173 protein-coding genes are annotated in these 182169 nt (G+C 66.2%); 97 read left to right on the forward strand and 76 right to left on the reverse strand.

The features are described 5' to 3' along the window. The first annotated feature begins 455 nt into the window (after positions 1–455). Positions 456–755 (forward strand): YkvA family protein, encoded by a 300-nt coding sequence (locus VEA80_RS12845; protein WP_325061147.1) that lies wholly within the window; start codon positions 456–458, stop codon positions 753–755. A gap of 197 nt (positions 756–952) precedes the next feature. On the opposite strand, the gene VEA80_RS12850 is transcribed toward VEA80_RS12845, so the two are convergent. From VEA80_RS12850 to purM, 4 genes are all read right to left on the reverse strand, one after another. Continuing rightward, positions 953–1588, reverse strand: coding sequence for a Crp/Fnr family transcriptional regulator (locus VEA80_RS12850; RefSeq protein ID WP_325061148.1), 636 nt, complete (start codon positions 1586–1588; stop codon positions 953–955). A 210-nt stretch (positions 1589–1798) separates the two neighbouring features. Further along, positions 1799–2500 carry a Crp/Fnr family transcriptional regulator gene (locus VEA80_RS12855; RefSeq protein ID WP_325061149.1) on the reverse strand — a complete coding sequence of 234 codons (702 nt, stop codon included), beginning with the start codon at positions 2498–2500 and terminating at the stop codon, positions 1799–1801. Positions 2501–2620: 120 nt separating this feature from the next. Further along, positions 2621–3190, reverse strand: a complete 570-nt coding sequence (gene purN / locus VEA80_RS12860) for a phosphoribosylglycinamide formyltransferase (protein WP_325061150.1) — start codon at positions 3188–3190, stop codon at positions 2621–2623. A gap of 139 nt (positions 3191–3329) precedes the next feature. Beyond that, on the reverse strand, positions 3330–4373 hold the full coding sequence (gene purM, locus VEA80_RS12865; protein ID WP_325061151.1) for a phosphoribosylformylglycinamidine cyclo-ligase: 1044 nt from the start codon (positions 4371–4373) through the stop codon (positions 3330–3332). Positions 4374–4460: 87 nt separating this feature from the next. On the opposite strand from purM, the gene VEA80_RS12870 reads away from it, so the two are divergent. From VEA80_RS12870 to VEA80_RS12900, 7 genes are all read left to right on the forward strand, one after another. Next, the gene (locus VEA80_RS12870; RefSeq protein ID WP_325061152.1) at positions 4461–5531 is read left to right on the forward strand and encodes a hypothetical protein; all 1071 of its coding nucleotides are present in this window, start codon (positions 4461–4463) and stop codon (positions 5529–5531) included. A 127-nt stretch (positions 5532–5658) separates the two neighbouring features. Next, positions 5659–6348 (forward strand): chromosomal replication initiator DnaA, encoded by a 690-nt coding sequence (locus VEA80_RS12875; protein WP_325061153.1) that lies wholly within the window; start codon positions 5659–5661, stop codon positions 6346–6348. 3 nt (positions 6349–6351) lie between these two features. Then, entirely contained in the window at positions 6352–8559 is a 2208-nt protein-coding gene (locus VEA80_RS12880) for an RNA degradosome polyphosphate kinase (protein ID WP_325061154.1), read from the forward strand. A gap of 15 nt (positions 8560–8574) precedes the next feature. Further along, a complete protein-coding gene (locus tag VEA80_RS12885) occupies positions 8575–10071 on the forward strand; it encodes a Ppx/GppA family phosphatase (RefSeq protein ID WP_325061155.1) in 1497 nt (498 codons plus the stop codon). After that, the gene (locus tag VEA80_RS12890; RefSeq protein WP_325061156.1) at positions 10068–10322 is read left to right on the forward strand and encodes a DUF3297 family protein; all 255 of its coding nucleotides are present in this window, start codon (positions 10068–10070) and stop codon (positions 10320–10322) included. Before VEA80_RS12885 ends, VEA80_RS12890 begins: the two co-directional genes overlap by 4 nt. A gap of 47 nt (positions 10323–10369) precedes the next feature. Beyond that, positions 10370–12406 carry an adenylate/guanylate cyclase domain-containing protein gene (locus VEA80_RS12895; RefSeq protein ID WP_325061157.1) on the forward strand — a complete coding sequence of 679 codons (2037 nt, stop codon included), beginning with the start codon at positions 10370–10372 and terminating at the stop codon, positions 12404–12406. A gap of 75 nt (positions 12407–12481) precedes the next feature. Then, on the forward strand, positions 12482–12649 hold the full coding sequence (locus VEA80_RS12900) for a hypothetical protein (protein ID WP_325061158.1): 168 nt from the start codon (positions 12482–12484) through the stop codon (positions 12647–12649). Here VEA80_RS12900 and rnd read toward each other — a convergent pair. The 3 genes from rnd to VEA80_RS12915 form a co-directional block, all read right to left on the reverse strand. Continuing rightward, positions 12646–13794, reverse strand: coding sequence for a ribonuclease D (gene rnd, locus VEA80_RS12905; RefSeq protein ID WP_325061159.1), 1149 nt, complete (start codon positions 13792–13794; stop codon positions 12646–12648). The two genes, VEA80_RS12900 and rnd, sit on opposite strands and share 4 nt — an antisense overlap. 81 nt (positions 13795–13875) lie before the next feature. Continuing rightward, entirely contained in the window at positions 13876–14808 is a 933-nt protein-coding gene (locus VEA80_RS12910; protein ID WP_325061160.1) for a hypothetical protein, read from the reverse strand. Next, complete coding sequence (locus tag VEA80_RS12915) at positions 14805–15443, reverse strand: SOS response-associated peptidase (RefSeq protein ID WP_325061161.1); 639 nt, start codon at positions 15441–15443, stop codon at positions 14805–14807. The genes VEA80_RS12910 and VEA80_RS12915 overlap by 4 nt, the downstream gene beginning before the upstream one ends. Before the next feature lie 104 nt (positions 15444–15547). Between VEA80_RS12915 and aspS the strand changes: the two genes are divergently transcribed. Beyond that, on the forward strand, positions 15548–17350 hold the full coding sequence (gene aspS / locus VEA80_RS12920) for an aspartate--tRNA ligase (RefSeq protein WP_325061162.1): 1803 nt from the start codon (positions 15548–15550) through the stop codon (positions 17348–17350). A 76-nt stretch (positions 17351–17426) separates the two neighbouring features. Here the strand turns inward: aspS and VEA80_RS12925 are convergent, their stop codons facing one another. The 3 genes from VEA80_RS12925 to VEA80_RS12935 form a co-directional block, all read right to left on the reverse strand. Beyond that, entirely contained in the window at positions 17427–17978 is a 552-nt protein-coding gene (locus tag VEA80_RS12925) for a pentapeptide repeat-containing protein (RefSeq protein WP_325061163.1), read from the reverse strand. A gap of 73 nt (positions 17979–18051) precedes the next feature. Beyond that, complete coding sequence (locus VEA80_RS12930; RefSeq protein ID WP_325061164.1) at positions 18052–18576, reverse strand: pentapeptide repeat-containing protein; 525 nt, start codon at positions 18574–18576, stop codon at positions 18052–18054. A 59-nt stretch (positions 18577–18635) separates the two neighbouring features. Next, entirely contained in the window at positions 18636–21125 is a 2490-nt protein-coding gene (locus VEA80_RS12935; RefSeq protein ID WP_325061165.1) for an AAA family ATPase, read from the reverse strand. Between the two features lie 194 nt (positions 21126–21319). On the opposite strand from VEA80_RS12935, the gene VEA80_RS12940 reads away from it, so the two are divergent. Continuing rightward, the gene (locus VEA80_RS12940) at positions 21320–22363 is read left to right on the forward strand and encodes a hypothetical protein (protein WP_325061166.1); all 1044 of its coding nucleotides are present in this window, start codon (positions 21320–21322) and stop codon (positions 22361–22363) included. Here the strand turns inward: VEA80_RS12940 and VEA80_RS12945 are convergent. Then, a complete protein-coding gene (locus tag VEA80_RS12945; RefSeq protein WP_325061167.1) occupies positions 22360–25170 on the reverse strand; it encodes a hypothetical protein in 2811 nt (936 codons plus the stop codon). The genes VEA80_RS12940 and VEA80_RS12945 overlap by 4 nt on opposite strands. A gap of 204 nt (positions 25171–25374) precedes the next feature. Here VEA80_RS12945 and VEA80_RS12950 point away from each other — a divergent pair, with 204 nt between their 5' ends. The 12 genes from VEA80_RS12950 to VEA80_RS13005 all read left to right on the forward strand — a co-directional run bounded on the left by VEA80_RS12950 (position 25375) and on the right by VEA80_RS13005 (position 34348). After that, positions 25375–25779, forward strand: coding sequence for an NADH:ubiquinone oxidoreductase subunit NDUFA12 (locus VEA80_RS12950; RefSeq protein ID WP_325061168.1), 405 nt, complete (start codon positions 25375–25377; stop codon positions 25777–25779). Continuing rightward, a complete protein-coding gene (locus VEA80_RS12955) occupies positions 25776–26255 on the forward strand; it encodes an outer membrane lipid asymmetry maintenance protein MlaD (protein ID WP_325061169.1) in 480 nt (159 codons plus the stop codon). Before VEA80_RS12950 ends, VEA80_RS12955 begins: the two co-directional genes overlap by 4 nt. Continuing rightward, a complete protein-coding gene (locus VEA80_RS12960) occupies positions 26252–26617 on the forward strand; it encodes a DUF2155 domain-containing protein (RefSeq protein ID WP_325061170.1) in 366 nt (121 codons plus the stop codon). The genes VEA80_RS12955 and VEA80_RS12960 overlap by 4 nt, the downstream gene beginning before the upstream one ends. 85 nt (positions 26618–26702) lie before the next feature. Continuing rightward, positions 26703–27107, forward strand: a complete 405-nt coding sequence (locus VEA80_RS12965) for a hypothetical protein (RefSeq protein WP_325061171.1) — start codon at positions 26703–26705, stop codon at positions 27105–27107. Positions 27108–27148: 41 nt separating this feature from the next. Further along, positions 27149–27940 carry a 5'/3'-nucleotidase SurE gene (surE, locus tag VEA80_RS12970; RefSeq protein ID WP_325061172.1) on the forward strand — a complete coding sequence of 264 codons (792 nt, stop codon included), beginning with the start codon at positions 27149–27151 and terminating at the stop codon, positions 27938–27940. Next, complete coding sequence (locus VEA80_RS12975; RefSeq protein WP_325061173.1) at positions 27937–28575, forward strand: protein-L-isoaspartate(D-aspartate) O-methyltransferase; 639 nt, start codon at positions 27937–27939, stop codon at positions 28573–28575. Before surE ends, VEA80_RS12975 begins: the two co-directional genes overlap by 4 nt. Positions 28576–28612: 37 nt before the next feature. After that, positions 28613–29686: a peptidoglycan DD-metalloendopeptidase family protein gene (locus VEA80_RS12980; protein ID WP_325061174.1), complete on the forward strand. Its 1074-nt coding sequence runs from the start codon at positions 28613–28615 to the stop codon at positions 29684–29686. Positions 29687–29838: 152 nt separating this feature from the next. After that, a complete protein-coding gene (yajC, locus tag VEA80_RS12985; protein ID WP_325061175.1) occupies positions 29839–30189 on the forward strand; it encodes a preprotein translocase subunit YajC in 351 nt (116 codons plus the stop codon). 12 nt (positions 30190–30201) lie between these two features. Further along, a complete protein-coding gene (secD, locus tag VEA80_RS12990) occupies positions 30202–31791 on the forward strand; it encodes a protein translocase subunit SecD (protein ID WP_325061176.1) in 1590 nt (529 codons plus the stop codon). Between the two features lie 15 nt (positions 31792–31806). Further along, positions 31807–32844 carry a protein translocase subunit SecF gene (secF, locus tag VEA80_RS12995; RefSeq protein WP_325061177.1) on the forward strand — a complete coding sequence of 346 codons (1038 nt, stop codon included), beginning with the start codon at positions 31807–31809 and terminating at the stop codon, positions 32842–32844. Positions 32845–32892: 48 nt separating this feature from the next. Beyond that, positions 32893–33528, forward strand: coding sequence for a urate hydroxylase PuuD (locus VEA80_RS13000; protein WP_325061178.1), 636 nt, complete (start codon positions 32893–32895; stop codon positions 33526–33528). Between the two features lie 70 nt (positions 33529–33598). After that, complete coding sequence (locus tag VEA80_RS13005; protein WP_325061179.1) at positions 33599–34348, forward strand: phytoene/squalene synthase family protein; 750 nt, start codon at positions 33599–33601, stop codon at positions 34346–34348. On the opposite strand, the gene VEA80_RS13010 is transcribed toward VEA80_RS13005, so the two are convergent. The 4 genes from VEA80_RS13010 to VEA80_RS13025 form a co-directional block, all read right to left on the reverse strand. Next, on the reverse strand, positions 34345–35070 hold the full coding sequence (locus tag VEA80_RS13010; RefSeq protein WP_325061180.1) for a DsbA family protein: 726 nt from the start codon (positions 35068–35070) through the stop codon (positions 34345–34347). The two genes, VEA80_RS13005 and VEA80_RS13010, sit on opposite strands and share 4 nt — an antisense overlap. A gap of 58 nt (positions 35071–35128) precedes the next feature. Next, a complete protein-coding gene (locus VEA80_RS13015; RefSeq protein WP_325061181.1) occupies positions 35129–36517 on the reverse strand; it encodes a M48 family metalloprotease in 1389 nt (462 codons plus the stop codon). Positions 36518–36615: 98 nt separating this feature from the next. Further along, positions 36616–38901 carry a ribonuclease E/G gene (locus VEA80_RS13020; protein ID WP_325061182.1) on the reverse strand — a complete coding sequence of 762 codons (2286 nt, stop codon included), beginning with the start codon at positions 38899–38901 and terminating at the stop codon, positions 36616–36618. Between the two features lie 384 nt (positions 38902–39285). Next, positions 39286–40572 (reverse strand): hypothetical protein, encoded by a 1287-nt coding sequence (locus VEA80_RS13025; RefSeq protein WP_325061183.1) that lies wholly within the window; start codon positions 40570–40572, stop codon positions 39286–39288. 208 nt (positions 40573–40780) lie between these two features. Between VEA80_RS13025 and VEA80_RS13030 the strand changes: the two genes are divergently transcribed. The 7 genes from VEA80_RS13030 to VEA80_RS13060 all read left to right on the forward strand — a co-directional run bounded on the left by VEA80_RS13030 (position 40781) and on the right by VEA80_RS13060 (position 49050). Next, entirely contained in the window at positions 40781–41860 is a 1080-nt protein-coding gene (locus VEA80_RS13030) for an N-acetylmuramoyl-L-alanine amidase (RefSeq protein ID WP_325061184.1), read from the forward strand. 114 nt (positions 41861–41974) lie between these two features. Continuing rightward, a complete protein-coding gene (locus VEA80_RS13035; RefSeq protein ID WP_325061185.1) occupies positions 41975–44617 on the forward strand; it encodes a PBP1A family penicillin-binding protein in 2643 nt (880 codons plus the stop codon). A gap of 91 nt (positions 44618–44708) precedes the next feature. Further along, positions 44709–46007, forward strand: a complete 1299-nt coding sequence (locus tag VEA80_RS13040; RefSeq protein WP_325061186.1) for an APC family permease — start codon at positions 44709–44711, stop codon at positions 46005–46007. 35 nt (positions 46008–46042) lie between these two features. Further along, positions 46043–47174, forward strand: a protein-coding gene (gene prfB / locus VEA80_RS13045; protein WP_325061187.1) for a peptide chain release factor 2 whose coding sequence is annotated in 2 segments (ribosomal slippage) — positions 46043–46111 and positions 46113–47174 — 1131 coding nt in all. Because the reading frame shifts where the segments join, the coding sequence is not laid out codon by codon here. Between the two features lie 271 nt (positions 47175–47445). Then, entirely contained in the window at positions 47446–48036 is a 591-nt protein-coding gene (locus VEA80_RS13050) for an SRPBCC domain-containing protein (RefSeq protein WP_325061188.1), read from the forward strand. Further along, positions 48033–48635: a TetR/AcrR family transcriptional regulator gene (locus VEA80_RS13055; protein WP_325061189.1), complete on the forward strand. Its 603-nt coding sequence runs from the start codon at positions 48033–48035 to the stop codon at positions 48633–48635. The genes VEA80_RS13050 and VEA80_RS13055 overlap by 4 nt, the downstream gene beginning before the upstream one ends. 22 nt (positions 48636–48657) lie before the next feature. Beyond that, a complete protein-coding gene (locus tag VEA80_RS13060; RefSeq protein WP_325061190.1) occupies positions 48658–49050 on the forward strand; it encodes a DUF1761 domain-containing protein in 393 nt (130 codons plus the stop codon). Between the two features lie 65 nt (positions 49051–49115). Here the strand turns inward: VEA80_RS13060 and VEA80_RS13065 are convergent, their stop codons facing one another. From VEA80_RS13065 to bcp, 3 genes are all read right to left on the reverse strand, one after another. Then, the gene (locus VEA80_RS13065; protein ID WP_325061191.1) at positions 49116–49646 is read right to left on the reverse strand and encodes a polymer-forming cytoskeletal protein; all 531 of its coding nucleotides are present in this window, start codon (positions 49644–49646) and stop codon (positions 49116–49118) included. 16 nt (positions 49647–49662) lie between these two features. Further along, the gene (locus VEA80_RS13070) at positions 49663–50892 is read right to left on the reverse strand and encodes a peptidoglycan DD-metalloendopeptidase family protein (RefSeq protein ID WP_325061192.1); all 1230 of its coding nucleotides are present in this window, start codon (positions 50890–50892) and stop codon (positions 49663–49665) included. Positions 50893–51080: 188 nt separating this feature from the next. Next, positions 51081–51551, reverse strand: coding sequence for a thioredoxin-dependent thiol peroxidase (bcp, locus tag VEA80_RS13075; RefSeq protein WP_325061193.1), 471 nt, complete (start codon positions 51549–51551; stop codon positions 51081–51083). 120 nt (positions 51552–51671) lie between these two features. On the opposite strand from bcp, the gene VEA80_RS13080 reads away from it, so the two are divergent. Then, positions 51672–55160, forward strand: coding sequence for a DUF3971 domain-containing protein (locus VEA80_RS13080; RefSeq protein WP_325061194.1), 3489 nt, complete (start codon positions 51672–51674; stop codon positions 55158–55160). A 9-nt stretch (positions 55161–55169) separates the two neighbouring features. Here the strand turns inward: VEA80_RS13080 and tyrS are convergent, their stop codons facing one another. Continuing rightward, on the reverse strand, positions 55170–56417 hold the full coding sequence (gene tyrS, locus VEA80_RS13085; RefSeq protein WP_325061195.1) for a tyrosine--tRNA ligase: 1248 nt from the start codon (positions 56415–56417) through the stop codon (positions 55170–55172). Between the two features lie 84 nt (positions 56418–56501). On the opposite strand from tyrS, the gene VEA80_RS13090 reads away from it, so the two are divergent. The 4 genes from VEA80_RS13090 to VEA80_RS13105 are packed head-to-tail and all read left to right on the forward strand — an operon-like array spanning position 56502 to position 58970. Continuing rightward, a complete protein-coding gene (locus VEA80_RS13090; protein ID WP_325061196.1) occupies positions 56502–57026 on the forward strand; it encodes a DOMON-like domain-containing protein in 525 nt (174 codons plus the stop codon). A gap of 55 nt (positions 57027–57081) precedes the next feature. Beyond that, positions 57082–57321 (forward strand): ribbon-helix-helix domain-containing protein, encoded by a 240-nt coding sequence (locus tag VEA80_RS13095; protein ID WP_325061197.1) that lies wholly within the window; start codon positions 57082–57084, stop codon positions 57319–57321. Continuing rightward, complete coding sequence (locus VEA80_RS13100; RefSeq protein ID WP_325061198.1) at positions 57318–57740, forward strand: type II toxin-antitoxin system VapC family toxin; 423 nt, start codon at positions 57318–57320, stop codon at positions 57738–57740. The genes VEA80_RS13095 and VEA80_RS13100 overlap by 4 nt, the downstream gene beginning before the upstream one ends. A gap of 24 nt (positions 57741–57764) precedes the next feature. Further along, a complete protein-coding gene (locus VEA80_RS13105; RefSeq protein WP_325061199.1) occupies positions 57765–58970 on the forward strand; it encodes a DUF1343 domain-containing protein in 1206 nt (401 codons plus the stop codon). Positions 58971–59070: 100 nt separating this feature from the next. Here VEA80_RS13105 and VEA80_RS13110 read toward each other — a convergent pair whose 3' ends face one another. The 3 genes from VEA80_RS13110 to VEA80_RS13120 all read right to left on the reverse strand — a co-directional run bounded on the left by VEA80_RS13110 (position 59071) and on the right by VEA80_RS13120 (position 60935). Next, positions 59071–59568 carry a hypothetical protein gene (locus tag VEA80_RS13110; RefSeq protein WP_325061200.1) on the reverse strand — a complete coding sequence of 166 codons (498 nt, stop codon included), beginning with the start codon at positions 59566–59568 and terminating at the stop codon, positions 59071–59073. 120 nt (positions 59569–59688) lie between these two features. Continuing rightward, positions 59689–60057 carry a hypothetical protein gene (locus tag VEA80_RS13115; RefSeq protein WP_325061201.1) on the reverse strand — a complete coding sequence of 123 codons (369 nt, stop codon included), beginning with the start codon at positions 60055–60057 and terminating at the stop codon, positions 59689–59691. A 284-nt stretch (positions 60058–60341) separates the two neighbouring features. Beyond that, positions 60342–60935 (reverse strand): hypothetical protein, encoded by a 594-nt coding sequence (locus tag VEA80_RS13120; RefSeq protein WP_325061202.1) that lies wholly within the window; start codon positions 60933–60935, stop codon positions 60342–60344. Here VEA80_RS13120 and VEA80_RS13125 point away from each other — a divergent pair. Further along, entirely contained in the window at positions 60934–61110 is a 177-nt protein-coding gene (locus tag VEA80_RS13125) for a hypothetical protein (protein WP_325061203.1), read from the forward strand. The genes VEA80_RS13120 and VEA80_RS13125 overlap by 2 nt on opposite strands. On the opposite strand, the gene VEA80_RS13130 is transcribed toward VEA80_RS13125, so the two are convergent. After that, entirely contained in the window at positions 61080–61262 is a 183-nt protein-coding gene (locus tag VEA80_RS13130; RefSeq protein WP_325061204.1) for a hypothetical protein, read from the reverse strand. The genes VEA80_RS13125 and VEA80_RS13130 overlap by 31 nt on opposite strands. 340 nt (positions 61263–61602) lie before the next feature. On the opposite strand from VEA80_RS13130, the gene VEA80_RS13135 reads away from it, so the two are divergent. After that, a complete protein-coding gene (locus VEA80_RS13135) occupies positions 61603–62580 on the forward strand; it encodes an IS1595 family transposase (protein WP_325061205.1) in 978 nt (325 codons plus the stop codon). A gap of 44 nt (positions 62581–62624) precedes the next feature. Beyond that, the gene (locus tag VEA80_RS13140) at positions 62625–62807 is read left to right on the forward strand and encodes a hypothetical protein (RefSeq protein WP_325061206.1); all 183 of its coding nucleotides are present in this window, start codon (positions 62625–62627) and stop codon (positions 62805–62807) included. On the opposite strand, the gene VEA80_RS13145 is transcribed toward VEA80_RS13140, so the two are convergent. Continuing rightward, positions 62787–63278, reverse strand: a complete 492-nt coding sequence (locus VEA80_RS13145; RefSeq protein ID WP_325061207.1) for a hypothetical protein — start codon at positions 63276–63278, stop codon at positions 62787–62789. The genes VEA80_RS13140 and VEA80_RS13145 overlap by 21 nt on opposite strands. Positions 63279–63479: 201 nt before the next feature. Between VEA80_RS13145 and VEA80_RS13150 the strand changes: the two genes are divergently transcribed. Together VEA80_RS13150 and VEA80_RS13155 are read left to right on the forward strand one after the other, a co-directional pair. Next, complete coding sequence (locus VEA80_RS13150) at positions 63480–66176, forward strand: M10 family metallopeptidase C-terminal domain-containing protein (protein WP_325061208.1); 2697 nt, start codon at positions 63480–63482, stop codon at positions 66174–66176. A 170-nt stretch (positions 66177–66346) separates the two neighbouring features. Further along, positions 66347–67657: a hypothetical protein gene (locus tag VEA80_RS13155; RefSeq protein ID WP_325061209.1), complete on the forward strand. Its 1311-nt coding sequence runs from the start codon at positions 66347–66349 to the stop codon at positions 67655–67657. Here VEA80_RS13155 and VEA80_RS13160 read toward each other — a convergent pair. From VEA80_RS13160 to VEA80_RS13180, 5 genes are all read right to left on the reverse strand, one after another. Continuing rightward, positions 67654–68193, reverse strand: a complete 540-nt coding sequence (locus VEA80_RS13160) for a hypothetical protein (RefSeq protein WP_325061210.1) — start codon at positions 68191–68193, stop codon at positions 67654–67656. The two genes, VEA80_RS13155 and VEA80_RS13160, sit on opposite strands and share 4 nt — an antisense overlap. Beyond that, positions 68190–68891, reverse strand: coding sequence for a C39 family peptidase (locus VEA80_RS13165; RefSeq protein ID WP_325061211.1), 702 nt, complete (start codon positions 68889–68891; stop codon positions 68190–68192). Before VEA80_RS13165 ends, VEA80_RS13160 begins: the two co-directional genes overlap by 4 nt. Beyond that, the gene (locus tag VEA80_RS13170; protein WP_325061212.1) at positions 68888–69274 is read right to left on the reverse strand and encodes a hypothetical protein; all 387 of its coding nucleotides are present in this window, start codon (positions 69272–69274) and stop codon (positions 68888–68890) included. Before VEA80_RS13170 ends, VEA80_RS13165 begins: the two co-directional genes overlap by 4 nt. An 80-nt stretch (positions 69275–69354) precedes the next feature. Continuing rightward, on the reverse strand, positions 69355–70200 hold the full coding sequence (locus VEA80_RS13175; protein ID WP_325061213.1) for a hypothetical protein: 846 nt from the start codon (positions 70198–70200) through the stop codon (positions 69355–69357). 150 nt (positions 70201–70350) lie between these two features. Then, a complete protein-coding gene (locus tag VEA80_RS13180; protein WP_325061214.1) occupies positions 70351–71271 on the reverse strand; it encodes an endonuclease/exonuclease/phosphatase family protein in 921 nt (306 codons plus the stop codon). Positions 71272–71465: 194 nt separating this feature from the next. Between VEA80_RS13180 and VEA80_RS13185 the strand changes: the two genes are divergently transcribed. Both VEA80_RS13185 and VEA80_RS13190 read left to right on the forward strand, forming a co-directional pair. Further along, entirely contained in the window at positions 71466–72548 is a 1083-nt protein-coding gene (locus tag VEA80_RS13185) for a hypothetical protein (RefSeq protein WP_325061215.1), read from the forward strand. A 1221-nt stretch (positions 72549–73769) separates the two neighbouring features. Then, the gene (locus VEA80_RS13190; protein ID WP_325061216.1) at positions 73770–75089 is read left to right on the forward strand and encodes a TROVE domain-containing protein; all 1320 of its coding nucleotides are present in this window, start codon (positions 73770–73772) and stop codon (positions 75087–75089) included. A gap of 229 nt (positions 75090–75318) precedes the next feature. Here VEA80_RS13190 and VEA80_RS13195 read toward each other — a convergent pair whose 3' ends face one another. From VEA80_RS13195 to VEA80_RS13205, 3 genes are read right to left on the reverse strand one after another with little or no spacing between them, the layout of a single operon-like run. Further along, a complete protein-coding gene (locus VEA80_RS13195; RefSeq protein WP_325061217.1) occupies positions 75319–76530 on the reverse strand; it encodes an amidohydrolase family protein in 1212 nt (403 codons plus the stop codon). 19 nt (positions 76531–76549) lie between these two features. Further along, positions 76550–77098 (reverse strand): ActR/PrrA/RegA family redox response regulator transcription factor, encoded by a 549-nt coding sequence (locus tag VEA80_RS13200; protein WP_325061218.1) that lies wholly within the window; start codon positions 77096–77098, stop codon positions 76550–76552. Positions 77099–77144: 46 nt separating this feature from the next. After that, positions 77145–78458: an ActS/PrrB/RegB family redox-sensitive histidine kinase gene (locus VEA80_RS13205; RefSeq protein ID WP_325061219.1), complete on the reverse strand. Its 1314-nt coding sequence runs from the start codon at positions 78456–78458 to the stop codon at positions 77145–77147. 121 nt (positions 78459–78579) lie between these two features. Between VEA80_RS13205 and VEA80_RS13210 the strand changes: the two genes are divergently transcribed. Genes VEA80_RS13210 through VEA80_RS13225 form a run of 4 tightly spaced genes read left to right on the forward strand, consistent with a single transcriptional unit; the run spans position 78580 to position 83941 of the window. Continuing rightward, a complete protein-coding gene (locus VEA80_RS13210; protein WP_325061220.1) occupies positions 78580–80820 on the forward strand; it encodes a TonB-dependent hemoglobin/transferrin/lactoferrin family receptor in 2241 nt (746 codons plus the stop codon). Positions 80821–80831: 11 nt separating this feature from the next. Further along, entirely contained in the window at positions 80832–81776 is a 945-nt protein-coding gene (locus VEA80_RS13215; protein WP_325061221.1) for a hypothetical protein, read from the forward strand. Beyond that, complete coding sequence (locus VEA80_RS13220) at positions 81776–82741, forward strand: DUF6607 family protein (protein ID WP_325061222.1); 966 nt, start codon at positions 81776–81778, stop codon at positions 82739–82741. Before VEA80_RS13215 ends, VEA80_RS13220 begins: the two co-directional genes overlap by 1 nt. Before the next feature lie 60 nt (positions 82742–82801). After that, entirely contained in the window at positions 82802–83941 is a 1140-nt protein-coding gene (locus VEA80_RS13225; RefSeq protein ID WP_325061223.1) for an L-lactate dehydrogenase, read from the forward strand. 6 nt (positions 83942–83947) lie between these two features. Here the strand turns inward: VEA80_RS13225 and VEA80_RS13230 are convergent, their stop codons facing one another. Beyond that, the gene (locus tag VEA80_RS13230) at positions 83948–84724 is read right to left on the reverse strand and encodes a phosphodiester glycosidase family protein (protein ID WP_325061224.1); all 777 of its coding nucleotides are present in this window, start codon (positions 84722–84724) and stop codon (positions 83948–83950) included. A gap of 117 nt (positions 84725–84841) precedes the next feature. Here VEA80_RS13230 and VEA80_RS13235 point away from each other — a divergent pair, with 117 nt between their 5' ends. Then, positions 84842–85552, forward strand: coding sequence for an SCO family protein (locus VEA80_RS13235; protein WP_325061225.1), 711 nt, complete (start codon positions 84842–84844; stop codon positions 85550–85552). A 238-nt stretch (positions 85553–85790) separates the two neighbouring features. Then, the gene (locus VEA80_RS13240; RefSeq protein WP_325061226.1) at positions 85791–87089 is read left to right on the forward strand and encodes a polyhydroxyalkanoate depolymerase; all 1299 of its coding nucleotides are present in this window, start codon (positions 85791–85793) and stop codon (positions 87087–87089) included. On the opposite strand, the gene VEA80_RS13245 is transcribed toward VEA80_RS13240, so the two are convergent. Then, positions 87086–87490, reverse strand: a complete 405-nt coding sequence (locus tag VEA80_RS13245; RefSeq protein ID WP_325061227.1) for a GFA family protein — start codon at positions 87488–87490, stop codon at positions 87086–87088. The genes VEA80_RS13240 and VEA80_RS13245 overlap by 4 nt on opposite strands. A gap of 60 nt (positions 87491–87550) precedes the next feature. Here VEA80_RS13245 and VEA80_RS13250 point away from each other — a divergent pair, with 60 nt between their 5' ends. Then, a complete protein-coding gene (locus VEA80_RS13250) occupies positions 87551–88294 on the forward strand; it encodes a SprT family zinc-dependent metalloprotease (protein ID WP_325061228.1) in 744 nt (247 codons plus the stop codon). Here VEA80_RS13250 and VEA80_RS13255 read toward each other — a convergent pair. The 4 genes from VEA80_RS13255 to VEA80_RS13270 all read right to left on the reverse strand — a co-directional run bounded on the left by VEA80_RS13255 (position 88291) and on the right by VEA80_RS13270 (position 96450). Further along, a complete protein-coding gene (locus VEA80_RS13255; RefSeq protein WP_325061229.1) occupies positions 88291–89718 on the reverse strand; it encodes an amidohydrolase family protein in 1428 nt (475 codons plus the stop codon). The genes VEA80_RS13250 and VEA80_RS13255 overlap by 4 nt on opposite strands. Positions 89719–89859: 141 nt before the next feature. After that, positions 89860–91929 carry an alpha/beta hydrolase family protein gene (locus VEA80_RS13260; protein WP_325061230.1) on the reverse strand — a complete coding sequence of 690 codons (2070 nt, stop codon included), beginning with the start codon at positions 91927–91929 and terminating at the stop codon, positions 89860–89862. 92 nt (positions 91930–92021) lie between these two features. After that, complete coding sequence (locus tag VEA80_RS13265) at positions 92022–94010, reverse strand: alpha/beta hydrolase family protein (RefSeq protein ID WP_325061231.1); 1989 nt, start codon at positions 94008–94010, stop codon at positions 92022–92024. A 73-nt stretch (positions 94011–94083) separates the two neighbouring features. Next, a complete protein-coding gene (locus VEA80_RS13270) occupies positions 94084–96450 on the reverse strand; it encodes a PBP1A family penicillin-binding protein (RefSeq protein WP_325061232.1) in 2367 nt (788 codons plus the stop codon). A gap of 253 nt (positions 96451–96703) precedes the next feature. Here VEA80_RS13270 and VEA80_RS13275 point away from each other — a divergent pair, with 253 nt between their 5' ends. Then, complete coding sequence (locus VEA80_RS13275) at positions 96704–97471, forward strand: Bax inhibitor-1/YccA family protein (protein ID WP_325061233.1); 768 nt, start codon at positions 96704–96706, stop codon at positions 97469–97471. 76 nt (positions 97472–97547) lie between these two features. Here VEA80_RS13275 and VEA80_RS13280 read toward each other — a convergent pair whose 3' ends face one another. Next, a complete protein-coding gene (locus tag VEA80_RS13280) occupies positions 97548–97859 on the reverse strand; it encodes a DUF2794 domain-containing protein (protein WP_325061234.1) in 312 nt (103 codons plus the stop codon). A gap of 481 nt (positions 97860–98340) precedes the next feature. Here VEA80_RS13280 and VEA80_RS13285 point away from each other — a divergent pair, with 481 nt between their 5' ends. From VEA80_RS13285 to VEA80_RS13300, 4 genes are read left to right on the forward strand one after another with little or no spacing between them, the layout of a single operon-like run. Then, a complete protein-coding gene (locus VEA80_RS13285) occupies positions 98341–99102 on the forward strand; it encodes an ABC transporter ATP-binding protein (RefSeq protein ID WP_325061235.1) in 762 nt (253 codons plus the stop codon). Next, positions 99099–99851 carry an ABC transporter permease subunit gene (locus VEA80_RS13290; protein ID WP_325061236.1) on the forward strand — a complete coding sequence of 251 codons (753 nt, stop codon included), beginning with the start codon at positions 99099–99101 and terminating at the stop codon, positions 99849–99851. Before VEA80_RS13285 ends, VEA80_RS13290 begins: the two co-directional genes overlap by 4 nt. Before the next feature lie 3 nt (positions 99852–99854). Further along, positions 99855–101813: a GldG family protein gene (locus tag VEA80_RS13295; protein ID WP_325061237.1), complete on the forward strand. Its 1959-nt coding sequence runs from the start codon at positions 99855–99857 to the stop codon at positions 101811–101813. Next, entirely contained in the window at positions 101810–102850 is a 1041-nt protein-coding gene (locus tag VEA80_RS13300; RefSeq protein ID WP_325061238.1) for a DUF4340 domain-containing protein, read from the forward strand. The genes VEA80_RS13295 and VEA80_RS13300 overlap by 4 nt, the downstream gene beginning before the upstream one ends. Here VEA80_RS13300 and VEA80_RS13305 read toward each other — a convergent pair. The 3 genes from VEA80_RS13305 to VEA80_RS13315 all read right to left on the reverse strand — a co-directional run bounded on the left by VEA80_RS13305 (position 102844) and on the right by VEA80_RS13315 (position 107526). Next, on the reverse strand, positions 102844–103575 hold the full coding sequence (locus tag VEA80_RS13305; protein ID WP_325061239.1) for a DUF1223 domain-containing protein: 732 nt from the start codon (positions 103573–103575) through the stop codon (positions 102844–102846). The two genes, VEA80_RS13300 and VEA80_RS13305, sit on opposite strands and share 7 nt — an antisense overlap. A 60-nt stretch (positions 103576–103635) precedes the next feature. Then, complete coding sequence (gene acnA / locus VEA80_RS13310) at positions 103636–106332, reverse strand: aconitate hydratase AcnA (RefSeq protein ID WP_325061240.1); 2697 nt, start codon at positions 106330–106332, stop codon at positions 103636–103638. A 213-nt stretch (positions 106333–106545) separates the two neighbouring features. Continuing rightward, a complete protein-coding gene (locus VEA80_RS13315; protein WP_325061241.1) occupies positions 106546–107526 on the reverse strand; it encodes a DUF4349 domain-containing protein in 981 nt (326 codons plus the stop codon). 76 nt (positions 107527–107602) lie between these two features. Between VEA80_RS13315 and ccmA the strand changes: the two genes are divergently transcribed. From ccmA to VEA80_RS13340, 5 genes are read left to right on the forward strand one after another with little or no spacing between them, the layout of a single operon-like run. Further along, positions 107603–108220, forward strand: coding sequence for a heme ABC exporter ATP-binding protein CcmA (ccmA, locus tag VEA80_RS13320; RefSeq protein WP_325061242.1), 618 nt, complete (start codon positions 107603–107605; stop codon positions 108218–108220). Continuing rightward, the gene (ccmB, locus tag VEA80_RS13325; protein WP_325061243.1) at positions 108217–108867 is read left to right on the forward strand and encodes a heme exporter protein CcmB; all 651 of its coding nucleotides are present in this window, start codon (positions 108217–108219) and stop codon (positions 108865–108867) included. Before ccmA ends, ccmB begins: the two co-directional genes overlap by 4 nt. A gap of 60 nt (positions 108868–108927) precedes the next feature. Further along, entirely contained in the window at positions 108928–109650 is a 723-nt protein-coding gene (locus VEA80_RS13330) for a heme ABC transporter permease (protein WP_325061244.1), read from the forward strand. Further along, positions 109647–109778, forward strand: coding sequence for a hypothetical protein (locus VEA80_RS13335; RefSeq protein WP_325061245.1), 132 nt, complete (start codon positions 109647–109649; stop codon positions 109776–109778). The genes VEA80_RS13330 and VEA80_RS13335 overlap by 4 nt, the downstream gene beginning before the upstream one ends. After that, positions 109778–110302, forward strand: a complete 525-nt coding sequence (locus VEA80_RS13340; protein WP_325061246.1) for a DsbE family thiol:disulfide interchange protein — start codon at positions 109778–109780, stop codon at positions 110300–110302. The genes VEA80_RS13335 and VEA80_RS13340 overlap by 1 nt, the downstream gene beginning before the upstream one ends. Here VEA80_RS13340 and VEA80_RS13345 read toward each other — a convergent pair. Next, the gene (locus tag VEA80_RS13345; RefSeq protein WP_325061247.1) at positions 110299–110865 is read right to left on the reverse strand and encodes a MarR family winged helix-turn-helix transcriptional regulator; all 567 of its coding nucleotides are present in this window, start codon (positions 110863–110865) and stop codon (positions 110299–110301) included. The genes VEA80_RS13340 and VEA80_RS13345 overlap by 4 nt on opposite strands. 121 nt (positions 110866–110986) lie before the next feature. Next, on the reverse strand, positions 110987–111652 hold the full coding sequence (locus VEA80_RS13350; RefSeq protein WP_325061248.1) for an inner membrane-spanning protein YciB: 666 nt from the start codon (positions 111650–111652) through the stop codon (positions 110987–110989). Between the two features lie 95 nt (positions 111653–111747). Between VEA80_RS13350 and VEA80_RS13355 the strand changes: the two genes are divergently transcribed. Beyond that, positions 111748–112644 (forward strand): peptidylprolyl isomerase, encoded by an 897-nt coding sequence (locus VEA80_RS13355; RefSeq protein ID WP_325061249.1) that lies wholly within the window; start codon positions 111748–111750, stop codon positions 112642–112644. A gap of 553 nt (positions 112645–113197) precedes the next feature. On the opposite strand, the gene VEA80_RS13360 is transcribed toward VEA80_RS13355, so the two are convergent. From VEA80_RS13360 to rplS, 4 genes are all read right to left on the reverse strand, one after another. Continuing rightward, positions 113198–113536 carry a zinc ribbon domain-containing protein YjdM gene (locus VEA80_RS13360; RefSeq protein ID WP_325061250.1) on the reverse strand — a complete coding sequence of 113 codons (339 nt, stop codon included), beginning with the start codon at positions 113534–113536 and terminating at the stop codon, positions 113198–113200. A 9-nt stretch (positions 113537–113545) separates the two neighbouring features. Further along, positions 113546–114517, reverse strand: a complete 972-nt coding sequence (gene ftsY / locus VEA80_RS13365) for a signal recognition particle-docking protein FtsY (protein WP_325061251.1) — start codon at positions 114515–114517, stop codon at positions 113546–113548. Continuing rightward, positions 114514–115890 (reverse strand): tRNA (N(6)-L-threonylcarbamoyladenosine(37)-C(2))-methylthiotransferase MtaB, encoded by a 1377-nt coding sequence (gene mtaB / locus VEA80_RS13370; RefSeq protein ID WP_349257257.1) that lies wholly within the window; start codon positions 115888–115890, stop codon positions 114514–114516. The genes ftsY and mtaB overlap by 4 nt, the downstream gene beginning before the upstream one ends. A gap of 113 nt (positions 115891–116003) precedes the next feature. Next, on the reverse strand, positions 116004–116411 hold the full coding sequence (gene rplS / locus VEA80_RS13375; protein ID WP_325061253.1) for a 50S ribosomal protein L19: 408 nt from the start codon (positions 116409–116411) through the stop codon (positions 116004–116006). Positions 116412–116558: 147 nt separating this feature from the next. Here rplS and VEA80_RS13380 point away from each other — a divergent pair, with 147 nt between their 5' ends. After that, positions 116559–117470 (forward strand): polysaccharide deacetylase family protein, encoded by a 912-nt coding sequence (locus VEA80_RS13380; protein ID WP_325061254.1) that lies wholly within the window; start codon positions 116559–116561, stop codon positions 117468–117470. Here VEA80_RS13380 and VEA80_RS13385 read toward each other — a convergent pair. From VEA80_RS13385 to VEA80_RS13420, 8 genes are all read right to left on the reverse strand, one after another. Then, entirely contained in the window at positions 117454–117963 is a 510-nt protein-coding gene (locus VEA80_RS13385; RefSeq protein ID WP_325061255.1) for a hypothetical protein, read from the reverse strand. The genes VEA80_RS13380 and VEA80_RS13385 overlap by 17 nt on opposite strands. 17 nt (positions 117964–117980) lie before the next feature. Continuing rightward, on the reverse strand, positions 117981–118670 hold the full coding sequence (trmD, locus tag VEA80_RS13390) for a tRNA (guanosine(37)-N1)-methyltransferase TrmD (protein WP_325061256.1): 690 nt from the start codon (positions 118668–118670) through the stop codon (positions 117981–117983). 4 nt (positions 118671–118674) lie between these two features. Next, the gene (locus VEA80_RS13395) at positions 118675–118866 is read right to left on the reverse strand and encodes a hypothetical protein (RefSeq protein WP_325061257.1); all 192 of its coding nucleotides are present in this window, start codon (positions 118864–118866) and stop codon (positions 118675–118677) included. Positions 118867–119094: 228 nt separating this feature from the next. Further along, positions 119095–120468, reverse strand: coding sequence for a ribosome maturation factor RimM (gene rimM, locus VEA80_RS20570; protein ID WP_325061258.1), 1374 nt, complete (start codon positions 120466–120468; stop codon positions 119095–119097). 28 nt (positions 120469–120496) lie between these two features. After that, positions 120497–120859 carry a 30S ribosomal protein S16 gene (gene rpsP, locus VEA80_RS20480; RefSeq protein WP_414731512.1) on the reverse strand — a complete coding sequence of 121 codons (363 nt, stop codon included), beginning with the start codon at positions 120857–120859 and terminating at the stop codon, positions 120497–120499. Positions 120860–120883: 24 nt separating this feature from the next. Continuing rightward, positions 120884–122353 (reverse strand): signal recognition particle protein, encoded by a 1470-nt coding sequence (gene ffh, locus VEA80_RS13410; protein WP_325061259.1) that lies wholly within the window; start codon positions 122351–122353, stop codon positions 120884–120886. A 173-nt stretch (positions 122354–122526) separates the two neighbouring features. After that, a complete protein-coding gene (locus tag VEA80_RS13415) occupies positions 122527–123462 on the reverse strand; it encodes a S41 family peptidase (RefSeq protein WP_325061260.1) in 936 nt (311 codons plus the stop codon). Between the two features lie 318 nt (positions 123463–123780). Further along, on the reverse strand, positions 123781–124878 hold the full coding sequence (locus VEA80_RS13420; RefSeq protein WP_325061261.1) for an NAD(P)/FAD-dependent oxidoreductase: 1098 nt from the start codon (positions 124876–124878) through the stop codon (positions 123781–123783). A gap of 159 nt (positions 124879–125037) precedes the next feature. Between VEA80_RS13420 and VEA80_RS13425 the strand changes: the two genes are divergently transcribed. Both VEA80_RS13425 and VEA80_RS13430 read left to right on the forward strand, forming a co-directional pair. After that, the gene (locus VEA80_RS13425; RefSeq protein ID WP_325061262.1) at positions 125038–126387 is read left to right on the forward strand and encodes a HAMP domain-containing sensor histidine kinase; all 1350 of its coding nucleotides are present in this window, start codon (positions 125038–125040) and stop codon (positions 126385–126387) included. Between the two features lie 186 nt (positions 126388–126573). Then, positions 126574–127488: a hydrogen peroxide-inducible genes activator gene (locus VEA80_RS13430; RefSeq protein ID WP_325061263.1), complete on the forward strand. Its 915-nt coding sequence runs from the start codon at positions 126574–126576 to the stop codon at positions 127486–127488. On the opposite strand, the gene VEA80_RS13435 is transcribed toward VEA80_RS13430, so the two are convergent. Further along, complete coding sequence (locus VEA80_RS13435) at positions 127485–127820, reverse strand: DUF1475 family protein (RefSeq protein WP_325061264.1); 336 nt, start codon at positions 127818–127820, stop codon at positions 127485–127487. The genes VEA80_RS13430 and VEA80_RS13435 overlap by 4 nt on opposite strands. Before the next feature lie 751 nt (positions 127821–128571). After that, positions 128572–130590: a prolyl oligopeptidase family serine peptidase gene (locus tag VEA80_RS13440; protein ID WP_325061265.1), complete on the reverse strand. Its 2019-nt coding sequence runs from the start codon at positions 130588–130590 to the stop codon at positions 128572–128574. 219 nt (positions 130591–130809) lie between these two features. Here VEA80_RS13440 and dapF point away from each other — a divergent pair, with 219 nt between their 5' ends. The 8 genes from dapF to VEA80_RS13480 all read left to right on the forward strand — a co-directional run bounded on the left by dapF (position 130810) and on the right by VEA80_RS13480 (position 137860). Continuing rightward, on the forward strand, positions 130810–131625 hold the full coding sequence (gene dapF, locus VEA80_RS13445) for a diaminopimelate epimerase (protein ID WP_325061266.1): 816 nt from the start codon (positions 130810–130812) through the stop codon (positions 131623–131625). Further along, positions 131622–132047 (forward strand): hypothetical protein, encoded by a 426-nt coding sequence (locus VEA80_RS13450; protein WP_325061267.1) that lies wholly within the window; start codon positions 131622–131624, stop codon positions 132045–132047. Before dapF ends, VEA80_RS13450 begins: the two co-directional genes overlap by 4 nt. Further along, positions 132044–132844: a VOC family protein gene (locus tag VEA80_RS13455; protein WP_414731513.1), complete on the forward strand. Its 801-nt coding sequence runs from the start codon at positions 132044–132046 to the stop codon at positions 132842–132844. The genes VEA80_RS13450 and VEA80_RS13455 overlap by 4 nt, the downstream gene beginning before the upstream one ends. 62 nt (positions 132845–132906) lie before the next feature. Continuing rightward, positions 132907–134112: a hypothetical protein gene (locus VEA80_RS13460; protein WP_325061269.1), complete on the forward strand. Its 1206-nt coding sequence runs from the start codon at positions 132907–132909 to the stop codon at positions 134110–134112. Between the two features lie 7 nt (positions 134113–134119). After that, positions 134120–134902 carry a hypothetical protein gene (locus tag VEA80_RS13465; protein ID WP_325061270.1) on the forward strand — a complete coding sequence of 261 codons (783 nt, stop codon included), beginning with the start codon at positions 134120–134122 and terminating at the stop codon, positions 134900–134902. A gap of 46 nt (positions 134903–134948) precedes the next feature. Beyond that, positions 134949–135923, forward strand: a complete 975-nt coding sequence (locus VEA80_RS13470) for a hypothetical protein (RefSeq protein WP_325061271.1) — start codon at positions 134949–134951, stop codon at positions 135921–135923. Between the two features lies 1 nt (position 135924). After that, positions 135925–136887: a hypothetical protein gene (locus VEA80_RS13475; RefSeq protein ID WP_325061272.1), complete on the forward strand. Its 963-nt coding sequence runs from the start codon at positions 135925–135927 to the stop codon at positions 136885–136887. An 88-nt stretch (positions 136888–136975) separates the two neighbouring features. Further along, on the forward strand, positions 136976–137860 hold the full coding sequence (locus VEA80_RS13480) for a hypothetical protein (RefSeq protein WP_325061273.1): 885 nt from the start codon (positions 136976–136978) through the stop codon (positions 137858–137860). 2 nt (positions 137861–137862) lie between these two features. On the opposite strand, the gene uvrA is transcribed toward VEA80_RS13480, so the two are convergent. Both uvrA and ygiD read right to left on the reverse strand, forming a co-directional pair. Next, entirely contained in the window at positions 137863–140841 is a 2979-nt protein-coding gene (gene uvrA, locus VEA80_RS13485; RefSeq protein WP_325061274.1) for an excinuclease ABC subunit UvrA, read from the reverse strand. Then, the gene (gene ygiD, locus VEA80_RS13490) at positions 140838–141614 is read right to left on the reverse strand and encodes a 4,5-DOPA dioxygenase extradiol (protein WP_325061275.1); all 777 of its coding nucleotides are present in this window, start codon (positions 141612–141614) and stop codon (positions 140838–140840) included. The genes uvrA and ygiD overlap by 4 nt, the downstream gene beginning before the upstream one ends. A 292-nt stretch (positions 141615–141906) precedes the next feature. On the opposite strand from ygiD, the gene ssb reads away from it, so the two are divergent. Continuing rightward, on the forward strand, positions 141907–142389 hold the full coding sequence (gene ssb, locus VEA80_RS13495) for a single-stranded DNA-binding protein (RefSeq protein WP_325061276.1): 483 nt from the start codon (positions 141907–141909) through the stop codon (positions 142387–142389). Positions 142390–142445: 56 nt separating this feature from the next. On the opposite strand, the gene VEA80_RS13500 is transcribed toward ssb, so the two are convergent. Beyond that, entirely contained in the window at positions 142446–143330 is an 885-nt protein-coding gene (locus VEA80_RS13500; RefSeq protein WP_325061277.1) for a galactose oxidase, read from the reverse strand. A gap of 189 nt (positions 143331–143519) precedes the next feature. Continuing rightward, the gene (locus VEA80_RS13505; protein ID WP_325061278.1) at positions 143520–144575 is read right to left on the reverse strand and encodes a hypothetical protein; all 1056 of its coding nucleotides are present in this window, start codon (positions 144573–144575) and stop codon (positions 143520–143522) included. 143 nt (positions 144576–144718) lie between these two features. Here VEA80_RS13505 and VEA80_RS13510 point away from each other — a divergent pair, with 143 nt between their 5' ends. After that, positions 144719–145612: a DMT family transporter gene (locus VEA80_RS13510; protein WP_325061279.1), complete on the forward strand. Its 894-nt coding sequence runs from the start codon at positions 144719–144721 to the stop codon at positions 145610–145612. On the opposite strand, the gene VEA80_RS13515 is transcribed toward VEA80_RS13510, so the two are convergent. Next, positions 145596–146180: a superoxide dismutase family protein gene (locus VEA80_RS13515; protein WP_325061280.1), complete on the reverse strand. Its 585-nt coding sequence runs from the start codon at positions 146178–146180 to the stop codon at positions 145596–145598. The genes VEA80_RS13510 and VEA80_RS13515 overlap by 17 nt on opposite strands. A gap of 131 nt (positions 146181–146311) precedes the next feature. On the opposite strand from VEA80_RS13515, the gene gyrA reads away from it, so the two are divergent. Genes gyrA through tgt form a run of 7 tightly spaced genes read left to right on the forward strand, consistent with a single transcriptional unit; the run spans position 146312 to position 153697 of the window. Next, positions 146312–149044, forward strand: coding sequence for a DNA gyrase subunit A (gyrA, locus tag VEA80_RS13520; RefSeq protein WP_325061281.1), 2733 nt, complete (start codon positions 146312–146314; stop codon positions 149042–149044). 28 nt (positions 149045–149072) lie between these two features. Then, positions 149073–149576 carry a pantetheine-phosphate adenylyltransferase gene (gene coaD, locus VEA80_RS13525; RefSeq protein WP_325061282.1) on the forward strand — a complete coding sequence of 168 codons (504 nt, stop codon included), beginning with the start codon at positions 149073–149075 and terminating at the stop codon, positions 149574–149576. A 53-nt stretch (positions 149577–149629) separates the two neighbouring features. Beyond that, positions 149630–150457: a peptidylprolyl isomerase gene (locus VEA80_RS13530; RefSeq protein ID WP_325061318.1), complete on the forward strand. Its 828-nt coding sequence runs from the start codon at positions 149630–149632 to the stop codon at positions 150455–150457. 35 nt (positions 150458–150492) lie between these two features. Then, positions 150493–150891, forward strand: a complete 399-nt coding sequence (locus VEA80_RS13535) for a peptidylprolyl isomerase (protein WP_349257259.1) — start codon at positions 150493–150495, stop codon at positions 150889–150891. Next, entirely contained in the window at positions 150888–151511 is a 624-nt protein-coding gene (locus VEA80_RS13540) for a hypothetical protein (protein WP_325061284.1), read from the forward strand. Before VEA80_RS13535 ends, VEA80_RS13540 begins: the two co-directional genes overlap by 4 nt. Continuing rightward, a complete protein-coding gene (queA, locus tag VEA80_RS13545) occupies positions 151512–152588 on the forward strand; it encodes a tRNA preQ1(34) S-adenosylmethionine ribosyltransferase-isomerase QueA (protein ID WP_325061285.1) in 1077 nt (358 codons plus the stop codon). Next, positions 152585–153697 (forward strand): tRNA guanosine(34) transglycosylase Tgt, encoded by a 1113-nt coding sequence (tgt, locus tag VEA80_RS13550; RefSeq protein ID WP_325061286.1) that lies wholly within the window; start codon positions 152585–152587, stop codon positions 153695–153697. The genes queA and tgt overlap by 4 nt, the downstream gene beginning before the upstream one ends. Here tgt and VEA80_RS13555 read toward each other — a convergent pair. Continuing rightward, complete coding sequence (locus VEA80_RS13555; RefSeq protein ID WP_325061287.1) at positions 153694–154251, reverse strand: hypothetical protein; 558 nt, start codon at positions 154249–154251, stop codon at positions 153694–153696. The two genes, tgt and VEA80_RS13555, sit on opposite strands and share 4 nt — an antisense overlap. A 96-nt stretch (positions 154252–154347) precedes the next feature. Between VEA80_RS13555 and hrpB the strand changes: the two genes are divergently transcribed. Beyond that, positions 154348–156777, forward strand: coding sequence for an ATP-dependent helicase HrpB (gene hrpB, locus VEA80_RS13560; RefSeq protein ID WP_325061288.1), 2430 nt, complete (start codon positions 154348–154350; stop codon positions 156775–156777). Continuing rightward, positions 156774–157721 (forward strand): threonine/serine dehydratase, encoded by a 948-nt coding sequence (locus tag VEA80_RS13565; protein WP_325061289.1) that lies wholly within the window; start codon positions 156774–156776, stop codon positions 157719–157721. Before hrpB ends, VEA80_RS13565 begins: the two co-directional genes overlap by 4 nt. Here VEA80_RS13565 and VEA80_RS13570 read toward each other — a convergent pair. Then, positions 157718–159763, reverse strand: coding sequence for a lytic transglycosylase domain-containing protein (locus VEA80_RS13570; RefSeq protein WP_325061290.1), 2046 nt, complete (start codon positions 159761–159763; stop codon positions 157718–157720). The two genes, VEA80_RS13565 and VEA80_RS13570, sit on opposite strands and share 4 nt — an antisense overlap. 113 nt (positions 159764–159876) lie before the next feature. Between VEA80_RS13570 and dapA the strand changes: the two genes are divergently transcribed. From dapA to VEA80_RS13585, 3 genes are read left to right on the forward strand one after another with little or no spacing between them, the layout of a single operon-like run. Then, the gene (gene dapA, locus VEA80_RS13575) at positions 159877–160776 is read left to right on the forward strand and encodes a 4-hydroxy-tetrahydrodipicolinate synthase (protein WP_325061291.1); all 900 of its coding nucleotides are present in this window, start codon (positions 159877–159879) and stop codon (positions 160774–160776) included. A gap of 3 nt (positions 160777–160779) precedes the next feature. Beyond that, positions 160780–161253, forward strand: a complete 474-nt coding sequence (gene smpB, locus VEA80_RS13580; protein ID WP_325061292.1) for an SsrA-binding protein SmpB — start codon at positions 160780–160782, stop codon at positions 161251–161253. Continuing rightward, positions 161211–162077, forward strand: a complete 867-nt coding sequence (locus VEA80_RS13585) for a tetratricopeptide repeat protein (RefSeq protein WP_325061293.1) — start codon at positions 161211–161213, stop codon at positions 162075–162077. Before smpB ends, VEA80_RS13585 begins: the two co-directional genes overlap by 43 nt. On the opposite strand, the gene VEA80_RS13590 is transcribed toward VEA80_RS13585, so the two are convergent. Next, on the reverse strand, positions 162074–162718 hold the full coding sequence (locus VEA80_RS13590; protein WP_325061294.1) for a uracil-DNA glycosylase: 645 nt from the start codon (positions 162716–162718) through the stop codon (positions 162074–162076). The two genes, VEA80_RS13585 and VEA80_RS13590, sit on opposite strands and share 4 nt — an antisense overlap. Beyond that, complete coding sequence (locus tag VEA80_RS13595; protein ID WP_325061295.1) at positions 162715–163311, reverse strand: NYN domain-containing protein; 597 nt, start codon at positions 163309–163311, stop codon at positions 162715–162717. The genes VEA80_RS13590 and VEA80_RS13595 overlap by 4 nt, the downstream gene beginning before the upstream one ends. 48 nt (positions 163312–163359) lie before the next feature. On the opposite strand from VEA80_RS13595, the gene folK reads away from it, so the two are divergent. The 13 genes from folK to VEA80_RS13660 all read left to right on the forward strand — a co-directional run bounded on the left by folK (position 163360) and on the right by VEA80_RS13660 (position 175704). After that, a complete protein-coding gene (folK, locus tag VEA80_RS13600) occupies positions 163360–163872 on the forward strand; it encodes a 2-amino-4-hydroxy-6-hydroxymethyldihydropteridine diphosphokinase (protein ID WP_325061296.1) in 513 nt (170 codons plus the stop codon). 123 nt (positions 163873–163995) lie between these two features. After that, positions 163996–164346, forward strand: coding sequence for a DNA-directed RNA polymerase subunit omega (rpoZ, locus tag VEA80_RS13605; RefSeq protein ID WP_325061297.1), 351 nt, complete (start codon positions 163996–163998; stop codon positions 164344–164346). A 3-nt stretch (positions 164347–164349) separates the two neighbouring features. After that, positions 164350–166593, forward strand: a complete 2244-nt coding sequence (locus VEA80_RS13610; protein ID WP_325061298.1) for a bifunctional (p)ppGpp synthetase/guanosine-3',5'-bis(diphosphate) 3'-pyrophosphohydrolase — start codon at positions 164350–164352, stop codon at positions 166591–166593. 32 nt (positions 166594–166625) lie between these two features. Beyond that, the gene (gene pyrE, locus VEA80_RS13615) at positions 166626–167210 is read left to right on the forward strand and encodes an orotate phosphoribosyltransferase (protein ID WP_325061299.1); all 585 of its coding nucleotides are present in this window, start codon (positions 166626–166628) and stop codon (positions 167208–167210) included. Beyond that, positions 167207–167965: a pyridoxine 5'-phosphate synthase gene (locus VEA80_RS13620; RefSeq protein ID WP_325061300.1), complete on the forward strand. Its 759-nt coding sequence runs from the start codon at positions 167207–167209 to the stop codon at positions 167963–167965. The genes pyrE and VEA80_RS13620 overlap by 4 nt, the downstream gene beginning before the upstream one ends. Before the next feature lie 10 nt (positions 167966–167975). Next, positions 167976–168401: a holo-ACP synthase gene (gene acpS, locus VEA80_RS13625; protein WP_325061301.1), complete on the forward strand. Its 426-nt coding sequence runs from the start codon at positions 167976–167978 to the stop codon at positions 168399–168401. Between the two features lie 123 nt (positions 168402–168524). Further along, positions 168525–169283, forward strand: coding sequence for a signal peptidase I (gene lepB / locus VEA80_RS13630; RefSeq protein ID WP_414731514.1), 759 nt, complete (start codon positions 168525–168527; stop codon positions 169281–169283). Positions 169284–169293: 10 nt separating this feature from the next. After that, complete coding sequence (gene rnc / locus VEA80_RS13635; protein ID WP_325061303.1) at positions 169294–169995, forward strand: ribonuclease III; 702 nt, start codon at positions 169294–169296, stop codon at positions 169993–169995. Further along, the gene (era, locus tag VEA80_RS13640; RefSeq protein ID WP_325061304.1) at positions 169988–170917 is read left to right on the forward strand and encodes a GTPase Era; all 930 of its coding nucleotides are present in this window, start codon (positions 169988–169990) and stop codon (positions 170915–170917) included. The genes rnc and era overlap by 8 nt, the downstream gene beginning before the upstream one ends. Before the next feature lie 3 nt (positions 170918–170920). After that, positions 170921–171649, forward strand: coding sequence for a DNA repair protein RecO (gene recO, locus VEA80_RS13645; protein WP_325061305.1), 729 nt, complete (start codon positions 170921–170923; stop codon positions 171647–171649). 138 nt (positions 171650–171787) lie between these two features. Then, positions 171788–174025: a DNA topoisomerase IV subunit A gene (parC, locus tag VEA80_RS13650; RefSeq protein ID WP_325061306.1), complete on the forward strand. Its 2238-nt coding sequence runs from the start codon at positions 171788–171790 to the stop codon at positions 174023–174025. A 53-nt stretch (positions 174026–174078) separates the two neighbouring features. Further along, positions 174079–174654 carry a LemA family protein gene (locus VEA80_RS13655; RefSeq protein WP_325061307.1) on the forward strand — a complete coding sequence of 192 codons (576 nt, stop codon included), beginning with the start codon at positions 174079–174081 and terminating at the stop codon, positions 174652–174654. A gap of 12 nt (positions 174655–174666) precedes the next feature. Further along, entirely contained in the window at positions 174667–175704 is a 1038-nt protein-coding gene (locus VEA80_RS13660) for a M48 family metallopeptidase (protein ID WP_325061308.1), read from the forward strand. Between the two features lie 55 nt (positions 175705–175759). Here VEA80_RS13660 and VEA80_RS13665 read toward each other — a convergent pair whose 3' ends face one another. From VEA80_RS13665 to VEA80_RS13705, 9 genes are all read right to left on the reverse strand, one after another. Continuing rightward, on the reverse strand, positions 175760–176875 hold the full coding sequence (locus tag VEA80_RS13665; protein ID WP_325061309.1) for a PspC domain-containing protein: 1116 nt from the start codon (positions 176873–176875) through the stop codon (positions 175760–175762). A gap of 2 nt (positions 176876–176877) precedes the next feature. Continuing rightward, positions 176878–177204: a PadR family transcriptional regulator gene (locus VEA80_RS13670; protein WP_325061310.1), complete on the reverse strand. Its 327-nt coding sequence runs from the start codon at positions 177202–177204 to the stop codon at positions 176878–176880. A 649-nt stretch (positions 177205–177853) separates the two neighbouring features. Next, positions 177854–178309 carry a hypothetical protein gene (locus tag VEA80_RS13675; protein WP_325061311.1) on the reverse strand — a complete coding sequence of 152 codons (456 nt, stop codon included), beginning with the start codon at positions 178307–178309 and terminating at the stop codon, positions 177854–177856. 84 nt (positions 178310–178393) lie between these two features. After that, entirely contained in the window at positions 178394–178858 is a 465-nt protein-coding gene (locus VEA80_RS13680; RefSeq protein ID WP_325061312.1) for a GFA family protein, read from the reverse strand. 6 nt (positions 178859–178864) lie between these two features. Beyond that, positions 178865–179368, reverse strand: a complete 504-nt coding sequence (locus VEA80_RS13685; RefSeq protein WP_325061313.1) for a hypothetical protein — start codon at positions 179366–179368, stop codon at positions 178865–178867. Further along, complete coding sequence (locus VEA80_RS13690) at positions 179361–179927, reverse strand: hypothetical protein (RefSeq protein WP_325061314.1); 567 nt, start codon at positions 179925–179927, stop codon at positions 179361–179363. The genes VEA80_RS13685 and VEA80_RS13690 overlap by 8 nt, the downstream gene beginning before the upstream one ends. Then, entirely contained in the window at positions 179906–180307 is a 402-nt protein-coding gene (locus tag VEA80_RS13695; protein WP_325061315.1) for a VOC family protein, read from the reverse strand. The genes VEA80_RS13690 and VEA80_RS13695 overlap by 22 nt, the downstream gene beginning before the upstream one ends. Position 180308: 1 nt before the next feature. Next, entirely contained in the window at positions 180309–180953 is a 645-nt protein-coding gene (locus tag VEA80_RS13700) for an immunity protein Imm33 domain-containing protein (protein WP_325061316.1), read from the reverse strand. Between the two features lie 11 nt (positions 180954–180964). Beyond that, on the reverse strand, positions 180965–182074 hold the full coding sequence (locus tag VEA80_RS13705; protein WP_325061317.1) for an S-(hydroxymethyl)glutathione dehydrogenase/class III alcohol dehydrogenase: 1110 nt from the start codon (positions 182072–182074) through the stop codon (positions 180965–180967). Between the last annotated feature and the right edge of the window lie 95 nt (positions 182075–182169).

The following is a 182169-nucleotide window of genomic DNA, read 5'->3' on the forward strand; positions in this document are numbered from 1 at the left end:
CAACCCGCCATCGACGGATGGCGTCTCGGGGCTTAGCTCCATTCCCAATTCGCCGGTGCTGTGGGCAGGCGTTCCGTTCACCTGGACCCGACGGTTTCACTCCCCGCCGGCAACTCCCACCGACCGTGTCTCGCACCTCTCAAAGTTTCGGACGTCTTCGAAAGCTCCCGTGTGCGAGACGAGGAGCATTGTACGGCAGGTCAAGCGCGGTCGGACAGAATCGCACAAGGTTTTGTGGGTTGGGACCGCGCGCCTTCAGGCGCGCCATGGCGCTTGTGCTTGATAAACTTGTGCAAAGCGGGCCCGAAGGCGCGCGGTCCAGCTTGGATGGGTTCGTGCGAATTGGGGGATAGACGCTCTTTCTATCCCCGATTCCGTGCGCTGTGAGAGCTGCAGCCGGCGCGTGCGCGCTGGCGGATTCGCACTATTTTAGCGGCGACAGACGGAGCTGGGCGATGACCGATCATTCCCGCGCCTATTCGGAAGGCGCGTTCAAGACGAAACTCGGCGCGATCGCCGGGCTGGAGAGCCTCATTCAGGCGGCCAAGCAGGTGCATGCGCTGTTGCGCGATCCGGCGACGCCGATGTGGATCAAGGGACTCTGCATCGCCGTGCTCGGCTATCTGATCCTGCCGACCGATGCGGTGGCGGATTTCGTCCCGGTGCTCGGCCACGGCGACGATCTAGCCGCACTGACGGCGGCGCTGACGACGATTGCAACTCATTTGCCCAAAAAGAGCAGCGCTGAGGGCTAAATCGTACGCAAGCGGACGCACTCACCGCTCGCCATCTTGGTGTGCCAGAATTAGAAGCTCACCCCGTTTTCGAGCTTCGGGTCGCCGCCCGCCATGGAAAACCGTCCCGCAAATCACGCCGTCCGATGGCTCTGTGTTCTCGTCGTCGGGCGTTGGATCGTCGGCCTTGCGTTCTTGCTGCAGCAGTGCAGCGCCGGCTAGCCGATCAAACGTTTGTACTCCGCTTCCGGCACGCCGTAGATGCCGCCGGCAGCGGCTTCGAGTCCGACGCGGTCAACGATGCGCACGAGGCCGCGGCTCGAGCGGATGAGGCCTTTGCCTTCGAGATCGTTCAGCGCATCGGTGACGCCGGGACGGCGCACGCCAAGCATCAGCGCGATAAACTCGTGCGTCAGCTGCAGCGTGCCTTCATCGAGCCGGTCTTGCGCCATCAGCAGCCAGCGGGCGAGGCGCTCTTCGATCTTGGCGCGGCCATTGGCGAGCGCGGTTTGCGCGATTTGCGTCATGAAGACCTGCACGAACCGCTGTGCGAGCTGACGGAGACGTTCACTCTCGCCGAGTGATACGCGCAGATCGTCGGCGCTCATGCGCAGCGCGCTGCCGGCGACCTGTACGAACGCGTCATTGGGTGAGCGGTGGTTGCTCATGACGACGGCGAGACCGCTCATGCCTTCGCGGCCGACGACGCCAGCTTCGATCTGCTGACCATCAGGTGATTTCGCAACGATGGAGATGATGCCGCGGGTCGGAAAGTACACGTGTTCGATCGGTTTGTGCGCGGCCTCAATGGGCTGGCGATGCTGAAGATCGACCGCGAGCAGGCGCGTAGACATCTTCTGCCAATCCGGGTCCGGCAAGGCAGCAAGCAACAAATTCGCCCATCGTTCTGACACCAGCTCAAGCCCTCGCCGAACGGGAGAGCCCTTACGTCTCTTCAGCCGCCCACTCCCGCGCTCATTACGCCTCGTGAGGGCCTAGCACCTGTTCGCCGGCCATTGTGCTGCTGTACGGAACCGGACTGTCACGCGCCAAACGTGGACAGTTCAACGTTCGCCAAGCAAGCGGCGATATTCGCGTTCGGGGACGCCATAGGCGCCGCCGGCGAGAAGCTCCAAGCCCTCCCGATCGACAATGCGGACGACGCCGCGCGTCGCGCGAATCAGGCCTTTTCCCTCCAGCAGGTGAAGCGCATCGGTGACGCCGGGCCGACGCACGCCGAGCATGATGGCGATGAACTCGTGCGTAAGAGAGGCCTCGTCGCCAGCCACGCGGTCATGCACCATGAGCAGCCAGCGTGCGAGGCGCTCTTCGATCTTGGCGCGCGCATTGGCGAGCGCAGTGTGTGTCACTTGGGTGCTGAAGACATGCGCGAAGCGCAGGAGGACGTTGCTGATCTCTTCGCTCCGGCGCATGGCGATGCGCAGCTGTTCAGCCTCCAGGCGCTGCGCCGCGCCCTCGAGCTGGACGAACGCCTCGTGTGGAGAGCGGTGGTTGGCCATCACGACGGCAATGCCCGTCATGCCCTCGCAACCGATCAGACCGGCTTCAATGCTGTCGTGTTGGCTCGAACGTGCGACGACGGAAACGATGCCGCTGGTGACGAAATAGACATGGCTAATGTCCTCACCCGGACGCTCGATGTGCTGACGGAGAGCCAGCTCGACAGGCGCGAGATGCGGCGCAAGCAGAGCGGAGGCATTGCGCGAGAGCGTGGAAAGAAGTCGATTTGAGGAGGCTGAGGACATGACTCTGGCCGGCAAGGGCAAGAGTGCGCGTCTCTCTCAGCCGCTCACGCCCAAAAAGTCAGCGAGCGATAAGCTCAGCTTACGCCCTCATGGCCGCCGGTAGCAAGTTCGGCTGTTCGCTCAGAGTCGCGCCGCCAGTTCGGCCAGGCAACGCGGATAGAGTTCGTGCTCAAGCGCCAGCACACGGGACGCGAGCGCCTCGGGCGTGTCGCCGGGCAGGATCGGCATGTGCGCCTGGCCGAGGATTTCGCCGGAATCCACTTCTTCGACCACGAGATGGACGGTGCAGCCGTGCTCGCTCTCCCCCGCTTCGAGCGCGCGCGCGTGGGTGTTGACGCCGGGATATTTGGGCAACAGCGAAGGGTGGATGTTGACGAGCCGGCCGCGCCAAGCGTTGACGAAAAAGGGCGTCAGGACGCGCATGAAGCCGGCGAGGGCGACGATCTCGATGTTGCGTTGGACTAAGAGCGCATCGAGATCGCGTTCGAACGCTTCGCGGTTTTTGCCGTACGGCTTGTGATCGAGGGCGATAGCTTCAACGCCGGCGGCGCGGGCGCGGTCGAGGCCGGCGGCGGTGGGGACATTCGAGACGACGAGCGCGATTTCGTAGGCGTTTTGCTCGGCGTCGAGCAGCGCTTGCAGATTGCTGCCGCGGCCGGAGATGAGGACGGCGACGCGTTTTTTGCTCATGGCTGCGGCTCGCCAACTTCGTCATCCTGGGGCGCGCGCAGCGCGAGCCCAGGATCCAGGGGCCACCTGCTCGTCGCTTGCCCCTGGATCCTGGGCTCAATGCTTCGCATTGCCCCAGGATGACGGAATTGGACCGCCGTCATGCCGCTTTCAGCACGCCGATCTTGAAGGCTTGTTCGCCGGCGGCGGTGAGGGCGGCGATGACGCCGTCGGCTGTCGCTGGTTCGACGATCAGGATCATGCCGATGCCGAGATTGAAGGTGCGGCGCATGTCCGCTTCGGGGACGCCGCCGGTAGATTGCAGCCACTCGAACACGGCAGGCCGCGTCCAGGCGTTCCAATCGAACGCCGCTTCGAGATGATCCGGCAGCGCGCGCGGCGTGTTTTCGACCAGACCGCCGCCGGTGATGTGGGCGGCGCCTTTGGCGAGCTTGGCGTCGAAGATGGGCTTTAGCGCCTTGGCGTAGATGCGCGTCGGCGTCAGCAACGCCTCGGCGAGCTGTTTGCCCGGCGCGAACGGCGCGGGCGCATCCCAGCCGAGACCGGCGCGTTCGACCACTTTGCGCACCAGCGAATAGCCGTTCGAGTGCGGGCCGCTGGAGGCGATGCCGACGATGACGTCGCCCGCTTGCATGTCATCGAGGCGCGGCAACAGCGTGCCGCGTTCGGCGGCGCCGATGGCGAAGCCGGCGAGGTCGTAATCGCCTTTTCCGTACATCCCAGGCATTTCCGCGGTCTCGCCGCCGGCGAGCGCGGCGCCCGCTTGGCGGCAGCCCTCGGCGATGCCTTGCACCACGAGTGCGGCCTCATCGGCGTTGAGTTTGCCGGTGGCGTAGTAGTCGAGGAACATCAGCGGCTCGGCGCCCTGGGCGGAGAGATCATTCACGCACATGGCGACGAGATCGATGCCGACGGTGTCGTGGCGGCCGCTTTCGATCGCGATTTTCAATTTGGTGCCGACGCCGTCCGTGGTGGCGAGGAAGATCGGGTCCTTGAAGCCGGCGGCTTTCGGATCGAAGGCGCCGGCGAAGCCGCCGAGCGCGCCGTCGGCGCCGGGGCGAGCTGTGGATTTCGCCGCCGGCTTGATCAGATCGACCAGCCGTTCGCCCTCATCAATGTCGACACCGGCGTCGCGATAGGTCAGGCCGTTCGTTCCGGCGGGGGGTCGGGTTGAGTTGGTCACGCCATGAGTCCAGAAGCCGCCACATTGATAGGCGATTCCGCGCCGGGTAGGGTTTCCCTTCCCCGCAACGCGCAACGAGGTACCGCAATGAAAGCCACGCCGTGGGCTGCCTTCACCGCCCTGTTCCTGGCGGCCTTGTGCGCGTTCGCGCCAGGGGCCGCAAGCGCCCAGGGGCGCGACAATGTCTACGCGGTCAGCGGCGTCTATGTGGACGAAACGGCCGAGAACGCGGCGGCGGCGCAGCAGGCGGGATTCGCGGCGGCTTATCGGATCGGCTTCGACCGGCTGGTGCGCCGGCTCACGGCGCCGGCGGACCTCGCCGCGCGCGGCATGCCCGCGCCGCAGGGGCCGGCGTTCGATCTTCTGGTGCTGAGCGTCGATGTCGAAGAAGAGCGCCGCTCCTCGACGCGTTACATCGGCCGGCTCACGATCCGGTTCAATCCCGAGACGGTGGGCCCGCTGCTGCGCCAGCATGGGCTGACGGTGATCGATACGCGCGGCTCGCCGGTGCTGATTGCGCCAGTCAGCGCTGCAGGCACTGCGGAAGAAACCGCCGCGCTCTGGCGCGAGGTGTGGACGCAAGGCGGCTTCGGCAACGAGCTTGCGCCGCTGCGCATCGCCCCGGCCGAACTGCAGGGCGCGCCGGCCTGGGATGTCGCCGCGCCGTTCGCGCAACAGGCGGCGACCGCGTCGGCGATCTACGCGACGCTGCGCGTGCAGGGCTCGACGGTGAGCGCGCAGCTGGTGGAAGTGGGCGCCAATACGCGGCGCGATCGCGGCGAAGTCAGCGCACGCATCCAAGGCTCGGACGCGGCGGCGCTGCGCGCGGCATTGGCGTCGCTCGCCGAGCAAATCAATGCGCAGCTGCAGAACGAATTCAAAGCCCGCGCCGTCGTCGGCGGCGGCCAGCAGCGCGGCCGCATTTCGGCTTCGGCGCTCTACAGCGATCAGCGCCAGTGGGAGCAGATCAAGGACGCGCTCGAAGCGGCGGCGCAGACGGTGGTTTCCGAGATCCGCATCGAGGCGGTGGGCCGGCAAGGGGCGCTGGTGTCGTTCTCGTTCGTGGGCGACGAGAACCAGCTCGCGGCGGAACTGGCGCGCCGCGGCGTCAGCCTCACAAACACGGCGACAGGGCCGACATTGCGTGTCGCGCGATGACCACTCCTCCCCCGTTTACGGGGGAGGTGGCGAGCGCAGCGAGCCGGAGGGGGAAGCGCCGCGTGCAACACCCCCCTCAGTCTCACGCTTCGCGTGCGACAGCTCCCCCGCAGGCGGGGGAACATGAATGAGCGAGCAGCCGCGCCTGTTCGAGTTCCGCATGGGCGAGCGTTCGCCCGACACGCTGGTGGTTTCCGAAGCCAATCGCGACGCCGCCGGGCTGCTGACGGATTGGCGCAGCTGGCCGGGCGGGGCGCTGGCTTTGGTGGGGCCGCGCGGGGCGGGCAAGACGCATCTGGCGCTGGCCTGGGCGCTCGAAATGGGCGCGCGCCAGCTCGCGGCGACCTTGGGCCCGGACGAAGCGGCGGCTGTCTTTCACGACGCCGGGGGCCGCCTGCTCATCGACGACGCCGACCGCGCGCCGGACGAGGCGATGCTCTGGCGGGTGCTGGACATGGCCCGGAGCCAGGGCGGCGCGGTGCTGCTGACCGGGGCGACAGCGCCGGCCGAGTGGCCGGTGCGCCTGCCCGACCTGCGCTCCCGGCTCGCCGCTCTGCCGGTCGCGCGCCTCAAAGAGCCCGACGAGGCGCTGATGGAGGTGGTTTTACGCCGGATATGTCGCGAACAATTCATTCTCCTGAGCGATGATGCGGCCCAATATCTGGTGCGGCGGCTCCCGAGGACGTTCGCGGCGGCGCAGGCGTGCGCGGCCGCGCTCGACGCGGAGCTGGTGCGCGGGGCGAAGCCGGTTTCCCTGACCAGCGCCAAAAAGGCGCTGGCGCGGATGGAGACGGGCCGGGGTGGTGAGGACGGTTAAGAGATGGCTAAGCCGCGCAAGAAAACGCGCGTTGCGGCGGAGAACACGCCGCTCCTGCAGAGCCCGCAGCGGTTCATCAATCGCGAACTCTCCTGGCTCGCCTTCAACACGCGCGTGCTCGAGGAGGCGGAGAACGCCAATCATCCGCTGCTGGAGCGGCTGCGCTTTCTCTCGATCTCGGCCTCGAACCTCGATGAATTCTACATGGTGCGCGTCGCCGGTCTGCACGAGCAGGTGAAGGCGGGCGCGGCGGTGCTGAGCCTCGACGGCTTGACGCCGGCCGAACAGCTGGTGCGCGTGCATGCGGCGGCGACCAAGCTGATCGAGCGCCAGCAGGAGCGCTGGCGCACGCTGCGCGTCGAGCTGCGCGGCGCGGGCGTTTCGGTGCTCGATCCCGAGGAACTCACCGAAGAAGAGCGCGCGTTCCTGAAGCCGCTCTTCATGGCGGAAGTGTTTCCGCTGCTGACGCCGCTGGCGGTCGATCCGGCCCACCCGTTTCCGTTCATTCCAAACCTGGGCTTCGCGATCGCGCTGAAGCTGAAGCGTAGGGCCGATGGGCGCGCATTGAACGCGCTGATCCCGGTGCCGAACCAGGTCGCGCGCTTCATCGACGTGACGCTGGCGCATCCGCAGACGGAGCTGGAGCCGGGCGAGCGGCCGCAGCGGCGCTTCCTCACGCTCGAGAACACGATCACGCTGTTCCTCGACGAGCTTTTCCCCGGCTATCAGGTGGAGGCGCAAGGCGGCTTCCGCGTCGTGCGCGACAGCGACATCGAAATCCAGGAAGAAGCCGAAGACCTGGTGCGCGAGTTCGAGGCGCGGCTGAAGGAACGTCGCTTGGGCGACATCGTGCGCCTCAAGGTCGAAGCGTCGATGCCGGAAGATTTGCGCGGCTTCATCGTGCGCGAACTCGAAGCCGATCCGCGCGACGTGATCGTCGTCGACGGCCTGATCGGGCTCGCGGCGCTGTCGGCGCTGGTGAGCGAAGAGCGACCAGACCTCAAGTTCAAGCGCTACGAGCCGCGCTTTCCCGAGCGGATCAAGGATTTCGGCGGCGATTGCTTCGCCGCGATCCGCGCCAAGGACATGCTGGTGCACCACCCGTACGAGTCGTTCGACTCGGTGGTGCAGTTCGTGCGGCAAGCGGCGGCCGATCCCGCGGTGGTCGCGATCAAGCAGACGCTCTACCGGACGTCACGGGATTCGCCGATCGTCGCGGCTTTGGTGGCGGCGGCGGAAGCGGGCAAGAACGTCACGGCGCTGATCGAGCTCAAGGCGCGGTTCGACGAAGAATCTAACATCCGGGTGGCGCAGAAGCTGGAGCGCGCGGGCGCGTCGGTCGTGTATGGATTCATCGACTTCAAAACGCACGCGAAGGTGAGCCTGGTGGTGCGCCGTGAGGCCGAGGGCTTGCGCACCTACACCCATTTCGGCACCGGCAATTATCACCCGATCACGGCGCGCATCTATCAGGACTTGTCGCTGTTCACCTGCGATCCCGCGCTCGGGCGCGACGCCAACCGGCTGTTCAATTTCGTCACCGGCTATGCGAAGCCGGCCGAACTCGAGAAAATCGCGATGTCGCCGGTCAATTCGAAAGCGACGCTGCTGCAGCTGATCGAAGACGAGATCGCGCATGTGAAAGCGGGGCGCGAGGGCGCCATCTGGGCGAAACTCAATGCGCTGGTGCATCCCGAGATCATCGATGCGCTTTATCGTGCTTCGAACGCGGGGGTGAAAATCGAACTCGTGGTCCGGGGCATCTGCTGTCTCCGCCCGGGCGTGCCGGGCATGAGCGAGAACATCCGCGTCAAGTCGATTGTCGGGCGCTTCCTGGAGCACTCGCGCATCGTTTGTTTCGGCAATGGCGCGAAATTGCCGAACGCCAGGGCCAAGGTGTTCCTCTCCTCGGCCGATTGGATGCCGCGGAACCTGGAGCGCCGGGTCGAGGTCCTCTGCCCGGTTGAAAATCCCACCGTTCACCAGCAAGTACTCGACCAGATCATGGTCGCGAACCTCAACGACGAGGCGCAATCCTGGTACATGGACCAGGACGGGGTGTTCAAACGGGTCGATGTCTCCAAGCTGCCTGACGAGCCGTTCTCCGCGCACAATTACTTCATGCGCAACCCGAGCCTTTCGGGCCGCGGGCGCGCGCTCAAGGGCGACGCGCCCGCCGCGTTCGATCATATTGGCGCGCGCTACACCTAAAGCGGACGCCGGCCGATGAGCCGCGCGGTGCTCGAGGACGGCGCCGACGCCGCCGTGATCGACGTCGGGTCGAATTCGGTGCGCCTCGTCGTCTATCGCGTCGACGGCCGGGCGCTGACGCCGATTCTCAATGAAAAGGTCATGGCCGGTCTCGGCCGCGACATCGGACACACCGGCGTGCTCTCGGCAAATGGCGCCGAGGCGGCGATGCGAGCGATCAAGCGTTTCGCCACGCTGATCGAGGCGCTGCACATCGAGCAGGTGTTCGCCGTCGGCACCGCCGCCGTGCGCGAAGCGAAGGACGGCCGCGCATTCGCCAAGCGCATCGAGGAGGAAACCGGCGTCAAGCTGCGCATCCTGAGCGGCGAGGACGAAGCGCGGCTCTCCGCCCTCGGCGTCAGCGCCGGCGCGCCCGACGCCAAGGGGCTGGTCGGCGATCTCGGCGGCGCGAGCCTGGAGCTGATCGCGATCAGCCCGAAGGGCGTCGGCCGCGGCGAGACCTTCCCGATCGGTCCGCTCACTTTGATGCGCGGCGACGAGATCGATTATGATCAGATCAACGAACGCGTCGCCGGGGCGCTGAGCGACACGAAATTGCTCGCCAAGCGCGGCGGGGATTTTTATGCGGTGGGCGGCGCTTGGCGCGCGCTGGGCCGGATCGATCTCGCGCTCAGGAACCATCCGCTCGGCGTGTTGCATCACCACGAAATGAGCCGTGCGCAGGTGCTGAAAGTCGCCGAGGTGGTGCGCGGTCAAAGCAAACGCTCGCTCGAGAAGCTGGAGGAAGCGGCCGCCAAGCGCGCCGAGACGCTGCCTTACGCGGCCGTGGTGCTCGCGCACATCATGCAGATGGGCCAGTTCGAACGCGTGATCCTCTCCGCCTTCGGCCTGCGCGAGGGCGTGTTGATCGAGCGCATGAGCGCGCAAGCGCTCGCGACCCATCCGCTGATCGCGGCGGCGGAGGCGCTGGCCGGCCGCTGGTCGCGCAACCGGGCTTTCGGCGCCGCGCTGGAGCAATGGATTGCGCCCATCCTCGAGAAGCAGCCCAACGTCTTCCCGAAAAAGCGCGAAGAGGTGCTGCGCGGCGCGGCGGCGCGGCTCGCCGACGTCGGCGGCCCTCTGCACCCCGATCAGCGCGTCGAAGTGATGTTCGATCTCGTTCTGCGCGCCCCGCTCGCCGCCATCAGCCACGAGGAGCGGGCTTTCCTCGCCGCCGCGATCCACCATCGCTACACCAAGGCGGCGCCGCGTCACGCGGAGGCGTACATGCGCCTCTTGGACGACGAGCGGCAGGCGGCTGCCGCAGCGCTCGGCGCGGCGCTCCGCCTCGGCGCCGATCTCTCGGGCCGGAGCGAGACGTTGCTTGCGTCTTTCGACGCTTCCGCTGTTGACGGCAAGCTGGTGCTTCGGGTCAAGAAGGAGGCAGCCCATTTGGTCACCGAGACCGCGGCGCGCCGGCTCGACGCCGCCGCCCAGGCGCTCGGGCTGACAGCGGAGACGAAGATTGTATGAGTGACACACCGCCTGACCGCCTCTCGGTCGATCCCGATAATCCCCATTACGACGAAGCGGCGCTCGCCCGCGGCGTAGGCGTTCGCTTCAACGGCAACGAGAAGACCAACGTCGAAGAATATTGCGTCAGCGAGGGTTGGGTTCGCCTGGCAGTCGGCAAGACGCTGGACCGCCGCGGCAAGCAGCTGACGATCAAGTACAGCGGCAAGGTCGAGCCGTATTTCCAGGATGTTCCCGCGAAAGAAGGCTGAAGCCGGAGCCGATGGCGTGCTAACCTGCGCCGCTCAGAGGCTGGCGCGTGACGGAAGAATTCGGACCCAGAAAGCTCGCCGCGATCATGTCGATCGACGTCGCCGGCTATTCGGCGATGACCGAGACTGACGAAGCGCATGCGGTTGAGCTCGTCGCGCGGCTGCGCGAGATGCTGCATCAGGTCGCGCAGGCGCGGTCGGGGCGCATTTTCAATACGGCTGGCGACGGCTTCATGCTGGAGTTCGCTTCCGCGGCGGACGCTTTGGCTGCGGCCGAGCACGTGTGCGGCGGCGTCGAGCGCAAGAGCATCCGCGTCGGCGTTCACATTGGCGATGTGCTGATCTCGCAGAACGGTGATCTGCTGGGCCACAGCGTCAATGTGACGGCGCGGCTGCAACAGCTGGCGCAGCCCGGCGATGTCGTCGTCTCCACCGACGTGCGCCGCGCGGTGCGCGGAAAGCTGGCGCAGCGCCTTCATCCGGCAGGCGCCGTGCAGCTCGACAAGATGAGCGAGGCGCTGGAGATATTCACGCTCGAAGCCATCGCCGCGCCGAAGCCGCGCGGCAAGCGGCTCGAGCCGATGCTCGCGGTGCTGCCGTTCGACAATGAGAGCGACGATCCGCAGATGAACTACTTCTCGGAAGGCGTCGCCGACGAGATCATCATGACGCTGCTGCGGCAGTCCAAGATCAAGGTGATCGGCCGCACCTCCGCCTTCCAATTCCGCGGCGAACGCAAGACCGAAGCAGCCCATGCGCTCAAGGCGACGCACGTGCTGGACGGCTCGGTCCGCTGCGCCGGGACGAAGCTGCGGGTCAACGCCCAGCTGATCGAAGCGTCGTCCGGCATGGCGCTATGGAGCGAACGGTTCGACGGCGACCGCGCCGACGCCTTCGCGCTGGAGGACGAGATCGCCCTAAAGGTCGCCGCCTCGTTGCGCCGTTCGTTGGCGCAATCGGAACGCGCGGCGCACCCGATCAATCCCGCCGCCTACGATCTCTATCTCCGCGCCCGCCAGATCTGGCTGATGCTGAGCGATGTGGAGGAGGATCAAGCCGAGGTGCTGCTCGAACGCTGCGTCGCGCTCGCGCCGGATTTTCCTGACGCATGGGCCGCCCTCGCCAGCGTGCGCGCGTTCCTGCTGCCGCGCCACCGCGACATGATCGGCGAACCGCAGCACGACGCGGCGGTCGCCGCCGCGGAGCGCGCGCTCGCACTCGATCCCGATTGCGCGCAGGCGTTCGCGGCGCTGTCGCTGCTGAAGCCGGCGTTCGGCGCGCACGGCGAAAAGCTCCGCCTCGTCGACGAAGCCCTGAAGCGCACGCCGAACGACGCTTCGCTGCATGTCGCACGTTCGGCTTGGCTCTATGGGGTCGGACGCTTGAAGGATGCGGCTGCGGCGCTGGAGACGGCGAGCCGCCTCGATCCGCTCGGGCCGGCGGTCGAAGGTTTGCGCGCCAGCTTGATGTCGGCGCGCGGCGAAGCCGACACGGCGCTCGAAATCATGCAGGCCGCGTGGGCGCGCTGGCCGGATTCACCGTTCATCTGGTACTTGATGTGGAGCACCGATTGCGCCGCCGGCCGCGTCGACGAGGCCGAAGCGCTGGCCGCGCCGGGCGTTGCGCCGAAGCGGGCCGTCACCGAGCGCGACATCAGCGTCCTTCGCAATTACGCAGCCATGTTGCGCCTTGCGCCGGACGAGCGCCGCCACGCGTGCGAACGGGTGCTTGCGCAGGCTGCGCAGGGCGATGGCCCTTTGGCGCTTTCGACCATCCTGTTCGTCGCCGCACACGGCTGCGTGGAGAGTGCGCTCGATGCGCTCGAAGCCGCCATCGACGCCGGCCGCGATCTGCGCCCCGACAATCACGACGGCTTCGGCATGGCGCGGGCGCAATCGCCGCTGCAGTTGTTCGTCAGCAATGGCGGGACGCCGATCTGGAAACACAAGCGCTTCCCCCGCCTCGCGGCGCGGCTCGGCCTTGCGCAATACTGGATCGAAAGCGATCGCTGGCCGGATTGCGCAACGGAAGTGGATTACGACTTCAGAGCCGAGTGCCGCGCCGCAATGGCGCCGCCAGCTTGAAGCGGAACACCGTTTGCTGGAACTGCCGCCGCCGGCCCATTGTTCATGCGCCAGGGGATGCATGAGGAGAGCGTCATGGCTGACAGAGAAGGCGGCGGCGGGAGCGGGTTCACTGGAGTGATAGTCGGGGCGCTGCTTGTCGCCGCGCTCGCGCTTGGCTTCGTCGCCTACAATGGCGGATTTGGCGGCGGCCAAACCGCCGAGATCAACGTCGAGGCGCCGGAGGTCCCGAGCCCAGGCTAAGCTTCCTCGACGAACACTTTGCCGTCCTTCAGTTTGAGCGCGAGCTTGCCGTGCTTCAGCGCGAGCGCGCGTTCGCCGAACACTTTGCGCCGCCAGCCTGAGAGCGCGGGCACGTCGGCGGTATCGCTGGCGGCGATGGCTTCCACTTCGGACGCGGAGGCGATGAGACGCGGCGCGACGCCGTGCGTGTCGGCCTCGTAGCGGAGCAGCACCTTGAGCAGCTCGACGGTCGGGCCAAGGCCGGACGGCAGCGGCGGCGGGCGTTCGTATTTGAACACCGGCCGGTTCGGATCGGTGAACGCCTTGTCGAGCGCCTGCACCAGCTCCTGCGCCGCGCGCGAATTACCGAAGCCACGGGGGACGGCGCGCATGCGGTCGAAGTCTGCGGCGCTCTTCGGCCGATGCTCGGCGATCTCGTAGAGCGCTTCGTCCTTGACGATGCGCCCGCGCGGCACGTCGCGCATCTGCGACTGCCGTTCGCGCCAGGCCGCTGCGACCTGCAGCGCCAACACATAGTCGGCCGTCGTCTTGCGCAGCTTCAGGCGCCGCCACGCATTCTCCGGCGTCGTGTCGTAGATCTCCGGGTCGAGCAGATAGGCGTGCTCTTCGTCGAGCCACGACAGCCGATTGGAATCGGCCAGCTTCTGATGGATGCGCGGATAGAGATCGCGCAGGTGCGTCACGTCCGCCAGCGCGTAGGCGAGCTGCGATTCTGACAGCGGCCGGCGGCTCCAATCGGTGAAGCGCGAGGACTTGTCCAAGCGGCGCTTCAGCACCTGCTGCACCAAGGCGTCGTAGGCGACGGTGTCGCCATAGCCGCAGGCCATCGCCGCAATCTGGCTGTCGAACACCGGATGCGGCAGCTGGCCGCCGAGCTTCAGGAAAATTTCGAGATCCTGCCGAGCCGCGTGAAAGACCTTAAGCACGTTGGAGTCGGCCATCAGCTCAAGGAAGGGCTGAAGGTCGAGGCCCTCGGCCAGCGGGTCGATGACGGCCTCGATGCCCGGCGCCGCCGCCTGGATCAGGCAGAGCTTCGGCCAATAGGTCGTCTCCCGCATGAATTCGGTGTCGACGGCGACGAACGGCTGTGACGCCAGTTCCTGGCGCAGCGTCGCCAGATCGGCCGTTTTGGTGATTACCCGCATAGGGGCGTGGTTGCGGCGCGCCGCGCCTGTGGTCAAGCGCAGACGCTAGTTCCCGCTGCCGATCCGCCCGCTGGTCGCGACTTATTGCGGCCGCGGAGCGGTAAATTCCTCCGCCAGCGCGCCGTTCGCCACTAGGCTGCGCAGGTACGGGTCGTCATGCGCCGGGACGATGACGAGCGCGGGTTCGGCGGCCGCGAGATCGTGCAGAGCGCGCAATTGGCGCAGCACGGCGGGGCGGTCGGGATCGACCATCGGCATGACCCAGCGGATGAAGCGCGGGCGCCCGCGCGCGTGCTCGACGCTGTCCATCACCCAGGCGATGTCGCCGATGAAGAGATACTCGCGCGCCGCGGTGCGCGCGTAGATCAGGATCGTGCCGGGCGAATGGCCGGGCGCCGCCACAGCGACGACGCCGGGCGCGACACGTTGCGGCGTGCGGAAATCCGAAGGCCTCACTTGCGCGATCGGCGGCGGCAGGCGCCCGCCATGGGCGTGTTCGGGCAGGCCTTGCAGCTGCGGCGAGGTCAGCCGCAGATGCGGCGCGATGCGGTCGGGCGAAGGGTGGCGAGCGATCGCCATCACATGGTCGAGATGCTCGTGCGTGATCAGGACGCGCTCGGCGCGCGTCATCGCGCCGAGCACACGGCCGTAAGCGTCTTCGGAGAAGCCGCCTTCGCCCTCGGACATTTGGTTCAGCGTCTCGCGATCCACCGCGCCGTCGATGATGGTGTCGCCGCCCGGCGCGACGATCTGAAACGAGTTGTACGAGAAGGTGCGCTCGCCGCCGAAGGCGCCGGCTTCCGCCGCGAAGCTCGGCGCATTGCTTTCGCCGACGAACTCGATCCGTACCTCGGTCGGCAGGGTTTCCGGCGCATCGTCCGCCACCAGAGCGCGATACGCGGCAAGATCGATGACGCCGTCGGCGCGCGCTGGCGCTGCGCCATCGAGCACGAAGTACCAGAATGCGCCCGCGAGCGCTGCGACAAGGACGCCAAAGCCGATCAGCCACTTCATGTCAGCGTCTCCCCCGGATCTTCCTTCGGCCCTGATAGCACGATCTTCATGCGGTCCGCAGCAAAAGGCCTGGCGAGGGAGAGCGCCTCGTCGGCGGGCGCTTCGAGCCATGTGTCGATCTCTTCGCCTGTGAGCATCACCGGCATCGCCTTGGCGTGGATCGGCGCGACCAGGTCGTTGGCGTCGGTGGTGAGGAAGGCGAACAGAAGGTGCGTGCCTTCCTCTTTGCCGCGGACGCCGCTCCAGGGCCGCCACACGCCGGCGAAGCAGAACAGCGGCCGCTCGTCGCCGAGCGCGAACCAGTGCGCCACCTTGGGCGCGCTGTCGGTGTACTCGCAGAAGCTTGTCGCCGGCACGACGCAGCGGAAGCGCGGCTGCTCCAGCCAGCCGCGCCAGTAGGGGGAGCTATAGTTGCGGATATTGGTCACAGGCCGCTTGCCGCCGCCCGCCGGCGGGAAGCCCCAGCGCATCATCACCACCTCGCGCAGGCCTTCCTTCGAGGTTCCAACCACCGGGGCCATCTGGTCCGGGAAAATGCCCGGCAGGGGCGGCTGGTTGGCGGTCCGATCGCGCATGGCGCGGGTGTAGGCCACCAGCGCCTCGCGCGATTTGGTCATGGAATAGAGGTTGCACATTCAACGGGCTGTTCTGCCGGGGCAGGGCGCGCCTTGACAACCCGGCGGCGCGCGTGCGCCTGTCGCGCGAATTTTGACCCGTTTCCCGACTCGTGGAGCCCCTGATGCACGCTTACCGTTCCCACACCTGCGGCGCGCTTCGCCCGGCCGACGCCGGCAAGGATGTGCGCCTGTCCGGCTGGGTGCACAGAAAGCGCGATCATGGCGGGCTGCTGTTCATCGACCTGCGCGACAATTACGGGCTGACCCAGATCGTCATCGCTCCGTCCTCGCCTGCGTTTGCGGCGGCCGAGAAGGTGCGGGCCGAAAGCGTGATCCAGGTCGACGGCAAGGTGGTCGAGCGCACGGCCGAGACGGTGAACGCGAACCTGCCGACCGGCGGGATTGAAGTTCAGGGCTCGGCGCTTCAAGTGCTTGGCGCGGCCGAGGAGCTGCCGCTGCCGGTGTTCGGCGAGCCGGACTATCCGGAAGACATCCGGCTCAAGTATCGCTTCCTGGATTTGCGGCGTGAGAAGCTGCACCGCTCGATCCTGCTGCGCTCGCAGGTCATTGCGTCACTGCGCCGGCGCATGATCGATCAGGGCTTCACCGAGTTTCAGACACCGATCCTGACGGCGTCGTCGCCGGAAGGCGCGCGCGACTTTTTGGTGCCGTCGCGTTTGCACCCTGGCAAGTTCTACGCGCTGCCGCAGGCGCCGCAGCAGTTCAAGCAGCTGCTGATGGTGGCGGGCTTCGACCGCTACTTCCAGATCGCGCCGTGCTTCCGCGACGAAGACGCGCGCGCCGACCGCTCGCCGGGCGAGTTCTATCAGCTCGACTTCGAGATGAGCTTCGTCACGCAGGAAGACGTGTTCAACGCGATCGAGCCCGTGCTCGCCGGCGTGTTCGAGGAATTCGGCCAAGGCAAGAAGGTCACAAAAGCCGGCGAATTCCCGCGCATTCCGTACGCCGAAGCGATCACCAAATACGGCTCCGATAAGCCGGACCTGCGCAACCCGCTGGTGCTGCAGGACGTGAGCGACCACTTCCGCGGCGGCGGCTTCGGCCTGTTCGCGCGCATCCTCGAAACGCCCGGCCACGCGGTGTGGGCGGTGCCGGCGCCCGGCGGCGGCGCGCGCGCGTTCTGCGACAAGATGAACGCCTGGGCGCAGCACGAAGGCCAGCCTGGGCTCGGCTACATTTTCTGGCGCGAAGGCGAAGAAGGCGGCGCCGGGCCGATCGCCAAGAACATCGGGCCGGAAAAGGCGCAAGCGATCCGCGATCAGCTCGGCCTCAAGGTGGGCGACGCGGCCTTCTTCATCGCCGGCGATGCGAAGGTGTTCTACAAGTTCGCCGGCTCGGCGCGCACGAAGGTGGCGCAGGAGCTCAACCTCATCAGCCAAGACGAGTTCAAGTTCTGCTGGATCGTCGACTTCCCGATGTACGAGTGGAACGAGGACGAGAAACGCATCGACTTCTCGCACAACCCGTTCTCGATGCCGAACTACGATCACGAGGCGTTCCAGAAGCTCGATCCCGCGGACGCGCTCACCATCCTCGGCATCACAGCGTTCCAGTACGACATCGTCTGCAACGGCGTTGAGCTCTCCTCGGGCGCGATCCGCAATCACAAGCCCGAGATCATGATCAAGGCGTTCGAGATCGCGGGCTATGGGCGCGAAGTGGTCGAAGAGAAGTTCGGCGGGATGCTCAACGCATTCCGCTATGGCGCGCCCCCGCACGGCGGCTCGGCCCCGGGCGTCGACCGCATCGTCATGCTGCTCGCCGGCGTCGACAACATCCGCGAAGTGATCGTCTTCCCGTTCAACCAGCAGGCGCAGGATCTGATGATGAACGCGCCGGGCGAAGTCACGCCGAAGCAGCTGAAGGAGCTGCACATTCGGGTGGTGGAGCCGGCGAAGGGGTGAAGCGATTAGGTGAGTAAGGGAGTAGGTGAGTGGCGTGGAGCGCTACCTGCTATCCATCGCCTACTCACCTACTCACCTAATCGCATCGCCGCACCCGCAGGCCTTCCGGCAGCCGTGTGCGGCGGTCGCCGCAGGCGGTGTCGAGCTGGCGTTGGGTGAGGCCGGCGGCGGTGCGGAAATCGGCGCCGGAAATGTCGGCGCCTTCGATGTTCATGCGCGCGACATTGGCTTCGGTGAACACCGCGCGGCGGAAGTCGGCGCCGCGGGCGTCGGCGCTCACCATAGTTGCGCGTTCGAAGCGGGCGCGCGGACATTCCGCGCCGATGAGCTTTGTGCGCCGCAGATCAGCTTCGGTGAAATTTGCGCCGGCGAATTCGGAGCCTGACGCATCGGCGCGCGCCAGCACAGCGTGCGAGAAGTCGCTGCGGTTGAAGACGGAATCGCTCAGCCGCGCGCCGGCGAGGATGCGGCCGGAGAGATCGCAATCTTCGCATGCGCCGCCATAGGCGGGCGCGCGTTCGAGATGCGCGGGATTTGCGCTGAATGGCCAGAACGCAGCCGCCTCGGCGGCCCAGATCGCGGAGACTGCGATGGCCGCACACAAGGCGAAGCGCAATTGTGTCAACACGGCGCCCGGCGTAGGCGCGAGCGAGATTCCACGCTAGTGAACATGCAGTAAGCGAGAATTGTTACTTATTATTTCAGCAGGCGGGGATAGTCATTCCTTGGGGCAACGTGGTCGTTGCATCGCCGCAAGCAGTATTCAGGCGGTCTTGGCTGAGTCCCAGCGCATCGGCGAGTTCAGCGCCCGAGAAGTTGGCGCCTCCGAGCGCCGCGCCGCTCAAACGCGCGCCGCCGAGATAGGCGCCGACGAAGGTCGCGCCTTCAAGATTGGCGTCGGTGAAGTCGGCGCCGGTGAGGCGCGCGCCAAAGAAGTTGGTCAGCGACATGTTGGCGCCGCGGAAGCGGGCGCGGTCTGCGGTCGCGAGCGAAAGATTGGCCTGGCGAATGCGCGCGCCGGAAAAGTCGCGACCGGCGATCGATTGGTAGGCGAGATCGATCTGAAACAGGTCGCAATTCGCGCAGCTCGCGCCATTGCGGACGCGCTCTGCGGTCGCGTCGCGCTCGGCTTGACTGACGATCGGTCCCCCGGTCGCCGAAGGCGCCTGCGCGAACGCAGCCGGCGTTAAGGCAAACAGACAGGCGAACAGCGCGGCGCGTTTCATTGTGGCGCAACTCCAGCGGACATTCCGCCCAAGTCGCACGAGCCATACCGCGATGGCGTTCAGCTCTGGCTGCGCTGCGGTTCGAATGCGGCGGCGCGTGCGCGCGCCTGCTCGAGCGCCATGGGCGTCAGGCGCTCGGCGATCTCAGCGGCGCGCGCACCCGCCGTCTCGTCGCCTTGCTGGGCCGCCAGCGTGAACCAGAACAGCGCCTCGGCGGGATCGGCGGTGACGCCGCGCCCCTGATCGTAGAGGACGCCGAGATTGTATTGGCTGTCGGCGACGCCGCGTTCGGCCGCTTGCCGGAACCAACGGAATGCCGCGACCGGATCGATCGCCACCCCTTCGCCGCGCGCGAAGTAGACGCCGAGATCGTGCATCGCGTGCGGGTTGCCGGCGAGGGCGGCGCGTTCGGTCCAGCGCCGGGCGGCGCTCAAATCGGCCTCCACGCCTTCGCCTGTTTCATAGAGCTTGGCCAGACGGTGCTGCGCTTCGTTCGAACCGGTTTCGGCCAGCGATTGGAGCGCGGCTACGGCTTCGCCGGCGCGACCTTCTTCGAGCATGCGCAGCGCCGCTTCGAACGAGATCGCCGGAGCGGCCGCCGGGGGCGGCTGGACAGGGGCGGTCGCGGCGACCGGCGCCGCCGTCGCGGCCACGAGCTCAACCGCCTGCGCCGAGGGGCGATGGTTCTCGATGAACCAGGCGCTTACGACGAAGAGTGTCGTCAGCGCCGCCGTCGCGCGCAGCGCCGTGCTGGGCCGGCGTGCGCGCTTGACCTTGCCGCTCGCGACCATGCGCGCCTTGTCGATGAAAGCGTCGGACGCTGCCGCCGTCGCCGTCCGCGAGACGCGGAGCCGTTTCAGTGCGCCATGCACCGTCTCGTCGCTCGCCAGCGAGGGCGCCGCAGGCTGCTGCGAGAGTTGCGGCGCCGGCGCGCTCGCGGTTTCGCCGGCAGGGGCTTCGCACGGCTCGCGCCCGGTGATGGCGCTGGCGAGTTGATCCAACGCGACGGCCGCTTTCGCGTGCGGGGCCACGGCGCCGAGGGATTGCCCGGCGATCGCGGCCTGGCCGAACAAGGCTGGCTCGAACGCCAACGCGAGCGCGGGCTCGACTCCCAATGCGCCGGCGAATTCCTTGAGCGCGATCTCGGGACGTTTCGGCACGCCCACCATCGACATCACCACGTGCGGCGACATGCCGGGACGCGCGTCGCGCAACGTTTCGATCATGCTCTTGGCGCTGCTGAGGCTGGCGAGATCGGGGCCGGTGACGAGCACGGTTTCGTCGGCGGCGAGCAGCGCCTCCTTCACCCACGGGCTCCACATGTGCGGCAGGTCGAGCACGATGTAGCCGGCGGTGCGGCGGATTTTCTTGAGCACGGCGTCGAGCGTCTCGCCCGTCGGCCTGAACTCGCGTTCGAGCGTGACGGGGGCGGAGAAGATGCGCAGGCGCGGCGTCTGGCGGATGATGAGCTTGTCGATCAGCTCGTCGTCGGCGCGGTCCGGCGCCGCGAACGCATCGCCCATCGTGTGCGGCGCTGTTTGGTGAAAGTTGAACGCCGCCGTGCCGAAGGCGAAATCGAGGTCGACGATCGCCGTCGCCTGCTGCTGGCGTTCGGCGATCGACCAGGCGATGTTGTGCGCCACCGTCGAGGCGCCGACGCCGCCGCGCGCGCCGATGACGGCGATGACGCGGGCGTTGTCGGTGTTGGCGTAGAGGCGGCAGAGCGAGGCGGCCAGTTCGGCCGCCGTGATCGGCGGCACGATGTATTCGCTGACGCCGCGGGCGGCGAGTTCGCGCAGAAGGCCGATGTCGTTGACCGCGCCCAGCAGGACGATCTTCGCGCCCTGCGCGACGGCCGGCGCAAGCTCGTCGAGCGCCCGCAGCATGTCCGCGCCTTGAAGCGTCGACTCCAGCACGAAGAGGTCGGGCGCCCCGGCTTTTGCGACCCGCGCGGCGGCGCCGTCGATGCCGCCGCGGCCGAAGGCGAATGCGCCGCGCCGCAGCCGCGGGTCGGCGGCGAGTTGGGTGAAAAGCTCGCCTGCGGTCTCGCTGTCGTGGCTGGCATAGATCGAAATCGCTGGGACCGGCTGACTGGCGTCGCCGCCCGCTTGAGCGGGATGGGCCGCCTGTGCGTTCACCGCGGCGCTCGCCGTCAGCAGCAGCTCGCCAGCTTGCGCGGGCGCTTCGATGATACGGCGCTCCTGGAAGATCTCGTCGTCTTCCTCCGGCGCGTCGAACGGCGCGTCCTCTTCGAGATCGTGAGCCGCGGCCAGGGGCGGAGGTCCCTCCGGCTGCTCGGCTTCGCGGGTCAGCTCCAGAACGGTTTCAGGCGGCGGCGTGTCGTTGCCCGCGAAGGTGATGAACACATCGTCGGCGCCGAGGACGAAATCGTCCTCCACGTCGAACTCGGGCGCATCGTCGTGCATGGGCGAAGCGTCGAAGCCGTCCGGCGTGTCGTCGGGCGTCGGCGCCGCGATCGGCTTCGCCGTCCAGCGCGCCGCGTTCCGCCGCGACCGCGACCTGGCTTTCCGCGTTCCAGGGGTAAACATCAGCTTGAGCGACTTGAGCTAGATTGGCCGACCCCAATCTTTCTCAAACATTCATTGCAACGCGATTAGGAAAGAGACCTAACGCGCGTTTACGATGCAGATCACGCATTCGTTGACGCATGTTCAGGCATTCGTGATTGGTGCCGGATTGCCCCGGGGGTGACTTGGTTGTCCACTCGGTGAGGGAGGGCGCCATGATCCTTCGGTGGTTCACAGCCGCGCTAGCGGCGCTGGTGCTTGCAAACAACGCATGGGCGCAAGGCGCCGAGGAGCCCGGGCTGCTGATCGTATACTACACACACTACGATTGCCCGGAGCAGCCTGCCGGAGAGCCCGGGTCGACGCCCGCGTCGGCGATCGATCTCGAGAGTTTCGACGAGGCTTACTACGCAGAGCATCGATCGGAGACGTTCGATGCTGACGCCGAAGAAGCAGGTCCGCCGCCGCCGTCGCGGTTGCACTGCAAATATGTGCGGCTCAGCGGGTTCATGCGCTGGATGGACTACTACCATTATCGGGCGCGCATCTACGCGACTGCGGCCGACGCCTATCTCAGTGACGGTGCAAGCTACATCGTCGAGGACTTCGTAGACCCAACCGCACGTCGCGGGGATTTGATGCAGCGGCCGGTCGTGCTCGTTGGTCGCTTCTATAATCTTTGCGCCGCCGCGAACCGCGCAATGCATGAGGCAGGACAATCTTGGTGGCTCTTCGGCCCATGCCACTACGGCGCAAACACCGGCATGATGCTCGACGACGTCGTCGTTGAGCAGGTGACGCCAGGTCCGCAATATATCCTCGGCGAGGATAATCGCGGCTTCTTCAATTCGCTTATCCGCGTGACCGGCGAGGAGCGCAGCAAACAGATCGGACGAGTACGGGACTGGGCGTCGCTGGTGCAGGCGGAGCCGGCCGCCGCGGCGGAGGATTGGATCGCGCGTCATCCCCAGCTCGACGAAGGATCGCGAACGGAAGCGCGCGCGAGCTTTCTTGATCGCAACAGCTACACCTCGCACCTTTTCAGCCAGGAGCGTATGCGCCGGCTCAATGTCCGCGCCGCGCAGGTGGAGGTGTTCTGGGATGCCGACGACGAGGAGCGCGAAAGCGCTTACGGCTGCATCTGCTTGGTTCGGTCCTGCGCGGATCGGTGGCCGCTTCTCGTCAGCGACGCGAGCGAGTTTCTGGGCGATGCCGCGTGCGTCGAACTAAGACGCGACGACGACTGGCGCTGGAACTAACCCCCGCTCGCTTCGCCTTTCGCGCCGCAGGCGGCGCAGACGCCGGATTGTTCGACGGTGAAATGGCCGCAGGCGGCGCAAGGGTCGTTGCGATAGCCGGTGGCGATCGGCTTTGCGGGCGCAGGCGGCTCGCGCCGGTCGCGGCTCTCGACCACGGCGCGCGGGCGCAGCACGACGAGGTTGTCCGCCGAGGCGCCGCGGGCGAAGCCGCGGGAGATGAGCCGCGCCGCGCTCTCGGCGTCTTGCGCGTTCTTGGAGAGGCCGTCGCCGCGCGCGTCGAACGGATCGACGTGGGCGAGATCGGCGCGGCCGAGATAGCTCACGGCCAGTTCGCGGAAGATGTAGTCGAGGATCGAAGTGGCGTGGCGGATAGTGTCATTGCCGCGCACTTCGCCCGCCGGTTCGAAGCGGGTGAACAGGAAGGCGTCGACATATTCTTCGAGCGGCACGCCATACTGCAGGCCGATCGAGATCGAGATGGCGAAATTGTTCATTAGCGACCGGAAGGCCGCGCCTTCCTTGTGCAGGTCGATGAAGATTTCGCCGAGTTCGCCGTCGTCGTACTCGCCGGTGTGCAGATAAACTTTGTGGCCGCCGACGGTGGACTTCTGGATGTAGCCCTTGCGCCGCTCCGGCAGACGCCGACGCTGCACCGGCGCGGGGGCTTCTTGGACGATGGCGGCAGGCGCGGTCGGCGCGGCGGCGACCGGTGCGCGCGGGGTTTCAACGTCGTCGTCGATCGGCGCGATCGTCAGCGTGATCTGCGGCGCTTCGGCGCGAACGGCGGCGAGGCCGACGTTCGCAGCCTTTGCCGCTTCGAGCAGATCAGCGCGCTTGCTGGCGTTCTCGACCGTCAGCGTGATGTCGAGCGCTGCGCGCGCGTAAGGCGAAACCGCGGCGGCCATGGCGATGCGCGCGTCTGGCGCGATGTCGGCTGCGGCGGCGAAGACGTGCGCGTGTTGGGCCGCAAGCTCCGCGGCGCCGCGGAGATCGCCTGCGCCCATGCAGTAAGCTTCCGCCGCGGCGATGTCGGCTTCGTTGAAGCCGAGCGTCATCAAGAGATCGCCGCGTTTGCCTGCGGCGACGTCGGGCGGCAGCTTGAGCGCCTCTTCGCAAAGCGCCGGGCCGATCACCAGCGGATGGATCGCGGCGCGAAGGTTGAACGCATCGGCGGCCGCTTCTTCGATCGCTTCCAGCGCAGGTTCGGTGAGGCCCTTGGCGGCGAGCGTGTCGAGATTGATCGCCGGCGCGCCTTTCAGCGTGCGGCGGCCTTCGACGTGCGCGGCGAGCGCGGCAATGGCGTCGCCCTCATAGCCGAGCGCCGCCAGTCCCGCGCGCGCGTCGTCGCCGAGCAGCCGGCCGAAGCCGCCGTCTTCGCGTGCGCCGAAGCGGGCGACGCTTTCGCACGGCGCGACGCCGCTGGCGGAAAGGCCGGCGCGGCGCGCGCTCGTGGCGTCGTTGGCGAAGGCGAGCGCGAGCGAGACGCGCAGGCCCGCGCTCTTCGCGCCTGGGAGACTGCGATAGATCGCTTGCGCACGCTCGGCGAGAGAGCCGGTGAGCGCATTGGCGGCGTCGCGCGCGGCTTTCACCGCCGCTTCCTCGCCGCGTCTGGCGCGCGACCATTCGGGATAGGCGGTCTTGGCTTGGGCGAGCGCGGCGCTCTCGGAGATGGCGGCGGCGTGCGCGAGCGCGGAGACGCTCGACGCCAGCGCGCGGCCTTCGTCGCTGTCATAAGCGAGCCCCGCTCGCATCAGCAGCGCGGCCAAGCCTTCGAGACGGATGAGAATGGGCCGGCGCGGCGAGGCGCTGTGGGCGCCATGCGCGCCATCGAGCGCGCGGACGATGAGGCGGATGGCGCCTTCGAACGCGTCGATGTCGAAGCTCTGCGCCTGAAAACGCGGCAGCGCGATGCTGGCGCCGATGACGCTGGCTTCGTGTTCGCCGGCGACGGCGCCGGTGGGATCGATTGCGCCGGCCGCGAACGTCGTCAGCGCATGCGCGCCGATCTCTGGCGCGGCAATGGCGACTCGGCGGCGCGTGGGATCGGCGCCGGCGTCGAGCGATGCGCTGTAGGCGCCGCGGGCGACGGCGCCGGAGAGCGCGGCGACGATGTCGCCGTCCGGCGCGCCGGCGAGACGCGCCGCGGCGGCTTTGCGCCGGACGCCGCCATGATCGAGGTTGAGGCCGTTGCGCACGGCTTCGATCGCGAGGTCTGCCAGCGCCGCATCGAGCGCGCGTGCGCCGGCCGTGAGCGCCGCGCCCGCACGCGCCCGCGCCGCGTCGTCGGCGATGAGTTGCGACGCCTGCTGCGCATCCGGGCGGACAAGAATGGCGACGCCGTTGGCGCCCATCGGATCGGCGATCCGCGCCGCAGCGTCGAGCGCGTCGAGCGCGGGCGCAGACGGGGCTCCGGCGATGCCGAGCTTAGCGCCGGCCGCGAGCAGCGTCTGCGCCCGCGCCAGCGCTGCCATTTCGTCAGCGCGTTCGCGCGGCCAGCGGATCAGCGCGGCGGAGAAGGCGAGTTCGGCGCCGGGCGACAGCGCCGCGCGCATGAGCGGCGGATCGAGCAGGACGCGGCCGGCGGCGAGTTCGCTCAGAAGCGCCGGGGCGAGGGTTTCGTCACCCGCCCAGTCCGCGAGCCGCTTGGCCGCCCGGCTCAGCGCCTCGGCGACGCTGGGCCCGGCAGGAGTGTCGACAGCCAAGCCCGCCTCGAGCGCCGCCTGGATCATGGTTTCGGACCACGCTTCCGGCGCGATCGCCGCTGGGCGGGTCTCGTCGTCGTCATGGTGTGCGAAATCCTGCGCCATTAGCGGTCTCCATGCAGCCGCCCCAGCATGCCCCGCGCCGTACCGCCGATCAATATCTAGTATGGAACGACCTGGGATTATCCCAAGATATTGTTTCGCACCCGCACTGGACGTGAGGCGCCCGCTTCGTCATATTCCGCCCGCCGCTGCTTCGGGCTGCTTCCTCAGCCGCGATCTCGGCGCGCCGGAGACAAAATAAAGCCCATGCTGAAGCGGATTTTCACCTGGTGGAACGGGGCCACCTTGGGGACCCTGTTCGATGTTGGCCGCCGGGGTGCGTTTGTGGGCGAGGACGAGCAAGGCAATCGTTATTACGAAGAGCGCCGGCCGAGCCTCGAGGGCCGCCGGCGCCGCTATGTCATTTACAACGGCTTGGCCGAAGCTTCGCGGGTCTCGCCCGATTGGCACGGCTGGCTGCACCATACGCTCGAACAGCCGCCGACAGTCGCGCCGCTGAGGCGGCAGAAGTGGGAAAAGCCGCACGAGCCGAATCTGACCGGCACAGTGCGCGCGTATCGGCCGAAGGGCTCGCTCGCGCGCGGCGGCGTTAGGCAGGCGTCAACAGCTGATTACGAAGCTTGGTCGCCTGACTCGGGGGACCGGACGTGAGCAATACTTTCGAGCGCTGGGGCGAAACGCTGCTCGGCGCCGCAGTGACCGTGGTGGCCGTGGGCTTTTTCGCCTTCGCCGCGGCGCAAGCGGGGCAGACCGGCAGCGCCGGCGGCTATGATCTCGTGGCGCGCTTTCAGCGTGTCGACGGCGTCGGCGTCGGCTCCGACGTGCGCGTCTCCGGCGTCAAGGTCGGCGTGGTGCGCGCCATCGAGCTCGATCCCGACACCTACATGGCGCGGCTCACCATGACGGTCGATCGCAACGTCCATGTGCTCGATGAATCTACCGCGCGCATCGCGACCGACGGTTTGCTCGGCGGCGCCTATGTCGCGATCGAACCGGCGGGCATGGATGCGCTGCCGCCGGGCGGGGAAATTCCGTACACGCAAGGCGCCGTCGATCTGCTGACGTTGCTTTCAAGTTTTGCGCAGGGGCAGGGGGAAACTGAACCTAGCGAGGCTCAAACGCCATGATCCGAATTATCGCTGTCGCTCTGGCGTTCTTCGCCGCCGCGGCCGCTCCTGCCTACGCCCAGCGCGCGGTGATCCGCGGGCTGGACAAGGTCACCGGCCACGCCAGCGACTACACGCTGACGGTCGGCCGCGCCGCCCGCATCGGTTCGCTCGAAGTGATCGCGCGCTCGTGCCACGAGAGCGCGCCGGAAGAGACGCCGGAAGTGCGCATCTATGTCGAAGTGTTCGACCATCCGCCGGTGCGCGGCGGCGGCGAAGCGGAACGCCGCGAAATCTTCCACGGCTGGCTGTTCGCTTCGAGCCCCGGCCTCAGCGCCGTCGACCACCCGGCCTACGACATCTGGGCCATCGACTGCCGCTAGTAGCGACCGCTTCATTCCGCCTGCGCAGCGCTTGCATGCGCCCGGACTCAGCTAAGGTCCGCTGCGCATAAGCGGGAGGAAGTGGATGCGGTTCATGGGCCATAACGTGCTCGCGATCATTGTCGCGGCGCTTGCGATCTACGCGATCGAGTACGTGATCTTCGCAGAGCTGATCTCCGCGGAGCAGTACATGGCGTTCACCGGCATTACGGCGGAGCAAGTCGAAGGCGGCATGGCGCGCATGCCGTTCGGCATCATTCCGCCCGTGTTCGCGGCGATCGGGCTCTCGCTTGTGATCAAGTGGCGCAACGCGGCGGGATGGATGGCCGGGCTGATGACCGGTCTCATCCTGGCGGTTCTGTTCGCATTCGGAACAAGCCTCTATGGCTATGTGTACGGCCCGCACAGCGAAGCGTACTTGCCAGTCAATCTTGCGCACTTCCTCGTCTGCTGGGGCGCCGCGGGCGCGATCCTTGGCGTGTGGAAATAGGACGGATCGACTTTGCGAAGCGTTCGCGGTAAGCGGACGGCATGCGCATCCTCTGCGTCAATGACGACGGCATCCACGCCACCGGCCTCGCCGTGCTGGAAAAGATCGCGCGCACCTTCAGCGACGACGTTTGGGTGATTGCGCCGGAACAGGAGCATTCGGGCGCCTCGCGCGCGCTGACGCTCACCGCGCCGGTGCGCGTGCGCAAAGCGGGGCCGAAGCGCTACGCCGTACTCGGCACCCCGACCGATTGCGTACTGCTCGGCGTCGAGCATCTGATCGAGGACGGGCCGCCCGATCTCGTGCTCTCCGGCGTCAATCGCGGCCAGAACATCGCCGAGGACGTCACCTTTTCCGGCACCATCGCCGGGGCCATGCAGGGCATGCAACTCGGCATTCCGGCGATTGCGCTCAGCCAAGCGCGCGGCTTCCGCGGCGAGGAAGCGCCAATACCATGGGAGACGGCGGAGACGTACGGTCCCGGAGTTGTCGGCAAGTTGTTGGAGCACGGCTGGCCGAAGGACGTCCTGATGAACGTCAACTTCCCCGATCTTCCGCCGGAGGACGTCAAGGCCGTGGAAGTCACCGCCCAGGGCCAGCGGGACCAGCACATCATCTACGCTGACAAGCGCACCGATCCGCGCGGGGGCACGTATTTCTGGTTCGGCTTCCGCGGCAAGCTTTCCAACCCGCCGGAGGGCACCGATCTTCGCGCGATCTACGAAGGCCGCATCGCGGTGACGCCGCTGCACGTCGATCTCACCCATGCGCCGACCATTGCTTCGCTGAAAGGCGTGCTCGGCGGCGCGCCGCCGAAGGCCAAGGCCGAATGAGCGACGCCGCCCGGCTGATGCGCTTCGTGCTCGAACTGCGCCAGGCCGGCGTCACCGACGCGCGCGCGTTGTCGGCGATGGAGCGCACGCCGCGCACGCATTACGCGCCCGAGCATCTCGATGGGCTTGCCTATGACGACATCAGTTTGCCGCTCGCGCACGGGCAGACGATGACGAAGCCCTCGCTTGTCGGCCGCGTGCTGGCGGCGCTTGCGCCCCAACCCGGCGACGCGGTGCTGGAGATCGGCACCGGCTCCGGCTTCCAGAGCGCCTGCATCGCCAATCTCGCAAACAAGGTCGTGACGCTGGAGCGTTGGCGCGATCTCACTGCCGACGCGCGCGGCAAGTTCGGCACCGCGCGGCTGATGCGGATTTTCGCGCACACGGCGGACGGCTTCGAGGGATGGGGCGATGAAGCCCCCTACGACCGCATCGTCGTCAACGGCGCCTTGGGCGACATTCCGCAAGCTCTGCTCGATCAGCTGAAGCCCGGCGGCGTGCTGCTGGCGCCGATCGGCGACGCTGAGCGGCAACGCTTGATCCGGTATCGCAACGGCGCGCGCGAAGACTTGGGTCCGGTGAAGTTCGCGCCGCTCGAGCGCGGCCTGCCCGAAGAGCCGCCGCTGCCGGCCTGAATTGCGTGCGCGGGCGATTCTCGCGGAAACTGCGCGGATGACGCGGGCGGCGCTGCTCTTTGCACTCCTGACGGCGGCCTGCGCCAGCGCTCAGCCCGCGCCGATTTCCTATGGCGGCGGCGGGGATTCGGCTGCAGGGTCGGAGCGCGCGAGAGAGCCGCTGATTACGCCGAGCGGCAACGGACGCGCTCGGATCGAGTATCGCGGCGCGGTTGTTGAACCGCCTGCGCCGCCGCCTGCCGCTCCAATGGAGACGGCCGAAGCATCCGCCGCGCCGACGCCCCAGGAGGCGCCAGACTGGGCGGAGGGCGAAGGGACGCCATTGTCGGCCTATGCGCTGCAGCCGGGCGAGGTGCAGCCCTTCGACCCGGCGCGCCTTCCGCGCACGCACCGCGTCGGCGAGAACGAGTCGCTCTATGACATCGCCACGCGCTACCAGGTCCCTCTGCGCGCCCTGATCGACGAGAACGGGCTCGAGCCGCCTTATTCGCTCTCAGCTGGACGCGAACTGCGCTTGCCGCCGCCGCGTTTTCACACTGTCGAGCGCAACGAGTCGTTCGAAGATGTCGCCCGGCGCTACAACGTCGATCTGCGCTCGCTCGCGCTATTGAACCGCATGTCGCCGCCGTTCCAGGTGCGGCGCGGCGATCGCATCGCCCTTCCGGCGATGGCGCGGGCGCTGCCGGCGGCGCAATCCGAAACTCCGGCGCCTGCGCCGACGATCGCCTCGAATGCGAGGTTCGCCATGCCGCTGCGCGGCGCCGTCGTCGCTCGCTTCGGCGCGCAGCCGGGCGGAGAGCGCCTCGACGGCGTCGAGATCGCGGGCGAAGAGGGCGACGCCGTGCTCGCCGCCGGCGATGGCGATGTGGTCTATGCCGGCGACGATCTGCCGGCCTACGGCACGCTTGTGCTGATCCGCCACGAGGACAATTACGTCACCGCCTATGGCTTCAACCGCCGCGCGCTCGTGCGTGAAGGGCAACGGGTCCGTACGGGACAACCCATCGCCGAACTGGGTGAACGCGCCGGTGGACGCCCGCGCCTGCTGTTTCAAGTGCGCCAGGGCAGCGCCGCCATTGATCCGGCGCCGTTGCTGGGACTGCAGAACTAAGGCCAGCTGCGGCGAAACGGCGCGCGCGGCGGAGTTCCGCCAATTGAAATGGCGGGGGCTGACGATATAGTCCCGGCCGTCGCCGGACCGGGGTTCGGCTCAAACGTCTCAAGTCGCAACGCGGCGCATGGCGTCGCCCTTCGCGAGGATCAATGTTCATCTCTTCCGCTTACGCGCAAACTGCCGCTCCCGCCGGCGGCGATATGAGTACGGTGCTGATCGGCCTTGCGCCCTACCTGCTCATCTTCGTCGTGTTCTATTTCCTGCTGATCCGGCCGCAGCAGCAGGCGCGCAAGCGGCACATGGAGATGGTCGCCAATCTGAAGAAGGGCGATGTGATCGTCACCACCGGCGGTCTGATCGGTAAGGTCAAATCTGTGGCCGAGGACGAGCTGCGGGTCGAACTGGCGCCAAACGTCGATGTGCGCGTCGTGCGCGGCACCATCGCCGAGGTCCGCTCGAAGACCGAGCCGGCGCCCGCCAACGATTCAAAGCCGTCCTAAGGTCACGCCCTCATGCTTCAAGTCGCCCGCTGGCGCGTGATCCTGGTCACGATCGTGACCGTGCTCGGGATCGCGTTCGCGCTGCCGAATTTCCTGCCCGAGCGCATGCGCGACAGCCTGCCGGGCTTTCTGCCGCGCCAAGCGATCAATCTCGGGCTCGACCTGCAGGGCGGCTCGCAGCTGCTGCTCGAGATCGAGGTGGCGACGCTGCAGCGTCAGCAACTCGACAATATCGCTGACCAGATGGCGTCGGCGCTGCGCGAGGCCGAGATCCGCTACACGGGCCGCGGCGTGGTCGGCGATGCGGCGCGCATCCGTCTGATCGATCCCACACAGATGGAAGCGGCGATGCGGGTGCTGGCGCCGATCGCGCGGTCGCCGACCGGGGGCAACAATATCCTCAACCTCACCGAAGGCGCTGAAGGGTTGGTCGAGGCGCGCATCACCGAAGTGTATTTGCGCGAACTCAGCCGCCAGGCGGCGCAGCAATCGATCGAAGTCATTCGCCGCCGGATCGATCCGACCGGCACGTCCGAAGTCACCATCGTTCGCCAGGGCGTCGACCGCGTGATCGTGCAGGCGCCAGGCGTCACCGATCCGCAGCAGCTGAAGGAGCGCATCGGCCAAACCGCGCTGATGACCTTCCACATGGTGCGCGAGCTCGATCCGGCCGACGCTGCCGCCGGCCGAATTCCGCCGGGCGCGATGTTGGTTCAGCCCTATCCGCAGAGCGACAACCCGCCGGAAGTGGTCGAGCGCCGCGCGCAATTCACCGGTGAGCGGCTGGTCCGCGCCATTGCGTCGACGGATGCGCAGACCGGCGAGTTCGTGCTGAGCTTCCAACTCGACGGCGAGGGCGCGCGCCGATTCTGCCGCATCACCACCGATAATACCGGCGAGCGCTTCGCCATCCTGCTTGACAATCAGGTGCTGACTGCGCCGCGCATCAACGAGCCGATCTGCGGCGGTTCGGGCCAGATCTCCGGCAACTTCACCGCGGAGACCGCCAACAATCTCGCGGTCATGCTGCGCGCCGGCGCGCTGCCGGCGCCGCTCACGGTGATCGACGAGCGCACGGTCGATGCAAGCCTCGGCCGTCAGGCGATCGAGTCGGGCGGCTTGGCCTCCGGCGTCGCCGCTTTGGTCACGTTCGTGTTCATGCTGCTGGCGTATGGCCTTTTCGGCGTGTTCGCCTGCATCGCCTTGATCGTGAACCTAATCCTCATCGTCGCGGCGATGTCGATGATCGGCGCGGCGCTGACCCTCCCCGGCATCGCCGGCCTCATCCTCACAATCGCCATGGCAGTCGACGCCAACGTGCTGATCTACGAGCGCATGCGCGAGGAGGCGGCGACGGGGCGAAGTCCCGCGCTCAGTATCGACGCCGGCTTCAACCGCGCGATGATCACCATCGTCGACGCCAACCTGACGACCATCCTCGCGGCGATGATCCTGTTCCAGTTCGGGGCCGGGCCGGTGCGCGGCTTCGCCTGGACCTTGTCCATCGGCGTCATCACTTCGGTGTTCACCGCGGTGATGGTGACGCAGATTTTGATCGCTTTCTGGTTCCGCGCTGCGCGGCCGAAGCAGATGCCAATCTAGGAACGAGCAAGAACAATGTGGCCTCTGATCCGGCTCCTGCCCAAGAAGACGAATCTCACCTACGTGAAGTTCGCCGGCTTCGCCGCGTTCCTGTCGATCGCGCTCTGCGTCGTCTCGATCGTTTCGATCTTCACCGGCGGACTGCGCGAGAACCCGATCGAGGTCTATCAGCAGGCCGAAGGCAGCCCGCTCGAGCGCATCGGCGCGATCATGGAGCACGGCTTCAATCTCGGCATCGACTTCCGAGGCGGCACCTCGCTGCTGATCGAATCGCCGACGCCGCTCGACCAGGATGCGCTCGGCGCACTCGCCCGCCGCGCCCAGGAGGGCGACATCGAAGTGCAGGGCACCACCTGCCAGCCGCAGAACGCGCCGCCTTATTGCGTCCTTCTCAATTTCGAGACGGCGCCCGATCAAGCCGAGACGGTCGAGGAAATCCGCGCCGGGCTGCCGGGGATCGCCGAGGGCGCCCGCATCGCCAACGTCGATTCCGTCAGCGCCAAGGTGTCCGAGGAGCTGTTCTCGGGCGGCCTCATGGCGCTCGGTCTCGCGATGCTGCTGATGATGGCCTACATCTGGTTCCGCTTCGAATGGCAGTTCGGCGTCGGCGCGATGCTCGGCCTCCTGCACGACGTGATCCTGACGCTGGGCCTCTTCTCGGTCTTCCGCTTCGAGTTCACGCTGACCATCATCGCCGCGCTCCTGACCATTATCGGCTACGGCATCAACGACACCGTCGTCGTGTTCGACCGGCTGCGCGAGAATCTGCGCAAGTACAAGAAAATGCCGTTAGGCGAGCTGGTCGATCTTTCCCTGAACGAAACGCTCTCGCGCACGATCATCACCGGCTGCACCGCCATTTTCGCCCTGATCGGTTTGCTTTTCCTGGGCGGCGAAGCGCTTTCCGGCTTCGCCATCGCCATGCTTTTCGGCATTATCGTCGGCACGTATTCGTCGCTCTACGTCGCGGCGCCGGTGATTCTCCTGTGGGGCGTCAAGCGCGGCGGCGGCAAGGCGGACGAAACGCGGGGAGCGCCGCAGACAGCGGGCTAGGGCGCGGGCGCGAAAACCCTGCTCCCCATCGGGCTGAGGGAGTAGGGCATGGCCTCGTTTCTGAGTAATCTGAAGTATGTCGCGTGGACGGCGCTCGCCGTCGCGGCGCTGTTCTTGATCTATTTCGCCGTCGTGGAGGCGCGCATCCCGTTCGACGACAGCCGCTTCTGGGAGGCGGCGCTGCGATGGGGCCACGTGCTGGTCGGCATCATGTGGATCGGCCACCTCTACTACTTCAACTTCACCCAGATTCCGAACGCGCCGAAGATTCCGGAAGAGCACCGTGGCCCGTCGATCGGCAAGGTGATCGCGCCGGCGGCGCTCTATTGGTTCCGCTGGGGCGCGATGCTGACTTTGATCACCGGCCTGCTGCTGGCTTGGAATCAGAACTATCTGATCGAAGCGCTGAGCCTCGGCGCGCTCGATCAACCGAGCTTCGCCGCGCCGAAGACGATCCTGATCGGCATCGGCATGTGGCTGGCCATCATCATGTGGTTCAATGTCTGGTTCATCATCTGGCCGAACCAGCAGAAGGCGCTGAACATCGCCAACGCGTATCCCGATCTAGACGCCGCCGCAAAAGCGAGCGCGGCCAAGACGGCGATGCTGTTCTCGCGCACGAACACGTTCCTGTCGGCGCCCATGCTGGTGGCGATGACCGGCGCCAGCACGCTGTTCGGCTGAACCCATCAAAAGCTAAAGCTTACCAACGCCCGCGCTTTTCTGGCGCGGGCGTTAGCGTATCTAGGTGGGCATGGACGAGGATCTCGATGCTCTGGTGCGCCGTGTCGACGAAGATCGCTGGCTCGCAAGCCGCTTCGCGCCGGCTGACGCGCGCGGCCGGCTCATTGCGCTCTACGCGCTCAACTTCGAGCTGGCGCATGTCGCCGAGATCGTGAAAGCGCCGGCCGTCGGCGACATCCGGCTGGCCTGGTGGCGAGAGGCGCTCGGCGAAATCCACGCCGGCAAGCGCGCGCGCCTTCACCCTGTGCTGTCCGAATACGCGCTGGCGCACAAGCGCACGCCGTTTCCGCTCGTTTGGCTCGAGGCGCTGCTCGATGCCCGCGGCAAGGACCTGGATCCCGCACCATTCGACACGCTGGACGACCTCGATTCCTATATCGACGGCACGGCGGGGATGCTGATGCGGCTCGCCGCGCATACGTGCGGCGCCGATGCGGAGGCGCTCGACGGCTTCATCGCGCCGGCGGGGCGGGCGTGGGGCTTGTGCGGCCTCATCCGCGCCGAGCCGGTGTGGCGCGCGCGGGGCCGGCGGCTGCTGCCGCGTCAGGGCGGAACGCTCGATGATCTGCGCCGACGCGCGGAGGCCGCCTACCTGGAAGCACGTGCGCAGCCGAAGCCCGCGCCGGCCGCGGCGCCGGCGCTCAATTATGTCACGCTGGTGCCGCTCTATCTCAGCCAGCTTGCGCGCGAGCGGCCGAGCGCGCCGCTGCTGATGCGTCAGATCAAGGTCGTCGCCGCCACAGCGACAGGGCGGCTCTAACGCTGCGCCGAGCGTCGGTCGCGCGCTTCGCGAGTGGCTTCACGCAGGCGTTCTTCAAGCCGCGGCTGATCGAAGCCGGAGATCACTTCGCCGTTGATCATGAAGAGCGGCGTCGCCGGGCTCGCCGTGACGTCGAGCGCGAGGCCGCGATTGTCCTCGAGCAGCGCGATGATCTCGGGGCTCTCCATCGCCCGGCGCATGCGGGCGACGTCGATGCCGACGGAGCGGGCGAGGCGGTCGATCTGCGCCGAGCTGAGCTGCTGGTCGAGCGGAAAGCTCATCAATGCGCGGTGGAATTGCCAGGTTCGGCCCTGTGGCGCAGCGGCGAGCACGGCCCGCGCCGCCTCCATCGATTCCGGGCTCAGGATCGGCAGCTCCTTCAACACCACGCGTACGTCGCGACGGGTGCGGGCGATGTCCGTCACCCATTGCAGCGCCGCGTGGCAGAAGCCGCAGCGATAATCGTAGAATTCGACGATGACGATCGGCGCGTCGGCCGGGCCAATTGAGAAGTCGCGCGGATCGGAGATGGTGCGCCGCCAGCGTTCGGCGGCGGTGCGCTCCTGTAGCGCCTCCAGCGCATCCTGCAGCACGTCCGGATTGCGGATCAGATACTCGCGCACGATGGCTCGGATTTCCGCCTGCTCCTGGGCGTTGAACGATTGCGCTGCCGCACCGGGTGCGAACAAAGTGAACAGCAGAGCGAACAGCACGCGCGCCATCGGGCGGTCTCCAGGCTAGGCGCTGTTGCAATGGCCGCTTTCCGCGCGCGCGGCAAGCTCAGCTGCGCCGCCCGCGTTGCTGGCCTTCCCGGTCGCGCATCTCATTGCCGGCGAACGTGACGATATCGTTGGCGCGCTGATAGGAGGGGGTATTGCGCGGCAGACTGCGGCGCGCCCGCTCGGCGAAGCTCAGCGCCGCGCCGTAATCGCCGAGCGCGAAGTTCTGCTCGGCCGAAGCGAGTTCCGCCAGGCCCTGTTCGCCGCGCAGGTCGCGCGCCGATGCGAGTTCGCGCCATGCGAACGCATTATCGGGCTCGCGCGCGGTCGCCGCTTGCAGCAGTGCGATCGCTTCGTCCGCGCCGGCGCGCCCGTTGGCGGCCGTGAGCGCGCGGGCGAGATTGATCTGCAGCAGCGGCTGGTTCGGCGCGAGCTCCAGCGAGCGGCGATGATAGGGGATCGACTCCGCCGCGCGGCCATTCTCGAACAGGATCTGACCCATCAGCTCCTGGAAGTAGGGATTGCTCGGATCTTCGCGCATCAGCGACTCGAGCTCTGCGCGCGCGCGCGTCAGATCGGAGACGCGGTAATAGGCGACAGCGCGCGCATAGCGGGCCGGCTGCGAAGTGTCGCGCAGCGGATAGCGCGCCAGCGTCTGGCCCTGCGTGTGAATGAAGCCGACCAGCTTCGCCTGCATGAACTGGAAGCGGCGGATGTTTTCGGGCGTGTCCGTCGCGTTGTAGTTCGGCGAGTTCTGCACCCGCTCGCGCAGCGCCTCCACCCGGTCCGACGAGAACGGGTGCGTCATCATCCACGCCGGCGCGCGGCGGGTCATGAACTCGTACGGACGAATCTGCGTGTTGAAGAAGGTGATGAGGCCGCGCCCGGATTGGCCGGTGGCCTCGAGGAATTGCAGACCGGCCTGGTCGGCGGAGGATTCCTGCACCTGCGTGTGGCGGACGATGTCGCCCATCGCGAACGCTTGCGAGCCCGAGATCAGCGCGGCGCCCGCGTCCGGTGCGCCAGCGGCGATCGCGAGTACGCCAAGCCCGATCGACAACAGCATCGGGCCGATCGCGCGCTGCACGTCCTGCGCGCGGCGCGCGCCGTGGCCGCCGGAAATGTGACCGGTCTCGTGCGCCAGCACGCCGATCACTTCGTTCGGCGTGTCGGCCGCGAGAATGAGGCCGGTGTGCACGAAGATGTTCTGACCGCCGGCGACGAAGGCGTTCACCGAGGGATCGCTGACGATGTAGATGTCGACGTCGCGCGGCTCCAGGCCCGCGGCCTGCAACAGCGGATCGGTGTAGACGCGCAGCGTGTTCTCGATCTCCGCGTCGCGGATGAGGCCCTGCGCCGCCGCCTGCGGCGCCGCCATGATCAGCACGCTGAGCGCGATCGTGACGGCTGCCAGCTGGCGGCCCAGGGCTTTGATGAGAGACGCGGCCATCGCCCACTCCTCCGGCGTCGTGACTTCCCGCCCGAACCGGTTGAAACGCCGGTTTGCGGCGGCAACAAGGCCGCCTGCCTTAGCGGATGTTCACTCCGCTACTTCTTCGACCAGCGCGAAAGCCGCGAGAAGAACTTCTCGCGACGCTCCTGATCCGGCTCGTACGCCGAGTTCGGTTGCTCCTCGCGGGGCGCTGCGTCCTCGTCGACGACCTCGACGACTCCCGCCTCGGCGGTTTCGGCGATCGCGGGCGCAACAATCGGCTCCTGCGCGGCCTCGGCGGCCGGGTGCAGGATGATGTCGGCGGTCTCTTCGACGGCGAGTTGTTCGCCGGCGTCTTCGACCTGTTCGGCCTCGATCGCGCGCGTTTCGCGCACGCGCTCGGGGCGCGGCGACAGATGCTTCAGATCGGCGCTGACAAAGTCCAGCCATTCGCCGCCATCGACCTCATAGACGCGACGGCCACGGCCGCGTCCGCGCCGGCGCCGCCGGCCGCCGCGGCCGCGATCGGCGCGCTCTTCCTGCGCCGCGATGCGCGGCGCTTCGGTCTCCGCTTCCTCACGCGCCTCGACTTCAGCGCTTTCGCCTTCGCCTTCGCCGCGACGACGGCGCCCGCCCCGGCGGCCGCGACGGCGCCGTCCGCGCCGCTCGCCTTCGGTTTCGGCGCGCGCGACAGTCTCTTCCGCTTCGGGTTCTTCGTCCTCGACTTCAACGGCGGCTTCGGCGTCTTCGGCTTCGGCCTCCACCTCGACCGCGCGCTTGCCGCGGCGGGCGGGCGTTTCGACCTCTTCTTCGCGCTCATCCTCGAACGTGTCGGCGCCGATATTGATCTCGAAGTCACCGGCCGTCATCTCGCCATCGGCGGTGACCCGCACGCGAACGTTGCGGTTCTCTTCGATCGCCGCCAGCGCTTCGCGCTTCTCGTTGAGCAGATAGAGCGCGACTTCGGTCGCGGTGCGCGCCTCAATTGTGTGGTGCTTTTGCTTGATGCTAGCGTCGTCCAGCGCCCGCAGCAGCGCGAGCGCGGCTGACTCGATCGAACGCACGCGGCCGGTGCCTTGGCAGTGCTCGCAGATATGGCTGGTGCCTTCCAGCACGCCGGTGCGGCGGCGCTGGCGCGACAGTTCGAGCAGGCCGAAGCCGCTGATCTTGCCCATCTGCACGCGGGCGCGATCGAAGCGGAGGTTCTCCTTCATCCGCTTTTCGACCGCGCGGTCGTTCTTCTGTTCCTCCATGTCGATGAAATCGATCACGATGAGGCCGGCGAGGTCCCGCAGACGCATCTGGCGCGCCGCTTCGTCCGCCGCTTCGCAGTTGGTCTTGAACGCGGTTTGCTCGATATTGCGCTCGCGCGTGGCGCGGCCGGAGTTCACGTCGATAGCGACCAGCGCTTCGGTCTGATTGATGACGATGTAGCCGCCGCTCTTCAGCGTGACGACGGGCGAATAAATCGACTCCAGCTGCTTTTCGACGCCGGTCTTGGTGAAGATCGGCGTGGCGTCCTTCCAGAGCTGCACGCGCTTGGCGTGGCTCGGCATCAGCATGCGGACGAAGTCTTTGGCTTCCTTGTAGGCGCTCTCGCCCTCGACGTGAATTTCATCGACGTCTTTGTCGTAAAGATCGCGGATCGCGCGCTTCACCAGCGAGCTTTCCTCGTAGATCAACGCTGGCGCGACGCTCTTCAGCGTATCGTCGCGGATCGTCTCCCAGGCGCGCGAGAGATATTCGTAGTCGCGCTTGATCTCGGTCTTGGTGCGCTTGGCGCCAGCGGTGCGGATGATGAGGCCTTGGCCCTGCGGGACGTCGAGATCCTGCGCGATCTTCTTCAGACGCTTGCGATCCGTCGCTTGCGTGATCTTGCGCGAGATGCCGCCGCCGCGGCCGGTGTTCGGCATCAGCACGCAATAGCGGCCGGCGAGCGATAGGTAGGTCGTGAGCGCCGCGCCTTTGTTGCCGCGCTCTTCTTTCACCACTTGGATCAGCATGATCTGGCGGCGGCGGATGACTTCCTGAATCTTGTAGCGGCGCGTCAGGATGCGGCGGCGGCGCTCGTCGCGCGCCTCTTCATCCTCTTCCTCGCCTTCGCTCTCTTCTTCGGCGGCGGCGAGTTCGGCTTTGATCGCTTCCTGATCCGCGTGCGGGATCGCGTAGTAATCGGGGTGAATTTCCGAGAACGCGAGGAAGCCGTGGCGGTTGCCGCCATACTCGATGAAGGCCGCCTGCAGCGACGGCTCAACGCGCGTCACCTTGGCTAAGTAGATATTGCCTCTGAGTTGTTTTCTGCTGGCTACCTCGAAATCGAAATCTTCAACGCGGTTTCCGTCGAGCACCGCGACCCGGGTCTCTTCCGGGTGGGCGGCGTCGATCAGCATTTTCTTGGCCATCGAACAGGGCTCCGTGCGCGTCGCGCGCTCCCGAGCGTCCGGCAAGCGCCGGGGCGGAAGCGGCAGGGCGACGCAAAGTCTTGAGGGATAATCCTGCGCGATCGCGGGCCGGGGCTTTGAGCCCTGCGGCGCGGAAGTCGATCGCGGTGCGGATCATAAGTTGCTCCAAATTCCGCCGCCCGGACGGACGGCGCTTACGCTCCGGCGGCGGAGGGCCTTCAGCGCCGAGGCGGGCGCAATGAGCGTGCGCGCCGCTGGGGCCTGGTTCGCCGTTCCGCATAGCGGGAGCGCGCCGGGCGCTCTTGGGGAACTCCCCTGGGCGCACACGGCGATGGCGGCACCATGCATGATTTGCTCGGCGAAGGAAAGCGCCGGGAGCGCCCTTCAGCCGGGCGCCGGTTCTGCAGGCGCAGGCGGGGCGGGTTCGACCCGGACCACCCCCCGTGCGTCCGGCGCTGTGATCCGCCATGCCGGGTTGAGCGTCAGCCGCCAACCGGGTCCTGTGATCCCGCCGGCGCGAGGGGCCGCCGCGGTCGCCCGCGTGAACGTCGCATTGATCAGAGCGCCCTCGGCGGCGACCAACTCGCCCCAGCGGTCGCGCAAGGTGATGCGGCCGTAGAAGCTGCCCAGCCCTTCGACGGGCGTCACGGCGTTGGGATCGAAGTCCATCTGCATTTGCATCAGCGGGAGCTCGAGCCGCGGGCCTTCGGCATAGAGACGGCGGAGCTCAGCCGAGCGGCTGCGCGCCGCTTCCGCCCGCACGCGCTCCTGCTGTTCCAGCTGCGCGCCGCCATAGCGCTGGGCGTCGCGTTGAAGTTCGCGCCCGCTCAACGTCCGGGCGCGCACCGCCGCCGCCAGCAAGTCGGCGGGGGCAAAGGCGCCCAGTTCCTGGCGCCAGGCGCGGTTGTACTCATCGAGCAGCAGCCCGTAGGCGGGGCCGGTGGCGTAGGCGTAAGCGCGGGCTAGCGCGTCATGGCCATCGTAGGCGTCCAGCGTGCGCGCGGCGAAGATCATGGGATTTTCCGCGCCGAGACGAACGCCCGTGTACGCCGCGAGCCCTTCGTTGCGGTCGAGCGCCGCTTCTTGCGCAAACGCTTCCGGAAACGCAGCGTACCGCGCCCGCCGAAACGCCAACGCGTCCTCAGCGGCCCGTTCGCGCGCGCTGCCGCTGGAGCGCAGCGCCGCCGCCAGCGCGCGCATCTCCAGTCGCATGAAGTAGCGGCCGCGTTCGCTGGCGAGGTGAGGGTTGTCGGACGACTGCGTCGGCAAGCCGATCTGAGCTTGAGCGCGATGCCAAGCCTCGTGGCCGACCAGCACCCGGCGTTCGGATGCGTCCGCGGGAAGGGGCCCCAGCACCATGATCCAGCGCACGCCGGCCCACTCGACGGAGGTGTTTGCCATGGTCACGCCGGCCGGCAACGTGCCAATCCAGCCGCCGCCGTTGCTAGTCAGGCGGCCTTCGCGGTCTTGATCGCTAGCCCAGACCGCGCGGGTTTGCGGATCGACCACGATCAGCGGCCCGCACAGCGACACGCCCCATAGGCGGCCGCTGTCCTCGCTGCATAGCTGGCGCAGTTCCCCCGCCGCGGCCTGTTCGAGCGCATAATCCTGCGCAGCCGCCGGACTGGCGACGGCGAACGCTGTGGCCAGAATGAAAAGAAGGCCCCGCATCCCGCTAGGTGAACCTTACTTGCTGGAAACCACAAGAGGGCCGCGACAGGCGGCGTGCGTCGAGCCGTCTTCACAACTGTGGTTACCGGCTCATTCACCTTCCTTTTCAACCACGTAGCAAGCCGGCTCGGGTACTTTCCCGATCTTCATGGACCTTACTCGCCGCTCCCTTCTTTGCGCCGGCGCGACCGCCCTGGGCGGCGCGGGGTTGAGCGGCCGCGCCTGGGCCGACGCGCCGTCGGCTGTGCGCGGGGTGCTACTGCAGGCCGATGGTCCGGCGGCGCGGGTGACGATCGCGCTCGATCGGCAGGCACAGGCGCGGACTTTTTTCCTGAGCGACCCGCACCGGTTTGTAATCGATCTTGTCAACACGCGGCTCGCGCTGCCCCAAGGCGCCAGCGGCGAGGGCCCCGGCGCGGGCTTCGTGCGCCGGTTCCGCTACGCCCCGCAGCCGAATGGCGGCGCCCGCCTGGTGCTCGACCTCGAAGCGCCGGCGCGGCTGCTGCGCCAGGACGTCGGCGGCCGCCGTGCGCCGGAACTAACCTTTGACCTTACGCCCACGACGCCGTTCGCCGCCGCGCCAGCAGCGGGGCAGCCGCGCCGCCCCCAGCGCCGCACCATCGTGGTCGACGCGGGGCATGGCGGCCGCGATCCGGGCGCAATCGGCCGCACCGGCGTGCGCGAGAAAGATGTGGTGCTGGACGCCGCGCTGCAGCTCCGCCAAGCGTTGGAAAGCCGCGGAAATTATCGCGTGGCGATGACGCGCGACGCCGATCGCTACATCCCGCTTGAGGAGCGCCTTCATTTCACCCGCGCTCAGAACGCGGACCTCTTCATCTCGATCCACGCGGATTCGAACGCCAACGCCGAGGCGGCGGGCGCGTCCGTCTACACCATCTCAGAGCGCGGCGAGGCGCGCGCCCAGAACATGGCGCAGAACTGGGACATCGACCTCGGCGACGTCCCGCGCGAAGGCGTCGCCCACGACATCCTGCTCAATCTCTATCAGCGCGAGACCACAAATCGCTCCGCCCAGTTCGCGCAGACGGTCATCCCCCGCCTGGGTGAAGTCGCGCCTCTCTTGCGCAATACGCACCGCAATGCCGGTCTCTATGTGCTGCTGGCGCCTGATGTTCCTGCAGTGCTGATCGAGACCGGTTTCTTGAGCAATGTGGCGGACGAGCGGCGCCTTGCCGACCCGCGCGCCCGCCAGGCCATGGCCGAAGCCATGGCGCAGGCGGTGGATAGCTATTTCGCCGCGCCGCAATTGATGGCCGCGCGTGCCTAAAAAGGGCGCGAATCTTTAGCTATCTCCGGCTACCTACTAGAGCCACAGCCTTACTCGCGCCCTATTGGGAGGCGAGGCCGGACCCTGATCACACGCGCGCAGAAGCGGGGCGCAATGCTGCGAAACAATTCCTACAGAGCTGAAGACCGCTGGGATGACGACGACTACGATTATGACGATCGTGGCGCGTATCGCGGCGGCGACGGCGGGGGCTTTCGTTTCTCGCTCGGAGGCGGTCCGTTGTGGCGCAAAATTCTCGTCGGCATAGCCATGCTAGCTGGCGTCGGCGTGCTGCTGGTCGTGGGCTTCATCATCGCCGCGCTGCAGGGCCTGCCGAGCGTTGCTGATCTTCAGGACTATCAGCCGCCCGTGTCGAGCCGTGTGCACGCGGGCGACGGGGCGCTGGTCGCGGAATTCGCCGAAGAGCAGCGCGTGTTCGTGCCGATCGAGCAGATTCCGGATCACGTGCGCAACGCGTTCGTCGCGGTGGAAGACGCACGCTTCTTCGAACACTCGGGCATCGACTATCAGGGCCTGGCGCGCGCCGTGCTGCGCGCTCCGCTCGATGCGATGCAAGGCAGGCGTCTGCAGGGCGCCTCGACCATCACCCAACAGGTCGCCGGCAACATGCTGACCGGCCGCGCCGCCGAATGTTCGGGCGGTCTTGGCGGGGCGGTGTGCGCCGTGTGGACGAAGCTGCGCGAGGGCCTCGTTGCCCAGCGCATCGAGCGCGCCTTCGCCGCACAAGGCGAAGACGGCAAGGAGCGCATCCTCGAGCTCTATTTGAACGAAATTTATCTCGGCAACCGCGCTTACGGCGTGGCCGCGGCGGCGCTCAACTATTTCGACAAGCCGCTTTCAGAACTGACCGTATCGGAAGCCGCCTATCTCGCCATTCTGCCGAAGGGCCCGGCGAATTATCAGCTGCCGCGTCACCGCGAGCGGGCGATCGACCGCCGCAACTACGCCGTCAGCCGGATGCTGGAGCGCGGCTACATCACCGAAGCGCAGGCCGAAGAAGCGCGCGCCGCCGATCTGGTCACGCGCAACCGCCTCTCCGGCGATCAGTTCGTCGCCGCCTCGCATTTCGTCGAGGAGATCCGCCGTCAAGTCGAGGATCAGTACGGCTCCGACGCGTTGTTGCGCGGCGGTCTCTCGATCCGCTCGACGCTCGACACGCGCCTGCAGCTCGCCGCTGCGCGGGCGCTGCGCCAGGGTCTCGAAGAATACGACCGCCGCCACGCTTGGCGCGGGCCGCTCGGCGCCGGAGATCCGGCGGGTGACGTGCAAGCGCAGCTGCGCGAAGCCGATGCGCCGCCGACTCTGTCGAACTGGGTGCGGGCGATGGTCACGCGCCAATCGGGCGGCGTCACCACGCTGACGGACGAGAACGGTCAGACTGGCCGGCTCAATTCCGATGACGCGCAATGGGCCGCGCAAGCGGCGCGCCGCAACCGTGAACTGGGCTTGCGTCGCGGCGCGATCGTCTACGCCGTCCGCGGGTCGAATGGCGGCTATCGCTTGAAGCAAATTCCGGAAATCCAAGGCGCGCTCGTCGCCATGGACCCGCATACCGGCCGGGTGCTGGCGATGGTCGGCGGCTATTCGCTGGAGCAGAGCACCGGCCTAAACCGCGCCACGCAGGCGATGCGCCAGCCGGGCTCTTCGTTCAAGCCGATCGTCTATGCGTCAGCGCTCGATTACGGCCTCACGCCCGCGACCTTGATCGACGACGGCCCGCTTGCGATCGAAGCCGGCGACGGCACCAATTGGTCGCCGGAAAACTACACGCGTGAGTTCTACGGACCGACGACGATGCGCCGCGGTCTCGAACTTTCGCGCAACGCCATGACCGCGCGGATCGCGTACGAAATGGGCGCAGAGCGCGTGCTCGACTACGGCCGCCGCCTTGGCGTCTATGACGAGCGCACCCAGCCGGTGTTCTCGCTCGCGCTCGGCGCCGGCGAAACGACGCTGATGCGGATGACGACGGCTTACGGCATGTTCGTCAACGGCGGCCGCTGGATCCAGCCGATCATGATCGACCGTATTCAGGACCGCACCGGTCGCTCCGTCTTCCGCCGCGACCAGCGCGAGTGTGCGAACTGCACCGCCGAATGGCGCAGCGGCATGCGTCCGCCGACGCTGCCGGACACGCGTCAGCAGGTGATCGATCCGGTCACGGCCTACCAGATCGTGTCGATGGCCGAGGGCGTCGTGCTGCGCGGCACCGCCACCAGCGTCAATGCGCTCGGTTTCCCGCTCGGCGGCAAGACCGGCACCACGAACGACTATAAGGACGCTTGGTTCATCGGCTTCTCGCCTGACCTCGTCGTCGGCGTCTGGGCTGGTTTCGACCAGCCGCGCAACATGGGCGAAGGCGAGACTGGCGGCCGCATTGCCGCGCCGATCTTCCGCGACTTCATGCGCGTCGCGCTCGAAGATCAGCAGCCGACGCCGTTCCGCATTCCCTCGGGCGTGCGTCTGGTGCGGATCGACGCGATGACCGGCGGCCTGCCGACGGCGACCACCACGACGACGTTGCTCGAAGCGTTCCGTCCGGACACGGAGCCGACCGCCGGCGTCTCGTCCTCGCCGTTCATCTTCGGCGGCACCGATCCGATCGACCCGCGCGTCCTCTCCGGCCTCGGCGACGCCTTGCCCTCCGGCGAACAACGGCCGCAGCAGCAACAACAACAGCCGCAGCAGCAGCAACAGCAACAGCAGCAATCTGAAGACTTGGGCGGGCTCTATTAGCGCCTATACCCTGGCGTTATAGGCCCACCAACACAGCGAAGCTTGCACCGATCCTCTCCGCGCGCTCCAATCGCGCGGGGAGGATTTTCTTTTGACGGCAACAGAAGGCGCGCTGAAGCGCGACATCGGCCTTGTCGGCGCAGCCTTCATTGCGCTCAACGGCATCATCGGCGCCGGCATCTTCGCCATGCCGCAGACGCTGGTGGAGGGCGCGGGCGCATTCAGCCCTTATTTCATTCTGCTGATCGGCGTCTTGATGATCGCCGTCGCGGGCGTCATGGGCGAGCTCGCCGGTTATTTCGACAAGGCTGGCGGCGTCACCGTCTACGCCACCGCCGCGTTCGGCTCCTTCGCGGGCTTCCAAGTCGGCTGGCTCTATTATCTCGCGCGCCTCGGCGCGTTTGCGGCCAACACCAACGTGCTGCTGACCTATCTCGCCGCGTATGCGCCGGTCGACGAAGGCGCGCTGCGCGTCGGCGTGATCGCGTTGCTGACGCTCGCGCTCGTCGCCATCAACATCGCCGGCGTGAAGGGCGCGGTGCGGACGCTCAACTTCGTCACGGTGCTGAAGGTCGCGCCCCTGATCATCCTCGCCGGCTGGGGACTCTTCGCGTTCGCCCCGACAATCCCCGCGCCGCAATGGCCGGCGGATGCGTCCGGCCTCGGCGACATCAGTCTCGTGCTGCTCTACGCCTTCGTCGGTTTCGAAATGGCGACTTTGGTGTCGGGCGAAACGCACGACTGCAAGCGCAACATGCCGCGCGCGCTGATCACCACGATCGTGGTGATGGCAGTGTTCTACTTCCTGATCCAGCTTGCGTACGTCGCCGTCATGCAGGGCGCTGCGCCCGAAGGTGCGCCGCTCGCGGCGGCGGCTTCTGTTCTCGCGGGACCGTGGGGCGCTGCCGCCATCACCGTCGCTGCGATCATCTCGATCGGCGGCAATCTGTTCGCCTCCATGATCGCGACGCCGCGGCTGACCTTTGCGATGGCCGAGGCCGGCTCACTGCCGGCTTGGCTGGGTCAGGTCAGCCGGCGCTTCTCGACGCCGGCGAACTCGATCCTGCTGATGGGGGTGATCGGCGGGGCGCTGGCGGTCAGCGGCGCCTTCATATGGCTTGCGGCGATGTCGGCGCTGGCGCGGATGGTGGTCTATCTCACCTGCATTGCGGCGCTGCCGAAACTGCGCGGCGAGGCGCCCAAACAGCAGCGCGGCGCCGCGTCCCACGTCTGGCGGATGGCCGCGCCGCTCGCCGCGGCCGCGCTTTGCCTGTGGGCGGTGGCGCAGGCCGAGCTGGACGCCTGGCAGTTCATCGCCGGCTTCGCCGCTTTTGGGACGCTGCTTTACCTCCTCAGCCGTTGGCGCCCGCGCCAGCCATCGCCTATCTAGTCCCCGACTCATTCTCTTTTTCGGGGACAGGACCCATGCGCGCCGACATCGCCGCTCTCGCTGAACAGATCGAATCCGCCGTCGCCTTGCTGCGGAGGCGTCTTTGACTGGGATCAGGCCCAAGTCCGCTTCGATGAGCTGACCGCGCTCTCTGAGCGCCCGGATTTCTGGAACGACCCGGAGAAGGCGCAGAAGCTCATGCGCGAGCGCAACAAGCTCGAAGCGGGGATGAACAGCATCCTCTCGCTCGAGCGCGATCTGCGCGATTCTCTCGAACTCGCGGAACTCGCCGAAGCGGAAGGCCACGAAGGGCTGGTCAACGAGGCGCACGCCGCGCTTCAGCACGCGCAAGTGCGTGCGGCGCAGGCTGAACTCGAAGCGCTGCTCTCCGGCGAAGCCGATGGCAATGACGCCTATATCGAGTTTAATTCAGGCGCTGGCGGCACCGAGTCCCAGGACTGGACCGAGATGCTGTTGCGCATGTATTCGCGCTGGGCGCAATCGCGCGGCTTCAAGGTCGAGCTGCTGGAAGAGCAGGGCGGCGACACGGCCGGCATCAAGTCGGCGACGGTCCTGGTGCAAGGCGAGAATGCGTATGGCTGGCTGAAGACCGAAGCGGGCGTGCATCGCCTGGTGCGCATCAGCCCCTACGATTCCAACGCGCGCCGCCACACCTCGTTCGCGAGCGTGTGGGTCTACCCGAAGATCGACGAGTCGATCGACATCGAGATTCTCGACAAGGACGTGCGCACAGACACCTACCGCGCCTCCGGCGCCGGCGGCCAGCACATCAACAAGACCGACTCGGCCGTGCGCCTCACGCACATCCCGACCGGCATCGTCGTGGCCTGCCAGGCCGAGCGCTCGCAGCACAAGAACCGCGCCGCCGCCTGGGACATGCTGCGCGCGCGCTTGTACGAAGCCGAACTGCAAAAGCGCGAGGCGGCGGCGCAGCAGCTCGAAGATTCGAAGACCGAGATCGGTTGGGGCCGACAGATCCGTTCCTACGTGCTGCAGCCGTATCAGATGGTCAAAGACCTGCGCACCGGCGTCGAAACGTCGGACACGCAAGGCGTGCTCAACGGCGACCTCGACCAGTTCATGGCCGCCTCGCTGGCGGCGCGCGTGCACGGGGCGGGCGACAAACAGATCGCGGATATCGATTAGGGGTGCGCCGAGCCTGACTTGGCCCGAGACCCGGCGAGCCCGAACTTGTCGAAAACGGAATGAGTCGCTCCGTTGTCGGTGCGTGGCGTCGCGTTTCGGCAAGCTCAGCGTGACCGCAAGGGTGATTGTGCTCACCCCAGCTTGCGCTTGTTGACGGCAAGCGCGTCCGTTGGCGTCAGACTTTGACAGCTCGGATCAAGTTCGGGGCCAGCTACGCCGCCGGGCAGAGTCGCCGCTTGACGTCTGTTGATTGATCGTTCAAACAAGAGGCATGCGACTACTCCGCTCGCTTCTCGTGTTGGCCGCTTGCGTGTTCGCAGCGCCGGCCTTCGCCCAATCGGCCGTGGTCGATTGTTCGCGGGCGGAGACGAGCGGCGAGCGGACTTTGTGCCACGAGGTGGTGGTTCCGGCCTCGGCCGCGGAGTTGTGGCCGCTGTGGACAACGTCGGCCGGCGTGGGCACCTGGCTTGCCCCGGTGGCGGCGGTGGAGGCGCGGCCGGGCGGCGTGTTGGAGACGAGCTACGATCCGGACGGGCGCATCGGCGATCCGGCCAATATCCGTAATCGCATCGTCGCAGTGGCGCCCGAGCGTCTGCTCGTCATCCAAGTCGCGCATGCGCCGCCGAATTTTCCGCATGCGGCCGAAGTCGCGCGGCTCGCGACGCTGATCGAATTCGAGCCCGTGGGCGAAGGCGCGACGCGCGTGCGCGTGTCGATGCTGGGCTATCGCGAGGGCGAGGCGTACGAGGCGCTCTATCACCATTTCGCTTGGGGCAATGCGTGGACGCTGAACAAGCTCGTCGAGCGCGTGACGAGCGGGCCAATCGATTGGCGCGCTGAAGCGAACGCGGCGTCGCGATGAGCGCGCCTTCCCCGCGCCAGAAGATCATTGAGGCGGCGATGGAGCTGTTCTGGCTGAAGGGCTACAATTCCACCTCGATCGCCGATCTGCTGAGCCGGACGCAGCTCAATTCAGGTAGCCTCTATCATGTCTTCCCGTCGAAGCAGGACGTGCTGATCGGCGTGCTGGAGGCGTATCGCGACGGCATCGAGCAGATGCTGCTCGAGCCGGCTTGGGCGCATGTCGACGACCCGATCGAAAAAATCTTCGCGCTGCTCAACGGCTATCGCACCATGATCGTGGAGAGCGATTGCACCTACGGGTGCCCGATCGGGTCGCTGGCGCTCGAGCTTCACGAGCCCGATCCGCAGGTGCGCGAATTGCTGGCGCAGAACTTCGAGAACTGGACCAACGCGATCGGGCGCTGCCTTGCTGCGGCCGGCGATCGTCTGCCGGCGAGCGTCGATAAGCGTGCCCTCGCGCAGTTCGTGCTGACGGCGATGGAAGGAGGCGTGATGCAGGCGCGCACGCACCGCGACGTCGCGTACTTCGATCGAGCGGTGCAGCAGCTCAGAGCGCATTTCGAGCTGTTGAAAGCGGCGGCGATGGCGAAAGCCTGATCGCCGGAGGGGAGGGCGTCACATGGACATCAATTGGCTTGCAGTGATCGCGGCGGCGGCGAGTTCTTTCCTGCTCGGCGGACTTTGGTATTCGGCGCTGTTTTCGAAAGCCTGGGTGAGCGCGGCCGGCTTGAGCGAGGCGCAGATCAAGGGCGGCAACATGGCTTTGATCTTCGGCGGCTCGTTCGTCCTGGCGCTGATCGCATCCGCCTCGTTCGCGGTTTTCCTTGGACCGGAAGTAAACGCGGCGACGGGCGCGCTTTACGGCCTCACGGCGGGGCTGTGCTGGGTCGCGGCCTCGTTTGGCGTCAATTACCTCTTCGAACGCAAGAGCCTCGCGCTCTTTCTGATCAATGGCGGCTATCACTCGCTGCAATTCACATTGATCGGGCTGATCCTCGGCGCCTGGCGCTGAACGGCAAAGAAAAAGGCCCGGCTCTGAGCCGGGCCTTTAGTTTGTATTCCAACCCAAAACCAAAATCAGTTCGAGGCGCCCGTCACGATGACGCCCGACACCATGCGGTCGTCATTGCTCGGCTCGCCGAAAACGGAGCCCTGATTGCCGAACGCCGAAGCCGCCGGCCGCTCCTGCGGCGAGACGATCTGCGGCGTGGCCGGCGCGCCCGGACCGGCTTGCGACAGCGGATCCTGGAGGTAGCGGCACTGGCCTTCGAAAACCGCGCCCATCTCAACAGAAAGAGATTGATGAACGATGTCGCCGAGCACGTGGGCGTTGCGGGCCAGCATGACCTTGCGGGCGCGGACCGAGCCCTCGACGCGGCCATGCACGGTTACGCTTTCGCTAACCACGTCGCCTTTGACCATGCCGGTGTCGCCCACCGTGAGCGATCCGCCGCGGACGTTGCCTTCGATCTCGCCGTCGACCTGCAGTTCGGCGCCATCGGCGTCGATCGTGCCGGTGATCTTCACGCCGTTGGCGATGATCGAAGCAATGCCTGCACGGCCCGGAGCCGGGCGACGGGGCTGAATCGGATCGGGAAGAGCCGGCATCGTCGTATCCGTCGGTCTACCCTTGTTCGTGAACATGCCGTCCTGCCCTCAGAAAATTAACTGGATCGACCGCGCGACCCCGGAACCAGACCTCGTAGTGCAAGTGCGTCGCCGTGCTGCGGCCGGTCGAGCCCATCGAGCCGACCCGTTGGCCGATGGCGACCCGTTCGCCGGTGCGCACTTGGATATCGCGCAAATGCCCGTACCGAGTCTTAAACCCGTGGCCGTGGTCGATCTCGACAGTATTGCCATAGCCGGAGCGAACGCCAGCGAAGACAACAGTGCCAGGTGAGGTGGCCACCACCGGCGCCCGTTCAAAGGCGGCGAGGTCGAGCCCGGCGTGGAAGGCGGGACGGCCCGTGAACGGATCGACGCGGCCGCCATAGCCTGAGGTTTCGCGATAATCGACGGCGACCGGCGGGGCCAGCGGCGTCGAGTTGGCGATATCGCCCAGGCGGCGGGATTCGGTGACGCGCGCGGCGACTTGGGCGACGCGCTCGGCGAAGGCAGGGTTGAGGCCGCTGTCGCGCAGATAGGCGACGAAGTCCTGCGGCACGAGCGGGCCGCCGGTGGCCGCTTCATCGCCGGTCAGCGAGGTCATCGACACGCCGGTCAGGCGCAGCACGCCGCGGACGGTTTCGCTCTGCTCGACGACCTGGTCTTCCAGCTCGGAGAGGGTCTGCTCCTGATCGCGCTCGAGATCCTGCTGGCGCGCCCGGAAGCCAACGGTTTGGACCTGATAGGGCTCGGTGGTGACAGCGCGGGATTGGCGCGGCTCGGCCTCGTCGATCGAGGCGGCCATGATGATGCGGGCGCCGTCGCGCTCGATCGGGCGGGTGGCGGCGAGCTGGACGCCGTTGCCGCCGGCGTATTCCAGCAGCGAGCGCAGCACTTCGTGGCGGCTCTCGAAATCCTGGGTGGCGCGGTCGAACTGGCGGGTGCGCTCTTCCAGCAGGGCTTGGCTGGCGGCGGCTTGGGCGCGGCTCTCGTTCAGCCAGCGGTCGTATTTGGCGCGCTCACGCTCGACTTCGGCGTTGGAGGCGGTGGCCTGGGGGCCTTCGAGCAGGGTGTTCGCCGTGGCGTAGACGCACCACGTCGCTGCGCCGATGGCCGTCAGCGCCAGCAGGGCCTGTTTGCCTGGAGACAGCGACACGTAACGCACGGTGCCGCCGCTGCGGTGATAGATCTGACGCTCTGGAAAGGCGCGATCAAAGAACGCTCGCGCTCGCGATCCGAACTGGCTCATGGTCCGCCACCGCCCACTAACCGAAACAAAAAAATACGCTGGCCCCGCCGAAAGTGATCCAACCTGAAACGCTCTCGAATTGCAACAGGCCGACTGCGCCGTTTACGAGAATTTCAGCTTCTCTCAACGGGTTTGTGCGAAAGTCGCGCCAAACCTACGTTAACCAAGTAAAGCACGAGTCGACCGGTTCAGAGCGATTTAACCGCTTCCAGAACTTCTTCGACGTGACCCGGGACGCGCACCTTCCGCCACACACGGGCGATCTTACCCTTGGGATCGATCAGGAATGTGGCGCGCTCGACGCCCATATAGGTGCGCCCGTAGAGCTTCTTCTCGCCCCAGACGCCGTAGGCCTCGCAGGCTAGGCCATCCTCATCGGCAGCCAATGTCACATTGAGGCCGTGCTTGGCGGCGAATTTCTCGTGCTTGGTTACCGAGTCGCGGGAGACGCCGACCACGGTGGCCTTGGCTGCGGCGAAATCTTTCGCCTTTTCAGTGAAGTTTAGTGCTTCTTGGGTACAACCCGGTGTGTCGTCCTTAGGGTAAAAATAAAGGACGACGCGCTTGCCCTTGAGGCTCGCCAAGCTGACGCGCCCGCCCCCGGCCGTCGGCAGATCGAATGGGGGCGCGGGGTCGCCAGGTTTGAGTTCTTTCGCCATTGCCGGCCTCCGGCTATCCCAAGATTTTACAGCCGCGAAGCCCACGGCGGCTGGGCTGATGCTTTGCCTCAGCCCGATTCCTCGCGCTAGAGATTGCGTTGGGGCGGCGGAGACGTGCGGATGATACGCCGCTCGACGCTCATTGCTGTCGAGATTCTGCTTGGCCTGGTCGCGGCGCTCGCGATCGGGGTTGGCGTGGCGTGGTGGCGGCTCTCCCAGGGACCGATCGAGCTGGGCTTCCTGCGCGAGCAGATGCAGACCGAGCTGAGCGCGGCCCGCGGCGGCCGCCCGGTCGGGCTCGAACGGGTCGAACTGGCCTGGACCCAGCGCGGCGCGCTCGAACTGCGCGCCGTCAACGTCAGCGTCGAGGACGGCCGCGGCGGCGTGCTTTCGCGCGCCGAGGAGGCGCGGATCGAACTTGCGGTGCTGCCGCTCGCGGTCGGGCGCATCCAGTTGGTGCGCGCCGAATTCGTCGGCGGCGAGATGACGTTCACGCGCAAGCTCGACGGCGCGCTGCACATCGCGTTCGGGCCGGAGGGCGCGCCGCCGGACATCATCGTTCCGGCCTCTCCGACGGACGAGACGCTCGAACAGAAAGTCGCGCGCTGGCTCGACGGGATGGAGTCGGCGTTCCGACCGGTCGGTCCGGGCGGCGACTTGCGCGGACTGAGCGTGCGCGGCGCGCGGCTGGCCGTGATCGACGAAGAAGGCGGCGGCCGCTGGACCGCGCAAGGGGCCAATCTCGAATTGTCGCGCGAACGCGATGCGCTCGCGCTCTCCGCCGACGCGCGGCTCGAAGGCGCCGAAGGCTTGGCCCCGGCCAGCCTGCGCATCACCACCGACACCCAATTCCGCAGCGCCGTGATCGAGTTCGGGGCGACCGACGTTCGCCCGCGCGCGCTGTTCTCCGCTGCGGCGCTCGGGCCGTTCGCCGGTCTCGATGCGCCATTCACGGCAACGGTCTCGATCGGCCTCGATCGCGAGACTGGCGTCAACCGCTTTGAGGGAGACGCCGTGCTCGGGCGCGGCACGGCTGACGCCGGCGGGCAGCAATTCAGTTTGGACGGCGGGCGCTTCCATGGGCGCTACGACATCGCGAGCGACGAGCTCATCATCGATCAGCTGCAGTTGGCCGGGGCTACGACGCGGATTGGCGGCGAGATCCGCGTGCGCGACGTATCGTCGATCTTCCGCGCCGAGGCGAACCAAGCGGCGGCGTTCACAGTGGCGCTGCCCTCGCTGACGGTGGACGTGCCGGGCACGCTATCGCAGCCGGCGGCGTTCACCAATGTCGAAATCGTCGGCGCGATCGCTTCGGCGGAGCGGAGCGTGCGCTTTTCGCGCATTCACGCGGAGACCGGCCAGGGCGTGCTCGACGCGAGCGGAAGGCTCTATTGGGCCGAGGCGGGCGCGGATCGGCGGCTGCGGCCCGGCATCGAAGTGAACGGTCAGCTGCAAGGCAGCGTCGATGCGCGCGCCGTGGTCGCGATGTGGCCGATGGGGCTGGGCGAAGGCGCGCGCGACTATCTCGCCCGCTCGCTGACGGGCGGGCGCATCAGCGATGCAAGCGTGCGGATCGACGTGCGTCCCGCCGACATCGCCGCCGGCGTGTTGCGCGACGAGGCGATGGACATTCGCTTCAACGTCGCCGACGCCTCGATGCAGTTCGTCACCACGATGTCGCCTGTGACGAACGCGCGCGGCTCGGCGGTGTTGCGCGGCAACCGGTTCGACATGACCATCCCGGAAGCGCGCTTCCACAACATGATCGTCAGCAACGGCCGGGTGGAGCTGCCGCGGCTCAAGCCGAAAGGCGCGATGGCGACAATCTCGGCGCGGATCGACGGCGACGCGCGCAGCCTGCTCGAAGTGCTGGGTCAGGAGCCGATCGCGCTGGGTGAACGCCTGCCGGTTGCGGCGGCGAGCGCGACTGGGCGCGGCACGGTCAATATCCGCATCCAGCGGCCGATGCTGCGCGAGGCGCCGTTCGAAACCTGGCGCTTCAACCTCGACGGCGCGATCCGCGACTTCGCCGGCGCGATGACGACCCGGCGGATCGCGCTGAGCCACGGCCAGCTGCAGGTGCGCGGCGATCAACGGGCGATCACGGTCAGCGGACCGATCCGCGCCGGAACCTCGGCGATCAACGAGGTGCGCTGGGTCGAACATATCGGCCGGCGCGGGCGGGCCTCGTCGGAGTACCGGATCTCGGGCGATTTCGACGCCGACGATTTGGAGCGGCTCGGCTATCCAGTGGCGCGCTATGCGCAGGGGCGGATCGGCGTCACTATCAGCGGCCAGGGCCGTGGCTTCGATGTCGACAACGCACAGATCGAACTCGACTTGACGCGCGCGGCCGTCGAAGCGCCGCGGCAATTTTGGACAAAGCGCGCGGGGCAAGCGGCGTCGGCGCAGTTCACGGTGGAGCGCCAACGCGACGGCGGGCTCGCGTTCGCGAACATCGACGCCCGCGGCGCCGGGCTCAACACGCAAGGGCGCATGCGCCTCTCGCGCGACAACCGGATCATGGAAGTGGAGCTGACGCGGCTCGCGATCGAGGGCCGCGCCGACGCGCGCATCAACGCGACGCGGGCGCGCGACGGCGGGCTCGACGTCACGGTACGCGGCGCGCTGTTCGACGCGGCCCCGTTCATGGGCGGCGGCGAAGACGCGCCGGGCGAAGCCCGGGCGACGAACGCGGGCGCCGCAGCGCCGTTGCGGGCGAGTGTGATCGTCGACCGGCTGAAGATGCGCGGCGGCGCAACCTTGAGCGATGCGCGGGTCGAGGTGACAACCTCGCGCGGGGCGCTGGCGATGCTGACCGCGGAAGGTCGCGCGCCGAGCGGCCGGGCGTTCTCGCTGGGCCTTGGTCCACGGCCCGGCAATCCGCAGGGACGCATCCGCCTGCGCTCGGACGATGCGGGCTTTGCGGTGGCGGCGCTGACGGGCGCGGAGAACATCGTCGGCGGCACCGCGGCGGCGGACGGCGACTGGCGCACCGGCCCGCCGAGCCAAGCGCGGTTCGATGTGCGTCTGAGGGATTTCCAAGTCGTCCGTCTGCCGGCGATGGCGCGGCTCTTGTCGTCGGCCGGATCGCTGACAGGTCTGGTCGAGACTCTGAACGGCGAAGGCATCAGCTTCACCGCGCTCGACGCCGAGATGGCCTACGCCAACGATCGGCTGACGATCACCGAGGGACGCATGGCCGGCCCGTCGATGGGGCTCACCGGTTCGGGCGCCTACAACATCGCCCGCGACGATCTCGACATCGACGGCGTCGTCGCGCCGTCGCCGCTGCTCAATCTGTCGATGCTGGGCGAAGTGCCGGTGATCGGCGATCTCCTCGTGTCGCGCCGCGGCGAAGGCGTGTTCGGCATGACCTACACGATCAACGGCCCGGCGGGACAGCCGCGCGTCGGCGTCAATCCGGTGTCGGCGCTGACGCCGGGAATTCTGCGGCGGATTTTCGAACCGGTGCGCGAGAACAACGTCCAGTCGCTGCCGCCGCTGGCGCAGGACGACACGCCTGCGCCCGCAGCGCCGCAGCCGGCGGCCGAACCGCTGTCGGCGACGCCGCGGGACACAGCGGCGCTGGCGCCGGCGAACTGAACCGCGCGCCTATCCCACGCGCAGCAGGACGTGTTTCTTCTTGCCGTGCGAAAGCTTGATCGCGCCATCGACGATGTCAGCCTCGCTGAGCGTCGCCGTTTCGTCGGTCACCGGCCGGTCGTTGACGCTGACGGACTTTGCCGCGATCGCGCGTTTTGCTTCGCCGTTCGAGGCCGCCAGCTTGGCCATGGCGAGCGCGTTGGCGACGCGCAGACCCTTCGCGAATTCCTCTTTGCTGACGGCGATGCTCGGCAGGTTTTCGCTGCGCGCGCCTTGTTCGAAGGTGGCGCGCGCGGCTTCCTCGGCTTTGAGCGCTTCGGCGCGGCCGTGCAGCAGTGCTGTGGCTTCGGTGGCGAGCACTTTCTTGGCGTCGTTGATCTCGGCGCCCTGCAGCGCTTCGAGCCGGGCGATCTCGTCGAGCGGCAGATCGGTGAAGATCTTGAGGAAACGGCCGACGTCGGCGTCCTCGGTGTTGCGCCAATACTGCCAGTAATCCCACGGCGAGAGCATGTCGGCGTTGAGCCAGACGGCCCCTTGCGCGGTCTTGCCCATCTTGGCGCCGGAGGCGGTGGTGATGAGCGGCTGGGTGAGGCCGAAGAGTTCGAAGCCTTCCATACGGCGGCCGAGTTCGACGCCGTTGACGATATTGCCCCACTGGTCGGAGCCGCCCATCTGCAGGTCGCAATCGTAGCGGCGCTTCAGTTCGACGAAGTCGTAGGCCTGCAGGATCATGTAGTTGAACTCGATGAAGCTCATCGGCTGCTCGCGCTCGAGCCGAAGCCGCACCGAATCCATCGTCAGCATGCGGTTGACGCTCATGTGGCGCCCGACCGTGCGCAGGAAGTCGAGATAATTGAGGGGCAACAGCCACTCGGAATTGTCGACGAGGATGGCGTCGCTCTTGCCCGCACCGAAGCTCAAGAACTTCTCGAACGTGCCGCGGATCGAGGCTTGGTTCTTGGCGATCTGCTCTTCAGTGAGCAGCTGGCGCATTTCCTCCTTGCCGGACGGATCGCCGACGCGCGTCGTGCCGCCGCCCAGGAGCACGATCGGCTTGCCGCCGGCCTGCTGCAGGCGGCGCAGGTACATGATCTGGGTGAGATTGCCGACATGCAGCGAGGGCGCCGTCATGTCGAAGCCGATATAGCCGGTGACGCCTTGGGCCGCGGCTTTGTCCAGGCCTTCGAGGTCGGTGCACTGGTGGAACTGGCCGCGCGCGACGACGTCGCGGAGGAAGGCGGATTTCAGGTTGGTCATGGCGGGCGGGGCGATAGCATGGCTTTGGGCGCCCTGTCGAAGGTACGGCGCGTTAAGGCTTGGTGGAGATAAGAGGTGAGAGCCATGCGCCGCGTGATCCTGAAGCCCCATCCCGAGACGCCCGCCCGCGCCGTAAGCGCGGTCGAGGCGGAGGTGCACGCGCCGAGCGCCGGGCAGGTGCGGCTGCGGTTCGAGGTGCGCGGAGCGCTGGAGTCGCTGCAGATACCGGCCCCGGCCGATCCGGAGCGGACGGACGAGCTTTGGAAGCACACCTGCTTCGAAGTGTTCGCGCGCGTGGCGGGGGCGGAGGGGTATGACGAGTTCAATTTTTCGCCCTCGACGCAATGGGCGGTCTATCGGTTCGACGGCTATCGCGCCGGGATGATGAAGCCCGAAGTGCTGGCGCCGCGTGTGGAAGGCGGGATCGAGGGCGATGCGTACGTGCTGCACGCGGCGTTCGATCTGCCCGGCATGGGGCCGTGGCGCGTCGGCCTGGCGGCGGTGATGGAAGAGGCGGAGGGCACGAAGTCCTATTGGGCGCTGACGCACCCGCCGGGCAAGCCGGATTTTCATCACGCGGATGCGTTTGTGTTTGAGTTGAGGCCGTAGCCTGAGCCGTTGACGCGCGGCCTCCGTATTACTAGATTGCCTCGTCGGTATTACCATGGTCACGTTAACTGTAAAATTGCCAGAAGCGCTTGCGGCCAAGCTGCAAGCACTGGTGCGCCGGCGTGGTCAGCGGCGCAGTGAAATTGTGCGCGAGGCGATCGAGCGCGCGGTGGAAGACACTCCGAATTCTGAGGGGCCGAGTGTTCACGACCTGCTGGCTGACCTAAAGGGCGTGGTGAAGGGTCCGAAAGACTTATCGACGAACAAGAAATACATGCGCGGTTACGGCGAGTGACGTCCATCACAATCGTGGATGCAGGTCCGTTGCTGGCCTACCTCAACCGGGCCGACGCACATCATGGGTGGGCGTCTGCGCAGTTCAGTCGGCTCAAGTCGCCGTTGGTCACGTGCGATGCGGTCATCAGCGAAGTGTGCTTTTTGCTGGCTTCGAGAGGCGACGATCTGGCGATTGTGCTTGATATGGTGGCGCGCGGCGCGGTGAGGTCCGAGTTTTCGCTGGCGGCCGAGATTGAATCTGTGCGTCGACTGATGCGGCGCTACGCCAACATCGGTCCTTCGCTGGCTGATATCTGCTTGGTTCGGATGTCCGAACTCCACGCGAACAGCAAGGTGTTTACCACTGACAGCGACTTTCTGATCTATCGGCGCGAGGGGCGCCGTGTCATTCCGCTTATCGCCCCGTTCGATGCATGAGGCGGAATCGCCTAGGATGAAGCCATGAAGTTCGGCATTGAGCGGCTGTTGGAAGATGCGTCGCTGCGGGCGCCGCTTCTGGGAAAGCGCGTGGCGTTGGTGGCGCATCCGGCTTCGGTGACGCGCGATCTCACGCATTCGCTCGATGCGCTGATGGCGCTGGGCGATGTTCGCGTGACCGCCGCTTTCGGGCCGCAGCACGGGATGCGGGGCGAGAAGCAGGACAATATGGTGGAGTCGGCGGACTACACCGATCCGCTGCACGGGATTCCGGTGTTCTCGCTCTATGGAGACGTGCGTCGCCCGTCTGGGCAGATGCTGTCGACGTTCGATGTCGTGCTGATCGACCTGCAGGATCTGGGCTGTCGCATCTACACCTTCATCACGACGCTGCTCTACATGCTGGAAGCGGCCGCGGCGCACGGCAAGGAAGTGTGGGTGCTGGATCGGCCCAATCCGGCCGGGCGGCCGATCGAGGGGCTGACGCTGCGAACCGGTTGGGAAAGCTTCGTCGGCGCGGGGCCGATGCCGATGCGGCATGGTTTGACCCTGGGCGAACTGGGCAAGTGGTTCATCGAACGCTTCAAACTCGACGTGCCGTATCGCGTGATCGAGATGGAGGGGTACGATCCAGAGGCCGCGCCGGGTTATGGCTGGCCGATCGGCGCGCGGACTTGGGTGAACCCCTCGCCGAATGCGCCGAATCTTTGGATGGCGCGCGCCTATGCGGGCACGGTGATGCTCGAGGGCGCGACACTCAGCGAAGGACGCGGGACGACGCGGCCGCTGGAGATTTTCGGCGCGCCCGACATCAGCGGGCGCGATGTGATCGCGGAGATGCGGGCGCTGGCGCCGGATTGGCTGAAGGGCTGCGTGCTGCGCGAGTGCTGGTTCGAACCGACGTTTCATAAGCACGTGAAGTCGCTGTGCAGCGGCGTGCAGATCCATGTCGAGGACCCGGCGCACTACGATCACAACGCGTTCAAGCCCTGGCGCGTGCAGGCGCTGGCGTTCAAGGCGATCCGGCGGCTCTATCCGGATTATGCGCTGTGGCGCGATTTTCCGTACGAGTATGCGTTCGGGAAACTGCCGATCGATGTCATCAACGGCTCGCCGTTGCTGCGCGAATGGGTCGACGATGCGAAGGCTGCGCCGGGCGATCTGGACGCGATCACGATGCCCGACGAGCAGAGCTGGGCGGCGGAGCGGACGCGGTTTCTGCTTTATTGATGCGGGGATCGAGGGCCGCGGGCCGTTAAGGCATGCGCCGGCGCCCGCGCGGAGCGGGGCTCGGCGCGGCGATTTTTTTGTGTTCAGCAACGGCGGTTGATCACGAGGTGTCGGCGTAGGCCGGCGCGGCGGCGAGAGCACCGCACAGCGGCGCGGCCGGCATGGGCGCGGGTGCAATCGGGAAAAGTCGCGTGAGGCGGCGCTTCATGCGCGCGCCAAGCAGCGCGGCATAGTGGTCGAGGCGGCGCAGCACGTCGATCAAAGCGGCGATGCGCGCGGGCACGTCCTTGCGCTTGATCATGCGGCGCAGGCGTGAACCCAGCAGCGAGCGGATATAATGGCGGCGCACGGGAGGGCGGCGACGTCGAAAGTTCGGCATGCGCAGCCGTGCGACTTCAACGGCGCGGATGATCAAGAGCTGAATCGTCGTGCGCTCGAGCCCCGCGAGCGACATGCTGCGGCGGCGGCGGAAGAGTTGGCGCGGTGTGACTTTGCGCCCTGCGAACAGCACTGAAGCGATCCACGACAGCATCGCCAGCGCCCAGAGGACGAGCCTCTGGCGCTGGCGGCTGCTGACATGGTGTTTTGGTGTGTTCATGGGCGCTAGTATCGCCCAGAAAAATCGCGGTCGGATTGATTTCTATGCGATTGCTTTGTTTTCAGCGGCTTGGCGCCGGAAGTGCGGGGATAGCAGAGCGTCCTATCCCCGCCTGGCGCGCTACTTCCGGCCGAACAGGCTGCCCAGGAAGCCGCCGGCGTTTTTCGCCGCGCCTTGGCTGGCGGCGGTGAGTGCGGCCATCGCCTCCTGCTTGGCGTTGTCAACGGCGGCGCCGATGGGCGTTTCGTTCATCAGCTTTTCCGTGCCGACTTCGACCAGCTTCTTGGCCATGGCGGCGACGACTTCTTCGTCGAGCCCGGTGTCGGCGGCGACGGCCTTGATCATGTCTTCGCCGCCCATGCCGGCGCGGGCGGCGAGCGCGTGGGCGACGCGCACGGACTGATCCTTGTTGAGGCCGATCGGTTCGCCGCACTTGGCGATCACTTCATCGCCCAGTTCGGCGACGACTTTCGACATATCGAAGCTCATTTTGATCTCCCCTCGCTGATGCGAAGGCCGGCACGCTAGCAGCGGCTCGTGTGAGCAAGTCGTGTCGATGCAGTAAGAAACGCGCGGCAAGTGACGGCGGTCACGATGATGACCTTCGCACCACCAAATCGATCTATAGTGGGCGGGATGACCGACGGACCTGAATCAGCCACGCCTATAGAGGTCACGCCTGCGATGCTCGACGCAGGCTATGAGGAGCTTTGTCAGCACCACCACGCCGAAGACCCGCGCCAGGTCCTGGAGGTGGTCTATCACGCCATGGCTCACATCGCTCGCTTGCGCGCTTCTTCGATCAATTCTGACAGGTAAGCGAGGGCAAGAGCTGCACAGCCAGCCGGCGACGGATCGGCAATGCGCTGCCCCTTGTGCATGGTCGGGGGCGTGTAAACAATGCCACCCCGAGCCGTCACTGGCGAAAGTTTGATGTGCGCTTTCTCGTGACGGACCCCGACCGGAAGCCCGTCAAGGCTGGTTACGCGAAACACACCATCGCCATTGCTTTGAAAGCGTATGGCGCGGCTCAATCCAGGCCCCGCCGCGCCGAGGCCAACCGATTCTGGAACGAATTCGGTCACCGGCTCCAGCCCGTGCTCGTCATCGTCACGCGCTTGAAACAGGTACTGCAGGAGCGGGTCATCGAAGCGCTCGGCTTTCTTTTCCGAAAACCACCACTGACGAGACTTGGCGTTCTCGCGCGAACCCTTTTCCAGGGTCGTGTAGACGTTCTTCGCGGACACGAGAAAAACGTACCAGCGGCGGCCGAATTCTTCGTGATTCTTGCAGCTGGCTAGCGCGTTTGCCGCCTCACGCGCGGTGACTAGACGACTCTCGGCTTTAGTGATTGCTTTGCGGTCCATGACGAAAAAACCTGATGAATACAGCGAAGCCGAAGCCCAGCGCCGCTTCGAGCAAGCGCTAAAGGGCGCGGCGAAGCCGGCGAAGAAGGCGAAGCCGGCGAAGAAGGCGAAGCCGCCCGCGCCGAAGCGCGAGCGGCCCGCCGATCACAAGGGCGGAAAGTCCGGCGGCAAATGATCTGCGACCGGCGCGCCCGGAAAGAGCTTGCCGTTCTTGATCTCTGAAATGCGGCCTTGGTTTTCGCCGAAGTAAGCAGCGATCACGTGCTGCCAATAACCCATGCGAAGCGCGAGCTTCACAACGGGAACGTCGTCATCAGTGATGACCATTCGTAGTGCTCTTTCGTCGCGGAGAGCCTTGCCCGCATGACCCCAAAGCGTGTTAGACTCAGAGTCGGTTGATCCGGTTTGACGTCGGCTCTCGAAGGCACGTCAGACACCTAAGACCAATTCGACGGCGCGCTTTCTTTGGACGGAGGGCGCGCCGTTTTGGTCTTCGGCAAACAGACTAGATTCCTCGATTCGCCCCCGAGGAATAGGGACTTTAACCATTTCTTCGCTGTGAGTTGTTGGCTCAAAAACCGAGTCACGCCAACGTCTTATTAAGATTCGAGTCGATGCTTGACCGTGATGCTTGACCGGTCAAGCAGAGGCTCTTATATTGGAGCCTATGAACTTGCAGCAGCCCCACTTCCACGATGACGACGCGGCCCGCGCGTACTTTGAGAAAGTGCGCTGGCCGGAAGGTCGGGTGTGCCCGCACTGCGGTTCGATCGGTTCGGAGTACGTCACCAAGCGCGCGGGTCGCTATCGCTGCGGCGCGAAGGAATGCCGTAAGGACTTCTCCACAACGACCGGCACAGCGATGGAGTCCAGCAAGATTGGCCTCAGCAAGTGGCTGTGGACGTTTTACATGATGGCATCGTCCAAGAAGGGCATCAGCAGCCTTCAGGTTCACCGCTCGCTTCGCGTCTCGAAGGACGCGGCATGGTTCATGTGTCATCGCGTGCGTGAAGCGATGAAAGCTGGCGGCTTGCAAGCGCCGCTGGACGGTCCGGGCCGCGTCGTAAGCGCGGACGAGACCTACCATGGAAACATTCCTGAAGCGCAGAAGGTCTATTCCAAGCGCCGCGCCGGTTCGACGACGAAGCGCGGGGGTCGCCGTGGCGTTGGCGATAAACGCGCAATCGTCACGCTCGTAGAGCGTGGCGGCCAATCGCGCTCATTCCACGTCGCGACCGCCGACGCGGAGACGGTCGCCAAAATCCTGCGTGAGAATGTAGCGCGCGAAAGCCGCCTGCACACGGACAGCTCTGCGATCTACAAGAAGGTCGGCAAGGAATTTGCCGAGCATGGCGCCGTCGATCACTCGTCTGGCGAATACGTCCGCTATGAGAACGGCGACTTCATTTCGTCAAACGCATGCGAAGCGTATTTCAGTGTGTTCAAGAGAGGCATGCGCGGCGTTTATCAATTGTGCAGCGAGAAGAATTTGCACCGTTATCTGGCTGAGTTCGACTTCCGCCATAACACGCGCGAACGCCTTGGCATCGACGACAAAGAGCGTGCAGACCGCATGCTCGCTGGCGCTGAGGGCAAGCGCTTGACCTATCGGCGGACTAACCGCTCCGAACAACACGCACGCTGATATTCGTGCGTGGAAGCGACTAGGCAAACGCAGGAAGAAGCGCGATGGCGAAGAAGAAGGTTGAGAACCCGAAGGAAAAGAACCCCGCCGCCGTCGCTCTGGGGCGGCTTGGCGGCCTCAAGGGCGGCAAGGCGCGGGCGAAAGCGCTCAGCAAGAAGCGCCGATCTGAGATCGCCAAGAAGGCAGCGGCGAAGCGGTGGGAGAAGTTAGCTAGTAAGCGCGATTAGAGAAGACATTGCGCCGCCAACAAAGCCAAACAGGCTGAGTAGTGCGATCGCTATAGCGATCCGCGTCAGTAGAATTCCGCGCGCGCTTGCAGCAGCTTGCGCTAGGCGGTTGGGCCCGGAGTCCACGACAAGAACTTCGCGGTACACAGCGTTCGCACTCGCCCAGTCAGTTGAGGCGAACTGCTCTTGCGCGAGATAAGCGAGCACTATCGCTAGAATGGCCATCACCAACCCGAAGGCGAAGAGCCCAAACGCCCACCACAGAGCTATACCGCTCGTGATGAAGTCAGGGACGGCGCCCAGAAAGCTCATAAACCCGATCAACGCGCCGCCGTTGATGAGGACGAGGCTTCGTAATCCCTCCTGAGCAAGTCGCACGCAGAACTCGTTACGAGCGCTGGCGGCCTCAAAGTGCTTGGCAACCCAGATCTGGTTAATCTCGTCGAACGGAGGAGGCTTAGGCGGCATCATGAGCCAAGACCCTGCAAAACGGATGCCGCCACTAGCCCTGGAGCCTGTGGTGTCTTCCGGGAGTAGTGACGGCGGTCACGCGGGGAGGTGGCCGGCCGGCAAAGTTAAGAAAAATTCGAAGTCGGCGGAAGAAACCGGCGGGACGGCTCGTTCGGGCTCCAGAGGCGGCGCGTCTCGGCGCCTGCCAGGAGGGTTCCGACCATGAAGCCGCTGAAGTTGCTTGCCTATGAAGGCGCGGCGCTGCCGCGCATGTTGCAGGATCGTTGGGGCGAGGCCTCGGACTGGGGTTTCGCGGCGCGCTGGGCCGAATGGCTGAGCGCGCGCAACGAAATGGAGGTCTCCAGCGCGCCGCTGCTCGAACGCTGCCTGACGCCAAGCACGAAATCCTTCGCCGAAACCGGCGCGTGGTGCGGGACCGCGCCCGGGAAGTTCTACGACGCGATGACGAGCGGGACCGCGCCGGCGGCGACCGCAGCGCCCGCCGTGCTGCTTGTCACCGGCGACGCGCAGCCTGGCGACACGTCGACGACGGCGACGCTCGAGGTGAACGGCGCGCCGGTGGTGGCGACGATCGACACGCTTGGCGATTTCGACTTCTTCCGCGTCGAGCTGACCGAAGGTCAGCATTACGAGATCGGCCAGTATCTGAAGGTCGGCGGTCCGAGCGGCGTGCCGCTGAGCGACGCTTATCTCGAACTCTATGATGCGCAGGGCAATCTGCTCACGGCAGCGGATGGCGGCGGACCGAACACGCCGTCCGGCCTCGATGCGCTGCTGACGTTCCAGGCGAGCTACACGGGGACGTACTACGTCAATGCGCGCGCGTTCGATCAGGACGCGACCAATGGCGCGAACGGCGACGCGGTCGGCGATTACGAGCTGTTCGTGCGCACCGTCGAGCCCGATCCGACGGCATACGTGCCGCGTTATTCCATCGACAGCCCGTTGCATTCGATCGATTGGGGCAGCCAGATCGACCGCACCTCGCGCAATCCGGACGGCGATAACGGCCCGCGCGACAATGGCGCGCCGAACACCGGCGTCGTCTACAACGCAACCTATGGGATAGAGGGCAAGAACGTCGTCACATACTATTTCGCCAAGACCGGCGATGTCTTCATCGACGAAGATCCGGCGACGCTCGGCACCACCAACACGATGGTCGCCGAGGGCTTCCAGCAATGGGAGAAGGATGCGTTCCGCCTCGCGCTCGACCAGTTCGAGCAAGTGGCCGACGTGATCTATCTCGAGGTGCAGGACCGCGCCGACGCCGACCTCAAATTCGTCACTTATGAAGGCACGCCGGGCGCTGGGGCGAGCCTGCTCGGGCGGATGAGTCCGCCGAACGAGGACAATGAAGGCCAGGCCGAGTTCAACGCCGGCGACGCGCGCTGGACGCAGGAAGGGCTGCAGCAGGGCGGCTACTACTTCCCGACCTTGCTGCACGAATTCGCGCACGGCCACGGCATGGCGCACCCACACGATGACGGCGGCGAGTCGAGCATTATGCGCGGCGCCGGCGGCGGCACGGCCGGGATCGGCGGCGCGCTCGGCGACTTCAATCTGAGCCAACAGGTCTTCACCATCATGTCGTACAATGACGGCTGGCAGACCTCGCCTTATGGGCAGACACGCTCGGGCGGACTCACAGGCACGGAAGTCGATCATTATGGCTGGATGGGCACGCTGGCTGCGCTCGATATCGCGGTGATCCAGGACAAGTACGGCGTCAACGAAGAATGGGCGACGGGCGACGACGTCTATACGCTGAAGGACGTCAACGGCGCGGGCACGTTCTATTCGACGATCTGGGACGCCGGCGGCGCTGACGAGATCAAATATGTCGGCGACAAGGACGCGACGATCGATCTGCGTCCGGCGACGCTGCAATATGAAGAGGGCGGCGGCGGGCGGATGTCCTACGCGTACGGCGTCCATGGCGGCTTCACCATCGCCAACGGCGTCACCATCGAAAAGGCGAGCGGCGGCAACGGCGCCGACACGCTGATCGGCAACGCGGCGGCGAACACGCTGAGCGGCGGCGAAGGCGCCGATCAGCTCACCGGCGGCGCCGGGGCGGACGTGCTGAACGGCGGCGCCGGCGCGGACACGGCGCGCTACGACACCTCGAGCGCGGGCGTGAAGGCCAATCTGAACAAGAGCTCCGACAATGAAGGCGACGCCAAGGGCGATTCCTATGTCGGCATCGAGAACCTCGCCGGCTCGGCGTTCGCCGACACGCTGGTGGGCGACGCCAACGCCAACACGTTGTCAGGTCTCGACGGCGGCGATGCGCTGCATGGCGGCGCCGGGCTCGACGCGCTGTCCGGCGGCGCGGGCGACGACCGGCTGACCGGCGGCGAAGGCGCCGATACGATCGACGGCGGCGAAGGTTTCGACACGGCCAGATACGACGACAGCAAATCGGGCGTGACCATCGATCTCTCGTCCCAGCTGGCGAGCGGCGGCGTCGCCAACGGCGATCAGCTGATCAATATCGAGGCGTTGGCCGGTTCGGCGTACAAGGACCTGCTGAGCGGCGATGGCGGCGCCAATCATCTCTTCGGCCTTGCCGGCGCCGACCTGATCAACGGCCGCGAAGGGAACGACGTCATTTATGGCGGCGCCGGCTTCGACGAACTGGTCGGCGGCTTGGGCGCGGACGAGTTCGTGTTCAAGCGCGGCGAGGGCGGGCGCGATTCGATCTACGACTTCGACGGAAGCGCCGGCGACATGCTGGTGTTCTCGGGCTACGGCACGGAGGCGCAGGGCGCGAGTTTCACCCAGATCGACGAAACGCACTGGATGATCAACTCGGCCGATGGGCGCGTGCACGACGTCATCACGCTGACGAACGGCGCGACCATCGACGCGAGCGACTACATCTTCGGACCGTAAGCAGTGGGTTCGGGAAGCGCCGGCTGCCTTCGGCGCTTCCCGTCTCTCCTTGCGCCGAGGGGTAGGCAACCTCCAGCAAAAAAATTCGCGCGGCCGCCGCGTTTGGTATGGCCGCGCACGCATGGCCGGCGTAGGACTAGCGGACGCGAACCTGGGCGCAGGGGGCCGCCGTGCAGAATGCGGGTTTCACTTTCGCGATCAAATACGCCGGATTGAAAGCGTTGTTGGCGTCGACGGCGATTGCCGCCGTGCTGCTGTTCGCGCCCGATGCGAGGGCGCAGGACGCCAGCGAACTCGAACAGCTTCGCGCTGCAATCGCCGCGCAGCAGCAGCAGATCGAGGCGCAGCAGCGGGCGATCGAGGAACAAAGGGTCCTCATTGAGCAATTGATGGCGCGCGAAGCCGAGCGTGCTCACGTGGCCGCCGAAGAGCTCGACGATATCCGTGCGGCGGGACCGAGGCCTTACGCCTACGACCTCATCACGCTCGACGGCGGTGATGCGGACGGCGGACAATCGAGTGACGAGCCAGTGGGCGAGGCGCCGCCGCCGCCGCAGGCGCAGCCCGATCTCGCCGCCTTGCCCGACTTCGCCGGCGTGCTGACGCCGCGCGGGCGTTTCCTACTGGAGCCGTCGCTCGAATACACCAACTCGTCGTCGAACCGGCTGGTGTTCCGCGGCGTGGAGATCGTGACCGGGGTGCAGATCGGCGTCATCGAGGCGAGCGATGTGGATCGCAGCACGGTGGTGGCGACGGCGGCTGGCCGCTACGGGCTGACCGACCGGCTCGAACTCGAATTGCGGGTGCCGTATCTCTATCGCCGTGATCGGGTGACGACGCTGGCCCAGCGCGACGACCAGATCGTGCGCGAGTTCAAGTTGGAAGGCGACGATATCGGCGATATCGAAGCGGCGATCCGCTATCAGCTCAACAATGCGCGCCGCGGCGGGCCTATCTACATCGCCAATCTGCGGGTGAAATCGGACACCGGCACGAGCCCCTACGAGATCGCGCGCGACGAATTTGGCGTGCTGACGGAATTGCCGACGGGCTCCGGATTCTGGGGCGTCGAGCCGGGGCTCACGGTGCTGCTGCCGAGCGATCCGGTCGTGCTGTTCGCGAATGCGAGCTATCTTTATCACATGCCGGAAGACGTCGACCGCACCATCGGCGATGTGTTCGTCGGGCGGGTGGATCCCGGCGACTCGATTGGCGCAAGCGCAGGCTTCGGCTTTGCACTGAACCAGCGTTTCTCCTATTCGCTCGGATACAAGCACAACTACATCTTCCCGACCGAGACCGAACTCGGCGACACGACGCAGGAGTCCGACGAGATCCATGTCGGCTCATTGCTGTTCGGGATGTCGTATCGGCTGAGCGACAGCGCGACGGCGAGCCTCAACTTCGAGTTCGGCGTCACTGAGGATGCGCCGGACGCGCGGATGGTGTTCCGGATGCCGTTCTTGACCGGCGGGCGTTAGAGACCGCCAAAAATCATCGCGGTGCTGAGTTCGTCGCCGAGGCGGAACGCCGTCACCGAGGCGCGGAAATCCTGCTGCGCGAGGGCGAAGTCCGGCAGCGCGAGGGTGACGTCGATCTGCAAGCTCAAGTCGCGGTTCGAAGCTTCGTTGAGGACCACGTTCCGGAGACCGCCGTCGTCGATCTGGTGGGCGATCAGCGTGAGGCCGTCGGCGTCGGAAAGGCTGAAGCCTTGCGGCAGCGCTTCGCCGGCGCTTGCGAGCGCTTCGGCGCGGAAGACCTCCGTGCTGGTGACGCCGTTTTCGGTCCAGCTGACGTGGGTCTCAAGCAGAAGCTGTCCATTCGAGAACGTGCGCGCGACAGCGCCGAGATCGGCCTCGACACCGTTCGGCAGCAAAAAGCCGCCGCGCAGTTCGTCGAGCTCGTCGGCCGCGAGCGGCCGCTCCGCGATCTCGAGCGCCTGCGCCTCGGCGCCGAGGCCGAGCATGCAGAGGAAGGCGAGCGCAGTGAGCGCGGTGGAAGCGAAATGCGCTTTCATGGGACGGACCCTGCGACTGGGGTGATCTGGTAGAGCGGGGGCAGTTCGCGCGTGAGCGGGCCGAGCGCTGCGGGCGCTTCGGCGGCGGCAAACGAGCGCGGGGCCCAAGGACGCCATTCTTCGGCTTGGTTGAAGCGGCCGTCGACGCCCTCGCCGTGAATGACGAACACAACGCCGTTCCACAGCGCTTCGAAGTCGCGGCGCGAATAGACAGTGATGCCGGCGGCGGGATCGCCGACCAGCACCGCTTCGCCGCTGACGCCCTTGATGACAACGAAGTGCCTGTAGCCGTTGGGCGCGATCATGGCGATCGCGGGCGTGTCGAGCTCTTGCAGGCGATCGAGCGAGAACCGGTAGCCGTCGGCTTGAAGGCCGATCCCCTGCAGATAACGCTGCATGTCGAGCAGAGAGAAGCCGCGGCGGCGGATGCTGTCGCGATCGCCAGTCTCGTACATGGCTCTGAAGATCATAGCTTCGTCGGCCTCGCGGCCGTAGTGATAGCGCAGCAGGGTAGCGAGCGCGGCGGAGCCGCAGGAATAATCGTAGCGCTGGCGCACGACCGTGCGGAACGGGATGTCGCGCCAGCTCGTCACGCCCACGGAGAAGCTTCCGCCGTTCGTTTGCAGACGGAAGTTCTCCGCGTGCGCAGAGGCGATGGCCGCGAGCCATGCGGCGGTCAGGAGCGGGAGCAGTTTCATGAGCCCGGCGCCGGCGGCAAGGCGATCACGACGCTGATGCTTCCCTGCAGGTTGTTGTTGTGGCCGGTGTTGAGCACGAAATTGCCGATGCCGTCGAAGCCGGACATCGCGTCCGAGTTGAACACAATGTCGCCAGAGCCGATGGTCTGGCCAGTGACGGTGTTGCCGCTGTTGGTCGCCGTCAATGTCTGGCTCGATGTGGCGGCGACGAACACATCGGTCACGATCGTCTGCGCGTCGAGCGCGGGCGCGCTCAGGGCTTCGACCTCCGCGAGCGGATCGGTCGAGATCGGATCGGCGACAACCGCGTCTTGTGCGAACGCGGCCGCCGGCAGGCTCAGGATGCAGGCCGCCAAGACCGCGGCCTTCAGATCAGTTCGCATGGCGAACCTCCAACGATCACATTGCACACCAGCGTCCCGCGCCCGCGCGGTGCGCGGAGGCGGGACGCGCGCGCTGCGGGTCAGGGCGTGCCGTCCGCGGCGCCGAAATTCACCGAAGCGTTGGCGGCGATCGCGGTGGCGGACTGGTTGACCGAGCCGACGCCTGTGTTGGCGCTCGACGTGCTGATGCCGGCGAAATTGGCGAAGGCGCCGCCGTCATTGGCGATATCGCCGGTGCGGACGTTGCTTTCGCCGCCATCGTCAGTGTTGGCGCTGACAGCGATGCCGGTCACGGTGGCGTCCAGGTCCTGCAGCGAAAGCGCGAGGGACGCTTCGATGCTGGTGTTGCCGGAATCGTTGATGGAATTGTCGGAATTGTCGTTGCCGGAATCGGCGATGTCGACATTGCCGGAATCGTTGGTGGAGTTATCCGAGTTGTCGTTGCCGGAATCGCTGATCGTGGTGTTGCCGGAATCGTTGATCGAGTTGTCGGAATTATCGTTGCCCGAGTCGGCGATATCGACGGAATTGTCTGAATTGTCGGAATTATCCGAGTTATCGGAGTTGTCCGAGTTGTCGTTGAAGGAATCGGCGACGTCGATCGAATTATCCGAATTGTCCGAGTTGTCGGAATTGTCGTTGCCGGAATCGGCGATGTCGACATTGCCGGAATCGTTGGTGGAATTATCGGAGCTGTCATTGCCGGAGTCGGAGACGTCGACATTGCCGGAGTCCGACACGTTGCCGGAATCATTGATGGAATTGTCGGAGTTGTCGTTGCCGGAATCGTTGATGGAATTGTCCGAGTTGTCGTTGAACGAGTCGGTGTTGGTCACCGAGTTGTCGTCCTGAGCGAAAGCCGGCGGCGTGGCGGCCAGCGCCAGCGCGACAGCGGCCAGCGACGCTGCAAAAAGCGTAGTCTTCATTTCGCACCCTCCGTTGGAGAAACGAGCTATCTGTGTTGGGACCCCCCGAACTCGCAGCACGAGTGCGACACGAGCTAGATTGCGGCGACTTTCCGGCAATGGCCTGGGAAGGGTTGTGGTAAAAAAATTTGTGTAGCGATCGCGACGCGTTCAGCCGGCTGCAGGACGATCGATGTCGACCAGGAGCAGCGCGTGGTCGCTGGCGCGGGGGCGGATGGGGCCGACGCCGGCAAGGCGCGGGCCGGCGTGCGCTTCCGCGGCGCGGGATATCCCTTCGCGGCGCACTTCGAGCGCACGACAGCGCGCGGCGAGCGCGGGCGAGGCGAGCATGCGGTCCGGGCGCGCGTAGCTGCTGGAGCCGGCGTTGAAGTAGGTCCACCGGTCCGGCGCGGGCAGCGCCGCGGCCAGATCGTGCGCGAAATCGGCGGTCAGCACGTCGAGCACGTGGCCGCTTGGAACGTCGTTGACGTTGACGTCGCCGAGAATGAGCCAGAACGCGGCGGCCGGATCGGCGAAGCGGCGCTCGATCAGCGTGCGCACGGCGCACGCTTCGCGGCGGACGACGGCGAGGCTCATGGGATCCGCCGGCGCCTTGAAATGGACGACGTAGAGCTGGACGCCGCCGCAGATCGCGGCGAGGCAGTCGCGGCGGAAGACGGGTGCGGAGGCTTCCGCGCCTTCGGGCGGCGTAAGACCGGCGGCGGCGTAGCTCAAGGCAGCGTGGCTTTGGACGCCCTCGAGCGGCAGGCGGCTCATCAAAGCGACGTGACGGCGGCCGTCATTGCCGGGCAGGCAGATGCGATGCGGGTAGCGCGCGCCGAGCGGCGCGAGATGGGCGTCGTGGAAGGCGTCGAGCGTGCGTTGGTCGAACACTTCCTGAAGGGCGAGCACGTCGGCGTTCGCATCGGCGATGAGGCGCGCGGTGAGGGCGCGATCTGCGGCGTCGAGCGCGCGGGCTTCGGCGCTGAGCTTGGAGAGCGGCATGATCTTGTCGCGCGCGCCGTCGAAGTGGGGTGCGCCCGCGTCTTCGCGCAGGCGCAGGTTCTGGACGTTGAATGTGGCGATGCGCATCGGTGCTTTGATAGGCGCGCCGGAGTACGATGGCGATGGGCTCACCGTTTACGACGGATGGCCTTGCAGACTGGGCTCGTTAGGCGAAGCCCACGCAAACCTGTTCGCACTGTTTATGGAAGCCAAGGCAAACCGCCAAATCGATCCGACTTCGCCTAATCTCGGATGGGCCAGCGGCATACTGAGGGGTGGTGATGAGGCTTGGGGTTTGGCTGATTGTGCCCCTGGTGCTTGCGCTACTTGGCGTCGGCGCGTGGCTGCGGCTCCGCGAGGTTCAGGGCACCTATGCGACCTCCGGCCTTGCTGTCGGCATATGTCAGGCCAATGGCGAAATCGCCGAAGAAACGCGGCAGGAGTTGAGTTCGGCCGCTTTGAGCTTTTTAGAGCTGTTTGCGCGTTCGCCGAACGAAGCGCGCGAACTCATGTCCGAGCGAGGCAGAGCGGCGACCGTGGACCGCGCATCACTGGAGGGCGCCCACGCGATTTATCGGTCAATGGAGACAGTGAGTCCGCCAGTCGTGACGGAAACATATCTGGTCCGCTTTCTCGGTGGATCGGAAGGCGGGTCGCGAGTGCCATGCGGCTTCGTCGGTGGGCGGGCCGCGTTCGTCTCTCGCGGCGGGACCCTTTCCAGCGCGGTGGTGCTCGTCGCCGAAGAGTTTGCAGGAGGATCTGGGCGAACCACATCCGTTTGGATCGAGCGCGAGAACGGGGCATGGCGGATTCGCGCCTTGAATTTTGGCATTAGCCGGATCGTGGGGAAGGGCAGTGCTGAGCTTTGGGAAGCTGCTCGAAACCAGCGAGGGCGTGGCAACGACTTCAACGCCGCCATGCTGTACGCCGCAGCGCGCAGCGCACTGCAACGAGGGCCGTTCTATCAGGACCGTTTGATGCAGGATTTCAATGCCGACATCAGCACGTTTCTGGCGCCGGACATCGTTCGCGGCGACGCACCTTTCACTTGGACGTTTGGCGGCGAAACGTTTGAAGTCACTCAGGTCCAGTATGTGGGGTTTGAGAGCGGCGACGTGGCTCTCGTTATCGACCATGCACCGTCGGCATGGACCGAGAACGCGGAAGCGGAGGCGATCAATCGCCGGCTGATCGATAGCTTCTCCGCTGCGTACCCGGAGTGGCGCGAGGTTTTCGACGCGGTCGTTGCACGCGCGGCGAAGCCGAACAGCAATCAACGATGGGGCACCGTGTACCGGCGGTCCGTAGGATATTCCGACACGCCGAATATCGAACGCCAGGGGGACGTACTAGCGTCCCCATGACAGAAAGAGGCGGCGGCGAGGCAATTCGAAAAAACGCGAAAGGTACAAGATTTCTGTTGACGCGTCGGCGCAGCGGGATCATACACCCGCCCCTTCGCGGGCGAATGGTCGCGCGCGAGATCGAGAAAGAGCGATGAAACAGTATTTCGTCCCGGCGCTGAACTCGCACGAGCTATGGGCTCGCGGCGGCGACATGCGCGCGCTTTCTCGCGGAGGCGGAATGGGTTGATCCCGTTCTGAACGTTCGAATTTTCGAACCCCTCCCGAGCCGATGCTCCGGAGGGGTTTTTGTTTCCGGCCTCTCCGAAGCCTTTGTCGTGGAAACATGAAGGAGAGTTTTCAAGATTCCAGGTGGTGAAGGCGCGGAGTTCTTCGTCTCCAAAACCAAGGCCGCGCCGGCCGTTCCCCTGGATACGATTTGTCGGTGGTGAAGAGCGCGGATACTTCGCTCTGGATAAGCTGGTTCGAATCCAGCCGGCGCATGCATCGTACCGTGGAGCTGGCCTCGCGAGGGCTGTCGTGTCGCGGGTTCGGACAGCAATGTCCTGCGGTGGCGTGGCTTGGCCCGTTCTCGACCGTTCCCCGACAAAACAGTCGCCGCACCGGTGGTGAAGAGATCTGATACTTCGTTCGCAACGCGGGTGTCGCGGGTTCGAATCCCGCCAGCCGAAAGGCTGTAGCTCAGTGGTAGAGCGCCGAGCCGCAACGCCGAAAGGCCGCGCGGCGTCTCAGATTTCGCCCGTTCCCCGGTTCGGCTTGCCAGTTTGGCGGTGGTGAAGAGATCGCGTTCTTCGGGACGGCGCGCGGGAGCGATCCCACGCCGGCCTCCGCAAGGAGGGTTCGCGGTTTCGCCTATTCCCCGCCAAAGCCAGCTTGGCGGTGGTGAAGAAGACGAGTGCATCGGTAAGAGCGCCGCGTCGGAAGATGCGGAGGTCGCGCGTTCGAGTCGCGCCAGCCGCAAGGCTGTAGCTCAGTCACCCGCAAGGGTCCTCGTTTTCGCTCGTTCCCCGCCATCCGAGGTCAACCGGTGGTGAAGAGGTCCGTTACTTCGACTGTAAATCGCGTGGTCGCGGGTTCGAATCCCGCCGGGTCCAACACTTGGGGGCCCGTAGCTCAGTGGGTAGAGCACGATACGGTCTCGTCCGTTCCCCGGTTGGCGTTTCGCCGGCGATTGGCGCCGGCGCGCAGTGATGATGGAGTAGGAAGTGTAGGTGATGTGAGATGGCGACGATCAACAAGACCCGAAGCGTGCGCACGCACGAAGGCGCAAAAGCGCGCGCGTTCACGCCGGAGCAGGCGCTCAAGCGGGCGCTGATGAACTGCATGCTCTGGGAAGACCAGTTTTACGAGGACGGCGTCGCCATCGGCGAACGCATCGGCGCGCTCGTGCCGAAGGTCGCCCCGGAGACCGTCGCGGCGATGGCGATCGAGGCGCGCGAAGACATGAAGCTGCGGCATGCGCCGCTTCTGATCGTGCGCGAGATGGCGCGTCACGAGACCCACCGCGGGTTCGTGGCGGACACGCTCGAACGCGTGATCCAGCGGCCGGACGAGTTGACTGAATTCCTCGCCATCTACTGGGCCGACGCGCTGGGGCCGATGCAACAACGCAAGAAGGCTGCGGTCTCGGCGCAAGCCAAGAAGGGCCTGGCGCGGGCGTTCGCGAAGTTCGACGCCTACCAGTTGGCCAAGTACGATCGCGACGGCGCTGTGCGCCTGCGCGACGTGCTGTTCATCACCCACGCCAAGCCGAAGGACGAGGCGCAGGAGAAGGTCTGGAAGCAGCTGGTCGACGGCGCGTTGAGCCCGCCGGACACTTGGGAAGTCGCGCTTTCGGGCGGGGCGGACAAGAAGGCGGCGTTCGAACGGCTGATCGCCGACAAGAAGCTCGGCGCGTTGGCGCTGTTGCGCAACTTGCGCAACATGCAGCTGGCCGGCGTGCCGAAGCAGACGATCGGCAAGGCGTTGGATGAGATGCGCACCGATCGCGTGCTGCCGTACCGTTTCATCGCGGCCGCGCAGCACGCCCCCGATCTCGAGCCCGAACTCGAACATGCAATGTTCCGTTCGATCGAGGGGCACGCGAAGCTGAAGGGCAAGACGCGCCTTTTGGTGGACGTGTCCGGGTCGATGGACTCGATGATCTCGGCGCGCTCGACCATGCGCCGTCTCGACGCGGCGTGCGGCTTGGCCGTGCTGGCGCGCGAGATCGGCGAGGATGTGGAGGTCTTCACGTTTTCGAACCACGTGAAGAAGGTCCCGTCTCGCCGCGGCTTTGCTCTGCGCGATGCGATTGTTCAGTCGCAGCCGCACATGGGCACCGAGCTCGGCAAGGCGATCCGCGAGGTCGACCAGAAGGGCGTGCGTTTGATCGTCTTCACCGACGAACAATCGCACGACCGCGTCGATGCGCCGAAGGGCGTCGGCTACATGGTCAATGTCGCCTCGTACCAACACGGCGTGGGCGAAGGCGACTGGCGTCGTGTCGACGGCTTCTCGGAAAAGATCCTCGACTGGATTATCGCCAGCGAAAGCGCCTGAACGCGGCCCGCATGCTTTGGCGTGCGGGCCGTATCGCGTCAGCAAGCGTCGACAGGCGCGCCGGACTGAACTAAGTCTGGTCGACTAAGTCCATGAAAAAGCCGATCGCCACCATCAATATCCAGCGAAGCTCTCGAAGACCGCCCGCACTCTGATCGACGATCCGGCGTCGGAAGTCTGGTTCAGCGCCCGAGCATTTGGGAGATCGCGATCAAGCGCTTGGCCCACGCTATCGCGAGTCGGGGCGAACGATGTGGCCGTCGTTGACGATGAGACGGATGTCGCGCAGGGCGGCGAGATCGCTGTACGGATCCGAGCGCAAGACGATCATGTCCGCTTCGAGACCGCGGCGAATGGCGCCGGTGCGGTGGTGAATGCCGAGGCAACGCGCTGCGGCGGCGGTGGCGGATCGGATGGCGGCGGCGCGCGAGAGGCCGCTGGCGTGCAGGTCGGCCATCTCGTCGACAATCGTGCGGTTGCTCGGCGGCGCGTAGCGCATGTCGCTGCCGGCCGCGATCATGACGCCGAGCTGCGCCGCCAGCGCGACCGTCGCGCGCGCACGCGGCGCCATGGCCTGGGCGCGGGCGCGCAACTCGGGCCGATCGTATGAGCCGCCGTGATCGTCCATGTCCGACCAGAACGAGAGCGTGGGCGTGAGACACACGCGGCGCGACCGCATCAATCGCAGCGTCGAAGCGCTTGTCAGCGTGCCGTGCTCGATCGTGCGCACGCCCGCCAGCACGGCGGCCCGCGCCGCTTCGTCGGTGTGCGCGTGCGCAGCGGCCGGCAATCCGGTGAGCGAGGCCTCGGCGACCGCCGCGCGCAACGTTTCGTCGTCGAGATCGCGAACGAGGAAGTCCTGCGCTGGATCGCCCGCGCGCTCCGTCGCCATGAGCTTGATCACGTCGACGCGGCGTTGCGCATTGGCGCGCACGAGGCGGCGAACGCCCGCGGCGTCCGTCCGAAGGCCGGCGAGTTCGGGGAAATCGATGGCGACGGCCTCATGCGGGCGGCGGCGAACGTGATAGCCGGCCGCGAGAATTTCAGGGATGTCCCGCGCGCCCGATCGATGCAGCTCGCGCAGCGCAACGTCGCTGAAGCGGGGCGCGCCCATGGAGCGCGCCGTCGTGACGCCCGCTTGAAGCGCCGCGCGCGCGCCGTCGCGATCCGCAAGATGGACATGCGCGTCGATCAGGCCGGGCAGCAGCCATAACCCGGCGAGGTCGATAGTCTCTGCATCCGACGGCGCGCGGAAGCGGCCGCCGGTGTGGACCGCGTCTATGCGTCCGTCGCGGATGACGACCGTCGCGTTGCGGCGGGGCTGGGCGTGCACGCCGTCAAGCAGGGTGGCGTTGGTCAGAACGATGGGATGCGCCGTCGCGAGCGAGCCAAATGCCGCCAAACCGACCAGCGCTGCAGCGAGAAGTCGTGTGCCCCACATCACCCGACTTCCTTCCACTCTAACGCGGCGCGCGTTTCGCCAAAATGCGCTGCAGCGTGCGGCGGTGCATGTTGAGGCGGCGGGCGGTTTCGCTGACGTTGTGGCCGCAGAGCTCGTAGACGCGCTGGATGTGCTCCCAGCGGATGCGGTCGGCGCTCATCGGGTTTTCCGGCGGCTCGGGCCTGTCGTCGGGCGCCGCGAGCAGCGCCTTGACGATGTCTTCGGGATCGGCCGGCTTGGCGAGGTAGTCGATCGCGCCCGCCTTCACGGCGGCGACGGCGGTGGCGATGGCGCCATAGCCAGTCAGCATGACGACGCGCGCGTCCGGGCGGTGCTTGTTGAGGGCTTCCACGACCGAGAGGCCCGAGCCGTCTTCGAGGCGGAGGTCGAGCACGGCGTAGGCGGGCGGGGCCTTGTTGGCGATGTCGCCGGCCTCGGCGACGCTGCCGACGGCGGTGACGTCAAAGCCGCGCGTTTCGAGGGCGCGCGCGAGCCGGGTGCGGAAGGCGGCGTCGTCGTCGAGGATCAACAGCGACTTGTCGCCTTCAGGAGGGGCGGCGGTGGTCATGGGGTGAATGCTCCGATGGCCCGTATGTAATGTATTTCGGCCCGGATCAAAGCGAAGGCGCCTCAATCGATGTGCGTTCCCAGCGGGCTTTAACCATCGCGCCCTGGTTAGGTGGTCTGCGATTTCGCACTTCCAACGTGGCGCCGGTCCGCTCCAGCAGCGTCTTGGAGATGAAGAAGCCGAGACCGAGCCCGCCGGCGGCCCCCTCGCGGTCGCGCTCGGTCAGATAGGGCTCGCCCAGCCGTGAGAGGATGGCGCCGGAGAAGCCGGGGCCGTCGTCGCGGACAGTGATCTCGACCGAGGCGGCGTCCCAGCGCGCTTCGATGTCGACGCGGGCGTTGGCGAAGCCGACGGCGTTTTCGACGAAGCCGCCGAGCGCATGGACGATCTCCGGCATGCGCTTAACCTCGAGCGGCCCTTCGCCGGCGGCGTCGATGTGGATTTCGGGGCCGAGGCCTTCGTGCGGGCCCACCACTTCCTCGAGCAGGACGCGGATCGGCGCGCGCTGCACCATCACGTCGCCGCGGTCGCGCATCGCCGAAAGCTGGCCGAGGATCGCGCGGCAGCGTTCGCTTTGGGTGACGAGGAGGTGGAAGTCTTCCGCGTGGGGATCGTCGGGGCCCGCTTCGCGCGCCATTTCCTTGGCGACGAGATGGATGGTGGCGAGCGGGGTGCCGAGTTCGTGCGCGGCGGCGGCGGCGAGGCCGCCGAGCGCTGAAAGCGTCTGTTCGCGCGCCAAAACCGCTTGCACGGCGGCGAGGGCGATGTTGAGGCGCTCCTCTTCGGCGGCGACGCGCCAAGCGTAGACGCTGGTGAAGCCGAGACCGACAAGCACGGCGGCGGCGATGCCGAGCTGGTAGAGCTGCGGCAGCTCGAACGCAGCGCCTTGCGGCCAAGGCAGCGGGAAGCGCCACACCGAAATCACGCCGACGCAGATGAAGGTGAGCGCTGCGAGCATGGCGGTGACGGTGGGCCTGAGGATGGTGGCGGAGACGGCGACCGGCGCGATGAACAGGAACACGAACGGGTTCTGCAGTCCGCCGCTCAGCGCGAGCAGCACGGCGAGCTGGACGGAATCGTAAGCGAGCAGCGCCGCGGCTTCCCATTCCTTGGCCAGCTCCTGCGAACGGCGCGTGGCGATGAGGCCGAGATTGAGCGCAACCGAAGCGCCGATCGCGGCCAGGGCCCATTCGAACGGGAACTCGACATCGAGCCCGTAGCGCACGAACAGCACGGCCGCGGTCTGGCCGATCACCGCGAGCCAGCGCAGCAGGATGAGCGTGCGCAGCCGCACACGGCTCTGCGCAATCCAGAAGCTTGGTCCGGGGGCGGGCGCGCGGACGTCCTGAGCCGTCGTCATGGCCTCTCATGCGGGCTCGGCCGCGGCGGCTCAAGGGTGCGGCAGAAAACCATACCAACAATGCGATTGATTGTGCGAAGCGGTCGCAATAAGAGCGGTGTCGGATAACGAGGAATTGGTGATGGGAACGCTGCGGGGGACGACGGCCTTGGCGCTGGTGCTGGGCCTGGTGGGCGCCGGCGCGGCGCAGGCGCAGGAGGCCGAGGAGCGCGATTACGCGGAAAACGAGATCACGGTAACGGCGACGCGGCTGCCCTCAGAGGCCTTCGAAGTTCCGAGCACGGTGACGGTGATCGACGCCGAGGAGATCGAAGAGAATCTCGTCACCGACATCAAGGATCTGATCCGCTTCGAGCCGGGCATCTCGGTGCCGAACGCGCCGTCGCGGTTCGGCGCGGCGATCGGCTCGACCGGCCGCGACGGCAACGCCGGCTTCAATATCCGCGGCCTCGGCGGCAATCGCGTGCTGCTGCTGACCGATGGCGTGCGCGTGCCGGACGGGTTCGGCTTCGGCCCGTCGGCGTTCGGGCGCGGCGATTATGTCGATCTCGATCTGTTGCAATCGGTCGAAGTGGTGCGCGGCCCAGCGTCGGCGCTCTACGGCAGCGACGGGCTCGCGGGCGTGGTGAGCTTCATCACCAAGGACCCGAGCGATTTTCTCGCCGAAGACGAGATTTGGGCGGCGCGCGCACGCGTCGGCTATGCGAGCGCCGACGACAGTTATGCGGCCGGGCTCACCGGCGCAGTGCGTTTCGGCGACTGGTCGGCGCTCGTCGCGTACACCCATCGCGATGCGCACGAGCAGGAGAACCAGGGCGAGAACGAAGAGCTCAATGCGACGCGCACCGCGCCCAATCCGCAGGACATCACCTCCGACGCCGTGCTCGGGCGCATCGTGTTCGAGCCGAGCGCGCAGCACCGCTTCCGGCTGACGGGGGATTACGGCCAGCGCGAAGTGATCACTGAAGCTTATAGCGGCCGCACGCCGCCGCCGGTCGTGCCGCCGCCGTCGGCGACCAGCGTGATCGATCTCGACGGCGTCGACGAAAGCGAGCGGCGGCGGGCGACGTTCGACTACACTTACGAGAACGGCGGCGGAGTCATCGATAGCGCGTTCGCGGCTGTTTATTACCAGACCAGCGAGCTGTCGCAGTTCAGCGACGAAGATCGCTTCACCGCCGCGGACCGGACGCGGCTTTCGACGTTCGAGAACGAAGTCTGGGGCGGCACGGCCCAGGCCGTGAGTTCGTTCACGACCGGCGCGGCGCAGCATCGTATCGTCTATGGCGGCGATTATTCGTTGACGCGGCAAGAAGGCTTGCGCGACGGCACCGTGCCGCCGGTCGGCGAGCCGTTCCCGTCGCGGCCATTTCCGAACACGGATTACACGCTCGCCGGCGCGTTCGTGCAGGACGAGATCAGCTTCATGGACGGGCGCGTCGTGTTCTTCCCGGCGCTGCGCTACGACTATTACGATCTGTCTCCGGAGCCGGACGCGCTCTTCACCGCGCCGGCGGCCGGTCAAAGCGACTCGCGTGTGACTCCGCGCTTCGGCGTGGTGGCCTGGCCGACCGAACAAGTCGGCGTGTTCTTCAACTATGCGCAAGGCTTCAAGGCGCCCTCGCCGAGCCAGGTGAACAACTTCTTCGCCAATCCGATCTTCGGCTACACCTCGATCCCCAATCCTGATCTCCAGCCGGAGACGAGCGAGTCTGTCGAACTCGGCTTGCGGTTGCGGGATGCGCGGCTGTTCGGCGGCGAACTCCGCGCGAGCACGACGACGTTCATGTCGAGCTACGAGGATTTCATCGAGCAGGTCGTGGTCGGCGGCAGCTTCACGCCCGCAGACCCGGCGATCTTCCAGTTCGTAAATCTCGGCGAAGTGGACATCTGGGGCTGGGAGGCGCGCAGCGATGTCAGCTGGGACAACGGCTTCGGCGTGACGCTGTCGGCGTCGTTCGCCGAGGGCGACCAGAATGACAGCACCGGCGACGGGCCATTGCAGAGCGTCGATCCGTGGAAAATCGTCGCCGGCCTCTCCTATGACGAACCGGACGGGCGCTGGGGCGGCCAGCTGATCGCCACCCACAGCTCGGGCAAGGACGACGACCGCGTGCTTGAAAACAGCGATGGGGTCGCCGGCAACGATCTGTTCACGCCGGAGGGTTTCACGATCCTCGATCTGACCGCGTACTGGCACGTCACCGAGGCGGCATCGCTTCGGGTAGGCGTTTTCAACGTGACGGACGAGCATTATTGGTGGTGGAGCGACGTGCGCGGGTTGAGCGCTGCGTCGGCAATACGCGACGCTTACACGCAGCCGGGGCGGAATTTCTCCGCTTCGATCAGCTATCGCTTCTGAGGGAGGCGCGCATGTTTTCGCGACGCAGTTGGTTCGGCGCACTGGCGGCGCTGTTTGCTTTGTCGTTGTCCGCCCCGGCGGCTGCGCAGGAAGCGCGCGGCGAGTTCGGCGTCCTGGTGATGGCGCATGGCGGCGGCGCGACTTGGAACGGCGAGGTCGAAGCGATGCTGGCGCCGGTGGCGGCGGACTATCCGCTCGAGATCGCGTTCGGCATGGCGGACGCGGTGAGTCTGCAAGAGGCGGTGAGCCGGCTCGAAGCGCGCGGCGTGCGCCGGATCGCGGTCGTCCGGCTCTTCGTCAGCGGCGAGAGCTGGTATGAGCGCACCGAACAGATCCTCGGCGTTGCGGCGGGCGCGCCGACGCGCCCGGCGCCTGATCCGCATGCGCATCATGGCGGCCACGGCGGCCACAGCATGGAGTTCTGGCGGATCGCCACCAACGCGCAATTCGCGCTGAGCCGGCAAGGACTGGCCGAAGCGCCGGAACTGGGCGCCGTCCTGGCGGAGCGCGCGCGCGCGTTGAGCCAGGCGCCTTCACGCGAGAGCGTGTTGATCCTGGCGCATGGGCCCGAAGACGACGCCGAGAACGAACGCTGGCTCGCCCACATCGACGCCCGCGCCGAAGCGGTGCGCCAGGCGGCGCCGTTCCGCGCCGTGCGGGTGGAGACGCTGCGCGAGGACTGGCCGGAAAAGCGCGCCGCGTCGGAGGCGCGTATCCGCAGCTTCGTGACCGAGGCGAGCGCAGGCGGCGGGCGGGTGATCGTCGTGCCCTATCGCGTCTCCGGATTCGGTCCCTACGCACGCGTGCTCGACGGATTGGAGTATGCGTCCGACGGCCGCGGGCTGATCCCGAGCCCGCAAGTCGAACGCTGGGTGCGCCGGCAGATCGAAGAGTTGCGCGCGGGAGAATTCCGTGCGCCGGCGCTGTCGGACGCTCATGCGGGAGGAGAACACTGATGACTTCATTGCTGACCCGGCGCGCGTCTCTTCTGGCGCTCGCAGGAGCGGGCGCTGCGATCGCGGCCCCGGCGCTGGCGCGGACGCGCGGCAGCCAAATCGAACGTGATCGCGCCTCGATCCTGGCGATGACCGGCGATTATCACGTCCGCTTCAATTTCGACGAGACGGTGCCGTTCGTCGCCGACTACACGCCGCTCGAGCCGAAGACGAGCGGCGGCTACGAGAGCGTGCGCGTGATCGCCGACGAGGGCGAGTTCATCTCGCTGCAGCACATGCTGGTGGCTGAGCACGAGGGCCAGAGCTTCGTGATCAAGCACTGGCGCCAGGACTGGACCTACCAGCCGCGCACCGTGCTCGTGTACGAGCGGCGCAATTATTGGGCGCTGCGCGATGTCTCCAGCACGGAGCGGCGCGGGGCGTGGGCGCAGACGGTGTGGCAGACGGACGATTCGCCCCGCTATGGCGGCGTCGGGCGCTGGGACTACGCCCATGGGCGCACGATCTGGGTGAGCGGGCCGACGGCGCGGCCGCTGGCGCGGCGCGATGCGATCCGCAACCCGCCCTACGAGCGCTATCTCAGCATCAATCGTCATGCGCTGACGCCGACCGGCTGGGTGCACGAGCAGGACAACGAGAAGATCGGCACGCGTGACGGGGCGCTGGTGGCGATCGTGCACGAGGACGGCGTCAACACGTACGACCGCTTCAGCGATTATCCGGTCGCGGCGGCCGATGCCTACTGGGCTGACACGCAGACCTATTGGGCCGGCGTGCGCACGGCCTGGGATGAAGCCATCGCGCGCCGGCGCGGAGTCTATGTCGAGGAGCAGGCCGAGTGGGGCTCGATCGTCAGTCAGCAGCTGATGACGCTGGCGGACAACATCCACGCTGACGCGGCGCAGACGACGCCCGCGCTCGCAGAAGCGCAAGCGGCAATCCTGCAAGCGACCAGCGCGGCCTGAGGCATCGGTCCGAATTGACGACTCTCGCCGGAAGTGCCCTCTTCCGGCGAGGGTCTCGGCATGAACGTCGCATCGATTTCGGATTTCCGTGAGCTGGCGCGGCGGCGCCTGCCGCGGATGTTCTTCGACTATATCGACGGCGGCTCGTACGACGAGATCACGCTCCGGCGGAACGTCTCTGACATGCAGAGTGTGGCGCTGCGGCAGCGGGTCATGCGCGACGTCTCGAAGCTGTCGTTGGCGACGGAGTTGTTCGGACGCGGCTATTCGATGCCGGTGGGACTGGGTCCGGTTGGGTTCGCGGGCATGTTCGCGCGCCGAGGCGAGACGCAGGCCGCACGCGCGGCGGCGAGGGCGGGCGTGCCGTTTTGCCTTTCGACCTTGGGCATTTGCGGCGTCGACGAAGTTGCGGCCGCGAGCAGCGCGCCGATCTGGTTTCAGCTCTACATGATCAAGGATCGCGGCGTGATGAGCGAATTGCTCGCGCGGGCGGCGCGGCTCGAATGCGCGGCGCTGGTGTTCACGCTCGATTTGCCGGTCGCCGGCGCGCGCTATCGTGACTATCGCGCCGGCATGTCGGCGCCGCCCGGCGTCGCAGCGTCGGTGCGGCGGGCCTGGCAGGGACTGACGCATCCGGCTTGGCTTTGGGATGTCTATGTCGGCGGCGGGCCGCACGCGTTCGGCAATCTCGCCGGCGCGGTGAAGGATGCGAAGGGGTTTGGACGTCTGGCTGCGTGGGTGGCGGCGAATTTCGACGCAACGCTGACGTGGGCCGATCTCGGCTGGGTGCGCGAGCGCTGGAAGGGCCCCATCATCGTGAAAGGCATTCTCGACGCAGAAGATGCGCGCGAGGCGGTGGCGAGCGGCGTCGATGGGCTCGTCGTTTCCAATCACGGCGGACGGCAATTGGATGGCGCATCGAGCAGCATCGCCGCGCTGCCGCGCGTCGCCGATATCGTGGCGGGGCGGGCGACGGTGCTGATGGATGGCGGCGTACGCTCCGGCCTCGACGTGTTGCGCGCATTGGCGTCCGGCGCGCAGGCGTGCCTCTTGGGCCGCGCCTGGGCTTATGCGCTCGCGGCGCAAGGCGAAGCGGGCGTCGCGCGCGCGCTCGAGATCATTCGCGCCGAGCTTGCGGTGGCGATGGCGCTGACCGGCTGCACCGACGTGCGTGCGGCGAGCCGCGATCTGCTGGTTTAGCGCGGCTTAGCGCTCCAGCACGACAAGCATCGGTCCGAGACTTTGCGTGTCGTCGCGGCGTTCGAGCGAGGGCGCCCAGAGGCTGGAGACCGAACCGTCGAGGAAGAGCGCGTCGGCGCACTCCAGCTCGTCACGGAAGAAGCGGGCGAAACGGCCGAACGAGACGAAGCCCGAACTGATGACGAAGTAAGCCTTGCCGCCTTCATCGACGCCGACGCCGTTGCGGAGATTGCGCGAGGCGCCGTCGTGGGAAAAGCGCGGATGCAGTTCGCCGTCGATCACCAGCATTGGGCCGGATTGGGTGGCCCAGCGCGGCGCCGGTGCGGCTTCGGCGTACGCGTCGCTGGTGTCGACATGCACGGCGCCGTCTTCGCCCTGCCAGAACACGCCGTTCGGCTTCATGTGGAAGTTGCCGGGACCGTCGGTGCGGCTCAGCGCGCGCTCGGTTTGTCCGTCTTCGACGTAGAGGCCGATCGGAGCGCCGGCGTGGTTGAACATGCCGGCGTTCATGGCGAAGCGGACATTTCGCGCATCGCGGCCAAGTTCGGCGGCAAGCGCTTCGAAGCTGCGCAGGTAGCGGCCGTCGCCAGCGCGCGATGCGAGGCGCAGATCGTGACGTGCGGGGTCGAAGGTGCAGACGACGAAGCGCGAGCCTTCGAACTCGCGCGTTTCGCACGGCCGCTCGACTTCGGCGCGGCTGACTTGCAATGCGAACAGTACGCCGCCGGCGGCGAGCAGAACGAGCGCGACCAGCGCCGCCGGAAGGGATCTGAAACGCATCATTCCACGAAACACATGCGCTGCTTCGGCGGTTGGGCTCAAGGGCGAGCTGCGGCATTGCGCCCCCTGTGCGCTCGCGCCGCGTTGCCCGCCGCGCCCGTCCGCGCACAATTTCGGGACATGGCTGAGCCCGTCGAAACGCCGCGCCGGAATTTGACTGGCGCCATCGTCCCCGCCCTTGCGGCGGCTGGCTTGGCCGCGCTCGCAGCGCTGGTGCTGGCCGGGCGCAACAGCGAGGAAAAGACCGCGCAGGCGGGGAATCTGGGCCCTTGCATCATCGAGCACGCGGATGCTGTCGGCGGGCCGATCGAACTGCTGGACTCCAACGGCGCGCGGGTGACGCAGGCGGATTTCGCCGGCCAGCCGGCGGTGATCTATTTCGGCTTCACGCATTGTCCGGACGTGTGCCCGACGACGATGTACGCGGTGGGCGAGGCGCTGGCGCGGGACGACAGCTACGACGTGCAGCCGATCCTGATCACGGTTGATCCCGAGCGGGACACGCCGGCGGTGATGGGCGCGTACGTGCGCACGGGTGGCTTTCCGGCAGGGCTCGTGGGCCTGAGCGGGTCGCCGGCGCAGATCGATGCGGCCGTCCGCGCGTTTCGCGTCTACGCCAGCCGCGCGGACATTCCGGGCGCCCCGGAGGGGACCTACAACGTCGACCACTCCTCGTTCCTTTACGTGATGGACGCGCAATGGAACACGGTCGCGATCATGCCGACGATGAGCCGCGCCGATCCGAACGATCCGCGCAGTCCGATGGTCGCGGCGCCGGTGGAGCAGATCTCAGCTTGCATTGCGGCAGGGCTGGAGCGGGCCGCTTCTTGATTATGTGAAGCGCCGCGGCGGATGACGCTTGCGTCATCGATAACCTTCATTACGTTAATGATGAGCCAGATTGGGTGGGGGAACACCAAATCGCGGCCGGGTAGGACTTGCGGCGTAACTCGCCTGTGAGGGCGCCGCAGCGCAACAAACGCGCTTAAGCAGGAGTCTTACCTTGTTGGTAATGGAACCCGCCGCAGAATCCCTGTGATTTGCTGCGACGCAGCACGAAAGGGCCCTGATGCTCTATTCGCTTTACGAGCTGGGACACATGTCTGTCGCGCCGCTGCGGATCGCGGCGCTGATGCAGTCCTCGGTGCTGCGTTCGCCGCTGAACCCGATGGCGGACACCGAAGTGGCGCGCACGGCGGCGGCGGCCTCCGACCTGTTCGAGTCTATGACCCGCCGCTACCGCAAGCCGGATTGGAACCTGCCGGTGACGGTGGTCGAAGGCGCGGAAATTCCGGTGACGCCGCGCAGCGTCTGGTCAACGCCGTGGTGCCGAATGCTGCACTTCGAGCGCGACGCCAAAGCGCTCAAGAATGCGCGCGGCGAGCGGACCGATCCGACGGTGCTGATCGTCGCGCCGATGTCTGGCCATTACGCGACGCTGCTGCGCGATACGGTCAACACCTTCCTGCCCGAGCATGAGGTTTACGTCACCGATTGGTCGGACGCGCGCATGGTGCCGGTGATCGCCGGGCGCTTCGATCTCAACGACTACATCGATCATGTCATGGGCATGCTGCGCGCGCTTGGCCCGGAGACGCATGTCGTCGCCGTGTGTCAGCCGGGGCCGCTGGTGCTCGCGGCGGTTTCGCTGATGGCGGCGGAGGACGATCCGTGCACGCCGGCGACGATGACGTTCATGGGCTCGCCGATCGACGCGCGCAAATCGCCGACGGCGCCCAACAAGCTGGCCGAGACGCGCGACATCGACTGGTTCAAGCAGAACATGATCCATACGGTGCCGGCGCTCTATCCGGGCGCGTTCCGGCGCGTCTATCCGGGCTTCCTGCAGCTTGCCTCGTTCATGGGCATGAATCTCTCGCGCCATGTCGACGCGCACTATTCGTACTTCCAGAATTTGGTGAAGGGCGACGGCGACTCGACCGACAAGCATCGCGACTTCTACGACGAATATCTCGCGGTGATGGATTTGAGCGAAGAGTTCTACATCCAGACGCTCGAAGAAGTGTTCCAGAAGTACACGCTGGCGAACGGGACGATGACGCATCGCGGCGTGAAGGTCGATCCGGGCGCGATCACCAAAACGGCGCTGCTGACGGTCGAGGGCGAGAACGACGACATTTCCGGCATCGGCCAGACGCAGGCGGCGCACGATCTCTGCGTCAACATCCCTGAGAACATGCGGCGCGACTACATCCAGCCGGGCGTCGGGCACTATGGCGTGTTCTCAGGGCGGAGATTCCGCACGGAAATCTATCCGCGCATGCGGGAGTTCGTGCGGACGTTTCAGAGCGAAGCCGCGCGCGGCGCGAAGCGGGGGAAGCTTAAGGTCGTCAGCGAGCAGCGTTAGCTGTTCGAAGACTTGCTTGGCCCGTTCCAAGTCGGCTGCGGATCGGGATCGACCAGCGTCATTCCCTTCCCCTCCGCGGCGCGGACGGGCATGCGGGCGGGATCGAAATCATCCAGCGCACGAACGTTGATTCCGTAGTGATCCGGCATCGAGCGTTTGCGGTGGAAGGGATAGATGCCGCAGACGCTGCAGAAATGGTGGCGGGCGATGCGCGCATTCCATTGGTAGAGCGCGAGCTTGTCTTCGCCGGCGAGCAGTTTGAAGCGGCTCTCGTGCACCGTGGTCATCAGGGCGTTTTTCTTGCTGCAGAGCGAGCAATCGCACGTGTAGATGTCCTCGATCGCGGTATCGATCTCGAAACGAATGGCGCCGCAGTGACAGCTTCCGCGATAGGTGGGCATCTCCAGAGGCTAAAGCGGCGCGCGAGATGCGTGAAGCGGCGCTTCGTGAGATTCTTGCGTATGCGCTTCGATTCGCGGCCGAAGGCCGAACCCACCCAGACCGAGATCGAAACGATCGACGGCCGCCGCGTGCCGGTGAAGCTGATCGTCAATCCGCGCGCGCGGCATGTCTCGGTGCGCATCGATCCGACGCGGCGCGAGGCGATTGCGACGGCGCCGTCGCAGCGGCATCTGAAACGCGCGGCGCAGTTCGCGGCCGAGCGCGCAGGCTGGATCGCGCAGGAATTGTCGCGCCTGCCGCAAGGCGTTTCGCTGACGCCGGGCTCTTATGTGCCGCTGCGCGGCGTTGCGCACCTGCTCGTGTACGAGCATGGCCGCGCGCCGCCTCGCATCGAGGGCGGCGATGCGCCTCGCCTCGTCGTGCCGGCGCCGGATGCGGCGCTGTTCGAGTCGCGGCTGCTGCGCTTCTTCAAGGATCAGGCGCGCGAGGATCTGATCGACCGTGTCGCCGTGCATGCGGTGGCGCTGGGCGTGAAGCCGGTGCGCATTCAGGTGAAGGAGCTGCGTTCGCGCTGGGGCTCGTGCTCGGTGGACGGCGTGCTCTCGTTCTCGTGGCGGCTCATCCTCGCCCCGCCGTTCGTGCTCGATTATCTCGCCGCGCACGAAGTGGCGCACCTCAGAGAGATGAACCACTCGCGCCGCTTCTGGGCGCATGTGAAACGCTGCCTGCCAGACTACGAGCGCGGCCGCGCCTGGCTGCACGAGCGCGGCAGCGAGCTGCACGCCATCGGCATGGTGCGCTAGTCGACAGCGCGCAACGCCGCAGCGTCGTGCAATTCGCCGTTGATGAGGATGGCGCGCGTCGTCGCCGCGTTGGCGACATCGCGCGTCGGATCGGCGTCGAGAAACACGATGTCGGCTTCCATGCCGCGGGCGATGCGGCCGATGCGGTCCTCCATGTGCAGCGTCTCCGCAGCCTGGCTGGTCGCCATGCGCAGGACCGCCCAGGGCGGGATGCCGGCCTCCTGGTGCAAGCGCATTTCGGCGATGGTGTCGAAACCGGGCGCAACGAAGGGGTTGGCCTGATCGGTGCCGATGGTGAGCTTGACGCCCGCTTCGTGCAGCATGCGGGCGAAGCGCATGATCTTCGGCCACACGGCGCGGGCGCGGCGGTAGTGCTCTTCCCGCCAGCCGATGTCGAAGCGGAAGGTCTGCCAGTTCTGGCGCATCAACGGATGCGTGTAGGCGGCGCCGGTGTCGCGCACTGTGGGGTCGTCGCCCCAGAATGTTTTTTGGAAGACGACGAGCGTCAAATCGACGGTGACGTCGTGCTCGACGAGCGCGGCGATGAGGCGCTGCATCTCCGGCGAGTCGAGATCGGCGCGCTCCCACCATTCGTAAAAGGCGTGCGCGCCCGTTTCAGTGGCGTCCCGATAGTCGTCCCGCGCCGTGAGCGGCAGTGCGTCCGCACTGATCGGCATGGCATGAACGATCGCGTCGACGCCGAGCTCGGCGGCGCGGTCCCAGGTGATGCCGCCGGTGTGGGTGATGGCCTCCAAGCCATGGCGGTGCGCGGCTTCGACGCCGGCGGTGAACTGCGCTTCGTCGAGCAAGTGATAGAGCTTGATGTAGTTCATGCCGGCCGCAGCTTGCGCGGCGACGGCGGCTTCGATGCTGGCGGCGTCGGTGACGACGGCGGTCAAACCCTGGAATGGCATGCGGTCGAGAATCTCGCCCGCGGCGCGCGCTTCCGGGCCGAGCAGCGCGCCGCTGCGCACGCCTTCGGCATAGGCGGCGTTGGCTTCGGTCGCGCCGCCGGGATTGCGGATGGTGGTGACGCCGAAGGCGACCAGCATGCGCGCATTGTGCGCGGTGATGTCGTCTTCAGACGTGGCTGCGATCGCTGGCGCGCCGTTTGTGCGCGTGACAGCAAGACGCCCGAGCGTGACGTGGGCATGGGTGTCGATGAGACCGGGCAGCGCAAATGCGCCGCTCATGTCGTGGCGGCGATCGGGCGCGACAGCTGGGCCGAGCCCCGCGCCGGCGTCGACGATGCGGCCCGCGGCGACAACGATGTAGGCGTTGTCGATGCGCCGCTCGGTCGCGGGATCGAGCAGCGTGAAGCCGGCATAGACGTCGGCGCCGGCCGGGGCGGACGCCGTGGCGCAGGCGGCGAGCGCCGCCGCGAGAGCGCACGCCGCGAAAGCGCGCGGGAAAAAGCTGAACATTGCGATACTCCATCCGCCGCCGGCGGCCGCGCCGGCTGATTGAACTTGAGCAGCCGCAGCGGGGACGTTCGGATGCAGGCGGCAAAGAAAAAGCTCCCCGCGTCACCGCGGGGAGCTCTCTTCGCCGGCTTTTGCGCCGGTTTAGTTGCTGGCTGCGCTACCGCCGGGCGGGACGCCAGGGCCGATGTGCTGGTTGAAGAAGGCCAGCGCTTCGGTCAGCACCGTCCGCCACGCTTCGCCGTTATTGGGCGAGGCGTAGTGGTCGATGTCGTGCAGCGTGATGAGGCGCGCTTCCTTACCGGCGCGCTGCATCGCTTGCTGCATCAATTCGCTCTGCTCGATCGGAACGGTGATGTCTTCATCGCCGTGGATCATCAGCAGCGGCATGCCCACGCGTTCGGCGTTCTGCGCGGCAGAGACGGCGTCGAGGCCCTCGTCGTCGCGGTTCGGATCGCCGATGGCGTCAGTCCAGTATTGGTAGGTTGTCGATTGAGAGCCGCCGCCGCCGCCGCCGCCTTGCACGTCGTTGCGGTCACCGGTGCGGACCCAGCGCAGCATAGCGCGTAGATCCGAAACACCTGCGCCCGCCACCGAGCATTTGAAGATGTCGGCGTTCATGAACGAAGCGGTGAAGGCGACGTAGCCGCCATACGACCAGCCGTTGATGCAGATGCGGTTGGGATCGGTGATGCCGGACTGGATGAGGTGACGCGCCGCGTCAGCGACATCCTCCTGCATGCGTTGGCCCCATTGGCCGTGCCCCGCGACAACAAAGGCGCGGCCGAAGCCGCCGCCGCCGCGGAAGTTCGGCTGAAACACCGCATAGCCTTGGCTGGAGAATGACTGCGCGAACGGATCGCTGCCCCAGACGTCGCGCCCTTCGGGACCGCCGTGCGGGACGACGATGGTCGGCAGATTGCGGGCGGCTGCGCGGCTGACGCCCGGCGGCAGCCACAGATAGCCCCACTGACGCTGGCCGTCGGAGGTCGTGTACTCGACGACGTGCTGCGTCGGCAGCAGCGCCGGGTTCACGCCGCTGCGCTGCGAGATGATCGAGTTCAGCGAACGGGTGGCGTGCGTGTAGAGATAGTAGGTGCCGAGATCCTGTGGGCCGTTCGTGTAGAGCAGCCAGTAATTGCCATCGTCCGAACGATCGACCAGTTGGATGTTCACTTGATCGCCGAGCGCTTGATTGATGGCGGCCCAACGCTCGCCAAAGGCGGGATCCTTCGGCTCGCAGGTCCAGCGATGGGCGATCCAGCAAGCCGCTTGCAGTACGTTGTTGGCCGTATCGAGTTCAGCGCCCGTGATGTCGTAAGTCGGATTCGTCTGAATCGTCTGAGTGTATTGGCCGCTGGCGGCGTCGTAGACGAAAAGGCCGCTCGTGTCGGCGCCGTCGCGGCGCGCGAGAACGAAGACTTGTCCCGGCTGCGTTGCTGCGCCGATCGGCTGGAAGTTGGGGCCGCTATTGGCGGCGTCGGCGCCGCGGAAGCGTGCGATTTCGGTCCAGCTGCGCTGACCGGGACCGCGGCGCAGCCAAGCGTAGCCGCGACCGTTGTCGACACTGTCCATACGCAGCACCGGCGTGCCGTTCACATCCACTTCGAATGTATAGGTGAAGATGGTGCCGCGCTCGACGCGCTCGGAGTCGGCGTTATGCACGTTCACCTTGCGTAGTTCATTGCCGCCTTGAGTCGGCACGATGAGCAGGATGTGATCGTCGTCGCGTGGCAGATCGCTGACGATGCCGGCGTCAATATATTGCGACAGCGCCGATGGATCGTAGAGCTGAACGAGGTTGGAGCCGTCGATGTTGACGGCGTAGATGCGCGTATTGGTTTCGAACCCGTCATCGACACGACGATTGCGGTGAATGCTGTCGCCGGTGTCCGCCACAACGCGGTTGCGTTGGATCAGACGGAAGACGATGCGCGAATTGTTGGCGAAGCCGACTTGGCTGATTTCGAGGCTCTGGTCAGCGCGGGCGCGCTGGATCGCCGCCGCTTGCCGCGTTTGCATGTTTACGACCATCAGCACGTCGCCGACTTCGTCACGGCGCAGCACCGCGAGGTGGCGGCCGTCCGGCGACAGCGTCGCGCCGCGGAATTGGTCGTAGCCCAAGAACCAGTCGAGCGGTGCGCGTTGCTGCGCCGCGGCCGGCGTCGCAAACGCCAGCGCCGCCCCGATGAGGACGAGTAATTTTCGGATCATCTTTTCCCCCAACGCCGTTGATACGGTCGTCTCGCGCCACTGGTTTACCCAGCGACGGCTGCCTTGTCAGCCCACGGACGCAGCGGAACCCGCTACTCGGACAGGTGCTCGGCGAGGAAGCGCTCGGTTTCCTCCAGCAAAAGGCGGGCGTCCGTCGTCGTCCAGCTGTCCCACGGGTGGTAAGCCGACTCGATCTCGATGTAGCGCGAGCTTTTGCCGGCGGCCTGCAGCGCCTCGTGCATGCGCTCCGATTGGGACGCCAGGGCGACATCGTCCCAGGCGCCGTGAATGAGCAGGATCGGCGCGGTGATGCGCTCGACGTGGCGGCGCGGCGAGGCGGCGATCAGCGCGTCGCGATCATCGTTCGGATCGCCAATCTGCTGCACGACGGAGGCGTACAGCGCAGAGCGCCGCCCCGCGTCAGAGCGCTCGGTCTCCAGCAATTCCGGCAAGTCGGAAAGCCCGGCGATCGAAACGGCGCATTGGTAGAGCTCCGGCGTCAGCGCAGCGCCTGCGAGCGCGGCGTAGCCGCCATAGGAGATGCCGACGATGCAGATTCTGTTCGCGTCGGCGATGCCGGCTTGCGCCAAATGGCGGACGCCGTCGGTGATGTCGTTCTGCATCAGGCCGCCCCACTGGCGCCAGCCGGCTTCGGCGAAACTGCGGCCGGAGCCTTCGGAGCCGCGGAAATTCGGCTGAAACACAGCGTAGCCGCGCGAGACGAGATACTGGACGATGAAGTCGTAACTGAACGAGTCGCGCGCCGCCGGGCCGCCATGCGGCAGGATCACGGTTGGAAAAGGCGCAGCGCCCGTCGTGGGCGTCGTGAGATAGCCCCACAGATTGGCGCCGTCGCGCGCGACATAGCTCTCGAACCGTGTCGGCGCGAGTTGCGCGCGCGGAATCTGGGGCTGCGTCGAAGCGATGATGGAGACCTGGTTGGTCGAGAGATCGTAGATGTAATAGGTCCCGGGCACGGTCGGTCCGACGGCGTAGAGCAGCCAATAGCGGCCGTCGGAGGAGACGCCGTTGAGATTGAAGTCGGCCTGTTGTTCGAAATAGCGCGAGAGCGCATCGAAGTGGCGCTGCAGCGCCGGATCGGTGGCGCGGCACTCCCAGCGTTGCGCTTCGCCGCAGCCGACCAGCAGCGCGTTGTCATGCGGATTGATCCAGGCGATCGCGGCGTCGGCGCGCTCGTGCCGGAAGACCGGCTCGCCGAGTTCGCCGGTGGCGGTGTCGTAGAGATAAATCGCCTGGAACTCCTGCCCGTGCGGACGCGCGGCGACATAGACTTGGCCTGGCCCTGGGCCGGCTCCGAGCGGGCGGAAGGTGCGGTTTTCCGAACGTTGCGTGCGGCGCACTTCGTGCGCGACAGTCCAGCTGCGCTGGCTCGGGCCGCGCCGGTAGATGCGATAGCCGGAAGCGTAGGGCAGCACGTCCATCCGCATCACCGGACGGCCGTTGCGGTCGACGATGAGGTTCGCGGTCTGCCAGTCGGCGTCTTCGACCGACTGCGCGCGCCCGGTGTTGACGTCGGCGCGATAGAGCGTGAAGCCGCGCTGGCTCCAGGTGCCGATCATGACGTTGTCAGGATCGTTCTCGAGCCGATCGATCAGACGGATCGAGGCGTCGCGCCAGGCCAGGCGATTGGATTGGCTTTCGAACAGCTGCACCGTGTTGGCGCCGTCCATGTCGATGGCGAAGATCCGATAGACGTCGTACTCCTCGCTGGGCGCCTGACGATTGCGCGAGCCCGTGCCGCTATAGTGCATCGTCACCCGCTGGCGCACGACGAAGATGAGGCGGCGGTCGTTCTTCCAGGCGACGCTTTCAAGGTACATCGAACGATCGCGGCGGGCGATTTGAATCGCCGTCGCCTGGCGTGTGCGCCAATCGATGATGACGAGCGCGTGGCCCTGTTCGACCGACTGGATCGCGGCGACGAGGCGCCCGTCGGGCGACAGCGACGGGCTCCACATCGCCGGCTCGCGCGCGAAATCGGCGGCGCTGGGCGCCTGCGCGTGCGCGAGCGTGTGAACAGCTAACAGGCTGACGACAGCCGCCAAAAGCGTGCGAAACATGTTCTCCCCGACTGTCTCCACGGACGCCTCGGCGGAGATTAGGGCAGCCGGCCGCGGCTGTCAGCAGCGAGGGCTAGCCTTCGGGACCGAAGTCGAGCGAGCGGTCCTGGTCGTCCGGCGGCAACGGCACGCCTGTGCCGATATTGACGCCGATCGGCGCGCCCACCGCCGTCATTGTCGGCGCGGTGGGATCGGGGACGCTGACGACGGCGAGGTCCTCGTCGGTCGGCATTTCCAGCGGACGCACCGGCGTGTCGCGCAGCGCCACCGGCATGAAACGCGCCCAGATCTCCGCCGGCAGCGAACCGCCAGTGACGCGGGCGGTGGTGGTGAAATTGTCGTTGCCGACCCAGACGCCGCCGACGAGGCCTGGCGTGAAGCCGATGAACCAAGCGTCGCGATAATCGTTGCCAGTGCCGGTCTTGCCGCCGATCTCGCGGCCGGTAATGCGCGCGGCGGTGCCCGTGCCGGCTTCGACGACGCGATGCATCATCTGATTCATGTAGCGCAGCGGCCGTTCTTCGATGACGCGCGTGCGTTGGCTGCGGAAGCTCCACATCGTCTCGTTGTTGTTGGCGCGGCGGATGCGGGCGACGCCGTGCGGACGCACGAGATAGCCCTCGGAGGCCATCGCGCCATAAGCGCCGACCATCTCTTCGAGCGTGATCTCCTGCGCGCCGAGCGCGAGCGAGTGATAGTTGTGCAGCGGCGAGGTGACGCCAAGACGGCGCGCGACGTCGATCACTTTGGGGCCGCCCACTTCGTTGGCGACGCGGATCGCCACCATGTTGAACGAATGGGTGAAGGCGCCGTTGAGCGTCACGGGGCCGTGGAATTCGTTGGTGTAGTTGCCCGGCGTCCAATCCGGCTGGCCTTCGATCGAGATCGTGATCGGCGCGTCGTCGCGGATGCTCCAGGGGGTGAGACCGTTCTCCATTGCCGCGAGATAGATGAAGAACTTGAACGAGGAGCCCGGCTGGCGGCGCGCCTGGGTGGCGCGATTGAACTGGCTCTGGTCGTAGTCGCGGCCGCCGACCATGACGCGGACCCCGCCTTGATCGTCCATCACCAAAGCGGCGGCCTGGCCGACGCGGCGCGCTTCGCCTTGTTCGGCGAGCACCATCTCGACCGCTTCGGCGGCGGCGCGCTGGGCGGCGATGTCGATCGTGGTCTCGACGACGAAGTCGTCGCGCTGGTTGCCGATGACGTCGTTCAGCAGCGGATCGATGTAATCACGGAAGTAAGAGAGCACGCCGGCCGGATTGCGCCGGCTGATGACAAGCTCCTGCTGCAGCGCGGCGTCGCGTTCGGCGGCGCTGATGAAGCCTTCCGCCACCATTTCGTCGAGCACCACGGTGGCGCGCGCGCGTGCGGCGTCGATGTCCTGACGCGCCGGATTGAGGCGCGAGGGCGCTTTGACGAGACCGGCGATCATCGCAGCCTGCAGCAGCGTGAGCTCACGCGCAGGGCGGTCGAAATAGCGCTCGGCCGCGGCTTCGACGCCGTAGGCGCCGGCACCGAAATAGACGCGGGAGAGATAGAGCGCGAGGATTTCGTCCTTGGTGAAGCGGCTCTCGAGCCAGAACGCGAGCATGATTTCCTGCGCCTTGCGGCGCCAGGAGCGTTCGTTGGTGAGGAAGAGATTTTTCGCCAGCTGCTGCGTGATGGTCGAGCCGCCTTGGACGACGCGGCCGGCGCGGATGTTCTCGGCGCCGGCGCGCATCATGCCGCCGAAGTCGACGCCGAGATGGTTGTAGAAACGTCTGTCTTCGATGGCGATGAACGCCTGCGGCACATAAGGCGGCAGCGAAGCGAGATCGACAGGCGGGGCGTTCTGTGCGCCTTCGCGCAAGATCACGTGGCCGTTGCGATCCAGGAAAGTGATCGATTGGCCCTGGCGCGCCTCCCACAAATCGTCGGTCGAGGGCATGCCCCAGGTGACGAAGAAGAAGAAGCCGATGATGAGGGCGACGCCGCCGGCGGCCGCCCAGCCGCTCCAGACCGCGGCCTCGCGCATGTTGCGCGGGCGCTTGATGTTCTTGGCGGCGCGGAGCGTTTCGGCGCCGGCGGCGCCGGCGACGGTTTTCAGCTGGTCGAGCTTAGGCTTGGCCGCGCGCCAAGCGTCGCGCGCGGTGTCCTCGGCGCGGGCGCGGAGCTGGCCGAACCAAGTCGGCGCCGGCTCGGGCGGCGGCTCCTCCGGGTCGCCGGCGGCGCGGAAATAGTTGGGCGGCAGATCGCTGGCCGCTGGCGGCGGAACGATCTGCGTCGCGTCCGGGTCGGGCGCCGCGCCGGCGGAAGTGGGATCGGCGCCGCTCTCTTCGAACAAGTCGCTGGCCGCGGCTTCGCGCGCGTCCTCGGCAGGCGAGGGCGGATCGCCTTGGGCGGGCGACGGCTTCGGCGGCTCAGCCCCCGGCGCGTTGGGATCGTTTTCGTCAGCCACCCCGGGTCATCCTCCGCGCTGCTGGTAGCGCGATTCGACCGCGCCCCGCCCACGCAGGTCAGGGCGCAGCCGCTTCGTGGCGAAAACGCGGCGAAACAGGGCCGGTTCCCGCCCAGGCTGCAGCCGATGATGGTCCCCGTTAAGCATATGCGCAAGCGGAACGGAAACCGCTTTTTGTTGCGGCCGCCACGGCCCGCAGCCATATATTGAGGCGGTTACGGACGGCCTAACGGACGTCCACAAGGAGGTTTTGATGAGCGACTACCACACCCAGGCCCGCTCGATTCCGACCGGCCGGGCGGACATGGCGGTCGATGCTGGCCTGCGCAAGTTCATGCTCGGCGTCTACAACAAGATGGCGCTGGGCCTCTTGGTCTCGGCCGTTCTCGCCTACGCGTCGATCGCGGTGGAGCCGCTGCGCGCGTTCTTCTTCGGCGTGCCGTTCGGCAGCTCGCCAATGATCTATGTCGTGATGTTCGGCCCGCTGGCGCTGATTTTCATCTCGATGTTCGCGATGCGCAATCCGTCTCCGACCGGGGCCAACCTGCTGTATTGGTCAATCGTCGGGCTGATCGGCATCGGCCTCGGCGTCACGCTGATGGTCTATGGCGGCCGCGCCGGCGGCATGACGGATATCATGAAAGCGTTCCTGGTGACGTCCGCGACGTTCGGCGGATTGAGCCTCTGGGGCTACACGACCAAGAAGGATCTCTCCGGCTGGGGCACCTTCCTCATCATGGGCGTTTGGGGCCTCGTGCTGGCGTCGCTGGTGAATTTCGGCTTCGCCGCTTTCACCGGTCAGCCGATCGAGAACTTCTCGTTCATCATCAGCATCGTCGGCGTGTTGTTGTTCTCTGCGATCACCGCCTGGGAAACGCAGCAGCTGAAATACATGTACTATGACATCAGCGGCAACGAGCGGGCGATGTCGGTGGCGACCACGCTTGGCGCGCTGAACCTCTACATCACCTTCATCAACCTGTTCCGCTTCTTCCTGACGCTGCTCAGCTCGCGGGAATAGGCGGTCAGTTCTCCGAAACGAGAACGCCCCGGCTTGGCCGGGGCGTTTTTGTTGTGAGTTCCCGCCGAAAGTTCCCTCAGTCGCCGATCAGGCGCATGCGCTTGGGAACAAGGACATCGAGAACGCGCTCCAGATCGTGGCCGCGCCGCAGGACGCGCCCGTCGACGGCGCGGACGCTGTAAGCGCCCTGCTTGCGCGCATCATCGGGTTTCTTCTCGATCTGGTAGAGCGGCGCCTCGCTGGTGCGGCGGTAGACGCTGAACAGGGCCCGGTCGGGCAGTGCATCGAGCGCATAGTCGCGCCACTCGCCGGCGGCGACCATGCGGCCGTAGAATCGAAACAGTCGGTCAAGCTCCAGACGCTCAAAAAAGACGTTGCGTCCGCTCATACTCACAGACTCCTGTATTGCCGAAGTATACAACGCCGACAGGCGAGGGCGTCACATCATTAAAAATCCCGCAGGTCGGCTTTTAGCCCGATTTTGCGCTTGCTCTCGCCGCAAGCGAGCGCGAACTTAGCTGCGTGGCCGGCCGGAGAAAGGCTCGTGCTGGGTATCCATCAGCCCCCCCAGCCCCCCCAGTACGCGCTTCGGTCGGTCACATCTCTCTTGCAACAGCCCGCGCATCGCGCGGGCTTTGTCGTATCTGCGCTGCAGAGAAACCCTCGTAAATCAAGCATTCCGAACTAGGCGCCGCATCTGTGCAAACGATCTAGCGCGTGGGGCGACGCCCCCGGGCGGCGCCTGATTTTTCGCGAGGACCGTACGCGTTCATTGGATGGAAACCGGGCCCCGCGTCACCGAATCTGATTCGGCGAAAACCGCCGCGGCTGTGGATAAGAACGGGTGGTGTTTTCGCCAGAACCGCCTTATGAGCGGCCCTCGTTTCTCGACGGGGTCATCCATCCACATGCTGCTGCAGGTCGAAGGTCTGCGGAAGACGTTCGGTCGCCGTATGGCGGTCGACGGCATCGGCTTCTCGCTCGACGTAGGCGAGATCGTCGGTTTCCTCGGCCCGAACGGCGCCGGCAAGACCACCACCATGCGCATGATCGCCGGCTATCTCGAGCCGGACGAAGGCGCGGCCAAGATCTTCAACATCGACGTGGCGCAGGACCGCCGCCGGGCCCAGGAGCGCGTCGGCTACCTGCCCGAAGGCGCGCCGCTATATGGCGAGATGACGCCGTGGAGCTTCCTGCGCTTCATCGCCGAAGCGCGCGGCATGACGCGCGAGGCGGCGCGGCACGCGGTAAGGCGTGCAGCGCAAGATGCGCGGCTGGGGGATTCGATCGAGCGGCCGATTGATACGCTTTCTAAAGGCTACCGCCGGCGGGTGGGCTTCGCCGCCGCGCTGCTGCACGATCCCATGCTGCTCATCCTCGACGAGCCGACCGACGGGCTCGATCCGAACCAGCGTCACGCCGTGCGCGATCTCATCAGGAAGCTCGGCGAAGAGCGCGGTCTCATCATCTCAACGCACATGCTGGAAGAGGTGGAGGCGGTGTGCACCCGCGCCATCGTCATCGACAAGGGCCGCATCGTCGCCGACAAGGCTCCGCAAGCCTTGATCGACGAACACGGTTCGCTCGAACGCGCATTCACGGCGCTGACCGGTGGGGAGGAGCGTACGTGAAGAAGTATCCGGGCGTTTCCAGCATGCTCGCAGTCTATCGCCGCGAACTGCTCTCCTATCTGACCACGCCGACGGCTTATGTCTTCGTCGCCGTGTTTCTATTTGCCATCGGGCTTTTCACGTTCCAGGTGGGCGGCTTCTTCGAAGAGCGGCGCGCGGATTTGCTCGCGTTCTTCACCTACCATCCTTGGATTTTCATGATCTTCTTGCCGGCGATCGCGATGCGGTTGTGGGCGGAAGAGAGCCGCTCCGGCGCGCTCGAATTGCTGCTGACGCTGCCGGCGCCGACCTGGGCGCTGGTTGCCGGCAAGTTCTTGGCGGCATGGACCGTAGCGGCGGCGGCGCTGCTGTTGACAGCCCCGCTCTGGATCACGGTGAACATCCTGGGCTCGCCGGACAATGCGGCGATCTTCACGGCTTATATTGCGAGCCTGTTGATGGCGGGCGCGTACATCGCCATCGGCTCGGCGACCTCTGCGATGACTCAAGCGCAGATCGTCGCCTTCGTGATGGCGGTGTTGATCTCGTTTTTGCTGACAGCGCTCGGAACGCCGCTGGTGATGGATTTCTTCTCGGGCGTGATTGGCGGCGGCGTGGCCGAAGGCCTGGCGCGTTTCTCGCTCTTGCACCACTTCGACGCCGCGCAGCGCGGCGTCGTGGAGTTCCGCTCGGTGTTCTACTACGTGTCGCTGATCGCGCTGTGCCTTGGCTTCACCGCCCTCGCGGTCGATGCGCGGCGGGGAGGCTGAGCGATGAGCGCACGCCGTTTCGCCCTCATCGCCGCTTTGGCGCTGTTGGTCGCATTCGCCGCCGCGAACGTGATCTCGAATTCCTGGTTCCGCGGCTGGCGGATCGATCTCACCGAGAGCGGGCTCTATACGCTGAGCCGCGGCACGCAGCAGACGCTGAACGAGCTGTCCGAGCCGATGGAGCTCACGCTCTATTATTCGCGCGACGCCGCGCGCGAATACCCGCAGCTGCAGGCGTACGCGGCGCGCGTGCGGGAGATGCTGCAGACCTTCGAGGCGCGCTCGCGCGGGCGTGTGCGGTTCGTCGAAATCGATGTCGAGCGCTATTCCGAAGCGGAGGACGACGCGGCTGAGGCCGGCGTCGAGCCGGTGCGGCTGAGCCAAGAGGGCGATCCGATCTATTTCGGATTGAGCGGCGCCAATGCGATCGATGATCGCGTCGGCATTCCCTATCTCGATCCGCAGCGCGAGGCCTTTCTCGAATACGAGATCACGCGCCTCATCTACGAACTGGAAAATCCGGATCGCACCAGCGTCGCGCTGATCAGCTCGCTGCCGATCGATCCGGCAGCGGCGGCCGATCCGCTCGGCGTCGGTCAATCGGTGTTCGCGACCGAACTCGGGCGGCTGATGGATGTCACCAAGCTGGCGCCGGACTTCACCGAGATTCCAGACGTAGACGTGCTGGCGATCATCCATCCCGGCGCTCTGAACCCGCGCCAGCTCTATGCGATCGACCAGTTCATCCTGCGCAAGGGCCGCGCGTTCATCGCGCTCGATCCGGCGTCGCTGCTGGCGCAGGAGACGGGCGGCGGCTTCGATCCGTTCAATCCGGTCGCGCCGGCGCCGGTGAGCTCGAACCTCGGGCCGTTGCTCGAGCGCTGGGGCGTTGCGATGCCGCCGAGCGTCGTGCTCGATCTCGAAGGCGCGCTGCCGGTGCAGGTGCAGGATCCGCGCACCGGACAGACGGGCGAGGCGCCTCAGCCGCTCTTCTTCACCGTGCCGGCGGAGCCCGAACATCTGCATCGCGAAGACCTGATGACGGCGTGGCTGCGCCGCGGCGTGAATTTCGGTTTGGCCGGCGGACTGAATGTCAGCCAGCGCGAAGGCATCGAGGCGACGCCGCTCGCGCGCACGAGCGGGCGGACAATGCGCCTGCCGGCGGAAGCGGCGCTGGCGCGGCCTTCGCCCTACGAGCTGATGGCGATGTGGCCGTCGGGCGGGCGTGTCGAGACGATCGCCGTGCGCTTGTCGGGCAATCTCGAAACAGCGTTCCCGCAGGGCATGCCGGCAGCGCCTCCCGCGCCGCCGCCCACAGAAGGCGAAGCGGCGCCTGAACAAGCCCCGTCTGCGACGCCGCAACAGCCGCAGGCGCCGGCGGCCGAACCGCTGACGCGCTCGGCCACGCCGGCTGAACTCGTCATCGTCGCCGACGTCGATTTCCTGGCCGACGATTTCTATGTCGATCCGCGCAGCGGCGGCGCGGCGGCGGACAACGCCTCGTTCGCGCTCAACGCGATCGACATTCTCGGCGGCTCGGACGCCTTGGTGTCGCTGCGCTCGCGGGCGCCTTCCGTGCGGCGGATGGATCTGGTCGAGGACATGGAGCGCGACGCCGCGCGCCGCATTCGCGACCGGCAGGAGGCGCTTCAGGTCCAACTCCAGGAGACCGAAGCGCGTCTGGCCGAATTGCAGGAACGCGGACGCGGCTCAGGCTTCTTTTCCGGCGATCTCGGCGCAGAGCTGACCCCCGACGAGAACGCCGAGATCGAGCGTTTCCGCGCGCAGGTCATCGAAGTGCGCAGCGAGCTGCGCGACACCGAGCGCAATCTCCGCAGCGACATCGACCGGCTCGAAGCCGTCGTCGTGTTCATCAACGTTTGGCTCGCGCCGCTTCTGGTGGCGGGTGCGGGGCTCTTCCTGTTCTGGCGCCGGCAGCGGCGCGGGAGTGCGCGCCGATGACCACTCAACTCGCCGAGCGCCGCAAGGGCCGCGCGCTGCAGCTCGCGATGATCGCGTTGGCGTTGGTCGCGGTGGCGGCGATCACGCTGGCGATCGAGAACCGCGGTTTGCGACCGGACGCCGCTTCGGGACCGGTGGTGCCACAGCTGGCGCAGAATATCGCCGACGCGGAGCGCATCGTCATAACGAGCGCCGATGCGAGCTATCGCATCGAACGCGTGCAACGGGGCGAAGAGCGAGTCTGGGTGATGCGCGATCGCGGCGATTATCCGGTCACGGCGCAGCGTTTGGCGCAGCTCACGCGAGCGCTGGGGGCGCTGCGCTACACGCGGCGGATGACGAACGATCCCTCCAAGCACGAGCGGCTGGGCGTCACCGATCCGCGCCAGGGCGGACGCGGCGTGCTGGTGCAGATCGAGGGCGGGCGCGGCGCGCTGCTGGTGAATCTCATCCTGGGTGTCGAGCCATCGGGGCTCTACGTGCGCCGTCCGGACGACGATCAGACCTGGGCCGCGCGCGAGGGCGAGAACGCCGAGCTGCCGCCGCTGCGCGACATCGCCGCGTGGCTGGAAATGACGCCGCTCGCCATCCCGGCCGAGCGCCTGGCGCGGGTCGAGATCGTGCCGCCGGAAGGTCGCGCCTATGTGCTGGCGCGCGAGGCGCCGGACCAGCCGTGGCGGATCGTGCAGCCGGCTCTGGCGACGCTCGCGCAGACCAGCGTCACCGCGGCGGCTGAGCAGCTGACGCGGCTATCGCCGGTGGATGTGCAGCTTGCGCCGGCGGTGCAGGGCGACGCGATCGCGCGCGTGCGGGCGATCACGTTCGAGGGCGTGCTGATCGATGCGGAGCTGATCCCGAGCGAGGGCCGGACCTGGGTGAAGTTGGCGGCGCGGGCGGATTCGCCGGAGCTGCAAGCGGCGGCGATGGAGATCAACAGCCGCTCGTCGGACTGGGCGTTCGCGCTGAGCGAGGTGGATGCGCAGGCCGCGGCGCCGCCGCTCAGCGCGCTCGTCCCGAGCGTCGGGCCGCCTCAGTAGCGGCCTTCGCGATAGGTGTAGGCGGCGGCCAGGATGCGGCCGCCATTGGGCTCCTGCACGATCACCGCGCACTCGGGTTGGCAGCGTGGGCGCTCGTACCAAGCCGAGCGGCCGTTCCAGCCGTCGAGACGCTCGATCCATTTGACCAGATTGTAGTGTGCGACGCTGCGGTTGCGATTGGCGCCGCCGGTGACGACCACCGTGAGCGGGCCGGGATCGTAGGCGATCAGCCAGACATCGGCCTGCGGCGCGTTCGAGCGGGCGCCGACGGTGACGCGGACGCGGTTGTTGCGCAAACGAGAGATCGCGAGATCGGGCGCTGCGGCCGGCCAGCCGTCGGCGCGCTGGGCGTCGTACGTGGCGCGGGCCTGATCCCAATCCGAGGCGCTGATCTGGCGGGCGCCGTTGAAGACGAGCTGCGGCGTGAAGCGGCCACGCACGCGCAGCGAGCGCGAGTAGGCGCGCTGGCGATCGCCGTATTCCGGACGGGCGTAGGTGTCGTGCCAGCCGAGATAGTCCCAGATGCCGACCGGAAAGGTGAGCGCGAGCACGTCGTCCTCGCGCGCGAACATGCCGAGCAGGCGGTTGGCGCGCGGGCACTGGGTGCAGCCCTGGCTGGTGAACAACTCCACCACCATCTGCGCGCGTTCGCCCTCCTGGGCGCGCGCGTTTGTGGTTGTCGCCGCCAGCGCCATCAGCGCCAGAGCGATAAGTCGGCCGATCATGCGGGCCACCATGGCCGCCGCGTCACGGCGGTTCTAATCAAACCGCCGTGACGGACTGTTTCATCCCGCTTTGGCCAGTCCGCGCAGCACATAGTGCAGGATACCCCCGTTCCGGAAGTATTCGACCTCGTTCTCGGTGTCGATCCGGCATAGGACCTCGACCTCGTCGGTCTTACCGCCTGCGCGGGTGATTTTCAGTTTCACCTGCTGACGCGGCGTCAGGCTGGCGACATCCTCGATCGAGACGGTTTCCTCGCCCGTGAGGCCGAGGGCGGCCCAGGACTGGCCGTTCTGGAACTGGAGCGGGATCACGCCCATGCCGATCAGGTTCGAGCGGTGAATTCGCTCAAAGCTCTCGGCGATGACGGCGCGAACGCCCAGAAGTGTCGTGCCTTTGGCCGCCCAGTCGCGCGAGGAGCCGGTGCCGTATTCCTTGCCCGCGAAGATGACGAGATCGGAGCCGTGCTTCTGATAGCGCATGGCCGCATCGTAGATGAACATGCGCTCGCCGGACGGCTGATGCAGCGTGTAGCCGCCCTCGACCACCGAACCGTCCTCGTTCTTCACCATCTGGTTCTTGATGCGGATGTTGGCGAAGGTGCCGCGCATCATCACTTCGTGGTTGCCGCGCCGCGCGCCGTAGGAGTTGAACTCCGCTTGCGGCACGTCGTGCTCGGTCAGGTATTGGCCGGCGGGGCTGACCTTCTTGATCGAGCCGGCGGGGCTGATGTGGTCGGTGGTGATCGAGTCGCCGAAGAGGCCGAGGATGTGCGCCTTCTTCACGTCCGCCGGCGGCTTCGGCGTCATGCTCATGCCGTCGAAATAGGGCGGGTTCTGCACGTAGGTGGAATGCTTGTCCCATGCATAGGTGCGCCCGGCGCCGACTTTGATGCCCTGCCAGTGCGCGTCGCCTTTGAACACGTCGGCGTAGCGCTGCGCGAACATTTCCGGCGTGACGGCGGCGCGGACGGTCTGCTCGATCTCGGCGTTTGAAGGCCAGATATCGCGCAGATAGACGGGCTGGCCGTCGGCGCCCACGCCGAGCGGATCGGTCTCGAGATTGACGTAGACCGAACCGGCGAGCGCGTACGCGACGACGAGCGGCGGCGAGGCGAGATAATTCGCGCGCACGTCCTGGTTCACGCGGCCTTCGAAGTTGCGGTTGCCGGAGAGCACCGAGGCGACGACGAGGTCGTTCTCGCTGACCGATTGCGAAATCGCCGGCGGCAGCGGGCCCGAATTGCCGATGCAGGTGGTGCAGCCGTACCCGACAAGGTGGAAGCCGAGCGCGTCGAGATCGTCGTCGAGGCCGGCTTTGGAGAGATAGTCGGTGACGACTTGGCTGCCGGGTGCGAGCGAAGTCTTCACCCACGGCTTCACCTTGAGGCCGCGCTTTCTTGCGTTGCGGGCGACGAGGCCCGCGGCGAGCATCACGCTCGGGTTAGAGGTGTTGGTGCATGAGGTGATGGCGGCGATGACGACGTCGCCATGGCCGATGTCGTGCGCAGCCTCGGCGACCGGCGCGCGCTTCTTCAGCTCGGCGCCCTTTTTGAACTCCTCGGTCATCACCTTGGTGAAGCCCTCGGCGAGCGCGCCGAGCAGGACCCGGTCCTGCGGACGCTTCGGCCCCGCCAGCGAGGGGCGCACGTCGGCGAGCGAAAGTTCGAGCGTGTCGGTGAATTCAGGCTCAGCGTCGGTGCGCCAGAGCCCTTGCTGTTTGCAGTAGGCTTCGACCAATGCGACGCGCGCGGGATCGCGGCCAGTGGCGCGCAGGTAGTCGATGGTCTTTTGGTCGACTGGGAAGAAGCCGCAGGTGGCGCCGTATTCGGGCGCCATGTTGGCGATGGTGGCGCGGTCCTCGACGCTCATCGTGTCGAGACCGGGGCCGAAGAATTCGACGAACTTGCCGACGACGCCCTTCTTGCGCAGCATCTGCGTGACGGTGAGCACGAGGTCAGTGGCGGTGGCGCCTTCCTGCAGCCTGCCGGTGAGGCGGAAGCCGATCACTTCCGGAATCAGCATCGAGATCGGCTGGCCGAGCATCGCCGCTTCCGCTTCGATGCCGCCGACGCCCCAACCCAGAACGCCGATGCCATTGATCATGGTGGTGTGGCTGTCAGTGCCGACGACCGTGTCCGGGTAGGCCAGCTCTTCGCCACCTTCGTCGCGCGTCCAGACGCTTTGGCCGAGATATTCGAGGTTGACCTGGTGGCAGATGCCGGTGCCCGGCGGGACGACGCGGAAGTTGCGGAACGCCTGCTGGCCCCAACGCAGGAATTGGTAGCGTTCGCCATTGCGTGCGTATTCGAGTTCGACGTTCTGGACGAACGCGGAGGTGCTGGCGAAGTGATCGACCATCACCGAGTGGTCGATGACGAGATCGACCGGCACGAGCGGATTGATGCGCTCGGGATCGGCTTTCAAATGCGCAGCCGCGTCGCGCATGGCGGCGAGGTCGACGACGGCGGGCACGCCGGTGAAGTCCTGCATCAAGACGCGCGCCGGGCTGAAGGCGATCTCGACTTCGTTCTTGCCCTTGTTGAGGAGCCACGCCGTCATTGCGACGATATCGGCCTTCTTCACCGCGACGCCGTCTTCGGTGCGGATCAGATTCTCCAGCAGCACTTTGAGCGACATCGGCAGCTTCGCGATGTCGCCGAGGCCGTTCTGGCTGGCTTTGCCGAGATCGTAATAGGCGTAGGTCTTGCCGCCGACGCTGAGGGTGGAGCGGGCGTTGAACGAGTTCGCAGATGACATGAGCATGCATCCTGGTTTGGGGCTTCAGAGATGCAGGCGCGTTGGGGAGCGCCCCAAATCCGGAATCAAACCGGGCGCGCGGCAGGGCTTATTTAGCGCCCTTTGGTGAAGGCGCAATTGAGACGGCTGGGCGCAGTTCAGGGGTCGCGCTCAGTTGCGAGTGGATCGCAAAAGCGCTTCCGTGTCGGCTTCATTGGCGTCTCTACGCTGGCGTCAGCCTGAGCTTGTGGAAGGCGGCGGGGTTTCCACTGGCGGATTGCGCCGGAAAATCCTCCCGCCGCGTCTCTTGCGCCAGCGCAACGCGAGCCAAATCAGCGGAACTGCGATGACGGCGATCGGGATGAGGCCGGCGATCAAGTAGATCAAAGCGGCGAAGCCGGCGACGATGACGCCAAGGAAGTCCGCCAACGCGCGCTGCAGCGGCTCGAACGTGTTGCTGCCGACCGGGCGCGGGGCGGAGCGATAATTGATCGCCAGTTCCGACATCGACACCCGCGTGCGCATGACGGCGAGGTTCGATTGAATCGCATCGATTTCGCCTTGCACGCGGGCGAGTTCGCGCTCGACTTCGAGCAGGTCGGCCAGGCGGCCGGGCCGCGAGCGCAACAGCTCCTGGAGACGGTTGCGCAGCGCCGTCAACGCGCGCAGGCGCGCTTCGGTGTCGACGATCTGACGGGTCAGGTCTTCGGTGTTGGTGGTCTGCTCGACGATGCGGCCGCCCGCTTCGTCGACTTGCGCGGACATGCCGGACATGAAGTTGCGCAGCCATTGCGGTTCGCCGCGCATCTGCACGTAGCCGGTCATGTACGCGTCGGGATCGCCGCTCTTGTTGGAGCCGATCAGCTGGCACAGGCGCGGGCCGGCGGATTGGCAGGCTTGCACATGCGCGTCGACGACGCCGGCAAGGCGCTGGCTCGGGATCTCGAGGCCCATCGCATAGCTGTAGGCGAGATAGAGGATCGGCGAGGTCGTGCCGCCGCCTTGGGGCGGCGGTTCGCCGGGGCTGGCTTGCTGCTCGCCGCTGGAGGGGTCCGCTGGCGCCGGCGCGGCGGGTGGGGCGGCGGCGCGTTGCGCGACGTCAGCGTCCATGCCGCCATAGGCTTCAGTGGTGGCCGCCTCTTCGGAGGTGGTCACCTGTTGGCCGCAAGCGGCCAGAACCAGCGCGAGCATCGCGCCCGCAACTAACCGCAGCATCGCAGCACCTCCCTCCGCGATCACCAAGGAGCGCCTTGGCGGATCAGGCAACCCTTTCTAGAACCGGGGCGGCATTATGAGCGGGTCCGGTCCTTTCCAAGACAAGCCGTCGTTGCGGGTTGAATCGCTAACGCTTACGCGCGGCGAGCGAACGCTGCTGCGCGATTTGAACTTCGCCGCCGAGCCCGGCGCCTTCGTGGAGATCCGCGGCGGCAACGGGACGGGCAAGACGACGCTGCTGCGCGCAATCGCGGGATTCTTCAAGCCGCGGGCTGGGCGGGTCGTGTTCGAGGGAGTCGAGGAGCCGGCGCTGGCGCTGCATCATGTCGGGCATTTGAACGGGCTGAAGGGCGGCGCGAGTGTACCCGCGCATCTGGCTTATTGGGCGGGGCTGTTCGGCGTCGCGCCCCGCGCGGAGGAGGCGCTGACGCGGCTTGGCCTGAGCGCGCAGGCGGATTTGCCGGCGCGGTTCTTGAGCCAGGGGCAAGCGCGGCGTTTGGCGCTGTCGCGCCTGGTGGTTGCGCCGCGGCCGATATGGCTGCTGGACGAACCGGCGGCGGCGCTCGATGCGCAGGGACGCGCGCTGCTGGCGGCGCTGATCGACGCGCATCTGGCGGACGACGGAATCGTGGTGGCCGCCGTGCATGAGGCGCTGGGACCGGCGCCGTCGCAGACGCTGACGGTGGGCGCATGAGCGCGTTTGGCGCCACCTTTAAACGCGACATCGCGCTTCTGTGGGCCGGCGGCGGCGCGCTCGCGCCAGTGGGATACTTTCTCGGCGCGACGATGCTTGTGCCGCTGGCGATGGGACCGGAGCGGTCCCTGCTCGAAGCGGCGGGGCCGCCGCTGGTTTGGATCGCGGCGGGACTGGCGGTGCTGGCGACATTGGAGCGGCTGTTCCAGGCTGATCTCGAGGACGGCTCGCTCGACCAGATGCTGCTTTCGCCCGCGCCGCTCGAGCTGCTCGTTCTGGCGAAGGGCTTGGCGATGTGGTGCGTCGTCGGGCTGCCGATCGCGCTCGCCGGCGCACCCGCAGCGATCGCGCTCCAGGCTCCCGTGAGCCTGGTTCCCGCTATCGTGCTGAGCCTCGCGCTCGGCATGGCGGCGTTCATTGGCGTCGGGCTGGTGGGCGCGGCGCTCACCGTAGGCGTAAAGCGCGGCGGGGTTTTGATCGCGCTCATTGTGCTGCCGTTCTTTGCGCCGCCAATCATCTTCGGCTCGGCGGTGGCGGCGGGCGATCAGGTGGCGGCCGCGCTCTCGATCCTGGCAGGCTGCGCCTTGGCCGCAGCCGCGCTTGGCCCCATTGCCGCCGCTGGGGCGCTCAGGCTGCAGGCGGAATGAAAGTGTCAGAATGCCCACTCCAATCGATCGCTGACACCTGATACCTGACGCCTGACACCCATGATCACCTACCTCGCCAACCCACAGCGCTTTATGGCCCTTTCGGCCTGGGCCGCGCCGCTGTTCTTTGCAGCGGCGATAATCGCGCTCGGCGTGGGGCTGCCGTGGGCGCTTTTGTTTTCGCCGGCGGACTACCAGCAGGGCGAGACGGTGCGGATCATGTACGTGCATGTGCCGGCGGCTTGGTGGTCGATGGGCATTTACGCGTTCATGGCCGTTGCGAGCTTTGTGGGGCTCGTGTGGCGCCATGCGCTCGCCGATGTCGCCGCGCGCGCAGCGGCGCCGATCGGGGCGACGTTCGCGGGGCTTTGCCTGATCACCGGCTCGCTCTGGGGCGCGCCGACCTGGGGCACGTGGTGGGAATGGGACGGGCGGCTCACCTCCATGCTCGTGCTGTTCGTGATTTATCTCGGCTATATCGCGCTCTGGAGCGCGATCGAAGACGAGGAGAAGGCGGCGCGGCTGGCGGCGATCCTGTGCCTCGTCGGACTGATCAATTTGCCGATCATCAGATTCTCGGTCGATTGGTGGAGCACACTGCACCAGCCGGCCAGCATCATGCGCTCGGGCGGTTCGGCGATTCATCCGAGCATGCTCGGGCCGCTGCTGACCATGGCGGCGGGGTTCCTGTTCCTGTTCGCGGCGCTGCTGATGATGAACATGCGGGCGGCGATCTTCCGTCGTCGGGTCGAGAGCGCGCGGGCGCGCGGAGGCGAAGCGTGATCGAAGGCGGTTGGGACTTCGTTTTTCCAGCGTACGCGGTGACGTTCGGCGGCTTGATCGTGCTTGCCGCCGCGGTGATGCTGCGGCTTCGGCATTGGTCGAAGCGGGCGCGGGAGCTGCAGCGCTGATGCAACGTCTTGCCGCCTTCGCGCCGCTGCTTGTGCTGCTGATCGTAGTGCTCGCGTCGGCGTTCCTGCTGACGCGCGACGGCGAGCGCGAGCAATTCAAGGCCGGCATGGTGGGCCGCGCCGCGCCTGAGTACGCACTGGAGCGGCTGGGCGGGGGCGATCTGGTGACGCCGGCGGCGTTCGCGGGGCGGCCGTACGTGATCAACGTGTTCGCGTCCTGGTGCGCGCCGTGCCGCGCCGAGCATGCGCAATTGGTGGCGCTGCAGCAGAGCGGGGCGCCGATCCTGGGCGTCGCATACAAGGATGCGCCGGAAGACACGGCGGCGTTTCTTGACGAACTTGGCAATCCGTTCGCTGTCGTCGGCATGGATCCGGAGGGGCGCTACGGGCTCGAACTCGGCGTCACCGGCGCGCCGGAGACGTTCGTGGTCGGCGCCGATGGCGTCATCCGCGCTGTTCACCGCGGCGCGTTGACGCCGGAGGTTCTCGCCGACGTCGTCATGCCGGCGCTGAGCGCGCGTTAGCGGCGCTTGCGCGTTGCGTCGCGCTTTGGCTCCTTTTTGCGTTCGCCTTCCTTTAGAGCGGCGGCCTTCGCGCGCGCTTCTTTTTTCGCCTGCTTACGCGCGTCGCGCTCGGCTTTTTCGGCCAGGTCGTCCGAGAGCTTGGCGAGCTTGGTGAGCACGTTGAGGAAGGTGCGCCGCTTGGTGCGTGGCAGCGCGTCGAGGATGGCGGCGTCGGCGGCGCGCGCGTGGTGCGTCGCTGCGGCGAGCAGGCGCGCACCTTCCGGCGCCAAATGAACCGCATGGGCGCGGGCGTCCGATTCGGAGGCGGTGCGGGTAATCCAGCCGTTGCGCTCCATCCGATTCATCATGTCGCCGACAGTGGAGCGGTCGACGCCGGTGGCGCGGACGAGATCGCTCTGGCTGAGCCCCGGCGTCTCGGAGATCGCGGCGAGGACGGCGAATTGGCGGAGCGTGACGCGGTCTTCCACCAATTGGGCGAAGCGGTCGCCGGCGAGCTGCTCGGCGCGATGCAGCAAATGGCTGGGTGAGGTCGCGAGCCGGAAGGCTTCGGACTCATCCGACATTGACCGCGCCATTGAAAGCCGCCCCAGACAGTGGGCGGAGATTACCGACACAAGATGAAGGTTCAATCACATGTTCGAGTTTGGTTCGCCACAAAGGCGAAATTCCGGCTGAATGTGGTACTCAGCTGCTGGGGGCGGCGGGCGCTCCGTCCGGTTCGGGCGTCTCGCGATGGTGTTTCAGCACGAGCGGCGTGTTGAGCGCGGCGAAAATGATGAAGGCGGGATAGGTCAGGGCGGTGCGCAGATTGAGCCAGACGTCGAAATTGCCGTTCGCCTCGTTGAAATTATAGCGCAGCACTTCGTTCAGAAGCGCAACGACCACGTAAAACGCGGCCCAACGCAGCGCGAGCACGGTCCAGATCCGGTCGGGCAGATTGAACAGGTGCTGGAAGAACAGCTTCCAGACGTTCTGCTTGATCGCGAGCGAAATGAGGATCGCCGTCGCGTAGAACAGGAACGTGAAGGTGAACTTGATCTGAATGATCGCCGGATCGTGGAAAATGATGGTGAGGCCGCCGAACGCGGTGACCAGCACGCCAGTGACGATCAGGATCGGCGGTATCTTTCCGCGCTGCAGCTTGCACCAGGCGATGGCGGCGAGCACCGCGGCGATGAAAACGCCGGTGGCGATATATATCGCCTCGTCCTTGGTAGCCTGGATGCGGAACAGCACGTTGTAGGTGACGACGAAGATGAGGATGGGCCCGAGATCGACCCATAATTGGCCGGCGCTGTCGCGGGCGCTCTTCGGCTTGGTGAGGTCTTGGGCGGTCAGGTCTTCGCTCATGCGCCCTGATACGCGGAAACGGGGGCGGCGGACTAGCGGCTTGCGCTGAAGCGCGTTTCCGGCCCAGATCGGCGGCAAAATCTCGGGAGGGACGGATGAGACTGGCCGCTGTCATAGCTTTGGGCTTCCTGGCCGCGTGCGCGAGCGCCGAAGCGCCGGCGCCGGCGCCGGATACGCCCGTGCGCTCGCTGGGCGAGATCCTGGAACAATCGCCGGCGTCGGATTGGCGGACGGTCGATCAGGACAATCTGATCTACATGCAGCTGCCGCGGGGGCGGGTGATCATCGAGCTCGCGGCGGACTACACGCCCAACCACGCGGCGAACATTCGCGCGCTGGCGCGGGCGCACTATTGGGATGGCGCCGCGATCGTGCGCAGCCAGGACAATTACGTCGTCCAATGGGGGCGCGACGAAGCCGATCCGCGGCCGATGGGCGAAGGCGTCGCCTCGCTCGCGCCGGAGTTCGATCGCCCGCGTGCGGGCGTCGATATCACCCGCCTCGTCGATCCGGATTCGTACGCGCGCGAAGTCGGTTTCGCTTACGGATTTCCGGTGGCGAGCAACGGCCAACGCACGTGGCTGACGCATTGCTACGGCATGGTCGGCGCCGGGCGCGGCGACACGGCCGACAGCGGCAGCGGCGCCGAGCTTTATGTCGTCATCGGCCAGGCGCCGCGGCATCTCGATCGCAACATCACGACGGTCGGGCGCGTGCTGCAGGGCATGGAGCTTTTGTCGGTGATGCCGCGTGGGACGGGGCCGCTCGGCTTCTATGAAACCCCACAAGAGCGCACGGCGATTGCCTCGATCCGCCTGGGTTCGGAATTGCCGGAGAGCGAGCGGGTGAACTTCGAAGCGCTGCGCACCGACAGCGCGACGTTCCGCGATGTGATCGAGAGCCGGCGCTTCCGGCGCGAAAGCTGGTTTCTGGATCCGGTCGGGCACGTGAACGTGTGCAACGTGCAGCTGCCGGTGCGAGTGCGGCAATAGCGGCATAGTTTCGCCCATGCGTCATCGTCTGGCGCACGCGAAGTCGTGCGCCCAAAAGTTCTGTCTGCCCTTCGCAAGAGGGCCGGGGACGCGGGATCGCCGCGCCGAATGCGCCGCCGGAAAGCGGCGCGGAAAGACGCGTTGAACCCGCGTCCCCGCGATCGTTCTTCGCCGGCCCAGAGCAAGGAGGTGTTTCACTCCTCTGACGTGGCCGCCGGCGGCGTGCAGGTCGCGCCTGTCAGCGCGATCCTGGTGTCCCCCGCGCTTGGAGGCGTTTGCCTCGTTCACGCGGACTTCGCGCCTTGCCCGTCACAGCGTCAGCGCTTCACGCTCAACCGCATCTCGTCTGCATCGATCGACAGGGTACCGACTGCCCTCAGCGAACGAGATGGTGGAAGTATAGCGCCCACTGGGAGCGGTCGGATTGAATCGGTTTGCGCGTGCGCGCAGCGCTTTAATTTCAAGGCGATGACGGCTGGACATGTGGGGATAGAAGCGACTCTTATCCCCTTTTTTCGGCCAGGAGGGCGTGCATGCGGTAGCCGCTCTGTCGCTAGGCCTTCCGCACGAACTCGGACTTGAGTTTCATCGCGCCGAAGCCGTCGATCTTGCAGTCGATGTCGTGATCGCCGCCGACGAGGCGGATGTTCTTCACGCGCGTGCCGACCTTCAATACTTGTGACGTGCCTTTGACCTTCAGGTCCTTGATGACGGTGACGGTGTCGCCGTCGGCGAGCACATTGCCGTTGGCGTCTCGGATTTCGGACGCGGCGCTCTCGTCGATCTGTTGCGCCGGCGTCCATTCATGGGCGCACTCAGGGCAGATCAGGAGCGGTCCGTCTTCGTACGTGAATGCGGACGAGCAACTTGGGCAGGGCGGCAAGGTGGTCATGGCGAGCGTTTAGTTGAGGCCAACGAGGGCGCGCGAGAAGCTCTCCGCGTCGAACGGCTGCAAGTCTTCCGCCTTTTCGCCGACGCCGATGAAGTGGATCGGGATGGCGTGGCGTTGGGCGACGGCGACGAGGACGCCGCCCTTGGCGGTGCCGTCGAGCTTGGTCATGACGAGGCCGGTGATTTCGGTGACTGAGCGGAAGCTCTCGACTTGAGAGAGCGCGTTCTGGCCGACCGTGGCGTCGAGCACGAGCAAGGTCTCGTGCGGCGCGTCCTCGTCGAGCTTGCGCATGACGCGGATGATTTTGGCGAGCTCGGCCATCAGCTCGGATTTGTTCTGCAGCCGGCCGGCAGTGTCGATCAAAGCGACGTCGGCGTTTTCCTCCTTGGCGCGCTTCACGCTTTCGAAGGCGACGCCGGCGGCGTCGGCCCCTTGCGTCGAGGAGACAAACGAGGCTTCGGCGCGATCGGCCCAGACTTTGAGCTGTTCGATCGCGGCGGCGCGGAAGGTGTCGGCAGCGCCGATAATCACCTTCGCGCCGGCATTGGTGAGATTCTTGGCGAGCTTGCCGATGGTGGTGGTCTTGCCGGAGCCGTTGACGCCGATGACGAGCACGATGCGGGGCTTCGGGCCCTCGGTCAGATCCAGCTGCGCTTCGCGCGGCTTCAGGATGCGCGCCACTTCAGTCGCCAGAGCTTCACGCGCTTCGGTCTGAGCGTTCTCCTTGCTGAAGCGCTGATCGGCGAGCGCGGCGGAGATGCGCGCGGCGGCGCTCGCGCCCATATCCGAGGCGATCAGCACTTCCTCGAGCGCGTCGATGTCGGCGGCGTCGAGCTTTTCCTTGGTGAAGACCGCGGTGAAGCTGTCGGCGAGTTTGGCCGAGGATTTGCGCAGGCCGTCGAAGAGACCCTTCTTTTGCTCGGCCTCCGGCGCTTGCGGCGCTTCCGCTTTCTTCTTCTTGTCGAACAGGCCCCAGATCATGCGCGAACGCCGATCAGGTGTTGGCCGTCGTGGGCGGTGAAGCGCAGGCGGACGTGCGCGTCCCCCGCCCCCTCGCGGGGCGGGGGCAGGGGGTGGGGGGCGGTGATGTCGAGCACAGGCGCTTCATCCTGCTCGCCCCCCCTCCCAACCCTCCCCCGCACGGAGGGAGGGCTCATGTCGCGCGCGTCGATCAGCACCGGCGTAAAGTCTGGTAAGCGCGCAAATCCTTCGCGTTCAACAACGCCGACGGCTTCGCGGCCGATCCAGGAAACGAGATGGCGTGTGAGTGCGGCGCTTGCGGTTTGGCGGAGGCGTGCGGCGCGCTCTTTGACCAGGCCGCGATCCAGTTGCGGCATGCGCGCGGCGGGCGTGCCTTCTCGCGGGCTGAACGGGAAAGCGTGCACGAAAGCGAGGCCGCATTCGGCGATGATCGAGAGCAGGTTGGCGAAGTGCGCTTCCGCTTCGGTCGGGAAGCCGGCGATGAGATCGGCGCCGAGCGCGATCTCGGGACGTGCGGCCTTGAGGCGCTGACAGAGATCGATCGCTTGCGCGCGCGAGTGGCGGCGCTTCATGCGCTTCAGGATCAGATCGTCGCCGTGCTGCAGCGAAAGATGCAGGTAGGGCGCGACGCGTTCGTTTTTAGTCACGAGTTCAAACAGCTGCTCGTCCATCTCGATCGCGTCGAGCGAGGAGAGGCGCAGCATCGGCAGGTCGGGCACGAGCTTGAGGATGCGCGCGACGAGCGCGCCGAGTTGCGGCTGGCCCGGAAGATCGCCGCCCCAGGAGGTGAGATCGACGCCGGTGAGCACCACTTCGGGCACGCCGTTGGCGGCGAGGCGGCGGATCTGTTCGACCACATCGCCGGCGGGCGCCGAGCGCGAGTTGCCGCGGCCGTAGGGGATAATGCAGAAGGTGCAGCGGTGGTCGCAGCCGTTCTGCACTTGCACGTAGGCGCGGGTGCGTTCGGAAAAGCCGTCGATCAGGTGCGAGGCGGTCTCGCGCACCGACATGATGTCGGCGACTTGCACCCGCTCGTGCGGCGCCGGCGCGAACGTCTCGGCGCGCATCTTTTCGGCGTTGCCGACGACGCGGCTGACTTCGGGCATCGTGGCGAATGATTGCGGATCGATTTGCGCGGCGCAGCCGGTGACGATGATCTCGGCGTCGGGGCGTTCGCGGCGAGCGCGACGGATGGTTTGACGCGCTTGGCGCACGGCTTCGCCGGTGACGGCGCAGGTGTTGACGATCACCGCGTTCGACAGCGCCGCCTCGCCCGCGAGCGCGCGCATGGCTTCGCTCTCGTAAGCGTTGAGGCGGCAGCCGAGCGTCAATATCTCGACATCCGCGCGCGGCGGCTTCACGGGCGCGTTCATTGTTGGAAGGCAATAGGGCAGTAGGGCAGTAGGGCAATAGGGCAGATAAGCTTAGGGCCGCCGCGACCAAGCGCAGCGGCCCTACTGCCTTATTGCCTTATTGCCTTATTGCCCTATTCGGCAGCGTCAGCAGCTGCGCCGACGAAATCCTCTTCGCGGGCGCCGCCGGCGCGTTCGGCGATGCGGGCCGACTTGCCGCGGCGTTCGCGCAGGTAATAGAGCTTCGCGCGGCGGACCTTGCCGCGGCGCACGACCTCGATCGAATCCACCGTCGGCGAGAACAGCGGGAACACGCGCTCGACGCCTTCGCCGAAGCTGATCTTGCGGACGGTGAAGTTGGCGTTGAGGCCAGAGCCGGAGCGGGCGATGCAGATGCCTTCATAGGCCTGCACGCGCTCACGGTCGCCTTCCTTGATCTTGACGTTGACGCGCAGCGTGTCGCCCGGATCGAACGACGGGACGGTCTTGCCCTTGGTGATGCGGGCGACTTCTTCTTTTTCGAGCGTCTGGATCAGGTTCATCGGCACTACCGGAGCGCACGGGCTTACGGCCGGCGCTTCCATTGGAAACCACGGGAAAGCGGGGCGTATAGGGGAAGCGGCTGGCGCTGTCGAGGGGGTGACTGGAGGGCGCGGCGCGATTTAGACCGCCCGTCTCGGGGAGGGACAATGCGGTTCATCATAGCGGCTCTGTCGGCGGCATTCCTGGCCGGAACGGCCGAAGCGCGGGAGCTGGCGCTGAGCTTCGACGACGCGCCGCGGCGCGGCTCGGCGCTGATGCAGGGGCCGGAACGGGCGGAGCGATTGCTGGCGGGGCTCGAGCAGGCGGGCGTGGGTCAGGCCGTCTTCTTCGCCAATTCGGAGCGGGTGGACGAGGAAGGACGCGCCAGGCTGCGCGCCTATGCCGCCGCCGGGCATCTGATCGCCAATCACTCGGCCACGCACCCGCACCTGCGCGAGATGACGGCGGAGGCGTTTCTGGCGGACGTCGTCGCGGCGGATCGCGTGCTGCGGCCGCTGCCGGGGTTTCGGCCGTGGTTCCGGTTTCCGTTCCTGGACGAAGGCGACACGGCCGAGAAGCGCGATGCGGTGCGCGCGGGGCTGACGGCGATAGGCTACGCGCAGGGCTACGTCACCATCGACACTTACGATTGGTACCTCGACCATCTCGCCAACCAAGCGGCGGCGCGCGGCGAGACGCTGAACCTGGAGGCGCTGGGCGCGCTCTATGCGGAGGCGATCGCGGCGTCGGCGGACTTCTATGATGATGTTGCGGTCGCGCATCTCGGCCGCTCGCCGCGGCACGTGCTGCTGCTGCACGAGAACGATATGGCGGCGATGTTCATTCCGCAGCTGGTGGCGGCGCTGCAGGCGGACGGCTGGCGCATCGTCAGCGCCGATGCGGCGTATTCCGATCCGATTGCGCGGACAGAGCCGCAGACACTGTTCTTGGGCCAGGGGCGCGTGGCTGCGCTGGCTGCGGACGCGGGCGCGCCGCGGCGGAGCTTGTTCGGGCCGTTCGAGGAAGAGGCGGAACTCGACGCGCTGTTCGCGGCGCGCGTGCTCAATCGCCCGCGCTAGAGGCGGCGCAACCGACGAAAGCGAGCGGCGCCCCGCCTTGCGGCGGGCGCACGCGCAGCACGGCGTGCTCGCCGGCGCGGCCGAGTTGAAGGGCGATGTTCTGGCCCGAGGCGTCGCGCACGCCGATCAGGCCCTGCGCTTGGTCGAGCACGGTGAGCGCGCCGATGCCGCTTCTGAACCAGGCGAGGTCGGGCGGCGGGAAGAAATAGGCCCAGGCGGGATCGTCGCCTGCCGGGACGATCAGGAAGCCGCGCAGCGCGCGGACGCGCGCCAAGGAGTCCGGCGTGAGCACCGGCGGCAGCGCCGCTTCGACGGCGGCCATTTCCTGGACGGCGCCGGCGCAGGCTGTTTCGACCGCGGCGGTGGTGAGCGGGCCGGTGATGGGCCGCCAGATGGCCGATAGCGCGGCAGAGGCGCGCTGGAGCTCGGCGTTGCTCTGCGCCGCGGCGGGCGCCGCGAACAGGCAGGCGAGGGCGAAGAGGAGAAAGCGCATGGGCGGGCGGCCTTTGATCAGTCGCCGGAGCGGGTGCCTTTCAAATCGGGCCGTCTTTGGGCGGTGAGCTGCTCACGCTGCGCGCGGCGCCACGCCTCGATCTTGGCATGATTGCCTTCGAGCAGCACGTCGGGGATGGCGCGGCCCTCCCACTCGCGCGGGCGGGTGTAGTGCGGATGCTCGAGCAGGCCGTCGCTGAAGCTTTCTTCGATGGTCGATGTGGCGTTGCCGAGCACGCCGGGCAGGAGCCGCACGCAGGCTTCCAGCAGCACCATCGCCGCCGCTTCGCCGCCCGCAAGCACGGCGTCGCCGACCGCGACTTCCTGCATGCCGCGCGCTTCGATGACGCGCTCGTCGAGACCCTCGAAGCGGCCGCAGAAGAGGATGAGGCCGGGGCCCGCCGCCCATGCGCGCGCCATGTCTTGGCTGAACTGCTTGCCGCGCGGAGAGAGATAGATGAGCGGGCGGTCGTTGCGGGGGACGGAGTCGATCGCTGCCGCCGCGACATCGGCGCGGATCACCATGCCGGCGCCGCCGCCGGCGGGGGTGTCGTCGACTTGTCTGTGCGGGCCGAGGCCGAAGTCGCGCAACTGCACGGTGTCGAGCGACCAGGCGCCGTCGCGCAGCGCCTTGCCGATCAGCGAAACGCCGAGCGTGCCCGGAAACGCTTCCGGGAAAAGCGTGATGACGGAGGCCTTGAAGGGCATGGCTCTAGAACACCAGAGTCACACGGCATGCGTCCTCGCGCCAGCGCCCATTGGTGCGGCGGTATAAGCAATCCCAGACTTTCTCGGCTGCGTATCGCTGGCTGTTCTCGATCGTCACGCCCGGAGGGACGGCCTCGTCTCGGGCTATCGTCACCAGCGCTAATTCATCGCTGACAAGCGCAACGCGCGTAACCATTCCGCGGCCCCCCGGAAACTCGATCGTGGAGCTGCCGCATTCATTCTCCACGGCGTTCCATTGAGCGCGTTCCAACGCGGCAATGTCGCGGCTATCGCCGGACGGCCAAGCGTCTGCTGCAATGTTGGCAAGAGCTGCGCGCACGACCACGCACTGGTCAGCCGATCGCTGCGAACAGGCCGTGAGCAACACTATTGATGCGAATAGAACCCAGCGAGCCAAAGGGCGCTACTTGCCCACCGGCTCCGGCGCGGGCGGGTCGATGACGACGCGTTTGGCGGCGAGATCGACGTGCGGGACCGTCTCCTTGGTGAAGGTGACTCGCACGTTCGGGCCGCCGTTCGGGGGGCGATATTCGAGGATGTCGCCGGCGCCGAAGTTCCAGACCGCGACGATGTCGCCGAGCACGGCGCCGTCAAGCGTCTCCGCGCGCGAGCCGAGCAGGTCGACGACGTAGAATTCGTCTTCGGCCGTGGCGGGCAGGTTGGCGCGCGGGATGAAGAGCTTCTGGCCCTTCATCGCCTCGGCTTGCTCGCGCGACTTCACTTCGGGCGCGACGACGGCGACGCCATCTCTCAACTCGCGCCAGCTCTTCGGCTTCAGCAGGATCTTGCCGTCCTCGCCGTAGAGCGGGCCGTAGGAGATGACGCCTTCCTTCCTGTCTGTGAAGGCGCGCAGACGCACTTCGCCCTTCACGCCGAAGGCGCCGGCGATGGCGCCGACGAGCACCATGCCCTTGGCGGCGCCGGCTTTGCCCTTGAAGGCGGGCACGGCTTGGGAGTCGCCCACCGGTTCAGGTTCGCTCACCGGCTTCGGCGCCGCGAGCGGCTTCGGCGCGGCAGGGCGCACCGGGGTCAGGATCGGCGTGCGCGCGATGGGTTGGGCGCGGCCGGCGGCGACCGCCATCGGCTTGGCCGGGATCGGCTTCGCCAGAGCCGCCGCAACAGGCGCGAGCTTCGGCGGCTTTGTGGGCTTCGGCGGCTTCTCGGCCTTCGGCTTCACGGCCTTGGCCGGCTTCTCCGGCGCGGGCGCCGGTTCAGCCGCTGCTTTGGCGGCCGGCTTGGACTTCGCGGCCGGCTTCTTCTCTTCGGCCTTGGGCTCAGGCTTCGCCTTGGCTTCGACCTTGGGCTTCGCGTCCGCCTTGGCCCTTGGCTCGGCCTTTGCCGCCTTGAGCTCAGCTTTCGGCGCAGCCTTGGCTTCGCTCTTCGGCGCCGGTTTTGCCGCCGCCTTCGGTTCGGCCTTCTTAGGCTCCGGCTTAGCCGGCTTGGCCTCTGCCTTGGCCTTGGGCTCAGGCTTCGGCGCCGTCTTCGGTTCGGTCTTCGCCTTTACGTCCGGTTTGGGCGCGGCTTTCGGCTCCGCCTGCTTTGCGGCCGGCGCGGGTTTTGGCGCGGGCTTGGCGGCGGCCTTGGGCGCCGGCGCGGCTTTCGCCGCGACTTTCGGCGCTGTCGCGGCCGCCTTCGGGGCTGGCGGCGCCTTCTTCGGCGCGGCTTTGGCCGGCGCAGCCTTCTTAGCCGCGGGCGCGGCTTCACGGCGCGCGGCCGGCGGCGCCTTCTTGGCGGGCGCGGCCTTGGCCGCGGGCGCCGCGGCCTTCGGCTTGGTCAAAGCGGACTTCTTGTCAGGCAAAGGTTTCTTACGCCTCCGGGGCGGCCTCGCCCGTCGCCGACGCCTTGGCGCGCTCTTCAGCGCGTTCGGTCATCTTCTTGCCGGGCTGGGCCTTGTTGGGGTTGCTGCGGGCTTCACGCTTCATGACGCCGGCCTGATCCAGGAACCGCGCGACGCGGTCGGTCGGCAGGGCGCCCTTCGACATCCAGTCTTGAATCCGGTCGAGCTTCAAAAGGACCCGGTTCGGGTCGTCCGACTTCAATATAGGATTGTAGGTTCCAACTTTCTCAATGAAGCGGCCATCGCGCGGGCTGCGGCTGTCGGCCACAACTATCGAATAGAACGGACGCTTCTTGGCGCCGCCGCGCGCGAGACGGATTTTGAGGGACATTTCTGGTGCTTCTCCTTTGAACTGTTAGCTTTTTTTGTTGGAGCCGGGAAGTCCCGGCAACCCACCGGGGAGTCCCGGCAGGCTTGACGGTGGGTTAAGGCCGGGCAGGGACTTGCCCGAACCCAGCTGCTTCAGGACCTCGGGATTGGGCATGCCGCCCCCCATCCCGGGCATGCCGAAGGGCATCTTGCCCTTGCCCATGGCTTTGGCCATGTCGGCCATGTTCCGGTGCATCTTGAGGAGGCGGTTCACCTCCACGACCTCGACGCCGGCGCCTCTGGCGATACGGGCGCGGCGGCGGCCGTTGATCAGATCCGGCTTGGCCCGCTCGGCCTTGGTCATCGAGCGGATGATGCCGATCTGGCGGTGGATCTGTTTGTCGTCGAGCTGGCTGTCGCTGATCTGGTTCTTGATCTTCTGGACGCCGGGCAACATGCCCATGACGCCCTTGAGACCGCCGATCTGGATCAACTGGCCGAGCTGTTTTTCCATATCGTCGAAGTCGAAGCGGCCCTTGGCCAGCTTCTTGGCCATCTTCTCGGCCTCGGCCCGATCGACGGTCTCGACCGCCTTCTCGACCAAGCCGACGATGTCGCCCTGGCCGAGAATGCGGCCGGCGATGCGCTGGGCGTCGAACGGCTCGAGCGCATCGGCGCGTTCGCCCACGCCGAGGAACTTGATCGGCAGGCCGGTGACAGCGCGCATCGAGAGCGCGGCGCCGCCGCGGCCGTCGCCATCAGCGCGGGTGAGCACGAGGCCGGTCAGCGGCAGACGCTCATGGAAGCGCTTGGCAGTTTCGACCGCGTCCTGGCCGGTGAGGCTGTCGGCGACGAGCAGGACTTCGGCGGGTTTGGCGATGCCGGCGATCGACGCCGCTTCCGCCATCAGCTCTTCGTCGATGGTGGTGCGGCCGGCGGTGTCGAGGATGAGGACGTCATGGCCGCCGAGGCGCGCCGCCTGGAGCGCACGCTTGGTGATGTCCTGCGGCGATTGGCCGGCGACGATCGGCAGCACGTCGACGCCGATATTCTTTCCCAGCGTCGTCAACTGCTCCATCGCCGCCGGGCGGCGGGTGTCGAGCGAGGCCATCAGCACGCGGCGCTTGTCGGTCTTGGTGAGCCGTAGCGCGAGCTTGGCGCAGGTGGTGGTTTTGCCCGAGCCCTGAAGGCCGGCCATCATGACGACGTTCGGGGGTTCCCCATGAACCCTGAGCCCCTCGGGCGGGCCCTCGCCGCCCAGCATGTCGACCAGCCCGTCATAGACGATCTTGATGACCTGTTGGCCCGGCTTCACCGATTTGATGACGGCTTCGCCGACCGCCTCGATCTTCACCTTGGCGATGAAGTCCTTGACCACGGGCAGGGCGACGTCGGCCTCGAGCAGGGCGACGCGCACTTCCCGGAGCGCGGCATCAACGTCCGCATCCGACAGCGCACCGCGGCCGGTGAGCTTGTCGAAGACGCCGCCTAAGCGCTCTGTCAGGGCCTCGAACATCAAATCTCCTTCACGCCAAAGCAAATTTGCCCCGCCGGACGATCACGTCGGGCGGGGTGCCTCGCCAGCCTCCGGGCTCCTGATATGGGGCCGTGTGCCGGTCAAAGCGCGCTTTTTTGGTTGGCGCGTGAGCGGGGTTCTAGCGGGATGGTCAGCGACCGTCAAACTGCGGGTCAATCGGCTGAAAGCAACGCGCGGGCGTGATCCATCGCGGGGTCGCTCTCTGGAGTACGAGCGGCTGTTTCGTGAAGTGGAGCCCGACCGCCGGTGAAGACGCCGCCTCGGGGTGTGGCGAGTTCGCCGGTAATGAGCCGCATGCCAGCGCGGTCGCTCAAAGGAACGACGGTGGAAACGCTGCCGATACCGAAGGTGCGTTGGCCTACCGTTTCAGCGCGTCCACGTTCGACCAGTGCCGCCGCCACCACTTCCGCACCGCTGGCGGTCTGCCCGTCGGTGAGGATGATCAGACGCGCCCCGCGAGTCTCGTCGCCACGGCGAGCATGATAAGTTTGAGGTTCTTCTTCCGGACACTGGCGCGCGCTTAGCACGTTGACGACGACCCCGCCGTTCAGGAAGTGGTCTGCGGTTTCAATCGCTTGATCGAGCAGCCCACCGCTATTGCCGCGCAGGTCGATGATGTAGCCGCGAGGCTCGCTGCGACGCAGCTCACGGATGGCCTCTCTTACACGGTCGGCCGAGCGTTCGTTGAACGTCTTGATGGCGATGACGCCGATGCCGTCATCCAAGCTCCATGTTACCGGTCGGATCGTGATGATGGCGCGCCTCATCTCGAATGTGAGGCGCTCTTCGTCGCGCGTGACAGTGACTGCGACCTCGGAGCCGGGCGCGCCGCGCAGCATGCGCACGACGTCGCTCAACGACGCGCCCGTCACGTCAGAGCCGTCGATCGCAATGATCTTGTCGCCCGACAACACGCCTGCCGCTTCGGCAGGCGTGCCTGCCAGCGGGAATACCACTGTGTGATGTGGAGTCGATTCGGTCAGCTCAAGCCCAACCGCAGCTGTGCAATTGCACGGTCGGAAATCGAGATAACCGCTGTCTCCGCCATCGAGGGCGCTGGCGATGGCGTCGATTGCGGCGCGCGCCAACGCGGCTTCGTTGAGCGACGGTGCGGCGGAAAGTACATAATCATACGCTTGGAGGACTCCAGCTTCGCTGGTGTTGGTCTGGGGAGTCTGGATACCATGCTCCGCCGCGCTCTCGCTGATGCCAGCGAGCGCCAGCGCGTAGGCGCTTGCGACTTCTGCTGGACAACGGCGTTCGAGAGCGTCGAAGGCGGCTGCGATTTCTTGCGCGCCGACTGACTCTTGCGCGACCGCGGGAGCCGGCCCAAGCAGGACGCAGACACTTGCTATAAGTCCCGAAAGAACACGCATACCGGCCACCCCGCGTCACTGCTCCCGTTTCTAAGCCGCAAGCAGGCGCTCCGCCACTTCTTCGCCGATCGCGAGCGACGAAGTCAGCCCTGGGCTTTCTATGCCGAAGAGGCAGATGAGGTTGGCGACGCGGTCGTCGATGACGAAGTCGCCTTGCGGTTCGCCGGGACCGTGGAGCTTGGGGCGGATGCCGGCGTAGTCGGGAGCGAGCGCGCCGTCGGTCAAAGCGGGCCAGAAGCGGCGGATGGTGGCGTAGAAGCTTTCGGCGCGGGCGGGATCGACGGCGTAGTTTTCGGTTTCGACGAATTGAAGATCGGGGCCGAAGCGGGCGACGCCGCCGAGGTCGCGGCGATAGTGCGTGCCGAGCGCGCCGGGAATGGGCGGCGGATAGATGAGGCGCGCGAACGGCGCCTTGGCGCCTTGCAACGCGAAGTAATTGCCTTTGCCGAAATGGAGTTCGGGGATGCGCTCGGCGGGATAGCTTTCGAGAAGGCGCGCGCTGGCCTGCGCGCCGAGGCCGGCGGCGATGACGAGATGACGTGTGCTGATGGTGGTTGGCGCCTCGCCGCCGACGCGGACGATAAAGCCGTCGCTTGAAGGCGCGCCGCCCAGGAATGGCGAGTTCAGCACGACCGCGCCGCCATGCGCCTCGATCTCACCTTCCAACGCGTCCATGTAGCCGTGCGCGTCGAACACGCCGCTCTCGCGCGATTCGAGCGCGGCGACGGCCTCGAGTTCGGGCTCCAGCGCGCGCGCTTCTTGTCCGCTCAGCCAACGGACGCCGTCGACGCCATTGATTTCGGCTTGCGCGGCGAGGCGCTCGAGCGCGGGGATTTCGCTGTCTTCGGTCGCTACGATCAGCTTGCCGCATTTGTCGTAAGCGACGCTGTGCGCGTCCAGGAACGGATAAAGCGCCCGGCGGCCTTCGACGCAGAGCCGCGCTTTGAGGGAGCCGGTCCCGTAATGCAGGCCGGCATGAATCACTTCGGAATTGCGCGAGGAAATTCCGGCGCCCATCCGACTTTCGCGTTCGAGTACGACGACGCTCCGCCCGCGTTTGGCCAAGGCGTAGCCGCAGGCCAGGCCGACAGCGCCCGCGCCGACGATGACGGCGTCGAAATCGCTCATTCGTAAATCATTGCGGTTGCGATCTACCTCGGCGGTTAAGCGAGTTTAATGAGGGAATAGAGCTTACGAACTAGCGGTTAATCTAAACGCAAGCACCCGGGCCGTAACTTCGATGCGCTGGTCGAGGTGCGGGTTGTGATCAATTTCCAAGACCCCTCCATGTTTGCGGCGGCCCGGGCGCACGTGGCCAGCTGGCGCTGGCGCATGGGCGTCGGCACGCTGTTCGCGATCGGCGCATCGTTCGTGCTAGATTCCTTCGCGGCCGGCTTCGGCTGGTTCTTGGCGGTCATGCTGTCGAACGGCTTCGACGCGATGTTGGGCCAGACCTATATCGAAACCCGCGGGCAGCGGGAGCGTCGGACGGCCGGCGTCCTGTTCGTGTGGGGCTGCGCGTTCTCGATCGCCGTATTCTCGGCGATGACGCTTTACTTGGCGGCGTATGGCGGCGGGCCCGGGCGTATCCTTTCAGCGCTGATGGCGGCGAGCGCGCTGGTCAGCGTGATGCTGTTTCTGTTCCAGGCCCCTGGCTTCATGCTGATCACGGCGGCGCCGGCGACTCTGTGTCTCCTGGCGATGGCGCTGATGCCGTTTCAGCAAGCGTCGGCGACGGCTTGGGAAGGCGCGATCGGCGCCGCCTGCGGGGCGGCGGGGTTCCTCGCCTACATGATCCGCGCGGCGCTCTATAATGGGCGGATGATGGCCGGCCTCCGGGAGGCGAGCCGCGAGTCGAAAGAACGCGCGCTCGACGCCGAAGCCAAGCGCGCCGAGGCTGAGGAAGCGAACCGGGCGAAATCGGAATTCTTGGCGGTGATGACGCATGAACTGCGCACGCCGCTCAACGCCGTGATCGGCTACGCGGAGATCATCAATGAAGATCTTGCGGCCGAGGGACGCAAGGAGCTCGCTGAGGACGCGAGCCGCATCTGCGGCTCGGCGCGCCATCTACTCGGGCTGATCGACCAGATTCTGAATCTCTCCAGCATCGACGCGGGCCAAGAAGGATTGTCGCCGCGCGATCTCGATGTGCGCAAGCTGATCGAAGAAGCCGTCGCGTCGGTGCAGGAGGAGGCGCGCGCGAGCGGCAACCGCATCTCGATGCGGGTCACGGCCGAAGCGGAACGCGCCTACACCGACGGCGGCAAGCTCGCAGTATGCTTGGCGGCGCTCTTGTCCAACGCGGTGAAGTTCACATCGGATGGTCTCATCGCCGTCACCGCCGATCGTGAGGAGGTGAACGGCCGCGACCACCTCATCATCTCGGTGTCGGATACCGGCGTCGGCATTGCGGCGGAGGATTTGCCGCGCGCCTTCATGCCATTCACGCAGCTCGATGGATCGGCCACGCGGGCGAAGGGCGGGATGGGGCTCGGCCTCTCGATCGTGCAGCGGGTGGCGGGCGCGCTTGGCGGCGAGGTGCGGGCGGTCAGTCAGCTGGGCGCCGGCTCGACCTTTACACTGAGCCTGCCGCAGCGCTTGGCCGGCGTCCGGGACATTCGCGCAGCGGCTTGATCCGCAAAAAGAAAGTACCCCGCCCCTCCTTTTCAGGAGGGTACGCGCGATCCGCGGGGGGAGGGTAAGGATCGCGCTGCGGGGACTGGGGCTAGAACGGCGCGCGCCCCTGATCGTTCCGGACGGGTTGTCGCATCATCCGAAAGCAATCTGAATATAGACACGCTTGTGCTATAGGCGGTGTCTATGAGCGACCGGATTCCAGCCTCGTCGATGCCCACACTGCGCCAGCTGCAGTTTCTGACCGCGCTGCGGGCCGAGGGGAGCTTTGTCGCGGCAGCCGAAGCGGTGGGCGTCACGCAGCCGACGCTCTCGGCCGGAATCAAGGATCTCGAAACCGCGCTGGGCACGGTGCTGGTTGAGCGCGGGCGCGCGGGCGCGGTGCTGACGCCGGCGGGCGAGGAGGCGGTGGATCGGGCCGCGCGCGCCTTGAGTGAAGTCGAAGAATTGGTGCGCGCGGCGCAAGGCGCGGGCGAGCCGCTGTCGAGCGTCTTCAGGCTGGGCGCCATTCCGACCATCGCGCCGTTCCTGCTGCCGAAAGCGCTGCCGTTGTTGAAGCAGAAGTTTCCCAAGCTGCGGCTGCTGATGCGCGAGGATTTGACCAACCGCCTGATCGATCAGCTGCGCATGCGCACGCTCGATGCGGCCATCATCGCGCTGCCGTACCAGGCGGCAGGCATTGCGACGACGACGATCGCCGAAGACGAATTCTTGCTGCTGACGCCGGACGATCACCCGCTCGCCAAGCGCAACGATCTTTCGCCGGAGCATCTGAAGAACGAAGAGCTGCTGCTGCTCGAAGACGGGCATTGCCTGCGCGAGCACGCGCTGTCGGCGTGCAAGCTTCCCGCGTCGCGGCGGTCGGCGGAAGTGGGGGCGACGAGCCTGCACACGCTCGTGCAGATGGTGGCCGGCGGCATGGGCGTGACGCTGCTGCCGAAACTGGCGGCGGAGGGCGGCGCGGCTGCCGGCGCGCACGTGGCGATGCGCCCGTTCGCGGAGCCGGTGGTGGGACGCGCGATTGGCATCGCTTGGCGCGATGGCGGCCCGCGCGAACAGGAAGCGAAGCTGCTCGCGGACGTGCTGCGCGAGTTGTTCTAGGTCGGCCAGTCCGGCTTCGAGAGCTGCTTGGCGATGTGCGGCAGACGGATGATCAGCCACACCGCCGACCAGACATTGCCGAGGATGAAGATCGGCGCGGCCCAGAGCGCCGCGACGACCCACGAGCGCTCGGTCAAGAACACGATCACGGCGAAGAAGAAGAAGCCGATGTATAGATCGGCGAGGCCGGCGATGCCCCACGGCAGCGTGGTGATGACGGCGAACTGATCGAGGAACGAACCGTGCAGGTCGGTCATGGCGACGGCGGCCCAGATGATGAGACCGAGCATCGCCAGCCCGAGAATGCCGATCGCCGCGCGCAACACGTTCATGGCCTAAGGCAATAGGGGAATAGGGGAGTAGGGCAATAGGCAATTGCGGATTAATGCGGAGCGGGAGGCGCGCATCTGCGGCCCGTTCGGGACTCGGTTCTTGGGGCTCGATTATCGGGACGCGCGATGTCCGCGACGCAACGGGGGCGACGCCGCTCAAACCCGACAACCGAATCCCGAGACTGGGAGATGGGGCGCGCGATCCGCGCCGAGTAGTCTCTAAGGATGCGCGAGGCATCTCTGCACCGCGCCGCGCGCTTCGCGCGCCCCGATTTGCGGTCGTTTTTCCCGGCCTGGGGCGAGGAGTTGTGCTTGGCCCTCTTTCGAGGGCTCGCCTCCTGATCGATGGATCAGCGCCACCACCCATCGAATGATGAGCGCCTGGGGCTTGGCTCCATTCCCAATTCGCCGGTTCCGGGTGCGGAGCTTCCGTTGCTCCGGGCCTTTCGGTTTCACTCCCCGAAAGCAGAACCACCCCCCGACCGTGTCTTGCACCTCTCAAAGTTTCGGACGTCTTCGAAAGCTCCCGTGTGCGAGACAGGGAGCATTGTACGGCAGGTTGGGCGCGGTCGGATAGAATCGCACAAGATTTCGCAGGCTGGAGCACGGGCCATAAGGCGCGCATTGGCGCTTGTGCTTGATAGACAGTGCAAAGCGCGCCTCAAGGCGCGCGGTCCAACCTGCCGGCATTGGCGCAGGATTGTTGGATAGGGGGACGCACTATCCTCGATTCCTGCGCCTTATGGCGGCCTCAGTCCATCAGACGCTGCATCAGGTACGTGTATTCCAGCGCGCGGCGGCGGGCGGCTTCGTTCAAGTTGGCCGCGGCGGAGTGGCCGCCGTCGATGTTCTCGTAATAGAGGACCGGCAGGCCGAGTTCGGCCATGCGGGCAACGTATTTGCGCGCATGGCCGGGATGGACGCGGTCGTCCTTGGTCGAGGTCAGCACGAACGGCAGCGGGAAGTCGTCGCGCTGGCGCAAGTTCTGATACGGCGTGATGGTTTCGAGGAAGGCGCGCTCTTCCGGATCGGCGGGCGAGCCGTACTCGGCGACCCACGAGGCGCCGGCGAGCAGCTGGTCGAACCGCAGCATGTCGAGCAGCGGCACCTGCACGACGGCGGCGTTGATCATCTCCGGATGCTGGTTGAGCATCACGCCCATGAGCAAGCCGCCGTTCGAGCCGCCCATGATGCCGAGACGGCGCGGGCTGGTGATGCGGCGCTCCACCAAGTCGCGCTCGACGGCGTAGAAGTCGTCATAGATGACTTGGCGATTGGTGCGCAGGCCGGCCTGGTGCCAGGCCGGGCCGAACTCGCCGCCGCCGCGGATGTTGGCGATGACGTAGACGCCGCCGCGGTCGAGCCAGAGCTTGCCGACGTTCGGCGAGTAGCCCGGCGTCATCGACACCTGGAAGCCGCCATAGGCGTAGAGCAGGGTGGGGTTTTCGCCATTGAACGGCATGTCGCGGCGGCGCAGCACGAAATAAGGCACGCGCGTGCCGTCGCGGCTGACAGCTTCGTATTGCTCCGAAATATAGGGCGAAGCGTCGAACTGCGCCGGCAGCGAGCGCACGGCGCGAGCGCCCGTCGCGCCGCGTTCAAGCGCGTAGAGCGTGTCCGGCGTCAGGTAGTCTTCATAGACGACGAAGGCCGCCGACTCGCGCGGGTCGGAGCCGGCGAAGGTGACGGAGCCGTTCTGCGGCAGCTCGACATCCGCCGTCGCCCAGGTGTCCCCGCTGCGGGCGATGCGCAGGAGCCGGCCGCGTACGTTTTCATAGCCGGCGACGAGGATCACGTCGCGGGTGACGGCGACGCCTTCGATCGACTGCCGCTCCGTCGGTGCGAACAGCACGGTGACGCGCGGCGTTTCGGCGCCCGTGTCCGAGAGCGGATAGGCGATCAGCGCGCCTTGGGGATGGCCTTGCCAGGCCTCGTTGAGCGTCGCGACGAGCTGGCCTTGGTAGAGGCCTTGGATGTTCGATTTCGCCGGCAGGCTGATGCGCTGCGGCTGTGCGCCGTCGAGGCGCCAATAGGTGGTGTCGAAGAAATTCTCGGCTTCGAAGGCGATCGGCAGGCGCGCGCCATCGGTGTCGATCAGCACGCCGCCGAAGACGCCGACGTCGCTCGCTTGGCCGCGGATCACTTCGGTCGCGCTCGACAGCGGCGTGCCGCGCGTCCAGCGCTTCAGCACGAAGGCGTAGCCCGACTCCGTCATCGTGCCTTCACCCCAATCGGTGCCGACGAGCAGCGTGTTCTGGTCGAGCCAGGCGACCGAAGTCTTCGCTTCCGGGATGACGAAGCCGTTCTGGACGAAGCGGCGCGTGGCGAGATCGTACTCGCGATAGGTGACGGCGTCCTTGCCGCCATCGGACAGCGCCACCATGCACCGCGTCGTGCCTTCGAGACAGTCGAGCCCTTTGAACACCCAATTGGCGCTCTCGGCGGCGGCGATGGCGTCGATGTCGAGCACCGTTTCCCAGCGCGGGGCGCCGTCGCGCGCGAACTCGGCGAGCGGCGCGCGGCGATAGATGCCGCGCACGTGCTGCTCGTCCTGCCAGAAATTGTAATAGTAGCCTTCCTGAATGCCGCCGAGCGGCAGGCGGTCGCTGCTGTTGGCGAGCGCCAGCGCGTCGGCGTGCAGCTGGGCGAAACGCGGATCGCCTTCGAGCTGGCCCAGCGAGCGCTCGTTATGTTCGCGAACCCAGGTGAGCGCGCGTTCGCCCTCCACCTCTTCCAGCCAGAGGTACGGGTCTTCACCGGTCATGGCCATGCCTGTGGTCTCTTGTGCGGTATCGGTCGCAGGTGTGGTGCTGCACGAAGCAAGAACAAGGGCCGCGAGTCCGGTTGCGGCGAGTGCGGCTAGGCGCATGTGGGGTGTCCCTCCATCCCAAATCGGTGCGGCAACCAAGCAGAAAGAGGTTCTGAGGGAAAGGCTTGATTGCCGCACCCAAGATGGCGCGCGGCCAAAAACAGGCTTACATGAGGGCGGATGCGCTATTTCAAGATGAACGGCTGCGGCAATGACTTCGTCATTATCGACGCGCGTTCGCGCGGCTCCTTACCGTTGTCGAGGGCCCAAGCGCGCGCCATCGCCGACCGGGGCGCCGGCCTCGGCTGCGACCAGGTGATCGCGGTCGAGCGCTCGATCCGCGGCGACGCCTACATGCGCATCTGGAACGCCGATGGCGGCGAGGTCGACGCCTGCGGCAACGCCACACGCTGCGTCGCCTGGCTGCTGATGGAGGAAGGCGGCGCGGTCTCGCGACGGATCGAAACGCCGGCCGGCATGCTCTACGCCGAGCGCGCCGGGGAGCGGCGGATCACCGTCGACATGGGCTCGCCGCTGCTGCGCTGGGAGGAAATCCCGCTGGCTCGGGCGATGGACACGGTCCGGCTCGACTACGCCGTCGGCGGCCTCGAAGCGCCCGGCGCTGTGAACATGGGCAATCCGCATGTGGTCTTTTTCGTCGAGGACCTCGGCGCGACGCCGGTGGAGACGCTCGGACCGCAGGTCGAGCGCGATCCGCTGTTTCCGCAGGGCGTGAACGTGGGTTTCGCCGAAGTGCGCTCGCCCGAGCAGATCAGGTTGAGGGTTTGGGAGCGCGGCGCGGGACTGACCAAAGCGTGCGGCACAGGCGCGTGCGCGGCGGTGGTCGCGGCGCACCGGCAAGGGCGCACCGGGCGCAAGGTCGAGGTCCTGGTCGACGGCGGATCACTTGAGATTGAGTGGCGCGCGGGCGATGACCGAGTTCTGATGACCGGGCCGATCGAGTTGGAAGCGACTGGGGAGCTGCCTGCCGGATGAGACGCGCCGTCGCCGCCTGCGTTTTTCTATCCGCCTGCGCCACGGCCGCGGAGGTGCGCCCGCCCGCGGAGCGGGTGGCGGGGTGCTGGATCAATCGCGACGCCGGCGCCGTGACCATGCGCTGGCTGCCGGCGCAGGACCGTCCGGGCGTGATGACCGGCTCGCGCATCATCTATGGCCAGACCGGCGTCAGCAGCAGCACGCGCTACACGCTGGAGCCGAGCGAAGCCGGCGCCAGTCTCTGTGAACTGGGCGCGGAAGGCGCGGCGACGCGGTGCTGGGCCGTCGCCCAGGGCGAAGGCGGTTCGCTGGAAGGTGGGCGCGCGTTCATCGACGCACATGGCGATCGCCTGCGCATCACCGTGATCGGCGACGGCCCGGAGCAGACGATCTTCCAAGGCCGCCGCGACGGTTGCGATTGATCGCCGGCTTCGACCATGTCGTCATCGCCGTCCGCGACCTGGCGGCGGGCGTGGCGGCGTATCAGCTTCTGCTTGGACGTGAGGCGCTTCCTGCAATTGAGCATGACGGCGTTGCGACGGCGCTGATCGTCACGTCAAACATCGCGGTCGAACTGATGGCGCCCATAGGCGCGAGCGAGCGCGCACGGCGGCTCCAAGCTGCGCTCGATGACGGCGGTGAGGGTTTGAAGAGCCTGGTGTTCGCCGTCGGCGACATCGAGCGCGCGCATGGACGCGCGGAGCGGGTTGGGCTTGCGCCAGATGCAATCGTTGAGCGCGCGGCGGCGTGGCAAAGCTTTCGCGGCAACACTGAGCGCACGCATGGCGTGCGGCTGTTCTTCATGCAGCGCGACGCAGCGCCCGCTCCGAGCGCTGCGCATGCGTGCGGCGTGCGCGGGCTCGATCATGTCGTCATCCGGTCGCCGGATGCGGAGCGGGCGGCGGCGCTTTATGGCGCGCGGCTCGGGCTGGATATGAGGCTGGAGCGCGAGGTGCGCGGCGCGCGGCTGATGTTCTTCCGCTGCGGCGACGCGATTGTGGAGATCGTGCACGATGTGAGCGTCGCCGACGCCAAAGACCGGCTGTGGGGGCTGTCATGGCGCGTGGCGGACGGCGACGCCGAACGGGCCCGGCTGGCGGCGGCCGGGCTCGATGTTTCCGAAGTGCGGCAAGGGATTAAGCCGGGCACGCGGGTGTTCACGGTCCGCACCGGGACCGTGAACGTCCCGACTTTAATGATCGAACTCGCTGGCCCCTGACGCAGGGACGCTTGCCCGTCCACTCGAGTTGTGGAAACACAGAGGTCGAACGGGGGTGAGAAATGGCTGCGATTTTCCTGAGAGCGATGGCGTTCGCGGGCGCGGTGTTGTTGGCGCCGCTTGCGGCTGCGCAGACCATCAGCACGCCTCTGCAAGTCCGCACCGGCGACGTGTTCACGGTCAATGTCGACTACACGCAATCGGCTGAATTGGGCGAGCAGCAATTCGACGCGACCATGTCGTACGTCTATTCCATTCATGTGCTCGACGCCGAGCAGCGCTTGTGGCGGTTCATGCCCGTCAGCATGTCGTATCAGTTGCCGGAGACGCCGGGGCTCGAAGCCCAGATGGCGAGCGTCAACTGGCCGGCGATGAGCGACATGATGTCGGCGATGATGCGGATCACCACCGACGTGGGTTTCGAATGCCGCGTCGACGAGTACGGCCGCTGCACCGAGATGACGAACTGGCCGTTCTGGAGCGCGCGGGTCGAGAACCTGGCGATCGCCTTCGACGCCGCGGCGCGGATGTTTCCGAACCAACCCGGCGCCGGCGCCGCTGATGTCGAGCTCGCGCCTCCGGCTGCCGTGGAGGAGCGGCCAGGCAAGAGCGATGAAGCCGCCGCGCCAACGACGCTGCCAGCTTCAACCGCCGCCACCCCGAACTGGGAGACGTTGCGCGGGCCGGTGATGCGGGGCGTGGCGCGTCTCATCGACGGCTTCGATTCGCGCGACGCCGCCTCCTCGATGGCGGGAATGTATCTGCCGGCTTTCGTGCAAGGCAGGACACTGACGCGGCGGCAGACCGTCGATGTCGTCGACGAGTACGACATGCCGTTCGGCGCGCCGCCGCTGCGCTACACCGGCACTCTGCGTCTTGACCGCATCGACCAGCGCAACAATGCCGCGATCGTGACGCGGCGCTCACAGCTCGACCAGGAAAGCGCCCGCGCTGCCATCAACGGGATGACGGAATTCGTATCGGCCGCGTTGATCGAACCGCTGGCGCCGTATTTCCCCGAAGGACAGCAGCCGCCGGACGCGACCGGGATCGCCCAGCTGATCAACACGATGCTGGCCGATTTTGGTTACGAGGAAACCACGCGCGGCGTGATCGATCTCACCACCGGCATGGCGCGTGAGACGACCACCGACTTCACGCTGTCCGCGCGGTTCGCCGCGTCCGAGGAGCCGATCGTGACGCGCGGGCGGATCGTCACCCGCGTGACCGCCACAGCGCCGGAGGCGCCGCGCCTGCCGCGCAGCTAATCCGCTGATGTGGGGCAGGAAGAGGCGCTTTCTCGATCCGGATCTGGAAGAGTGGCACATCGCCTGCTGGGGCTGGCTGATGCGCCATCTCGGCGGCGTCGATGCGTTGCGCGAGACCGCGCTGGTGCTGCCCACGGCGGAATTCTTCCCACGGCCGGAAGGCGAAGGCCGCGCGGTCGCCGAGGCGATCTTCAGCCGCGTGCGTGAGCTGATGGGGCTCGAGCAATGGGCGTGCGAGCTGGTCGAGCGCCATGACACGAACGCGGAAGTCGGCGAATTCCTCCGCTTGCAGCCGGAAGGCAAGCCCATCGCCGGCACCTTCGAGAGCGACGGTCAAAGCGTCGTCATCACCTACGCGCCGGATCTGGTGAACAGGCCCTACAATCTCATCGGCACGTTCGCGCACGAACTCGCGCACTACGTGCTGCACACCATTCCAGAACTGCCGCCTGCGGCGGACGTCGAGCCGATGGCCGAGGAGTTGGCGACGGAGTTGGCGGTCGCCTACTTCGGCTTCGGCCTGATGGCCGCGAACGGCGCGTTCGAGTTCGAGCAATATCAGGACGCCGGACGCATGGGCTGGCGCGGCGGCTCCTGGGATTATTTTAGCGAAGACGGCTGGTGTTTCGCCCTCGCCGTCTTCCTAGTGCTGCGCGAGGAGCGGCCGGAACTGGCGCGCCAGCGCCTGAAGCCGCACCTGGTGAAGAAGCTCGACGCGGCGCTGGCCCGGCTCGCGGCAGCGCCCGAGTTGCTGGCGCCGCTGCGCGAGCTGTCGTCAAAGCGAGATTGATCCGTCTGCGCCTTGGAGGCATGCTTCGGCCCTCGAGGGGGATGTCATGGCCGACAAGCAAGCTTTGAATGCGACGTTCTACGCTTTTCGTAAGCGTGAAAAGGGCGGCGTGCTGACGATGACGACGATCGCCTACCTGGTGCTGACCGTGGTGTCGTTCGGCTTGTTCGTCGCGCTGAACTGGGCCGCCGTGACGGACTACATCGCTTGGTACGGAGATTTGGTTGCGCGCGCCGCCGAGGGCGGCGGCCAACCCGATCCGGCGATGATGACTCCGCCCGCGAGCGTGATGGCGCTTGGGCCGATTATGTTCCTGTTTCAGATTCTCTACTACGTGCTGGCGGCCGCCTATGAAGCGGCGTGTCTGCGCTGGCTGGTGCGCGGGGAGTCGAAGGGGCTGTTCGGCTTCTCGTTCGGCGCCGACACGTGGCGCGTTTATTTCACGTATTGGATATGGTTCTTCCTCGGCGTCGCAGTTTTCATCGCGTTCTTGATCGTTTTCGGCGGCATGATCGGGTCCATCGCGGCCGTGGGCGCCTCCGGCGGCGATGCCAGCTCCATGGGCGCGCTTGGTCTATTCGCGCCGCTGATCGTGCTCGCGCTGCTTCTGGTGATGGCATACTTCTCGGTGCGGCTTGCGCCGGCGGCGGCGACGTCCGTCGCGCGTAACCGGTTCGCATTCTTTGATGCGTGGAAGGTCACCAAGGGTCGCTTCTGGGCGCTGCTTGGCTCGTTCGTGCTGCTGTTCCTGATGTATTTCGTCGCCACGATGATCCTTTACGGAGTCGGCGCGGCGGCGTTCGTGATGGGCGTTGTGGGGCAAGCCGGCGCCCTCGGCTCCGAGCCGACGCCCGACGAGATGATGACGCTCTTCATGCAGCCGCAAGTGTTGATCCCGCTGGCGGTCGTCTGCATCGCCGGTCTCGTCGGCTACTTCGTGTGGCTGATCGCGATGTTCGGCGTCAACGCGCGGGCGGCGGCGCTGGCGCTGGAGGAAGGCAAGATCACGGCGGAGGCGTGAGATGGCTGAGCAAGCGCCCCGGCTGAACGCGACGTTCTTCGCCTTCCAAAAGCGCGAGCGTCGCTTCGTGCTGGCGCGCGCGGCGGCGGGCTATCTCATCCTGCTGACGCTGTTCACGGCCGCTTATGTGGCCGCGACTTGGTCGGTCTGGACCGGCATGATCGATTGGTACCTTGGCGTGCTGGCCGACATGTCTTCCGGCGCCGATCCCGCAGCGCCGCCCTTGGAGGCCATGGCTGCGTTAGCGCCATGGTGGGCGGTGAGCGTCATCGTCAGTCTCGTCCTGTTCGCTTCGTTCGAAGCGGCGTGCTTGCGCTGGCTGGTGCGCGGCGAAAGCGGGGGCGGCCTGCTGGGGCTTCGTTTCGGCGCCGACACCTGGCGCGTGTTCGCGATCTATTGGATTTGGCTGGCGTTGTGGATCGGCGCGATGGTGGCGATCGCGCTGTTCTATCTGCTGGTGCGGGCGCTCGCGGGCGCTCATCCGGCGATGCAATGGATTATGCTGCTGGTGGCGGCGCTGGCGCCGCTCGGCTTCTTCGCGCTCGCGATTTGGGGCAGCGTGCGCTTGGCGCCGGGTGCGGCTGTGACGGTGCGTGAAGGCAAGTTCGCCTTCTTCAAAGCGTGGGGTGAGACGCGGCGGCTGTTCTGGCCGTTGCTCGGCGCATTTGTCATCGTCACGATCGGTTATTTCGTCATCGCCTTTATCGTGCAGCAAGTGCTGTCGTTGCCGTTTAACGGTCCCGCGCATGCGCTAATGGCCGACATGATGGCGGGCGCAACGAGCGAAGAGGTCATGCGCCGCGCATTCGAGACGTTCGCCACGCCAGGCTTCATCGCGCTTGGCGTCGTGTACCTGCTGGCGACGCAGATCCTGGCCTGCGTGTTCTACATCGCCTTTTTCGGCATCAATGCGCGCGCGGCGCTGGTGGCGCTTGAGGAAGGCAAGATCCAGCGCGTGGATTGACACGAGATTGCGTGGGGGCGTGAAAGTGAAGCCGATAGGATCTGCATTTTATGCATGGGCCAGACGCGACCGCCGAGGCGTTCTGCTCATGGCCTCGATCTCGTTTCTGGTTCTCGTAACGGCGCTGGTGTTGCTCGATCCGATATTGAGGGCCGCTATTCACCTGGAACAAGCGGTATTGCCGGGTCTTGAAACGGGCCAGATCGCGCCAGCGCAGCTCAGCCTTGAACGCATCGGGCGATCTCTCTTCTACAATTTGGGGTTCATTGCTGCAGTCTTCATACTCGTTGCGGCGTACGAGGCGGCCTGCCTACGATGGATGATCCACGGCGAAGTCAAGGGACTGTTTGGTCTGACTCTCGGCGCGGATACCTGGCGGGTTTACGGCGGCTATTGGGCTTGGGCGATCTTCTCAGGCATTCTCAGTGTAGCCGTGATCGTCGCGTTCCCCTTCGTGTATTCCTTTGCGATTGAGAGACTAGGACCGAGCGCGCCGGCAGCGCGCTGGGGGCCGCTGGCGCTGCTGTCGGTTGTGATCACTTACGCATGCGTGAGTTTTGCTCCTGCAAATGCCACGTCGATGGCTAAACGCTCTTCCTCCTTCTTCAGCGCATGGATCGTCAGTCGTGGCCGATTTTGGCATTTGCTAGTCGCATATGCCGTCGTGTGGGGAATCTACGTCTTGATTGCTGGAGGCTTGGCAGTCGGCGCGTTGGTTTGGCTCTTCAATGTTCCTCTGGCCGAAGTGATCTCTTTCGAGCGCGTGACCCTCGTGCCGACACACATCCCCCGCACGTGGGTGGACATGCTGAGTGAACCTTCATCACGGATCGGATTTTGGATCTATCAAACAGCAAGCATCGCCGTGTCGCTCACGTGTTTCGTTCTTCTGATCGGCGTGAACGCAAGTGTCGCGCGCGCTGCGATAGATGCCGGGGATCTCCAGGATTGGACCAACGAGCCGCCAAGATAGTGCTAACCTGACGCCTGCTTCTTGCCGTTGCGGCGCACCTTCGGTGCGGGCGCTTCCGCCGCCGCGGCTTTGAGCTTCTTCGGCGCGCGGCGTTCGTGGTGGCGCGCGAGCGCTTCGGCGAGGTAGCGGCCGGTCCAGCTTTCCTTGACTTGCGCGACTTCTTCCGGCGTGCCGACCGCGACAACGCGGCCGCCGCCGTCGCCGCCTTCGGGACCGAGATCCAAGATCCAGTCGGCGGTTTTAATGACATCGAGATTGTGCTCGATGACGAGGACGCTGTTGCCGTTGTCGACCAGCTCGTGCAGCACTTCGAGCAGCTTTTTCGTGTCCTCGAAGTGAAGCCCGGTGGTCGGTTCGTCGAGGATGTAGAGCGTGCGGCCGGTGGCGCGCTTGGAGAGCTCCTTGGAGAGCTTCACACGCTGGGCTTCGCCGCCGGAGAGTGTCGTCGCCTGCTGGCCGATGTGCACGTAGCCGAGGCCGACGCGTTTCAGTGTTTCGAGCTTGTCGCGAATGCTCGGCACGGCGGCGAAGAGGTTGGCGCCTTCTTCGACTGTCATGTCGAGCACGTCGGAAATCGACTTGCCCTTGTAGAGAATTTCGAGCGTCTCGCGATTGTAGCGTTTGCCTTTGCAGGTGTCGCAGGTGACGTAGACATCCGGCAGGAAGTGCATCTCGATCTTGATGACGCCGTCGCCCTGGCAGGCTTCGCAGCGGCCGCCTTTGACGTTGAAGGAGAAGCGGCCCGGGCCGTACCCGCGCGCCTTGGCTTCCGGCAGGCCGGCGAACCAGTCGCGGATCGGCGTGAACGCGCCGGTGTAGGTCGCCGGGTTCGAGCGCGGCGTGCGGCCGATCGGCGATTGGTCGATGTCGATGATCTTGTCGATGTGTTCGAGACCGTCGATGCGGTCATGCTCGGCCGGCACATCTCCCGAGCCGTGCCATTGGCGCGACACGGACTTGAACAGCGTCTCAACCACAAGTGTCGACTTGCCGCCGCCGCTGACGCCGGTGACGCAGGTGAACGTGCCGAGCGGGATCTCCGCGTCGACGTCCTTCAGGTTGTTGCCGCGCGCGCCTTTGACTGTGATGGTGCGCTTCTTGTTCACCCAGCGACGCTTCTCTGGGATGGAGATTTCCCGGCGGCCAGTGAGATAGGCGCCGGTGATGCTTTCGGCGTTGGCTTCGATCTCGGCGGGCGTGCCTTCGGCGATGATGCGCCCGCCATGCACGCCGGCGGCGGGGCCCATGTCGATGACGTGGTCGGCGGTGAGGATGGCTTCTTCGTCGTGCTCGACGACGAGCACGGAATTGCCGAGATCGCGCAGGCGCTTCAGCGTATCGAGGAGCCGTGTGTTGTCGCGTTGGTGGAGGCCGATGCTCGGCTCGTCGAGCACGTAGAGCACGCCGGTGAGGCCCGAGCCGATCTGGCTGGCGAGGCGGATGCGCTGGCTTTCGCCGCCGGAGAGCGTTCCCGAACCGCGGCCGAGCGAGAGATAGTCGAGCCCGACATCGACGAGGAAACGGAGCCGGTCGTTGATCTCTTTGAGGATGCGGACGGCGATTTCCTGCTGCTTCGGCGTGAATTGATCGTTCAGCGCGCCGAACCAATCGCGCGCCTTGCGGATCGAGAAATTCGAGGCTTCGGCGATGTCGAGCATGCCGACTTTGACCGCCAGCGCTTCGGGCTTGAGCCGCTTGCCGGCGCAGGTTGGGCACGGCGCTTCGCTCTGGTAGCGCTCGAGGTCCTCACGCACCCAGGCGCTGTCGGTTTCCTTCCAGCGGCGTTCGAGGTTCGGCAGCACGCCTTCGAAATTCTTGGTTGTCTCGTAGCGGCGGACGCCGTCGTCATAGACGAACTTGATCGGGTCCTTCGTGCCGAACATCACCGCATCGCGCAGCGGCTTCGAAAGCTCGCGCCACGGCGTCGTCATCTTGCACTTGAAGTGTTTGGCCAGCGCTTCGAGCGTTTGCGCATAGAGGGGGGATGGGCCTTTCGCCCAGGGCGCTACAGCGCCCTCCTTCAGCGACTTGTCCTGCTCGGGCACGACCAGCTCGGGATCGAACTTCAACTGCACGCCAAGGCCATCACACGTCGGGCAAGCGCCGGCGGGATTGTTGAACGAGAAGAGCCGCGGCTCGATTTCAGGGATGGTGAAGCCGGAGACGGGACAGGCAAATTTTTGGCTGAAGATGAGCCGCTCGGCTTGCGCCCCCTTGTTCTTCAGCGTCGCTTTGCCAGAGGCTTCCTCGGTCTTACCGGCGATTTCCGCGAAGGCGATGCCATCGGCCAGCTTCAGCGCTTGTTCGAGCGAATCCGCCAGCCGAGTCTCGATGCCGGCTTTGACGGCGATGCGGTCGACGACGATGTCGATGTCGTGCTTGAATTTTTTGTCGAGCGTCGGCGGTTCGCTGAGTTCGTAGAATTCGCCGTCGATCTTGGCGCGCTGGTAGCCCTTCTTCAGGTACTCAGCCATTTCCTTTTTGTATTCGCCCTTGCGGTCGCGCACGACCGGCGCGAGCAAGTAGAGGCGCGTGCCTTCGGGCAGCGCCATGATCCGGTCGACCATTTCGCTGACTTGCATCGCCGCGATCGGCTGGCCGGTGGCGGGCGAATACGGAACGCCGACGCGCGCCCAGAGGAGGCGCATGTAGTCGTAGATTTCGGTGACCGTGCCCACGGTCGAGCGCGGGTTGCGCGAGGTAGTTTTCTGCTCGATCGAGATCGCCGGCGACAGGCCCTCGATGGAATCGACGTCCGGCTTCTGCATCAGCTCGAGGAACTGGCGCGCGTAAGCGGAGAGCGATTCCACGTAGCGGCGCTGGCCTTCGGCGTAGATCGTGTCGAACGCGAGCGAAGACTTGCCGCTGCCGCTGAGGCCGGTGATGACCACCAGCTCATTGCGGGGGATGTCGACGTTCACGCCCTTCAAGTTGTGCTCGCGGGCGCCGCGGATGCGGATATGGGTGAGGCCGTCCTTCATTGCGGCAGGCCGTAGGCGAAAGCGGTCATCGAGATTCCGGGCTCGTAGTGCTGATTGAAGATGTGCGCGGTCTCGCCGTCGCGCCGGGCGCCCAGCGCGTAGAAGATCGGGAAGAAGTGTTCCCAATCGGGCGCCGCTTCGCGCGCGTCGGAATGCGCTGTGTAGCGGATCACAGCAGCATCGTCGCCATCGCCGGCGGCGTCCGTCACGAAACCGTCGAAGCGCTCGACCCACGGCTCGAGCTGCTTGGCGCCAAAGAACGCGGGCAGGTTGTGGACGATGTTGCCGGCGGCGAGGATCAGCACGCCTTCGTCGCGCAACGGAGCGAGCGCGCGGCCGATGGCGATGTGCTCTTCCGGCGCGCGCCGCGCATCGAGGCTGACCTGCACGACCGGAATGTCGGCGCGCGGATACATGTGCACGAGAACGCTCCAGGCGCCGTGGTCCAGCCCCCAGGTATCATCGAGTCGGGCGTCGAAATCTGTCAGCAGCCCGACAATGCGCTGCGCCAGCGTGGGATCGCCGGGCGCGGGGTATTGCACGTCGAACAGAGCCTGCGGAAAGCCGCGGCCGAAATCGTGGATCGTGGGCGGGCGCTCGTTCGAGGTGACGCGCACGCCGTCCGTGACCCAATGCGCGGAGACGACGACAATCGACTTGGGATTAGGAAACGCGCGCGCGATCTCGGCCCAGCCGCGGGCGGAAGGGGTGTCTTCGATCGCGTTCATCGGCGAGCCATGGCCGACGAACAGGGCGGGCGCTCTGGTGCTCATCTCAGGTCAACTTGGGAACGCCGGAAACAGGGCGGCGGACCACCATATTTAGTAGCGAGAGTCGCCGGCACATCAAGAACAAAGATGGAACGGCTGCACGGCGCAGTTACGGGGTGAGCCCGCGCGGCCGGCATCGTTTCGGCGTCATGAGCATCAATCCACCGGTTCGATCCGTTAATGCGTCTTTACCAATGGCGCGAGTCGGCGTATAGAACATAGAGAGAACATTTGTCCGGCGAGCCGGCGGATGCCTCGACCATCGAGTGAAAGCGCAGGAAACAGGAGGTCGGCGATGGCTGGCAGCGTCAACAAAGTGATTTTGGTCGGCAATCTGGGCAAGGACCCGGAAGTGCGGCGGCTCAATAACGGCGATCCGGTGGTGAATCTCTCCGTCGCCACATCCGAGAGCTGGCGCGACAAGCAGAGCGGCGAGCGCAAGGAAAAGACCGAGTGGCACCGCGTCGTGATCTTCAACGAGAACATCGCGAAGGTGGCCGAGCAGTATTTGAAGAAGGGCTCGACGGTTTACATCGAGGGCCAGCTGCAGACGCGCAAATACGAACAGAACGGCGTCGAGAAATACACGACGGAAGTCGTGCTGCAGAAATATCGCGGCGAGCTGACCATGCTGGGCGGCAAGGGCGAGGGGGGCGGCTCGCGCTCGTATGACGACGAGGGCGGCGGCTCGTTCAGCCGCAGCAGCGGCCAGAAGCGCGTGAGCGACGGCCCGCGCGAAAGCTTCAATCAGGATTTGGACGACGAGATTCCATTCTGATTGATCTCAAAGGCCGATGAACAGAAGGGCGCTTCGCAAGAAGCGCCCTTCTTGCGTCACGCTGACGTCAGCACATCCACACTCGCCAAGGTCCCGTTGCCGCCAACGCGCTGCGCGCCGCCCAGTGCGTAGAGCGCGTCGTTCACGGCCATGAAGCCGTGGCCATGGCGCGGCGTGGGCAGCGTCTCGAAGCGCTGCCAGTCGCCGGACGTATCGAAGCGATAAAGCGCTGTGCCGACGGAGCTCGGTTCGAAGATTTCGCCGCCGCCGGCGATGATCGCGTTGCCGAGTGTTGCGGCCGCTAAGCCGCCGCGCGGCTCGGGATAGGGCGCGCCGTCGCGCCATGTATCAGTTTGCGGATCGTAGATGTCGTGCGCAGGCGTCTGGCCGCCTGCGACGGTGCGGCCGGAGATCACGTGCAGCGCCCCGTTCAGTACGGCGCCGGCCGCGGAGTTGCGCGCCAGCGGCAGCGGCGCTGCGCGCTCCCACGCGCCGGCGCCGGCGGCGAGCACGAAGTGATCGGCGACATCGGCTTGGTGATTCCAGTCGCTGTTCGCTTCGCCCGCCGGCGAGCGGCCGCCGATCAGATGAATGCGGCCCTCGTGGACGAGCGGAACCGCTTCGCCGATCGGTTTGGGCAGCGCCGGAGCTTCGACCCAGCGCTCGCGGTCGAGCCGCAGCACGCGTGGGACGCAAATCCATTGCATACGCGTGAGCCCGCCGCGAAAGCCGCCGATGGCGTAGAGCGCGCCATCGAGCGAGGCGAGATGGACGTGGTGCGAAGGCTCCGGCAAGTCAGGGCCCTCGCGCCACGCATTGGCGGCAAGGTCGAATACGATCACGCGCTTGGTTGCGCCGAGCGCTTGCGGCGAGAAGCCTCCGGCGATCCAGATCGCGCCGTCGTGCAGCGCCGGATAAATCTCTTGCACCGCGTATGGCATCGCAGGCGCCCTGCGCCAGGCGTTTGAAGCTGGCGCTGAGGGCGCCTGCGCACCGTTCCGGCAAGCGGCCAGAAGAGCAACACTCGATGCGGTGAACGTGCGGCGGGTGATGGTCATACGCAGAGCCTAGCGCCTCCGCGCGTCGTTCGCGCTTGAAAACGGCATGCCCGCGCGTTCGGGCGATCTAGCTTATTGAAACAGGGTTTCGCCCAGTGTCATGGGCGTGTCGTAGCTCATCGCCAGGTTGCGCGCCCAGCTTTTGGCGGCGGCAAGCTCATCGGCGTACATCGCGCCGGCCTGCTTATGCTGCGCTTCGAACGCCGCGGCGTCGAACGGGCGCCCGAATTCCTTGGCGTGTTCACCGAACACCGGCCCTTTGGCGATCTCGGCGGCGCGCGCTTTGTCGAGATCGAGCTCGAAGAAGGCGCCGACTTCGGCGAGCGCGCCGGCGGTGTCGGCGAGGAAGCGCTCGCTGCTGAGCGTGCGGACGGAGTTGCGGCCGAAGCGTTTGGCGAGTGAGTCGAGAAAGCTCGCCTGCATCATCCAGGCTTGTGCGGCGATCTGCAGGTCCGTCAGCAGCATGGTGTCGGCCTGGGTGAAGCCGTCGTCGATCGGGATTACCGGTGCGAACTGCTGGTAAACTTGGCGCGCGAACGCGCGTCCTTCGAGGCCGCGGCGGGCAATCGCGCGCAGGAACGTGTCGAGGCTCGAATAGAGGATCAGCGCCTTCGCGTCCGGCCGCGCATGCAGGATCTGCGGCACCATGTGGTTGACGACGTTGCTCGGCTTGATGATCTGCGTCTCACCGGGGCTAAGCGGGCGCGACAAAAGATCCAGTGTCACCCGTAAGGCTGCGAACGCGCCGGCGGTCCGGCGGCTGCCGGACCAGTAATCGGCGAACGAGGCGAGCACCCCCGGCTCTTTCAGGCCCATGGAAACGCCCGGAATGTCGAGTGCGCGAGTCAGCAGCGTCGAGCAGCAGAATGCGGTGTGGAGGATGAGATGCGCCGGGCCCGCCCGAAGCTCTTCGAGGGGCAGCTCCGGCACCGGCGCTGGCGGCGACAGGCGCGTCTTCAGAAAGCGGGAATCCAGGAAAACGGCGCCGCGCTGGGTCTCACGTGTGGCTTCAGCAAACACCAGCGTGTCCGACCGCCAGTCGTACGCGTGCGGAAGCCACGCCGGGTCCCGAACGTAATTCACCCAGGGTGAGGCGTGAACGTTAGGGCGCAAGAGGGAGGCCTTCATGGAACGGCAGCGTTTAGCAGTGATAGCAGAGTGCTGTGTAGTTCTGGCTACAGTTCGTCGCTCGTTACCGGCGGCCGGTCGCATTTAAGGGGATGCGCGCCGCGAAGGCGGGCGCTAGGCGGGAATCCCGCTAGAGCTTGGCGGTGACCGCCCCGCCGCGCGCTTTCGCGCCCCTCGATTTGCTGCAGCTGATCTCGATCGCGTTGATCTGGGGCGCGAACAACATTTTCGCAAAGATCGCCGTGGAGGCGTTCCCGCCGATGATGACGGTGGCGTTGCGCTTCGTCATCGTGCTGGCGGCGCTGTTCATGTGGATCAGGCCGCCGCCGCGGCAGACATGGCGGATGTTCGGGCTGATGCTGCTGTTCGTCGGGCCGCTGCACTTCGGCATTCAGTACGCCGGGCTGAAGCTCGCGACCGACATCACGCCCATGGTGGTGGCGATGCAGCTTTGGGCGCCTGCTTCGGTGGTGTTCGCGGCGTTGCTGCTGGGTGAGAGGGTCGGGACGCTGCGTTGGGGCGGCGTCGCGATTGCTTTTCTCGGCGCGGCGTCGATGAACTTCGACCCGGCGGTGTTCGCGCAAGGGTGGGCGCTTTTCCTCGTCGCGCTCGCGCCGCTCTGCTACGGCTTTGGCACGGTGTTGGTGCGCCGCATGGGCGGGGGTGTCGATCCCTGGGCGATGCAGGCGTGGCTGGCGTTGGCGACCGCGCCGACGATGAGCCTGGCGTCGCTTGCGTTCGAAAGCGGCCAGATCGAAGCGGCCGTGAATGCGCCCTGGTACGCGTGGGCGTGCATCGCTTTTGGCGCGATCGTTTCGTCGATCGTCGCCAATGCGTTCATGTTCAGGCTGGTGCAGAAATACGAGGTTTCGCGCACCACGCCGTTCCTGCTGATGACGCCGGTGTTCTCGTTTGCGCTCGCGGTGCTGATCCTCGGCAGCCGCATCACGCCGCAGATCCTACTCGGCGCCGCGATGACGATCGGCGGCGTGGCGCTGGTGGCGCTGGCGGAGCGCCGCTTCAAGGCAGTGGCGTGAGCGCCGCGCAAGCGATACGGGCGCCGGCGCCGCCGATCGGTTGCGACACCTGATCGTCCGGCGATGCGTGAATGAGCAGCGCCGCGCCGTCCCCGTCTAGCAGCGCTTCGCGGGCGACATTGCGCGCCGTCGCAGCGATGCGTTCGGGGCCGAGCACTGTGTAGGGCGAGAAGAATTCGGCCGCGAACGGCGCATTGGGCGACGCAAAGAGGTTGGGCAGGTCGCCGGCCTCGGGGCCGGCGGGATTGAGCACGCCGTGCCGGACGCGTTCGCCGGCGCCGAGATGGCCGCCGGAGGCTTGGAAGCCGGCGGCGAAATCGCTGCAATCGCCGCGTGTGTGGATGTGGAGCCCATGCCATCCCGGCGGCAGGGCGTTGGGTTGGAATTCGAGCCGGATCAGCGTGCCGCGAGGCGCTGCCGTGAAGTGCGCCTGGCCGATCGCGCGGCCTTCGCCGCCGACAATCCAGACCGTGCGCGGCTGGGCCAGCGGGCTCGATGGCGCCGTTTCGGGGGCGCTGGCGCAGGCGGTCAGCAGGGCTGCAAAAAGGAGGGCGGCGATGGGGCGCATGGGGGGCTCCTTGGTTTGCGGCAGGGGCGTCCCGATGTTACTTTAGCTCGGAATCGCGGACGGGTTTTCTCGTCTTTTCCGACGCCTGAGAACAGCGTTTTCCAACCACTTAGAAGAATAGACCGGATCCCGTGTCAGACACGTCCGATCCCGCCGAGAACGGCGGGCCAACCCTCCCCAAAGGCGTCTCGCTCATCACCATCGAAGATGAGCTGAAACGGTCCTACCTCGATTACGCGATGAGCGTGATCGTCTCGCGCGCGTTGCCTGACGTGCGCGACGGGCTGAAACCGGTGCACCGGCGCATCCTGTTCGGCATGGACGAAGCCGGGAACACGCACGACAAAGGCTATCGCAAGAGCGCCAACACAGTCGGCGAAGTGATGGGCCGTTATCACCCGCACGGCGACCAGGCGATCTACTTTTCGCTCGTGCGCATGGCGCAGGAATTCGCGATGAGCCTGCCGTTGATCGACGGGCAGGGCAATTTCGGCTCCATCGACGGCGATATGCCAGCGGCAATGCGGTACACCGAGAGCCGTTTGGCGAAATCCGCGCGCGCATTGCTGGACGACATCGATGAGGACACAGTCGATTTCGTCGACAACTATGACGGCTCGCGCAAAGAACCCGCGGCGCTGCCGGCGAAGTATCCGAACCTGCTCGTGAACGGCGCTGGCGGCATCGCTGTGGGCATGGCGACGAATATCCCGCCGCACAATCTCTCCGAAGTCGTCGACGCCGCGGTGGCGATGATCGACAATCCGGAGATCGCCGATCTCGACCTTCTCGACATCGTGCCGGGACCGGACTTCCCGACCGGCGGTGAAATCCTCGGCCGCAGCGGCGCGCGCGCCGGCCTGCTGACCGGACGCGGTTCGGTAACGATCCGCGCCAGGCATCACAATGAAACCATTCGCGGGCGGGAAGCGCTCGTGTTCACCGAAATCCCGTATCAGGTGAACAAGGCGGAGATGGTCGATCGGATCGGCGAGCAAGTGCGCGAAAAGCGCATCGAAGGCATCGCGGAAATTCGCGATGAGTCGAACCGGCTCGGCATTCGCCTCGTCATCGAGTTGAAGCGTGATGCGGTGCCGGACGTGGTGCTGAACCAGCTCTATCGCTACTCGCAGCTGCAAACCTCGTTCGGCGTCAACATGCTGGCGCTGCACAATGGCAAGCCCGAGCAGATGGGGCTGCGGCAGATGCTGAGCGCGTTCCTCAGCTTCCGTGAGCAGGTGATCACGCGCCGAACGAAGTTCCGTCTGGCGAAGGCGCGCAAGCGCGGCCACGAGACGGTCGGTCTCGCGATTGCCGTCGCCAACATTGACGACGTGATTCGATTGATCCGTGAGAGCCCCGATCCGACAACGGCGCGCGAGCGGCTGGTCGCGCGCGATTGGCCGGCGGGCGATATGATGCCGCTGATCGCGTTGATTGCCGATCCGCGTACGATCGTCGCTGACGGCGACAAGATCCGCCTATCGGAAGAGCAGGCGCGCGCGATCCTGGCGCTGCAGCTCTCGCGCCTGACCGGCCTGGGCCGTGACGACATCGCGAAAGCCGCGAACGAGATCGCCGAAGAGATCAAGGAATTGCTTTCGATCCTTGGCTCGCGCGAGCGCATCTTGGCGATGATCCGTGGCGAGCTGATCGGCGTCAAAGAAGCATTCGGTGTGCCGCGCCGTACGGCGTTCTCTGAAGCCGAAGGCGACATCGACGACGAAGCGCTGATCCCGCGCGAGGACATGGTCATCACCGTCACGCACGGGGGCTATGTGAAGCGCACGCCGCTCGCCGCGTATCGGACGCAGCGTCGGGGCGGCCGCGGCCGCGCCGGCATGGCGATGAAGGAGGAGGATTTCGTCACCCGCGTGTTCGTGGCTTCCACGCACGCGCCGATCCTGTTCTTCTCGTCGTCGGGCATGGTCTACAAGATGAAGGCTTGGCGCATTCCCGCGGGCGATCCGCGCACCAAAGGCCGAGCGCTCGTGAACCTGCTTCCGCTTGGACAGGGCGAGACGATCACGTCCGTGATGGCCTTGCCTGAGGACGAGCGGGATTGGGACAAGCTCGACGTGATGTTCGCGACGAAGTCGGGCAATATCCGCCGGAACAAGCTCAGCGACTTCGTGCAGGTGAACCGGAACGGCAAGATCGCGATGAAGCTTGACGACGGCGACGGCATTGTCGGCGTGCAGATCAGCACGGAAGACGAAGACGTGCTGCTGACGACCGCGAATGGCATGTGCGTGCGTTTCCGCACCACAGACGTGCGCGTGTTCAAGGGACGCGACTCCACGGGCGTGCGGGGCGTCGACCTGCGCGAGAACGACCACGTGATCGGCATGGCCGTGCTGCGTCACGTCGACGTCACAACGGAAGAAGTCGGCGCCTACTTCAAATGGGACTCTCAGGCCCGCGGCGAGGTCGAAACTGGCGACGATGAAACGCCGAGCGCATCGAGCGATGCGATCGTGCCGTTCGAGCGCCTGGCATGGCTGAAGACGCAGGAACAATTCATCTTGACCGCCACTTCGAACGGCCTCGGCAAGCGCGCTTCGGCCTACGAATACCGCGTCACCAATCGCGGCGGCAAAGGCCTGATTGCGCATCGGCTCACCGATGACGCGAGCGTCGTCGCGTCGTTCCCGGTGAAGGACGACGAGGAGCTCTTGCTGGTCACTGACAAGGGCCAGCTCATCCGCACCGGAGTGGATCAGATCCGTATCGCCGGACGTGCGACGCAGGGCGTCATCCTCATCAATGTCGGCGAGGACGAGCACGTGGTGGCGGCCGAGCGGCTTGAGGCCCTTGGCGGCGAGAACGGCGATGGGGCTGAAGGCGAGGCAGACGGCAAGTGATGCCGGCGGTCGAGGAGGGGGAGCGTCTATGACTAGGAAGCTTCGGGTCGGGCTTTACCCCGGCACCTTCGATCCGGTCACCAACGGGCATGTGGACATCATCGCGCGCGGCGCGAAGCTGGTCGACCGACTGGTGATTGGCGTCGCCATCAACCAGGAGAAGGGGCCGCTCTTCTCCTTGGATGAGCGGTTGGCGATGGTCGAGGAGCAGATCGCCAAGATCAGGGATGGCGCCGAGATCGTCGTCCAACCTTTCGACACATTGCTGATGAAGTTCGCCGAGAGCGTAGGGGCGCAAATCATCGTCCGGGGCCTTCGAGCCGTCGCCGACTTCGAGTACGAATTCGCCATGGTGGGCATGAACCAGAAGCTAAATCCCGCCATCGAAACGGTTTTTCTCATGGCCGACCCGACGCACCAGGCGATCGCGTCGCGGCTGGTGAAAGAGATCGCGCGACTGCAAGGAAGCGTCGCGCAATTCGTGCCCGAAGAAGTAGAAGGACGACTGAAGGCGAAATTCGGGGTCTCGTAATGCTGCGCTTGGGTGGAATTTTAGCGGCCGCGCTCCTGGCGCTTGGCTTGAGTGTGGCCTCGGCGCAGACGCCGGACGCGCGTAACTGGCGCCCGGTCGATCCGGAGAACACGCTTTATATCGATACGGTGCACGGCCGCATCGTGGTCGAACTCTATCCGGAGATCGCGCCGAACCATGTCGAGCGGATCAAGACGCTGACGCGCGCCGGCTTTTACAACGGCCTCACGTTCCACCGCGTCATCGATGACTTCATGGCGCAGACGGGCGATCCGCTGGGCACGGGCGAAGGCGCCTCGTCCTTGCCGGATCTGCGCGAGGAGTTCATGTTTCGCCGCGGACCGGAGATGCCGTTCATCCAGGCGGCCGAGCAGAGCCGTGCGCGCCTCGGCTTTTACAAAGCGCTGCCGATCGAGAGCCAACCCGACGCGCAAATGGCGGTGACCGCCGACGGCCGCGTCTCAGCCAACGCGCTGCATTGCCAGGGCGTGGTTTCCATGGCGCGGGCGGAACCGATCAACTCGGCCAACAGCCAATTCTTCCTGATGCGTGCGCCGAACACCGCCCTCGACAAGCGTTACACGATCTTCGGCCGCGTGGTTTGGGGCATGGATGCGGTGATGCGCATCGCGGTCGGAAACCCGCCGCCAACGCCGGATCGCATGCTTTCGGTGCGAGTCGCGTCGGATGTCCCTGACGCGGAGCGGGCGCCGATCTATGTCTTGCGTACCGATGGGCCGCAATTCCGCGACCTGATCGAAGAGACGCGCCGCGAGCGCCGCGCCGATTTCTCGGTGTGCGACGTGGAGATCCCGGCCCGTGTGCCGAACAGTGAAAACAGAGAGAGAAGCTGGTGGTCGATCATTCCTTTCATACCCTGACGCTCGAACTCGATACCGGCACGGTGAAGATCAAGATGCGTCCGGACCTGGCGCCGAACCACGTTCAGCGCATCGGCGAACTGGCGAACGAGGGCTTCTACAATGACGTGCCGTTCCATCGCGTGATCGCCGGTTTCATGGCGCAAGGCGGCGATGGCGGCCGCAAAAACGGCACGGGCGGCTCTTCAAAGCCGAACTTGAAGCAGGAGTTCAACGCCGAGCCGCACGTGCGCGGCGTCTGCTCGATGGCGCGCACCAACGATCCGAACTCGGCCAACAGCCAGTTCTTCATCTGCTTCGACGACGCGCGCTTCCTCGACAAGCAATACACAGTCTGGGGCCAGGTCGTGGAAGGCATGGAGGCCGTCGACGCGCTGCCCAAGGGCGAGCCGCCGCGCAATCCCGGCAAGATCGTCAGCGCGAAAGCGGAGTGAGCGCGGGGCTTCTGCAGCGCTGGCGGGCGCTGGCGGGGCCTGGCGCCGATGCGCTCGGCGAAGCGTTGATCCGTGCTTGGGACGAACCGCAGCGGCGCTATCACGATCAATCGCATCTCATCTGGCTGCTCGATGAAGCGGATCGGCGCGCCGCGCTGCTCCGCGATCATGCCTTCGTCGGTTATGCGATCTGGTTTCATGACGCGGTTTATCAACCGGGGGCGCCGGACAACGAGAAGCTCAGCGCTGAATGGGCGCGCGCCTCGCTCGCGCATGATCCGATCTTGGCCGAGCGGGTCGCACGCGCAATCGAGATGACGAAGATGCATCACGAAGGCGACGCGGAGGGCGACGCAGCGCTCTTTCTCGATATGGATATCGCCGTCCTCGGCGCTCCCTGGGAGGCGTATTGCGCCTACGCCGCGGGCATCCGCGCCGAATACCCGCACATAAACGACGCGGCGTTCGCGGCGGGGCGCGGCGCCTTCCTCGAGAAGCAGCTGGAGCGGCCGCGCACGTTCCGTACCGACGTGTACGAGAACGAACGCGGCGAAACGGCTCGGGCGAATATGCGCTGGGAGGCCGAGGAGATGCGGCGCGGACGCATGGTTAGGGCGTAGATGCGGGTCGATCTGTTCGATTTCGAACTGCCGGAGGAGTTGATCGCACTTCGTCCTGCGCGACCGCGCGACAGCGCGCGGCTCTTGCATGCGCCGGCGGCGGGCGCGTTTGAAGACCTGATCGTGCGTGATTTGCCATCACTGCTGCGGCACGGCGACCTGCTAGTCTTCAACGATACGCGGGTAATCCCGGCGCGACTAAGGGGATTCCGCTATCGCGACGAGAACCGGGTCGCGGTGGAGGCGACGCTGCACAAGCGTGAGTCCGGAAACACTTGGCTCGCCTTCGCCAAGCCCGGCAAGCGGCTGAAGGAAGGCGATCGGCTGCGCTTCGGCGGCGAGAGCGAAAGCGCGTGCATGCTGTCCGGCCTCGATGCGACGGTCCGCGGCAAAAGCGAGGATGGCCTCGTGACGATCGCGTTCGATTTGAGCGGGCCTGATCTCGACACTGCGATCGCAGCACACGGCGAGATGCCGCTGCCGCCGTACATCGCCGGGCGACGGACGGAGGACGAAGCGGATCGGTCGGACTATCAGACTGTGTACGCCGCCAGGGACGGCGCGGTGGCGGCGCCGACAGCGGGCTTGCACTTCACTGAGGAGCTGTTCGGCGGGCTCGGGAGAGCCGGCGTCGAGCGCGCGCACGTAACGCTCCACGTCGGCGCCGGCACGTTCCTTCCGGTCAAGACCGACGATACGTCCGAGCATGTGATGCACGCCGAGTGGCGCGAGATATCACCCTCCGCCGCAGACGCGATCAATCGCGCCAAAGCTGAGGGTCGGCGCGTTATTGCGGTGGGCACGACGGCGCTGCGTTCGCTGGAGTCCGCAGCGGACGAAGACGGCCGCGTGCGCGCCGAAACGGGCGACACCGACATCTTCATCACGCCGGGCTATCGCTTCCGTGTCGTCGATGGGCTCTGGACGAATTTCCATCTGCCGCGCTCGACGCTGTTCATGCTGGTGTCCGCGTTCGCAGGGCTGGAGCGCATGAAGGCGGCGTATGCGCACGCCATCTGTGAACGCTACCGGTTCTATTCCTACGGCGACGCCAGCTTGCTATGGCGAGCGCCATGACGGCGTTTCCATTCGAGATTCACGCGCGTGACGGCGCAGCGCGCACCGGCGTTTTGAAGACGCCGCGCGGCGACATCCGCACGCCGGCGTTCATGCCGGTCGGGACCGCGGGCACCGTGAAGGCGCTGACGGTGGAGCAGGTCGAGCAGACCGGCGCCGATATCATTCTCGGCAACACCTATCATCTCATGCTGCGCCCGGGCGGCGAGCGGATGGCCAAGTTCGGCGGGCTGCATCGCTTCATGCGTTGGGACAAGCCGATTCTCACGGACAGTGGCGGCTATCAAGTGATGTCGCTGGCGCAGCTGCGCAAACTTGACGCCGACGGCGTGACCTTCCGTAGTCATGTCGACGGCTCGCAGCATCGGCTGACGCCGGAAGACTCCATTCGCATCCAGGCCGATCAGATCGGCGCGGAAATCGTGATGCAGCTGGATGAATGTCCGGCGCTGCCGGCGCCGCGCGAGACGGTCGAGAAGGCGATGCGGCTGTCGCTGGACTGGGCGGGACGTTGCAAACGCGCGTTCGGCGCACGGGATGAGCAGAACTTGTTCGCGATCGTGCAGGGCGGCGTCGATCCGGAGCTGCGCCGCATCTCGGCCGAAGCGCTGGTTGCCGAAGGTTTCGACGGCTACGCCATCGGCGGCCTCGCGGTCGGCGAAGGACACGATGCGATGCTCGCGACGCTCGATGTCACCACGCCGCACCTGCCGAACGATAGACCTCGTTATCTCATGGGTGTCGGCAAGCCGATCGACATTGTCGAAAGCGTCTGGCGCGGCGTCGACATGTTCGATTGCGTGCTGCCGACGCGTTCGGGCCGGCACGGCCAAGCCTGGACCGACGCCGGCCCGATCAACATCACCAACGCACGCTTTGCCGAAGACATGTCGCCGCTCGACGAGAGCATCGATTGTCCCGCCAGCCGCGACTATTCGAAGGCGTACCTGCACCATCTGTTCAAGGCCGGCGAGCTGCTCGGCCAGACGCTGCTCTCGTGGCACAACGTGGCGTACTATCAAGCGCTGATGGCGCGGCTGCGCGAGGCGATCGCGGCAGGGCGCCTTGCCGACTTCCGAGACGCATTCAAGTCGCGCTTGGGCGGCTAGTTCACCGGCCGGTCGCGGCCTTCGCGCGCCGTGTGCGGCTGCGGCGGCGGCGGCGGGATGATGCTGGGGCAGCCAAGCGAAGCGCCGTAGCCGCGCAGGAATGTGCGCCGCTGCTGTCCGTTCGCCACCGCGCGCAGCGCCTCGCGCTCGGCCCGGCTGGCGCCGGAAATGCGGCGCACCCATGAGCGGAACGGGATTAAATCTTCGGCCGTGCCGCGGGCCAAGTCGATGGTTTGTTCTTCGACGAAATCGCCGCCGCGATCCCAAATGTTTCGATCAGGGCCGGGCTGATAGCTCTCGGGGCCGAGCACCGCGTCGAGTTGGCCAATTTCGCGCGTCACCGCGGCGCAGTCGGCCAGCGTCACGGTCGAGTACGGGTACTGGAGATTGCGCAAGATGAGCGGGATCTCGGGCCGGATCAGGTTCACGTCGCGGAGCGGGGTGTAGGCGGCGTCGGTGACGCCGCGGCGCGTGTCGGCGGTGCGGCCGGTCGAGCAGGCCGCCAGCGCGACGGCGGCGACGACCAGTAACTTACCCCAATGCTGCGATCGCATGCCCGCTCCCCCTTTGTTCGGCGGAGGTATAGCGCGGCCTCGCCACGCCGGCCAATGCCGGGAGACAGAGCCGAACCGAGCCGCTAAGTCCGGCTCATGCTTCCGGTTGAGCAGGTTCTGCCCGATTTGCGCGCCGCGCTTGCGGCGCGGACGGAGGCCGTGCTCGTCGCTCCGCCGGGCGCGGGCAAGACCACTCGCGTGCCGGTGGCGCTGCTCAATGAGCCTTGGGCGCAGCGTGGCAAGATCATCCTGCTTTCGCCGCGCCGAATTGCCGCCCGCGCGGCCGCAGCTCGGATGGCGAGCGAATGCGGCGAACGCATCGGCGACACCATCGGCTATCGCGTGCGGCTGGACTCGAAGATCGGTCCAAGAACGCGCATCGAAGTCGTCACCGAGGGCGTGTTCACGCGCATGATCCTCGACGATCCGGAGCTGCGCGGCGTCGCGGCGGTGCTGTTCGACGAATTCCACGAGCGGAGCCTGGAGGGCGATCTCGGGCTGGCGCTCGCGCGCGACGCGCAGAGCGGACTGCGGCCGGATCTGCGGCTGGTCGTGATGTCGGCGACGCTCGACGCCGCGCGTGTGGCGGCGCTGCTCGGCGACGCGCCGGTGATCGTCAGCGAGGGCCGGATGTTTCCGGTCGCGCATGTGTATCGCCCGCGGCTGGCGAGCGCGCGGTTGGAGGATGAGGTAGCCACGGCAGTGCGCGGCGCACTGGCGGCAGAACGCGGCAGCGCGCTGGTATTCCTGCCTGGCGTACGCGAGATCGAACGAACGGCGGAAGCGCTGCGCGCCAGCGTGAGCGATCCGAGCATTGACATCCGTCCCTTGTACGGCGCCATGAGTTCGGCCGATCAGGATGCGGCGATCGCGCCAGCGCCGCCCGGGCGGCGCAAAGTGGTGCTGGCGACGTCGATCGCCGAAACGAGCCTGACCATCGACGGCGTGCGGATCGTGGTGGATTCGGGCTTGGCCCGGCGGCCGCGCTACGAGCCGGCGCTCGGCCTCTCCCGGCTGGAAACGGTGCGCGCGAGCCAGGCTTCGGTGACGCAGCGCGCAGGCCGCGCCGGACGGCTCGAGCCCGGCGTATGTTGGCGCTTGTGGAGCGAAGGCGAGACGCGGGCGCTGCCTGCCTTCGATCGGCCGGAGATATTAGACGCCGACCTCTCCGGTCTCGCGCTGGATCTAGCGGCGTGGGGCGTTGCCGAACCAACTGCGCTGGCGTGGCTCGATCCGCCGCCGAAGCCGGCATGGAGCGAGGCGATCACGCTGTTGAAGCGGATCGGGGCGTTGGACGAAGGCGGGCGCCTCACGGCGCACGGCGAAGCGGTGGCGCGGCTGCCGCTGCCGCCGCGTCTGGCCCACATGGTGATCGATGCGGGTGAAGATCGCGTGCTGGCGGCGCGCATCGCCGTGCTGCTGACGGAGCAAGGTCTGGGTGGGCGAAGCGCGGACTTGCGCGAACGCTTGCATCGCTTCGATGGCGAACGCGGGCAGCGTGCGGAAGCGGCGCGGTCGCTGGCGCGGCGGATTGCTCGAACGGCAGGCGGCGACGCCGGCGCGGCGGACGAAACGCGCGCCGGCGCGGTGCTGGCGTTGGCGTATCCCGATCGCGTGGCACGGTCGCGCGGCGGTTTGTTCACGATGGTCAACGGCCGCGCGGCGGCCGTTGACCAGGCATCGCCGTTGGCGCGCGAGCCGTTCCTGGCGATTGCCGACGTTTCCGGCGCAGCGGGGCGCGCGCAAGTCTTGCTCGCGGCCCCGATCACGCTGGCGGAGATCGAGAGGATGTTCGGTTCACGGATCGAAACCGGCGTCTCCGCCACCATCGACGCCGCAACCGGGGCGTTGCGCGCGCGGCGCACACGGCGGTTGGGACGGATGGTCATAACCGAAGCGCCGGTTGAGGGTTTGGGCGGCGAGGAGCTGCAGGAGGCCTTGCTGGCGGCGGTGCGCGAACAGGGTCTCGAGCTGCTGGATTGGAACGAGACTGCGCGACAAACGCGCGCCCGGATGATGTTCATGCGGGGGCTGCACGGCGAAGATTGGCCTGATGTGAGCGACGAGACTCTGCTGGCCACGCTCGACGAGTGGCTTGCTCCAAGCCTGCAGAATGCGAGACGGCTGAAGGATATCGATGTCGCCAAGGCGCTGCAGGGGGTGCTGTCCTTCGCCCAGCGGCGCTTGCTCGATGCAGAGGCGCCGACGCGGTTCGAGACGCCGCTCGGCTCATCGTTGCTGATCGACTACGAAGCCGATGGCGGGCCCGCATTGGACGTACGGCTGCAAGAGATGTTCGGACAGGACAAGCATCCGACGATCGCCAATGGGCGTGTGCCGCTCAGCCTGCGCCTCTTGTCGCCCGCGCATCGGCCGGTGCAGACGACGAAGGACTTGCCTGGCTTCTGGCGCGGCTCGTATGCAGCGGTGCGCAGCGAAATGCGGGGCCGTTACCCCAAGCACCCATGGCCGGAAGATCCGCTGACGGCGCCGCCGACGCGCCGCGCCAAACCGAGAGGCTCATGATGATCCCGACGATCGAAGACGTGAAGGCCGCCGCCAAGCGCATCCAGGGCATCGCAGTGCGCACGCCGCTCCTGCGGAACGATGCGTTGGACGCGCACACCGGCGCGAAAATCTTTGTGAAAGCCGAGTGCTTGCAGCGCGGCGGCGCCTTCAAGATGCGCGGCGCGACAAACGCGATCGCGGCCCTGTCGCCAGAGGCGCGGGCGCGCGGCGTGATCGCGTTCTCGTCTGGCAATCACGCGATCGCCGTCTCGACCGCGGCCAAACTCTTCGGCATCGAGGCGACGATCGTGATGCCGGCCGACGCGCCGAAGATCAAACTGGAGACGACTCGCGCGAACGGCGCAACGGTTGTGACATACGATCGCGTCAAGGAGAGCCGCGAGGAGATCGGCGCGCGCATCGCTGCGGAGAAAGGCGCGAGCCTGATCAAGCCGTTCGACGATCCGTTCGTCATCGCCGGCCAAGGCACGTGCGGGCTGGAGATCGGCGAAGAGATATCGCCCGACATCGTCTTCGTGCCCGCCAGCGGCGGCGGACTCTCGGCGGGCGTGGCGCTGGCCCTGCCGGGCGCGCGCATCATCGCAGTGGAGCCGCAGGAGCATAACGACATCGCCCGCACGCTCGAGTCCGGCTCGATCCAGCGCAATGCGCCGGGGATACGCTCGATTTGCGATGGCCTCCTGACCGAGCAGATGGGCGAAATCCCATACGCCATCGCGCGCGAACGGTTCGAGATGGCGGTCGGCGTCAGCGACGATGCGGTGCGGCGGGCGATGAAGTTCGCCTTCCGCTATCTGAAGGTCGTGCTCGAACCTTCCGGCGCGGCCTCGCTGGCCGCTGCGCTTGAGGGCGGTGTCGATCTCAGCGGCAAGACCGTCGCGGTCATCGCGAGCGGGGGCAACGTCGACGCCGAGACGTTCACGCAGGCGCTGACGGCCTAGCGCCCGCGGTGCAGATCGCGTTCGAGCTGAATCGCCACCGGCTCGCCGGCCAGGCGATGGCGATAAACCTGGAGGTTCTCGGTCACACGCTGCACGTAATTGCGGGTCTCCGAGAACGGTATGAGTTCGATCCAGTCGATGACATCGACGTTGCTCGATCTCGGGTCGCCCCACTCGTTCACCCAGTTGCGCACATTGCTGGAGCCTGCGTTGTAGGCGGCGATCGCCATCACATAGGAGCCGCCGAAATCGTCGATCAGCCCGGCCAAGTGCTGAGAGCCTAACGTCATATTGTACTGCGGGTCGGTCGTGAGCGCTGCGCGTTGGAAGCTCATCCCCGCGCGGCGCGCTTCGATCTGCGCCGTCGACGGAATGAGCTGCATCAGCCCACGGGCGTTGGCGCTGGAGATGGCGCCGGGATCGAACTCGCTCTCCTGGCGGATGATCGCATGCACGAGCGCGGGCTCGGGACGGCCCCGTTGTTGCACGGCGGCGGGAAGCTCCAGCGTCGGATAGGCCGCGCTCGTCGCCACGACATTGCGGAACAGGCCGGCCTTTGCGCTCCGCAGGGCCGTGCGGTAATAGGACTGCTCGCGCGCCATTTCTGAGAGCAGTTCAAGCTCCATCGGGTCGTCAAGCGTGTCGTCGAGATAGAAAGCAATCGACTCGAAATCGCGCTGAGCGCCGACTTCCGCCATCAAGCGCAGCGCCCGGACCAATTCGCGACTTTCGAAGCGGCTGCGCGCCGCGTCAGTGACACGCGCCGTTTCCGGCAGCGACAGGGTCGCCGTGCGGTCGCCGCGCGTCGCGGCGAGCTGGCCGTAATAAGTGAAATTGTACTGGGCGGCCTGCTCGAGCAGGCGTTCGGATTCGGCGGTGTTGCCAAGCGCGCGCTCGGCCTCGGCGCGCCAATAGAGGGCGCGAGAGAGACTGACGGGCGAGGAGACGTTCTCGCTCAGGTGCGCAAAGTGTTCGCGCGCACGTTGAGGGTTGCCGAGAAAGCGCAGCGACAGCCAGCCGGCCATCCACTCGGCGTCGGCGAATGCTTCGCCCGAGGTGAGGCCGTGGTTCGTCACCAGGGCGTAGGCTTGGCGGTAATTGCGCGAACGCAGCGCACGGGGAACGTAGAGGCGGCGTTCGGCGAACAGCTCGGAGCGGGCGGCGGCGGGCGCTTGGCGCGGGTCGACTTCCACCATCAGCGGCAGCGCGTCTTCCGGGTTGCCGGCGCGGCGGCGGTACTGCGCGCGGTCGTATAGGAAGCCGGGGTTGTCGGCGCGCGAGCCGGGCACCGCGTCGACCGCCGCCTGCAGACCGCGCCGGGCGCGGCTCTGTATGGCAATGCGGGCGTTCGCGAGCAGGCGATCGGCGGTCGAGACGCGCGACAGCAGGCGACGCGCAGCGGTGTGTTGGTTGCGCCAGAGAAGCCCGTCGACTCGGGCGGCGTGGTCCTCGCTGCTGAACGAAGAGCTGAACGCCGCCAGTGCGCGATCTTCCATTTCTGTGGACAACGCGTCATCGCGCCAAGACGCGCGGGCGATCTCGACAGCCTCGCTGCGTTGGCCGGCGTCCCGCAGCGACATCGCGAGCGCCATTCGCCCGTCGCCGGTGATGGGACCGCCTTCGGAACGCAGAAACGCGATCCGCTCGGAAGCGGACAGCCGCGAACTCAGGATCGCTTGCTCCGCGCGCGTGCGCATCGCGGTGCGGCCGGGCCAGCCCTGCAGCTCATTGAGCGCCTGGGCGATGTCGTCGAAGTATAGCGGCGCCTCACTCGAGGCGGCCCAGCGCCACTGCAGCATGCGGCGCACCAGCGGATCGGTGGCGCTGTCGCGCAATTGGGCGAGGCCGGACCAGTCGCCCGACTCGGCGGCGGCCAAGCCGCTGCGCAGGCGCATACGCTCGGCGCTCGACGGCAGCGGCGCCGCCGGCGTGTAGGAGGCCGCTTCGGCAGTCGACGGTCCTGGCGCGACCTGGGATTGACCGGAGCTGGATGTGACCAGGACGGCGCTGACCGCCAGGGCCGACAAAGCGACACGGGTCATTCTTGCCACGTCCATACCGTTCTCCGCACCGTTCCGAAACAGGACGCGCTCGCGAGCTTTGGCTGGCGAGCCGCTATTTAACCTCGCCCGACACTGTGGCAGGAATCGCGCCAATGGCCCACCGCAGCATCTCCTCCGACAAAATCTACGGTTCAATTCCGGCGTTGATTACGCCATTCCGTGACGGAATCGTAGATGAACGTGCTTTCCAAACGCTTGTCGAACGGCAAGTGGCCGAAGGGTCACACGGCCTCGTGCCGTGCGGCACGACCGGGGAAAGCGCGACGCTGAGCCTGGAAGAGCACGTCCGGGTCGTCGAGCTGTGTGTCGAGGCCGCTGCGGGAAAGGTTCCCGTGATCGCCGGCGCAGGCTCCAACAGCACGGCGCACGCGATCGAGTTGGCCCGACAGGCGAAGGCAGCCGGTGCGGACGCGGTTCTGGTCGTGGCGCCTTACTACAACAAGCCGAGCCAGGACGGGCTGGTTGCGCACTTCCGAGCCATCAACGATGCGGTGGATATCCCGATCGTCGTCTACAACGTGCCGGCCCGGACGGTGACGGATATCAGCGCCGAAACGATGGGGCGTTTGGCGCAGCTGCCGAACGTGGTCGGCTGCAAGGATGCGAGCGCCGATCTGTCCCGCGTGACACGCCATCGCGCGCTCTGCGGCGAAGCCTTCATCCAGCTCTCCGGAGAGGATCCGACCGCGATCGGGTTCAACGCCCTGGGCGGCGTGGGCTGCATCTCGGTGACGGCAAACGTGGCGCCGAAGCTCTGCGCGCAGATGCAGGACGCAACGCTGCAGGGCGCATTCGAGACGGCGCGTGCGATCGACGACCAGTTGGCGCCGTTGCACAAGGCGATGTTCGTCGAACCCTCGCCGGCGCCGGCGAAGTACGCCTGCTCGCTGCTGGGCTTGTGCACGGATGAGGTGCGCCTCCCGCTGCTGGCGTGCAGCGAACCAGCCAAAGCGCAGATCCGCGCGGCGATGACTCACGCGGGCCTCATTTGAGCCATGGCCAAAAAGGAAGAGCCCAACCGCAAGCTGATCGCGGAGAACCGGCGCGCTCGATTCGACTATGCGATCGAGGACACGCTCGAAGCCGGCATCCAACTGGTCGGGACCGAGGTGAAATCGCTGCGCAACGGGCGGGCCAATATCGCCGAGAGCTATGCCAGCACCGAACACGGCGAACTCTGGCTGATCAATGCGACGATCCCGGAATACCCGCCCGCCGGCCAGTTCAACCATGAGCCGCGCCGGCCGCGGAAGCTGCTCGTGCGCGGGCGCGAATTGAAACGGCTGATGGGCGCGGTCGAACGCGAAGGCCGCACCATTGCGCCGCTCAAGCTCTATTTCAACGCCCGCGGCATCGTCAAGGTCGAGATTGCGCTAGCCAAGGGCAAAAAGGCGCACGACAAAAGAGCGGCGACAAAGGACCGCGAATGGAAACGTCAGCAATCACGCCTGCTTCGCGACCGCGGCTGAGCCTCGCCGCCTCGGCGCTGGTCGCCGTCCTGGCGGCCTGCAGTCCTTCCGATCCCGCCGTGCAGGCCGAGCGGCAATGGCATGTTTGCGAAAGTTCTGTCTTCGATCAACAACGGCTGGACGCCTGTTCGGCGGTGATCGCATCGGCGGTGACAGAACCGTCGCAAAAAGCGCAAGCCTTGGTGCATCGCGGCACGCTGCGCGTCAGGTTGCGGCAAGACGCGCGCGCGATTGCGGATTTCGGCCGGGCCTTGCGGATCGATCCCGGTCTGGTCAGCGCCTATCTCGAGCGCGGCCAGCTGCATTTCAACCGCGAGGCGTTCGAAGCGGCCGTGCGCGACTATGAGGCGGCGCTGTCGTTGAACCCGGCGCTCAGCGACGCGCAACTGATGCGCGATGCGGCGCTACGAAGTTTGGAAGAGCGCAGTCTCGGCGAACTCGAATGGCTGACGCGAGAGCTGGCGGAGAATCCGCTCGAATCTGGTCTTTGGAACAACCGTTGTTGGCTGCGCGCGGTCAGCGGCGAAGAACTCGATCTCGCACTTGCGGATTGCAACGAAGCGATCCGCCTCGACCCGAGATCTGCCGCGGCTTTGGACAGCCGTGGCCTCGTCCACCTCAAGCGCGGCGAATATTCCGCGGCCGTCGCGGACTACACCGCGGCGTTGGCCCTCGATCCCGAGCGCGGCCATTATCTCTACGGACGCGGCGTGGCGCGGCTGCGTATGGGTGAAGAGGCGGCGGGTCGGGCTGACATTGCCGCGGCTGAGCGCGCCGAGCCCGGCATCCGCCGCACCTATCAAGGCTACGGGGTCGAGATTTAGCCGTAGGCGAGCGCTTTGGCGCGCGTCATCACCGCCTCGAACATCTCAGCCGTGAGGCGGCGCGTTTGCGTGTTGTAGCGTGAGCAATGATAGCTCGAAACGAGCGTGCGCCCGTTCGGCAGCGCGGCTTCAACGCCATGGCCGAATTTCGCCGCTGTCGGCTTCAAACCATGCGCGCGCAACACGCTGTCGTGCGCGATCGAGCCAAGCGCCATGATCGCGCGCAGGTTCGGCAGCGCTTCGAGCCGCGCTGACAGGAACGGCCGGCAGGTCGCGATCTCCGCCGGGGTCGGCTTGTTTTCCGGCGGCGCGCAACGGACCGCGTTGGTGATCATTGCGCCTTTCAGCGTGAAGCCGTCGTTCGGATCGGCGCGGTACTCCCCTTCCGCCAGGCCCAGCTTCTTCAGCGTGGCGTAGAGCAGGTCGCCTGCGTAATCGCCGGTGAACGGGCGCCCGGTTCGGTTGGCGCCGCCTCGGCCAGGCGCGAGGCCGACGACAAGAAGGCGCGCGTCAGGGTCGCCGAAAGACGGCGCGGCGCCGTTGAACCAGGTGGGTTCGGCGCGCTTGTTCTGTTCGCGATAGCCGACGAGCCGCGGACACAGCGGGCAATCTTTCGGCGCTTCGGGCGGATATTCGCTCACCGATCCTCTTCGTCAGCATACTCATAGCGCGCGTCCGGCGTTCTCTCGCGCGGCGGCCGGCCGATCAGGTTGGCGAGGTCGGCCAAGTCGACGAAATTGTCAGCCGCGCGGCGGATGTCGTCTGACGCCATCGGCGGGTTGGACTTGATCGTGGAGACGACGCTTACGCGCATGCCCTTGCGCTGGACAGCTTCTATGGCGGCAAGGAAATCGCCGTCGCCGGAGAACAGGAAGGCGTGATCCGCGAATGCTGCCGCTTGCATCAGATCGACCGCGAGTTCGACATCCATGTCGCCCTTGAATCGGCGCCGGCCGTTTGCGTCGGTGTATTCCTTGGCCGGTTTGGTCACGAGCGTGTAGCCATTGTAATCGAGCCAATCCACCAGCGGCCGGATCGGGGAGAAATCCTGATCCTCGACCAGCGCGGTGTAGTAATAGGCGCGAACGAAGCGGCCATGCTTTCTGAACTCGTCGAGCAGCTTGCGATAATCGATATCGAACGTGAGGCCCTTCGCCGCCGAATAAAGATTGGCGCCGTCGATGAATAGGGCGACGCGCTCGTCTGGATGGATCAGCCTGTCGAGTAGGTTCATGGCTCCGTATTCCTTGGCGCGCCGCTGCGCTCTAGATGATTTGGTTTAATGCACGCCAGCGCTTTCATCGCCCTGGGAACCAACCTGCCGTTTGAGGGCGCGGAGGGGTCCGCGCTGCTGGCGCGGGCTGTCGAGGCAATGCGCGAAGCCGGGTTCGAGTTGCGCGCCGTTTCGGGCGTCTGGCGCACCCCGGCTTGGCCGCCGGGATCGGACCAGCCGGATTACTTCAACGCGGTGGTCGAGGCGGACGCCCGCGAAGACGGGCCCCGCGCCATCTACGACAAGCTGCGCGCGATTGAGGCGACGTTCGGCAGGAAGCGGCGCGCCCGCTGGGAGTCCAGGACCCTTGACCTCGACCTCCTCGCCCTCGGGGCCTTGAGCGGCGTGTTTGACGGCATTGCCGTGCCGCACCCGCGCCTCCAGGAGCGGGTGTTCGTCTTGGCGCCGTTTGCCGAAGTCGCTCCGGACTGGCGTCATCCGGAGCTGGGAGAAACCGTCGCGCACATGCTCGCCAGGCTGGAGGTCGACGAAGGTTACCGCAGGGTTAGCGACCTCAGCTGATGCTGCTGGCGAGGGTGCGCTGAGGCTTTTCGCGCCTGCGATGGTGGTTCGCATTGCGAAAAACCGCGGACATCACTAGGTTGGTCGGCCAATCCCGTCCGTTTGACCCAGAGGAAGCACGCCTTGGCTCGCGTAACCGTCGAAGACTGCGTTGATAAAATCCCGAACCGGTTCTCGCTGGTGCTGTTGTCGGCCCATCGTGCGCGCAATATTTCCTCAGGATCTGAACCACTTGTGGACCGGGATCGCGACAAGGACCCGGTCGTCGCGCTCCGTGAGATCGCCGATTCCGCCATCACGCCGGAAGAGCTCCGCGACAGCTACGTGATGCTCTACCAGGACGTGCAGCCGGCCACCCAGGCCGAAGACGAGCAGGATCGCCTGGCGCTCGCCGCGCCAGTGGAGACCAGCGAAGAAGACGTGCTGCGCGCGCTGCAGCAGGAAGCCGAAGCGCAGCGCGACGAACGGTACTAAGCCATGGCCGGCGGTGACGGAGTCGCCGCCCAGGTCCCGGCTGGCTCCGATCAGGCTGGCGCGGGCGCAGCCCCGCCGCGCACCCGCTTCTTGCGCCAGTTCGAACTGGTCGAGCGCATGCGCGCTTACGACCCGTCGCTCGACGAGAACCTCGTCAACCGCGCCTACGTCTACGCCACCGCTAAGCACGGCAGCCAGAAGCGCCATTCCGGCGACCCCTATTTCGCGCATCCGATCGAAGTCGCCGGCATTCTGACCGAGTATCGGCTCGACGCCGCGACCATCGTCGCGGGCCTGTTGCACGATACGATCGAAGACACCGAAGCGACTCGCGACGAGATCGAGGCCAAGTTCGGCGGCGAGATCGCCGATCTCGTCGAAGGCGTCACCAAGCTCTCACAGCTCGAGATCCAGTCCGAGGAGAGCAAGCAGGCGCAGAACCTGCAGAAATTCATCCTGGCCATGTCTCGTGACGTGCGCGTGTTGATCGTGAAGCTCGCCGACCGCTTGCACAACATGCGCACGTTGGCGCACGTGCCGAACTCGGCCAAGCGCCGCCGCATCGCGATGGAGACGCTGGAGATCTACGGTCCGCTCGCGCGCCGCATCGGCATGGAGAAGATGGCGCGCGAGATCGAATCGCTCGCGTTCCACGAGGCGTTCCCCGACGCAGAGGCGGCGATCAATGCGCGGCTCGAGCAGCTGCGCATCGAAAAAGGCGCCAACGTCGCGATCATCATCCAGACGATCATGGAGGTGTTCGAGTTCGCCGGCATCGATGCGCGCGTGTTCGGTCGCGAGAAGCAGCCTTACTCGATCTGGCGCAAGCTGCAGCGCAAGAGCATCGAGTTTTCTGATCTAGCCGACGTCTACGCGTTCCGCGTCATCGTCAACAATCCGGACGATTGCTACCGCGCCCTCGGCTTGATCCACCAGACTTGGCGCTGCGTGCCGGATCAGCTCGAAGACTACATCTCCAACCCGAAGCCCAACGGCTATCGCTCGATTCACACCGTGGTGATTGGCCCAGGCAACGTGCGCGTCGAAATCCAGATCCGCACCGAGGAGATGGACCAGATCGCCGAGAACGGCGTCGCCGCGCACTGGCGCTACAAAAACGAATCCTATGGCTTCGACGCCGAGCTCGCGGCCTCTGTCGGGCTCGATGCGCGCGAGGCGACCCGCTCGCTGCTGGAGATCGCCGAGCACGGCGGCGACGCCAACGAATTCCTCGAGCACGCCAAGCTCGAAATGTACCAGGATCACGTCTTTGCGTTCACGCCAAAGGGGGCGTTGATCCCCCTTCCGCAAGGCGCGACGCCGCTCGATTTCGCCTACGCCGTGCACTCCTCCATCGGCGACCGCTGCGCCGGCGTGAAGATCAACGGCGTCGAACGTCCGTTGCGCACCGTGCTGCGCAACGGCGACGTCGTGGAAATCATCGTCGGCGAGAAGGTTGGGCCGGTGCCGGGCTTCGAAGCGCTGACCAAGACCGGCCGCGCGAAGTCGGCGCAGCGTCGCCTGCAACGTCAAGCCAAGCGCGACGAGTTCGCCAAGCTCGGACGCGATCTCGTCGCACACGCACTGCACCGCTATGGCCACGACCTGGCGGAGACGGCGCTGCTGCACGCGGCCCAGCATCTGGGCAAAGAAGACGAGGAAGAGCTGTTCATCGCCGTCGGTGAAGGCTCGATCAAGGCGAGCGCGGTGGCGGTCGCGGCGTTTCCAGGACTCGAGGAAAAGGTCCGCAAGGACCAGGGCCGCAAGCCCATGGAACGGGAGAAAGCCAAGCTCTACGTCAAAGGCGGCGAGTTGACGCCGGGCGTTGCGCTGCACTTCGCCGAGTGTTGCTCGCCGATACCGGGCGATCGCATCATCGGCGTGCAAATCCAGGGCAAAGGCGTTGTCGTTCACACGATCGACTGCGAGCAGCTGGCCCCGCTCGAAGACGACGAGAGCGTAACCTGGGTCGATCTCGCCTGGACGCCGACAGCGCTGCACCGCACGCTGGCGACAGGGCGCCTGATCGCGACGGTCGAAAACAAGCGCGGCGTGCTGGCCGAGCTTTGCCGGATCATCGCCGAGAACGAGGGCGACATCCTCAATCTGCGTCTGGCGAAGCGCACGATCGACTTCTTCGACATGATTTTCGACATCGAGGTGGCCGACGCCAAGCACCTGACGAACATCCTCGCGGCCATGCGCACGAGCAAATCGGTCAAAGAGGTGGAGCGGGTGAAGGGCTAGTCGCAACCAAGCAGAGCCTCTAAACAGCGCGCATGAATCAGGACCAGGTGCTCGACGAATTTCGCGCCGCCGGCGCTCTGCTGGAGGGACATTTCATCCTCTCCTCCGGGCTGCATTCGCCGGTGTTCTTCCAGAAGAACGCGGTGTTCATGAATCCCGCGCGGACCGAGCGGCTCTGCCGTGCGCTGGCGCAGAAGGCGGAGGCGGCGTTCGGCAAGATCGACGTCGTCGTTTCGCCTGCGGTGGGCGCGATCATCCCCGGCTACGAGACGGCGCGGCATCTCGGCGCGAAAGCGATGTTCGTCGAGCGCGAAAAGGGCGAGTTTCAGCTGCGCCGCGGCTTCGCCATTCAGCCCGGCGAGCGCGTGCTGATGGTGGAGGACGTTGTCACCACTGGCTTATCGTCGCGCGAGTGCCTCGACGCCATCCGCGGTCATCCCGGCGAATTGCTCGGCGCCGCGTGCCTGATCGACCGCTCCGGCGGCAAGGCCGACATCGGCGCTAAACTGATCTCGCTCGCGCAGGTGAGCGCGCCTGCCTATCCGGCCGATCAATTGCCGCCGGAGCTTGCGGCCATCCCGGCAATCAAGCCGGGTTCGCGCGGTCTCGCCACATGAGCAGACGGGTGCGGCTCGGCGTCAACATCGACCACGTCGCGACCATTCGGAACGCGCGCGGCGTCTCCTATCCCGATCCTTCGCGCGCCGCGATCATCGCGCTCGAAGCGGGCGCCGACGGCATCACCGCCCACTTGCGCGAAGATCGCCGCCACATCTCCGACGCCGACATCGCCAATCTTGCGGCGATGCTGCGCGAGCGCGGACGGCCGCTCAATCTTGAGATGGCGGTCACCTCGGAGATGCTGGCCATTGCGCTGAAACACCGGCCGCCAGCCGTGTGCCTGGTGCCGGAGCGGCGCGAAGAACGGACGACCGAAGGCGGCCTCGACGTCGCCCACGGCCACAACTGGATCGCGCCGTTCGTGCAGAAGCTGCGCGACAATGGCAGCCGCGTCTCGCTCTTCATTGGCGCCGATCCGCTGCAGATCGAAGCGGCGAGCCGCACCGGCGCCGAAGTGGTGGAACTGCATACCGGCGCCTATTGCGACGCTGCACGCGACGGCCACACCGATCAGGCGGCGGCGATCCTCGAGGCGCTCGTGGCCGGGGCGCAGCAGGCTGCGAGCCTTGGGCTCGAGGTGCATGCGGGCCATGGCATCGACTACGAGACCGTGGCGCCGATTGCCGCCATTCAGCAGGTGGCGGAGCTGAACATCGGCCATTTCCTGATCGGCGAGGCGATTTTCACCGGCCTGGCCGATGCGGTTGGCGAGATGCGCCGGCGGATCGACGCGGCGCGGGCGCCGGACTAGAAGCCCCGTCATGATCCTGGGCATCGGGTCCGACATCATCGACATCCGCCGGATCGAGCGGACCCTGGAGCGCTTTGGCGAACGCTTCACCCATCGGGTCTACACCGAGACCGAACGCGCCCGCGCCGAGCGCAAGCCCCTGGAGCGGGCGGCGACCTTCGCCAAACGCTTCGCCGCCAAGGAGGCCTGTTCGAAGGCCTTGGGTACAGGCTTGAAACAAGGGGTGTTTTGGCGGGACATGGGGGTTACAAACCTCCGCTCTGGCCAGCCGACGATCCGGCTGACCAATGGCGCGGCCGAGCGCCTGGCGGCGATGACCCCAGCCGGGCACACGCCCTACATCCATGTCACATTGACGGATGATTTCCCGCTTGCTGTCGCCTACGTCATCATTTCGGCGGAGTCGGCGCCCATAGGGCAAGGGCCGGAAGCTTGAGCCCCTGGATAGGGAAAAGCTTGGCCGCGCCGGGCTGGGCAAGGTCAGTGGAGTTTCGCGAGGGTCCGTGGGCGGTATGCAAAACCGCCAACGGCGCTGGCGTGTAGTGAGAAACGAATGAGCATGTCGACCACTGGCGAGACGACTCCTGCGATGAGCGTCTTCTGGGATAACGTGAAGACGATCCTTTACGCGCTGGCGCTCGCGATGGTGCTGCGCTTCACGATCGCGCAGCCATTCCGCATTCCCTCGGGTTCGATGCAGCCGACCCTTGCTGTGGGCGATTACATCGTCGTGACGAAATGGTCTTACGGCTACGGTCGTTTCTCGTTCGCGCCGCTCGAGGGCTTGCTCCCGCACGGGCGGCTCTTCGGCAGTGAGCCCCAGCGCGGCGACGTGGTCGTGTTCCGGCCGGTGCCGGAACCTGATCGCGACTTCATCAAGCGCGTGATCGGTTTGCCCGGCGACCGCATCCAGATCGTCAACGGCGTGCTCCACATCAACGGCGAAGCAGTGCAGCGCGAGCGAATCGGCGAGACCGCGGAGTGTCCGGATCCGCACATCGCGCTCGGCCAAGTGACCACCTATCGCGAAACGCTGCCGAACGGCGTCAGCTACATCACCTGCGACAAGGGCATGACGGAGCTCGACAACACACGTGTGTTCGAGGTGCCGGAAGGCCACTATTTCATGATGGGCGACGACCGCGACAACTCGGCGGACAGCCGCGTGCCGTCGGTTGTGGGCTATGTGCCTTACGACAATCTGGTCGGCCCGGCGCAGTTTGTGGTTGTCTCCTTCGACTCGAGCACATCCCTGTTCCAGCCCTGGACCCTGTTCACCGGCTTCCGCGGCGACCGCTTCCTCAAGTCGGTCGAGTGAGCGCCGGCCCATGAGCGGGCCTCGAAAGCGCGAAGTCCGGCTCACCGAGTTGGAAGCGCGCATCGGCTATGCTTTCGAAGATCGTGAGCTGCTGCGCGAAGCGATGACGCACGCCAGCGTTCTCGATGGGGCCCGCAAAGCGCGCACCTATGATCGGCTGGAATTCCTCGGCGATCGCGTGCTTGGCCTCATCGTCGCGGAGCGGCTGCTGGAGCAGCACAAGGGCGCAAGCGAGGGCGAACTCGCGCCCCGCTACAACGCGCTCGTCAATCGGCACGCCTGCGCGCGCGCCGCGCGGGCGGCCGATTTGGGCGATGCGGTGATCCTCTCCTCTTCGGAGGAGTCGAGCGGCGGCCGCGGCAAGGAGGCGATTCTGGCGGATATCTGCGAGTCGCTGATCGCCGCTCTCTATCTCGACAGCGGCATGGACGCGGCGCGAACGTTCGTGAACCGGTTCTGGGGCGATGCGTTCGAGACCGGAGAAGCCGCGCCGCGCGACGCCAAAACCGCGCTGCAGGAGTGGGCGGCGGCTCGGAAACGTGGTTTGAGCTATGTCATGATCGAACAGACCGGACCCGAACACGCGCCCCATTTCGTGGTCGAAGCGCGCATCGACGGCTTTCAGCCAGCACGCGGCGAAGCCGGTTCGAAGCGCGATGCGCAACGTGCGGCGGCCGCGGCCTTTCTGAAAGCGCAGGGCGTCGATGGCTGAGCAACACACCGCGGTGGTGGCCGTTCTCGGCGCGCCGAATGCGGGCAAATCCACGCTCGTCAACACGCTGGTCGGCGCGAAGGTCGCGGCGGTGACGCAGAAAGTGCAAACGACCCGCGCGCTGGTGCGCGGCATCGCCATGCGCGACCAAACCCAGCTTATTCTGATCGACACGCCGGGCGTGTTCGCGCCGAAGCGCCGGCTGGACCGCGCCATGGTGGCCGCCGCGTGGAGCGCGCTCGAGGGCGCCGACGCGGTGCTGCACGTCGTCGATGCGCCCGCGCACGCGAGCGAGAAGCGCACCGGTGCGGATGCGCGATCGGTCGAGGATTCCGCAACGATCGCGAGGAAGCTGAAGGACAATGAGATCGCCTCGATCCTGGTGCTGAACAAGGTCGACGCTGTCTCGCGTCCGGCGTTGCTGGCGCTGACGACCAAGCTGGTGGAAGAGGGTCTCTACACCGACGTCTTCATGGTTTCGGCCAAGAACAATGACGGGGTCGAAGACATCGCGCGCGTGCTGACCGAGCGTGCGCCCGAGGGGCCGTGGCTCTTCTCGGAAGACCAGACCATGGACGCGCCTGCGCGCGTGCTCGCCGCGGAGATCACGCGCGAGAAAGCGATGCTGCGCCTGCATGACGAGATTCCGTATGACCTCATGGTCGAAACGGAAACCTGGGAAGAAAAGAAGGACGGCTCCGCTCGGATCGAGCAGACGATCTATGTGGCGCGCGAAGGGCAGCGGAAAATCGCAATTGGCCAAGGCGGTTCGACGATCAAAATCATCGGCGAGCAGGCGCGCAAGGAAATGGAAACCGCGTTCGACCGGCGCATCCACCTCTTCCTGCACGTGAAGCTGCGCGAGAATTGGAGCGAGGAGCGCGCGCTCTATCATCGGCTCGGTCTCGACTACGAGGCTTGAGCGATGGAATGGGTCGACGACGCGATCGTGCTCGGCGCCAGGCCGTTCGGCGAGGGTAAGCTCGTGGCCGAAGTGTTTGCGCGCGAGCACGGGCGCTTTGGCGGCGTCGTCCATGCCGGGCGGAAGTCGCAGCCAATCCTTCAGTCCGGCAATGTCGTGCACGCCGGCTGGAAAGCGCGGCTCAGCGAGCAGCTTGGTTTCTACAATCCCCTCGAACTGATCGAGCCGCACGCGACGCGGCTCTTGGACGATCCGATCGCGCTCGCGGGCCTTTCCTCCGCCGTCTCTCTGATCCGCGGCGCGACGCCGGAGCGGCAGGCCTATCCCCAGCTTTATGATGCGCTGATCGTGCTGATCGAAGCGATGCCGCACACGGACGTTTGGCCGGCGCTGTATACGCGCTTCGAACTGGGTCTGCTCTCCGCGCTCGGTTACGGCCTCGATCTGACGCGCTGCGCGGTGACGGGTGAGACCGAGAATCTCGCTTGGGTCAGCCCGCGGACTGGACGGGCGGCCACACATGACGCGGGCCTGCCGCACGCGGACGTTCTGCTCAGGCTGCCGCCCTTCCTGATCGATGCGGAAGCGGAACTGAAATCCGGCGATGTGGCCGATGCGTTCGCGCTCTCGGGACACTTCCTGGAACGGCGTGTTTTCGAGCACAAGGGCGAAGGCATGCCCGACCAGCGCCGCCGGCTGATCGAGCGATTGGGATTCGCGGGACGACTCTAATACAAGCGCCGTCATCCCGGACGCGTGGAGCGTGATCCGGGACCCAGGGGCAGCAAAACCGCTCCACGATGGTGGGTCCCGGCTGTCGCTTCGACCGGCCGGGTGACGGACTGAAAGAACGCGCAGAAAGCGGTTTGTATGGCAGACGACGCAACACGCACCCCGGAAGAAGGCGGCCGCATCGTTGAGGAGCCGATCGGCGAGGCGCTGGCCAAGCGCTACCTCGCCTACGCGCTGTCCACGATCACCAGCCGGGCGCTGCCGGACGTGCGCGACGGTTTGAAGCCGGTGCATCGGCGCGTGCTCTATGCGATGCGGCGCCTCAATCTCACCGCCGACGCTGCGTTTCGGAAAAGCGCCAAGGTCGTCGGCGACGTGATGGGCGATTTCCACCCGCACGGCGACCAGTCGATCTACGATGCGCTGGTGCGCCTCGCGCAGGATTTCAACTCGCGCTATCCGCTGATCGACGGCCAAGGCAATTTCGGCAACATCGACGGCGATAACCCTGCCGCCATGCGCTACACCGAGAGCCGCATGACCAAAGCGGCCGAAGCGCTGCTTGAGGGCATCGACGAGAACGCGGTCGATTTCCGGCCCAGCTATGACGGCTCGAAAGAAGAGCCGGTGGTGCTGCCGGCGGCGTTTCCGAATCTGCTCGCGAACGGTTCGAGCGGCATCGCCGTCGGCATGGCGACCAACATTCCCCCGCACAATGTGGCCGAATTGATCGACGGCTGCCTGCTGCTGATCGAGAACTCGAAGGCGACGACGGATGATCTGTTGAAAGTCATTCCGGGTCCTGATTTTCCGACCGGCGGTGTGGTCGTCGAGCCGCCGGAGAATATCCGTGAAGCGTATGAGACCGGCCGCGGCGGCTTCCGCGTCCGCGCGCGCTGGCAGACGGAGGACCTCGGCCGCGGCATGTGGCGCATCGTCGTCACCGAGATTCCGCACCTGGTGCAGAAGACGAAACTGATCGAGGCGCTCGCCGCTGTGATCGAAGATAAGAAGGCGCCGCTGCTCGGCGACGTGCGTGATGAGAGCGCAGAAGACATACGCGTCGTGCTGGAGCCGAAGTCGCGGACGGTCGAGCCTGCGGTGCTGATGGAGAGCCTGTTCAAGCTCACCCAGCTCGAAGTGCGCATCGGCCTCAACATGAACGTGCTCGACGCCGATGGCGCGCCGCGGGTGATGAGCCTCAAGGAAGTGCTGCGCGCCTTCCTCGATCACCGCCGCGACGTGCTGCAGCGCCGCACCGCGCATCGCCTGGAAAAGATCGCCGCGCGGCTCGATGTGCTGGCGGGCCTGCTGATCGTCTATCTCAATCTCGACGAAGTTATCCGCATCATTCGCAACGAGGACGATCCGAAAGCTCAGCTGATCGCCCGCTTCAAGCTCAACGAAACGCAGGCCGAGGCCATCCTCAACACGCGCCTGCGCCAGTTGCGCAAACTCGAAGAGATGGAAATTCGCCGCGAGGATGCGGCGCTGCGCGAAGAGCAGAAGGACCTGCAAGGCCTGCTCGAAGACACGCGCAAGCAATGGCGCAAGATTGGCGCCGAGCTGAAGGAAACGCGCAAGCTGTTCGGCCCAGGCACGGCTTGGGGTAAGCGGCGCACCGAACTCGGCGAAGCCGCCGAGGTCGCTCAAATCGATGTCGAGGCGTTCGTAGCCCGCGAGCCGGTGACGGTGATCCTGTCGGAGAAGGGCTGGATTCGCGCGCTGAAGGGCCACGGCGACCTCTCCAACCTCTCCTTCAAAGAGGGCGATCACGCCCAGCACATCGTCCGCTGCGAAACGACGGACAAGCTGTTGCTGTTCGCCTCTGACGGCCGCGCGTTCACGCTCGACGCGCACAAGCTGCCGGGCGGGCGCGGCCACGGCGAACCGATCCGACTTTCGATCGAACTGAGCGACATCGATGAGGCGGTGGCGCTGTTCAAGTACGAGCAGGGGGCCAAACGCGTCGTTGCCAGCCATGAGGGCTACGGCTTCGTTGTCAGCGAGGACGAAATGCTGGCGACCAAGCGCTCCGGCAAGCAGATCCTCAACGGCCGCGCCATGCAGGCGGCGAAGGTCGAAGGCGATCAGGTCGCCGTCATCGGCGAGCGCAAGAAGCTCCTGGTCTTTCCGCTCAGCGAGCTGCCGGAGATGACGCGCGGCAAGGGCGTGAAGCTGCAGAGCTACCACGACCGCGGCCTCGCCGACGTGAAGGTGTTCGACAAGGCCGAAGGCCTCAGCTGGGAAGACAGCGCCGGGCGCATCCGGGCCGTGCCGGAATGGAAGGACTTCCGCGGCAAACGCGGGTCGGCTGGTAAAGTGGCGCCCAAAGGCTTCTCGCGCTCGGGCCGGTTCAGCGATGTGATCGGATAGCGCTTGTTAGGAACTTCCTGTAAGAGAGCGGGAACTTCACGGAAGGGTTCTTCATGACCTTGATCATTGTCCTGCTCGTCATCGTCGTTCTCGCGGTGCTGGTGATCGGCATCTACAACCGGCTGGTCGCGCTGCGGCAGAACTGCAATCAGGCCTTCGCCGATGTCGACGTGCAGCTGAAGCAGCGGCACGACCTCATCCCCAACCTGGTCGAGACCGTGAAGGGCTATGCTGGCCACGAGAAGTCGACGCTGGAAGCCGTGATCCAGGCGCGCAACGCGGCGGTCAGCGCCGAACGCACGGGCGATCCGAAAGCCATGGGCGCCGCCGAAGGCGTGCTGGGCGCGGCGCTGGGACGGCTGATCGCGCTGTCGGAAGCCTATCCTGACCTCAAGGCCAACACGAACTTCCAGCAGCTGCAGGCCGAGCTCTCTGACATCGAGAACAAGCTCGCCGCCGCGCGCCGCTTCTTCAACAACGCCGTTGGCGAATACAACACCGCGCGCGAGCAATTCCCGGCGGTCATCTTCGCCGGCATGTTCGGCTTCGGCCCGCGCGATTTCTTCGACGTGGGCGAAGACAGCCGCGCGGCGATGGACGCAGCGCCGCCGCAGGTGAAATTCAGCTAAGGCGCGCCGCACGTGGGCGCTTACGGGCTGCAAACCCACATCTGGAACAACAACTGGAAAACCGTGCTGCTGATGGCCGGCTTTCCAGTGCTGTTGCTCCTGCTGACCTACGCCTTGTTCCTGCTGTTCGCGGGCTTCTCGGGCATCAGCGTCGGCCCCGATCCGGTCGCGGGCTATTTCATTTGGGCCGGGCAGATGCTGGCGCAGGCTTGGCCGTTCGCGATCGCCGGCGCGATCCTGTGGTTCGGCATCGCCTACGCCTTCTACCAGACCATCATCGACGCGGCGACCGGGGCGAAGAAAGTCGAGCGCAAGCAGGAGCCGAAGCTCTATAATCTGCTGGAAAACCTCTGCATCTCGCGCGGCGTCACCATGCCGGCGCTGCGGATCATGGAGACGGACGGTCTCAACGCGTTCGCGACTGGCGTGCATAAGGGCCAATACTCGATCACGGTGACGCGCGGGCTGATGAACACGCTGAGCGATGAAGAGCTCGAGGCGGTGCTCGCGCACGAACTCACGCACATCCGCAACGCCGACGTGCGGCTCTTGATCATCGCGGTGATTTTCGTCGGCATCTTCAGTTTCGTCGGCGAGCTGGCGTTTCGCAGCCTGCGTTTCGGCGCGGCGGGCGGCTCCTCTTCGCGCCGCTCCTCCAGCCGCGACAGCGGCGGCGGCGCGATCGTCGCGATTCTGGTGGCGCTCGTGATCATCGCCATCGCCTACGCGCTCGCCATCGTTATCCGCTTTGCGCTCTCGCGGCGGCGTGAATATTTGGCCGACGCTGGCGCAGTTGAGTTGACCAAGAATCCTGACGCCATGATCTCGGCGCTGCAGAAAATCTCCGGCAACGCTCATGTCGCCGCGCCGTCAGAGGTGCGCGAGATGTTCATTGAAAATCCGCACGCAGACTTCACCAGCATTTTCGCAACCCATCCTCCCATCGCAAAGCGCATCGAGGCGCTGGCCAAGTTCGCGGGCGGGCGCATTGCTCAGACAGTTGCGCCGCCCCGGGCGCCCGCGACGGCCAAGCCTGGTCCATGGGGCTGAAAAAGAGGGGCGCGACCCGGAGGCCGCGCCCTAGGCTATGGAGCTGGTGGGGCCGTCAATTGGTCCAATGGGTGATGAAGTCGCGCACGACGACGTAGCTCTGCTCCATCAGGAGCCGCGCTTCCGGCACGTACATCCACGCGAACCAAGCAGCCACGGCGACGAGGATGAGCGTCACGAAATCGTCTGCCCCGCCGGCGGAGCGGTGGCCGCTCAAGGTGGCGTAGGATGTCCGGCGCAGCGCGGCGAAGGGCGTGGAGATTGCGCCGTAGATGATGCAGATCAGCACGACGACGAGCCAGTTCGGAATGTCGGGCGGCGCCTCCCACCCATAAAGGCCGCCGGTGGTGAGGAACGTGAACAGCACCACCAAGAAGGCGATCAGAAGCGCGGCGGTGATCACGCTGAAGATGAAGGCGAACAGGCCGGCGAACATGCGCGTGACGTAGCCTGCGGGCTGCGCCGGCGGTGCGGCGGCGACGGGTCCATCCCAGGTTCCGAAGTTTTCGCTCCAGCTGCGCTGCTGCTCGCGCCATTGCCGCCGCCACGCGCGCTGTTCGGTGCGCCAGTTCTTTGCGCTGTCGTCGGCGAACTTGCCGTACTCGCGCTTGGCGCGATCGATGATCTCCTGCGCATTGAACGGCACGCCGTGCGCGGCGGCCCATTCTTCGCTCGTGTGCGCCGAGGGAATGGCGAACATGAGGATGATGTAGACGATGATGCCGAAGCCGGAGGTGAACAGCGCGGCCAGGATGAACAGCACGCGGATCGCATTGGGATCGAGATCGAAGTAAGCGCCGATGCCGGAGCAGACGCCGGAAATCACGGCGCGCTCCTTGACGCGATAGAGCCGCTTGCGCGGGCCGTCATAGGCGCCTGCGCCTTCGCCGCGCGGCGCTTCGCCCTCGGCTTCGCTCGCGCCTTCGACCGGCCCCATCTCGGTCAGAATGCGGTTCATCTCTTCGCGCGAGATCACGGTTTTGCTGGGCGAGAGATAGCCGCCGCATTTGTCGGCGATCGCTTGCTCGAGGTCGCGAATGATCTCGGCCTTGTCCGGGTTGTCGGCGAGAGCGGCTTGCGCCCGCTCCATGTAGGCGCGCAGCGCATCGTATGCGGGCTCTTCCAGCTGATACGGGTTGCCGTTCAGATTGATGGTGACGACGCGTTCCATGTTCAGCGCCCCAGGCCTTCCAGAGTGGTGTTGAGATGACGCCAATAGGCGGCGAGTTCGTCGAGCCGGCCGGCGCCCTTAGCGGTGAGCTGGTAATACTTCCGCGGCGGCCCCTGGCCGCTTTCGACCCATTGATAGTCGACCAGCTCTTCGCGGCGCAGCTTGGAGAGGAGGGGATAGAGCGTGCCCTCCTGGGTCGCGAACGGGGTCGGCGCCAGCGTCGCCAGGATGTCGCCGACATAGACGGTGCGCCCCGACACGATGGTCAGGATCGCAAACTCCAAAAGCCCCTTGCGGAGCCCGGCGAACTGTTCGTCGGCGTTGGGCATAAGCTACCTTGTGTGAAAAAGGTATAGAGGCCGAACAAGGTTGTCAATCCCGGCAAGGGGAGACGGGGCGCGCGATCCGCGCTGAGTAGTCTCTAGGGGTGCGCCGGTTGTCTCCAACCAACGCCGCGCGCTTCGCGCGCCCCGTTCGCCGATCGTTTTTCCCGGCTCGGGACGAGGAGTTGTAGAACGCCGCGTCGCCGCGGCTCGCCTCCTGCACGATGGAATGCGGACGCGCCTCTTCACACCAGGCCGTATCCGCTCCGACGCAACCCGCCATCGACGGATGGCGTCTCGGGGCTTAGCTCCATTCCCAATTCGCCGGTGCTGTGGGCAGGCGTTCCGCTCACCTGGACCCGACGGTTTCACTCCCCGCCGGCAACTCCCACCGACCGTGTCTTGCACCTCTCGTCGTTTCGGACGTCTTCGAAAGCTCCCGTGTGCGAGACAAGGAGCATTGTACGGCGGGTCAAGCGCGGTCGGATAGAATCGCGCAAGTTTTGCGCCTCGGAGCGCGCGGCTCCCGCCGCGCTCGCGTGGCGCAGCCGCGCTTTTCCTTGTGGCGCAACGACAAACGCGCCTTCGGCGCGTGGGCGCGGCGGGCGCCGCGCGCTCCGATTTAGGGGGATAGAGCGCGGCTCTATCCCCTCATTCAGCTGCGGTTCGCCATCTCGGCATGCGCCCGATCGATCGCGGCGACCATGGCCTGGCTTTCTTCCGCCGTCGGCGCGCCGCGCACGAAGCGCAGGCGCAGCTGACCCTGGGTGCGTTCGAGCGTCGCCAGGCGCGCCGCGTCGCGAATGAAGAACGGCACGCCGAGATCGGTCAGCACACGGTGATCGTTGGGGCCGAGATAAATGCCGGAGCGGATGCAGAGCAGGCCGTCGACGTCGCCCTCTGGGCGGGTGAGCGGCGGCGTCGCGTTCAACAGCGTGAGGCCCGGAACCGGCGTGAAGCTCGAGGTCTCGGCGCCGGTGGAGAGCACGCCGCAGGTCTCTTGCGGCGCGGGCGCGGCGGCGGGCGCGGCCGGCGTTTGCTCCTGCGCCAAGGCGGGAAATGCGGCGCCGGCAAGCGCGCAGGCGATCAAAGCGGTCCGGATCATCTTCATGGTTCCACCCCTGGGCGCGGCTCGGCGCGTGTTGCCCCTGCTCTAACCCGCGGCCGACAGGCCAGCAACGCCGCCGGGCAGCGATCAGCCCGGACGGGCGCCTTCGCGCGCATACGCCTCGATCAACTCGGGGTATTTTTCAGGCGGCGGGAATTGATCGAAGCTGTGTTTCGCCCCGCTCACCACGTCCGGCAGTTTCTCGGTGACGTAGGACTCGACATACGGAACCACCCAGCTCGCATCCTGCAGCATGGTGGGCCTGAAGTTCACGAACTGGCCGCCAGCGACGCCCGCCGTGTAGAGCCAATTCTTACAATACGCGCAAAAGCGATGGACGCTCTGTTCGCGATGCAAGCCGCCGATTTCGGTTTCACCTTCGACCTCGAATGCCGGCGCCGGAATCATTAGCGTCAATGAATAGGGTCCGCTGGTGAGCTTCTGGCAGCCGCGGCAATGACACGCCATCGCGATGAGCGGCGCCGCGGTGATGCGCATCTTCACGCGCCCGCAGAGGCAGGATGCGGACCATGGGAGCTTCCAGTCAGTCATACTCGCCTACCAACCCTCCCGAACCATGATCGCTTGGGCGCGCTCAATCGCGCCGTTGATCTGTTCTTGCTCGTCCTTGGACAACTCACCTTCGTCCATGTGCATCAGCAGCCGCATGTTTTCGACATACAGCCAAACAACCCTGTCGCCGTCGCTAAACGCAAAAGGCAGATGCAAGTCGGTTAGCACCCGATAATCGCGATCGCTCATCACTAGCGTCTCGCGTCGCCATAGGATCGCCGCGACATTCGCCAGACCCTCCGGCAAGGCGACGGGGCCTGCGCCGTTCATGATGGAGAAGTCTGTCAGTTCAATTATATTGGTGGATGATCCAGGCGAAGAAATTATCGCGCGGCAATACTCGGCTGCATGCGCCGCGGTCGGCGTAAGCATTGCAGATAGAGCGGCCGAAGCCGCGAGACAGCGTAGCGACAAGACACCACCACGCTTGATGCTCTCGCACCGACGCATCAGATCGAGCGCGATGCGCCGCGAACCCCAGTCAGTCATGGCTTCGCTCCCCTTCGTCGAAGCTTGGAGGATTGGTGTAGTACTGCTCTAACACGCGCCCCGCCTCCTCCCGCAGTTCCCGCTTGGCCTCGACTGCTCGCTTCTCGGGGAGGTCGATATCATCAAGCTCGTAATAGAGCCCGAGGAGCCTTTCGATGCCGAGCTCCTCACCCGCGTAAGGTCGCCCGTCGCCCGCGAGATTGCGAGGCGGAAAGAGGCCGAACCCGGCGCGTTGCAAATCGATGATGTCGTGAGCGCCGTCGAGCGGATCGAGATCACCGACGACGATGGCCCCGAGCAAGCTCCGAATCGTGTGCCAAGCCGCTTGCTGTTTGCCCATCATCGGCTCGGCGCCGAGTTCTGCGAGTGCGGCTTCAAACAGAGCACCGTGCTCCCACAACGTCGTGCGAGGTTCGCTCGCGAGCACGGCTACATTGACCGACGCGCTGCCTGCTTCAAGCCAGGTCATGGCCAAGCGCGAGATGTCGTCTCCATTAAGCAGACCCAGACGCCAGAATGCGGCCGCCTGAGCTGGGGTTAGAGCGCCGGCAAGACGCATGGGTTCAATCCCACGACGACGCTGTGTGGATTGGGTCCTGGATCCGTGGGATCGGGGAAATAGAGTTCGTTGCCGTCGGGATCGGCGACGATGATGACGGGATAACCCCAATGGCCTTTCGTGGACGCGACGCCGTTCGCTGCGAGCATGGCCGGCAGCGCGGCGAAGTCTGCGGCGGTCAGCTCCATGAACAGCATGCCCTTGCCGATCTTCGCCGGCCGCTGCGCGCTGACGATGATCTCGCACTCGTCGCGGTCGACTTGCGCGACTTCCTGCTCGAAGCGCCATTTCTCGCGGAAGCCGAGCTGATCGACGTAGAACCGAACCGCGCGCTCGATGTCCGCGACGAAAAGGACTGGGCGAGAGTACCAAAGGCCCACGTCACTGCTTGTCGTAGGTGTTAGTGGTGAAGTTGCGCAAGAACGCGCTTCCCTTGGGCTCATCAATTAGAGGCAGCCAGCTATCATCCCTGTTGAGGACCGTGCCGAGCGCCACGTACTCAGCCTCCCTGGAATCTACTTCTGCATCAGAGAGGCCACGCGCGTCGCCTCGTATCCGCCAGCCGCTATCTGGATACTTGTCCCCTTCTCTCTCAAGCAGGTCATCCTCGCGATACAGATAGCCAACGGGAACACCTTCATACAGGACGCATCGATCCACCATGCAACGGTCCCAATATTGGCGGCCCGGCTCATCGCCGATACGATCTTCCTTTGCCGCATCCTGAAAATCGATCGATACTACATGGAAGCGCTCAAAGCTCACGCGTTCGCCCTTTTTGAGTCCGGGCATATCGAAGGGGGCGTTCTCAAGAGTGCCCTCGAAATGCTCGCCATCGACGGCGAGCACACACACCCACATTCGTTCAACATCATACTTTGGCGATGCAGCTAGACTGCGGAACAGAAGTTTCACTTGATCGCCAGGCTCGATCGCCGCCAATCGTGCGGCAGAAGGCAAGAAGTACGTGTATGGCGCTGACGCCGCGATCGGCCGGGGATCGTCGAGCACATAAGACTGCACCATTCCCATTTACCTCAATACACCACCACGCTGCGGATGCTCTCGCCGCGGTGCATCAGGTCGAACGCGTCGTTGATGCGTTCGAGCGGCATGGTGTGGGTGATCATCGGGTCGATCTCGATTTTGCCGTCCATGTACCAGTCGACGATTTTCGGCACGTCGGTGCGGCCGCGGGCGCCGCCGAAGGCGGTGCCGCGCCAGACGCGGCCGGTGACCAGTTGGAACGGGCGGGTGGCGATTTCCTTGCCGGCTGCGGCGACGCCGATGATGACGCTCTCGCCCCAGCCGCGATGGCAGGCTTCGAGCGCTTGGCGCATCACGGCCGTGTTGCCGGTGCAGTCGAACGTGTAATCGGCGCCGCCGCCGGTGAGTTCGACCAGGTGGGCGACGAGATCGCCTTTCACGGTGTTCGGATTGACGAAGTGCGTGGCGCCGAAGCGCTTGCCCCATTCTTCGCGCGCCGGATTGATGTCGACGCCGATGATCATGTTCGCGCCGACGAGCTTGGCGCCCTGAATGACGTTGAGACCGATGCCGCCGAGGCCGAACACGATGACGTTGGCGCCCGGCTCCACCTTCGCTGTGTTGACGACGGCGCCGACGCCGGTGGTGACGCCGCAGCCGATATAGCAGGCCTTGTCGAACGGCGCGTCGGTGCGGATCTTCGCGACGGCGATTTCCGGCAGCACGGTGAAGTTGGAGAAGGTCGAGCAGCCCATGTAATGGGCGATCGGCTGGCCCTTATAAGAGAATCGCGAGCTGCCGTCAGGCATCAGCCCCTTGCCTTGGGTGGCGCGGATGGCGGTGCAGAGATTGGTTTTGCGCGAGAGGCAGCTTTTGCACTGGCGGCATTCGGGCGTGTAGAGCGGGATGACGTGATCGCCCGGCTGAACGCTAGTCACGCCCGCGCCGACTTCGCGCACGATGCCTGCGCCTTCATGGCCCAAGATGCTCGGGAAGATGCCTTCGCTGTCGAGGCCGTCGAGCGTGTAGGCGTCGGTGTGGCAAATGCCGGTCGCCTTAATCTCGACCAGCACCTCGCCCGCCTGCGGGCCTTCGAGATCCAATTCGACGATTTCCAAAGGCTGCTTGGGCGCGAATGCGACCGCCGCTCTCGTTTTCATCGGGACGCACCTCTCGGCGCGCTTATAGCGCCGGGGCGCGCGGCTGCCTATGGCGCGCCGGCGTCGTCGCCGGCTTTACGGTCGTGCATGCACGG

This window comes from Vitreimonas sp., from assembly GCF_035627415.1.
Classification (GTDB): domain Bacteria; phylum Pseudomonadota; class Alphaproteobacteria; order Caulobacterales; family Aquidulcibacteraceae; genus Vitreimonas.

Bases quoted from the DNA above. Each gene is read 5' to 3' on its own strand.
- VEA80_RS13105 (WP_325061199.1), top strand. From the start codon at position 57,765: ATGAAGTTCGGCATTGAGCGGCTGTTGGAAGATGCGTCGCTGCGGGCG.
- dapA (WP_325061291.1), top strand. From the start codon at position 159,877: ATGGCCCACCGCAGCATCTCCTCCGACAAAATCTACGGTTCAATTCCG.
- recO (WP_325061305.1), top strand. From the start codon at position 170,921: ATGGAATGGGTCGACGACGCGATCGTGCTCGGCGCCAGGCCGTTCGGC.
- VEA80_RS12875 (WP_325061153.1), top strand. From the start codon at position 5,659: ATGAGCGAGCAGCCGCGCCTGTTCGAGTTCCGCATGGGCGAGCGTTCG.
- VEA80_RS13500 (WP_325061277.1), bottom strand. From the start codon at position 143,330: ATGCCATACGCGGTGCAAGAGATTTATCCGGCGCTGCACGACGGCGCG.
- VEA80_RS13055 (WP_325061189.1), top strand. From the start codon at position 48,033: ATGAGCGCGCCTTCCCCGCGCCAGAAGATCATTGAGGCGGCGATGGAG.
- rnc (WP_325061303.1), top strand. From the start codon at position 169,294: ATGAGCGGGCCTCGAAAGCGCGAAGTCCGGCTCACCGAGTTGGAAGCG.
- VEA80_RS13675 (WP_325061311.1), bottom strand. From the start codon at position 178,309: ATGAAGATGATCCGGACCGCTTTGATCGCCTGCGCGCTTGCCGGCGCC.
- ffh (WP_325061259.1), bottom strand. From the start codon at position 122,353: ATGTTCGAGGCCCTGACAGAGCGCTTAGGCGGCGTCTTCGACAAGCTC.
- VEA80_RS13420 (WP_325061261.1), bottom strand. From the start codon at position 124,878: ATGAGCGATTTCGACGCCGTCATCGTCGGCGCGGGCGCTGTCGGCCTG.
- acpS (WP_325061301.1), top strand. From the start codon at position 167,976: ATGATCCTGGGCATCGGGTCCGACATCATCGACATCCGCCGGATCGAG.
- VEA80_RS13235 (WP_325061225.1), top strand. From the start codon at position 84,842: ATGGCTGAGCCCGTCGAAACGCCGCGCCGGAATTTGACTGGCGCCATC.
- VEA80_RS13360 (WP_325061250.1), bottom strand. From the start codon at position 113,536: ATGACCACCTTGCCGCCCTGCCCAAGTTGCTCGTCCGCATTCACGTAC.
- VEA80_RS12940 (WP_325061166.1), top strand. From the start codon at position 21,320: ATGATCCTTCGGTGGTTCACAGCCGCGCTAGCGGCGCTGGTGCTTGCA.
- rnd (WP_325061159.1), bottom strand. From the start codon at position 13,794: ATGCGGGTAATCACCAAAACGGCCGATCTGGCGACGCTGCGCCAGGAA.
- VEA80_RS13380 (WP_325061254.1), top strand. From the start codon at position 116,559: ATGCGGTTCATCATAGCGGCTCTGTCGGCGGCATTCCTGGCCGGAACG.
- purN (WP_325061150.1), bottom strand. From the start codon at position 3,190: ATGAGCAAAAAACGCGTCGCCGTCCTCATCTCCGGCCGCGGCAGCAAT.
- VEA80_RS13035 (WP_325061185.1), top strand. From the start codon at position 41,975: ATGCTGCGAAACAATTCCTACAGAGCTGAAGACCGCTGGGATGACGAC.
- VEA80_RS13430 (WP_325061263.1), top strand. From the start codon at position 126,574: ATGAGCGACCGGATTCCAGCCTCGTCGATGCCCACACTGCGCCAGCTG.
- VEA80_RS13555 (WP_325061287.1), bottom strand. From the start codon at position 154,251: ATGCGATCGCAGCATTGGGGTAAGTTACTGGTCGTCGCCGCCGTCGCG.
- VEA80_RS13070 (WP_325061192.1), bottom strand. From the start codon at position 50,892: ATGAGCCAGTTCGGATCGCGAGCGCGAGCGTTCTTTGATCGCGCCTTT.
- VEA80_RS13060 (WP_325061190.1), top strand. From the start codon at position 48,658: ATGGACATCAATTGGCTTGCAGTGATCGCGGCGGCGGCGAGTTCTTTC.
- VEA80_RS13195 (WP_325061217.1), bottom strand. From the start codon at position 76,530: ATGTGGGGCACACGACTTCTCGCTGCAGCGCTGGTCGGTTTGGCGGCA.
- VEA80_RS13110 (WP_325061200.1), bottom strand. From the start codon at position 59,568: ATGAACACACCAAAACACCATGTCAGCAGCCGCCAGCGCCAGAGGCTC.
- VEA80_RS13395 (WP_325061257.1), bottom strand. From the start codon at position 118,866: ATGGTTACGCGCGTTGCGCTTGTCAGCGATGAATTAGCGCTGGTGACG.
- tyrS (WP_325061195.1), bottom strand. From the start codon at position 56,417: ATGACCAACCTGAAATCCGCCTTCCTCCGCGACGTCGTCGCGCGCGGC.
- VEA80_RS12845 (WP_325061147.1), top strand. From the start codon at position 456: ATGACCGATCATTCCCGCGCCTATTCGGAAGGCGCGTTCAAGACGAAA.
- VEA80_RS13145 (WP_325061207.1), bottom strand. From the start codon at position 63,278: ATGATGCCGCCTAAGCCTCCTCCGTTCGACGAGATTAACCAGATCTGG.
- VEA80_RS13190 (WP_325061216.1), top strand. From the start codon at position 73,770: ATGGCGACGATCAACAAGACCCGAAGCGTGCGCACGCACGAAGGCGCA.
- VEA80_RS12890 (WP_325061156.1), top strand. From the start codon at position 10,068: ATGAGTGACACACCGCCTGACCGCCTCTCGGTCGATCCCGATAATCCC.
- VEA80_RS13095 (WP_325061197.1), top strand. From the start codon at position 57,082: ATGGTCACGTTAACTGTAAAATTGCCAGAAGCGCTTGCGGCCAAGCTG.
- VEA80_RS13385 (WP_325061255.1), bottom strand. From the start codon at position 117,963: ATGCGCTTTCTCCTCTTCGCCCTCGCCTGCCTGTTCGCGGCGCCCGCC.
- VEA80_RS13670 (WP_325061310.1), bottom strand. From the start codon at position 177,204: ATGCCCAACGCCGACGAACAGTTCGCCGGGCTCCGCAAGGGGCTTTTG.
- VEA80_RS13280 (WP_325061234.1), bottom strand. From the start codon at position 97,859: ATGAGCGGACGCAACGTCTTTTTTGAGCGTCTGGAGCTTGACCGACTG.
- dapF (WP_325061266.1), top strand. From the start codon at position 130,810: ATGCGCTATTTCAAGATGAACGGCTGCGGCAATGACTTCGTCATTATC.
- VEA80_RS13275 (WP_325061233.1), top strand. From the start codon at position 96,704: ATGAGCGACTACCACACCCAGGCCCGCTCGATTCCGACCGGCCGGGCG.
- surE (WP_325061172.1), top strand. From the start codon at position 27,149: ATGCGCATCCTCTGCGTCAATGACGACGGCATCCACGCCACCGGCCTC.
- VEA80_RS13480 (WP_325061273.1), top strand. From the start codon at position 136,976: ATGGCCTCGATCTCGTTTCTGGTTCTCGTAACGGCGCTGGTGTTGCTC.
- VEA80_RS13345 (WP_325061247.1), bottom strand. From the start codon at position 110,865: ATGTCGGATGAGTCCGAAGCCTTCCGGCTCGCGACCTCACCCAGCCAT.
- VEA80_RS13295 (WP_325061237.1), top strand. From the start codon at position 99,855: ATGAGCGCACGCCGTTTCGCCCTCATCGCCGCTTTGGCGCTGTTGGTC.
- secD (WP_325061176.1), top strand. From the start codon at position 30,202: ATGCTTCAAGTCGCCCGCTGGCGCGTGATCCTGGTCACGATCGTGACC.
- VEA80_RS13120 (WP_325061202.1), bottom strand. From the start codon at position 60,935: ATGGACCGCAAAGCAATCACTAAAGCCGAGAGTCGTCTAGTCACCGCG.
- VEA80_RS13000 (WP_325061178.1), top strand. From the start codon at position 32,893: ATGGCCTCGTTTCTGAGTAATCTGAAGTATGTCGCGTGGACGGCGCTC.
- VEA80_RS13165 (WP_325061211.1), bottom strand. From the start codon at position 68,891: ATGAAACTGCTCCCGCTCCTGACCGCCGCATGGCTCGCGGCCATCGCC.
- hrpB (WP_325061288.1), top strand. From the start codon at position 154,348: ATGCTTCCGGTTGAGCAGGTTCTGCCCGATTTGCGCGCCGCGCTTGCG.
- queA (WP_325061285.1), top strand. From the start codon at position 151,512: ATGCGGGTCGATCTGTTCGATTTCGAACTGCCGGAGGAGTTGATCGCA.
- VEA80_RS13305 (WP_325061239.1), bottom strand. From the start codon at position 103,575: ATGATCGGCCGACTTATCGCTCTGGCGCTGATGGCGCTGGCGGCGACA.
- VEA80_RS12965 (WP_325061171.1), top strand. From the start codon at position 26,703: ATGCGGTTCATGGGCCATAACGTGCTCGCGATCATTGTCGCGGCGCTT.
- VEA80_RS13130 (WP_325061204.1), bottom strand. From the start codon at position 61,262: ATGGTCATCACTGATGACGACGTTCCCGTTGTGAAGCTCGCGCTTCGC.
- VEA80_RS13515 (WP_325061280.1), bottom strand. From the start codon at position 146,180: ATGCGCCCCATCGCCGCCCTCCTTTTTGCAGCCCTGCTGACCGCCTGC.
- VEA80_RS13570 (WP_325061290.1), bottom strand. From the start codon at position 159,763: ATGACCCGTGTCGCTTTGTCGGCCCTGGCGGTCAGCGCCGTCCTGGTC.
- VEA80_RS13050 (WP_325061188.1), top strand. From the start codon at position 47,446: ATGCGACTACTCCGCTCGCTTCTCGTGTTGGCCGCTTGCGTGTTCGCA.
- VEA80_RS12880 (WP_325061154.1), top strand. From the start codon at position 6,352: ATGGCTAAGCCGCGCAAGAAAACGCGCGTTGCGGCGGAGAACACGCCG.
- VEA80_RS13140 (WP_325061206.1), top strand. From the start codon at position 62,625: ATGGCGAAGAAGAAGGTTGAGAACCCGAAGGAAAAGAACCCCGCCGCC.
- VEA80_RS13255 (WP_325061229.1), bottom strand. From the start codon at position 89,718: ATGTTCAGCTTTTTCCCGCGCGCTTTCGCGGCGTGCGCTCTCGCGGCG.
- ygiD (WP_325061275.1), bottom strand. From the start codon at position 141,614: ATGAGCACCAGAGCGCCCGCCCTGTTCGTCGGCCATGGCTCGCCGATG.
- aspS (WP_325061162.1), top strand. From the start codon at position 15,548: ATGCACGCTTACCGTTCCCACACCTGCGGCGCGCTTCGCCCGGCCGAC.
- rpsP (WP_414731512.1), bottom strand. From the start codon at position 120,859: ATGTCCCTCAAAATCCGTCTCGCGCGCGGCGGCGCCAAGAAGCGTCCG.
- trmD (WP_325061256.1), bottom strand. From the start codon at position 118,670: ATGCCCTTCAAGGCCTCCGTCATCACGCTTTTCCCGGAAGCGTTTCCG.
- VEA80_RS13505 (WP_325061278.1), bottom strand. From the start codon at position 144,575: ATGAAGGCCTCCCTCTTGCGCCCTAACGTTCACGCCTCACCCTGGGTG.
- VEA80_RS13705 (WP_325061317.1), bottom strand. From the start codon at position 182,074: ATGAAAACGAGAGCGGCGGTCGCATTCGCGCCCAAGCAGCCTTTGGAA.
- uvrA (WP_325061274.1), bottom strand. From the start codon at position 140,841: ATGAAGGACGGCCTCACCCATATCCGCATCCGCGGCGCCCGCGAGCAC.
- VEA80_RS13435 (WP_325061264.1), bottom strand. From the start codon at position 127,820: ATGAACGTGTTGCGCGCGGCGATCGGCATTCTCGGGCTGGCGATGCTC.
- VEA80_RS13535 (WP_349257259.1), top strand. From the start codon at position 150,493: ATGCGTCCGGACCTGGCGCCGAACCACGTTCAGCGCATCGGCGAACTG.
- VEA80_RS12910 (WP_325061160.1), bottom strand. From the start codon at position 14,808: ATGAAGTGGCTGATCGGCTTTGGCGTCCTTGTCGCAGCGCTCGCGGGC.
- VEA80_RS13080 (WP_325061194.1), top strand. From the start codon at position 51,672: ATGATACGCCGCTCGACGCTCATTGCTGTCGAGATTCTGCTTGGCCTG.
- pyrE (WP_325061299.1), top strand. From the start codon at position 166,626: ATGAATCAGGACCAGGTGCTCGACGAATTTCGCGCCGCCGGCGCTCTG.
- VEA80_RS13610 (WP_325061298.1), top strand. From the start codon at position 164,350: ATGGCCGGCGGTGACGGAGTCGCCGCCCAGGTCCCGGCTGGCTCCGAT.
- VEA80_RS12870 (WP_325061152.1), top strand. From the start codon at position 4,461: ATGAAAGCCACGCCGTGGGCTGCCTTCACCGCCCTGTTCCTGGCGGCC.
- VEA80_RS13065 (WP_325061191.1), bottom strand. From the start codon at position 49,646: ATGCCGGCTCTTCCCGATCCGATTCAGCCCCGTCGCCCGGCTCCGGGC.
- VEA80_RS13200 (WP_325061218.1), bottom strand. From the start codon at position 77,098: ATGACCACCGCCGCCCCTCCTGAAGGCGACAAGTCGCTGTTGATCCTC.
- VEA80_RS13300 (WP_325061238.1), top strand. From the start codon at position 101,810: ATGACCACTCAACTCGCCGAGCGCCGCAAGGGCCGCGCGCTGCAGCTC.
- yajC (WP_325061175.1), top strand. From the start codon at position 29,839: ATGTTCATCTCTTCCGCTTACGCGCAAACTGCCGCTCCCGCCGGCGGC.
- VEA80_RS13260 (WP_325061230.1), bottom strand. From the start codon at position 91,929: ATGATCCGAAAATTACTCGTCCTCATCGGGGCGGCGCTGGCGTTTGCG.
- VEA80_RS13215 (WP_325061221.1), top strand. From the start codon at position 80,832: ATGTTTTCGCGACGCAGTTGGTTCGGCGCACTGGCGGCGCTGTTTGCT.
- mtaB (WP_349257257.1), bottom strand. From the start codon at position 115,890: ATGAACGCGCCCGTGAAGCCGCCGCGCGCGGATGTCGAGATATTGACG.
- VEA80_RS13160 (WP_325061210.1), bottom strand. From the start codon at position 68,193: ATGAAAGCGCATTTCGCTTCCACCGCGCTCACTGCGCTCGCCTTCCTC.
- era (WP_325061304.1), top strand. From the start codon at position 169,988: ATGGCTGAGCAACACACCGCGGTGGTGGCCGTTCTCGGCGCGCCGAAT.
- VEA80_RS13565 (WP_325061289.1), top strand. From the start codon at position 156,774: ATGATGATCCCGACGATCGAAGACGTGAAGGCCGCCGCCAAGCGCATC.
- VEA80_RS13220 (WP_325061222.1), top strand. From the start codon at position 81,776: ATGACTTCATTGCTGACCCGGCGCGCGTCTCTTCTGGCGCTCGCAGGA.
- ssb (WP_325061276.1), top strand. From the start codon at position 141,907: ATGGCTGGCAGCGTCAACAAAGTGATTTTGGTCGGCAATCTGGGCAAG.
- VEA80_RS13595 (WP_325061295.1), bottom strand. From the start codon at position 163,311: ATGAACCTACTCGACAGGCTGATCCATCCAGACGAGCGCGTCGCCCTA.
- ccmA (WP_325061242.1), top strand. From the start codon at position 107,603: ATGAGCGGGTCCGGTCCTTTCCAAGACAAGCCGTCGTTGCGGGTTGAA.
- VEA80_RS13585 (WP_325061293.1), top strand. From the start codon at position 161,211: ATGGAAACGTCAGCAATCACGCCTGCTTCGCGACCGCGGCTGAGCCTC.
- VEA80_RS13330 (WP_325061244.1), top strand. From the start codon at position 108,928: ATGATCACCTACCTCGCCAACCCACAGCGCTTTATGGCCCTTTCGGCC.
- VEA80_RS13205 (WP_325061219.1), bottom strand. From the start codon at position 78,458: ATGACGACGGCTCAGGACGTCCGCGCGCCCGCCCCCGGACCAAGCTTC.
- VEA80_RS13210 (WP_325061220.1), top strand. From the start codon at position 78,580: ATGGGAACGCTGCGGGGGACGACGGCCTTGGCGCTGGTGCTGGGCCTG.
- VEA80_RS13340 (WP_325061246.1), top strand. From the start codon at position 109,778: ATGCAACGTCTTGCCGCCTTCGCGCCGCTGCTTGTGCTGCTGATCGTA.
- VEA80_RS13655 (WP_325061307.1), top strand. From the start codon at position 174,079: ATGACCTTGATCATTGTCCTGCTCGTCATCGTCGTTCTCGCGGTGCTG.
- VEA80_RS13265 (WP_325061231.1), bottom strand. From the start codon at position 94,010: ATGTTTCGCACGCTTTTGGCGGCTGTCGTCAGCCTGTTAGCTGTTCAC.
- VEA80_RS12885 (WP_325061155.1), top strand. From the start codon at position 8,575: ATGAGCCGCGCGGTGCTCGAGGACGGCGCCGACGCCGCCGTGATCGAC.
- VEA80_RS13125 (WP_325061203.1), top strand. From the start codon at position 60,934: ATGACGAAAAAACCTGATGAATACAGCGAAGCCGAAGCCCAGCGCCGC.
- VEA80_RS13680 (WP_325061312.1), bottom strand. From the start codon at position 178,858: ATGACTGACTGGAAGCTCCCATGGTCCGCATCCTGCCTCTGCGGGCGC.
- VEA80_RS13425 (WP_325061262.1), top strand. From the start codon at position 125,038: ATGTTTGCGGCGGCCCGGGCGCACGTGGCCAGCTGGCGCTGGCGCATG.
- VEA80_RS13175 (WP_325061213.1), bottom strand. From the start codon at position 70,200: ATGAAGACTACGCTTTTTGCAGCGTCGCTGGCCGCTGTCGCGCTGGCG.
- VEA80_RS13005 (WP_325061179.1), top strand. From the start codon at position 33,599: ATGGACGAGGATCTCGATGCTCTGGTGCGCCGTGTCGACGAAGATCGC.
- VEA80_RS13350 (WP_325061248.1), bottom strand. From the start codon at position 111,652: ATGAGCGAAGACCTGACCGCCCAAGACCTCACCAAGCCGAAGAGCGCC.
- VEA80_RS13355 (WP_325061249.1), top strand. From the start codon at position 111,748: ATGAGACTGGCCGCTGTCATAGCTTTGGGCTTCCTGGCCGCGTGCGCG.
- VEA80_RS13015 (WP_325061181.1), bottom strand. From the start codon at position 36,517: ATGGCCGCGTCTCTCATCAAAGCCCTGGGCCGCCAGCTGGCAGCCGTC.
- acnA (WP_325061240.1), bottom strand. From the start codon at position 106,332: ATGTCATCTGCGAACTCGTTCAACGCCCGCTCCACCCTCAGCGTCGGC.
- VEA80_RS13665 (WP_325061309.1), bottom strand. From the start codon at position 176,875: ATGGAACGCGTCGTCACCATCAATCTGAACGGCAACCCGTATCAGCTG.
- VEA80_RS13440 (WP_325061265.1), bottom strand. From the start codon at position 130,590: ATGGCCATGACCGGTGAAGACCCGTACCTCTGGCTGGAAGAGGTGGAG.
- lepB (WP_414731514.1), top strand. From the start codon at position 168,525: ATGTCGACCACTGGCGAGACGACTCCTGCGATGAGCGTCTTCTGGGAT.
- VEA80_RS13135 (WP_325061205.1), top strand. From the start codon at position 61,603: ATGAACTTGCAGCAGCCCCACTTCCACGATGACGACGCGGCCCGCGCG.
- VEA80_RS12850 (WP_325061148.1), bottom strand. From the start codon at position 1,588: ATGTCTACGCGCCTGCTCGCGGTCGATCTTCAGCATCGCCAGCCCATT.
- VEA80_RS13180 (WP_325061214.1), bottom strand. From the start codon at position 71,271: ATGCGCATCGCCACATTCAACGTCCAGAACCTGCGCCTGCGCGAAGAC.
- VEA80_RS13475 (WP_325061272.1), top strand. From the start codon at position 135,925: ATGGCTGAGCAAGCGCCCCGGCTGAACGCGACGTTCTTCGCCTTCCAA.
- VEA80_RS12980 (WP_325061174.1), top strand. From the start codon at position 28,613: ATGACGCGGGCGGCGCTGCTCTTTGCACTCCTGACGGCGGCCTGCGCC.
- VEA80_RS13690 (WP_325061314.1), bottom strand. From the start codon at position 179,927: ATGCGTCTTGCCGGCGCTCTAACCCCAGCTCAGGCGGCCGCATTCTGG.
- VEA80_RS13450 (WP_325061267.1), top strand. From the start codon at position 131,622: ATGAGACGCGCCGTCGCCGCCTGCGTTTTTCTATCCGCCTGCGCCACG.
- VEA80_RS12915 (WP_325061161.1), bottom strand. From the start codon at position 15,443: ATGTGCAACCTCTATTCCATGACCAAATCGCGCGAGGCGCTGGTGGCC.
- VEA80_RS13170 (WP_325061212.1), bottom strand. From the start codon at position 69,274: ATGCGAACTGATCTGAAGGCCGCGGTCTTGGCGGCCTGCATCCTGAGC.
- VEA80_RS13090 (WP_325061196.1), top strand. From the start codon at position 56,502: ATGCGCCGCGTGATCCTGAAGCCCCATCCCGAGACGCCCGCCCGCGCC.
- VEA80_RS12950 (WP_325061168.1), top strand. From the start codon at position 25,375: ATGCTGAAGCGGATTTTCACCTGGTGGAACGGGGCCACCTTGGGGACC.
- VEA80_RS13025 (WP_325061183.1), bottom strand. From the start codon at position 40,572: ATGCGGGGCCTTCTTTTCATTCTGGCCACAGCGTTCGCCGTCGCCAGT.
- VEA80_RS13230 (WP_325061224.1), bottom strand. From the start codon at position 84,724: ATGATGCGTTTCAGATCCCTTCCGGCGGCGCTGGTCGCGCTCGTTCTG.
- VEA80_RS12930 (WP_325061164.1), bottom strand. From the start codon at position 18,576: ATGAAACGCGCCGCGCTGTTCGCCTGTCTGTTTGCCTTAACGCCGGCT.
- ccmB (WP_325061243.1), top strand. From the start codon at position 108,217: ATGAGCGCGTTTGGCGCCACCTTTAAACGCGACATCGCGCTTCTGTGG.
- ftsY (WP_325061251.1), bottom strand. From the start codon at position 114,517: ATGATCTGGGGCCTGTTCGACAAGAAGAAGAAAGCGGAAGCGCCGCAA.
- VEA80_RS13465 (WP_325061270.1), top strand. From the start codon at position 134,120: ATGTGGGGCAGGAAGAGGCGCTTTCTCGATCCGGATCTGGAAGAGTGG.
- VEA80_RS13010 (WP_325061180.1), bottom strand. From the start codon at position 35,070: ATGGCGCGCGTGCTGTTCGCTCTGCTGTTCACTTTGTTCGCACCCGGT.
- VEA80_RS12975 (WP_325061173.1), top strand. From the start codon at position 27,937: ATGAGCGACGCCGCCCGGCTGATGCGCTTCGTGCTCGAACTGCGCCAG.
- secF (WP_325061177.1), top strand. From the start codon at position 31,807: ATGTGGCCTCTGATCCGGCTCCTGCCCAAGAAGACGAATCTCACCTAC.
- rplS (WP_325061253.1), bottom strand. From the start codon at position 116,411: ATGAACCTGATCCAGACGCTCGAAAAAGAAGAAGTCGCCCGCATCACC.
- VEA80_RS13285 (WP_325061235.1), top strand. From the start codon at position 98,341: ATGAGCGGCCCTCGTTTCTCGACGGGGTCATCCATCCACATGCTGCTG.
- bcp (WP_325061193.1), bottom strand. From the start codon at position 51,551: ATGGCGAAAGAACTCAAACCTGGCGACCCCGCGCCCCCATTCGATCTG.
- VEA80_RS13020 (WP_325061182.1), bottom strand. From the start codon at position 38,901: ATGGCCAAGAAAATGCTGATCGACGCCGCCCACCCGGAAGAGACCCGG.
- VEA80_RS13460 (WP_325061269.1), top strand. From the start codon at position 132,907: ATGGCTGCGATTTTCCTGAGAGCGATGGCGTTCGCGGGCGCGGTGTTG.
- VEA80_RS13315 (WP_325061241.1), bottom strand. From the start codon at position 107,526: ATGCTGCGGTTAGTTGCGGGCGCGATGCTCGCGCTGGTTCTGGCCGCT.
- VEA80_RS12960 (WP_325061170.1), top strand. From the start codon at position 26,252: ATGATCCGAATTATCGCTGTCGCTCTGGCGTTCTTCGCCGCCGCGGCC.
- VEA80_RS13240 (WP_325061226.1), top strand. From the start codon at position 85,791: ATGCTCTATTCGCTTTACGAGCTGGGACACATGTCTGTCGCGCCGCTG.
- VEA80_RS13250 (WP_325061228.1), top strand. From the start codon at position 87,551: ATGCGCTTCGATTCGCGGCCGAAGGCCGAACCCACCCAGACCGAGATC.
- tgt (WP_325061286.1), top strand. From the start codon at position 152,585: ATGACGGCGTTTCCATTCGAGATTCACGCGCGTGACGGCGCAGCGCGC.
- VEA80_RS13700 (WP_325061316.1), bottom strand. From the start codon at position 180,953: ATGGTGCAGTCTTATGTGCTCGACGATCCCCGGCCGATCGCGGCGTCA.
- parC (WP_325061306.1), top strand. From the start codon at position 171,788: ATGGCAGACGACGCAACACGCACCCCGGAAGAAGGCGGCCGCATCGTT.
- VEA80_RS13470 (WP_325061271.1), top strand. From the start codon at position 134,949: ATGGCCGACAAGCAAGCTTTGAATGCGACGTTCTACGCTTTTCGTAAG.
- folK (WP_325061296.1), top strand. From the start codon at position 163,360: ATGCACGCCAGCGCTTTCATCGCCCTGGGAACCAACCTGCCGTTTGAG.
- VEA80_RS13150 (WP_325061208.1), top strand. From the start codon at position 63,480: ATGAAGCCGCTGAAGTTGCTTGCCTATGAAGGCGCGGCGCTGCCGCGC.
- VEA80_RS13685 (WP_325061313.1), bottom strand. From the start codon at position 179,368: ATGACTGACTGGGGTTCGCGGCGCATCGCGCTCGATCTGATGCGTCGG.
- coaD (WP_325061282.1), top strand. From the start codon at position 149,073: ATGACTAGGAAGCTTCGGGTCGGGCTTTACCCCGGCACCTTCGATCCG.
- VEA80_RS13620 (WP_325061300.1), top strand. From the start codon at position 167,207: ATGAGCAGACGGGTGCGGCTCGGCGTCAACATCGACCACGTCGCGACC.
- VEA80_RS12900 (WP_325061158.1), top strand. From the start codon at position 12,482: ATGGCTGACAGAGAAGGCGGCGGCGGGAGCGGGTTCACTGGAGTGATA.
- smpB (WP_325061292.1), top strand. From the start codon at position 160,780: ATGGCCAAAAAGGAAGAGCCCAACCGCAAGCTGATCGCGGAGAACCGG.
- VEA80_RS13225 (WP_325061223.1), top strand. From the start codon at position 82,802: ATGAACGTCGCATCGATTTCGGATTTCCGTGAGCTGGCGCGGCGGCGC.
- VEA80_RS13185 (WP_325061215.1), top strand. From the start codon at position 71,466: ATGAGGCTTGGGGTTTGGCTGATTGTGCCCCTGGTGCTTGCGCTACTT.
- VEA80_RS12855 (WP_325061149.1), bottom strand. From the start codon at position 2,500: ATGTCCTCAGCCTCCTCAAATCGACTTCTTTCCACGCTCTCGCGCAAT.
- VEA80_RS13115 (WP_325061201.1), bottom strand. From the start codon at position 60,057: ATGAGCTTCGATATGTCGAAAGTCGTCGCCGAACTGGGCGATGAAGTG.
- VEA80_RS13245 (WP_325061227.1), bottom strand. From the start codon at position 87,490: ATGCCCACCTATCGCGGAAGCTGTCACTGCGGCGCCATTCGTTTCGAG.
- VEA80_RS12935 (WP_325061165.1), bottom strand. From the start codon at position 21,125: ATGTTTACCCCTGGAACGCGGAAAGCCAGGTCGCGGTCGCGGCGGAAC.
- VEA80_RS12945 (WP_325061167.1), bottom strand. From the start codon at position 25,170: ATGGCGCAGGATTTCGCACACCATGACGACGACGAGACCCGCCCAGCG.